The organism is Nocardioides sp. Root1257 (assembly GCF_001425175.1).
In the GTDB taxonomy this organism is placed as follows: domain Bacteria; phylum Actinomycetota; class Actinomycetes; order Propionibacteriales; family Nocardioidaceae; genus Nocardioides.
The window spans coordinates 113,287-333,091 of record NZ_LMDV01000010.1 but is presented as its reverse complement, the minus strand read 5'-3'; the positions used below and the strand labels follow the sequence as shown (position 1 = coordinate 333,091).

Here is a 219,805-nt window from a genome sequence, read left to right as displayed (position 1 = left end):
ACCCCAGCAAGGACTACCAGCCACGAACCCCCAAATGAAGAACACCCGAACCTACGTTTCCGTAGGTCCGGGTGTCCGCGATGTCCTGAGACATCACACTGTCGGGCTGACAGGATTTGAACCTGCGGCCTCTTCGTCCCGAACGAAGCGCGCTACCAAGCTGCGCCACAGCCCGATCGGCCCACCGGAGCAGGCCGGGGGCAACCATACCCGAGCACCTCCGACGTCCTGAAATCGGTTCAGCCCGCGGTCGGTCCCGGGGTCGCGACGAGGGTCAGGAGGGTGGCTTCGGGGCGGCACGCGACCCGGATCCGGGCGTACGGACTGGTGCCCAGACCCGCCGAGACGTGCAGCCACGAGGAGCCCGGGTCGCCGGGTCGTGACGCCGCCGGATGCCGGTGCAGACCCTTCGCGCGGGCCGGCTCCAGGTCGCAGTTGGTCGTCAACGCGCCGACGCCCGGGACGCACACCTGACCGCCGTGCGTGTGCCCGGCCAGCACGGCGTCGTACCCGTCGGCGGCGAACCCGTCCAGCACCCGGAGGTACGGCGCGTGCGCGATGCCGAGCCGCAGGTCGGCGCCCGGGTCGGCCGGCCCCGCGACGGCGTCGAGCCGGTCGTAGCCGAGGTGCGGGTCGTCGACCCCGGCGAACGCGATCCGCAGGCCGCGCACCTCCAGTGCCGCGTGCCGGTTGGTCAGGTCGACCCAGCCCGCCGCGGTGAACCCGTCGCGCAGGTCCGGCCAGGGGAGCTTGGGGGTGTCGGTGTGCCGGGTGCCGTCGTCCGGGAGCAGGTAGCGGATCGGGTTGCGCAGCGACGGGCGGAAGTAGTCGTTGGAGCCGAACACGAAGACGCCGGGCACGCCGAGCAGGTCTCCCAGCGACTCCAGGACGACCGGGACGGCGGCGTCGTGCGCGAGGTTGTCGCCGGTGTCGACGACGAGGTCGGGCTGCAGGTCGGCGAGGGAGCGCAGCCACTCCTGCTTGCGCGTCTGACCGGGTGTCATGTGCACGTCGCTGAGGTGCAGCACCCGCAGGTCGGGGCTGTCGGGCGGCAGCACGGGGACGGTGACCCGGCGCAGCGTGTACGCACGAGCCTCGACCACGGCGTACGCCGTCAGCGCGGTCCCTGCCGCCACGCCGCCGCCGAGGAGGCCGAGCGCCGACCGACGGAGAAACGACGAGGTGGTCACCGGGGCAAGGCTGCCACAATGGGCAACATGTCTGATTTGAAGGACCGTCTGCGTGCCGACCTCACCACCGCGATCAAGTCCCGCGACGAGGTGCGCTCCTCGACCCTGCGGATGGTCCTGACCGCGATCACCAACGCCGAGGTCGCCGGCAAGGCGGCCCGCGAGCTGAGCGACGACGACATCATCGGGGTGCTGTCGAGCGAGGCCAAGAAGCGTCGTGAGGCGGCGACGGCGTTCGCCGACGGCGGCCGCACCGAGATGGCCGAGAAGGAGACCGCCGAGGCGGCCGTGATCGCCGACTACCTCCCCGCGCAGCTCAGCGAGCAGGAGATCGCCGACCTGGTGACCGCCGCCGTCGCCCAGGTCGGCGCGGCCGGCGAGGGGATGAAGGCGATGGGCAAGGTGATGGGCGTCGTGACGCCGCAGGTCAAGGGGCGCGCCGACGGTGGAGCCGTCGCGGCGGAGGTACGTCGCCAGCTCGGGTGAGGCGGGGGCTCAGCGCCCGCCGCGACCCCCGTGACCGTGGCCGCCGCCGTGGCCGCCACCCCCACCGCCGCCGCCGTTGCCCCGCGGGGGCTTGCCGTTGGACGGGTAGATCGTCACCGACGATCCCTTCGACGCGTACGAGCCGCCGGACGGGGACGTGTAGGCGACGGTGCCCTCCGCGCTGCCGGAGTTCACCGGGCTGGAGACCGTCGGGAAGAAGCCCGCGTCCTCCAGCGTGCTCTCGGCCGTGCTGACGCTCATGCCCGAGGTCGACGGGACGGCCACCTGGACGCCGTTGACGATGTCGCTGGCCGGGGCGACGAAGTCCTGGTCGGGCAACCAGGCAGCGATCTTCTTCATCGCGTCGCCCCACATCGGGCCGGCGGTGGTCGAGCCGTGCGCGGAGACGACGTACTGGCCCGCGAGGGTCTGCCCGTTGAGGGTGATCGGCTGGCCGAGGCTGTTGGCGCCGGCGATCATCGACGCCGTCGCGAGGTTGGGCGTGTAGCCGCAGAACCACACGGCCATGTTGTCGTTGATCGTGCCGGTCTTGCCGGCCGACGGCTGGTTGAGGGCGATGCCCGCCTGGGCGCCGAAGCCGGTCTCCTGGACGCCGCGCAGGATGTCGTTGACGGCATCGGCGGTGCCCTTCGGCATCACCTGCTTGCAGTCCTTCGGGTAGTCCTTGAGGGTGCGTCCCTCGGAGTCGAGGATCGCGGTGACCGGCCGCGACGAGCAGTGCAGCCCCCGGGCAGCGACGGTCGCGTACGCCTCCGCCATCTCGAGCGGGCTCACGTTCGGCACGCCCAGGGTGAACGACGGGACCCGCTCGCGGTCGGGGTCGGTCAGCTCGATGCCCATCGACTTCGCGAGCTTGAACGGCTGGCACAGCCCGGTGCGCTCCTCGAGCTGGGCGAAGAACGTGTTCACCGAGTTCTGGGTGCCGGTGTAGAGGTTGAAGGTGCCCTCACCGGTCGAGTTGTTCACGTTCCACACGTCGGTGCTCGCGAAGTTGCCGTCGCAGTCCGGGAAGTCGGACATCGGGATGTCCTTGGTCTGCGGCGAGGCGATCGTCGTGTTCAGCGAGGTGCCGTTGTTGATCGCCGAGGCGAGCACGAAGATCTTGAACGTGGAGCCGGCCTGGAATCCGGCGGAGTCGCCGTACTTCGACGGGACCACGTAGTTGAGGTAGGTCTGGCCGTCCTTCTTCTTGCTGCCCATCGGGCGCGACTGGGCGACCGCCTTCACGTCGCCGGTGCCGGGCTCGACCATGGCGAGCGCGCCGATGGCCTGGTCGGTCGGAGCCACGTGGCCGGCGACGGACTCGTCGGCGGCGCGCTGGTCGCGCAGGTCGATGGTCGTCTGGATGGTGAGCCCGCCGGACTTGAGCGTCCGGCGCCGCTGCGCGACGCTCTTGCCGAGCGACGGGTCGGCGAGCAGGTAGTTCCACGCGTAGTCGCAGAAGAACGGCGCCTGCGAGTTGACGCAGCCGTTCCTGGCGGGCACGACGTGCAGCCCGAGCTTCATCTCCTTGGCCTTGTCGGCCTTCTCCCGGCTGATCACGTTGAGCTGGGCCATCCGGTCCAGCACGACGTTGCGGCGCTCGAGGGCCCGGTCGGGGGAGTTGGTCGGGTCGTAGCCGGACGGGTTCTTCACGAGGCCGGCGAGCATCGCGGACTGCCGCAGGTTGAGCTTCTTCGCGTTGATGCCGAAGTAGTGGCGGGCGGCCGACTGGATGCCGTAGGTGCCGTCACCGAAGTAGGCGATGTTGAGGTAGCGCTCGAGGATCCAGTCCTTCGAGTGGAGCTGCTCGAAGGCGATCGCGTAGCGCAGCTCCTTGAGCTTGCGCGCGTAGGTGTCCTCGGTCGCGGCGGCGCGCTCGGCCTTCGTGTGCGCCTGCGTCTGGAGGGTCATCTTCACCATCTGCTGGGTGATCGACGAGCCACCCTGGACGACGCCGGAGTTCGCCTGGTTGGTGACGAGCGCGCGGACGGTGCCCTTCAGGTCCAGGGCGCCGTGCTGGTAGAACCGCGAGTCCTCGATGGAGATGATCGCCTCGATCATCGTCCGCGAGATCTGGTCGAGCGAGACGTTGACCCGGTTCTCGTCGTAGAACGTCGCGATGGTGTTGCCGGCGGCGTCGACGAGCGTGGTGCGCTGGGGGAGCGGATCGGTCTCCAGCTCGGCCGGGAGGTTGTCCATCGCCTTGGCGACGTTGCGCGCGCCGACGCCGAGGACCCCGGCGAACGGGATCGCGAGGCCGGCGACGACGACGCCGAGGATGGCGGCCACGGCCACCATCACCCCGAGGTGTGAGGCGACGCGGCCGGCGGACAGGCGCTCGTCGCGCGGCACGGACATGGCTCCGAGGATACGGGACCGGCCGTAGAGAGCCCGATTCCTCGTCGGGGGCGCCTCATCCGGCCGGACTAGTCCGAATGGACTAGACGATCTGGGCACAATTGGTCTGTCACTGCGCTCAGCATTCTCTTAACTTTGCTCACCGAGGGGAACCTCCCGGGTAGGACGTCATGGGGACGCCGCCGATCCCGGTAGTGATGTGGGGACATCCGATATGTGGGTTGAGGATTGGGCGAGTGCGGCTGCGTGCCGCGAGTCGCAGCCGGACCAGCTGTTCGTGCGCGGAGCCGAGCAGAACAAGGCGAAGCAGCTGTGCTCCGGCTGCCCGGTGCGCACCGAGTGCCTCGCGGAGGCGCTCGACAACCAGATCGAGTGGGGGGTCTGGGGCGGGATGACCGAGCGGGAGCGCCGTGCGCTGCTGCGTCGTCGTCCGACGGCCTCGTGGCGCTCCGTCCTCGAGACGGCGCGCGAGAAGGGCGGAGTCTCGCCCGTCGTCTCCGTCTGACCTGAGGGTCAGTCTCCGGCGAGCAGCTCGCCCACCCGGCGCAGGCCGGCGAGGTCGTGCACGTCGCCGGGCAGAGCCGGTACGACGGCCGTCGGCACCTGCGGGTGCGCGGCCGCGAAGCGTGCGCGCAGCCGCTCCTCGCGCTCGACGATGCGGGACTGGTCGGCGTGCAGGTGCAGCAGGCCGGCGGTGAGCGACTCCGGGTCGCGCTGACGGAGCCGGGTCGCGGCCGCCATCGCCTCGTCGGCGGAGAGCGTGCCTCGCGGCGCCGGGCTCGCCCGGTTCACGATCATGCCCACGAGCGGCATGTCGTCGTCGGCGAGCCGCTCGACGAAGTACGCCGCCTCGCGCAGCGCGTCGGGCTCGGGCGCGGCGACCACGAGGAACGCCGTACCGTCGGCCTGGAGCAGCTCGAACGTCTTCTGCGCGCGCTGGCGGAAGCCGCCGAACAGGGTGTCGAAGGCGGCGACGAAGGTCTGCATGTCGCGCAGCACCTGCGTGCCGAGGATCTTGTTGAGCGCGCCGGTGATGATCCCGAGGCCGGCCGTCATCATCCGGGCCGGTCCCTTCGCGGGGGTGAGCAGCAACCGGATGAACCGGCCGTCGAGGAAGCTCGACAGTCGCTCCGGCGCGTCCAGGAAGTCGAGCGCCGAGCGGGACGGCGGGGTGTCGACGACGATCAGGTCGTAGGTGCCGTCGCGCTGCGCGTCGGCGTGGATCTGCCCGAGCTTCTCCATCGCCATGTACTCCTGCGTGCCGGAGAACGAGCTCGAGAGCGCGATGTAGAACGGGTTGTCGAGGATCTGGCGCGCCTTCTCCGGAGCCGCCTGGCTCTCGACCACCTCGTCGAAGGTGCGCTTCATGTCGAGCATCATCGCGTCGAGGCCGCCGCCCTTGCGGTTGCCCTTGGCGTTGGTGCGCAGCCCGCTCACCGGGCGGGGCGTGTTGTCGAGCTGCTCGATCCCCATCGACTGCGCCAGCCGCTTCGCGGGGTCGATGGTGAGCACCACGACCCGCCGACCGCGTTCGGCGGCGCGGAGGGCGAGCGCGGCGGAGGTGGTCGTCTTGCCGACCCCACCGGAGCCGCAGCAGACGATGATGCCGATCTCGCGATCGTCGATCAGGGCGTCGACGTCCATCTCGGGGGCGGGGCCGGGTCGGCTGGCGAGCGGGCCGACGCGAGGACGCGCCCTCTTCTGTGCGGCGGTCATGCGAGCCCCTGCTGCTTGAGGGTGGCGGCGAGCTCGTAGAGGCCGCCGAGGTCGACGCCGCCGGCCAGCCGGGGCAGCTCGTACGACGGCCGGCCGAGCCCGGCGACGACCTGGCGCTGGCTGTCCTCCAGGGCCCGGCGTACGGCGTGGTCGTGCGCCTCGGCGACCAGACCGTCGACCAGCCCGGCCGCGAGGTCCACGCCGGCCTCCTCGAGGTCGGCGGCGAGGCGGTCGGTGTCGAGGCGGCCGTCGCGAGCGGCGTCCAGGTCGTCGTCGGAGATATCCCGGGAGCGAACCTGGTTGACGACGACGCCGCCGACGGGCAGGCCGGCCGCCGTCAGGTCGACGATGCCGTCGGCAGTCTCCTGCACCGGCATCTCCTCCAGGACGGTGACCAGGTGCACGGCGGTCCGCGGGGAGCGGAAGAGCGTCATCATCGTGTCGGACTGGCTCTTGATCGGCCCGACCTTGGCGAGCCCGGCGAGCTCGCCGCTCACGTTGAGGAACTGGGCGATCCGTCCGGTCGGCGGTGCGTCGAGCACGACCGCGTCGTACTGGATGGCGCCCTTGTTGCGGCTGTTGCGCTGCACGGCCTCGAAGACCTTGCCGGTCAGCAGCACGTCGCGCACGCCGGGGGCGATCGTGGTCGCGAACTCGATGACGCCGAAGCGGTCCAGCGCCTTTCCGGCGCGGCCGAGCTTGTAGTACATGGCGAGGTACTCGAGCAGCGCCGACTCGGCGTCGATGTGCAGCGCATGCACGGTGCCGGGAGGGCGGTCCTCGTGGCGCAGGCCGGTCGCGAGCCGGCGCTCGGCGTACGGCAGCGGGTCGACGTCGAACATCCGGGCGATGCCCTGGCGTCCCTCCACCTCGCAGAGCAGCACCTGCTTGCCGTGCGAGGCCAGGCCGAGCGCGAGGGCGGCGGCGACCGTCGACTTGCCGGTGCCGCCCTTGCCGGTCACGACGTGCAGCCGCACGCGGGACCAGTCGGCGGTGCTCGGCACGGACATGGACCGAGGGTAGCCAGCGCAGCGGCACCCCTAAACTCCATCGCGAGGCAGGTCACAACGAGGAGGCCAGGCGTGGACAAGGTGGTGACGACCGCCGCGGAGGCGGTTGCGGACATCCCGGACGGTGCGACGCTGTCGGTCGGCGGGTTCGGCCTGTGCGGGACCCCGTCGGTGCTGATCGCGGCGCTGCTGGAGGCCGGCACGTCCGACCTGGAGGCGGTGTCGAACAACTGCGGCGTCGACGACTGGGGCCTGGGCCTGCTGCTGGCGCAGAAGCGGATCCGGCGGATGGTGTCGTCGTACGTGGGGGAGAACAAGGAGTTCGCGCGTCAGTACCTGGCCGGTGAGCTGGAGGTCGAGCTGACGCCGCAGGGCACGTTGGCGGAGCGGATGCGCGCGGGTGGCACCGGGATCGCGGCGTTCTTCACCGGCACCGGGGTCGGCACGCAGGTCGCCGAGGGTGGGCTGCCCTGGAAGTACGACGAGGCGGGCAACGTCGAGGTGTCCTCGCCGGCCAAGCAGACGCAGACGTTCGAGACCGCTGAGGGGCCGAGGGAGTTCGTGCTGGAGCACGCGATCGTCGCGGACTTCGGGCTGGTGCGGGCCTGGAAGGGCGACCGGCACGGCAACCTCGTCTACCGCGAGTCTGCGGGCAACTTCAACAACCTCGCCGCCATGTGCGGGCGGACCACGATCGCGGAGGTCGAGGAGCTGGTCGAGCCCGGCGAGATCCCGCCCGCCCAGGTACACACCCCGGGGGTGTTCGTGCACCGGGTGGTCGCGCTGACGCCCGAGCAGGCGGCCGACAAGCGCATCGAGAAGCGGACCGTGCGTGAGGTGGGGGAGCGATGAGCTGGACGCGTGAGGAGATGGCGGCGCGTGCCGCCTCGGAGCTGTCGGACGGCTCCTACGTGAACCTCGGGATCGGACTGCCGACCCTGGTTCCCAACTACGTGCCCGAGGGCGTGGAGCTGGTGCTGCAGTCCGAGAACGGCGTGCTGGGCACCGGTGCCTACCCGACCGAGGACGCCGTCGACGCCGACCTGATCAACGCCGGCAAGGAGACCGTGACGCTGCGCCCCGGCGCCAGCATCTTCGACTCGGCCACGTCGTTCGGGATGATCCGCGGCGGCAAGATCGACGCCGCGATCCTGGGCGCGATGCAGGTCTCGAAGACAGGGGACATCGCGAACTGGATGATCCCCGGCAAGATGGTCAAGGGGATGGGCGGGGCGATGGACCTCGTCAACGGCGCCAAGCGGGTCATCGTGCTGATGGAGCACGTCGCCAAGGACGGCACCTACAAGATCGTGGACGAGTGCTCGCTGCCCTACACCGGCCGCGGCTGCGTCCAGCGGATCATCACCGACCTCGCGGTCATCGACGTCACCGCCGACGGTCTGCGGCTGGTCGAGCTCGCCCCCGGCGTCACCGAGGACGAGGTCCGCGAGAAGACCGAGCCGGACCTGCTCGTCGGCTGATGTCACACCCGGGCAGGGCTGTCTCGTCCTCCTGGCATGAACACGACAACCCTCACCGTGGCGACGGGGGTGCTCACCGCGTCGGCGCTGTACGTCGGCTGGTGGGCGTCCCTGGCGCCGCGGTCCTTCTACGACAGCTTCCCGGGCCTGAACCGCATGTGGGTCGGGGGCGACGGCCCCTACAACGAGCACCTCGTGCGTGACGTCGGCGGGCTCTACCTGGCCCTCGCGGTCGCCGGTGTGCTGGCGATCGCCTGGCGCGAGCGGCGTACGACCCTGCTGCTCGGTGCCGCCTGGACGACCTTCTCCGTGCTCCACCTCGGCTACCACCTCCACCACCTGGACGACCTGGCGATGGTCGACGTCGTCGGCAACGTGGTCGCGCTCGGTGGGACCCTGGTCCTGGCCGTGCTCCTCCTGGTGCCGGCCCGGACCGGGACGCGGACGGAGGTGGCGGCATGAGGATCGCCGTGGCCGGCGGGACCGGTGTCGTCGGCCGGCACGTCGTCGAGGCCGCCCGCGAGCGCGGTCACGACGTGGTCGTGCTGTCCCGTGGCGAGGGCGTCGACCTGACCACCGGCGCCGGGCTGGCCGAGCGGCTGGCCGGGGTCGACGCGGTCGTCGACGTCACGAGCGTCCGCACCCAGAAGCGCGAGGACGCCGAGGCGTTCTTCGGAGGCGTCACCCGGCACCTCCAGGCCGCGGGCCCGGCGCACCTGGTCGCCCTCTCGATCGTCGGCATCGACCGCGTCGACACCGGCTACTACGCCGGCAAGCGGCTGCAGGAGCTGGCGCTGGCGGAGGGTGCGACCCCGTGGTCGGTGCTGCGGGCCACGCAGTTCCACGAGTTCGCCGAGCAGGCCCTCGGGTTCGTGCGGGTCGGCCCGTTCTCACTGGTGCCGCGGATGCGCAGCCAGACGGTCGCTGCTCGGGAGGTCGCGGTGGCACTGGTCGACCTGGCCGTCGCCGGTCCGTCCGGCCGGGTGCCGGACCTGGCCGGGCCCGAGGTCCACGACATGGTCGACCTCGCGCGGCGGGTCGCCGACGGCCGGCGGGTGGTCCCGGTGCGGCTGCCGGGAGCCGCGGGCCGGGCGATGCGCTCGGGCGGCCTGCTCCCGACGGAGGACGGACCGCGCGGCCGGATCACCTTCGACCAGTGGCTGGCGCACCGGTGAGCGACGACCTCGCGCCGGCGTACGACGCGGAGCGCGCCCGGCTGGTGCGGGTGGCCTACGCGATCCTCGGGAGCCACGCCGAGGCCGAGGACGTGGTCGCCGACTGCTGGCTGCGCCTGGTCGCGGCCGACGAGCGCGAGCCGGTCCGCGACATCGCGGCCTGGGCCACCGTCACCGTCGCGCGGGCGGCGCTCGACGTGCTGCGCTCGGCGCGGGTGCGCCGCGAGTCGTACGTCGGGCCGTGGCTGCCCGAGCCGGTGGTCGGACCCGTGGCCGGCGCGGTCGAGGACCGGGTCAGCCTCGACGACTCGGTGCGCTACGCCCTCCTGGTCGCCCTGGAGCGGCTGACGCCGGCGGAGCGGACGGCCTGGGTGCTGCACGACATCTTCGAGGTGCCGTTCCCCGAGGTGGCGGAGGCGGTGGGGCGCACGCCGGAGGCGGTGCGCCAGCTCGCCCGCCGGGCCCGGCAGCACGTCGCGGCGGGCACCCCGCGGGTCGCGGTCGACCCGGGGACCCACGACCGGGTGGTCGGGGCGTTCCTCGGCGCCGCCGCCGGGGGCGACCTCGCGGGCCTGGTCCGGCTGCTCGACCCGTCGGTCGTGCTGACCAGCGACGGCGGTGGCGTCGTCAACGCCGCCCGCCGCCCGGTGGTCGGGCCGGACCGGGTGGCCCGGTTCATGGCCGGAGTCACCCGTCGGCCCGGCCAGGTGGAGGTCGTCGACGTCAACGGCCGGACCGGCATCGCCTTCTACGTCGACGAGCAGATCCACTCGGTGCTGTCGTTCACCGTGGACGGCGACCTGATCACCCGCATCGACATCATCCGCGCCCCCGCCAAGCTCACCAGCGCCGCACGAAAGGGGTAGTCCCTGACGGAACGGTCCTCACGCGAGCCGGGGGTGGGCCGTTCCGTCAGGGACTACCCCGCGGGCCGGGTGCTCTCAGCGGGCCGCCGTTCGCGACGCGGTGACCACGCCGAGCACGGCGAGCCCGCCGGCGAGGGCGAAGACCGACACGAACGGGTCCGCACCGGCGCGGGTCGCCGCACCGAACACGATGCCGGAGAGCGACAGCGAGAGCGCGCCGCCGAGCGAGTCCGCGATCGAGAGGGCCGCTGAGTTGAAGCCGCGGTCGGCGTCGGTGGAGGCGGCCAGCATCGCCACTCCGGTACGCGGGTAGCCGAAGCCCATGCCGGCCCCGGCGACGACGTACGCCGTCATCGCGAGCACCGGCGACCCGTGGCCGACGACGACCGCCAGCAGCGCGACCGTCCCGACGAGCACGAGGCCGGTGCCCCAGCGCATCGCGGTCACGTCGGAGACCCGCGGGCCGAGGCGCGACTGCACCTGGCTCGAGCCCGCCCAGACGAGGCCGACCGCCGTCAGGGCGAGCCCGGCGGTGCCGGGCGTGAGTCCCCAGCGGTCCTGGAGCACGAAGACGATGTAGGCCTCCGCGCAGAAGAAGGACGCGCTGAGCAGCCCGCGGGTCCCGATCACGGCGGGCAGCCCGCGCCGCGCCAGCAGGGCACCCGCGGGGAGCAGTCGACGCAGCGCGACCACGACCACCCCGAGGGCGAGCAGCCCGAGCAACCCGGCGGCCCCGCTGCGCGACCCGAGCAGCTCGAGGGCGAGGACGGCGGTCGCACCGACCACGGCCCACGCCAGCCGCGAGCGGGGCGTCTCCGCGCTCCCGGCGCGCGGCTCGAGCCCGCGCAGGGCGGGCAGCACCAGCAGCGTCGACGCCGCGACCAGCACGACCACACCGAGGAAGACCCAGCGCCACCCGATCGCGTGTGCCACGAACGCCGCGATCGCGGGCCCGAAGAGCGACGGGAGCACCCAGGCGGCCGCGAAGCTCGCGAACACCGCCGGCTGGAGGGTCGCGGGGAAGACCAGCCCGACCACGACGTACAGGCAGACGGTCATCGCGCCGGCGCCGAGCCCCTGCACCACGCGTCCCGCGACCAGGACCTCCATCGACGGGGCCGTGCCGCACACCACGAGACCGGCGGCGAAGAGCACGAGCGCGACCGCGAGCGGCGCCACCGGGCCGTGCCGGTCGCTGCGGGCACCCGCGGCCACCATGCCGACCACGCCGCTCGCGAGGGGCGCCGCGAAGGAGAGCGCGTAGAGACCGATGCCATCGAGGTCGCGGGCGACCGTCGGCATCACCGTCGTGACCGCGGTCGCCTCGAACGCCGCGAACGCGACCAGCGCGAACATCCCGACCGTGGTCGCGGCGTACGCCGGGGAGAGCAGCCGCTCGCGCGGCGCCCGGCCGGCGGGGGAGCTCGGAGCGGTCGTGGTCACCCGCCGAACCTAGGACTTCAACACGGGTTGAGGTCAACCGAGTTCGCAAACGTTTTCCACGAGGGCAGGACTAGTGGTCTGGACCGAGCTGCGAGGACCCTCGACGACGACTTCGGCGGGTTCATGGACCGAATCCGTCCGATTTCGTTGCCTGACCTGCGGCTTTCGCAAGTTTCCCTCAAGTCGGGCGTGTCGCGGCCGACCCTAGTACCCGAGTAATTGGCATAGTCCGTTTGACTCATTTCGGACACTCCGGTTCACAAAACTCTCAGGATCACGTCAGGATTCTGCTCGTGAAGCGTTTTGACGGTGTGACGAGCCAACGGACCGAGCCCGACTCCACCGACCCCAGCCTGCTCGCCGAGGAGTACGTGCCCCTGGTGGCGCACCTCGTGCGTGAGCTGTCCGCCCGGATCCCGGCCTCCGTGGACCGCGACGACCTCCGCTCCGCCGGCCTGGTCGCCCTGGTCACCGCCGCCCGAGCCTTCGACAGCTCGCTCGGCGTGCCGTTCTCGGCCTACGCGACCACCCGGGTGCGGGGCGCGCTGCTCGACGAGCTGCGCTCCATCGACTGGGCGTCCCGGGCGGTGCGCCGACGCAGCCGCGACATCGAGGCGACCCGCCAGCGCCTGGCGACGGCGATGGGGGCCTTCCCCGACGACGCCGCCGTCGCGCACTCGCTCGGCCTGACGCCGGCCGAGGTGGCCCGCACCGACGCCGACGTGTCGCGGGCGGCCGTGCTGCCGCTGCACGGCGCCGACCACTCCATCGCCGACGTGCTGCCCGCCGCGACCCCCGGACCGGCCGACGTGGTCGAGAAGGCCGAGCAGATGGCCTACCTGGTCGACGCGATCGAGGAGCTCCCGGAGCGGCTGCAGGCCGTCGTCCGTGGCTACTTCCTCGAGGAGCGCCCGATGGCCGAGATCGCCGCCGAGCTCGGCGTGACCGAGTCCCGCATCTCGCAGCTGCGCGCCGAGGCGCTGGTCCTGCTCCGCAGCGCCCTGGCCGCGGCCCTCGAGCCGCACCTGGCCGAGCGCCCGGCCGACCCGAGCGGCATCGTCGCCCGCCGGCGCGCGGCGTACGCCGCCTCGGTCGCCGCGCGGCACGCCTCCCGCCGCGGCGTCCCCGCGTCCGCGGAGCGCTCCGCCTGACCGCCACCTGATCAGTCGAGACTGAGGCCGGCCGCCGGAGCGGTCCGGGCGGCGCGACGTGCTGGCAGCAGCGCGGAGAGCAGCCCCGCGACTCCGGCGACGAGGACGACCACGCTCAGCTGGCCCCAGGGCAGCACCATCGGCGCGGCGTCGACCGCCCGCTGCACCAGTGCCTGGACCGCGACCCACGCGAACGTCACCCCGATCGCGGTGCCGAGCACCGTCGCCACCACCGACAGCAGCAGCGCCTCGGCCGCGAGCGTCGCCCGCAGCTGACGGCGGGTCAGCCCGAGAGCCCGCAGCAGCGCGTTCTCCCGGCCCCGCTCGAGCACCGACAGGCCGAGGGTGTTCCCGATCCCGACCAGCGCGATCACGACGGCGATGCCCAGCAGCGCGACCACCGTGCCGGTGAGGATGTCCAGCTGGAGGGTCACCCACGAGCGCTCGCGCAGGCTGTTGACCACGTCGGCGTCGGCCGACTGCGCGATCGCGTCGAGGTCGCCCCCGAGGTCGTCCGCGTCGGTGCCGTCCGCCGCGCGGACCCAGACGGCCCACGGCTGGGGCGCACTGGTCAGGCTCGCCAGGGTGGAAGGGGCCACCAGCGCCGCCTCGCCCCATCCCGCCCCGCCGCGCACCCGCAGCTGCTCGGTGTGGCCGCCCGCACGTACCGAGACCAGGTCGCCGTCCGCGAGGTCGTCCATCAGCTCCCACGGCAGCCAGACCTCGCCGGCCTGCGGCGTGACCATCGGGGGCGCGCCGCGCACGATCCGCTCGGCGTCGGTCGGCGCGACCACCGGCAGGCGCCCGGCGCCGCTCACGGACCCCTCGGCGCCGTCGAGCTCGGTGGCCGACGAGACGCCGGGCACCGCCCGCACCCGGTCGAGCAGGTCCGCGGCCAGCGGGGCTCGGCTCGCCGTGAGCGTGACGTCGACCGGGTAGTCGTGGTCGAGGTCCTCGTCGACGGCGCTGCGGGAGCTGGCGAGGCCCACCAGGACGGCGGTGGTCAGCGTGACCCCCACCAGGAGCGAGGCGGTCGTGGCGGCGGTGCGCCGCGGGTTGCGTACGGCGTTCTCGGTGGCGAGCCGGACCGGCGCGCCGGCGACCCGGCCGACCAGTCCGCCGGTCGCGCGGATCAGGGCTGGCACGATCACCGGCCCGAGCAGCAGCACGCCGCTGAAGGACGCGACGCCGCCGAGGATCATGGCGACGGCGTTGCTCGCGCTGATCGACAGGGCGAGGAGACCGGCGCCGAGCGCGACCACCACCAGGCCGAGCAGCACCCGCAGCCGGCCCGCTCCGGTGCGGACGCTGGTCGCGTCGTCGGGGCGCAGCGCCGTGAGCGGGCTGACCCGGACCACGCGCCGGGTGGGCAGCCAGGCGGCGACCACGGTGACGAGTACGCCGGTGACCAGCGCGCCGGCGTACCAGCGCAGCGACGGCGTGGGCAGGGCCATGCTGCCGCTGGGCAGGGCGGACTTCGCCAGTGCCACCAGGGCGTAGCCGAGGCCGGTGCCCACGACGAGGCCGAGGACCGCGGAGGCGACGCCGAGGGCGAGGGCCTCGACCCGCACCGAGCGCAGCACCTGGCGGCGGGTCGCGCCGACGCAGCGGAGCAGCGCGAAGTCGCGGGCGCGCTGCGCGAAGAGGATGGAGAAGGTGTTGGCGATGACCAGCACGGACACGAACAGCGCGATCGCCGCGAAGACCAGCAGCAGGATCGCCAGCACGTTGACCTCGTTGGTCAGATCGGCCTGGCGGTCCTCGACGAACGCGTCGCGGTCCTGGACGGTGGCGCCGGCGGGCAGCGTGCCGGCGAGCGACGACGAGCCGGACCCGGCGTACGCCACCGAGTCGATCCACAGGTCGGAGTCGAGGCCGCGCAGGTCGGCCCAGGTCAGGTAGAGCTGCGCGCCGGCGCTCGCCGACGGGGTGTCGACCAGGCCGACCAGGGTCCCCTCGACAGCGCCGCGACCGCTCCCGATCTCCACCGGGTCGCCGACGGCGACGTCGTGGCCCTTGACCGCGTTGACGTCGGCCACGACCTCACCCGGGCGTGCGGGGAAGCGGCCCGACCGGAGCACCTGCCAGCGCAGGCCGGGGTCGTCGGCGACCCCGCCGACGTCGGCGCGCTCCTCGAAGAGCCGGCCGCCGATCCGGACCCGCTGGGGCGTCCAGCCGAGCACGGCGGCGGAGTCTCCGCTGCTCTCGGCCCGGTCGACGATGCGGCCCGCCTCGTCGGCGTCGACGTCGGTGACGACCACGTCGGCGCCGCGGTAGGGCACCTCGACCCCGGCGACGAGGCCGGCGCGGGTCGCGTCGGAGAGCAGGCTCGTGACGACGATGAAGGAGACGCCGATGACGACGGCGACGGCGGCCGAGACGTAGCGCCGGGTGTGGGTGCGCAGCGACGCGCGCAGCACGGTCCTCATCGGGCCGGCTCCGCCGCGACGGGGCGTACGTCGGCGGCGAGGCCGTCGGTGATCACGACGACGTCGTCGGCGTACGCCGCCGCGTCCGTCTCGTGGGTCACCATCACGACGGTCTGGCCGAGCTCGCGCACGGAGCGGCGCAGGAAGCCCAGCACCTCGGCGGAGGTCTCGCTGTCGAGGTTGCCGGTCGGCTCGTCGGCGAAGACGATGTCGGGCTGGCTGACGAGTGCGCGGGCGATCGCCACCCGCTGCTGCTGGCCGCCGGAGAGCTCCGAGGGGCGGTGGCCGAGCCGGTCGCGGATGCCGAGCACGTCGACGACCAGGTCGTAGCGCTCGCGCACCTCGGCGTCGACGCGGCGGTTGGCGAGCTCGAGCGGGAGCAGCACGTTCTGCCCGGCCGTGAGCATCGGCAGCAGGTTGAAGGACTGGAAGACGAAGCCGACGTGCTCGCGCCGGAAGACCGTGAGGGTCGTGTCGTCCATGTCGTGCAGGTCCCGACCGGCCACGGTGACGGTCCCGGAGGTGGGGGTGTCGAGGCCGGCCAGGCAGTGCATCAGCGTCGACTTGCCGGAGCCGGACGGTCCCATGATCGCGGTGAAGCGGCCGACGGGGAGGTCGAGGTCGACGCCGCGCAGGGCGTGGACGGCGGTGTCGCCGTGCCCGTAGACACGGGTGAGGCCGCGGGTGCTGGCAGCGAGAGTGGTCATGCGACGACTCTCGCGATCGCGCGGGCTCGGATCGTCAGCCCGCAGGCCGGACCCGGCGTACGACTCAGGTCGTACGCACCAGCCCCGTCTCGTACGCCAGCACGACGAGCTGGACCCGGTCGCGGGAGCCGGTCTTCGCGAGGAGGCGACCGATGTGGGTCTTCACGGTGGCCTCCGCGACGACCAGGTCCTGGGCGATCTCCAGGTTGGACCGGCCGCGGCCGACGTGCACGAGCACCTCGCGCTCGCGGTCGGTGAGCCCGTCGAGCCGGTCGTCGAGCGGGGCCGCGCCGGCGTCGGGCAGCGCAGCGGCGAAGCGGTCGAGCAGGCGCCGGGTCGTGCTGGGCGCGACGACGGAGTCGCCCGCGTGCACGGTGCGGATGGCGGCGAGCAGGTCCTCGGGCAGCGCGTCCTTGAGCAGGAAGGCGGCGGCGCCGGCCTTGATCGCGGCGAAGACGTACTCGTCCAGGTCGAAGGTCGTCAGCACGACCACGCGCGGCAGCTCGCCGCGTGCGGTGAGCGACCGGGTCGCCTCGACGCCGTCGGCCCGGGGCATCCGCACGTCCATGAGCACGACGTCCGCGGCCGTGACGGCCAGCTGCTGGACGGCGTCCGCGCCGTCGCCCGCCTCGCCGACGACGCTCATGTCGGCCTGGCTGTCGACGAGCATCCGGAAGCCGCTGCGCACCAGCTGCTGGTCGTCGACCAGGAAGACCCTGATCGGCTCCGTGCTCACAACGCCTTCCTCACAGGGGCAGCCTCGCAGCCACGCGCCAGCCGCCGCCCGGCCGGGGTCCGGCCTCGAGCGTGCCGTCGTGGGCGGTCGCCCGCTCCCGCATCCCGATCAGGCCGAGCCCGTGCTCTCCCGTCGCGACGGCCGCCCCGCGTCCGTCGTCCTCGACCAGCACGGTGACCGCGTCGTCGACCGCGACCACCACGCGCACCCGGACGCCGGGACCGGCGTGCTTGCGGACGTTGGTGAGCGCCTCCTGCACGACGCGGTACGCCGTCAGCGCGACGCCGTCCGGCACCGGCGTCGCCGGGTCCGGGAGCGTCGCGTCGACATCGTCGGCGGTCACCAGGCCGGCGAGGTCCGCGAGACCGGGCTGCGGCCCGAGCTCCACACCGTCGTCGGCACGGAGCAGGCCGAGGGTGTGGCGCATGTCCGTGAGGGACGCGCGACCGGTCGCGGCGATCGTCTCGAGCGTCGTCGCGGCGAGCGCGGGATCCTGCGCCGCGGCGTAGCGGGCACCGTCGGCCTGCACCACGATCATCGACAGCCCGTGCGCCACCACGTCGTGCATCTCGCGGGCGATCCGGGTGCGCTCGGCGGAGGCGGCGAGCGCGACCTGCTGGGCCGCCTCGCGCTCGATCTGGTCGCCCCGCTCGACGAGCGCGTCGACGTACGCCCGCCGCACGCGGCCGAGCGTGCCGAGCGCCCAGGCGGTGACGACGACGGCGGTGATGAAGAGGACGTACGACGTGAACGCGGACGGGATCAGCTGGTCGAACCCGCGCAGCCAGACGTACGACGCCACGAACGCGCCCGCGATCCCGGTCGCGAGCGCCGCCAGGCCGGCCCGGGTGGAGGCGTAGCGGCCGACCGAGTAGACGGCGACCGGGAACGCGACCTGGCTCCACAGCGGCGTGTCGATCAGCACCGCCTGGGCGGCGCTGAAGCCGGCGACCAGTGCGAACACCGCGACCGGGTGGTGCCGCCGCCAGTAGAGGGGCGCCAGCTGCCCGACCGCCACCACGAGGCCGGTCCACCCGGCGTCCGTGAACGGCATCGCGAGGGCCGGCACCAGGAGCGCTGTCGCGAGCGCGACGTCGAACCACACCTGGCCCCGCGGGCTGAGCCGCCAGGGCTGGTGGTGCGCGAGCGCGGTGGTCACCTGGCGACCCTAGTTGGCGGCGGCGGGCTCCGCGTCCGACCACGGGTGGACCCGGCGTCCGCCCCGAGTAGGGTGCCGAGCATGACGAAGTGGGAGTACCTGACCGCGCCGATCCTCACGCACGCGGCCAAGCAGATCTTGGACAACTTCGGGGCCGACGGGTGGGAGCTGGTGCAGATCGCGCCCGGCATGAACCCGGAGAACCTGGTCGGCTACTTCAAGCGGCCGCTCCAGTGAGCGCCCCCGAGGACCGCCTCGCCGAGCTCGGGCTCTCGGTGCCTGAGGTGGCCAAGCCGGTCGCGGCGTACGTGCCCGCCGTGGTGTCGGGCGACCTGGTGTTCACGTCGGGCCAGCTGCCGATGCGCAGCGGCGAGCTGATGTACACCGGCAAGGTCGGCGGCGAGATCGGTCCCGAGGAGGCGAAGGAGTGCGCACAGCAGTGCGTGCTCAACGCCATCGCGGCGGTGAAGTCCGTCATCGGTGACCTGGACCGCGTCGCGCAGGTCGTGAAGGTCGTCGCGTTCATCGCGTCGACGCCCGACTTCACGGGCCAGCCGCAGGTCGCCAACGGCGCCTCGGAGCTGCTCGGCCAGGTCTTCGGTGACGCGGGCATCCACGCGCGCTCGGCCGTCGGCGTACCGGTGCTGCCGCTGGACGCGCCGGTCGAGGTCGAGCTGATCGTCCGCGTCGCCTCATGAGGATCCCGCTCCCGCCGGTCCCGCTCCCGGACCGGCTGGTCGACGTCGCGCGCGAGTTCGAGGACGGCCGGCAGGAGCCGGCCGAGCCGCGCAACGCGGCGACCGTGATCCTGATGCGTCCCTCGGAGCAGGGGCCGGAGCTCTACTTCCTACGCCGCCAGGTCTCCATGGACTTCGCCGGTGGCATGTGCGTCTACCCGGGCGGTGGCGTCGACAAGCGGGACTTCGACGCGACCGTGGCCTGGGCCGGGCCCTCGCCGTCCGACTGGGCCGCGCGGCTCGGCTGTGACGAGGAGACCGCACGGGCGCTGGTGTGCGCCGCCGTACGCGAGACGTTCGAGGAGTCGGGCGTCCTGCTGGCCGGTACGTCGGACTCGAACGTCGTCGCCGACACGACCGCCGACGACTGGGAGGCCGACCGGGTCGCGCTGGAGTCGCGCGAGCTGTCGATGACCGACTTCCTCAACCGTCGCGGGCTGGTGCTGCGCACCGACCTGCTCGGTGTCTGGGACGCGTGGCTGACGCCGATCTTCGAGCCGAAGCGCTACCGCACCTGGTTCTTCGTCGCCTCGCTGCCGTCGGGGCAGGTGACCCGCGACGTCTCGACCGAGTCGTCGTCCGTGGACTGGATCCCGGCCCGCGTCGCCGCCGAGCAGGCGGACGCGGGCGAGCTCGCGCTGATGCCGCCGACGTACCTCACCTCGATGGAGGTCGGCGAGCACGACTCGCCCGAGGAGGTGCTGGTGGTGGCGGCGTCGCGGTCGGTGGAGATGTTCACGCCGTCGGTCGAGCCGCTGGGCGAGGGCTGGACGCTCTCGATGCCGGACCGGCTGCGGCCCCTGGTCGCGGCGCGCCGGCGGCCATGACGGCCCCCCGGAGCGACTGGTCGGGCGGTGCCTTCGGGTCGCGCGGCCGGTGCTTCCTGGCACCGAACCCCGGGATGATGACGCTCGACGGCACCAACACCTGGGTGCTCCAGGAGCCCGGGGCGTCCGCGTCGGTCGTCGTCGACCCGGGTCCGATCGAGGACGGCCACCTGGACCGGCTCACCGCCGAGCTCGGCGACGTCGGCCTGGTGCTGCTCACCCACCACCACTTCGACCACGCCGAGGTCGCCGCCGAGTTCGCGGCCCGCAAGGGGTGCGCCGTGCGCGCGCTCGACCCCGCGCTCTGCGTGGGCGCTGACCCGTTGGTCGACGGCGAGGACATCGACGTCGACGGGCTCTCGCTCCGGATCCTGACCACCCCCGGCCACACCGCCGACTCGATCTCGCTGGTGCTGCCCGGCGACGGGGCGCTGCTGACGGGCGACATGGTGCTCGGCCGCGGGACCACGGTGGTGGCGCACCCCGACGGCCAGCTCGGCCCCTACTTCGACTCGATCTCACGGATGCGGGAGCTGGCGCTCTCCGGCGAGGTGCGGACGCTGTGGCCGGCCCACGGACCGGTGCTCGACGACGCGCTCGGGGTGCTCGACTTCTACCTCGCGCACCGCCGCGAGCGGCTGGCCCAGGTCGAGTCGGCGTTGCGCGAGCTCGGCGTACCCCTGACAGCGGAGCTGGCCGAGGACGAGTCCCTGCCGCGCCAGGTCGTCGAGGTCGTGTACGCCGACGTCGACGAGTCCCTCTGGGGCGCTGCCGAGTGGTCGGTCCGCGCACAGCTCGCCTACCTGGCGGCGCGGTAGCGACGCACGCCCCCCAGCAGCGCGAGGAGCACGACGGTCGCCGCGGCCACGCCGAGGCCGATCGAGATCGCGATCCTCTCGTCGGTCCAGGGCCAGCTCGGCTCGGGGCGGCTCACGGTGGGGTCGTCGGACGACATCAGGCCGGTCGCGAGCGAGAGCGAGGGGCCGATCCCGCCGGGCACGTCGACGACCGGGGTGCCGGTGTATCCCGACTGGTCGAGCACCACCGACTCCGCGCCCTGCGGCCGGGCGTCGAGGAAGCGCACCGTGGCGCCGTCCGCGGTGGTGCCCAGCCGACGGTCCAGAGGCACGTCGAGGATCGCGTCGGGCTCGACGATGGTGTCGCCGACCCAGGTCTTGAAGGTGCCGACGTCCAGTCCGACGATGCCTCGGTCGTTGACCGAGATGCCGGGATCGGCGGCGGCGATCGCGCGGACGACGGCCTGGTCGGAGCCCGGAGGCACCCGGCCGATGACACCCGGGCCGCGGCTGCCCATGGAACCGGCGGTCCAGGTGTCCTGCGGTCGGCCGGTGAACGCCAGCCAGCGCCCGTCCTCCGACCACTCGATCCGGTCGATCGCCGTGCCTTCCTTGCCCGGCACGGGGATCTCCCGGACCTCGCCGGTCGTCAGGTCCACGACGCGGATGCCGCTCGGGATCGGTGCGGTCGCCGCGTCGGGACCGAAGGCGGCGTACCCGTAGGCCAGCCGGCGTCCGTCGGGCGACAGCGCGACCACGGGGATGCCGAGACCGCGGGCGAAGGTCTCGTTGTTGCCGGCGAAGTCGGGCAGGTCGAGCAGGTGGTAGGCGCCGTCCGAGGCGCCGACCACGACGGGCAGTCCCTGGTCGGTGACCCAGGCGGCGGCGCCGACGCCGACCACGGTCGGGTCGTCGGTCACCTCGTCGCGCATCCAGGAGCCGTCGTTCTCGCGATCCGACATCCGCTCGGGTACGGCGTACAGGCGGTCGGGCACGCCGAGACCGTCGGTGCTGGCGACGGGCGGATCGAGCCGGTCCGGCAGCCAGGACACGGCTCCGGCGAGGAGGGCGAGCGCAGCGGCGATGCCGGCGACCACGAGGCCGAGGTCGCGACGTCGGGCGCCGCGGGCGCGCGCCCAGGTGTCGTCGGGCACGTCGACGGCCGGTGCGTGCGCTGCGATGCGCTCGAGCTCGTCATGGAGGGTCATCGGGGGTCTCCCACGTGCTCGGCGAGGTCGGGGGCGAGGGCGCGAAGCCGGGCCAGGGCCTGGCGCGTCGTCGACTTCACGGTGCCGGCGCCGATCCCGAGGATGCCGGCGGTCTGCACCTCGGTCAGGTCCTCGAAGTAGCGGAGCACGAGCACGGTCCGCTGCTTGGTGGTCAGCCGGGCGAGCGCGTCCTCCAGGCTGAGGCGCAGGTCGGTGTCGGTGGTGACGGCCGCGGCGTCGTACCCGCCGAGGCGCTGCTCGCGCACGTGTCGACGCTGGCGCCACCAGGACACGTTCTGGGTGTAGAGGATGCGTCGGACGTACGGCTCCGGGTCGCCCTCGATCCGGTGCCAGCCCTTCGCCGCCTTGAACAGGGCGGTCTGGACGAGGTCCTCGGCGAGGTGGGCGTCGCCGGTGAGCAGGTACGCCGTGCGCGAGAGCGCGGCCGTGCGCGCCACCACGAACGCGCGGAACGCGTCCTCGTCGTACGGCTGCGGCACCTGGCCCCCTCTCACCCCCTCAGACGCTGCGGCGGGGTGGTGCGGGGGTCACTGTGCGCGAACTTGTTGGGCACTTCATGAACTTCTCGGCCTTTGCAAAGCCCTCGAAGTCCAGGGACACCCGGTGAACCGGGTATCCCTGAACGCGCTCAGCGGGCGCGGCGGCCCAGGCGCTCGACGTCCATGATCACGACCGAGCGGGGCTCGAGACGCAGCCAGCCGCGCGAGGCGAAGTCGGCGAGCGCCTTGTTGACGGTCTCGCGGGAGGCGCCGACCAGCTGGGCCAGCTCCTCCTGCGTGAGGTCGTGGTGGACGTGCACGCCGTCGTCGGCGGTGCGCCCGAAGCGGTCGGCGAGGTCGAGCAGGGCCTTGGCGACACGACCGGGCACGTCGGAGAAGACCAGGTCGGCGACGACGTCGTTGGCCTTGCGCAGGCGGCCGGCGAGCTGGGCGAGCAGGCCGCGGGCGACGACCGGGCGGCCCTCGAGCCAGCGCAGCAGGTCCTCGTGCGAGAGCGAGGCGAAGGTCGCGTCGGTCACCGCGGTCACCGTCGCCGAGCGCGGGCCCGGGTCGAAGAGCGACAGCTCGCCGAACATCTGGCCCGGGCCGAGGATGGCCAGCAGGTTCTCGCGGCCGTCGGACGAGGTGCGGCCGAGCTTCACCTTGCCGTCGAGCACGACGTACAGCTTGTCGCCGGAGTCCCCCTCGTGGAACAGCACATCGCCGCGCCGCAGGCGGCTCTCGGCCATCGAGCCGCGCAGGGCGGTGGCGGCCTCGTCGTCGAGCGCGCTGAACAGCGGTGCCTGACGGAGTACGTCGTTGTCCACGGATCCTCCTCGTGAAGATGGACCCGTAAGCACACGGGTTCCGCGTAGATCCTAGCCAGTGGGAAACCTCACAGGCTGCACCGGCGTCCGCAAGTCGCCCGCAAGGGCGAATCGGGGAGTGTCCCCGGGTCGCCGTACGCTTGCGCCGTGCCTGCCACCTCCGCCGAGACGCGCACCGGTCTCGTGCGCCGTGCGCGCAAGATCGACCGCGTCCTGGGCGAGACCTACCCGGACGCGAAGTGCGAGCTCGACTTCGACGATCCGTTCCAGCTGCTGGTCGTCACCGTGCTCTCCGCGCAGACGACCGACAAGCGGGTCAACGCCGTCCGCCCGACGCTCTTCGCGGCCTACCCGGACGCCCGCGCGATGGCGGCGGCCGACCGCGAGACGCTGGAGGGGATCGTCGGCCCGCTCGGGTTCTTCCGGGCCAAGACGGAGTCCCTGCTCAAGCTGAGCGCCGCGCTGGTCGAGGACCACGGCGGGCAGGTGCCGCCCCGGCTCGACGACCTGGTCAAGCTGCCCGGCGTCGGTCGCAAGACCGCCAACGTCGTGCTCGGCAACGCGTTCGGCATCCCGGGCATCACGGTCGACACCCACTTCGGCCGGCTCGCCCGCCGCTTCGGCTGGACCGAGGAGACCGACCCGGTCAAGGCCGAGCACGCCGTCGGTGCCCTCTTCGAGAAGCGCGACTGGACGATGCTCAGCCACCACCTGATCTGGCACGGCCGCCGGGTCTGCCACAAGCAGAAGCCCGCGTGCGGCGCGTGCACCGTCGCGCAGTGGTGCCCGTCGTACGGCGAGGGCCCGACCGACCCCGAGGCTGCGGCCAAGCTCGTCAAGACCGAAGGCCGCGCATGAGGCGTGCGCTGCTGGCCGCCACGGCGGCGGTCGCGCTCCTGCTGTCCGGCTGCAACGCGGACGACGTGAAGCCGCCGGGCCAGTCGAAGGTCGACGTCGACACCCCGCAGCTGCAGAAGCTCAAGGGCGCGACGGACATCGAGGACTGCGCCCCGGGGACGGCCACCGACGGCGGCCTGCCCGACCTCACGCTGCCCTGCCTGGGTGGCGGGCCCGACGTCGACCTCACGACCCTCCAGGGCCCGATGATCGTCAACCTGTGGGCGTCGTGGTGCGGACCGTGCCGCAAGGAGATGCCCGCGGTCCAGGCCTTCTACGAGAAGTACGGCGAGCAGGTCCCGGTGCTGGGGATCGACTACCAGGACCAGCAGCCCGCCGCCGCGCTCGCGCTCGCGAAGAAGTCGGGGGTGACCTACCCGCTGGTCGCCGACCCCGGCGGTGACATCAACGGCAGCGACCCGGTCCCGCACTTCCTGGGCATCCCGATCTTCCTGTTCGTCAGCGCCGACGGTGACGTCGAGGTCGTCCCCGGCGGGGTCGACTCGGTCGACGACCTGGTCGACCTGGTCGACGACCACCTGGGTGTCGCGCTGTGAGCGGGCCAGACGCGCCCGAGCTCCCCGACTGGCTGCGCCCGGTCGAGCGCGCGGCCCGCGAGATCGAGGCGTCCGACCTGACCCGGTTCGTCCCGCCGCCGGGCATTGACGCCCGGCGCGGCGCCGTGCTCATGCTCTTCGGCGACGGCCCGCAGGGCGGCGAGCTGCTCCTCACCGAGCGGGCCCACGACATGCGCTCGCACCCCGGGCAGGTGTCCTTCCCGGGTGGGTCGCTGGACCCGGGGGAGAACGTCGTCGAGGCCGCGCTGCGTGAGGCGGAGGAGGAGGTCGGTGTCGAGCCGAGCTCCGTCACGGTCTTCGGGCGGCTGCCCGAGCTGTGGCTGCCGCCGAGCAACTTCGCCGTGACTCCGATCCTCGGCTGGTGGAGCGAGCCGGCGGAGGTCTCCGTGGTGAGTCGCGCGGAGGTGCACGCGATCCACCACGTGCCGCTCGCCGAGCTGATCGACCCCGAGCACCGGATCACCGTGCGGATGCCTGTGGGCGACTACCGCAGCCCCGGATTCCTCATCGGCGCCGACCACGACGTCATCCTGTGGGGCTTCACCGGCGGCATCATCGCCCGGCTCCTGGACTTCCTGGGCTGGTCCGTCCCCTGGAACGAGTCGCGCATCCGCGATCTACCCGCTTATATGTTCACCGGACAGGAACGCCGCTCCGCTGACCTGCTCGACATCGACGACGAACAGCGCCGCGGGGGTGGACGATGAACCTGCTCGACTGGCTGCTGGTCGTGCTCGTCCTCGCCTACGCGCTCTCGGGCTACTGGCAGGGCTTCATCACCGGTGCGTTCGCCACGACCGGACTGCTGCTCGGCGGCCTGTTCGGCGTGTGGCTCGCGCCGACCGCCCTCGGTGACGCGGACCCGTCGATGTGGGTCTCCCTGGGTGCGCTCTTCATCGTGATCCTGTCCGCCTCGCTCGGTCAGGCGCTCTTCCAGTTCGTCGGCTCCCGGATCCGCGACAAGATCACCTGGCAGCCGGCCCGCGCGCTGGACGCGGTCGGCGGGGCGCTCCTCAGCGCGGTCGCGGTGCTGATCGTCGCCTGGGCCCTGGGCGTCGCGATCTCCGGATCGCGGATCGGCGGCATCACCCCGCTCGTCCGCGAGTCGGCGGTCCTGGCCCACGTCGACGAGGCGCTGCCCGACACCGCCGACGGCGCGCTCCAGGCGTTCAACAACGTCGTCGGCACCAGCTTCTTCCCGCGCTACCTCGAGCCGTTCGCGCCGGAGCGGATCGTCGAGGTCGGCCCCGGCCCCAAGCGGCTGCTGCACGACCCCGACGTCGAGCGCGCCGCCGCCAGCGTCGTCAAGATCCACGGCGACAACTCCTGCGGCCGCGGGGTCGAGGGCTCCGGCTTCATCTACGCCCAGAACCGCCTGATGACCAACGCCCACGTGGTGGCCGGGGTCAAGGACCCTGAGGTCGTCATCGGCGACACCACCCTGGACGCCGACGTCGTCTACTACAACCCCGACGTCGACGTCGCCGTCCTCGCCTTCGACAGCGGCGACACCGCCACCCTCCCGTTCAACCGCAGCGGCGGCGCCGGCACGGGGGTCGCGATCCTCGGCTACCCCGAGGACGGCCCGTACGACGTGCAGCCCGGTCGGATCCGCGCCCAGCAGCGGCTGCGGTCCCCGGACATCTACGGCAACGGCTCGGTCATCCGCGACGTCTACTCGCTCCGCGGCCTGATCCGGCCGGGCAACTCCGGTGGCCCGATCGTCTCCTCGAAGGGCGAGGTCGTCGGGGTCGTCTTCGCGGCGTCGGTCAACGACCACGACACCGGCTACGCGCTGACCGCCGACCAGGTCTCCCAGGCCGCGGCCGAGGGCCTGAGCCGCTCCGACCAGGTCAGTACGGGCGACTGCGCAGGGTGACAGCGCGGAGCGCTGGCACCCGCGGCGCAGGAGGATCGAGCAAGCCCCGCGGCTGAGGAACGAAGCCGCTACGGGCGGGTCGAGATCCGGTGAGCCGAGAAGCAGCCTCAGCCCCGCGTCAGCTCGTCTGACCCTTGAGCGCCTTCGGGATCTCGCGGCCCTGCTCGATCGCGCGCTCGGGCGCGCGCACCTTCTTGACGCTGCGGATGCCGAGGAAGACCAGGAGCGCCGCGAGCAGTGCGTAGAAGCCGAACACGATCAGGAACGCCCAGTGCAGGGCGAGGCCGTCGCCGTTCCAGTTGATGAAGTACGCGATCGCGACGGACAGCATGATCACCGCGAGCACCAGCAGGAAGACCGCGGCCGCGAACATCCCGATACCGACGCCGCCGGCCCTGACGCTCACCTTCAGCTCGGACTTCGCGAGCTGGATCTCCTTCTGGACCAGCGTGGAGATGTCCCGGGTGGCGTCGTGGACCAGCCTGCCGATGGTGGGTTCGTCCTCAGGCGTCGAAGGTGCCGGGGCCTGGTTGGTCGCCATGCGCGCAACCCTACAGAACGCTCAGCGGTTCTCGTCGCCCCGTTGGTAGACGTCGGGGACGCCGTCGAGGTCGCTGTCGAGCTCCTCGGCCTCGCACACCCGCCGGTAGACCCGGTTGCGGGTGCGCAGCACGATCGTCGCGAGCACGACCGCGACCAGCGACCCGACGAGGACGGCGACCTTCACGTGGTCGTTCTCCGCGCTGTCACTCCCGAAGGCCAGCTCTCCGATGAGCAGCGACACGGTGAACCCGACGCCAGCCAGCATCGCCATGCCGATGACGTCGATCCAGGCGAGCTCGTCGTCGAGGTCGGCCCGGGTGAAGGTCGACAGCAGCCAGGTCGAGCCGGCGATGCCGACGGTCTTGCCGACGACCAGGCCGCACACGATCCCGAGCGCGACGGGGTCGGACAGTGCGCTCCGGAGCCCCTCGACCCCGCCGACGGCGACCCCCGCAGCGAAGAACGCGAAGACCGGGACTGCCACTCCCGCGGAGATCGGGCGCACCAGGGTCTCGAGGTACTCGGCCAGCCCGCGGCCGTCCTGGCCGTCACGTCGGAGCACCGGCACCGTGAACGCGAGCGAGACGCCCGCGACGGTCGCGTGCACGCCGGACGCGTGCACGCAGCCCCAGGCGAGGAGGGCCAGGGGGATGAGCAGCCACCACGACCAGATCCGGCGTTGCACCAGCAGCCCGAAGGCGGCGATCGGGATGACGGCGAGGAGCAGCCAGCCCAGCGCGAGGTGGTCGGTGTAGAAGAGCGCGATGATCGTGATCGCCAGCAGGTCGTCGACGACGGCGAGCGTCAGCAGGAACGTCCGCAGACCGGTGGGCAGGTGCGTGCTGATCACGGCGAGGATCGCGACGGCGAACGCGATGTCGGTGGCGGTGGGGATCGCCCACCCGCTGAGGTCGCCGTTCGGGCCGAGGTTCCACAGCACGTAGACGATGGCGGGCGTGGCCATGCCTCCGACCGCGGCGACGACCGGCAGGGCCGCACGTCGCGGGTCGCGGAGGTCGCCGGCGACGAACTCGCGCTTGAGCTCGAGGCCGGCCACGAAGAAGAAGATCGCCAGGAGACCGTCGGCGGCCCAGGTGCCGAGCGTCAGGTCGAGGTGCAGGGCCTCGGGTCCGACGACGTGGTCGCGCAGGTCGAAGTACGCGTCCGACCACCGGGTGTTGGCCCAGATGAGGGCGACGGCCGCGGCGGCGATCAGCAGCAGGCCGCCGGTCGTCTCGGCCCGCAGGATCCCCGCCGTGCGCGAGCTCTCCAGCCAGCTGCCGCGGGAGAAGAGCGGCGGCCCCGGACGACGCTGGCTGGGCTGGCTCACGGTGCTCCCTGGAGGGTCGACGGCACGACTGCCGACCAGACTTCCCGGCGCACCTGGACCCACCCTAGCGAACGCCGACCCGGCGCTGGTTTCACCTCAGGAGTGAGAACCAGCGCCGGGTCGGCTGACAACCAGTGCCGGGTCGGCTACTCGTCGGAGCCGCCGGCCGACTCCTTGTCCTTGATCAGGTCCATGACCGTGGAGTCGGCGAGGGTGGTGACGTCGCCGACCTCACGGTGCTCGGCCACGTCGCGGAGCAGGCGGCGCATGATCTTGCCGGAGCGGGTCTTCGGGAGCTCCGGGACGATCATGATCTGGCGTGGCTTGGCGATCGCGCCGATCTCCTTGCGGACGTGGTTGCGCAGCTCCTCGACGATGTCCTCGCCGCCGTCGCCGGCCTCCTCGCGGAGGATGACGAACGCGCAGACCGCCTGGCCGGTGTCCTCGTCCTTGGCGCCGACGACCGCGGCCTCGGCGACCTTCGGGTGCGACACGAGCGCCGACTCGATCTCGGTGGTGGAGAGCCGGTGGCACAGGCGGCGCATGATCTTGCCGGAGCGGGTCTTCGGGAGCTCCGGGACGATCATGATCTGGCGTGGCTTGGCGATCGCGCCGATCTCCTTGCGGACGTGGTTGCGCAGCTCYTCGACGATGTCCTCGCCGCCGTCGCCGGCCTCCTCGCGCAGGATCACGAACGCACACACCGCCTGGCCGGTGTCCTCGTCCTTGGCGCCGACGACCGCGGCCTCGGCGACCTTCGGGTGCGACACGAGCGCCGACTCGATCTCGGTGGTGGAGAGCCGGTGGCCGGAGACGTTCATGACGTCGTCGACCCGGCCGAGGACCCASAGGTCGCCGTCGGAGTCCTTCTTCCACGTGATCGCCGAGATCCCGACGCNGGCGACCTTCGGGTGCGACACGAGCGCCGACTCGATCTCGGTGGTGGAGAGCCGGTGGCCGGAGACGTTCATGACGTCGTCGACCCGGCCGAGGACCCACAGGTCGCCGTCGGAGTCCTTCTTGGCGCCGTCGCCGGCGAAGTACCAGCCCTGCCTGTCGTCGGTCGCTGGGTAGCGCGACCAGTAGGTGTCCTTGTAGCGCTCGTCGTCGCCCCARATGGTGCGCAGCATCGACGGCCACGGCTCGGTGAGCACGAGGTAGCCGCCGGAGCCGTTGGGCACCGAGGTGCCGTCCTCGGTGACGACGTCGGCGGAGATGCCGGGGATCGGGATCATCGCGGAGCCGGGCTTGCCGTCGGTGACGCCGGGCAGCGGGCTGATCATGATCATCCCGGTCTCGGTCTGCCACCAGGTGTCGACGACCGGGGTGCGGTCGCCGCCGATGACGTGGCGGTACCAGACGTAGGCCTCCGGGTTGATCGGCTCGCCGACCGAGCCGAGGATGCGCAGCGACGACATGTCGAAGCGGTCCGGGATNCCGATGACGTGGCGGTACCAGACGTAGGCCTCCGGGTTGATCGGCTCGCCGACCGAGCCGAGGATGCGCAGCGACGACATGTCGAAGCGGTCCGGGATCTCGCGGCCCTGCTTCATGAACGACCGGATCGCGGTGGGCGCGGTGTAGAAGATGGTGACCTTGTAGTCCTGGATGATCTGCCACCAGCGGCCGCGCTCGGGGGCGTCCGGGGTGCCCTCGTACATCACCTGCGTCGCGCCGTTCGCGAGCGGCCCGTAGACCATGTAGGAGTGGCCGGTCACCCAGCCGATGTCGGCCGAGCACCAGTAGACGTCGGTCTCNCATCACCTGCGTCGCGCCGTTCGCGAGCGGCCCGTAGACCATGTAGGAGTGGCCGGTCACCCAGCCGATGTCGGCCGAGCACCAGTAGACGTCGGTCTCGGGCTTGAGGTCGAAGACCGCCCAGTGCGTGTACGACGTGCCGACGAGGTAGCCGCCCGTCGTGTGCAGGATGCCCTTCGGCTTGCCGGTCGTCCCGGAGGTGTACATGACGTAGAGCGGGTGCTCGGCGTCGAACGCCTCGGGGGTGTGCTCGTTCGACGCGCTGTCGACCGCGTCGTGCCACCACACGTCGACGTCGTCGTCCCAGTCGACGTCCTGGCCGGTACGACGTACGACCAGGACCTTCTCGACGACGCTCGTCTTGGTGCGCGCCTCGTCGACCGCGGGCTTCAGCGCCGAGGGTGCGCCGCGGCGGTAGCCGCCGTCGGAGGTGATGACGACCTTCGCCTGGCAGTCGTCGAGCCGCGACGCCAGCGCGTCGGCGGAGAAGCCACCGAACACGACCGTGTGCGGGGCGCCGATCCGCGCGCAGGCCAGCATCGCGACGACGGCCTCGGGGATCATCGGCAGGTAGATCGCGACCCGGTCCCCGGTCTGCACGCCGAGCTCCGTGAGCGCGTTCGCGGCCTTGCTGACCTCGTCCTTGAGCTGCGCGTAGGTGATGTCGCGGGTGTCGTCGAGCGGCTCGCCGACCCAGTGGATCGCGACCTTGTCGCCCCGGCCCGCCTCGACGTGCCGGTCGACGCAGTTGTACGACGCGTTGAGCCTGCCGCCCACGAACCACTTCGCGAACGGTGCGTCGTCCCAGTCGAGGACGCGGTCCCACTTCTGCGCCCAGTCCAGCCGCTCGGCCTGCTCGGACCAGAATGCGTCACGGTCCGACGCCGCCCGGTCGTACGCCTCCTCCTTGAGGTTGGCGTGCTCGGCGATCTCCGCCGGCGGCTCGAACCGGCGGTCCTCCTTCAGCAGGTTCGACAGGGTCTCTTCGGTCACGATCTCTCCTGGACGTTCCGGGGGCGGAAGTAGTGGTACCCGCCACAGTAGGACGTGGCGGGTACCAGGTGGTGAGGGGTCGGGGTCAGTGCTGGACGGCCTTCTCGGAGCCGGCGCCGCTGAGGGCGCGGACCTCGAGCTCGGTGTAGCGGTCCTCTGCGGTGGGCTCGCGCGAGGTGACCGTGCCGAGCCAGCCGAGGAAGAAGCCGAGCGGGATCGAGACGATGCCCGGGTTCTCGAGGGGGAACCACGAGATGTCGATGCTGGTGGGCAGCAGCGACAGGTTCTTTCCGGTGTTGGGGTCGATGCCCTTGCCGGACATGATCGGCGAGAAGATCACCAGCCCGACCGACGAGATCAGGCCGCCGTAGATGCTCCAGACGGCGCCGCGGGTGTTGAAGCGCCTCCAGAACATGTTGTAGAGGATCGCGGGCAGGTTGGCCGAGGCTGCGACCGCGAAGGCGAGCGCGACCAGGAACGCGACGTTCAGCCGCTGCGCCGGGATCGCCAGCAGGATCGCCACCAGGCCGATGGCGAGCGCCGACCAGCGGGCGACCTTGAGCTCCTCGCCCTCCGACGCCTCGCCGCGGCGGATGACGCCGTTGTAGATGTCGTGGGCGACGCTGACCGACGACGTCAGGGTCAGGCCGGCGACGACCGCGAGGATGGTGGCGAACGCGACCGCGGAGATCAGGGCCAGCAGGACGGCGCCCCCGGTCGAGCCGTCGCCGCCGCCGACGGCTTGGGCGAGCAGCGGTGAGGCGAGGTTCCCTCCCGAGGCCACGACCTTGGCGTAGTCGCCCTTGTTGAGCAGCGCCGCGGCACCGAAGCCGAGCACCAGCGTGAAGAGGTAGAACACGCCGATCAGGCCGATCGCCCAGAGCACCGACTTCCGGGCGTCCCGCGAGGTCGGCACGGTGTAGAAGCGGATCAGGATGTGGGGCAGTCCTGCGGTGCCGAGCACGAGCGCGATGCCGAGCGAGAGGAAGTCGATCTTGCTGGTGTCGCTCACGCCGTACTTGAGACCGGGCTCCAGGAACGCCTGGCCCTTGCCGCTGTTGGACGCCGCGGTGCCGAGCAGGTCGGAGAGGTTGAACCCGAACTTCGCCAGTACCAGGACGACGATCAGCGCGGAGCCGGCCATCAGCAGCACGGCCTTGACGATCTGCACCCAGGTCGTGCCCTTCATGCCGCCGACGGTGACGTAGAAGATCATCAGCGCGCCGACGGCGAAGATGGTGATGTTCTTCGCGGTGTCCCCGCTGACGTCGAGGAGCAGGGCGACGAGGGCGCCCGCGCCGACCATCTGGGCGAGCAGGTAGAAGATCGAGACGACGACGGTCGACGTCGCCGCCGCCGTGCGCACGGGGCGCTGGCGCATCCGGAACGCGAGCTGGTCGGCCATCGTGTACCGACCGGAGTTGCGGAGCATCTCCGCGACGAGGAGCAGCGCCACCAGCCACGCGACCAGGAAGCCGATCGAGTAGAGGAAGCCGTCGTACCCGCTCAGGGCGATGGCACCGGAGATGCCGAGGAACGACGCGGCCGACATGTAGTCGCCGCCGATCGCGAGGCCGTTCTGGACGCCGGAGAAGCCGCGGCCGCCGGCGTAGAAGTCGGCCGCGCCGGACGTCTGACGGCTGGCCCAGAAGGTGATGCCGACGGTGATCGCGACCACCGCGAGGAAGAGCGTGGTCGTCAGGAGCTGGTCGCCGTCCATCTCAGCCCCTCCCTTCGAGCTCGGCGATGTACTGCTCGTCGAGCCTGCGGGCGAGCGGGTCCAGGCGACTCGTGGAGTAGCGGCTGTAGACCCAGGCGAGCAGGAACGTCGTGACGAACTGGAGCAGCCCGAAGACGAGCGCGACGTTGATGTTGCCCCAGAGCTGGTGGCTCATGAAGTCGTGCGCCCAGTTGCTCATCACGACGTAGAGCAGGTACCAGGACAGGAACGCCACCGTCGCCGGGAAGACGAAGGCGCGGTAGGCCCGCCGCAGCTCGACGAAGTCCGGCTCCTGGTGGAGCGTGTCGTAGATCGGGTCGTGCCTGGCCGCCTGGTCGTGCGGCCGTTCGGTGTCGGTCACGGGTCTGCCTTCCGCTGGCCGGTGCTGGCTGTGATGGCCGTCACCCTGCCCATCCGGGCGGCCGGCGGGCAGGGGTGCGAGCGGGATCCGCGCCGAGCGGCTCGGTCGAAACGACGAGCGGTGGGCCTCGCGCGACGAGTGGTTTGCCGCCGTACGCCGTCCGTTGGTCTCGAGACGGTTGCCAACGCAACCTCCTCGACCATCGGTCCGTCGGGCTGGTACACAGCGCGCCGGCCGGCCGTGAGGTTGTGCGGGTCGTGAGGCCGTGAGGACAAGTTGACGTCTCCGGTACGGCGGCCCGAGGTGGGCGAAACGTCGGCGGCCGAGCGTGGTCCTCATGACGAGCTCGCACGCGACCGGACGGTGGATCGACGACTGGCGGCCGGAGGACGCCGAGTTCTGGGAGGGCGGCGGCCGGCAGGTCGCGCGCCGCAACCTGCTCTGGTCGATCTTCGCCGAGCACCTCGGCTTCTCGGTCTGGCTGATCTGGAGCGTGAGCTCGGCGTTCCTGCTGCAGATGGGGTTCGCGTTCTCCCCGCAGCAGCTCTTCGTGCTCGTGGCGCTGCCCAACCTGGTCGGCTCGCTGCTGCGGCTGCCCTACACGTTCGCGGTGCCGAGGTTCGGCGGCCGCAACTGGACGATGATCAGCGCCGGGCTGCTGCTCGTCCCGACCCTGCTCTTCGCGCACTTCGTGCAGCGCCCGGACACCCCGTTCTGGGTCTTCTGCGTGATCGCCGCGACGGCCGGGTTCGGCGGCGGCAACTTCGCCAGCTCGATGGCGAACATCAACTTCTTCTACCCGGCCGCCCAGAAGGGTGCCGCCCTCGGGCTCAACGCTGCCGGTGGCAACGCCGGGGTCTCGATCATCCAGCTGCTGCTGCCCGTGATGATCGGCGGCGCGGGCATCTTCGGTCTCGTCACGGCCAGCGAGGGCGGCCTGCACCTGCAGACGGCCGGCTACGTGTACGCCGGCCTCGCGGTGCTGGCCACGCTCGCGGCGTACCTCTGGATGGACAACCTCACCGGCGCCACCTCGAAGCCGCGGGAGCAGCTGCAGGTCGTGCGCAAGTCGCACACCTGGATCATGGCCTTCCTCTACATCGGCACCTTCGGCTCGTTCATCGGCTACTCCGCCGCCATGCCGCTGCTGATCAAGCTCAACTTCTGGGTGCCGGAGCCGGCGCCGCTCGGCACCGGCATCTACTTCGCCTACTACGCGTTCCTCGGCGCCGGCGTCGGCTCGGTCATGCGGCCGCTCGGCGGCTGGCTCGCCGACAGGTACGGCGGCGCGAAGGTCACCCTCGGCGCCTTCACCGGCATGGTGGTCTTCACGCTCGCGGTGCTGCTCACCCTCATGCAGCTCACCCCGAACCCCGGCGCCGACCCGGCGATCGCGAGCGACAACCAGTCGCTCTTCCCGTGGTTCCTCGGGTTCTTCCTGCTGATCTTCGCCTCGACCGGCATCGGCAACGGCTCGACGTACAAGATGATCCCGGCGATCTGGCGTCGCGAGGCCGAGACCACCACCGAGGCCGGGACGCCCGAGCGGACCGCCGCCATCTCAGCCTCGACCAAGCAGGCGAGCGCCGCGCTCGGTGTGATCGGCGCGATCGGTGCGCTCGGGGGCTTCCTGATCCCGATCGCGTTCAGCTCGCCGTGGGTGGACGACCCGCTGTCGGCGACCAAGGGCGCCTTCGTGGTGTTCACGGCCTACTACGTCGTCTGCGCCCTGGTGACCTACGCGGTCTACCTGCGCCGCCCTGCCCCTGCCGCGAAGCTCGCGATCGCCGGGGTCTGAGTGAAGACCCACTGCCCCTACTGCTCGCTCCAGTGCGGCATGGACCTGGAGCGGGTGGGCCGCGCCCTCGAGGTCCGGCCCTGGCCGGAGTTCCCCGTCAACGAGGGGGCGCTGTGCCGCAAGGGGTGGACGGCCACCGGGCTGCGCGGACACCGGGAGCGGCTGACGTCACCGCTAGTCCGGGACCGCGCGACCGGGGAGCTGCGCGCCGCCGGGTGGGACGAGGCGCTCGACCTGGTCGGCGCCAGGCTGCGCGGGCTGCGGTCGTCGTACGGCGCGGACGCGGTGGCGGTCTTCGGAGGTGGCGGGCTCACCAACGAGAAGGCCTACCAGCTCGGGAAGCTGGCCCGGGTCGCGCTCGGGACCAGCCAGGTCGACTACAACGGCCGCTGGTGCATGTCGTCGGCGGCGTCGGCGGCCAACCGCGCGTTCGGCGTCGATCGCGGCCTGCCCTTCCCGCTGGCCGACATCGAGCACACCGACGTGCTCGTGCTGGTCGGCAGCAACCTCGCCGAGACGATGCCGCCGGCTGCGCGGCACCTCGACCGGCTCCGTGACCACGGCGGTCACGTGGTGGTGATCGACCCGCGTCGTACGCCGACCGCCGACCGCGCCGACACGTTCCTCCAGCCGGTGCCCGGCACGGACCTCCCGATCGCCCTCGGTCTGCTGCACCTGCTGGACGCCGCCGGCGCGGTCGACGAGGAGTTCATCGAGAGCCGGACGACCGGCTGGGACGACGTACGGCGGGCCGCCGCCGCGTGGTGGCCCGAGCGGGTCGAGCGCGTGACAGGCGTGGAAGCAGCGCAGCTGCGCCGGTTGGGCACGCTGCTGGCCGACGCGGAGAAGGTCACGATCCTGACCGCGCGCGGCGCCGAGCAGCACGCGCAGGGCACCGACACCGTGCTCGCCTGGATCGACGTGGCGCTCGCACTGGGCATGCCGGGCCGGGCGAACGCGGGCTACGGCTGCCTGACCGGACAGGGCAACGGGCAGGGCGGCCGCGAGCACGGCCAGAAGGCCGACCAGCTGCCCGGCTACCGGATGATCGACGACCCGGCCGCCCGCGAGCACGTCGCGCGGGTGTGGGGAGTGCCGGCCGAGACGCTGCCCGGCAAGGGGCGCTCGGCGTACGAGCTGCTCGACGCGCTGGGCACCGACGGCGGCCCGAAGGCGCTGCTCGTCTTCGGCAGCAACATCGTGGTGTCGGCGCCGAACGCCACCCACGTCCGGTCGCGGCTCGACGATCTCGACCTGCTCGTCGTCGCCGACATCGTGCTGAGCGAGACCGCCGCCCTCGCGGACGTCGTCCTGCCGGTCACGCAGTGGGCGGAGGAGACCGGCACCATGACCAACCTCGAGGGTCGGGTGATCCTGCGTCAGCAGGCGGTCGAGCCGCCCGAGGGGGTCCGCTCGGACCTCGACGTGATGGCCGGGATCGCGGCCCGGGTGGGGTCACCCGTGGAGTTCTCCGCCGACCCCGAGGAGGTGTTCGCCGAGCTCGGCCGGGCGTCGGCCGGCGGCCGGGCCGACTACTCCGAGATCACCTACGACCGGATCCGCGAGGAGCACGGCGTGTTCTGGGCCGGCCCGAGGCTCTTCGCCGACGCGTTCGCCCACGACGACGGCCTGGCCCGGTTCGTCGCGGTCGAGCACCGCGGCCCGGCCGAGCCCGTCGACCCGGCGTACCCGCTCCACCTGACCACCGGGCGCGTCCTCGCGCAGTACCAGTCCGGCGCCCAGACCCGGCGCGTCCGCGAGCTGCCCGACGACGGGCCGTTCGTCGAGCTGCACCCGATGCTCGCCCGGCGGATCGGGGCGTACGACGGGGAGCCGGTCGTCGTGACCACCCGTCGCGGCGAGCTCAAGGCCCCGGCGCGGGTCGTCGACACCATCCGCCCGGACACCGTCTTCGTGCCCTTCCACTGGGTCGGCACCAACCGGCTCACCAACGACGCGCTCGACCCGTCGAGCCGGATGCCGGAGTTCAAGGTCTGCGCCTGCGCGGTGACGGCATGAGGACCGTCGTCGTCGGCGCCGGGATGGCGGCCAGCCGGCTCGCGCAGGAGCTCCCGGACGTGACCGTGCTCGGGGACGAGTCGCACCCGCCGTACAACCGGATCCTGCTGTCCGCCGTCCTCGAGGGCACCCACAGCCCGGACGCGCTGGCGATGCCGCTGCCGGAGCACGTCGACCTGCGGCTCGGCACCCGGGCCGTCGAGATCCACCGTGACGAGCGCGAGGTCGAGCTGGCCGACCGCAGCCGGGTGCCCTACGACCGGCTGGTGCTCGCCACCGGCAGCATCCCGACGCTCCCGCCGATCCGCGGGCTGGTGCGGATGGATGGGCGGCTCCACGAGAAGGTGCACGCGTTCCGCACGCTCGACGACTGCCACCGGCTCGACGCCGCGGTCGCGCACGCGCGCAACGCCGTCGTGGTCGGGGGCGGCCTGCTCGGTCTGCAGGTCGCCCGGGCCCTGAGCATCCGCGGGCTCGCGACGGAGGTCGTCGAGGGCGGCGAGCACCTGCTCCGCAGCCAGGTCGACGCGCGGGCCGGTGCCATCCTCGGCCGCGACCTGAAGCGGCTCGGCACCACCGTCTACACGGGGGCCCGCGCGGTGCGTCTCGACGATCGCGGCCTCACCCTCGACAACGGCTACACGCTCGAGACCGACCTCGTGGTGCTGACGGCCGGCGGACGTCCCTCGACGGCGCTGGCCCGCCGCGCCGGGCTCGACGTACGCCGCGGCATCGTGGTCGACCACCACCTCCGCACCAGCGACGAGCGCATCCACGCGATCGGGGACTGCGCCCAGCACGGCGACCAGGTCACCGGCTTCGTGCCGCCGGCGTGGGAGCAGGCGGGCCTGCTGGCGCGGCACCTCGCCGGCGAGGACGTCACGTACGACGGCTCCCGCACCGTCGCCCGCCTGCGCGCGACCGACCTCGACGTCGCCGTCCTCGGCGACCCCGAGCGGGCCGAGGGGCAGGTCGTGGAGGTCACCAACCCGGTGGTCGGCAGCCACCGCAAGCTCGTGGTCCGCGACGGCGTCATCGTCGCCGCCACCCTGGTCGGCGACCTCTCCCGGATCGGCCAGATCACCCAGCACTACGACCGCGGCACCGTCCTCGGCGCGCGCGAACCCGGCGACCTGCTGATGGGCGAGCGGACGGCGGGGCCGGTCGCCCTCCCCGACGACGCCGAGGTCTGCGCGTGCGCGGGTGTCAGCGCCGGCCGGGTCCGCGCCTGCTCCTCGCTCGACGACGTGCGCGCCACCACCCGCGCGACCACCGGCTGCGGCGGCTGCGCCCCCGCCGTACGACAGCTCCTCGCCACCCGCACCCTGGAGGGAACCCGAAGATGAGCACGCACCACCGCAAGACCCTCGTCGTCGCCGGCCACGGCATGGTCGGCCACCGCTTCGTGCAGGCCGCGATCGAGCGCGGCCTCACCGAGACCTACGACCTCGTCGTCGTCGGCGACGAGCCGCGCGCGGCGTACGACCGGGTGGCCCTGACGTCCTTCTTCGAGGTGGGCGCCGACGAGCTCTCCTTCCTGCCGGCGGGCGTGTACGACGACCCGCGGGTGCGGCTGCTGACCGGCACCGAGGTCGAGGGCTTCGACCCCGAGACGCGGTGCGTGCTGCTGTCCGGGGGCGAGGTCGTCCAGTACGACGAGTTGGTGCTGGCGACCGGGGCAGCACCGTTCGTGCCGCCGATCCCCGGTCACGACCTCGACGGCTGCTTCGTCTACCGCACCATCGAGGACCTGGAGGCGATCCGGGACGCGGCCACCACGGCGAAGGTCGGCGCGGTGATCGGCGGCGGACTGCTCGGCCTCGAGGCGGCCAACGCGCTCGCCCAGCTCGGCCTCGAGACCCACGTCGTCGAGATGGCGCCGCGGCTGATGGCCGTGCAGGTCGACGCCGCCGGTGGCGCCGTGCTGACGCGCCACATCGAGGAGCTCGGCCTGACCGTGCACACCGGCTCCGCGACCGAGCGGGTCCTGGGCGATGACCGGGTCACCGGCCTGGCGCTGAAGGACCGGGAGCCGGTGGCCGCCGAGATCGTCGTCTTCTCCGCCGGGATCCGGCCGCGGGACCGGCTGGCCCGCGACGCCGGGCTCGAGCTGGCCGAGCGGGGCGGCGTCCTCGTGGACGAGCGGTGCCGCACGTCCGACGAGCACGTCTGGGCGATCGGCGAGTGCGCGGCGCCGGGCGGTCGGATGTACGGCCTGGTGGCGCCCGGCTACGCGATGGCCGAGGTCGTCGTCGACGCCCTGCTCGGCGGGCCGGGCAGCTTCACCGGCGCCGACATGTCCACCAAGCTCAAGCTGATGGGCGTCGACGTGGCGTCCTTCGGCGACGCCTTCGCCGCGACCGACGGCGCGCTGGAGCTGGTCTTCTCCGATGCCGTCGCGGGCATCTACAAGAAGCTCGTCGTGAGCGAGGACGGCAAGCAGCTGCTCGGCGGGATCCTGGTCGGCGACGCCTCGGCGTACGGCGTGCTCCGGCCGATGGTCGCCTCCGGCATCGAGCTGCCCGACAACCCGGAGGAGCTGATCCTGCCCGCCGGCCGCGGCGGCGCCGGCGTGGAGCTGCCCGACGAGGCGCAGGTCTGCTCCTGCAACGACGTGACGAAGGGCGACATCATCGCGGCCGCCGCGACCCACGGGACGACCCGCGCCGGCAGCACCTGCGGCTCCTGCAAGGCGCAGACGAAGAAGATCATCGAGGACTGGTTCGAGTCCCAGGGCAAGGTCGTCGACCGGAGCCTCTGCGAGCACTTCGCGCTGACCCGGCAGGAGCTCTTCGAGGTGATCGCCGTCCACGGCCACACCCGCTTCGACGACATCGTCGCGGCGCACGGCACCGGCCGCGGCTGCGACATCTGCAAGCCGGCCATCGCGTCGATCCTCGCGAGCCAGATCAACGGGCACGTGCTGGAGGGCGACCGTCGTACCCTCCAGGACACCAACGACGCCTACCTCGCCAACATCCAGCGCAACGGCACCTACTCCGTCGTCCCGCGCATCGCCGGCGGGGAGATCACCCCCGACAAGCTGATCGTGATCGGCGAGGTCGCCCGCGACTTCGACCTCTACACGAAGATCACCGGTGGCCAGCGGATCGACCTCCTCGGCGCCCGGATGGAGCAGCTGCCCGCGATCTGGCGCCGGCTCGTCGACGCCGGCTTCGAGTCCGGGCACGCGTACGGCAAGTCCCTGCGCACGGTGAAGTCCTGCGTCGGCTCGACCTGGTGCCGGTACGGCGTCCAGGACTCGACCCAGCTCGCGATCGACCTGGAGCTGCGCTACCGCGGCCTCCGCTCCCCGCACAAGCTCAAGGGCGGGGTCAGCGGCTGCGCCCGCGAGTGCGCGGAGGCGCGGTCGAAGGACTTCGGCGTGATCGCGACCGAGAAGGGCTGGAACCTCTACGTCGCCGGCAACGGCGGCGCCAACCCGGCCCATGCGCAGCTGCTCGCGGGCGACCTCGACCGCGAGACGCTGGTCCGCTACCTGGACCGGTTCCTCATGTACTACATCCGCACCGCCGACCGGCTGCAGCGGACGGCGCCGTGGGTGGACGGCCTCGACGGCGGCCTCGACCGGGTGCGCGCCGTCGTCGTCGACGACGTGCTCGGGCTGGGCACCGAGCTGGAGGCGGCGATGGCCCGGCACGTGGACACGTACGTCGACGAGTGGTCGGCGACGCTCGACGACCCGGACAAGCTGGCCCGCTTCGTGTCCTTCGTGAACGCACCGGACACCCCGGACCCGCACATCTCCTTCACCAGCGTGCGCGGGCAGGTGCAGCCGGCCGACTCCGACGGTCCGGTGTCGCTGGGAAGGACCATCCCGGTGGGTGCGCCCCAGTGAACGGGGGAGTGCCGGTCTGTCGTCTCGACCAGATCGAGGTCGAGGGCGGGGTCGCCGCACTGGTCGAGGGCGCTGCGGTCGCAATCTTCCGGACACACGACGGCAACGTGTACGCGATCTCCAACTACGACCCTTGTTCCCAGGCATCGGTGCTGGCTCGGGGCATCGTCGGAACGCGCGGCGACGTCTCGTTCGTCGCCTCACCGATGCACAAGCAGGCCTTCGACCTGCGCACCGGACAGTGCCTCGACGACGCGGCGGTCCGGGTCCCGACGTACGACGTCCGGGTCGACGACGGCATGGTGCTCGTCGGCCGGCCACACGAGGAGGGTCCGTGACCGAGAGCCCGACCGGTCTTCCGCTCGAGGGCTTCCGCATCGGCGTGACCGCCGCCCGGAAGGTCGACGAGCAGGTGGGTCTGTTGGAGCGTCGCGGCGCGACCGTCGAGTGGGCGCCGGCCCTGTCCCTCGACCCCAACCACGTCGACGACGACGAGCTGCGGGCGGCGACCGAGGAGGTGCTCAGCCGGCCGGTCGACATGTTCCTGGCCACGACGGGGATCGGCATGAAGGCGTGGTTCGAGGCCGCCGAGCGGTGGGGCCTCCTGCCCGACCTGCTGGCCGCGCTCGAGGGAGCCGAGATCCTCGCCCGCGGCCCGAAGAGCGTCGGCGCGCTGCGCCGCCAGGGTCTCCGTGAGCTGTGGGCGCCCGAGTCCGAGTGCTTCGAGGACGTGCTCGAGCACCTGCGCGGCCGGCCGCTCGCCGGCCGCCGGATCGTCGTGCAGGAGCACGGGCAGTCGCTGTCGATGGTCGCCCACGCCCTGCGCCGCCAGGGCGCGGAGGTCACGACGGTGACCGTCTACCGGGTGGCGGCCGCCGACGACCCGGGACCGATGTTCGCGATGATCGACCTGATCGCGGAGCGCAAGCTCGACGCGGTCACGTTCACCTCGGCGCCGGCGGTCGCGGCGCTGATGGAGGCCGCCGGCTCCACCGGGCGTCGCGACGACCTGGTCTCGGCGTTCCAGGCCGACGTCGTCGCCTCCTGCGTCGGGCCCGTCACCGCCGCCGCCTTCGAGATGTGGGGCGTGCCGACGATCTACCCGGACCGCTCCCGCCTCGCTGCGATGGTCAAGCAGCTCGAGACCGAGCTGCCCTCGCGTCGCTCCGGCCTGACGATCGAGCTGGTCGGCGGTCGCCAGCTGCTGCTCCACGGCGACGAGGTGCTCCTCGACGGCGCCGACGTGAAGCTGACGCCCGCGCCGGCCGCCGTCCTGCAGGCGCTGGTCGCCAACCCCGGCAACGTCGTCTCCCGCCAGGCCCTGCTCGCGATGCTGCCCTCCGGGACCGCGGGCTCCGAGCACGCGGTCGAGATGGCGGTCGCGCGGCTGCGCGCCGGCCTCGGGACCCGGACGGTCCAGACCGTCGTCAAGCGCGGCTACCGGCTGGCGCTCGCGCCGTGAGGCTGGTGACGGTCGCCCACGGGACCCGCACGGCGGAGGGCAACGCCGTCGCCCGGGCGATCACCGGCGCCGCCGGCACCCGGCTCGGCCTGCCGTGGGTGGCGTCGTACGTCGAGCTCTGCACGCCGCTCTACTCCACGCTGTCCGACGAGCCGTCGGTGCTCGTCCCGCTGCTGCTGTCCACCGGCCACCACGTGCGCCACGACCTCCGGGGCGCCCGCGCGCTCGGGCCCGACCCGCTGCTCGCCGCCGCGCAGGCCGATCGCCTGGTCGCAGCGGGTGCATCTCCCGGGGCGCCGGTCGTGATGGTGGCCGCCGGCTCCCGGGACCCGCTCGCCACCCGCGACCAGGTGCTCGCCGCGGCGTACCTCTCCGAGGAGTGGGGCGGCCCGGTGCGGCTCGCGACGCTGTCCGGGGTCGGTCGCCGGCCGGCCGAGGTGGTGACGCCCGACGACGTCGTGTCGCCGTACCTGCTGGCCCCGGGGCACTTCGCGTCCCGGGTCCGCTCGGAGTCGGGTGCTGCGGCCGTCGTCGCCGACGTGATCGGGGCCCACCCCGCCGTCGTGGACCTGGTCGTGTCGCGGGCGGTCGAGGCGCTGGCGGGGCTGCGGTCGGCCTGAGGTCGCGCTTGTAACGCGGGGTTAGGGCCACTGGTGACCCCGTTCGAACGGGGTGCCTAGTGGTGCTAACCCCGCGTTACAAGCGATGGCGGCGTCAGACCGGGTCGGGGTCGCCCGTCGGGTCGAGCGCCTGCTCGTCGACGAGGTGCGCGCCACCGAGGGGGTCGCGCGACCAGCGGGCCACCGTCCACCCCGACGACGGGTCCCCGTCGAGGACCACGGCGCCGGTGTTGAGCAGCCGCTCCTCGCGCGGTCCGCCGTGCCTGGCGGCAAAGGTGCGGATCGCCGCACCGTGGCTGACCGCCACGACGGTCGCGTCGTCGGCATGGCCGGCGGCGATCGCGCCCACGGCTGCGTCGTACCGGTTGAAGAAGGAGTGCCCGTCCGGCCCGCCCGGCATGGGGACGGCGAGGTCGCCGGCGATCCAGGCGGTGACCGTGGAGGCGTACGACGAGATCGAGAGCTGGTCGGTCCTCATCTCGAGCTCACCGGCCCCGATCTCCTCGAGCCCGTCGCTGACGACGATCTCCAGGCCGCGGGCGGTCGCCAGGGGAGTGGCGGTGAGCTGGGTGCGGACCAGCGGCGAGGCGTGGACGGCCGTGATCGCCTCGTCTGCCAGCGCCGCCGGGATCGCGTCCGCCTGCCGGTGACCCAGCGGGGTCAGCGGCGCGCCGGGGATCGCGGTGTCGAGGGCGCCCGCCACGTTGGACGGCGTCTCGCCGTGACGGATAAGGATCAGGCGCACGCCGGCCAGCCTACGGATCGGGCCCCGCTGGCTGTAACGCCGGGTTAGTTGCTGTTCCCAGCGTGTTGCAACCTCGTGGGAAGAGTCAGTAACCCGGCGTTACAGCGGGCCGGGCGCCGATCAGCCCCGGTCCAGGTCCACGGTCTCCGGCGTGTGCAGCCGTACCAGGAACCGGTCGGCGTGGTCGGGGACCCGGGCGCGGGTGCCCAGTGAGACGACGACCATGGTGAGGAGGGCGAGCGGCACCGTCCACGCGGCGGGCTGGCCCATCAGCGCGTCCACCCAGCCGGACGGCGCCGGGGTGCGGACGGTCCAGGCGATCGCGACGGCGGAGCTGAGCCCGCCGATGGCGAGCCCCGCGACCGCGCCGTACGACGTGAGGCGGCGCCACCAGATGCCGAGCAGGAGCAGCGGGCAGAAGGTCGCGGCGGCCATGGCGAACGCGAGTCCGACCGCCCGGGCCACGCCCAGGTTGGGCACCAGCAGCGCCACGATGCACGGCACCGTCACCGCGACCACCGCAGCGACCCGGAACGCGCTCACCCCGCCCAGTCGCCGCCCCCACCACGCCCGCCCTGTCACGTCCTGGCTGAGCACCCCGGCGACCGCGATCGAGAGCCCCGACGAGGTCGACAGGAACGCCGCGAACGCGCCCGCGGTCACCATCCCCGTGAGCACCTCGCCGAGCAGGCCGTCGACCATGATCCGCGGCAGCTCCAGCACGAGGGCGTCCGACCGCCCGGTGGCCGCCAGCTCGGGGGCGTAGACCCGGCCGAGGGCGCCGTAGACCGGCGGCAGCAGGTAGAAGAGGCCGAGCAGCACCAGCACCACCAGCGTCGTACGCCGGGCCGCGCGACCGTCGGGGTTGGTGTAGAAGCGGACGACCACGTGAGGCAGGCCCATAGTGCCGAGGAACGTCGCGATGATCAGGGAGTAGGTCACGTAGAGGCCTGACCCGCCGCCCGACGCGAGCGGCACCGACCAGTCTCCGGCCCCGGACGGCCGCGGCGAGGAGTCGCCGGCCCAGACGACGAGCAGCACCGCCGCCGGGACGAGCAGCGCGGTGAGCTTGAGCCAGTACTGGAAGGCCTGCACGAAGGTGATGCTGCGCATCCCGCCGGACGTCACGTTGGCGAGCACCACCACCCCGACGATCACCGGACCGACCCAGGTCGGGGCGCCCACGGCCGAGCGCAGGGTCAGCCCTGCGCCCTGGAACTGCGGCAGCAGGTAGAGCCAGCCGATCGCGACGACGAGCACCGAGCAGGCCGATCGGACCCCGCGCGAGCCGAGCCTGGCCTCGGCGAAGTCGGGCAGCGTGTAGGCGCCCGAGCGACGCAGCGGGGCGGCGACCAGGACGAGCAGGACGAGGTAGCCGGCGGTCCAGCCGACCGGGTACCAGAGCATGTCGGCGCCGTTGAGCAGCACCAGCCCGGCGACGCCGAGGAAGGACGCGGCCGAGAGGTACTCGCCGCCGATCGCGCTCGCGTTGAGCCGCGGGTGCACGGTCCGCGACGCGACGAAGAAGTCGCTCGTCGTGCGCGAGAACCGCAGCCCCCACGTGCCGATCACCAGGGTCGCGACGGTGACCAGGGTGATCGCGACGATGCCGGGCGCGGCGTCGAGGCTCATGCACGCACTCGCTCGCTCATGCGTCCTGCTCCGAGACGATCTCGGCGAAGTCGCGCTCGTTGCGCTCGGCCCGTCGTACGTAGCCCCAGCCGAGCGCGACCAGCGCCGGGTAGACGACGACGCCGAGCAGCAGCCAACCGAGCGGTACGCCGAGCAGGCGGACCTCGGAGAGCTCGGGCGCCAGGTAGAAGGCGAGCGGCAGCAGCCCGATCGTCAGCGCCATCACGGCCAGCACGCCGAGCGCGAGCCGGAGCTGCTCGCGCAGCAGCGAGCGCATGTAGACGCCACCGAGACGGGTGCCGGCGTCGATGTCGGACGTGCGGGCCGTCGCCGCCCGCCGGCTCGGCGGGCCGGTGACCCGCACCCGCTCCGGCGGCTCCGCCGGATGCTGGCCGGGCTCGGTCACGGGCCAGCGGTCCGCGAGGCCAGCAGCAGCTCGCGCAGCTCGCGGGTGTGCCGCCGGCTGACGACCAGCTCGACGCCAGGCCCGTCCTTGGCAGGGCCCACGACGACCGTGCAGCGACCGCCGTCCATCCGGACCTCGGTGACGTGGTCGAGCGAGACCAGGAGCGAGCGGTGGATCCGCACGAACCCGGCGGTGGCCCACTCCTCCTCGAGCGTGGTCAGGGGACTGCGGACCAGGTGCGACTCGGTCGCGGTGTGCAGCCGGGCGTAGTCGCCCTGGGCCTCCACGTGCGTGATGTCGCAGCGGTTGAGGAAGCGGGTGACCCCGCCCCGCTCGACCGCCACCTGCGCGTCGTCCTTCGCCGTGCTCGACTCGGCCTTGCCCTCGACGGTGCTGACGACGCGGCGTACGGCCTCGGTGAGGCGGTCGGCGCGCACCGGCTTCAGCACGTAGTCGACGGCGTGCAGGTCGAAGGCCTCGACGGCGTGCTGCTCGTGCGCGGTCACGAAGACCACCGGCGGCGGCGTCCGGAAGCGGCTCAGCACCTGCGCCAGCTCGAGCCCGGTCAGCCCCGGCATCTGGATGTCGAGGAAGACCGCGTCGACGGCACTCTCCCGCAGGATGCGCAGGGCATCGGTCGCCGACGAGCTGGTGACGACGGCGCTGACCCGCGGCTCGGCGCCGAGCAGGAACGCGAGCTCGTCGAGCGCGGGCTGCTCGTCGTCGACGACCAGGACTCTCATGGGTCGACTCTCATACGTGCACTCCCGGGGCGAACTTGGGGACGCGGACCGTCACTCTCGTACCCGCTCCCGGAGCAGTTTCCACCACCAGCCCGTAGTCGTCACCGAACGTCGTCCGCAGCCGGCCGTCGACGTTGCCCAGCCCGACCGAGTCGAGGGCGGCGTCGCCGGCGAGCGCGCGCCGTACGACGTCGGGGTCCTCGCCCACGCCGTCGTCCTCCACCTCGATCACGCACTCCTGGTCCTGGTCGCGGGCCACGATGCTGATCGAGCCACCACCCTCGGCCGACTCGAGGCCGTGGCGTACGGCGTTCTCGACCAACGGCTGGATGCACAGGAACGGCACGGCGACGGGCAGCACCTCCGGGGCGATCCGCAGGGTCACCCGGAGCCGGTCGCCGAAGCGCGCCTGCTCCAGCAGCAGGTAGCGCTCGACCGAGCGGAGCTCCTCGGCGAGCGTCGTGTACTCGCCGTGCCGGCGGAAGGAGTAGCGGGTGAAGTCGGCGAACTCCAGCAGCAGCTCGCGGGCCCGGTCGGGGTCGGTGCGCACGAAGCTCGCGATCGCGCCGAGCGAGTTGTAGATGAAGTGCGGGCTGATCTGGGCCCGCATGGCGCGCACCTCGGCCTCCATCAGCCGGGTGCGCGAGGCGTCGAGCTCGGCGAGCTCGAGCTGGGCGCCGACCCAGAGCGCGACCTCGTCGGCGGCGCGGGCGAGGCCCGCGGTCGGGGCGGCGGCGAAGACCTGGAGGGTGCCGACGACCCGCTCCTCGGTGACCAGCGGGCTCACGACCGCCGACCGGATCTCGCAGCCCGCCACGTCGCAGGGCAGGTCGCCGCGGTCGAAGACGCGGGTGCGCCCGACCTCGACGGTCGCCGCCGCCAGCCGGGCGCACTGCTCCTCGTGGTGCTGCCCGTGCCCGTGCCAGGCCAGGGGGCCGGCGGTGTCGGTCAGCGCGAGGGCCGGGCTGCCCAGCAGGTCGTGGAGGTGCCGGATGCTGCGCTCGGCGCTCTCGCCGGTCAGCCCCGCGCGCAGCGGGGGTGCCGCCAGCGAGGCGTTGTGGAGCGTGCGGAAGGTGGCCCGGTCGGCCTCGGTGCCCAGGTGCCGGCGGCGCCACGGTCGGGGCATCGTCGGGCCGCGGTCTCAGCTGAAGTCGATGAGCAGGACGTCGTCGCTCTCGGCGGGTGCCGTGGTCGCGGGGCCGGCGTCGGCTGCCGGGTCGGTCGGGGCCGGCCGCTGCGCGACGGTCGCCCGGAAGCAGAAGGCGAGGTAGGGCAGCTGCATGCCGTCCATGCCGCGCCCGTAGTCGTCGTACAGCGCGAGCACCTCGGCGAGCTTGGCCTCCCGGGCCGGCTCGTCCATCACGGCGAGGTTGGAGCGCGAGAGCGCCAGGTCCTGCACGGAGTCGCGGTCGATCAGCTGCCAGTGCCGGAACGACTCCTCCTCGACGTCGTCGAAGTACGCCGACTCGACCAGCGGGCCCGCGTCGCGGAGGTGCTCCTGGGTGCCGATGACCCGACCGAGCTTGCGCACCCACGGGATCTGCTCGTCGCGCTGGTTCCACACCAGGGCCAGCCGGCCGCCGGGTCGCAGCACGCGCGCGATCTCCGGCAGGGCCCGGTCGAGGTCGAACCAGTGGAACGCCTGGCCGGCCACCACCACGTCGTACGACCCGTCGGCGGCGGGCAGCTCCTCGGCGGAGGCGACCGAGGTCGGGACGTCGGGCAGGCGGGCGCGCAGCCGGGCGAGCATCGCGTCGTCGGGGTCGGTGGCGTGCACGTCGTGGCCGACCGCCACCAGCGCCTCGGTCAGCTTGCCGGTGCCGGCGCCGATCTCGAGGACGGTGACCGGCTCGTCGCCCACGAGCCACGTCGCGGCCTCGGCGGGGTAGCCGGGCCGACCACGGTCGTAGGCATCGGCGACGGAGCCGAAGGAACGGGCGGGATCAGTCATCGGTCCAACCGTACCCGCCGGATAGCCTTTCGCCGGTGAGCCCGGATCCGTTGTCGCACCTGGTGTCCCTCGAGGGCGTCCCCTCGGCATACGCCGCCGCCCGCGACGGGATCGACGTGATGCTGCGCGACCGCGGTCTGCGCCGTACCTCTCCCGAGACGACCGCCGAGAGCCTGCTGCGCGGGGCGCACGCGAGCGCCGTGCTGGAGGGCTCGGCGGCGACCCTGACCGAGGTGCGCGCCGGCACGGGCGACGAGACCTCCGCCGACGCGGTGCGGGTGTCCACCGAGCTGCTCGGCCTGGCTCCGGCACTGAGCCGCGCTCCGCTGCAGGCGCTGGCGCGCATCCACGCGCTGGCGGCGGCCGGGCTGCCGGCCGAGAGCCGCGGCCGCCCGCGCGACGGGGGAGCTGCCGAGACGCTGCGCGGCGTCGGCCAGCTGATGACCGCGCCGACCGAGGCCCCGGCGCTGCTGGTCGCGGCGATCGTGCACGCGACGCTCGCGACCGCGGCACCGTTCGCCTCGCACAACGGCATCGTCGCGCGGGCCGCCGAGCGGCTCGTCCTGGTCGCCCGGGGCGTCGACGAGAAGTCGCTGGTCGTGCCGGAGGCCGGCCACCTGGCGCTGCGGGCGGCGTACGAGTCCAACCTGCGCGGCTACCGCGACGGCGGCGGCGCCGGGGTGCACGCCTGGCTGCTCTACGCCGCCGAGGCGTACGCCGCGGGGGCCGAGGCGAGTCCGCTGAGACGGTCGGCCGACTGAGGCTGCTGCCTCCCGCTCGACCACCCCGGAGTCCACCCGTGCGAACGGCACCCGGTTCTCGAGTGGTGGGCCGGGTGCCGTCGCTGACACGTGACGCCGTTGGCTACCAAGCGTGCACTCTCTAACTGCGGCCCCGGGTGTATCCCGGCTCGGCCAACGCCCTGATGAAGGGTAGATCGCCGCGTGGGTACCAGGCTCACGTGCAGGATGTGGAGTTCTGACCTCATGTGTACGCCGGTCCCGATCAGTCCGCAAGGGTTGACTTGCCGGGTGATTGGTGGGTCGGATCAGGCGCCGAGACGGCGGCGTCGGGCGTTGGCCCAGAGCACCCCGCCGACCGCCACGACGCCGCCCACGGCGAGCGCCGCGAGGGTCGGTCCAGCCGGAGGCAGCGGCATCCGGGCGCGCAGTGCGACCGGCTTCGTGAAGACCAGCACGGGCCACTCGTGGACGCTCGCCGCCTTGCGCAGCTCCTTGTCCGGGTTGACCGCGAAGGAGTGGCCGACGGCCTCCAGCATCGGCACGTCGGTCACCGAGTCGCTGTAGGCGTAGCTGTCGTCCAGGTCGTAGCCGACCTCCTCGGCGAGCTCGCGGATCGCGCGCGCCTTCTCCTCGGCGTACGCGTAGTACTCGATCTCGCCGCTGTAGCGACCGTCGACGATCTCCATCCGGGTCGCGATCACCCGGTCGGCGCCCAGCATCGCGGCGATCGGCTCGACGACCTCGGAGCCCGAGGCCGACACGATGACGACGTCGCGACCGGCGAGCCGGTGCTCCTCGATCAGCGACACGGCCTCGTCGTACACGATCGGCTCGACGACGTTGTAGAGCGTGTCGGCGACGATCTCGCGCACGGTCGCGACGTCCCAGCCGGTGCAGAGCTGCGACATGAACTGCCGCATCTTCTCCATCTGGTCGTGGTCCGCGCCGCCGACGAGGTAGACGAACTGGGCGTACGCCGAGCGCAGCACCGCGCGCCGCGTGATCAGGCCGCCGGCCTGGAACGGCTTGCTGAAGGCGAGCGTGCTCGACTTGGCGATGATCGTCTTGTCGAGGTCGAAGAACGCCGCGGTGTGCGCCATGGCCCCATCGTAGGTGGGTGCGGGCCGGGTTCCGTCCACAGCGCCGCCGTCGAACCGCCTTGTCCACAAGGGAAATCCACCCGGTCGCCCCTGAGGGCGGCAGCGGGAAGCATCGCCGCCATGACCGCTCCGCTCATCGTCACCCGTGACCAGTCCCTGCTGGACCAGCTGCTGCGCCTGGCCGCGGCCGCCGGCATCACACCCGATGTGGCGCCGGACCTCGGCGCGGCGCTGCGGCGCTGGCCGATGGCCCCGCTGGTGCTGGTCGGCAGCGACGTCGCCGCCGAGCTGGCCGCGATCTCGCCGGCGCGCCGGTCCGGGGTGCACGTGGTGGCCTGGGGCCCGGTGCCCGACGAGATGTTCCGGGTGACGGTCGCGCTGGGCGGCGAGAGCGTCGCCCAGCTGCCGGCGTCGGAGGGATGGCTGGTCGAGGCGCTGACCGACCTGGGCGACCCGCAACGACCCGCCGGCGCGGTGATCGGGGTGATCGGCGGCAGCGGCGGCGCGGGGGCGACGACCTTCGCGTGCGCGCTCGGCCAGCTGGCCGCCCGGCGCGGTCGGGCGGTGGTCGTCGACGCCGACCCCCTCGGCCCCGGCGTCGACCGGGTGCTCGGCCTCGAGGAGCGCGACGGGGTGCGCTGGGACGGGCTCTGCCACACCACGGGCCGGCTGAGCGCGCGGTCCCTGCGCGAGGCACTGCCCCGCCGTGAGGACCTCGCGGCGCTCACCTGGCACGCAGGGGCGCCCGGAACGCTGCAGGCGTTCGCCGTCCGCGAGGTGCTCTCGGCGGCCCAGCGCGGCCACGACTTCGTGGTGGTGGACCTGCCGCGGTCCGACGACGCGCTGGTCGACGAGCTCGTCGCCCGCTGCGACCGGCTGCTCGTGGTCGTCGTCCCGTCCGTCGCCGGCGTCGCCTCTGCCGTTCGGATCTGTGCCCGTCAGCCCGACCCTGGCCGGGTGCGGCTGGTGGTGCGCGGCACCGGCGTCGCGTCGTCCGCGATCGCTCGCGCGACCCGGGTCCCCGTGCTGGTCACCATGGCCGATCAGCGGGGTCTCGCCGAGTCCATCGACCTCGGCCTCGGCCCGGTCCGCTCCCGCCGCGGGTCGCTCGGGCGGGCGGCAGGGGAGGCGCTGGACCAGCTCACGCTCCTGCACGCGGCCGCGGCATGACGTTCCAGGTGACGGACCTGGAGACGGTCCGCGACCGTCTGGCCAGGACGCCGGGCGCGCTGACGCCGCACCGGGTCGCCGAGGCGCTGCGCGAGACCGGGCGGCCCGTCGGGGACGCCGAGGTGCTCGCGGTCTACGAGACGCTGCGTCGCGACGTCGTCGGGGCCGGCCCCCTCGAGCCGCTGCTGCGGACCCCGCACGTGACCGACGTGCTGGTCAACGGCGCGGAGCAGGTCTACCTCGACCGGGGACGGGGACTCGAGCTCACCGCGGTGCGCTTCCCCGACGAGGAGTCCGTGCGCCGGTTGGCACAACGGCTCGCCGCGCTCGGCGGGCGCAGGCTGGACGACGCGACGCCGCACGTCGACCTTCGGCTGCCCGACGGATCGCGGTTCCACGCGGTCCTGGCGCCGCTGGCCCGACCGGGCACGGTGATCTCGCTGCGCGTCCCGCGACGTCAGGCGTTCACGCTCGACGAGCTGGTCGAGCACGGCACGGTCGACCCGGCGACGGCCGAGCTGCTCGACGCGATCGTGACCGCGCGCCTGGCGTTCCTCGTCAGCGGCGGCACGGGCTCCGGCAAGACCACCCTGCTGGCCGCCCTCCTGGCCCGGGTCGACCCCGGCGAACGCCTCGTCGTGGTCGAGGACGCCAGCGAGCTGCGGCCCGACCATCCCCACGTCGTCGCCCTCGAGGGTAGGCCCGCCAACCTGGAGGGTGCCGGCGCCGTCGAGGTCCGCACCCTGGTGCGCCAGGCGCTGCGGATGCGACCCGACCGACTCGTGGTCGGCGAGGTCCGCGGCGCGGAGATCGTCGACCTGCTGGCCGCTCTCAACACCGGCCACGAGGGTGGCTGCGGCACCCTGCACGCCAACTCGGCGCTCGACGTCCCCGCCCGGGTCGAGGCTCTCGCGCTCGCTGCCGGCCTCGGCCGCGCGGCCGCGCACAGCCAGCTCGCGTCCGCCGTCGACGTGGTGCTCCACCTGGCCCGGGGCGCCGACGGCGTACGCCGGCTCCGGCAGGTCGCGATCCCCACGCGCGGCGCCGACGGCCTGGTGTCGATGGCCGCTGCGCTCGACGTCGGGTCCGACGCCCGGCCGCGGCCGGGACCGGCCGCGGGTTCCCTGGCGGCCCGGATCCGGGCCGCCCCATGAGTGCCGCGCTCCTCGCAGCGGGCTGCGCTGGGGTGGCGGTCGCGCTGCTCGTCCGCCCGCCGGCGCGGCTGGATCGCACGGCGCGCGCGGGGGTCTCCCCGCGGCAGGTGCTGCCGCTGGTCGTGGCCGCCGTGGTGGTGGCCGCCGTCGTCGCGCCCGGCGCCGGCGCCCTGCTCCTGGTGCTGGCGGCCGCGGGTTTCGCGGGCGTGGCGCTCGTGCGACGTCAGCGGCGACGCCGGGCCGCGGAAGGGGTCTCGGCGCGGGTGCTCGAGACCTGCGAGGTTATGGCCAGCGAGCTCGCGGCCGGCCGGGCGCCGGGGGAGTGCCTCGACCGCGCCGCCGGCTCCTGGCCGCCCATGGCGCCGGTGGCCGCGGCCTTCCGCGTCGGCTCGGACGTGCCGACCGCGATGCGCGACCTCGCGGCGGGTGTCGACGGTGCGGGCGACCTGCGGGTCGTCGCGGCCGCCTGGCAGGTCGCGCACCGCACCGGCGAGGGCCTCGCCTCGACGATCGACCGGGTCGCCGAGTCGCTGCGCGCGGCGGCCGGGACGCGCCGGGTCGTGGCCGGCGAGCTCGCCTCGGCCCGGGCGACCGCACGCCTGGTCGCCGGCCTGCCGGTGCTCGCCCTGGTGATGGGCTCCGGCGCCGGCGGCGACCCGTGGGGCTTCCTCGTCGGCACGCCGGCCGGCCTCGGCTGCCTGGCGCTCGGCCTGGCCTTCGGGCTGGCCGGGCTCTGGTGGATCGAGGCCATCGCCCGCGGCGCGGAGGAGGTCGCATGAACACCCCGATGATCTGGCTGGCAACGGCCGCGGCGGCCGCGGCGGTCGCGCTCCTGGTCCGGGTGCGCCCGCGGCTCCCGGTCGTGGTCGGCGGCCCGGTGGCCGCTCGCAGCTCCGACGCCGGCTGGCTGCACCGGCACCGGCTGTTCTGGGCAGGCCTGGCCGGCGTGGCGGCGACGGTCTTCGTCGCGGGGCCGGTGGGGGTGGCGGCGGGTGTCGCGGCGGCGGTGGGCACGTGGGTGGTCATCGGTCGTGCCGAGCCCGCCTCCGCCCGCGCGGCTCGACGTGCGGTCGCGCGTGACCTGCCGCACGTGGTCGCGCTGTTCGCGGCTGCGCTCCGTGCCGGCGCCGCGCCGGGGGAGGCGATCGACCAGGTCTGCCGGGCGCTCCCGGGGCCGGCAGCCGACCGGCTTGCCGGGGTGGCCGCCCGGCTGTCGCTCGGGCTCGACCCTGCGCAGGTGTGGTCCTCGCTGACGGACGACCCGGCGCTGGCCGGGCTCGGCCGCACCCTGGCTCGCGCGCACGCGACCGGTGCGCCGGTCGTCCCCGCGGTCGAGAGGCTCGCCGACGAGCTGGCCCGGACCGGGCGTGCCGACAGCGAGGAGCGCGCCCGCGCCGTCGGCGTCCAGGCGGCGGTGCCGCTCGGACTGTGCCTGCTGCCGGCCTTCGTGCTGATCGGCATCGTGCCGCTCGTGGTCGCCCTGCTCACCAGCCTCGACCTGTGACCGCACCGGGCCACGAACCGTCCACCGACGACTCCGCCGCACGGCTCTCCACAGCCGCGCTCGGCCCGCCAGCGGGATCCTCCGAGATCGCAGAAGGTCGGGGCGACGGGCCGCATCGGGCGGCCGGGAAACGGAGGAACACATGTCTCTGCGATCACGCGACGAGCGCGGCATCACCACGGCGGAGTACGCCGTGGGCACGGCCGCCGGGGCCGGTCTGGCCGGGCTGCTCTACAAGCTGCTGACCGGCGGCTTCGGCGACCAGCTGCTCAAGACCCTGTTCGATCACGTGCTCGGGCTGCTGGGCATCGGATGAACCAGCGGCCCACTCCCCGCGACGAGCGCGGTGCCGCCACCGCCGAGCTGGCGATGACGCTGCCGCTGCTGCTGGCGGTGACGATCGGGCTGGTGTGGCTGCTGTCGGTCGGCGCGGCCCAGGTGCGCGCGGTCGACGCCGCCCGCGAGACGGCGCGCGCCGTTGCCCGGGGCGACGCGACGGACGCCGCGATCGCGCGCGGGGAGCGGGTCGCCCCACCGGGCAGCACGGTGACGGTTCGCGACGGCGGTGGTGGCGAGGTCACCGCCGTCGTCGTCGGACGGGTCTCCGGGCCCGGCGGCCTCTTCGACCTGCCGTTCGCGCAGGTGTCCGCGGAAGCCGTCGCCGCGAGCGAGGAGACGACGCCGTGACCCGTCGGCAGGCCCGCGACCGACACCGTGACCAGCGCGGCTCGGCGACGCCGTTCGCGATCGCGTGCCTCGGCCTGCTGGTGCTGCTCGCCGCGGCGCTCGGCGTCGTGTCGGCGATGGTCCACGCCCAGCGCCGCGCCCAGTCGGCCGCCGACCTCGGCGCGTTGGCGGCCGCGCAGGCCCTCGCGCGCGGCGCCGACGGGTGCGCGGCGGGCGCACGGGTGGTGGCGGCGAACGGCGCCGCGGTGACGTCGTGCCGGGTCGACGAGCGCGACGTCCGGCTGGCCGTCGAGGTGCGCGGCCCGCGGTGGCTGGGCCAGACCGGCGACCTCGGCGCCGAGGCGCGGGCCGGACCCGCGGAGCGCTAGAGCGCCCGGGCCTCAGTAGTCGCGGTCGGTGTTCTTGTCGCGGTCCTCGTCGTCGTCGCGGCGCTCGGCGTCGCGCTTCTCCAGCTTCTCGGACAGCTCGTTGAGCTGCTTGGACTCGCGGCGCTGGCGCAGGGAGCGCTTGGTGCCCCACTTGCTGATGCTGAAGCCCCACAGGAGGGCGAGGCCGCTGCCGAGACCGATGAGGTAGAGCCCGAGGGCAGTGATGTCGAGGCCGAGCAGCTCGACGTTCGTGCCGTCGGCCGTCAGCACCGCTGCGACGACCGCGAGTGCGCCGACCAGCATGACGAGGAGACCGAAGACCATGCCGCGGACCCTAGGACATCGCCCGCGGCAATGCCTAGCCCCCGGTGAGCAGGAGGTCGAGGAGGGCGGCCGCACCGGCCTTGTCGAGCGGGTTGTTCTGGTTGCCGCACTTCGGTGACTGGATGCACGACGGGCAGCCGTCCTCGCAGGTGCAGGCGAGGATGGCGTCGCGGGTGGCGGTCAGCCAGGCGCGCGCGGTCCGGTAGCCCCGCTCGGAGAAGCCGGCGCCGCCCGGGTGCCCGTCGTAGACGAAGACCGTGAGCTGCCCGGTGTCCGGGTGCAGGGCGGTCGAGACACCGCCGATGTCCCACCGGTCGCAGGTCGCGAAGAGCGGCAGCAGCCCGATCGAGCAGTGCTCGGCGGCGTGGGCGGCACCGGGCAGGTCGCGGGCCGCGAGCCCGGACTCCGCCAGCGCGTGCTCCGGCACCGTCCACCAGACCGCCGCCGTGCGCAGCGACCGCTCCGGCAGGTCGAGCGGCTCCTCGCCGAGCACCTCGCCCCCGGGCTGGCGGCGTCGCAGGAACGCCACCACCTGATGGGTCACGTCGACCACCCCGAACGCGAGCCGGCACGACCCCCACTGCACGTGCTCACGCTCCTCGACGATCGCGATGTCGGTGACCTCGCGGGCCGTCGTCGAGTAGTCGGGATCGGCGCGGTCGATCACCGCGACGTGCTCCTCGAGGTCGAGGGAGCGCACCAGCCAGGTCTCGCCCCGGTGCACGTAGACCGCGCCGGGGTGGGCCGTCGCGTGGGAGCTGGATGCGTCGACGGTGCCGATCACCCGGCCGGTCTCGCCCTCGACCAGCTGCACGGGCGCGCCGCCCGCGGACCGGATGTCGGCGAGGTCGCTGGCCCGGCGCCGGTCGGTCCAGAACCAACCGCGCGGCCTCCGTCGGAGCAGTCCGCCCTCGGTGAGTGCGTCGACGACCTCGCGGGCGGTCGGCCCGAAGAGCGGCAGGTCGTCCTCCGTGAGCGGCAGCTCCTGCGCGGCGGCGCACAGCTGCGGGCCGAGCACGTACGGGTTCGCCGGGTCGAAGACCGTGGCCTCCACCGGCCGGCCGAGCAGCGCCTCCGGGTGGGTCACCAGGTAGGTGTCGAGTGGGTCGTCGCGCGCGACGAGGACGCCGAGGGCATCCCGCGCGCCGCGCCCGGCTCGGCCGACCTGCTGCCACAGGGCTGCGCGGGTGCCGGGGAACCCGGCCATCAGCACGGCATCCAGGCCGCTGATGTCGATCCCGAGCTCCAGGGCGTTCGTGGCGGCGAGCCCGGTCAGCGCCCCGCTGCGCAGCGCCTCCTCGAGGGCGCGGCGCTCCTCGGGGAGGTAGCCGCCGCGGTACGCCGCGACCCGGCCCGGGAGCGACGGGTCGACGTCGGCGAGCAGCTCGGCGGCGGTCATGGCGACCTGCTCCGCGCCCCGGCGCGAGCGGACGAACGCCAGGGTGCGGACGTCGGACGACACCAGGTCGGCCAGCAGGTCCGCGGTCTCCGAGGAGGCGGCGCGCCGGACCGGCGCGCCGTTCTCCCCCGTGTGGGCGGTGAACGGCGGCTCCCACAGGGCCAGCCTGACCCGGCCGCGCGGCGACCCGTCGCCGGTCACCGCCGCGACGTCGAGGCCGGTCAGCCGGCGGGCCGCGAGGTCGGGCTCGGCCACCGTCGCGGAGGCGAGGACGAAGGTCGGGTGCGCACCGTAGGACGCGCACAGGCGGCGCAGCCGTCGCAGGATCTGGGCGACGTGGGCGCCGAAGACGCCCCGGTAGTGGTGGCACTCGTCGACCACGACGTACTGCAGGGCACCCAGGAACGACGACCAGCGCTGGTGGCCGGGCAGCAGGGACCGGTGCAGCATGTCGGGGTTGGTGAGGACGTACTCGCCGTGGTCGCGCGCCCAGTCGCGCTGCTCCATCGTGCTGTCGCCGTCGTGGGTGGTGGCGCGTACGTCGAGCCCCAGGGCGGTGATGCTGGCGAGCTGGTCCTGGGCGAGTGCCTTCGTCGGCGCCAGGTAGAGGACGGTGGCGCCGCGCTGACCGCGCGTGCCCCTCGATCCTCGGATCGCGGTGAGGGCGGGCAGCTGGTAGCCGAGGCTCTTGCCGGACGCGGTCCCGGTCGCGAGCACGACGTGCTGGCCCTCCCACGCGGCCTCGGCCGCGACGGCCTGGTGCTCCCAGAGCCGGTCCACCCCGCGCCCACGCAGCGCCGCCACGACCTCAGGGGCCACCCACAGCGGCCAGTCGGCCTCCCGCGCCACCCGCGGTGGCAGCACCTCCAGGTGCCGCAGGCGATCCTCCCGGCCGGGCACCGAGGCCAGTCGGTCGACCAGGTCTCCCAGGTCGACCGACGGGGAGCGCGGGGCCGTTGTCACCCGTCCATTCTCACCGAGTGCGCCGACAACCGTGGACCCCGGACGCCCCACGAAGGCGCCGAGCGTCGTACCCTGCCTCGGATGATCGTCTCGCCCTTGTGGCCTACTTTGTGCGCGGGACGGCATGAGCGTGGTTTCATTGACCAGGCCGGACACGGGGCAACAGGTCCCGGCGGACCGGTCGACCGAACGAGCTGCACGGGAGACAAGTGGTGGACCTGACCCTGACGACGCGCGACGCCGGTGGGAAGACCATCGTTGCGGTCGGCGGCGAGATCGACGTCTACACGGCTCCCAAGCTGCGGGACAAGATCACCGAGCTGGTCGCTGCCGGCGCCTACGACATCGTGGTCGACATGGAGGAGGTCGAGTTCCTCGACTCCACCGGTCTCGGCGTCCTGGTGGGTGGCCTGAAGAAGGTCCGCGCCCACGACGGCTCGCTCGAGCTGGTCTGCAACCAGGACCGCCTGCTCAAGATCTTCCGGATCACCGGCCTCGCCAAGGTGTTCGTGATCCACGACTCCGCCGAGGCGGCCCTCGCCGGCAGCTGACCGGCCCCTCTGCTTCACCGTCACCCCCGTCGTCCTCGGACGACGGGGGTGTCGTCGTTTCGGGGGCCGATCCCGGGGCGATTGCGACTCGCCGTGTGTTCCAGGTCACATAACGGTGCTGCCGCCGGGCCAGGCGTGCGTAGACTCCGGCCCGTCCGTGTGAGATCTGCATCACGTCCGGCATCACACCCAGGAGGAACCGCATGACGGGGATCCATCCCGCTGCCGTCGAAGTCACCGGGGGCAATCTCGTCCTCGTCATCGTCGTCGCCCTGATCGCGCTCGGGGCGCTCGCCATGGCGGCGATGTTCCGCCAGGAGGTGCTCGCCGCAGGCGAGGGCACCGACAACATGAAGAACATCGCGCAGGCCGTGCAGGAGGGCGCGGACGCCTATCTCCAGCGGCAGTTCCGCACCCTGGCGATCTTCGCCGCCGTCGCGTTCTTCGCCCTGCTCGCGCTCCCCGCCGACGACATGACCGTGCGGATCTTCCGCTCGGTCTTCTTCCTCATCGGCGCGGGCTTCTCGGCCTCGGTCGGCTACCTCGGCATGTCACTCGCCGTCCGCGCCAACCTGCGCGTCGCGGCCGCCGCCAACACGACCGGCCGCGAGGCCGCGATGACGATCGGCCTGCGCACCGGCGCGATGGTCGGCATGCTCACCGTCGGCCTCGGCCTGCTGGGCGCGAGCCTCGTCGTCATCTTCTTCCAGGACGAGGCGCCCAAGGTCCTCGAGGGCTTCGGCTTCGGCGCCGCACTGCTCGCGATGTTCATGCGGGTCGGCGGCGGCATCTTCACCAAGGCCGCGGACGTCGGCGCCGACCTGGTCGGCAAGGTGGAGCAGAACATCCCCGAGGACGACCCCCGCAACGCGGCGACGATCGCCGACAACGTGGGCGACAACGTCGGCGACTGCGCCGGCATGGCCGCCGACCTCTTCGAGTCGTACGCCGTGACGCTGGTCGCCGCGCTGATCCTGGGCTCCCAGGCGTTCGGTGACCAGGGCCTGGTCTACCCGCTCCTGATCCCCGCGATCGGTGCACTCACGGCGGTCGCGGGCGTCTACCTGACCCGTCCGACCCCCGGGGTCAACGGCCTCACCACGATCAACCGCTCCTTCTACCTGTCGGCCGGCATCGCCGCGATCGCCAGCGTGGTGCTGTCCTTCGTCTACCTGCCCGGCAGCTTCGCCGAGTTCGACAACATCGGCGCGCTGGCCGGTGCCGACGGAGACCCCCGGGTCATCGCGAGCGTGGCCGTCGTCATCGGCATCGTGATGGCGGCGGGCATCCTGGCCCTCACCGGCTACTACACCGGCACCGAGTACAACCCGGTCAAGGGCGTCGGCAAGACGTCGCTCACCGGCGCGGCGACGGTGATCCTCTCCGGCCTCTCGGTCGGCTTCGAGTCGGCGGTCTACACGACGCTCGTCATCGGCGCGGCCGTCTTCGGGGCCTACCTGCTCGGCGGTGCTGCCCTGACCGTCTCGCTGTTCGCGGTCGCCCTGGCCGGCTGCGGCCTGCTGACGACCGTCGGCGTCATCGTCGCGATGGACACCTTCGGTCCCGTCTCCGACAACGCCCAGGGCGTCGCGGAGATGTCGGGCGACGTCAGCGAGGAGGGAGCGCAGATCCTGACCGACCTCGACGCCGTCGGCAACACCACCAAAGCGATCACCAAGGGCATCGCGATCGCCACGGCGGTCCTCGCGGCGACGGCGCTGTTCGGCTCCTACGCCACCTCGGTGGCCGAGGCGCTGGTCGACGCCAACCCGAGCGCCAAGGAGGTCAACCTCCTCAGCTTCGAGGTGTTCAACCCGGCCGTCCTGGTCGGCGTGCTCCTCGGCTCGGCCGTGGTGTTCCTCTTCTCCGGCCTCGCCATCAACGCGGTCGCCCGCGCGGCCGGCGCGGTCGTCTACGAGGTGCGCCGCCAGTTCCGCGAGATCCCCGGGATCATGGAGGGCACCGGCCGTCCGGAGTACGGCAAGGTCGTCGACATCGTCACCAAGGACTCGCTGCGCGAGCTGGTCACGCCCGGCATCCTCGCCGTGCTGGCGCCGGTCGCGGTCGGCTTCGGCCTCGGCGTGACAGCGCTGGCCGGCTTCCTGGCGGGCGCCATCGGCACCGGCACGCTGATGGCCGTCTTCCTCGCCAACTCGGGCGGTGCCTGGGACAACGCCAAGAAGCTGGTCGAGGACGGCAACCACGGCGGCAAGGGCTCCGAAGCCCACGCGGCCACGATCATCGGCGACACCGTCGGCGACCCCTTCAAGGACACGGCCGGCCCGGCCATCAACCCGCTGATCAAGGTGATGAACCTGGTCTCGCTGCTGATCGCCAGCGCCGTCGTGTCCATGAGCGTCGGCGAGGACCAGCACGATGCCCTGCGGATCCTGATCGCCCTGGTGGCGGTCGCGATCATCGCCGGCGCGGTGATCGTGTCCAAGAGGCGCGAGGTCGAGTTCGGCGACGCGCCGGCGGACACGCCTCCGCCGCCACCCCCTCCGGTCGTGCAGACCGACCCGGCTCCGACGCAGCAGTTCGAGGCGCCGCACCAGCCGTAGCCCGACGACGTCGACCCGCCCGACCCGCGAGGGGAGGGCGGGTCGTCGTCGTTTCGGCACGCCCTAGGCTCGAGCGGTGACCGAGTCCCTGCCGCAGCGCCTGCGCGCCGCCCTCCTCGACGCCGACTTCACGTACGACGAGGTGGCTGACCTGCTCGGGACGGCGGCGTACGACGCGCTCGCCCGCAACGAGACCACCCCCGCGCTGCGGCGGACGAGCGGCGGCAGCCCCCTCGAGACCCTGACCCGGCTCTTCCTGCTCCAGACGGTCGTCGGCCTGGACGACGCCGAGCGCGCGCTGCCCGGACTGGTCGACCGGCTCGCCGCCGAGGGCTTCCTCGAGCGCTCGGTCGGCGAGGTCGCTGCCCGTCTCGACGTCCGCCCGTACGCCGCCGACGGCGCGAACCTCTGGGTCGTCAGCGACCTGACCCCCGGGCTCGACGGTGGTCCCAACCGGGTCGGCCCGGACCACGTGCTCGGGATCAGCTCGGCGTCCACATCCCTTGCCCAGCTGACGATTCGCGAGCAGGTGGGCCGCTCGCTCGACCTCGGCACCGGGTGCGGTGTGCAGGCGCTGCACCTGGCCGGCCACAGCGGCGCCGTCGTCGCGACGGACGTCAACGAGCGTGCTCTGCGGCTCACCCGCTTCACCCTGGCTCTCAACGACGTCCGCACCCCGGTCGACGTCCGGGCCGGCTCGTTCTTCGAGGCCGTCGCCGGTGAGCGCTTCGACCTGATCGCGACCAACCCGCCCTTCGTCATCTCGCCCGCCACCGGCGAGCGTCTGGTCTACCGCGACTCCGGCCTCCCCGGCGATCGGGTCGTCGAGCACATCGTCCGCTCCGCGCCCGACCACCTCACCGAGGGGGGCTGGTGCCAGGTGCTCGCCAACTGGGTGATCCCGGCCGGCACCGACTGGCAGGAGCGGCTGGGCTCCTGGGTCGCCGACGAGTGCGACGCCTACGTCGTGCAGCGCGAGGTCGTCGACCCCGCGTCGTACGTCGAGCTCTGGCTCAAGGACGCCGGCCAGCACGGCGGCCCGGAGTACGCCGCCCGCTACGACACGTGGGTCTCGTGGTTCGAGCAGCAGGGCATCGAGGCGGTCGGCTTCGGCTGGATCAACCTGCGTCGCTCCGGCGCGGCCCAGCCGAGGCGCGAGCTCCTCGAGTGGCCGTACGACGTGGAGCAGCCGATCGCGCCCGCGCTCCTGGACTGGGCGGCCGCCGGGGACGCCGAGGTCGACCTCGACTCCCACCTCGTGGTCCGCCCGGACATCCAGCAGGAGACCGTGGGCGCGCCGGGCGCCGCGGACCCGGAGGTGGTCGTGATGCGGCAGCAGCGCGGGCTGCGCCGGGCCCGTCAGGCCGACACCGTCGAGGCCGCCCTGGTGGGTGCGTGCGACGGCGAGCTCAGCGTCGGTCAGATCCTCGACGCCCTCGCGGAGCTCCTCGACCTCGACGCCGAGGACACGCGCTCGACCTACCTCCCGACCGTGCGGGCGCTCGTCGCGGAAGGCTTCCTCAAGGCCTGACGCTCACGCGGCCGCTGCGGCGGCGCGGGCCCGGTCCCGGAGGCGGACCAGCCGCTCGCGGGTGGCGCCGGTCAGCAGGTCGGCGCGACCGAGCGGCTCGAGCTCGGGCACCCCGACCGGGCGTGCCCAGCGGTCGGCCCGGGGCAGGAAGCCGCGCAGCGTCGCGGCCACGACGTTCCCGTAGGACGACGCCGGGGACCGCAGGGCGAAGGCGTCCTGGATCGTGCCGACCCGTCGGGTGCCGACGGGATGGAAGGCGCCGTTGGCCTTGCCGACGGCCCAGCAGATCCCGGCGGCGAGGTGCGCCGCCGTCGCGGCGCGGGTCACCGACTCCGGGTCGTCGGCCCACAACGCCAGCAGGGCGTGCCGGAACGCGTAGGACATCTCGCGGTCGAAGAGCCGGGTCGCGACCGAGTCGAGCAGCTCGGCGGTCGCCTCCATGCGCTGGCGCTGGGCCGCCTGCGGGTACTCGACGGGCAGGTCGATCGCGTCGTCGTCCAACGGCTCGACGCCGAGCCCGTCGACCGCCGCCCGGCCGCCGCACACCTCGGCCAGCCAGGTGTGCACCTGCTCGTGCAGGGGAGGCGGCGGGGGCGCCGGCGGCGGAGCCGGTGGGCGGACGTGCGACCCCCACTCGGTGCCGGTCGCCGGCTCCTGCCAGGACTCGACCAGACGGCCGTCGACGAAGACGAGGTGGGTGACCAGGGGTGTGTGCCAGGTGTCGGAGTACATGCCGGGACGGTGCCACGCGCCGGCGGACCGGCGCGTGGCTCCTCCACAGGCCTACTTCTTGACGGTGATCTTCACCTTGCCGGCCGCCTTGTTGATCGTCTTGCTCCCGGCGTACGACAGCGTGAGCGTGTGCTTGCCGGGCTTGAGCTTGAGCTTGCTCAGCGGCAGCACCGCCTTGCCCTTGCTCTTGGCGGTCAGCTTGATGGTGGCGACCTTCTTCTTGCCGTCCTTGACGACGATGACGCCGGTCGGCTTGGGGAGGCCGGGCACCGCGAGCGTCACCGCGAGCTTGCCCTTCTTGAACACGCCCTTCACCGTCGCCGGCGCCTTCGGGACCGCGATCGGCTTGCTGGTGAAGACCGACACGGCGCGCAGGCCGTCGGGGTCGTCGATGGTGATCCGATAGCTCAGCTTCTTGGTCGCAGCAACAGCGGGGATCTTGAACTTCTCGAAGTAGTTGCCGAAAGAGAAGTCGTCGGCCGGCTTGCCGTCGAGGAACCACTCGATCGTCACGTAGTCCTTGTCGATCGCCGCACCCTGGAGCGCCCCGAACGTCGTGCTCACCACCTGACCGACGACGACCTTGCCGCTCAGCTTCGGCGCCACCTTGAACGCCGCTGCCGGGAAGAGCAGCTGGACGTCGTCCAGGACGCCGTCGACCAGGTCCAGGCCAGGAGCGCTGATCGCCCCCGTCGGGCCGACGGTCACGGTCACCGGCGCGGTGGTGTCGTCGAAGTTCATCAGGTAGGCGGTCTGGTAGCCCGACTTCTCGAACCTGAGCTGGTACTTGCCCGGCCTGACCGGGATCCGGTAGACACCACCGTCGCCGAGCGTGGCGTCGGGCCCGGTCGTGCCCTGCCGCTGGTTGGACGCCGCGGTCCCGGCGACCGGGATCGCGGTGACGGTCACGCCGTTGAGGGGGTCGAAGTTGACCGGCTCGTAGACCGTGCCCTTCAGGTCGTACGTCGTGTCCGCGGTGACCGCGGTGAGCACCGTCGTGAGGGTCGTCGGGGCTCCGTCGACCGTGAGGACGCCGCCCTGGCCGATCTGGACCTCCTTGGCGGGCTCGCCACCGAAGTAGGCCTGCTGGTAGCGGGTCGCGTTGCTGGTGTTGTCGGTGAAGCGGAGCCGGTAGGCGCCGATCTTGAGGCTGAGGCCGAAGGCGCCGCCTCCGCCCGTGGTCGTGCTGGCCCCGGCGTTCGAGGTCTGGGAGGGGAGGGCTTCGACCGTGATGCCGGGCAGCCCGGTGCTGCCGTCGGTCGCCGTGCCGGTCACCGAATAGGACTTCAGGCCGGCCAGCGTGATCGAGCCGATGTCGCCGTCCGCCGCCGGCTCTCCGTCGACCGTGACGTTCGGGCTGGTGGTGGCGACCACCAGCGAGGACGGCGTCGCGTCGTCGGAGGTGAGGAAGCCGGTGGCGAAGTCGGAGTTGCCCGCGACGTCGACCCGGTAGGAGCCGGGCTTCAGGTTGAGGACGAAGTGACCGTCGTTGTCGCTGGTGGTGCTCGCCGTCTGCCCGCCCGAGACGGCGGTGGCGGTGACGGGCCGGCCGAGGATGCCGTCGCCGTTGGCGTCCACGACGTCGCCGTTGACGACGTAGGTCGTCTCGGCGGTGACCGGGGCGAGGCTCATGGTCAGCAGGGTGCCGTTGGGCGCGGTCGGCGAGCCTCCCGAGTAGATCGTGAGGCCCTGCCCGATCTTCACCGGGGTCGCTGCCACGGAGGTGGCGCTGTCGACGTACCAGGCTCCGACGTAGCTGCTGGTGCTCTCGACCTGCACCAGGTACGTCCCGATCTTGAGGCCGCCGAAGCTGTAGCCCCCGGACCCGTTCGTGGTGGTCGTGCCGATCGCGGCGGAGCTGTCGTCAGTGGAGAAGAGCTTGACGGACAACCCGCTGATGGCGGTGCCGCCGCTCTTCACCGTGCCGGTGACCGTGTGGGTGGTCGTGCCGACGAGGGCGACGTCCTCGAGCACCCGGTTCGGCACCGTCACACCGCCCGCCGTGACGGTTCCGCCGTCGGCGACGACGACGTCGACGACCACCGGCGGCGCGCTGTCGTTGCTGTAGAAGGCTGTGCTGAAGGAGGTTGCTTCGTACTTGATCCGGTACGTCCCGACCTTGAGGTCGAGCACGTAGTGGCCGTCGTTGTCGGTCGTCCTCACGACCTGGTTGCCGCCCGGAGTGGTGCCCTGCGGGACCGCGGTCACGCTGGCGCCCACGATCGCGTCGCCGTTGGCGTCGGTGAGATCGCCGCTCACGGCGTACGTCGTGTCCGCCGTCGAACGGGCGAGCTTGGTGACGCCGAGGTTGTTGCCGGGCCGGGTCACGTTGGCGACGATCGCCCCGCCGCCCCGGGCGATCTTGACCTCGACCGCGGGGCTGCCGCCGTAGGACGCACCGACGTACTGGAGGCCCGCGCCGTCGGTGTCGGTGAAGTTGATCGTGTAGGTGCCGACCGTCAGTCCGGGGACCGTGTAGACGCCGGACGCGTTGGTGGTAGCGGTGCCGGCGGTCGCGCTCGGGTCGCTGGTCGGGTGCACGGTGACGTGGATGCCGACGATGTTCGCGTCGTTGGTCGCGTCCTGGACCGTGCCGGTGACCTGGTAGGTCGCGGTGCCGGTGAGCTCGACGTCGTCGAGTGCGCCGCCCGGCGCCTCGACAGTGCCGGCCGTGACCGTGCCGGTGCCGGAGACGACGACGTCGACCGGCACGGTGCCGGCTCCGGTGTAGGAGCCGGTGCTGAAGTCGGTGGCCGCGTAGCTGATCCGGTAGGTGCCCGCCTTGACCGACAGGACGTAGTGGCCGGTGGCGTTCGTGGTCGCAGTCGCCTGGTTGCCGGGCGGCGTGGGGTCCTGGGGCACGGCCGTCACCGTCGCGGACGGGATCGGGTCACCGTTGACGTCGACGACGTCGCCGCTGACGTCGTACGCCGTCGTCCCGCTGGCGACGCTCAGCTGCACGTCACCGAGCGTGGCGACGGACGAACCGCCGTTGATCGTCAGCGTCCCGGTCTGCGCGACCTTCACGACGGCCGGGGTCGCGCCACCGATCCAGGTCGGCTGGTAGTCCGGCGCCGTGCCGTCCAGGTCGACGACCTGGACGTGGTAGGTCCCGATCGGCAGGTCGAGCGAGTAGGCGCCGTTGCTGTCCGTGGTCGTCGTGTCGACGACGTCGGCCAGCAGGTCCGAGTCGGCGGGGAAGGCCCGCACGGTGACGTTCGGGGCCGCAGCGCCGCCGCTGGCGGCGTGCACCGTCCCGGTCTTGGCGTACGGCGTGCTCGGCAGGGTGAAGTCGCCGAGCCGGTTGTCGGCGAGGGACTCGGTCGGGGCGGTGGACAGCTGCCCGTCGGCGGCCACGGTGATCGTCGACGACCCGCCGTCCACGCCGTACTGCCGGGTCTCGAAGCCGGTGCCTGAGAACGTCACGCGGTAGGTCCCGGGCAGCACCGAGACGCTGTACTTGCCGTCCACGTCCGTCGTGCCGGTGCCGGAGTCACCGGTCCCCGCGGCGACGGCGACGGCGACCTGGACCCCCGTGATGATCTCGCCGTTGGCGTCGAGCACCCGTCCGGCGATCGGGAACTCCGACCCCGCGGGCACCGGGGCCAGGGTGATCGCGCCCAGCGCCCGGTCGGTGCTGAGCGTGATGTCGTCCGGGGTGTCGCCGGCACCGGCGCCGTACCAGCGCGGGAGGTACGCGTGGCCGGAGTCGCTCAGCTGCACGTGGTAGACGCCCTCGGGCAGGGTGAAGCTGAACGCGCCGTTCGACGACGTGGTGACGCTCTGCACGACGTCGTCGTGGTCGTCGCTCGTGTAGACCTCGACGAGGATGCCCGTCAGCGGGTCGCCGCCGGACTTCGTCGCCGTCCCGGAGATCGTGTGCGTCGTCACGCTGTTGAGCACGACCTGACCGAGGTCGCCGTCCTCGATCGGCTCGTCGTCGATGGACGCGACGCCGTCACCGTCGACCGTGATCACGGAGGCATCCGCCCCGCCGAACCAGTCCGAGGTGTACCCGGACTTCGAGTAGCGGATCTTGTAGGTGCCGGCGGCGAGGTCGAGCGAGTAGCTGCCGGTGCCGTCGGTGACGTCGCTCGCACCTGCGCCCGGAACGTCAGCCAGGGTCGCCGCGTCCACCGCCTGCACGGCGACGCCGACGAGCTGTGCGCCGAGGCCGTCGGCGACGGTGCCGGTCAGAGTCGCTGGAGCGGCCTGCGCGGGTGCCGACGCGAGCACGACGGCCAGCGGCACGAGCACCACCGCAGCCAGCAGGGCGACGAGACGGCGCAGGGGGATGAACGAGGACGAGGGCATGCAGGGCCTCCAGGGGCGGGGACGTCAGCGTGAATCCTCGCTGGCGAGACGCGGCCGCGTGCTCGTCCTCGCACAGTAGACCAGATTGTCTAGACCAGTAAGAGGTCAGTGCAATCCGCCGGAGACCTGGAGGTCGTCCCGGCCGCGCAGCTCGCTGGCGAGGGTCGCGTCGACCTCCAGCTCGAGCACCGGGGTCGGGTCGCACGACGCGCGCACGACCCGCACCGTGCCCGAGCCCGACCCGCTCGCGGTGCTCGACACCTCGTTGGCGCGGCGGGTGCCGTCGGGCGAGTCCGCCATGAACAGCACGAGGGCGCCTGCCGGGTTGTCGTCGGGCCCGTTGGACGTCACGTCGACCGTCCGGCCTCCGCGGATCTCGTCGACCACGCCCTGGAAGTAGAGGAACGGCTCCACCGCGTGACCACCCTCGACGTGGCGGGGGCTGAAGGCCCAGATCCGACCTGCCGCCTCGGTGTCGTCCCAGGCGGGTGCGGTGCACGTGACCGTCACGTCCTCGAACGCGTACGTCGAGCCGTCGGGCCGGGTCATCACCAGGGTGCTCACCGGCGCGGACCCGGTGTCGGAGGCGACGGACGGTGCGGTGCCGTCGTCGCCGCTCGCCAGGGCGACCACGGTGCCGCCGACGGCGAGCACACCGAGCGTGGCGACGCCCGCGACCGCCGTACGCCGGCGCCGGCGGCGGGCGGCGACGCGTCGGCCGACCCGCTCGGCGGTGTCCATCGGCGGCGCCAGCGCCCCGTCGAGGCGGGCGTACCCGTCCCTGATCTGCTGCTCGGTCATCTCAGCGGTCCTCTCGTCCGGTCGCGACACGGAGGGGTCCGTGCTCGCGGGCGTGCTCTCGGAGCCGCTCGGTCCCGCGGGACAGCTGGCTCTTGACGGTGCCCTCGGAGCAGCCCATCCGGGCCGCGATCGCGCGGACGTCGAGGTCCTCGACGTAGCGCAGGGCCAGCGCGGTGCGCTGTCGGGGTGAGAGCGTGACGAGTGCCTCGACCAGCCAGGCGTCGGTCTCGCCGACCGTGTCGACCACGAGGTCGGGCGGCACCTCGTCGCGAGGACCGCCGAGGAGCGGCAGCTCACGACGCAGGCGTCGGATCCGGTCGATGTTGAGCCGCACCATCACGGTCCGTGCGTACGCCGCCGGCTCGTCGAACCGGGAGCGGCCCCATCGCTCACCCATCCGGGCGAGCGTCTCCTGGGTCAGGTCCCACGCGTCGTGCTGGTTCGCCGTGAGGGCGTGCGCGAAGCCGAGCAGCGGCCGGGTCTGCGCCGCCGCGAACTCCGCGAAGTCCGGGTCCAACCGTCGTTCCACCGCTGCCTCCGAGTCGGGTTCGCCTCTCTCACCTACGCTGCATTGACGGACGAGGCGCCCGGAACGTTGAGGGCTGTCAGCCCCATCCTCGCGAGACGCTCGGGAATGAGAAGTCGACGACACGCGCTACCGTGTTCGGCCGTGGGCTCCCTCACCGGGCGTCCGCCTCCCGCACAGCGAAGGAATGACAGGTCCAGTGGCACACAAGTTGGTGATCGTCGAGTCCCCGGCGAAGGCCCGCACCATCGGCGGGTACCTCGGTCAGGGGTACGTCGTCGAGTCCTCCATCGGCCACATCCGCGACCTCCCGCAGAGCGCCGCGGACACCCCGGCCAAGATCAAGGACAAGCCGTGGGGCCGCCTGGCGGTCGACGTCGACAACGGCTTCGAGCCCTACTACGTCGTGCCGCGCGACAAGAAGTCGCACATCACCAAGCTCAAGAGCCTGCTCAAGGACGCCGACGAGCTCTACCTCGCCACCGATGAGGACCGCGAGGGCGAGGCGATCGCCTGGCACCTCCTCGACGAGCTGAAGCCGAAGAAGGACATCCCGGTCAAGCGGATGGTCTTCCACGAGATCACCAAGCAGGCGATCCTCGACGCCGCCGACAACCCGCGCGAGCTCGACATGGACCTCGTCGAGGCCCAGGAGGCGCGCCGCATCCTCGACCGCCTGTACGGCTACGAGGTCAGCCCGGTCCTCTGGAAGAAGGTCATGTCCGGCCTGTCGGCCGGCCGCGTCCAGTCCGTCGCCACCCGTCTGGTCGTCGCCAAGGAGCGCGAGCGGATGGCCTTCCGGGTCGCGTCCTACTGGGACCTCGAGGGCACCTTCGACGCCGGCGCGTCCAAGGAGCCCCGGATGTTCCCGGCGAAGCTCCACTCGATCGACGGCAGCCGGGTCGCCGGTGGCTCCGACTTCGGGCCCGACGGCCTGATCAAGAGCAAGAAGGAGGAGCGGGTCCACCTCGACCGCACCGCGGCCGAGGCGCTCGTCTCGGCGCTCAGCGACACGTCGTACGACGTCCGCTCCGTCGAGGCGAAGCCCTACCGACGCTCGCCCTACGCGCCCTTCCGCACGACCACGTTCCAGCAGGAGGCGAGCCGCAAGCTCGGGATGAGCGCGTCGGTGGCCATGTCGGTCGCGCAGCGCCTCTACGAGAACGGCTTCATCACCTACATGCGTACGGACTCGACCACGCTGTCGGGCGGCGCGATCAACGCGGCCCGGACCCAGGTGCGGGAGCTGTACGGCGCGGAGTACCTGCCGGACGCACCGCGCACCTACACGAGCAAGGTCAAGAACGCCCAGGAGGCGCACGAGGCGATCCGGCCCGCAGGCGAGTCGTTCCGCACCCCGGCGCAGACCGGCCTGACCGGCGACCAGTTCCGCGTCTACGAGCTGATCTGGATGCGCACCGTCGCCTCACAGATGAAGGACGCGGTCGGCCAGTCGGTGTCGGTCCGGATCGGCGGTGCCGCCGCCGACGGCCGCGACGTCGTCTTCTCCGCGTCCGGTCGCGTCATCACCTTCCACGGGTTCCTCAAGGCGTACGTCGAGGGCACCGAGGGCGGCAAGCGCAGCGACGACGACCAGGTGCCGCTGCCCGACCTGCACGAGGGCGACCCCGTCTCGGCCGCGTCGCTGAGCGCCAACGGCCACGAGACCAAGCCGCCGGCCCGCTACACCGAGGCCACGCTGATCAAGGAGCTCGAGGACCGCGAGATCGGCCGGCCGTCGACGTACGCGTCGATCATCGGGACGATCCTCAACCGCGGCTACGTCTACAAGAAGGGCACGGCGCTGGTCCCGGCGTGGCTGGCGTTCTCGGTGACCCGGCTGCTGGAGGAGCACTTCCCGCGTCAGATCTCCTACGAGTTCACCGCGGGCATGGAGGACGTCCTCGATGACATCGCCGGTGGCCGCAAGGACCTGCAGACCGAGCTCGGCGAGTTCTACTACGGCTCCGACACGGTCGCGGGCCTGAAGCCTCTGGTCGACGGCCTCGGCGACATCGACGCGCGCGAGCTGGCGACCTTCCCGGTCGGCGGCCCCGACGCGGGAATCAACCTCCGGGTCGGCCGCTACGGCCCCTACCTCGAGGGCCCGGACGACGAGGGCACGCCGTACGCCGTGCGCGCGAACGTGCCCGACGACCTGCCGCCCGACGAGCTCACCCTCGAGAAGGCCAAGGAGCTGCTGGCCAACCCGGCCGGCGAGGAGATCGAGCTCGGCATCCACCCGGAGTCCGGGCTGCACGTGGTCGCCAAGAACGGTCGCTTCGGGCCCTACGTCACCGAGGTGCTGCCCGAGGACGCCAAGAAGGGCGACAAGGCGCGCACCGGGTCACTCTTCAAGTCGATGTCGCTCGACACGATCACCCTCGACGACGCGCTCAAGCTGCTCTCGCTGCCGCGGGTGGTCGGCGCCGACCCCGAGTCCGGTGAAGAGATCACCGCGCAGAACGGTCGCTACGGCCCCTACCTCAAGAAGGGCACCGACTCCCGGTCGCTGACCTCCGAGGACCAGCTGCTCAGCATCACCCTCGACGAGGCGCTGCGCATCTACGCCCAGCCCAAGCAGCGCGGCCGCGCCGCCGCGGCCCCGCCGCTCAAGGAGCTCGGCAACGACCCGGTCTCCGGGCAGCCGATCGTCGTGAAGGCCGGCCGCTTCGGCGAGTACGTCACCGACGGCGAGTACAACGCCACCCTCCGCAAGGAGGACTCGGTCGAGGCGATCACCCCCGAGCGGGCCGCCGAGCTGCTCGCCGAGCGTCGCGCCAAGGGTCCGGCCAAGAAGGCCGCCAAGAAGACCACGAAGAAGGCCCCGGCCAAGAAGGCCGCCGCCAAGAAGTCGGCGGCGAAGAAGACCACCAAGAAGGCCGCCGCCAAGAAGTCGTAGGGCCTATCGCCCGGAAGTGTGGTGGATCCGGTGCACCAGGTGCATCGGATCAACCACAGTTCTCGCACCGGGCGGGCTCGCCGGTCCACCCTCGCCGCCGCAGCACCCGGGCGAGGAGCGCGGCGGTCTGGCAGGGGCGGTCGAAGACCTGGCCCCACGAGAGCCTGATCGTCGCGGCCCCCTCGCCGGCTGCGGCGTCGAGGTCGCGGTCCAGGTCCCGGTCCCGCTGGCTGGTGGAGTCGTGGAAGAGGCGGCCGTCGAGCTCGACGACCACGCTGCAGGCGGCGTACTCCACGTCGCGGAACGTGAGGACCCCGGCGTGCCGGTGGCTGCCCTGGCGCTGCCCGGTCGGGAGACCGTGCGGGCGCTCGACCTGGGTGAGGTAGCCGTGCTCGAGGGCCGAGCACGTGCCGGCAGCGACGTCAGACAGGACGCCCGACAGCCACGCTCGCCGGCCCTGCCGTGGCCGGTCCGCCAGCACGCCCAGGATCCGGTCGGCCGTGGAGCGCCGCGATCCACACGCGTTGGCCAGCTCCGCGATCGCGTCCAGGTCGGTGGGCGCGTGCGCTGCCACGTCGAGTACGGCGTGCTCGTAGCGGATCCGGGGTGGTCCGAGGTTCCACTGGGCGCGTCCGGCCAGGTCGCCCACCCGGTGGGGGCGTACGCCGGTCGGCTCGATGAGGCGACGGTCGCGGGCGACCGCGACGTGGATGAGCCCCTCGTGGCGGTCGCGGCGCCCCGGGCCCTCGGCCGCCCGCAGCGATGAGTCGTGGCTCAGCGCGGCGGGCCAGGAGAACAGCACGGCGGCCCACGCGCGTTGGTGCCACGAGAGCGGTCCGGTGTGCTCGACGTACACGCCGGGATGGACGCGGGCGAGCTCCCGGCGCCGGAGGAGGCGGGCGACGGCCGGCGCGTCGAGGTCGCAGGCGATCAGCTGTCGTCGGGAGATCACGCCGTCCTGGTCGCGCAGGAGCTCGGAGACAGGATCCATCCCCGGAGCGTCGCCGCGGCACCGACCGACGAAACGACCCGACTGCCCACCTGTGGAGAGCACGCGTCGGTGCGGCCACCTAGGGTGTACGTCGTGACGCACTGGCCGGGCTCGTACGCCGACACGGGCGTGTTCGTGTGCTTCGAGGGCGGCGAGGGGTCGGGCAAGTCGACGCAGTCCGGGCTGCTGCGCGACTGGCTGCAGGAGCAGGGGTACGCCGTGCTGCTCACCTTCGAGCCCGGCGACACGATCGTCGGGCGCGAGCTGCGCCGCATCGTGCTCAGCCCCTCGACCGGCCAGCTGTCTGACCGCACCGAGACGCTGCTCTACGCCGCCGACAAGTCCGAGCACGTCGACACGGTCGTCCTGCCGGCGCTGCACCGCGGCGACGTGGTCATCACCGACCGCTACGTCGACTCGACCCTCGCCTACCAGGGCGCCGGGCGGTCCCTGGTGCCCGGCGAGGTCGAGCACGTCGCCCGGTGGGCCACCCACGACCTGCGCCCCCACCTGACCGTCGTCCTCGACCTCGACCCGCGCCGCGGTCTCAGCCGGTTCGCCGGTCGGGACCGGATCGAGGGCGAGTCGATCGAGTTCCACGAGCGGGTACGGGACGCGTTCGTCGACATGGCGAAGGCCGACCCCGACCACTACCTCGTCCTCGACGCCCGCGCCGACATCGACGAGATCGCCGCCCAGATCCAGGCGGCGGTCGCGCCCCTGCTCGAGCAGGCCGTGCGCCGATGAGCGTCTGGGACGCGCTGGTCGGCCAGCACCGGGCGGTCGAGGCGCTGCAGGCCGCAGCGGCCGGGCACGGCATGAGCCACGCCTTCCTCTTCACGGGTCCGCCCGGGTCGGGCCGGTCCAACGCCGCGGTCGCGTTCGCGGCCGCGCTGCAGTGCGCGGAGGAGACGCCCGGCTGCGGGACCTGCCATGCCTGCCACACCGTGCTCGCCGGCTCCCACGCCGACGTCTCCGTGGTCCGCACCGAGCGCCTCTCGATCGGCATCAACGAGGTCCGCGAGCTGGTCCGCCGCTCCGCGCTGAGCCCCGTCGGCCCCCGGTGGCAGATCGTCATCGTCGAGGACGCCGACCGGCTCACCGAGGGCGCCTGCAACGCGCTGCTCAAGGCGATCGAGGAGCCGGCCGCGCGGACCGTCTGGATGCTCTGCACCCCGACCGTCGAGGACGTGCTGCCGACGATCCGCTCGCGCTGCCGCCTGATCACCCTCGCGACGCCGACCACCGACGCGGTCGCGGACTTCCTGCACCGCACCGCGGGCGTCAACGAGGCGCTGGCGTCGTACGCCGCGCGCGCCAGCCAGGGCCACATCGGCCGGGCGCGGGCGCTGGCCCGGGACGAGGACACCCGCAACCGGCGCCGCGAGGTCGTCGCGATCCCCGCGCAGCTGACCTCGCTCGGCGCCTGCATGAGCCGGGCCTCGACGCTCAACGACGTCGCGAAGCAGGAGGCCGACGCGATCACCTCCGAGCTCGACGCCCGCGACAAGGCCGACCTCGACGCGGCGTACGGCGTGGTCGAGCGCGGCCGCAGACCGCGCGAGTACGCACCCGCGCTGCGCGACATGGAGAAGGACCAGAAGACCCGGGCCAAGCGTCGCCACCTCGACGTCGTCGACCGCGGGCTGATGGACCTGGTCTCGGTCTACCGCGACGCCATCGCGGTCTCGGTCGGCGCCCCTGGCACGCTCGTCAACGAGGAGATCCGCAGCGACGTCGAGCTGCTCGCGCGCACCGGCACGCCGGAGGTCCAGCTGCGTCGGATCGCGGCGATCTTCGAGGCCCGCGAGCAGATGCTCGAGTTCAACGTCCAGCCGGCGCTCGCCCTCGAGTCGATGATGTTGGCCCTGGTCGCACCCGAGGTGCGCGCCGGGTGAAGCCCGGGTTCGTGCGCTGGGTCGCGCTCGTCCTCGTTGCCGCGCTCGTGCTGGCCGGGATCGGCGTGGCCGCGCTCGCCGTGCTCGGGGGCGCCGACGAGCGACCGGACCCGGCGTCGATCCCCACCAGCACCCCGGCTCCCGGGTCGGACACGCCGCCCCGCCCCAGGCTCGCGCGCTTCTACTCCCAGACCCTGACCTGGGACTGGTGTCGTGGCGGCATCGACCTGTGCTCGACGCTCGAGGTGCCGCTGGACTACCGGCACCCCGGCGGCGAGACGATCCGGATCGCGGTGCTCCGGGTGCCCGCGGCCGATCCCGGCCAGCGGCTCGGGTCGCTCGTCGTCAACCCGGGCGGACCGGGCGCACCCGGCACCGACTACGCCGAGAGCGCCGCGGTCCCCGGCAACGTCTTCACGGCGCCCGTGCTCCGGGCCTACGACATCGTCGGCTTCGACCCGCGCGGCACGGGTTCGAGCGACCCGGTCGACTGCCTCTCCGACGACCAGCTGGACGCCTACGTGGCGCAGGACCCCGATCCCGAGACCCCGGCCGAGGCCCGGACCTACACCGGGTTCGTCGACGCGATCGGCGCCGGCTGTGCCGAGAGGTCGGGGGCGCTGGCCGCCCACGTCACGACGATCGAGGCGGCGCGCGACCTCGACGTCCTGCGCTCCGCGCTCGGCGAGTCGACCCTCACCTACTACGGCGCCTCCTACGGCACCGAGCTCGGCGCGACGTACGCCGACCTCTTCCCCGACCGGGTCGGTCGGCTGGTCCTCGACGGTGCGGTCGACGTCTCGCTGAGCTCGCGGGAGCTCAGCCTCCAGCAGGCGGGCGGGTTCGAGACCGCGTTGCGTGCCTACGTGCAGAGCTGCCTCGATGACGCAGAGGAGGGGGACGACTGCTTCCTCGGCGACACCCTGGACGCCGCGCTGGCCCGCATCCAGCAGCTGCTCGCCGACGTCGATGCCAACCCGCTGCCGACCGACGGTGACCGCGAGCTGGAGGTCGGCAACGCCTTCTACGGCCTGATCCTCCCGCTCTACAGCCGCGAGAGCTGGCCCGCGCTCTCCCAGGGCCTGCGGGCGGCCTTCGACGGCGACGGGACGCTGCTGCTGCGCTACTCGGACATCTACTCCTCGCGCGGGCCCGACGGCTACACCGACAACAGCACCGAGGCCTTCTACGCGATCAGCTGCCTCGACGACCCGTGGTCGATCCCGGCGTCGGAGGTGCCGACCGAGCTGCCGGACTTCGAGGCCGCGTCCCCGACGTTCGGCGACGTCTTCGCCTGGGGCCTGACCGGCTGCGGCGGGATGCAGGTGACCTCGTCCGAGAAGCCGCGCGACATCCGCGCGGCCGGTGCCGCCCCGATCGTCGTCATCGGTACGACGCGCGACCCGGCCACGCCGTACGACTGGGCCGTGCACCTCGCCCGCCAGCTCGAGTCCGGCGTCCTGGTCAGCCGCGACGGCGACGGCCACACCGGCTACACCGAGGGCAACACCTGCGTCGACGACGCGGTCGACGACTACTTCCTCGCCGGCGCGGTGCCCGAGGACGGGCTGTCCTGCTGACATGACGGAGCCCCGGGGAGGGTGCGTCCCCGGGGCCCCGGATCGTGGGTCAGCTGATGAGCTCGTCCAGGCGCGAGAACGCCGAGGCGTCGCCCTGGATGACTCGGCTGTGCTCGCCGTCGATGCTGACCGGCACGTCGCCGGCGACGGTGATCCGCCGGACCTCGCGGTACTGCTCGTCGAAGTCGGCGACGGCGTAGTGCTGCGTGGCGCGGTTGTCCCAGACCGCCACGTCGCCCTGCGACCAGGTCCACCGGATCGTGTTCTCGAGCTTGGTGACCCGGTTCTGCAGCAGCTGGAAGAGCGCGTGCGACTCGGCGGTGTTGAGGCCGACGAAGTTCTTCACGAAGTGGCCGAGCACGAGTGAGCGCTCGCCGGTCTCCGGGTGCACCCGCACGACCGGGTGCTCGGTCTGGAACTTGATCCGGGTGAACTCCTGGCGACGGAAGACGTTGTCTTTGTCGTAGTTGACCGCGTCGCCCTGCTCCGCGGTGGCCGCGTAGTCGTAGTCGTTGGTGTGCACGGCCCAGAGGTTGTCGACGAGCGCCTTCAGCGGCTCCGGCAGGGTCTCGTACGCCGTGACGGTGTTGGCCCAGTTGGTGGTGCCGCCGTACGCCGGGATGGCGACGCCGCGGAGCACGCTGATGGCCGGGACTCGGTCCACGAACGTCACGTCGGTGTGCCAGCTGTTGGCCGCCATGCCCTTGTTGGCCGCGAGGCTGAGCACCCGCGCGCTGCCGGTGTTGACGGTCGGGTGGGCCGTGGTGAGCTGGCCGAGCTGCTCGGCGAAGGCGATCTGGCCCTCGTCGTCGAGGTGGGACTGGCCGCGGAAGAAGATCACCTTGTGCTCGAGGAGGGCGGCGCGGATCGCGGCCACGGTCGCGTCTCCGAGGTCGGCGCCGAGGCGGACGCCGTCGATGCGAGCACCGATGCGCCCACCGAGCTTGGTGACGGTGACGTTGCCGGCTGCGGAGGCGGTCTCCCGGTCGAGGCTGATGGTCATGAGGGTCCTTTCAGAAGGTGGTCTCTCGCCACTGTCCGGAGGTCGACCGCCCCGGCCAAGGGTTTCTCTCACGGTGACTCGAAGGGCGCGTCGGAGTTTGAGACCGCGTCTCACATCGACTATTAATCCTTATAGTCAATCAAGTCACTCGACATTGATCCGGGTTCGAGAAGGGGTGCGGGGTGCAGCGTTCGCCGATGGTCGTCGTCTCCCGGGGCAGGCTCGCCTCGGCGGCGACGCGCGTCCTCGAGGAGCTCCGCGGCGCCGGACCGCTCGCCCGCGACCAGCTCGCCCGCGCCACCGACCTGAGCGGGGCCACGATCGCCCGCGCCGTGACGTCGCTCAGCAACGCCGGCGTGGTGCGCGAGCGCCGCGACCTGATCCCCGCCGGCGTCGTCGGCAGACCGGGGACGCCCGTCGAGATCGACCCCACGACGTACGTCGTCGTGGGCGTCCACCAGGGCGTGCTCGAGACCACGGTCGCGCTGTGCGACCTCGGGGGCCGCGTCGTGGCCAGCGAGTCGCGGCCGCACCCGCTGGGTGCCCCGCTGGACCTGGGCCTGATCGCCCGGCTGGCGGCCGACCTGCTCGCGACCTCGCCTGGCCGGGTGCCCCTCGCAGCGGGGCTGGTGGCGCCCTGGCGCGACCTCGGCCTGGATGCCCGGACCACCGGCGCGGCCCTCGAGGAGCTGCTCGGGCTCGACGTGACGACGGCCGACCACATCGCGGCCGTCGCCGCCGCGGAGTTCATCCACCGCCGGCACGGCACCGGCGGCATCACGACCTACGTCTACGCCCGCAACTCGGCCGGCTTCGTGATGGCCGTCGACCGCGACGTCCAGGTCGAGGTCTCCCGCGTCGGCAGCCTCACCCACTTCCCGGCCGGCACCGACGTGCCCTGCCACTGCGGTCACGCCGGCTGCTTCTCGGCGAGCGCCGGCGACCAGGCGACCGCGCAGGAGGCGTACGCCGCCGGCCTGGTCGAGCGCCGCCAGATCGAGGACGTCTACCTCGCGGCGAGCTCCGGCTCCGAGCAGGCGATGGCGCTGCTCCGCAAGCGCGCCCGGCTGCTGGGCCGGGTCGCCGCGACCGTGCGCGACATGGTCGACCCCGACCGGCTGATCCTGGTGGGCCAGGCCTTCACCGGCTTCCCTCCGCTCCTGGACGAGGTGGTCGCCTCGTTCGCCGAGACCACCCGCCTCCCGGAGCTCACCCCCAGCTTCACGCGCTTCGGCGCCGGCATCCAGGCCGTCGCCGCCGGGACCATCGCGCTCGGCCCCGTGTACGACGACCCGCTCGCCGCCGTACCCCGGCAGGTGCAGGAGCGATGTCAGGGCGCCGTCCCGTGCCCCGAGCACGTCATCGCCTGACCTGCCCCACCCGAATCCTCCGCTCCCCGAGATGCACCACCCTGCGAAAGGACGCCCCCGTGCGTAGATCCACCCGTCCCCTCCACGCCCTTGCGCTCGCCGTCGTCGGCCTGCTGGTCGTCGGTGTCCTGTCCTCGTGCTCGTCGGCGGTCGACGAGGCCAGTGGCGCCAGTGGCGACTCCGGTCCCAGCGACGGCGGCACGCTGCGCATCGGCTCGACGTCCGACATCGTGCCGGCGTCGATCTTCACCAACTCCTCCGACGCGACCAACACCCTGATCGGGGCCGTCTACGACAGCCTGATCGACTACCCGCTCGACAACCTCGACCCGGAGCCGCGGCTCGCGACGTCGTGGCAGGTGGCCAAGGACGGGCTCTCGATCACCCTCCAGCTCCGCGACGACGTGAAGTTCCACACCGGTCGCGAGTTCACGTCGAAGGACGTGGAGTTCAGCATCAAGACCTGGGCCGACCCGACGTGGACCGTCCAGCTCCAGCGCACGGCCGCGGCGATCACCGGCTTCGACACCAGCGACCCGCACGCGATCACGCTGACCTTCGACCACAAGCTGAGCAACATCTTCGACCTGCTCGACATGGTGCCGATCATCGACAGCGAGACCTTCGACCAGCTCAAGACGGGCAAGGCGTACGTCGGCACCGGGCCCTTCGTCTTCAAGTCGTGGACCCCGAGCTCGAAGCTGACCTTCACCAAGAACCCCGACTACTGGGGCGACGAGCCGCACCTCGACGGCATCGAGGTCGACATCGTCTCCGACCCGCAGGCCCAGGTCTCGCAGCTCCGGTCGGGCCAGCTCGACCTGGTGACCGGCGCGTCCAACCGCGACCTCGAGACGCTCGGCAAGGACAGCAAGTTCAGCGTCACCGGCTTCGACGGCGCCGTGCAGCAGATCTACGTCGGCGCCGACCTGGCCAACCCGGACCTCCAGGACGTCAAGCTCCGCCAGGCGATCGCCTACGCGATCGACCGCGAGCGGATCGTCGACGAGGTCTTCCGCGGTCAGGGCACGCCGATCAACCTGCCGTGGCCCGACTACTCGCCGGCGTACGACGCCGAGGCCAACAAGACGTACACGTACGACCCCGCCAAGGCCAAGGCGCTCGTCGCCCAGCTCGGTGACAGCCCGACCATCCCGTTGGCCTACCCCGCGGGCAACGCCAACTACGAGGCCGTCGCCCAGATCGTGCAGTCCGACCTCGAGGCCGTCGGCATCAAGACCCAGCTGCAGCCGGCGGAGTACAGCCAGTTCATCAAGCAGCTCATCGGCGGCACCTTCGGCGGCCTGTGGATCCTCCAGCACGGCTACGCGCACTACACGCCGTCGACGCTGGCGGTGAGCGCCTACCCGTTCAACGCGGACAAGAACGCCTCGCACTTCGTCTCGAAGGACTACAAGGAGCACGCGGACGCCGCGTGGAACCAGGACAGCGGCAGCTCGCCGGAGGCGGTCGCGGAGTACAAGAAGCTCAACAAGGACCTCCTCGACAACCTCTTCCTCATCGAGATGGCGCTGCTGCACTTCCAGACCGCCGAGACGAAGTCCGTGCACGGCCTGAACATGTCCAAGCGCGGCGAGCTCGACCTCCGGTCGACGTACCTCTCGGACTGAGGACGGCTGACATGGGTCACTACCTGCTCCGTCGGCTGCCGTCGGCGCTGGTCGTGCTGGCGATCGCGTCGTTCGGGATCTTCGCCCTGGTGCGGATGGTCCCGGGCGACCCGGTCTCCTCCCTGGCCGGACCGGACGCGACCCCCGAGGCGCGGGCCGCGATCCGGGCCGACCTCGGGCTCGACCAGCCGCTGGTGACGCAGTACGTGCACTGGCTCGGCCGGCTCGCCCACGGCGACTTCGGTACGTCGTACCGGATCGGCGGCCAGGTCAAGGACCTGGTCGCCGACGGAGCGGTCAACACGATCGTGCTGACCGTGACCGCGCTGCTGCTCGCCGCGATCGTGGCCCTCGTCGCGAGCGTGCTGGCCGTCGTCCTCGACAACCGCTGGGTCAACGCAGCGCTGTCGTTCGGCAACACGCTCGCGATCGCGCTGCCGACGTTCGTCACCGGGCTGGTGCTGATCCTGCTCTTCGCGGTCGTCTTCCCGGTGCTGCCGGCCGGCGGCACGCCGCCGGACGGCTTCCTCGCCCGGCCCGACATCGCCGCGCAGTACCTGCTGCTGCCGGCCGTCTGCCTGGCCCTCGGTGCGGGAGCGGCGCTGACCCGCTTCCTCACCGAGGCGCTGCGCACCGAGCTGCGCCAGCCGTACGTCACCACGGCCCGGGCGCTTGGCATCCCACGGCGGCGGATCGTGCTCACCCAGGCGCTGCGCAACGCGCTGCCCTCCGCGGTCACCGTCCTCGGCATCCAGTTCGGCACCCTGCTCGGCGGCGCGGTGCTCGTCGAGGCGATCTTCACCTGGCCCGGTCTCGGCGGGCTGATCGAGGAGGCCATCTCCGGACGGGACTACCCGCTCGTGCAGGTGCTGCTGCTGCTCTCGGTCGTCGTCTTCGTCGCGATCCAGCTGCTGACCGACGTCATCCACGCGTGGCTCGACCCGCGCGTCCGCATCGGAGGAGCGTCCTGAGATGAGTGAGTCCCTGATCGACGTCGCGGCGCCGGAGGCCACCCACCCCGACGACCAGTTCGACACCCGCCGCCGGCCCGGCCTGTGGACCGCGCTGCGCCGCGGCAAGGGGCTGGCCGGGCTGATCCTGATCGGCGCCGTGGTCGCCCTCGGGCTGCTCGGGCCGCTCCTCGCGCCGCACGGCCCGACCGAGCAGATCCCCGGCGCCAACCTGGTCGGCCCCTCGGGCGCGCACTGGCTCGGCACCGACGAGGTCAACCGCGACATCCTGTCGCGCACCCTCTACGGGATCCGGACCGACCTGCTCGTCGTGTTCCTCGCCGTACCCATCGGCGCGGCCATCGGGATCCTGGTCGGCCTGGTCTCCAGCTGGTGGACCTTCACCGACGTGCTCGCCCAGCGGCTCTTCGACCTGGTGCTCGCCTTCCCGACGCTGATCCTGGCGATCGGGCTCACCGCGTTCGTCGGCCCCGGGCTGCGCACCGTCTTCTTCGTCATCGTGGCCGTGGAGCTCCCGGTCTTCGGGCGGCTGACCCGCACCTCGGTCCGCACCGTCCGGGAGATGCCGTACGTCGAGGCTGCGCACGTCGTCGGCGCGGGCTCGCTGTGGCAGCTGCGGCGGCACGTGCTGCCCAACTCGCTGGAGCCGTTGCTGGTCCAGCTCGCGGTGTCCATGTCGGTCGCCGTCTTCATCGAGGGCGCGATGAGCTTCCTCGGTCTGGGTGTACGCCCGCCGCAGCCGTCGCTCGGCTCCCTGATCCGCGACGGCGTCCGCAACATGTACGACGCCCCGTTCTTCGCGGTCGGCCCCCTCGCCGTCGTGGTGGCGCTGGTGCTCGGCCTGCTGCTCGTCTCCCAGGCCCTGGCGGAAGCGCGCCGGGCATGACAGATCCGGAAGGCACGACCGTGACCACACCCCTGCTCGAGGTCACCGACCTCGCCATCTCCTTCTCCCACCCTCGACCGGCGGTCCGGTCGGTGAGCGTGACCGTCGACGAGGGGGAGGTCGTCGCCCTCGTCGGCGAGTCCGGGTCGGGCAAGTCGATGACCGCCCGCGCGGTCATCGGCTTGCTGCCCGACGGCGCGAAGGCGACCGGGTCGGTGCGGCTCCGCGGGGAGGAGCTGCTCGGCCTGCCCGAGCCGGAGCTGATCCGCTACCGAGGCCGCCGGGTCGCGATGGTCTTCCAGGAGCCGCAGACCGCGCTCAACCCGGTGCGCACCATCGGGTGGCAGATCGGCGAGGCGCTGCGCGCCCACGGCGGCGTCCGCGGCAAGGCGGCCAGGGCACGCGCCGTCGACCTGCTCCGCGAGGTGGAGATCCCCGACCCCGAGGAGCGGCTCGGCTACTACCCGCACCAGCTCTCCGGCGGTCAGAAGCAGCGCGTCGTCCTGGCCCTCGCGCTCGCCAACGAGCCCGAGCTGCTGCTGGCCGACGAGCCGACGACGGCGCTCGACGTGACCGTCCAGGCCGAGATCCTGGCGCTGCTCCGGCGGATCCGGGACCGCACCGGCACCAGCATCCTGATCATCACCCACAACATGGGGGTGGTCGCCCACCTGGCCGATCGGGTCGTCGTGCTCCGCCAGGGCGAGGTCGTCGAGGAGGCGGCCACCCGCGACCTCTTCGCCGACCCCAGGCACGCCTACACCCGCCAGCTCCTCGCCGCTGTGCCGCGACTGCCCGGGCCTGACGAGCGCGTGCACGCCGTGACCGACGACGACGTACCCGCCGTGGCGGCCGACGCTGTCGCTGCTCTGGAGTACGACGACGTGCGGGTCCACTACGGGTCGCGGATGCGCGGCCGGGTGCTGCCCGCCGTCGACGGCGTCACCCTGCGCCTCGAGCGCGGGCAGGTGCTCGGGCTCGTCGGTGAGTCGGGCTCGGGCAAGACCACCCTCGGCCGGCTCGCCGCCGGGCTGGTGCCGCTCGCCGGTGGCTCGGTGCGCGTCGGGGGCGAGGACCTGGTCCGTGCCCGCGGCCAGCGCCGGGTCGACCTGCGGCGACGCCTGGCCTTCGTCCACCAGGACCCCGAGGCGTCGCTGGACCCGCGGTTCTCGATCGCGGAGGCGATCCGAGAGCCGCTCGACGTCCACGCGGTCGGCAGCCGCAAGGACCGCGACGTCCGCGTGACCGAGCTGCTCGACGCCGTCCGCCTGCCCGCGTCGTTCGCCCGGCGCCGTCCGCGCGAGCTCTCGGGCGGCCAGCGTCAGCGCGTCGCGCTGGCCCGGGCGCTGACCCTTGATCCCGAGCTGCTGATCGCCGACGAGCCGACCAGTGCGCTCGACGTGTCCGTGCAGGCCGAGGTGCTCGAGCTGTTCGCCGATCTCCAGCAGCGGCTGGGCTTCGCGTGCGTCTTCATCAGCCACGACCTCGCAGTCGTCAACAAGGTCGCCGACCAGGTCGCCGTGCTGCGTGCCGGCAGGGTCGTCGAGTCCGGCTCGGCTGCCCGGGTCTTCGGCGCCCCGACGCACGACTACACCCGGCAGCTCCTCGCCGCCGTCCCCGTGCCCGACCCGACCGTCAGGGACGCGACCGGGCCCGCGCTGCGTGAGCAGCACATCGCCTCGTGACCCCCCACCTCAGGAGAGCCCCATGGACCGCACCCACCTGCCCTTCGACGGCACCCGTCCGACGTACTCTGCGGCCGTCGACGTCCGCGACCAGAGCGAGGCGCTGCCGCACCGGCCGCTCGCGCAGGCACCCGAGGGCGCGCCGAACGTCCTGGTGATCCTGCTCGACGACATGGGCTTCGGCGCATCGTCCGCGTTCGGCGGGCCGTGCCGGATGCCGGTCGCCGAGCAGCTCGCCGACGACGGGCTGCGCTACACCCGCTTCCACACGACGGCCCTCTGCTCGCCGACCCGCGCCGCGCTGATGACCGGGCGCAACCACCACGCCGTCGGCATGGGCACCGTCGTCGAGATCTCCACCGGGCGCCCGGGGTACGACGCGACCCGTCCGCTCAGCGCCGGCACGCTCGCACAGACGCTCTCCTACAACGGCTACGCGACCGGTGCCTTCGGCAAGTGGCACCAGACCCCGTCGTGGGAGCAGACCGCGGCCGGGCCGTTCGACCGCTGGCCGACCCGCGAGGGCTTCGACCGCTTCTACGGCTTCCTCGGCGGTGAGGCCAGCCAGTTCGAGCCGACCCTGGTCGAGGGGACGACGTTCGTCGACCCGCCGAGGACGGCCGCCGAGGGCTACCACCTGTCGGAGGACCTGGTCGACCGGGCGCAGGGCTGGGTGCGCGACGTACGCACGCACGCTCCGGACAAGCCCTGGTTCTGCTACCTGGCCTTCGGTGCGACGCACGCGCCGTTCCAGGTGCCCGAGGGCTGGGCCGACAAGTACCGCGGCGAGTTCGCGCACGGCTGGGACGAGCAGCGCGAGCGCACCCTGCGCCGCCAGCAGGAGCTCGGCGTCGTCCCACCCGACGCCGAGCTGGCACCATGGACGCCCGGCGTGCCGCACTGGGACGAGATCTCCGACGCCGACCGCGAGGTGGCCGAGCGGCTCATGGAGGTGTACGCCGCCTTCGCCGAGCACACGGACGCCCAGGTCGGCCGGCTGGTCGAGTCGCTGCGGGAGTCGGGCGAGCTCGACAACACCATCATCCTCTACGTCCTGGGCGACAACGGGGCCTCGGCCGAGGGCGGCATCGAGGGCACCCTCAACGAGACGCTGCGTCTCAACGGGATCGACGACGACACGGCCCGGATCGCGAGCGAGCTCGACAAGGTCGGCACCCCGGAGAGCTACGTGCACTACCCGGTGGGCTGGGCGGTCGCGATGGACACGCCGTACCAGTGGACCAAGCAGGTCGCCTCCCACTACGGCGGCACCCGCAACGGGCTGGTCGTGCACTGGCCGGAGGGCATCGAGGCGCGCGGCGAGGTCCGCCACCAGTGGCACCACGTCGTCGACGTGCTCCCGACGCTCCTCGAGACGGCCGGCGTGCCCGTGCCGGCGGTGGTCGACGGCGTCGAGCAGCAACCCCTGGACGGTGTGTCGTTCCGGTACTCCTTCAACGACGCAGGAGCACCGGAGCGGCACACCACGCAGTACTTCGAGATGTTCGGCAACCGTGGGATCTACCACGAGGGCTGGACGGCGGTGGCCAAGCACAAGACGCCCTGGGCGACCGCCCAGACCGACACCCCGAGCCTGTCCGAGGACCGGTGGGAGCTCTACGACACCCGCACCGACTGGACCCAGGCGCGCGACGTCGCCGCGGAGCAGCCCGAGCTGCTGGCCGAGCTGCAGGCGCTCTTCCTCAGCGAGGCGCGCCGCAACCACGTGCTGCCGATGGACGACCAGCTCTCGGGCCGCTTCGACGCCCGGACTGCCGGGCGCCCCGCGCCGCCGCGGTCCATCCGGCTGCTGCCTGGCGCCGGCCGGCTGCGCGAGGACGCCGTGCCCAGCCTGAAGAACACGTCCTTCGCGATCCGGGCGACCTTCTCGTCCGGCACCGGCACGGAGGGTGTCCTCGTCGCGCAGGGCGGCGGCTTCGGCGGCTGGTCGCTCTACGTGAAGGACGGACTGCTCACCTACGCCTACAACTTCGGTGCCGTGACGGTCACGCACGTGCGGGCCGCCGCGCCGGTGGCCGCCGGCACCCACGTCGCCGAGGTCCTCTTCACGTACGACGGCGGTGGCCTCGGCCGCGGAGGCGACGTGCAGCTGGTGCTGGACGGCGAGAAGGTCGGCACCGGTCGGGTCGAGCGGACCCTGCCGTTCTTCTTCTCGATGGACCAGACCCTCGACGTCGGACTCGACCGTGGCACGCCGGTCACGACGGACTACGGCTCAGGCACCGGCTTCCCGTTCACCGGCGCGCTCCACCACGTCGACCTCCAGGCCGGCGACGACGCCCTCACTCCCACCGACGACCAGCTCCTGAAGGCACACCTGGTCACCCACTGACGACGCCGGGCAGCGCCGACCCGCTCACAACGGGTCGGCGATCGCCTGGATCCGGGTGGTCGCCAGCTGGATCATCAGCTGGGCGGCGGGGGAGAGGGTCGCGCCGGCGCGGTGCACGATCGCGAACGTGTCGTACTGACGCGGCCGCAGCGACACCCAGCCGGCCTCCGGTGCCAGTCGGGGGAGCAGCTGGACGGCCGCACCCTTGGGGATCACCGAGTCGGAGTAGCCCATGCCGACCAGCTCGACCGCGGTCTCGACGTCCTCGACCTCGATCCGGGTCTGCGGGTTGCGACCGGTCTCGTGCAGCATCTGGCGCAGCACCTTGCGGGTCGAGTCGTCCGCGCGCCAGGTCGTCTCGGGCATCACGAGCGAGGCGAGAGCCAGCCGGTGCGCGGTCACCGGCGACTCGAGCCGGGCCGGGTCGCGGCTGATGTAGACGAGCTCGTCGCGCGCGACCGGGGTGACCTCGAAGCCCTCGCTGTTGACCGACGGTACGGCGATCATCGCGGCCTCGATCCGGCCCCGGCGCAGGTCCTCCTGCACGTCCGTCGAGTTCTGGCCGATCAGCTCGACCCGCACGCCCGGGTAGCGGGACAGCACGTCGGCGACCAGCCCCGCCCCGGCGTACAGGCGCGCGGTGCCGAACATCCCGAACCGGATGGTCCCGGTCTCGAAGCTCTTCACCCGGCGTACCGACTGCTGCGCGTCCTCGACCGCCGCGAGCACCCGCTCGGCGTGCGGGCGCAGGGTGTCGGCGACCGTGGTGGGCACGACGCCGCGCCCGACCCGGCGGAAGAGCTGCACGCCGAGCGACTTCTCGAGGGCCCGGATCTGCTCGGAGACCGAGGGCTGGGCGTAGCCGAGCTGCTCCGCTGCGCCGGTGAGCGAGCCGTGCTCGTAGGTGGCGAGGAAGCAGGTGAGCTGGTGCAGCGAGAGCACGATCACATCCCTAGGACTTGCCTTCGGTTTCCGAAGGAAACTAAGGCTACCCCTATGTCTACACCTGTCGGAGAATTGAGTCATCGACGGTGGCAGGAGCCCCGTCCCGCAACCCGAGAGTGAGGTCACCATGTTCGACCACCAGTGCACCGCGTGCCAGAAGCGTCAGCTCATCTTCCCGAGCCAGGTGACCTCCATGAGCAACACCGACCACGGCATCGTCGTCGCCTTCACCTGCTGGTGCGGCGCCGACCAGACGCTGGTCACCGGCAAGAAGGCCGTCTCCACCGAGAAGGTCGTCCTCGCCGCCTGAGCCACCGGCTCACCAGGACAACCCGCCTGACGACGTAGTCGCGTTCGTCGCCCGGACGGGGGCCGCATGCCCGGATCTGTGCGATCCGGGCATCGTGCATTTCCGGCCCGAACGCGGAGAGCGGCGCCGGTTTCGCGACCGGGCTCGCCCTTCCCTATACTTCCTCGGGTTGCCCGGTCGGTACGACGGACAGCACGCCGCCTTAGCTCAGTCGGTAGAGCATCTCACTCGTAATGAGAAGGTCGTCAGTTCGATTCTGACAGGCGGCTCCACTACCTCTCACCCGCTCCGGCCCACCAGCCACGGGTGGTCGGTGATCGAGGACGGGACACCGACCTCGTCGACCTTCAGGTCGAGGGCCGGCGCAAAGGCGATGCAGTCGATGCCGTGGGACACGACCTTGAGGCCGTGCGCGCGCAGGATGTCGTACGGCGAGCGTGGGTCGGCGCCGTGGTCGCGGAAGTTCATGTCCCCGGTCACCACGACCCGCCAGCCGACGGCGGCCGCGAAGTCGAGCATCGCCTCGAGGCCCTTCATCTGGCGGCCGTACTCGCGGGCGCGGTCGTTGTCGGTGCGCAGCAGTCCGCTGGCCTTGTCCTGGACGGACGCGTGCGGGTGGAGCACGACGTGACAGACGGCGCCGACGTCCGGGACGTCGAAGGCGGAGTAGGTGAACCACCGCTCGGGCGCAATCCGGACCGGGGTCGCGGCGTCGCAGCCGAGGACCTGCCCGGATCCGAGGGACCGCATCTTGGTGCGGATCAGGATCGGGTTGTCCTTCTGGCCCCGGCGGCGGTCCCTGCCCCCGCTCTCGACGACGAGCCGGTAGTCGCGCATCCGGCCGAGGGCGGGCAGGATCCCGTAGGCCTCGGTCAGGCCGACCATCGTGGCCTGGTGCTTGCGGATCTCCCGGGTCACGACCGCCGGGCGCTGACGGGCCGAGGGGGCGTGCAACGGAGCGTGCAGGACGGTGAGTCCCATGGCTCTTCCTCTCGTCAGGCGTGGTCCTGCACGCGGTAGGCCTTCGGGAAGAGCTTCCTGGCCTGCAGCGGCCCGAGGTTCCCGTCAGCGGCCTCGCTGCCGGGGGCGGCACCGTCCTTCTGGATCTGCCACTTCCGGACCTCGTCGCGGGTCATCTTCAGGTAGTTGCCGGTGACCGGCAGCTCGACGCCGCGGTCGAGGCTGATGTGGTTGAGCCGCTGCTGGAGTCGACGGACGCTGTCGGAGTCGCGCACGTCGAAGTGGAGCTCGTCGACGATGACGGTCCCCGAGTCGAAGGGGCCGGGCTTGGCGCGGCCGTAGACCTGGTTGGGCGGGTAGATCGTCACGCCGTTCGAGGCGACCTTCTTCGGCGGCGACTCGTCGTGCGGGATGCCGCTCAGGTAGGCGAACTTGCTCCCCTCGTCGTGGTGCCCGAACATCACGGCGACGTGGAGGTGCGGGCCGAAGCTGTGGCCCGAGTTGCCGGACTTGCCGATCTTCTGGCCGGCCGTCACCTGCTGGCCCGGCTTGACGCTGAGGCCAGGAGACAGGTGCATGTAGAGGATCGAGATCGGTCTGCCCTGGTAGGTGCTGCCCAGCAGCACGAAGTTGACCGGGGCGCCGGAGAAGCCGTGGTCCGGCGGGACGTTGTTGTGGACGCCGTCATGGGTCGCGAGGACCGTGCCGTCGCGGACGGCTCTCGCCGTCGTGCCGACCGGCACGGGGTAGTCGTAGGCCGCGTGGAGGCTGTGATCGCTGTACCGCCACGTCGTGCCCAGCTGCATCAGCTTCGGAGCGAGTGGAGTGACCATGTCCGAGCATGGCGCCGATCACCTGCCAATCGGCAGACCCAAAGTGGGGATGGTGCGCCCGAAATGTAAGTGACCCGCTGGAGTCTCGGGTCTCCAGCGGGTCGAACAGAACTCTAGGCGGAGGTACGCCGTCCGGGAAGCCTCTCGACCCAGTCTTGAGGAGGTCTTGAGGAAACTCCCGCGCGGCCGCCCGGCCACCAGGGCTCGGACACACTGGTCGCGTGTCCGCGAGCCGCCTGATCACGACGTACGCGCCGGAGCGACCGGAGGCGGTCGTGCTGCTCCTGCACGGCGGCGCCGCCCGCCCGGGGCGCACCGCCGTGCACCCCGCGCAGCTGTCCGTGCTGCGGATGGTGCCGCTCGCGCGCCGCATCGCCCGCGCCGGTCGCGGGCGGGTGGCCGTGCTCCGGCTGCTGAACTCGCACCGGGGCTGGGACATGACGCACACGCCGATCGACGACGTCGCCGGAGCGATCGCCGAGGTGCGGCAGCGGTACGGCGACGTGCCGATCGGCCTGGTCGGGCACTCGCTCGGGGGGCGTGCGGCGCTGCTGGCCGGCAGCCTCGACGGCGTGCGCGTCGTGGTCGCCCTCAACCCGTGGGTCTACCCGACGGATCGCGCCGACCTCCGAGGTCGGCGGGTGCTGGTCGTGCACGGCACCGACGACCGGGTCGCCGACCCGGAGCGGGCGCGCGTCGTGGCCGAGGCGATCGGGCAGACGACCGAGGTGGAGTTCGTCCCCGTCGAGGGCGGCAAGCACGCGATGCTGCGTCGCGGGTCCGCCTTCGAGCGGCTCGCGACGGACTTCGTGCTGGCGTCGCTGACCACGATCGCCTAGGTACGGCGCACCCGTCGGCGCAGCTGCCAGATCCTCAGCAGGCCGGCGACGGCGGTCAGCAGGATGCCGGCGACCGCGGCGATCATCAGGGCGACCGCGAGGGGTGTCGTGCCGTCCCAGGCGAGGAACGAGACGTGCACGTCCTGGGTGTTCTGGGCGATGAAGATGATCAGCAGGACCAGCAGCAGCGCCAGGGCGACGACCGCCACGAACGCGCCGCTGGTCCGCGACCGGCGCAGCGGGTCCTTCGGGCTCGGGGGAGTCGGCTCGTGCTCGGTCTCCGGGGGCGGTGCGGGGTCGGCCATGACCGGGCAGTACCCGATCGGTCGCGGCGTACGCCGTGGGTCAGCGGGACCCGACGGCCTGGTTGACGAGCTCGGCCAGGGCCTCCGGCGTCCGAGCGTCGGAGAGGTCGGAGACGAAGCCGAACTTCACGCACGCCGTGGCGATCTTCTGGAGCAGGGCCAGGTAGCCCGCGGAGTCGTCGCCCGGCGCGGCGATCAGCAGGACGAGCCGGACCGGCTCGGACCCGGAGGAGAACGTGACCGGCTCGGCGAGCCGGGCCACGGCGACCGACGAGGTCGAGACGGCGTGGCTGCGGGCGTGGGGCATCGCGAGCCCGCCCGGGAGGACGGTCGAGCCGAGCGCCTCGCGGGCCAGGGCTGCGTCGACGAAGACGTCGACGTCGCTGATCCGCCCGGCGTCGTGCAGGAGCCCGGCGAGCGAGCGGATGACGGCGGCGCCGTCGGCGCCGAGGTCCTGGTCGAGGCTGGCGATGTCGGGGGTGCTGACCGGCGAGGAAGTGTTCATGGCAGGTCCGAGCCTACGGGGTTCAGTCCCGGGTGCGTCGAGGTGCCCGGCGTTCGTAGGCGTCGTTGAACGCGCGCAGGCCGTGCGCCAGCTCGCGCACCTGGTCGGCGCCCATCTCGGCCAGTACCGAGCGGTAGAGGTCGGCGTGGATCGCCGAGTCGTGCTCGTAGAGCCGGCGGCCCTCGGCGGTGGGGCGCACCGGCCTGCTCGGACCGTCGGGCACGGAGAAGCGCTCCAGCAGGCCCGCGCGGACGGCCGCGTTGACCTGGCGGTTGATCGTGGACAGCTCGAGGTCGAGCTCCTCGGCGAGCTCGCGCAGCGTGCGTGGCCGGTCGTCGGAGAGCACCCAGAGCACCTTGAACGCCGACATGTCCAGCTCGGTGCCCTCGACGTTCACGTGCCGCCGACGCCCCACCCGCATCAGCTCGTCCGCGAGCTCGGTCAGCATCGACTGCTGGGTGCGGGTCGGTCCGGCCATGTGACGCATGCTACCTGCCATGTGCAAGATACATATGTAAGATGCACAAGGCTCGGCACACCGGGCCACCACAGCCTTGGAGGACGCGTGACCGACACCGTGAAGACCGCGAACGACGCGGACCCGCTCGTCGAGCAGGACCGCTCGTCGGCGCTGATGACGGTCATCTTCCTGTGCTTCGCCGGCATGAGCGTCGCGCTGATGCAGACCCTGGTGATCCCGATCCAGAGCGAGCTGCCCCAGTTCCTCGGCACCTCCGCGGCCAACGCCTCCTGGGTCGTCACCATCACCCTCCTCGGCGCCGCGGTCGCGATGCCGATCGCGGGTCGCCTCGGCGACCTCTTCGGCAAGCAGCGGGTGCTGGTCGGCAGCTCCGTCCTGATGCTCGCGGGCTCGCTGGTCTGCGCCCTGTCCGACACCCTGGTCCCCGTCATCGCCGGCCGCGGCCTCCAGGGCCTGGCGATGGGCTTCATCCCGGTCGGCATCAGCCTGATGCGCGAGGTCGTCCCGCCGGCGATGGCGACCACGGCCGTCGCCGCCATGAGCGCGACCCTCGGCGTCGGTGGCGCGATCGGTCTGCCGCTCTCCGCCTGGATCGTCCAGACCGGCGACTGGCACACGCTCTTCTGGGTCGCCACCGGCCTGGCCGTGCTGGTCGGGCTCGGCTCCTGGTTCCTCGTGCCGCACGTGCACGACGGCCACCCGGGCACCTTCGACTTCGGCGGCGCGCTCGGGCTGACCGTCGGTCTGGTCACCACCCTGGTGGGCATCACCAAGGGCAACACGTGGGGCTGGGGCTCGCCTCGCACCGTCGGGGCGATCGTCGTGGGCGTCCTCGTGCTCCTGGCCTGGGGCTGGTACGAGCTGCGCCGTACGGAGCCGCTCTGCGACCTCCGCGTCACCTCGCGCCGCCCGGTCCTGCTGACCAACATCGCCGCCCTGGCCATCGGCTTCGGGATGATGGCGCAGGCGATCGTCTTCCCGCAGCTCCTCCAGCTGCCGGAGGCGACGGGCTACGGACTCGGCCAGTCGGTCCTCGCGGCCGGGCTCTGGATGGCGCCGAGCGGCCTGATGATGCTGGCGCTCGCGCCGTTCGCCAGCTGGCTGATGCGCACCTTCGGCGCGAAGTACGCACTCGCACTCGGCGCCGCGGTGCTCGGCGGCGGCTACCTGCTCTCGTTCTTCCTGATGTCCGCGCCGTGGCAGATCCTGATCGCGACGCTGATCTGCGGCGCCGGCGTCGGCATCGGCTACGCCGCGATGCCCACGCTGATCATGAACGCCGTCCCGATGAACGAGGCGGGCTCGGCGGTCGGGATCAACGCCCTGATGCGGTCGGTCGGCACGACCGTCGCCTCCGCCGTGATGGCGACCGTGCTCACCGGCCAGACCTCGGCGCTCGGCATCCCGACCGAGGGCGCGTTCAAGGCCTGCTTCCTCGTCGCCACCTTCGCGGCGTTCCTGGGCGGGGCGGTGGCCCTGACCATCCCGAGGTCCGAGCAGGCCTGAGTCGGCTCCGTCCGACCTGCGCCATGGCCCGTTCGGGTCATGGCGCAGGTCGGGTGCCGGAGCTTCGTCGTCAGCTGACGGCGGGGACGGTGCGCGGCTGACCGTGCAGGAACAGGTCGGTCAGCTGCTCCGCCGTCCAGGTCGGCGAGAGCAGCGCGAAGAGCTTGCCCCCGTTGCGGGTCGGCGCGTCGACGTAGAGCGCGTGGTCGCCGCTCTGCGGGTCGGTGCCGACCCAGGCCTGGACGCCGTCGGGCGCGTCGATCGGCTGGGCGTCCTCCGGTACGGCGCCCGGGGACATCCGGGCATAGAGGTCGTCGGCCCGGGCCTCGCCGCGGTAGCTGAACGAGAAGCCGGCGACCTCGATGGTGCGAGTGACGATCGGGGGAGCGACGGCGCTCGGCCCGGCGGTGGTCGGCGGGGTCGGGTCGTCGGTGCCCGGCGCGGAGGCCCACACGACGGCGAGGGCGGCCACCACGGCGGCGGTCGAGGCGAGGGGGACGCCGACGGTGGCGACCGCGCTGCGCGGCGTCGGCACCCGGCCGGCGTACTCCAGGTCGTCGGTGGCGTCGCGGAAGGCTCCGCCCAGCTGGCGGGTCAGGTCATCGTCGGTCAACATCGGCGTTCTCCTTCTCGGGGGTGAGCACGACCCGGAGGCGTTCCAGGGCGCGCGAGGTCTGTGACTTGACGGTGCCGGTCGAGCACCCGAGCGTCGCGGCGGTCTCCTCGACCGTGAGGTCGTCGAAGTACCGCAGCACCAGCACGGCCCGCTGTCCCGCCGAGAGCTGCTCCGTCGCGCGGAGCAGCTCGTCGCGGTCCAGCAGCCCGTCGACCACGCCGATCGGGCCCGCCCGGTCGGCGCCCTCCAGGGGCGCCTCCGCGGGCCGGCGCGCGAGGTCGCGCCACCGGTCCTTGGCCAGGTTGACGACGACCCGGCGCGCGTACGCCTCGGGCTGCCGTCGGGCGCTCCGCCACCGGCGCGCGGTGCGCAGGAGGGCCGTCTGCACGAGGTCCTCGGCGTGGCCGCGGTCGCCGCACAGCAGGTACGCCGTACGGACGAGCCGGCTGGCCGAGGTGGCGACGAACTCGTCGAACGCGCGTCGGTCCCGGCCCGGGATCATGTCTGGCTCCGTCTGGTCACACCTGTCCTAACTCCGGGCCGACGACCTAGGTTGTCACCCGTGATCCTCGACGACTTCCGACTCACCGACCAGGTCGCCGTCGTCACCGGCGGGGGAGCGGGGATCGGCCGGGCGATCGCCGTCGCGTTCGCCGAGGCCGGCGCCGACGTCGTGGTCGCCGCGCGCACCGCCGCCGACCTCGAGGAGACCGTGCGCGCGGTCGAGGCGACCGGCCGCCGGGGCCTGGCCGTGGTCACCGACGTGATGGTCGAGGACGACCTCGAGCGCCTGGTGGCCAGCACGGTGGCGCGGTTCGGCAAGCTGTCGGTCCTCGTCAACAACGCGGGCGGCAGCCTGCCGCGCCCCGCGATGCAGACCTCGGCGCGCTACCTGACCACGGCACTGCAGTTCAACGCGGTCTCGCCGTTCCTGCTCAGCAAGCTGGCCGCGCAGGCCATGGTCGACACCCAGGGCGGGGGCTCGATCGTCAACATCTCGTCGCGCTCCGGCGACCTCGTGATGACCTCGATGCTCGCGTACGGCGCCGGCAAGGCCGCGCTCAACATGATCACCCAGGACCTGGCCGCCGACCTGGCGCCCCGGGTGCGGGTCAACGCGATCGGCGTCGGCGGGGTCGCGACCCAGGCGATGGACTTCGTGATGTCGGACGACGCCCTGCGCGCGACGTACGAGCAGGGCAGGCCGATGGGCCGGATCGGCCAGCCGCGCGACATCGCCGCCGCGGCGCTCTACCTCGCCTCGCCCGCGTCGTCGTGGGTCACCGGAGTGGTGCTGCGCGTCGACGGCGGCACGACCGCGCCGTCGTTCCAGATCCCGGTGCCGCCGCTGGAGCCGTCCGGCGACTAGCCCCCGAACATCCCCATCCAGGTCTCGGCCTCGGGCGTCATCCGGTCGTGCTCGCGGGCGACCCGGCACCACTTCTTGGTCGCGCGCAGGAACGTCGCCGGGTTGTAGATGTCCTCCTCGCACGACCACAGCCCGTCGCCGGCGTACGTGAGGATCGTGATGTTGCTGGCGCCGTGCGGCTGTCCGTCGCCGGGGTCGTGCATCTCGTTGTAGACGTCGCAGACGATCCGCCCGCGCTCCTCGTCGACGAGGTACCAGGTGATCGGGAAGTGCGGCATCTCGCGGCCGGGGAACTCCGACATCGTCCGGGTGATCCACTGCCGGATCTGCTCGCGGCCGCTGAAGCTGCCGTAGGCGTGCTCGACGTACGTCGCGTCCTCGGCGAAGAGGTCGGCGAACCGGTCCCAGTCGCCGCTGCCGGCGATCCGGTCGACCTCGTCCTGGTACTGCTGGAAGGCGGTCTCGAGCTCCTCGCGGGAGTACGTCGTCATGGCGCCAACCTAGGGCCAAACTGGAACGTGTTCCAGTGCTGCCGGCAGTGGCGGGGTAGTCCCTGACGTTCCGGACCGCTGGGAACGCTCCCGTGGACCGAACCGTCAGGGACTACCCCGACGGTCCGTCAGGTCGCCCACCTCGGGATGATGAAGACGCCCTCGGCCTCGACCGTCGGGCCCTCCTCGTCGCCGATGGAGGCGACGACCCAGACCTTGCGGCCCTCCTCGCGGTCGATGCGCGCGTCGAGCCGCAGGGGGCCGAGCGGGGTGCCGCGGCGGTAGACCATCGTCAGCGTGCCCGTGAAGGTGATCCGGGTGAAGGACGCGGCCGCGGTCTCGCCCATCAGGTGGTCGAGCAGCAGCGCGGTGACGCCGCCGTGGACGAGTCCTGGCGGTCCTTCGTACGCCGCCCCGAGGGTCACGGACGCGTGCGCGAGCCCGGACTCCACGTGCACGATGTCGAGCGGCGGGGCGATCGCGTTGCGCAGTCCGACGACCGCGTTGCCCCAGTTCCACGCCCGACCCTCGGAGTTGAAGCGCACCCCCGCGGGGCCGGGGAGCTGCTGCGCGCGCAGCCGCTTGACGACCGCCTCGATCTCGGCGAGCGCGAGGTCGGCCTCCTCGGGCGGCACCGTCGTCCGGATCGTCGCGTCGACGAGCTCGCGCACGGCCTCGGCGAGCGGGCCGTACGCCGCCTCGATGCGGTCGACCTCCTCGCTCGGTATCTCGTCGTGGATGAACCCGCCGATGCTCACGCCCGGCCCCTCTCCGTCGCTCGTCCCCACGAGTACGCCGCACGCGCGGCGTCCTCCGTCGCCTGGCGGACCAGGCCGTAGCCGCGGCAGTCGCCGACGGCGTACACGTCGATGTCCGGCAGCGCGGCCGCGATCGCGTCGTGCAGCCGCAGGTTCGCCTCGAACCAGCCGGTGACCACGACCGTGTCGGCACGCAGCTCGCGGGTCCGCCCGCCCTGCGGGGTGAACTCCACCCCGCCGTCGGTGTAGCCCTCGATCGCGGTGCCCACGTGGACGGCGACGCCGCGCCGGTCGAGCTCGTCCAGCTCCTCGGCGCGCCGCTTGGGACCGACCTCGGACGCCAGGTCCGCACCGGGCTCGAGCAGCGACACCCGGTGCCCGGCCGCGGCCAGGTGCCCGGCGATCGCGACGCCCGGCAGGGAGCCGCCGACCACGCAGACCTTGGCGCCGACGGGCCCGTCGCGGAGGACGTCGTCGATCGTCGTGACGTGCGGCCGGTCGTGGCCGTCCTCGGGCATCGTGAGCATCCCGCCGTTGGCGACCACGACCACGTCGGGCTCGAGCGCGGCGACGGTGTGTGGCTTCGCGACCGTGTCGAGGCGTACGTCGATCTCGGCCCCGGCGACCTCGGCGACCAGCCAGTCCAGGAAGAGCGCGTTGGCCGGGTGCGCGATCGCCGCGTGCCGGAACCTGCCCCCCAGCTCGTCGTGGTTCTCGAGCAGCGTCACCCGGTGACCCTGGGCGGCCGCGCGGCGTGCCGCGTCGAGGCCGCCCGGCCCGCCGCCGACCACGACCACGTGCAGGCGTCGGGCGATCGGCAGCGGGAGCAGCTCGTGCTCGCGCCCGGTGAGCGGGTTGACCGCGCAGTCCGTGGCGAGCCGCTCCTCCAGCGAGTCGATGCAGTTCTCGCAGGAGATGCACCGCCGCACGCGACCGCCCGTGGCCAGCTTGCGGGGCAGGTCGGGGTCCGCGAGCAGTGGCCGGCCGAGCGCCACGAAGTCTGCGCGACCCTCGGCGAGCACGGCCTCCGCCAGGTCCGGGTCGTGCAGCCGGCCGACCGCGATCACCGGGACGTCGACGACCTCCTTGACGGCCGCGGCCGCTCCGACGTTCAGCCCCTCGCCGTACGACGCGCCGTTGACCATCTGCGTGACCAGCCGGTCGATGACGCCGCCGCTGACGTGGAACGCGTCGACGCCGGCCTCGACCAGCAGCGGCGCCACCAGGGCGGTCTCGTACGACGGGCGCCCGCCCGCCACCCGCTCGTAGCCGGAGATCCGCAGCGTGACGGGGAAGTCCGGCCCGACCTCCGAGCGGATCGCGGCCAGCGCCTCGAGCACGACCCGGATCCGGCCCTCGACGGAGCTGCCGCGGTAGCGGTCGCCGCGTCGGTTGCGCTGCGGCGCGAGGAAGGAGCCCAGGAACATGTAGCCGTGCGCGGCGTGCAGCTCGACGCCGTCGTACCCGGCCTCGCGGGCCCGGCGCACGCCGGCCTTGATGCGGTCCAGGACCTCGACGATCTGCTGCGGAGTGACCTCGGTCGACGGGCGGCCGGTCAGGTACGACGGGATGACGGACGGTCCGAGCGAGTCGACGCCGTGCATCTCCGGACCGAGGCCGTCGGGGCCGGCGTGCACGATCTGCGGTTGGATGCGGGCGCCGTGCTCGTGGACCGCGTCGACGAGCCGACGGTGCGCGGCGACCGACCCGTCCGTGCCGAGGTGCAGGCCGCCGGGGGTCTCGGGGTGCAGCGGGTCGACGCCGGTGGCGCCGACGGTGACCAGCCCGACCCCGCCTGCTGCCCGGGCGGCGAAGTAGGCGACGGTCCGGTCCGAGGGGAGGCCCTCGGGCGTCCCGTACATCGTCTCCATCGGCGACATCACCAGCCGGTTGCGCAGCTCCATGCTGCCGATCCGGCCGGGCGCCAGCAGGTGCTCGTAGGCAGTGCCGCTCATGCGGGGGACCCTCCGAGGTAGGCCGCGATCGAGCGGGTCAGGCCGCGTCGCGCCAGGTCGAGGTCGGAGTACGTCGAGAGGTGGGCCTCGGAGCTCAGGCCCCGCATCGCGCCGGGCAGGAGGGCCGCGACCTCGCGCACCCGGTCGGGGTCGAGGTCCAGATCGGCGAACGCCGTCTGGCAGGTCTCGACCCAGCTCTGCTGCCAGGACGACAGGGCGGCGGCGGTGCGGGGGAGCTTCTGCTCGAGCTCGGCGCGCTCGCGGGGCAGCGCCATCCGCAGGGTGTCGATCGCGCGGGAGTCGGGCAGGTCGAGACCGCGCCACAGGGTGGTCACGATCTGCTGGACCCGGACCTCCACGCTCTGCTCGGCCGAGCCCGGGAACGACAGCGGTCCGCCGCGGCGCTCCTCGAGGTGGTCGAGCACCGCGGCCCACAGGCCGTCGACGTCGCCGAACTGGTACTTCACGGCGCCCCAGGTGACCCCGGCCCGGCGCGCGACGTGGTTGGCCGAGACCGCGTCGGGGTCGCCGCTCGCCAGGCAGTCCAGGGCCGCGGCGAGCATCCGCGCGCGGGTGGCGTCGCCGCGCCGGTTGCGGCGGTGCTGGTCGGCGCCGGCCGTCATCGCGCGCTCACGACAGGTGCACCAGGACGTCGTCGCGGAAGCGGTGCAGGCCCTCGAGCTTCTGCTCCAGCGTCGCCCGTCGACCGAAGTAGTACATCCACGGAGCGGTCATCACCTCGGTGACGCCGCCGTCGCGCGCCCGCGCGAAGTCCTCGGGCAGCAGCGCGTCGCTCAGCGGCGGGATGACCTCGAACGGGCCGTCGAGGCCGGCCTCCTCGCGCAGCTCGGCGAGCCGGCGCGCGGTCGCGATCGCCTCGTCGGTCGTGCAGATGTCGCCGACCCAGCCGTCGTGGCGTGCGGCCCGCCGCAGCGCGACGTCGGACAGTCCGCCGACCAGGACCGGCACGCGGCCCGGCTCCGGCTTCATCACCATCCGGGCGCCGTCGTACGACGTCCAGCCGGGCGACCAGAGGTCGCGCAGCAGGTCGAGCGCCTCGTCGGTGCGTCGGCCGCGGGTGTCGAACTCCTGGCCCAGCAGGTCGAACTCCTCGCGGCACCAGCCGACACCGACGCCCAGCGCGACGCGGCCGCCGGACACCACGGCAGCGGTGCCGACCGACTTCGCGACCTGGAAGGGGCTCCGCAGCGCCGCGACGTACACCGAGGTGAAGAAGCGCAGCCGCGTGGTCACCGCGGTCAGCGACCCGGCCAGCACCCACGGGTCCGGCCACGCGCAGTCGTGGTCCCAGCGCCGCTGGCCGCTCGCCTCGTAGGGGTACGGCGTCGCGAGGGTCTCGAGGTCGACGACGTGGTCGGCGATCGTGAGGCTGTGGTAGCCGAGCTCGTCGGCCGCGATCGCCACCGGGGCGATCTCCTCGACCGGCAGGAAGGCCGAGACCACCGCGAAGCGCATGGCCGTGATGCTAGTTTCATCGAGCCCTCTGTGAAAACCCTCTCCACAGACTGGGCGGCGAGGAGGAACGATGGACAGGATCCGGGTCTTCCAGGTGGCCACCGGCAACGTCGGCACCGAGATGGTGCGCCGGATCCAGCGCCACCCGGACCTCGAGCTGGTCGGTCTGCACTGCTACACCGCGGAGAAGATCGGGCGCGACGCGGGCGAGATCGCCGGCACCGGCCCGATCGGCGTGGTCGCCACCGGCACCGTCGAGGAGATCCTCGCTGCCGCGCCGGACGTGGTGACCTTCCACGGCGTGTGGCCGGACGTCGACCTCTACGAGCGGGTGCTCGGGTCGGGCATCGACATCGTGACGACCGCGGACTTCGTCACCGGTCACCACCGCAACGCCAACCACCCGCACCCGTCCGGCCGCACCGAGTCCGACGTCATCGCGGCGGCGTGCGAGCGCGGCGGTGCGACGTTCTACGGCACCGGCTTGAACCCCGGTCTGGCGCAGATCCTGACGATCGTGCACTCGGCGGACGTGACCGACATCGAGAACGTCACCTGCATCGAGTCCGTCGACGTCTCCTGCCACCACTCCGCCGACACGTGGCGCAACTGCGGCTACGGGATGCCGGTCGACGACCCCGAGGTCCCGCGCCTGCTCGAGCTCGGCACCCGCGTCTTCGGCGACGGCGTGCACCTGATGGCCGACTGCCTCGGCATCGAGCTCGACACGGTCGACTTCGAGTACGAGCTCGGGGCCTGCACCGAGGACGTCGACCTGGGCTGGTTCCAGCTGCCGAAGGGCTCGCTCGGCGGCAGCGCGTTCCGGTACGTCGGCAAGGTGGCCGGCGTACCCCGCGTCGAGCTGCACCTCGAGTGGCAGATGACGCCGAGGACCGAGCCGCACTGGGACATCCAGGGCTGCTACATCACCCAGATCCAGGGCGACCCGGTCATCTACAGCAAGCACCTGATCCTCCCGAAGCCCGGCACCGACTTCTCGTCGGTCGAGGCCTTCGCCGCGATCGGGATGACGGTGACCGGGATGCCGGCCCTGAACGCGATCCGGGCCGTCGTCGACGCGCCGCCCGGGATCATCACGAGCGCCGACCTCCCGCTGCGCGCCTTCGCCGGCCGGTTCAGCGTCTGAGGCGTTCCCAGTCAGCTCCCAGTCGGTCTCAAGAGGTCGGCGGCACTGTGGTGTCTGCCGGGGAACACCCCGACACACCGATCCGGGCCCACCACCCGCGGACCCGACCAGTCAGGAGAACCCCATGATCGACACCACCCTCGTCGCCTTCGCCTACGGCTTCCTCGTGTTCGCGGGCCTCGCCGCCGCGGTCGCGGTCGCCGCCGTCGTCGTCGCGCTGCGCGACCGCGCCGCCGTCACGCCGGTGCACCTCACCGTCTCCGGCCCGTCCGAGCGAGCCTTCACCCGCGCCGCGTGACCGGCCCCCGCGCCACGACGGCCCCCCCGAGAGCCCCTCTCCCGCCCCCACGGAGAGGGGCTCTTCGGGTTCCTCGTTGAACTTTCACCCCTTTGGGTGGTGAGTCCGAGTGGCTGCGGACGGGCGCGCCTCGGGAGGATCGATGGCATGTCCGTGCGCCCCGTCCGGCTGGTGATCGCCAGCCCCGATGAGGCCGTGACAGTGGGGCTCCGGCAGATCCTGGCCGGCCAGGCGCACCGGGTCGAGGTCGTCGAGGACGTGAGCGGTGCCGTCGACGTCGTGCTCCACGACGCCGACGGTCCGGGCGGCGAGTCGCGGGAGGCCGTGCTCCGGCGTACCGGCGCGACGGGATGGGTGCCGCTGCGCGTGGGGGTCGAGCAGATCGTGCTGATGGTGGAGGCTGCGGCGACGCCGTCGGTGCCCGTCGAGATCGGGCACGGGCTCAGCGCCCGTGAGGTGCAGGTGCTGGCGTTGATCGCCGCGGGCCTCACCAACCAGGAGATCGCCGACCGGGTCTTCGTGAGCATCAACTCGGTCAAGACCTACGTGCGCTCGGCCTACCGCAAGATCGGCGTCAACAGCCGGTCGCAGGCGGCGGTGTGGGGCCTGCAGCACGGACTCGTCGACCGCGACTGACCGTCCTCGACGGTGCCGGTCCGATCAGCGACGGTCGGTGTGCACGGTGACCATCCGGTAGTCCTTCTCCGGCCCGGCGGCGTCCCAGGTCACGGTCCAGGAGGTGACGGGGTCGCCGTCGACCTCGACCAGGCCGCGGTAGTGGTCGGGTGCGCAGGGGTGGTCGACCTGGTGCCCGACCGCCCAGGGGTGGAAGGGGCGACCGTCCTCGAAGCGCACCCACCAGCCGTCGTCCTCGCGCACGACGTCGAGGGTGCGGCTGACCGGCACCGAGTGACCGGGCCAGCTCATCGTGCCCGCCTCGGTCCAGCGGACCCGGCCGGCGTCGACCTCGGTGAGCTCGGCCGTGCCGACCACGTCGCGCCGCTCCCCGGTGCGGTGGTCGTGGACCACCCGGGTGAGCGTCCAAGTGCCCAGCAGCGCGCTGGGCGGCAGGTCGGCGGGCGGCACCGGACCAGGCGTCAGCGCAACGCCATGGAGCCCGACAGCGTCGGCTGCCAGGAGAGCTCGCCGTCGGCGGCGATCCGACGGTCGAGCGCGCCGGCGACGTCCTCGGGCCACGCGGCGCTGCGCCGGCTGTCCATGTCGATGTGCAGGAAGATCTCCTCCATCACGTAGCTCACCCGCTGGTGGCTGTCGTCGAGGAGGTAGACGACGACGTGCGCGGCGCGCTCGGAGCGGCCGACGACGCGGACGCGTGCCGAGATCTTGTCCCCGGTGCGCAGCTCGGAGAGGTAGGTCATGTGGTGCTCGGCGCTGAAGACGCCCTGCCCGGCCACGGTCGGCCAGTTCTGCGGGATCCCCACGTCGACGAGCGACTCGTCGAGGCCCTCGCTCGCGATCCCGACGTAGTGGCGGATGTTGAGGTGGCCGTTGATGTCCTCGAACGCCGTCGGCACCGCCTGGGTGGCGTAGGCGGGCAGGGCGGCGAGCTCGTCGTACGACGGATGCGCGGTGGTCACACCCGCGACGGTACTGGCCGCCGGTCACGGCCTCGACGGCGGTCCACGACACGGGCGTGGCCTCCGGGGCTCGAGGGACTCGCGGGGCTAGCGTGGTGCCCCAGCCGATGGACCGAGCCGGAGGGGAAGCCGCGTGGTCAGACGGGTCCTCCTCGGGCGCCGTGACGACGTTCGGCGACGCTCCAGGTGGACGGGTCCGCCGCCCCTGCTCCTCGTCGCCACCGTCCTCGGCCTGGCCGTCGCGCCCTTCGTGGCCGACGACAGCTCGGCGCCGGTGCCGCAGGCGGTGGTCGTCAGCGCCGCGCAGACCCCGCGCACCGTCGAGCCGCGGATCGTCCGCACCCCCACCCTCGCGAAGCAGGGCGGCCAGGTCGGCCACCGGATCGCGCCCGTGCGGCTGGCGCCGATCGACGTCGGCGTCGCGACGATGAACATGTTCCGCAAGCTCTCGCCGTCCGAGGCCGCGGCGGACGCGCGCCGTCTCACCTCGCACCCGGGCGTCGACGTCGTCGGCTGGCAGGAGGCCGACCCGTTCCGCAAGGTGCTGCACCGGCTCCCGGGCTGGACCTCGAAGACCTTCGGCGCCGACCAGGGTGCCGCCGAGCTGGCCGTGTCGTGGCGCACCTCCGAGTTCAGGCTGGTCTCCGCCCGCCTGCACAAGGTGGCGCTCGGGTTGAGCTGGCGGGAGGGGCGCTACCCCTTCGACAACCGGTACGTCGCCGTCGTACGCCTGAAGCACCGGGCCACCGGCCGGGTGCTGACCGTGCTGAACACCCACCTCCCGCAGAAGATCGAGGACCTCGGCGACCCCGGCCGGTGGCTCTCGACGATCAACGCGATCCGCGCCCGCGCGCAGCTCGACCGGCTGGCCGACATCTGGCACACCGTCCCCGGGCGGTGGGTCGTCGGCACCGGTGACTTCAACTTCGGCGCCCGGGCCGACGCCCGCGGTCGCCCCGTCGGTGGGCCGATGCGGACGCTGCGCCACCGGGCGGAGTCGACCTACCAGCTGCTCGGGACCGGCATCGGGCCCACGCACCCGCCGACCGCCCGCAACATCGACTACGTGTGGCTCGAGCGCACCGGGCTGCGGGACCGTCTCATCCAGCTGCGCGCGCAGCGGGTGCTGAGCGGCTACCACAGCGACCACCGGCCGCTGCTGGCTCGCCTGCGCCTCTCCTAGGCCTCGACGACCACCCGCTCGCCGGGCGTCGCCAGGACCGGGCGTACGTCGGGTGCAGCGGTGCCGAGCGCCTCGATGAAGCGGTCGCCCGGCGTCACGAAGAGCCGGTCGTGGTTGGCCCGGGCCAGGCGCCGCAGGCCGAGCGGCCAGAACGTGCCCCAGTGCACCGGCACCGCGACGTCGGCGCCGACCCGGCGCACCGCCTCCGCGCCGGCGACCGGGTCCATGTGGCCGTCCTCGAGCGTCGGGCCCCAGCCGCCGACCGGGACCAGGGCGAGGTCGACCCGGCCGACGTCGTACATGTCCTCGCGCACCTCGGTGTCTCCCGGGAACCAGCAGGACCGGGCCGCGCGGTCGATCCGGAATCCCAACGGAGGGCCGGTGATCCTGGTGTGCGGGCCGCGGCCGCCGTCGTGGGTCGCGGCCAGCACCCGGATCGTCGTGCCCCCGACCTCGTGCACGTCGCCGGGCTCGACGGGCACGACCCGGTCGGTGCCCAGGTCGCGGAGCAGCGACTCCCCGCCGCGCGGCACCAGGATCGGCACGTCGCGGGCGAACCGGCGGAGCGACGGCAGGTGCAGGTGGTCGTGGTGGAGGTGCGAGACCACCACGACGTCGGCGTCGGTGGCCTCGTCCCTCGGGTGCACCGTGTAGCGGCGCAGGTGGAAGAGCTGGTCGCTCAGCAGCGGGTCGAGGGCGATCCGGGCGTCGTCGATCTCGACGGTCGCGGACGCGTGCCCCCACCAGGTGAGAGCGAGCTGGCTCACCCCTGGACCTGCTGCTGGGCCCAGAAGACCAGCGGTGCGAGGAGGTCGACGGCCTCGTGGCCCGCGTCGGTGAGGGAGTAGTCGACGTGCGGCGGGACGACGGGCCGCGCGGTCCGCAGGACCAGCCCGTCGGCCTCGAGCGTCTGCAGCGACTGGATCAGCATCTTCTCGCTGACGCCCGCGATCTCGCGCTTCAGCTCGCTCCAGCGCATCGTGCGGTCGCGCAGCGCGAGCAGGACGAGCACGCCCCACTTGCTGGTCACGTGCTCGACCAGGGCGCGGGTGTCGGGGCAGGCGGTGTCGAGCTGGAGGTCGCGGGCGGCGGTCATGCGTCGATGCTACTCACCCCGAGGTGGGTACCCCACTTTGAAGTGGGTACTGCCCACCGGGAAGGTACGGCGACGAGTGGTCGTTCGGTCGGGTGAGAACACCCGATCCCTGGAGGAATGTCATGTCGTACGTCGTCACCGGAGCCACCGGACCCTTCGGCCGTGGGGTGGTGGAGTCCCTGCTGGAGCGCGGCACCGACCCCGCCGAGATCGTCGCGACGGGCCGCTCGGTCGAGAAGATCGCCGACCTCGCCGAGCGCGGGGTCCGCGTCGAGGTCCTCGACTTCGATGCCGTCCCCGACTCCGTGCCGTGGCTGTCGGCAGGCGACGAGCTGCTCCTCGTCTCCGGCAGCGAGGTCGGCAGGCGCGTGCCGCAGCACCAGGCGGTCGTCGACCTCGCCGTGCGCTCCGGCGTACGTCGGGTCGTCTACACGAGCGCGCCGAAGGCCGACAACACGACGCTGGCCGTCGCGCCCGAGCACGCGGCGACCGAGGCGCTGATCCGCGCGAGCGGGCTGCCCTTCACGTTCCTGCGCAACGGCTGGTACACCGAGAACTACCGGCCCGCCTTCGAGCAGGCCCGCGCGACCGGCCAGGTGCTGGGCAGCGCCGGGGACGGTCGCGTGGCGAGTGCGCCGCGCGCCGACTTCGCCGAGGCGGCCGCCGTGGCGCTGGCGTCCGACGGCCACGACGGCGCGGTCTACGAGCTCTTCGGCGACGTCGCGTGGAGCTTCGCCGAGCTCGCCGCCGTCTTCGCCGAGGTGCTCGGCAGCGAGGTCGTCTACCAGCCGCTGAGCGCCGAGGACCACCGTGCCGCGCTGCTCGGCGCGGGCCTCGACGAGGGCACGGCCGGCTTCCTGGTCGCCCTCGACCAGAACATCGCGGAGGGTCTGCTCGGCCTCACGACCGGGGACCTGTCGCGGCTGCTCGGCCGCCCGACCGTGCCGCTCGCGGAGACCGTCAGGTCCTGGGTCTGATCCCGCTGACGGCCTGACCGTCGATGGCGGGTTCGAGCCCCGCGGTGGTCATCAGCGCGGCGCTCACCGGCGCCTGCCGCTCGCTCGACTCGACGACGACGCGCCCGCCCGGCCTCAGCCAGGCGGGCGCGCCCGCGATCACCCGGCGCTGCACGTCGAGCCCGTCCGGGCCGCCGTCGAGGGCGACGTGGTGCTCGTGGTCGCGCGCCTCGGGCGGCATCAGCGCGATCTCGTCGGTCGGCACGTACGGCGCGTTGACGACCAGGGCCGCGACCCGACCGCGCAGCTCGCCGGGCAGCGCCGCGTAGAGGTCGCCGAGGTACACCCGGTCCTCCGGGAGGTTGCGGCGGGCGCAGGCCACCGCGTCGGGGTCGACGTCCGCGGCGTACACCTCGACGCCCGGCACGGCCGCGAGCACCGCGGCGCCGAGGGCTCCGGTGCCGCAGCCCAGGTCCACCACGACGTCACCGGCGCCGAGGCCGGCAGCGGCGACGCGGACCAGGGCGGCGGAGCGCTGGCGCGGCACGAACACGCCCGGTGCGACGAGGATCCGCAGGCCGCAGAACTCGGCGTACCCGACGACGAGCTCGAGCGGCGTGCCCGAGACCCGCTCCGCCAGCATCCGCGCCAGCTCGTCCTCGTCGCCGGCGGCGTCGAGCAGCAGCCGTGCCTCGTCCTCGGCGAAGACGCACCCCGCCGCCCTGAGGGTGGTGACGAGGTCGTCGAGGGGCATGGTCGATGATGCTCCCATGCCGAGCGTGTCCACCCAGATCACCTTCATCGTGGTCGGGTACGCCGTGCTGGTCGCCGTCCTCGCGCTGGTCGTCGCGCTGCGCAAGCAGGAGCGTCCGGGGTGGCTCGACCAGCTCGCCTGGATGCTCGAGGCGCTGCTGGTCGTACGCGCGCTGGCCGGGCTCGGCGCCTTCAGCGGCGACGGGCCGCCGTCGACGTCGACGTACGTCGGCTACCTCATCGCCTCGGTGTGTGTGCTGCCCATCGCGATGAAGTCGATCGAGGGCGACCGCGCCTCGTGGTCCTCCGTCGTGATCACCGTCGCCGCCGTCGCGGTCGGCGTCGTCGCCGTACGACTGGAGATGACCGCGGCATGAGCGAGTCGATCACCGCCCCGCGCACCGGGCCGCACAAGGTGCTGCTGGCCTTCTACGCGCTCTTCACCGTCGCCGCCGGCGCCCGCGCGCTGGTGCAGCTGACGACGCAGTACGACGAGGCGCCGGTCGCCTACTGGCTGTCGCTGGCTGCGGCCGTCACCTACGCCCTCGGCTGGTACGCCATCCGCGAGGCCTCGGTCGGCCGCACCGGCTTCGCCAGCGTGATGCTCTGGATTGAGCTGGCCGGGGTGCTCACGGTGGGCACCCTCAGCCTGGTCGAGCCGGACTGGTTCCCGGACGCGTCGGTGTGGTCCGACTACGGCATCGGCTACGGCTTCGTGCCGGCGGTGCTGCCGGTCGCCGGCCTGCTCTGGCTCCGGCACCAGAAGCGGGCGCCGTCGCCCGCTGACGTCTAGACGGGCTCACCCGGCCCGTCCCGGGCTCCGAAGAAAGGGCGACAGGACCCTTCGCCGACAGGAGCTCCCATGGACACGGTGTTCGCGATCGCCTTCCCCGCCGCCCTGCTGGTCGCCTACCTGACCACCCGGCCCGCGCCCCAGTCGCGTGAGTTCGCGCGCCGGGCCCGCCGGGTGTCCCGCCACCCCGCCCTCGTCAACCTCGGTGACGTCCAGGCGCGCCTCGTGGCCGACCTGCCGGCGCCGTACGCCGCGTTCGCGCGGGAGCGGATCTCCTTCCACCGGATCGGCGCGCAGACCGCCTGGGCCTGGCTCGAGCGGTACGACGCGCAGTCGCTGGTGGTCTTCCTCGCCGCCGGCCACGGTCACTCCGCGATGCTCGAGGTCCTGGGCGGTGCGAAGGGGTACGACGACGCCGCGCTCCGTGTGGTGGCCGGGCGCAAGGAGCCCGCCCTGTTCGAGCTCGCCGCCTGACTCCAAGCGCGCTCCCAGCCGGCGCCAAGAGGCTCGCGGGACCGTGGGGACACCGGGACAACGACGTCCCGCACCCCACCTGAGGAACCCGTTCGTGAACACCCTGATCGCACTCGGAGCCCCGATCGCCGTCCTGCTCGCCTACCTGGCGACGCGCCCGATGTCCCCCGCCCGCGAGGTGGCCCGCCGCGCGCACCGCGTGACGCGCCACCCGGCGCTCGCCAACCTCGGCGACGTCCGCGCCCGCCTCGACGCCGAGCTGCCCGGCCACCAGGTCGACTTCGTCCTGGCCAGGACCGCGCGGCACGGCGTCGACGCCCGCACCCTCTGGACGTGGCTGGACCGCTTCGGTGCCGAGTCGCTCGTGGTCGTCCTGGCCGCCGGCCACGGGTACGCCGGCCTGCTGCGGGCGCTGCGCGACGAGACGACGTACGACCTGGACGAGGCGCGCCTGCTGGCCGGTCTGAGCGAGCCCGAGCTCTTCCAGCTCGCCGCCTGACCATGGCGACGAATTGAAACGTGTTCTAGATTGCCGGGGTGGCCCTCGACTCCCCGCCTGACGTCTTCGCACCCACCCGGCTCGGCCCGGTCCGCCTGCGCAACCGCACGGTGAAGGCTGCGACGTTCGAGGGCCGGGCGCCGCACGGCCAGGTCACGGACGCCCTGATCGACTACCACCTGGCGCCGGCGCGCGGCGGAGTCGGGCTGACGACGGTCGCCTACCTGGCCGTCGCGCCCGAGGGCCGCACCCACCGCGAGCAGATCGTCGTCGGTCCCGACACCCGTGACGGACTGGCCCGGATGGCCGCCGCCATCCACGAGACCGGGGCGGCCATCGCCGGCCAGGTCGGTCACGCCGGTCCGGTCGCCAACGGCCGTTCCAACGGCGTCAAGGCGATCAGTGCCTCGCGGATGCCCAGCCCGCTCTCGATGCAGATGATCCGGTCCGCCACCGAGGCCGACCTGACCCGCGTGACGCGGGCGTACGTCGCCACCGCGCGCACCCTCGTCGACGCCGGCTTCGACGTCCTCGAGCTGCACATGGCGCACAGCTACCTGATCTCGTCGTTCCTGGCGCCCGGCCTCAACCGCCGCAAGGACGGGTACGGCGGGTCGCTGGAGCGCCGGGCGCGGCTCGGACGCCAGGTCGCGAAGGCCGTCCGCGAGGAGGTCGGCGACCGGGTCGCCCTGACCGCCAAGATCTCGGTCGCCGACGGGTTCAAGGGCGGCGTCACGACCGACGCCGGGATCGAGTACGCCCAGCTGCTGGAGGCGGACGGGCACCTCGACGCCCTGCAGCTCAGCGGCGGCTCGTCGCTGATGAACCCGATGTACCTCTTCCGCGGCGAGGCGCCCCTCTCGGAGTTCGCCGCGACGATGCCGCTCGTCGTACGCCTCGGCATGAAGACGCCCGTGGGCAAGGGCTTCCTCAAGGTCTACCCGTTCGAGGAGGCGTACTTCCGCGAGAAGCAGCTGCGCTTCCGCGAGGCGCTGACGATGCCGCTCATGCAGCTCGGTGGCATCAACCGCGTCGAGACGATGGAGCGGGCGATGGCCGACGGCTTCGACTTCGTCGCCATGGGCCGGGCGCTGCTCCGCGAGCCGAACCTGGTCAACGACCTCGCCGCCGGCCGCGCCACCGAGGGCGTCTGCATCCACTGCAACCGGTGCATGCCCACCATCTACTCCGGCACCCGCTGCCCGGTCATCACGCCCGAGCCGCCGTCGCTTGTAACGCCGGGTTAGGAGCTGTTCCCACCGTGTTGCAACACCGTGGGAACAGTCGGTAACCCGGCGTTACAGCTGGCGGGCAGCCCTTCCCAACCAACTAGAACGTGTTCTAGGTTGGCGCGCATGGAAGACAAGCTGAGGGTCGTCGTCTGGTCGACCGGGACCATCGGACGCCACGCGATCGCGGGCATCGACGCGCACCCGCGCATGGAGCTGGTCGGCGTGTGGGTGTCGAACCCGGAGAAGGACGGCAAGGACGCCGGCGTCCTCGCCGACCTGGGCCGCGAGCTCGGCGTCCTCGCGACGACCGACCGCGACGCGCTGATCGCGTTGCAGCCGGACGCGATCGTGCACACCGCGATGGCCGACGACCGCGTCTTCGAGTGCATCCACGACCTGTTCGGCTTCGTGGAGGCCGGCATCAACGTCGTGTCCAGCGGCCCCGTGCTCCTGCAGTGGCCCGAGAAGATCCTGCCCGACGAGATGCTCGAGCGCCTCGCCGAGGCGGGGCGTACGACGGGGGCGAGCCTGCACGTCAACGGCATCGACCCGGGCTACGCCAACGACCTCCTGCCGCTGGCCCTCACCAGCCTCAGCCAGCGCATCGACGAGGTGCGGGTGATGGAGATCGCCGACTACTCGACGTACTACCAGCCCGTCGTGATGGGCGACATGTTCGGCTTCGGCCGGCCGATGGACTTCCGGCCGCTGCTCTGGGAGCCGGGCATCCTGACGATGGCGTGGGGGAGCGTGGTGCGCCAGATCGCCGCCGGCCTCGACATCGTGCTCGACGAGCCCCTGGTCGAGAAGGTCGAGCGCCGCGCGGCCGAGGTCGACACTCCGAGCGTCTCGGGGGACGTGCAGGCCGGGACGATGGGCGCCGTCCGCTTCGAGCTGATCGGCAACGTGGACGGCATCCCGCGGGTCGTGCTCGAGCACGTCACCCGGACCGCCGAGGACCAGGTGCCCGAGTGGCCGCAGCCGGCCGAGGGCGGCGGTGGCTACCGGGTGATCGTCACCGGCGAGCCGATGATGCAGCTCGACCTCACCCACCACGGCGAGCACGGCGACCACAACGTCTCCGGGATGATCACGACCGCGCAGCGGCTGGTCAACGCACTCCCGGCCGTCGTCGAGGCGAAGGGCGGGCTCGTCACCGCGCTCGACCTCCCGCTGGTCACCGGCCGAGGCCTGGTGAGCACGAAGTGAGCATCCTCGACAGGTTCTCGATCGACGGCCAGGTCGCGATCGTCACCGGTGCGGGCCGCGGCCTGGGCGCCGCGACCGCCGTCGCGCTCGCCGAGGCCGGCGCGGACGTCCTCATCTCCGCCCGCACGGCCGAGCAGCTCGAGGTCGTCGCCGAGCAGGTCCGCGCGACCGGGCGCCGCTGCGTCGTCGTCGCCGCCGACCTCAGCGACCTCGACGCGGTCGCCGGGCTCGCGCAGGCGGCGTACGACGAGCTCGGCCGCCTCGACACGGTCGTCAACAACGTCGGGGGCACCTTCCCCAAGGAGTTCCTCAAGACCAGCCCGCGCTTCCTCAACGAGGCGTTCAGCTTCAACGTCGCGACCGCGCACGCGCTGACCCGGGCCGCCGTACCGCTGATGCTCCAGGACGACGACGGCAAGCAGAAGAGCGTCGTCACCATCAGCTCGATGATGGGCCGCACCGCCGACCGCGGGTTCGTCGCCTACGGCACCGCCAAGGCCGCGCTCGCGCACTGGACCAAGATGGCCGCGCAGGACCTGTCGCCCCGCATCCGGGTCAACGGCATCTACGTCGGCTCGATCCTGACCAGCGCGCTGGAGTTCGTCGCGGGCCAGCCCGAGCTGATGGGCCAGCTCGAGGGCAAGACGCCCCTCGGCCGGGTCGGCGAGCCCGAGGACATCGCGGCCGGCGTCCTCTACCTCTCGTCGAAGGCCGGGCAGTACGTCACCGGCAAGCTGATCGAGATCGACGGCGGGATCCAGCAGCCCACCCTCGACCTCGGGTTCCCCGACGTGGCCCCGTAGGGTCCGGACGTGAGCCACTCGAGCACTCCGACCGCCTTCGCCGTCTCGCCGGACTCCGGAGAGCACTGGAGCAAGGAGGGCGCCTGGAAGGTCGCCGAGGGGATCCACCGGATCCCGCTGCCGCTGCCGATGGACGGTCTCAAGGCCATCAACGTCTACGTCATCGAGACCGACGACGGGCTGACCTTGATCGACGGCGGCTGGTCGATCGAGGTCGCCCGCGACCTGCTCGAGCGCTGCCTGCGCGACGTCGGCTACGGGTTCGGCGACATCAAGCGCTTCCTCGTCACCCACGTGCACCGCGACCACTTCACGCTGGCCACGGTGCTCGGGCACGAGTACGGCGCGGACGTCGCGCTCGGCCTCGGCGAGAAGCCGGCGCTCGAGCTGCTCAACGACCCGGACCTGAACCGGAACCCGTTCATCGAGGTGCTGCGCACGGCCGGCGCGCACGAGCTCGCCGAGCTCTGGGCGGTCGGCGACGGCGAAGGTCCGGACATGTCGATGTGGATGTTCCCGGACACCTGGCTCGAGGGCGACCACGAGATCACCGTCGGCACCCGGACCATCGACGCCGTGCACACGCCCGGCCACACGCCCGGGCACTTCGTCTTCGCGGAGAAGGCCGCCGGGCTCCTCTTCGCCGGCGACCACGTGCTGCCCACGATCACCCCGTCGATCGGGTTCACGGTGCCGCCGACGCCCGACCCGCTCGGCGACTTCATGGCCTCGCTGACCAAGGTGCGGTCGCTGCCGGACCTCACGATCCTGCCGGCGCACGGGCCGGTCGCGCCCTCGTCGCACGCGCGGGTCGACGAGCTGCTGGCCTTCCACGAGCGCCGTCTCGACCTCAGCCTGGCCGCCCTCGCGGACGGGCCCGCCACCGGCTTCACCGTCGCCCACGAGCTCGGCTGGACCCGGCACGAGAGGGCGTACGCCGAGCTCGACGAGTTCAGCCAGGGGATGGCCGCGATGGAGACCAAGGCCCACCTGGAGCTGCTGGTGGCGCAGGGGCGCGCGACCCGCGAAAACACAGCGGACGGGGTGCTCTTCACCGCCCTAGAGTGAGGCCGGTGACCCGACAGAGCCCCGTGGACGCCGTCGCCGACCAGTACGTCGAGGACGTGGCCGCCCTCGATCCGGTGCTGGCCACCGCCGCCGGGATCGCCGGTCACGACCACGAGCTCCCGGACCTCTCGCCCGCGGGCTTCGACGCGCGCGCCGACCTGGCCCGCCGCGCGGTCGCCGCGATGACGGCGACCGCGCCCGCCGACGAGCGCGAGGCGGTCGCCCGCGACGCCTTCCTCGAGAGGATCGGCCTCGAGGTCGAGAACGCCGACGCCGGTCACGACCGGGCGGAGCTGTCGGTCATCAGCAGCTGGGCGCACGCGATCCGCGAGTCCTTCGACCTGATGTCGGTGGAGACCGACGAGGGTCGCGAGGACGTCCGGTCCCGGCTCGCCGGCATCCCGGCCGCGCTCGAGGGCTACCGCACGACGCTCGCCGAGGAGGCGGCGCAGGGACGCGTCGTCGCGCGCCGGCAGTACGCCGAGGTGGCGGGCCAGATCCGGCGCTGGACCGGGCAGGAGGGGGCGAGCGGCGACTTCTTCACGGGGCTCCTCCCGGACGCGCCCGAGGGCCGGGCCGCGAGCGCGGCGTACGCCGAGCTGGGTCGGTGGCTCGAGACCGAGCTCGCGCGGCGCGGGCTCGAGAAGGAGGCCGTCGGCCCGGAGCGCTATGCCCTCGCCTCGCGGGAGTTCCTCGGCGCCGCCGTCGACCTCGAGGAGACCTACGCGTGGGGCTGGCAGGAGCTCAAGCGCCTCACCGACGACATGGTCGCGACCAGCGACCGGATCGTCCCCGGTGGCAGCATCCCGGAGGCCGTGGCCGCCCTCGACGCCGACCCGGCGCGGCGGCTGGGGAGCCGGGAGGAGTTCCGCGACTGGATGCAGCAGCTCGCCGACCGGACCATCGCCGACCTCGCCGACGTGCACTTCGACATCCCGGAGCCGATCCGGCGCATCGAGTGCTGCCTCGCGCCGACGAACGACGGCGGCGTCTACTACACCGGCCCCAGCGAGGACTTCAGCCGGCCCGGCCGGATGTGGTGGTCACTGCCCGACGACAGCGACCAGCTGACCACCTGGCGCGAGGTCACGACCGTCTACCACGAGGGCGTGCCCGGCCATCACCTCCAGGTCGGCCAGACCGTCTACCGCGCGGACATGCTCAACCGGTGGCAGCGGATGCTGTGCTGGGTCAGCGGCCACGGCGAGGGCTGGGCGCTCTACAGTGAGCGGCTGATGGACGAGCTCGGTTACCTCGAGGACCCGGGCGACCGGCTCGGGATGCTCGACATGCAGGGCTTCCGGGCCGCGCGCGTCATCGTCGACATCGGGCTGCACCTCGAGCTGCGGGTCCCGGAGGACAACCCGTTCGGCTGGCGGCCCGGCGAGCGCTGGACGCCCGACCTGGTCTTCGAGTTCATGCGGATCCACTCGCGCATGGACGACGCGATGCTGCGCTTCGAGGTGCTGCGCTACCTCGGCTGGCCGGGCCAGGCGCCGTCGTACAAGGTCGGCGAGCGGATCTGGCTCGAGGCCCGTGCTGACGCACAGGCCCGGCACGGCGCGGGCTTCGACCTGCGGGCCTTCCACCGGGCCGCGCTCGACCTGGGCTCGATCGGCCTCGACCCGCTCCGGGCCTCGCTGGCTCGGATCTAGCGTCCGGTCAACGACGCAGACGCATCGGGAGGTGCGGGATCCCGTCCTCCAGGAACTCCGGCCCGTCCACCTCGAAGCCGAACGTCGCGTACCAGCCGGCCAGCGGTGACTGGGCGTCCAGCACCACGTCCCGTCCCTTGCTCAACTGCAACGCGATGTCCATGACGGCGTCGGCGAGCCCGCGTCCGCGCGCCTCCCGCGCGAGCACGACCCGGCCGATCCGCCAGGTGTCGCCATCGTCCAGCACGCGCGCGTAGCCGACCACCGCACCGTCGTCGTCCATGACGACGTGCCGGGTGCCCGGCTCGTCGTCGCGGCCGTCGAGGTCGGGGTAGGGGCACTCCTGCTCGACGACGAACACGTCCTGGCGCAGCCGCCAGACGGCGTACGCCGTCGCAGCGTCGAGGTGCGCGAAGGGGACTCCGACGATCCGCATGGCCCGAGTGTCACAGATCGCCGCCGGCCGGTGTCTTCATGCCACACCGATCAAGGAGACGACATGCCCAGCACGTTCCGCATCCCGAAGGCGCCGATCACCGGTCTCTACGGCAAGGTGCTCACCCTCTACACCCGCCGCACGTTCGGCGAGGTCCCCGACAACGCCTACGTCTACTTCCACCAGCCGAAGGTGCTCAAGGCGGTCCTCGGCTTCGAGGGCAAGGTGGCGAAGTGGGACGCCCTCGACCCGACCCTCAAGTCCTACGCCCAGCTCGCCAGCGCCGGCACCATCGGCTGCAGCTGGTGCCTGGACTTCGGCTACTTCATGGCCCACAACGACGGCCTCGACCTCGCCAAGGTGCGCGAGGTGCCGCGCTGGCGCGAGTCCGACGTCTTCTCGCCGCTCGAACGCGACGTGCTCGGGTACGCCGAGGCGATGTCGACCACCCCGTTGACCGTCACCGACGAGATGACCGGGCGCCTCATCGAGCAGCTCGGCGCGCCGGCCGTCGTCGAGCTCACCCAGATGGTCGCGCTGGAGAACATGCGCTCGCGGTTCAACTCCGCCGCCGGGCTCGAGAGCCAGGGATATTCGGATGTGTGCGAGCTACCCCTCGCCGTACCGTCGGGAGCGATGGAGAAGGCATGAGCACCCCCGACTCGACCGACGTCTTCGTCGCCCACCGCAACCTGCTCTTCACGGTCGCCTACGAGATGCTGGGGTCGGCGGCCGACGCCGAGGACGTGCTCCAGGAGACCTGGCTGCGCTGGGTCGACGTCGACCGCGGCGAGGTGCGCGACGAGCGCGCCTACCTGGTGCGCATCAGCACCCGGCTGGCGCTGAACCGGATGCGCACCAACGCCCGCCGGCGCGAGTCGTACGTCGGCCCGTGGCTGCCCGAGCCGCTGCTGACCACCCCCGACGTGGCCGAGGACGTCGAGCTCGCCGACTCGGTCTCGCTCGCGATGCTGACCGTGCTCGAGACGCTGGCGCCGACCGAGCGGGCGGTCTTCGTGCTGCGCGAGGTCTTCGACTTCGGCTACGACGAGATCGCTGCGGCCGTCGACAAGACGCCCGCCGCCGTACGCCAGATCGCCAGCAGGGCAAGGGCGCACGTCGCCGAGCGACGTCCACGGGCGGAGGCCACGGTGGGCGAGCGGGACCGGGTGCTGGAGCGCTTCATGGCGGCCGCCGCGACCGGCGACATCCAGAGCCTCCTCGACGTGCTCGCTCCGGACGTGGTGCTGGTGACCGACGGCGGCGGGGTCAAGAAGGCGGCGCTGCGTCCGATCCTCGGGCGCGACAAGGTGGTGCGCTTCCTCGATGCCGTGGCGCAGGGCCCCGCTGATGCGGACGTCGTCCTGGTCAACGGGTCCCCGGCCCTGCGCTTCGTCATCGACGGCGAGCTCGACACCGTGATGTCGATGGTCCTCGAGGACGGGCTGGTCACCGGCCTGTACGCCGTCCGCAACCCGGCCAAGCTGGCTCGGCTGGACGCGGCGGTCGCCCTCACGCGCTGAGGGTCTAGTCTCGACTCCAGAAGACAGGGGAGCACGCGCGAGCGTGCTGAGAGTGCGGACCAGCCGCAGACCCTACGAACCTGATCCGGTTAGCACCGGCGCTAGGGAGTCGAAGTGAAGTCCATCCGTGCGTACGCGTCCCTGCTCGTCCTGGCCCTCGCCACAGCGGGCTGCTCGACGGTCGGCAACAGCTCCGCCGACGACGAGCCCGCCGCCAAGCGCGTCGTCCTGGTCACCCACGAGTCGTTCGTGCTGCCCAAGCCGTTGCAGAAGAAGTTCGAGCAGGAGACGGGCTACCAGCTGGTGGTCCGCGCCTCCGGTGACGCGGGCGCGCTCACCAACAAGCTGGTGCTGACGAAGGACGACCCGTTGGGCGACGTGTCCTTCGGCGTCGACAACACGTTCGCGTCGCGGGCGCTCGACGAGGGTGTGTTCGCGCCGTACGACGCGACCCTGCCCGAGGGCGCCGACCAGTTCGTGCTGGACGGCGACGACGACCACCGCCTCACCCCGATCGACAACGCCAGCGTCTGCGTCAACGTCGACGACACGTGGTTCGCCCAGCATCACCTCGCTGCTCCGAAGACGCTCGACGACCTCACCGACCCGGCGTACCGCGGCCTCTTCGTCGCGCCGGGCGCGACCACCAGCTCGCCGGGCATGGCGTTCCTGCTGGCGACGATCGCGGCGTACGGCGACGACTGGCCGGCGTACTGGACGAAGCTGATGGCCAACGGCGCCGAGCTCGTGGCCGGCTGGTCGGACGCGTACGAGGTCGACTTCACCCAGGGCGGCGGCAAGGGCGACCGCCCGATCGTGCTCTCCTACGACTCCTCGCCGGCGTTCACGATCGCCGACGACGGGACCTCCACGACCAGCGCGCTGCTCGACACCTGCTTCCGCCAGGTCGAGTACGCCGGTGTGCTCGACGGCGCCGAGAACCCTGATGGCGCCGAGGCCCTGGTCGACTTCCTGCTGACGCCGGAGGTGCAGGCCGCGCTGCCGGAGAGCATGTACGTCTTCCCGGTCGACTCGTCGGTGCAGCTCCCTGCGGACTGGGCGACGTTCGCGAAGCAGCCGTCCGACCCGTGGCAGGTCGACCCGGCCGACATCGCCGCCCACCGCGACGACTGGCTGCGTGAGTGGAGCGACATCACCTCGCGATGAGTGCCCGCAGATGAGACGGAGCGCGACGCTCGTCGGCCTGGCGGCGATGCCGCTGGCCGTGCTCGGCGTGTTCTTCGTGCTGCCCGTGAGCGGGATGCTCGCCGAGGGGTTCTGGGTCGACGGCCACTTCGACCCGGTCGCCGTCGTCGAGGTGCTGACCCGGCCGCGGACGGTGCGGGTCGTGTGGTTCACGGTCTGGTCGGCGCTTGCGGGCACGACGGTGGCGGTGCTGCTCGGCGTACCGGCTGCGCACCTGCTGCACCGGCGCCGGTTCCGCGGGCGTGCCTCGCTGCGGGCCCTGCTGCTGGTGCCGTTCGTGCTGCCGACCGTCGTCGTCGGCGTCGCGTTCCGGGAGCTCATCGGGGAGGCCGGGCCCCTGGGCTTCCTGGGCTTCGACGGCTCGGCGGGGGCGATCATCGCGGGCCTGGCCTTCTTCAACGTCGCGGTCGTGATCCGGGCGGTCGGGGCCGCGTGGGAGTCGCTCGACCCGCGGCCGGCCGAGGCGGCGGCCGCGCTCGGCGCGGGCCCGGCGTACGTCTTCCGCACCGTCACCCTGCCCGCGCTGCGGCCCGCGATCGTGTCGGCCGCCAGCGTGGTGTTCCTCTTCTGTGCCACGGCCTTCGGGGTGGTGCTCACGCTCGGCGGGCTGCGCTACTCGTCGGTCGAGACCGAGATCTACCTGCTCACGACCAACCTGCTCGACCTGCAGGCCGCGGCCGCGCTCTCGATCGTGCAGCTCCTGGCGATCACCGCCCTCCTGTTCGTGACGAGTCGTCTGCGAGCCGTGGCCGACCCGAGCCTGGCGCGCACGACGGCACGGCCGCCCCGGGTCTCCCGCGGCGACTGGCCGGGAGTCGTGGCGACGCTGCTGGTGCTGCTGCTCGTCGGGCTGCCGATCGCCGCGCTGGTGGTCGGGTCCCTCCAGGTGGGGGACGGCTGGGGCCTCGGCAACTACCGGGCCCTGACGACGGTGGGCTCGCGGGACGCCCTGCTGGTGCCGGTGACGGACGCCCTCGTCACCTCCCTGCGCACGGCCGTCGACGCGACCTGGATGTCCCTGTCGATGGGGGTCCTCGTGGCGGTCGTCGTGACCCGTCGCTCGCACACCCGCGGCGAGCGCCGCGTCCGTGGCCTGCTCGACGGCCTCTTCATGCTGCCGCTGGGGGTGTCGGCGGTGACGCTCGGCTTCGGGTTCCTGATCACGCTCGACCAGCCGCCCCTCGACTTCCGGGACTCGCTCCTGCTGGTGCCGATCGCCCAGGCGCTGGTGGCTCTGCCCCTCGTCGTACGCACCCTCGCGCCGGCGCTGGGCGGCATCGACGACCGGCAGCGCCAGGCCGCCGCGTCCCTCGGTGCCGGACCGTTGCGCACCTTCGTCACCGTCGACCTGCCGGTGCTGTGGAAGCCGCTGCTCGCCGCCGCCGGCTTCGCGTTCGCGGTGTCGCTGGGGGAGTTCGGCGCGACGTCGTTCCTCGCCCGCGACGAGACGCCGACGATGCCGATCGTGATCTTCCACCTGATCGGCCACCCCGGTGCGATGAACTACGGCATGGCCCTCGCCGCCTCCGTCGTCCTCGCCGCCACGACCGCCGTCGTGATGCTCGCGGTCGAGCGGCTGCGGGTGCCGTCGCTGGGAGCACTGTGATGTCGAGGACCCGGGGATGCTGACGATCGACGAGGTCTCCGTCGCGTACGACGGCGTGCCCGCCGTCGTGGACGCCTCGCTCGCGCTCGAGTACGGCCAGGTGCTCGCCGTCCTCGGGCCGAGCGGGTCGGGCAAGTCGACGCTGCTGCGCGCGATCGCCGGCCTCGAGCCGGTCACGTCCGGCCGGATCGGCTGGGACGGCGACGACCTGGCCGGCGTGCCGACGCACAAGCGCGGCTTCGCGCTGATGTTCCAGGACGGCCAGCTCTTCGGGCACCTCACGGTGGCCCGCAACGTCGGCTACGCGCTGCGCCTACGCCGTACGCCGAACGCCGCCGCGCGGGTCCGGGAGCTGCTCGCGCTGGTCGGCCTCGAGGGGTACGGCGACCGGCTGCCGGCGACGCTCTCGGGCGGCGAGCGGCAACGCGTCGCGCTCGCGCGGTCGCTGGCGGTCCAGCCGCGGCTGCTGCTCCTCGACGAGCCGCTGTCGGCCCTCGACGCGGGTCTGCGGGAGCGGCTCGCCCACGACCTGCGCGACATCCTGCGCGAGGCCGGGACGACCGCCCTGATGGTCACCCACGACCAGGAGGAGGCGTTCACCGTCGCCGACCGGATCGCGGTGATGCGCGCGGGCCGGGTCGTGCAGCAGGGCGACATCGCCGCGGTCTGGCGGGCGCCGGCCGACCCCGAGACGGCGCTCTTCCTGGGCTACGCCCGGGTGCTGGAGGGCGAGCCTGCGGGGGTGCTGCTGCGGGCGGCCGGTCTGCCGGAAGTGGGTGCCGCGGTCGCCGTACGCCGCTCGGCGCTGGTGGTCTCGGACGCCGGAGACCTGTCCGGGACGGTCGTGTCGGCGCGGGTGACGCCGGAGCAGATCCGGGTCGTCGTCGACGTCGACGGCGTCGGGGAGCTCGACGCCGTGGCCCGCCTGGACACCCACCCGGCGGCCGGCGACCGGGTGTCGATGGTGGTGGACGCCTCACGGCTGGCCGTGACACCGAACCGTGCCTGAGTCGGAACACTCCCTACACTGACCGTCGTGTATCGCCGTGCCTGGACCCTGCTCGTGGTCAACGCCGTCGCCATGTTCGTGTGGGCGGCGATCACGGCCTGGTCGCTCGGCCGGCCGCTGATCGACCCCGACGGCAGCTTCCTCGGCCCGGCCATGGTGCGGCTGCCGATCCTGTGCATCGGCGCGCTCTTCCTCGACCTGGTGCCGCGCGCGCTGTGGATCTCGCGCGGCCGCCCGAGCCGGTGGCCGGAGCTCGTGCGCGACCGGTGGCGCACCCACTGGACCCGCGAGCGGATCGTGCTGGTGCTGCTCGGCATCGTCTGCTTCTACGTCATCTACGTCTGCTACCGGAACCTGAAGTCGTTCCTGCCGCTGGTCAGCGACCGCACGTACGACCGTGAGCTGCACGCCCTCGACAAGATGCTCTTCTTCGGCCACTACCCGAGCTCGCTGCTGCACGGCATCCTCGGCACCGACGTGACGGCGCACTTCCTGTCGACCTTCTACCTGCTCTTCATCCCGATGGTCGCGATCATGGTGACGGTCTGGCTGGTCTGGTCGCGCAACCTGTCCTACGGCTGGTGGTTCGTCACGTCGCAGGGCATCGCCTGGACGCTCGGGACGATCTCCTACTACGCACTGCCCACGATCGGCCCGGGGCTCGAGTACGACTGGCTGTTCCGCGACCTCGCGCACACCGGCACCAGCGACCTCATCGCGTCGCTCGTCAGCGCCCGCCACGGCGTGCTGTGGGGTGACGGCCAGGCGCAGACCGTGGCCGGGTTCGCCAGCCTGCACACGGGCATCGCGCTGCTGTGGGCGATGATGGTGCAGTTCACGGTGCGCAACCGGATCGTCCGGATCGCCTTCTGGGTCAACTTCGGGCTGATCGTGGTGGCGACCCTCTACTTCGGCTGGCACTACGTCGCCGACGACATCGCGGGCGTCGCGATCGCCCTCGTCTCCTTCTACCTCGGCGGCATCGCCAGCGGTCAGAAGTTCGACCGCCACGGCCTCTCCTCGCACCCGACCACGACGACCTCGCACGTCCCCGTCGACCGCTGAGCGTTAGCGACCAGCGACCGGACCGTCGGGGTAGTCCCTGACGGAACGGCCCTCGGGCGACCCCGATCCGGGCCGTTTCGTCAGGGACTACGCCGCCGCGCGCGAATTACAAGGTTGTAGTTCGTCAAGCCGACACGCCGGTGACTGGAGAAAAAGTTGGGGAAATTGTTTCCAATGTGACGAAAGTTGTCTAGCGTGCTCCGAGTGACGCCTGATGGGGGCGTCCTGACGAGGGGGCGATGCGGTGCGAGCGCGCGAGATGGCAGCGACCACGGTGCTCGCACTCGTGGCCTCCGGCCTGGTGGCCGGGATGGCCGTCGCCGACGACGACACCGTCCCCAGCAAGGCCGACGTCCGCGACGCCCGTACGGCGGTGCGCGCCCAGGTCGACGACGTCGCCGCGGTGCGCGCCCGGCTCGTGGTCGCCAACCAGCGGCTGCAGCAGTCCGCGGTCGCCGCGGCCCAGGCGGCCGAGGCGTTCAACGGGGCGCGGTGGAAGGCCGACCAGGCCCGTGACGCCGCGACCGAGGCGCAGGCCGGGGTCGCCACGGCCCAGGCCGACGTGGAGCGGCAGCGTCAGGCCTACAGCGACGCGGTCGTCTCGTCGTACGAGCTGGCCCCGGAGCTCACCGCCCTCGCCGGCGTGCTGGACTCCGACGGCATCGGCACCGTGCTCGAGCGCACCGACACGATGCGCAACGCCACCGACGCGATCGACGGCAACTACGACGAGTTCCGGGCCTCGGCGGTCGTCGCCCAGGTCGCCCAGGACCGGGCCGACCGCGCGCTTGACGAGGCCACGCAGGCCGAGCAGGACGCGCTCGACGCGCGGCAGCGGGCCCAGCGGGCCGCCGACGCCGCAGCCGCCGACGCCCAGGCGATCGCGCGGGAGAAGGGCGCCCTGATCGCGCGGCTGGCCGACCTCGAGCACATCAGCGTCGACCTCGCCCAGCGCCGCCAGTCCGGGCTGGAGGCCCGCGCGGCCCGGGCGGCCGCGGCCGCCGCGGAGCAGGCGGAGCAGGAGCAGCAGGCACCGCCGACTCCCACCACCGCCCCGACCCCCGCCGAGCAGCCCGAGCAGCCCACCGAGCAGCCCACCGACGAGCCCACGCAGCCGCCGACCGAGCAGCCGACCGAGGCCCCGGCCCCACCTCCTGCGGCCACCCCGGCGCCGAAGTCGGGCGCCCAGGCCGCGATCGCGTTCGCCCGCGCCCAGATCGGGGAGCCCTACCAGTGGGGCGCGGCGGGCCCCAACCAGTGGGACTGCTCCGGCCTGACCGCCGGCGCGTGGGGCGCGGGCGGCACCTACCTGCCGCACTACTCGGTCGCGCAGTACGAGCAGTCCACGCCGATCTCCGCGAGCCAGCTCCAGCCCGGCGACCTGGTCTTCTGGGGCTCGAGCGGCGACCCGGGCTCGATCTACCACGTCGCGCTCTACGTCGGCGGCGGCCGGATCATCCAGGCCCCCCGCGCCGGCCGCCCGGTCGAGGAGGTCTCGATGTACTCCTGGACCGCCCCGAACTTCTACGCCCGGCCCTGACCTCGGCCCGAGAGGTCCAGATCACCGCTTGAAGCCGACCTCCGGTGGGTAGTCCTCCGGCATGGCCACCGACACCGCCGTACCGTCCAGCGCGCCCGGCTACCAGGAGCCCGAGGTCGACGTCGCCGCCCTGACCGAGCTGCTCGACGGGAAGTACGCCGAGGTCCGCCGGCTCGTGCGGACCAACCTCGCCGACTACGCGTCCGTCCTCGACGAGGCCGACGAGCTCGGCATCGACGAGTTCCGCGACCGGGTCCGCGACATCGTCGTCGAGATGGCCGCGACCGGCCAGACCGGGATGGGCTTCCCCGAGGAGTACGGCGGCGGGGGCGACATCGGCGCCTCGGTCGCCGCCTTCGAGACGCTCGCCTTCGGCGACCTGTCCGTGCTGGTCAAGGTCGGCGTGCAGTTCGGCCTCTTCGGCGGGGCGATCCTGCAGCTCGGCACCCAACGCCACCACGACGCCTACCTGCGCGACCTCGTCACCGGCAAGCTGATGGGCTGCTTCGCGATGACCGAGTCCGGGCACGGCTCCAACGTCCAGGCCCTCGGCACGGTGGCGACGTACGACGTGGCGACGCAGGAGTTCGTGATCACCACGCACGGCGACGCGGCGCGCAAGGACTACATCGGCAACGCGGCCCGGCACGCCGAGGTTGCCGTCGTCTTCGCGCAGCTCGAGGTGGGCGGGAGGTCGGAGGGCGTGCACGCCTTCGTCGTCCCGATCCGCAAGGGCAGCAAGGTCCTCGACGGCGTCCGCATCGAGGACGACGGCCGCAAGATGGGCCTCAACGGGGTCGACAACGGCCGGATCTGGTTCGACGACGTGCGGGTGCCCCGCGAGGCGCTGCTCAACCGCTTCGCCGACGTGTCGCCGGCCGGGGTCTACGAGAGCTCGGTCGAGAACCCCAACAAGCGCTTCTTCACGATGCTCGGCACCCTCGTGCAGGGCCGGGTCTGCGTCGGCGGCGCCGGCATCAACGCGAGCAAGGTCGCGCTCGCGATCGCCACGAGGTACGCCGTACGCCGTCGGCAGTTCGAGGCGGCCTCCGACACCGAGGAGCAGCTGCTCCTCGACTACGGCATGCACCAGCGGCGGCTGCTGCCGCTGGTCGCGCGCACCTACGCCCTGCACTTCGCGCAGGACGTCGTCCGCACCCAGCTGCACGACGTCTTCACGGAGGCGGACGGGCCCGGCGGCGGCGTCGAGGTGGCGCGGCGCGAGCTCGAGGGGCGCGCCGCCGGCACCAAGGCGCTCGGCACCTGGCACGCCACCCGCACCATCCAGGAGTGCCGCGAGGCGTGTGGGGGCGCGGGCTACCTCGCCGTCAACCGGTTCGCGGCACTGAAGGCCGACAGCGACATCTTCACGACCTTCGAGGGGGACAACCACGTGCTGCTCCAGCTCGTGGCGAAGGGCCTGCTGACCGACTACGCCAGCGAGTTCGAGGACATGGACCAGCTCGGCATGGTCCGCTTCGTCACCAACCTCGCGGTGGGCACCGTGATCGAGCGGACGTCGGCCCACAAGCTGCTCGAGCGGGTCAAGGACCTGCTGCCGGGCGGCGACCAGTGGGACCAGGAGGCCGGGCTGCTCGACTCGGACTACCAGCTGGCGATGCTGCGCTTCCGCGAGGAGCACATGCTCTCCGGGGTCGCACGCCGGCTCAAGCGCGGCATCGACCAGAAGATGAACCCCGGTGTCGTCTTCTCCCAGGTCCAGGACCACGTGATCGGCGCGGCCAACGCCCACGTGGAGAGGCTGGTGCTCGAGGCCTTCGTCGACCGGCTGCGCGAGCTCCCCGACGACGCCCCCGAGGGCAACCGGGTCGCGCTCGGGCTGCTCTGCGACCTCTTCGCCCTGTCCACGATCGAGGCCGACCGGGCGTGGTTCATGGAGCACGGCCGGCTCACCGTGCAGCGGTCCAAGGCGATCAGCCGCGAGGTCAACGACCTGTGCCGCAAGATCCGCCCGATCGCGGTCGACCTCGTCGACGCGTGGGGCGTCCCGGAGGAGATGCTCCGCTCGCCCGACCTGCTGGCGTAGCCGAGGGGGTCAGTGACCCTCGGTCTTGAACCGCTCGAAGGAGGCGTGCACCTCGGCCTCGGCCTCGGTGCGGCCCACCCACTCCGCGCCCTCGACGGACTTGCCGGGCTCGAGGTCCTTGTAGACCTCGAAGAAGTGCTGGATCTCGAGGCGGTCGAACTTCGACACGTGCGAGATGTCGCGCAGGTGCTCCAGGCGCGGGTCCTGGGCGGGGACGCAGAGGACCTTGTCGTCGCCGCCGGCCTCGTCGGTCATCCGGAACATGCCGATCGCGCGACAGCGGATCAGGCAGCCCGGGAAGGTCGGCTGCTGGAGGATGACCAGCGCGTCGAGCGGGTCGCCGTCCTGGCCGAGGGTGTCCTCGATGAAGCCGTAGTCGGCCGGGTACGCCGTCGAGGTGAAGAGGGTCCGGTCGAGGCGCAGGCGGCCCGACTCGTGGTCGACCTCGTACTTGTTGCGCTCGCCCTTGGGGATCTCCACCAGCACGTCGAACTCGAGCACGTCTTCCTCCGCCATCGTCAGGCCATCTCGCACAGTCAGGGTGGGCCCGCGCGGCGGGCCGCGTCCAGTCTCCCGCACAATGTGGTCAAACGTGGAGTCGAAGGGGGTGCGAGGTGGGTCGACGTGACGCACGCCACGGCTCGCGGCTCGCGTTCTGGCTCCCGGTGGCGCTCGTCCTGGCTCTGCTTGCGGGCGGAGGTACGGCGTACTGGCTCGACCATGACCAGCCCGATCCCGACCGCGACCCCGCGCAGGTTGCGCCTCCGCCCGGCCTCGAGCTCCCGGCCCTGACGACCCCGAGTCCGGTCGCCGCGGCCGCGACCGGCGCCGCCGATCCCGCGAAGGTACGCCGGGCCCTGGCGCCCCTCCTCCGCGACGGCGACCTCGGCCCGCACGTCCTGGCGACCGTCGTCGGCAGCGACGGCGCGACGCTGCTCCGGCGGGGCTCGGGCGCGGCCGTCCCGGCGTCCACCCTCAAGCTGCTCACCTCCGCCGCCGCGCTCGAGACGATGGGCGCCCAGCACACGTTCGCGACCACGGTCGTCTCCGCCGGACCGCGCGGCATCGTGCTGGTCGGCGGCGGCGACCCGCTCCTCGCGTCGACCCGCCCGGCGCGCGACGACTACCCCCGGCCCGCCGACGTCGTCACGCTGGCGCGCGCCACGGCGGCGCAATTGCGCGCGAACGGCACCACGCGGGTCCGGCTCGGGTACGACGCCACCCTCTTCACCGGTCCCGACGTCAGCCCGCACTGGCCGGCGTCCTACGTCCCCGACGACGTGGCCGCGCCGATCCAGTCGCTGTGGGTCGACGAGGGCTGGTCGCCCGACGGCGACCCCGTCGACGACCCCGCCCAGGTCGCCGCGACGGTGTTCGCGGGTGCCCTGGCCCGGGCCGGCATCGACGTCGCCGGGGTGCCGAAGCCGCGTGCCGCCGACCCGGGCGCCACCGAGCTCGCCCGGGTCACGAGCCCGCCGCTGTCGCAGGTCGTCGAGCACACCCTGCTCGTCAGCGACAACCAGGCGGCCGAGGTCCTCGCCCGCCACGTCGCCATCGCGACCGGCGCGCCCGCCACCTTCGAGGACGGGGCGGCCGCCGTACTCGACACCGTCGGCGGCCTCGGGGTGCCGATCGCCGGCGCCACGACGTTCGACGGCAGCGGGCTGTCGCGCGACAACCGGCTCGCCCCCGAGACCCTGACCGCGCTGCTCGACCTCGCCGGCACGGCCGACCACCCGGAGCTGCGCAGCGTGCTGACCGGGCTGCCGGTGGCGGCGTTCAGCGGCTCCCTCTCGGAACGCTTCGACGGGTCGTCGGACGCGGCCGGACGGGGCAGCGTGCGGGCCAAGACGGGCACCCTCACCGGGGTGAGCGGTCTCGCCGGCACGGTGGTCGACCGGACCGGGACGCCGATGGCGTTCGCGGTGCTCGCCGACGACATCGCGCTCCTCGACACCCTGGATGCGCGGGACGCCATCGACGACATCGCCTCCGCGCTCGCCGCCTGCCGCTGCGCTGCCTGAGCGTTGGACCTCACCGGTACCGTCGGCGCATGACAAAGCCCCGCCCGAGCATGGTCGACTGGGACCTCGCCGTGTCGATCGGCTCGCGGCTGGCGGGCGACGGCCCCTCTGTCAGCTGGAGCGAGGCGGCGGCCGTCGTCGAGGAGCTCCGGGCCGGTGCCGACCGCTCCACGGGGCTGGTCCGCTCGTTCACGGGCCTGGACGCCCCTGCGGACACGGCTCCGGTCGTGGTCGTCGACCGGGCGGGCTGGGTGCAGGCCAACGCCGACGGGTTCGCCACGGTGCTCGCGCCGATCGTCACCAAGCTCACCGGTGACAAGCAGCCGTCGCGGCTCACCCACGCCGTCGGCTCCCGGATCACCGGCGCCGAGGTCGGTGGCCTGCTGGGCTTCCTCGCCGGCAAGGTGCTCGGCCAGTTCGACCCCTTCTTCGAGCCGTCCGGGCGGCTGCTGCTCGTCGCACCCAACATCGTGCACGTCGAGCGCGAGCTCCAGGTCGACCCCCACGACTTCCGGCTCTGGGTCTGCCTGCACGAGGAGACCCACCGCGTGCAGTTCACCGCGACCCCGTGGCTCGGCGGCCACCTGCTGGGCCAGATGCAGGGCATCGCCGACAGCCTCGAGCCCTCGGGCCTGTTCGATGAGGGCCTCGGCCGGATCACCGAGGCGCTCAAGGGCGGCGCGCGCGGCGGCAACCTCCTCGAGGCGGTGAGCACCCCGGAGCAGAAGGAGATCCTCGACCGGGTCACCGGCGTCATGTCGCTGCTCGAGGGGCACGCCGACGTGGTCATGGACGGCGTCGGTCCGAGCGTCATCCCGAGCGTCGCGCAGATCCGCAAGAAGTTCACCCAGCGTCGCAAGGGCGTCGGTGTCCTCGACCGCACGCTGCGACGGCTGCTCGGGCTGGACGCCAAGATGGCGCAGTACCGGGACGGGGCGATCTTCGTGCGGGCCGTGGTCGACAAGGCCGGGATGGCCGAGTTCAACGCCATCTGGGAGCGCCCCGAGAACCTCCCCACCAAGGCGGAGATCGGGGACCCGAACGCCTGGATCTCGCGGGTCCTCTGAGGGCATGAGCCTCCATCCCGCCGTCGCCGCCGTCCGGCACGGCGTACGCCGAGCGCTCGCCGACGTCGACCCGGGACGCACCGTGGTCGTCGCCTGCTCGGGCGGCCCGGACTCCACGGCCCTGCTGGCCGCCACGGTCTTCGAGGCACGCAAGGGCGCTCACCGCGTGGTCGGTGCGACCGTCGACCACGGGCTGCAGGCCGGCTCGGACGAGCGGGCGGCGGCGGTGGTCGCGCAGATGGCCGCGCTCGGTGCCGACGAGACCCTCAGCGCCCGGGTGCGCGTGGAGGGCGCCGGGCTGGGCCCGGAGGCCGTGGCCCGGCGGGCGCGGTACGCCGTGCTGGAGGAGGTCGCCCAGCACGTGGACGCCGCCGTGGTGCTGCTCGGCCACACCCGCGACGACCAGGCCGAGACCGTCCTCCTCGGACTGACCCGGGGCTCGGGCGGCCGGTCGCTGGCGGGGATGCGGCGGTCCTACGACCGGTTCGTCCGCCCGCTGCTCGACGTCGACCGTGCTGACACGGTCACCGCCTGTCTCGTCGAGGGCCTGGAGACCTGGGACGACCCCCACAACGAGGACCCGGCCTACACCCGGGTGCGGGTGCGACGCACCGTGCTGCCGCTGCTCGAGGAGCAGCTCGGCCCCGGCGTGGCCGCCACCCTGGCCCGCACCGCCGACCAGCTCCGGGCCGACATGGACCTGCTCGACGACGTCGCGGACGCGGCGTACGCCGACCTGCGCGGCAGCGACGGCACGCTGCCCGCGACCGAGCTGGCCGCCCAGCCCGGTCCGGTCCGGACCCGGGTGCTCCGGCTGGCCGCGCTGGCGGCGGGGGCGCCGGCGTCGGAGCTCTTCCACGAGCACGTCCTGGCGATGGACGCGCTGCTCACCGACTGGCACGGGCAGCGGTGGATCGACCTCCCCGGCCACCTCCGCTGCTCCCGCGTCGACGGCCGGCTGCGGATCGGTCCCGCCGCGCCCTAGACAACTCCTCGACTGCACGCCGGTGCTGCCGATGGATCCGGCATGCCCCGCCCCCTCGTCGCCGCCCTGTCCCTGCTCCTCGGGCTCGGCGTGGCCTCGCACGCCATCCCCGACTCCGTCGACGCCAGTGCCCTGGCCGTCGCGGCCGACGAGAGCACGTCGTCCCGTCTGATGCCGACCCGTCCCGAGCGGGGTCGCGCCTGGATCGAGGGCACGGTCGTGGACCGCGCGGGCCGGCTGCTCGACGGCATCGACGTCGAGGCGTACGACGTGGACGACCTGCACGGCGACCCGGTCGCGTCGTGGCAGACGTACGAGGACCCCGAGGACGGGCCCGAGCACGGCTGGTTCCGCCTCTACGGGCTGACCCCGGGCACGTACAAGGTCAAGATCAGCAGCGCGCCCGGCACGCCGAAGAAGGCGCGCTACCGGACCATCTGGACGCGGTCGGTGACGGTCGGCAACCGGGACGTCCAGCAGCTCGGCAGCACCGCGGTCACGTCGGTCATCAAGGCGGCCCCGAGGCTGACGGCGGCTCTCGCCGACGCCACCCTGAAGCCGGCCCAGGCGCCGCAGGTCCGCCTGGGTCTCACCGCCGCCGGCGTGCGGCCGGTGCTCGGCTCGGTCCGCGTCGTCGTCGACCACCGGCCGGGGCGGGCCGCCACCTTCCGCGCCACCGACCGCGGCCGCGTCACCGTCGCCCTGCCGCGCCAGTCGCTGGGCTGGCACACCGCCACGTTCGCCTTCGCCGGGAACGACGCCGTCGCGCCCTCGACGAAGCCGATCGTGGTCCGGTTCAAGGTCACGCGCACCGGTCGCTAGGCTCTCGACCATGGACGCATCCGACGTGCCGGACGACTTGGTCAACGTTCTCTTCACCGAGGAGCAGATCCAGGGGCGGCTGCGCGAGCTCGCCGCCGAGATCCAGGCCGACTACGAGGGCCAGGACCTGCTCATCGTCGGCATCCTGCGAGGCGCGGTGATGGTGATGGCCGACCTGGCGCGCAGCTTCAGCCGGCACCTCGAGATGGACTGGATGGCGGTGTCGTCGTACGGCTCCGGCACCAAGTCCAGCGGCGTCGTCCGGATCCTCAAGGACCTCGACACCGACATCTCCGGTCGCCACGTGGTCATCGTCGACGAGATCATCGACACCGGCCTGACGCTGTCGTGGCTGACGTCCAACCTGGCCTCGCGCGACCCCGCGAGCGTCGAGATCTGCACGCTGCTGCGCAAGCCCGAGGCGCTCACCATGCCGGTCGAGGTCAAGTACGTCGGCTGGGACATTCCGAACGAGTTCGTCGTCGGCTACGGCCTCGACTACCAGGAGCGCTACCGCAACCTGCGCGACATCGGCACCCTCGCGCCGCACGTCTACTCCTGACCCCCTCCCGGTCGAATCGAGACTTGTGACCGTTCAATCGAGACTTGTGACGATTGAGTCGGGACCTTTCTCCCGACTCGAGCGTCAGGACTCTCGACTCGAGCGTCAGAACTCTCGACTCGACCAACGGGCGAGGTCGATGCGCCCGAACGGCCGATTCCTGAGAGAATGCACATTGGCGAAGGTGTGTACCGTCGTCAGTTCAGTTGAGCGCCTGCGTGGTCGTGCGACCGCCGGGCGGCGAGCTCGTGTCGAGAGAAGCCTGTGAAGCGCATATTCAAGGGTCCGTGGCTGTGGATCGTCCTCGCGGTGGTGGGCGTGCTCATCGCCCTGCAGTACCTCGCCCCGAGTGGCGGGTACAACGAGATCGAGTCGTCCAAGATGGAGAGCTACATCTCCAGCGGCGAGATCAAGGAGATCACCTTCGTCGACGGCGGTGACCAGCAGATCAAGGCGACGCTCGACAACGGTGACAAGGTCAACTCCTTCTGGCTCGCCGGCACCCAGGAGTCCATCCGGGACGCGGTCCAGGAGCAGGTCGACAAGGGCACCATCGAGAAGTACACCGTCGACGTGCCGAAGCCGAGCCTGCTCGGCTCGATCCTCGCGACGCTGCTGCCCTTCGCGCTCATCATCTTCCTCTTCCTCTTCCTCATGAACCAGGTCCAGGGCGGCGGCGGCCGCGGCGTCATGCAGTTCGCCAAGTCCAAGGCCAAGCTCATCTCCAAGGACATGCCGAAGACGACGTTCACCGACGTCGCCGGCTGCGAGGAGGCCATCGAGGAGCTCGGCGAGATCAAGGAGTTCCTCCAGGAGCCCGCCAAGTTCCAGGCCGTCGGCGCCAAGATCCCCAAGGGCGTGCTGCTCTACGGACCTCCGGGCACCGGCAAGACCCTGCTCGCGCGCGCCGTCGCCGGCGAGGCGGGCGTCCCCTTCTACTCGATCTCGGGCTCCGACTTCGTCGAGATGTTCGTCGGCGTCGGCGCCTCCCGCGTCCGCGACCTCTTCGAGCAGGCCAAGGAGAACGCCCCCGCGATCGTCTTCATCGACGAGATCGACGCCGTCGGTCGCCACCGTGGCGCCGGCATGGGCGGCGGTCACGACGAGCGCGAGCAGACCCTCAACCAGCTGCTTGTCGAGATGGACGGCTTCGACGTCCGCGGCGGCGTCATCCTGATCGCCGCGACCAACCGTCCCGACGTGCTCGACCCCGCGCTGCTGCGTCCGGGTCGCTTCGACCGCCAGATCCAGGTCGACGCGCCCGACCTCTCCGGCCGCCACCAGATCCTCAAGGTGCACTCGCGCGGCAAGCCGATGTCGGCCGACATCGACCTGCTCTCGGTCGCGCGTCGTACGCCGGGCTTCACCGGCGCCGACCTGGCCAACGTGCTCAACGAGGCCGCGCTGCTCACCGCCCGCGGCAACCAGAAGCTGATCACCAACCCGGCCCTCGACGAGGCGATCGACCGGGTCATCGCCGGCCCGCAGCGCCGTACTCGCCTGATGAGCGAGAAGGAGAAGCTCATCACGGCCTACCACGAGGGTGGCCACGCCCTGGTCGCCGCGGCGCTGCCTGGCACCGACCCGGTGCACAAGATCACGATCCTGCCGCGCGGTCGCGCGCTCGGCTACACGATGGTGCTGCCCGACGAGGACAAGTACTCCCAGACCCGCTCGCAGATGCTCGACTCGCTGGCCTACATGCTCGGTGGCCGCGCCGCGGAGGAGATGGTCTTCCACGACCCGACGACCGGCGCGGGCAACGACATCGAGAAGGCCACCAACCTGGCCCGCGCGATGGTGACGCAGTACGGCATGACCGAGTCGCTCGGTGCGATCAAGCTCGGCGACTCCAACTCCGAGCCGTTCCTGGGCCGCGACATGGGCCACCAGCGCAACTACTCCGAGGACGTCGCCGCGAAGATCGACGACGAGACCAAGAAGTTCCTCGCGGTCGCCCACCAGGAGGCCTTCGAGATCCTCGAGGAGAACCGGGACGTGCTCGACACCCTGGTGCTCGAGCTCTTCGACAAGGAGACCCTCGACAAGGAGCAGGTCGCGCGGATCTTCGAGCCGCTGCGCCGTCGCCCAGAGCGTCCCGCGTGGACCGGCTCGGACCGCCGGATCCCCTCGCAGATCCCGCCCGTGGAGATCCCGCAGTGGATCAAGGACCGGACGGCGGCCAACCACGCGGCGTTCGCCGCGTCCAACGGCGACGGGCCGACGAGCGACTCGGGCGAGGGCGGCGCGATCCTGACGCCGCCCGGATCCGGTGGTGACGTCCACGGCGGACCGGGTGTCCAGGGTTCCGACGCCGAGCCCCCGCGCTGACCTCATGACGGACTCGATCCGGCCCGACGACCGGGCGCCGGCGGACATCCCCGCGTTCGACCACGAGCGCGCCGCTGCGGCCGTCCGCGAGCTGCTGATCGCGATCGGCGAGGACCCGGACCGCGAGGGGCTGCACGACACGCCCGCGCGGGTCGCCCGGGCGTACGCCGAGCTGACGGCCGGCCTCCGGATGACGCCGGAGGACGTGCTGACCACGACCTTCGACCTCGGGCACGACGAGATGGTCCTGGTCCGTGACATCGAGCTGTGGTCGATGTGCGAGCACCACCTGGTGCCCTTCACCGGGGTCGCGCACGTCGGCTACATCCCGGCGGCCAGCGGGAAGATCACCGGGCTCTCGAAGCTGGCCCGGCTGGTCGACGTCTACGCCAAGCGCCCGCAGGTCCAGGAGCGCCTGACCACCCAGGTCGCGGACGCGCTCATGGACATCCTCGAGGCCCGCGGCGTCATCGTGGTGATCGAGGCCGAGCACCTCTGCATGACCATGCGGGGCGTGAAGAAGGCGGGCGCGCGCACCATCACCTCCGCCGTCCGCGGCACCATGCGCTCCAACGCCAGCACCCGTGCCGAGGCGATGGCGCTGATCCACCGGCGCTGAGGCTGTCCGGCGGGTCGCGTCAGTCCAGGCGCTCCGACTCCACGTCGAAGAACTCCTGGTAGTCGCGCACGCGCTCGCGCAGCTCGGCCTCGTCAAGCCCGGTCTCGGCGAAGGAGTACCGCTTCAGGCTGCCGCCCTGGTCGCCCGGGTGGGCGGCCAGGAACGCGCGCATCCGGCCCTCGGCCTCCGCGGTGAGCTCGAGCCCGATCTCGTCGTAGATCCGCGCCACCGCGCCGATCAGGTCGTGCCGGATGTCCTGGTAGCGGACGTCGACCACCTGGCCGGGCCCGAAGATCCTGTCGCGGCGCGCCTCGAGCGCGCGGTCCAGGCCGACGGGGATGTCGGCGCCGTACTGCGCGGCGAGCCGGGTCACCTCGAAGTGGTCGGTCGTCATCTCGCGCAGGCTGGCGCCGAGGGCGCTGATCGACGCGATCACCTTGAGCGGGTCGCGGTGGTTCTGGATCACGATCGCATCCGGGTACTCCGCCAGCAGCGCCGGCAGCGACCACAGGTGCGCCGGCGACTTCAGCAGCCACCGCTCGGAGTGGTGCTCCGACTGGAGGTGCTGCAGGAAGCGCCGGTGCCAGGCGTACGCCGGCGCCATGTCGGTCTCGTGCAGCAGCCAGTGGTTGTACGCCGGCACCTCGAACTGCAGCGTGTGCTGCATGGAGCGGAAGTCGCCGGTGAAGATCCGCACGTCCTCCTGGGCGAGCCGCGCCCCGAGCTCGTGGAAGGCGGCGAAGCCGGGGATGAACGACTCGACCAGGTCGAAGCCGGCCTGGCACTCCTCGATCCGCGGGTCGGTGTCGAAGGTCGCCGTCTGCGGCGCGGGGACCGGCCGCTCCATCTCCCAGCTGAGCGGCGCCCGGTTCGCCGGGTCCTGGGCCATCAGGTCGTGCAGGATCGTGGTCCCGGTGCGCGGCTGCCCGACGATGATGATGGGCCGCCGGATCTCCTGCCGGGCCACGTCGGGGTGCTCCGCACGCCAGGCCTCGATCCGGAGCCGGTTGGCGAGGTCGGTGACGATCCCGTCCTCGGCCACGCCGACGCCGATCTCGTTGAGCTGGGCGCTCTCGGCCAGGGACTCGAGGTAGAGGTCGAGGCCCTCCTGCCAGCTGTCGGCGCCGAAGTCGTCGGACCCGGCGGCCGCGATGGCGGCGGCGACGAGCCGGTCGTGGCGCTGGGCGGTGCTCTCGGCGTTCGCGGTGGTGGTCATCGGGCTCCTCGCGGATCGGGTCGTGGGTCGGGTGGCAGGTGGAGGGCGTCCAGGTGCTCCTGGACCAGGGCGGGGAGGTCGCCGCTGCCGCGGTCGACGAGCCACTCGTCGCACGCCAGCCGGACGGCCGCCATCGCCATCGCGCCCACCATCCGGGGACGCGGGTCGTGCGGCGCCAGTGCGACGAAGCGCGGTCGGACCGCGTCGGCGATGGCCATCTCCCAGTCGACGTAGAGCCGCAGCGTCCACGCGAACATCGCGGGCGAGGAGCGGCACAGGTCGGCCTGGTCGAGGAACGTCTGGCGGTTCGCGTCGAAGTCCTCGCCGAGGCGGGCGTACGCCGCGCGCACGGCGTCCAGGGGACCGACCTGCGGCGGCACCTCGGCCAGCAGCCCGACGATCACGAAGATCGCGGCGTCCGCGAGCCCGGTGGCGACGGCGAGCTCCTTGGAGTCGAAGTGCCGGAAGAACGTCGCCCGCCCGACCCCCGCCTCGGCGGCGATCTGGTCGGCGGTCGTGGCCGCCACCCCGTGCTCGCTCGCGAGCCGCGCGGCCGCGTCGGCGATCCGCTGGCGGGTCGCCGTACGCCGGTCGGTCCGCACCGATGTGACGGTCATCACACGGCGATGATACTGAGTCTCATTGCCGTGTCCAGGGTGGGCCAGACCGGATCCGGGAGGCGGGCGCGCTAGGTTGACCGCCATGCAGTACCTCGACTTCCTGTCCCGCATCCACGCGCTGCACCAGCCTGCCAACTACCTCGAGATCGGGGTGCGGTTCGGGCACAGCCTCGCGCTCGCCCAGTGCCGCGCGGTCGGCATCGATCCGGCGTACCTCATCGAGGCGGAGCTCTCGGGAGAGGTGCACCTGCAGCGGACCACCAGCGACGAGTACTTCACCCGTCCCGACTGCCTCGACGTGACCGACGGTCAGCCGTTCGACCTGGCGTTCATCGACGGGATGCACCTCTTCGAGTTCGGGCTGCGCGACTTCATCAACACCGAGGAGCACTCGAACCCCTGGTCCGTGGTGATCTTCGACGACGTGCTCCCGCGCAACGTGCCCGAGGCGGCGCGCGAGCGGCACACCGGCGCCTGGACCGGCGACGTCTTCCCGATCATCGAGGTGCTCCGCCGCTACCGCCCCGAGCTGGTCACGATCCTCGTCGACACCGCGCCCACCGGGCTGATGTTCGTGCTCGGGCTGGACCCGACCAACACCACGCTGCGGGACAACTACGACGAGATCGTCCGCGACTTCCGGCGGCCCGACCCGCAGGTGGTGCCCCAGCAGCTGCTGGACCGCGGCGGCGTCCAGACCCCGGCCCGGGTGCTCGACGCCGGCTTCTGGAAGGTGCTGCACGAGCAGCGGGAGCGCCCCGACCTGCCGGACTTCCACCTCCGGCTGCGCGAGCAGCTCGGCGCCGACCTCGGTACGGCGTACGCGCCGGTCTCCTAGCGGCTGCTAGCCACGCACGGAGCGCAGCGCCCGGCCCGCCAGGCGGCGGGCCTTCCCCGGTGTCGCCTCGACCGGCGTGGGTGTCGACGCCGCTGCTGCCGCCGCCGCCCGAGCGCGCCGTGCTCCACGCCTTCGCCGGGGGGCCTCGGCGACCGTCATGGTGCCGACGCCGTCGATGACGAGCCGCGCGCCGGTGGGCGCGAACGACGTGGGGGCGAAGCGGGTGAAGAGCGGGCTCTCGCCCGCCAACCCGCTCACCCAGGCCCGGAGGACCGGCTCGGTGCCGTCGTGCTCGAGCCAGGCGACGACGGGCATCGTGCCGAGGCGGAGCTCGCCGGTGCGGCGGGAGCCGGGCGCCAGGTCGAGGTTCGTGAGGCGGCTCGTCAGCAGGCTGCCGCGGGAGTCCTCGACGATCGTGGTGTCAGCCGGGACCAGCTGCCGGATCGGCTGGTGGGCGTGCGCGCCGACGTCGATGCCCAGGCGCTTGTTCCGTGAGAACGACACCACCGTCCGCTCCCGCACGCTCGCGCCGTGGGTCTTGTTCGGTCGGGCCCGGACCAGGACGGGCTCGCCGCCGTCGATCCGCACCGACGGCCACCAGAGACCGTCCGGCAGGGCCCCCGGGCCGGGTACGGCGCCGGGGTCGATCCGGAGCGTGACGGTGTCGCCGTCGACCTGCACACCCGACAGCGGCCACTCGACGCCGTACCGGTCGGAGTAGAGGCTGACCTGCACGTCCTCGGCCGGCTCCGACAGCTTGAGGACCAGGTCGAGGACGCCGTCGCCCCACTGCACGCCGGTCGTGCGCGCCCGGACCGACCCAGCGGCCTCAGGCGGCGTCCGGTGCTCCGGGGCGGGCCCGTCGACGAAGCACAGCGTGGTCGCGACCGACGCGGCTCCGGCGGTGGTCGTGTCGCTGCCGGCCAGGTCGGCGGCGACCTGCTCGGCCGTCGCCGTGGCGCGGCGACGCAGTCCCCCTGCGGGACCGGTGAGCTGCTCGGGCCCGTCCGGCAGAGCCGCAGGACGCTGGCCTGCGCGCCCCGTGAGGCCGAGGCAGACCTCGGCGCCGGTGGAGTCGGCCCGCGCGCCCAGGAGGGCGAGCGCGTCCGGCGTGAGGACGCGGTCGGGCGGCACGGCCGCGACGTACTCGCCGCTCGCCCGGTCGAGGAGGGTGGCGGCGGCGTCGGCCCCCGCGGGCACCGGCACGCGGGTGACGTTCGTGCGGTGGGCGACCAGGTCCTCGAGCCGCGCCGTGAGGCCGGCGTCCCGCTCGTCGTCGCCGATCAGCACCTCGAACTCCGCGGCCGGGAGGCTCTGTCGGTCGAGGCTGGCCAACAGGCTGCGGGAGCCGGCGGCGGTGGGCGGGACGAGGACCGAGACGCGCAGTGACATGGCGTCATTGTGCACGGCGCGGTCACACCCGTGGTGACGGCGCACGCTACGTTCGGGCCATGGACCTGCCGCGGCTGATGGGCGTCGTCAACGTCACGCCCGACTCGTTCTCCGACGGCGGCCGCTGGTTCGCGCCCGATGCGGCCATCGCCCACGGCCGCGACCTGCTGGCCCAGGGGGCCGACATCCTCGACATCGGCGGCGAGTCCACCCGCCCCGGGGCCACGCGGCCGCTGGTCGAGGAGGAGCTCGGCCGGGTGGTGCCCGTCATCGCCGAGCTCGCGGGCGGCGGAGCGACGGTCTCGGTCGACACGATGCGCTCCGAGGTCGCCGAGGCGGCGATCGCGGCGGGCGCCGCGATCGTCAACGACGTCTCGGGCGGCCTCGCCGACCCGCGGATGTACGACGTCGTGGCAGCCGCCGGGTGCACGTACGTCGCCATGCACTGGCGCGCGCACGCCGACCACATGCGCGACTTCGCCGTGTACGACGGCCCAGGCGGCGTCGTGACCGCGGTGCGCGACGAGCTGTCCGCGCGCGTCGACGCCATGCTCGCGGCCGGGATCGAGCCGGAGCGGATCGTCCTCGACCCCGGCCTCGGCTTCGCGAAGCGTCCCGAGCACAACTGGCAGCTGTTGCGCGACCTCGGCCCCATCGGCTCGCTCGGGTTCCCGCTGCTGGTGGGTGCCAGCCGCAAGTCGTTCCTCGGTACGCTCCTGGCCTCCGGCGGGTCCCCACGCCCGGTGGGCGACCGGGAGCACGCCAACACGGCACTCACGGTGCTGCTCGCCCAGGACGGCGTGTGGGGGCTGCGGGTGCACGACGTACTGGCCGCGAAGGACGCCCTCCGGGTGCTCGAGCGACTGACTGTGCCGGATCGAGAGGGGGAGGGGCCGCGATGACTGACGAGCTGGCCGTGCTCGGCATCGAGTGCTACGGGCACCACGGGGTGTTCGAGTTCGAGAAGCGCGAGGGCCAGATCTTCGTGATCGACCTCGTGCTGGGCATCGACACCGCGCCTGCTGCGGCGAGCGACGACTTGCGGGACACGGTCGACTACGGAAGTCTCGTGGCCTCGGTGAAAGCCGCCGTGGAGAGAGATCCGGTCGACCTGATCGAGACCCTGGCCCAGCGGATCGCGGACGTCTGCCTCTTGGGCGACCGTGTTGAATGGGCTCGGGTGACGGTCCACAAGCCGGACGCGCCCATCGACGCGACGTTCTCGGACGTCGCGCTGACGATCACCCGGAAGGGCCCCCGTGACTGAGACCCCGAACCCCCACATCATCGACACCGACACGCTGACCGGCGAGATGCGACCCATCCGCCGCGCCGTCCTCGCGCTCGGGTCGAACCTCGGGGAGCGGATGGCCAGCCTCCAGGGCGCCGTCAACGCGCTCGCGGACACGCCGGACGTGTGGATCACCGGGGTCTCCCCGGTCTACGAGACCGAGCCGGTCGACTGCCCTCCCGAGGCCAAGAACTACCTCAACGCCGTCGTGCTGATCGACACCACGCTCGCCGCGTCGCGCCTGATGGACCGGGCGCTGGCGATCGAGGACGCCTTCGAGCGCGAGCGGAGCGAGGTGCGCAACGCGCCCCGCACCCTCGACGTCGACCTGATCGTCGTCGGCGACCGCCGCAGCGACGAGGAGTCGCTCCGCCTCCCGCACCCGCGCGCCCACGAGCGCGCGTTCGTGCTGCGGCCGTGGCTGGACCTCGAGCCCGACGCGGCGCTGCCCGACCGCGGCGCCGTCGCCGACCTGCTCGACGCGGCCGACCAGACCGGCATCAAGGTCCGCGAGGACCTCGTCCTCGAGATCCAGTGACGCTCCCGACGTGACCCACCGGAAGTGACTCCGCGGTGATCGACGGCCCCGCCGGCCCGGAGGACGAGGAGCGGGAGACGGTCCAGCCGGGTCGTCTCCGGCCCACCTCGCCCGGAGCGCTGACCGGGTGGGCGGTCATCGGCCTGGTCGGCGGCTGGCTGCTGCACCCGCTGGCCGAACGGGTGCGGGACACCGCCCCCATCGTCACCTGGGCCCAGCCGCTCGCGCTCGTCCTCGTGGCGGCGATCCTCGGCGCCACGGCGTACGTCACCTGGCGGGCGGTGCACGTGCAGCACCACCGCCTCGAGCCGCACCAGGCCGTCAACCGGCTGGTGCTGGCCCGCGCGTGCGCCCTCGTGGGCGCGCTGGTGGCCGGCGGCTACTTCGGCTACGCCCTCAGCTGGGTGGGCGTCGACACCGAGCTGGGCGACCAGCGGATGTGGCGATCGGTCGTCGCGGGCCTCGCGGGCGTGGCGATCGTCATCACGGCGCTGCTCCTCGAGCGAGCGTGTCGCGTCCGATCCGACCCCGAGGACGCCTAGCCTGCTCCCATGGCTTCCCCTCGCTCCACCCGGCGTCGCCAGCGCAGCACGCGCCTGACCGTCGCCGTCGTCCTGCTCGCGCTCGCCGCCGTCACGGTGCTGGGCGCGATCGTGAGCGGCTCGTGGCTCCTCGTCACGCTCGCCGCAGCGGCCGCTGTGCTCCTCGGAGCCGCCGCCACCAAGATCACCCACACCGAGCTGGTCACCGCGCGGCACGACGCCGCCCGGGACCGGGCGGAGCAGGCCCAGGCCTACCGCCGCCTCACCGACGAGCGCACGGCGGAGAACGCCGCGTTCGCCGAGTCCATGCAGCAGAAGCTGGCGCACCGTGAGGCCGCCGTCGGCGAGCTCGAGGTCGCTCTCACGTCGGCCCAGCAGCGGGCTGCGGAGGCCACCCGCAAGCTCAACGCGGAGGCCCGTCGGGCCGAGGCCGCCGAGCGCCAGGGCCGCGACGTCGAGGAGCGGCTGGGCGCGCGGCTCGCCGACGCCGAGGAGCGGGCGGCGGAGGCCGTCGTCCGGGTCGTCGAGCTCGAGCAGGAGCTGGACGTCGTCCGCGCGGAGCTCGAGACCGTCACCCAGGCCTGGCGCTCCGCCGAGGCCACCGCACGCCGTCGCGCCTGAGCTGAACGCTGAGTCGAACGTCACGGGGTCTCCCGGGGTCCCCGGCCGGTTCACGCTGCGCCGGACGGGGGAGGATGGACGACTGTGATCCCCGACGAGAACCGGTTCGAGAGTGACCCCGACGCGGCCCTGGGGGCCGTCTCCGGCCTGCCGCGGGGCTGGACTGTCGGCACCCCCGACCCCGCCGACCGCTTCGACGTCGCGCGCCTGACCCACCTGCTGCGCGCCCACGAGCGGCACGGCCGCGGCTGGGCCGGCGCCGGCGTCGACGACGTGCTCGTCGAGGTGTCCGAGCACGGGCTGCGGATGCGCGAGAACGTCGTGGTCCGTGACGAGGACGGCGACATCCACGCGTGGGGCAGCGTCCACGACCGCTCGGTCGGCCGGATGCTCTTCGTGCACGTCGTGCAGCGGGACCTGCCCGACGACGTCGCCGACCGTTGCTCCGACCTCCTCGTCGAGTGGGCGGAGGCGCAGGCCCGCGCCGTGGGGGCCGCTCGCGGCCTGACCACGCAGCAGATCGACACCGGCGCGTTCCAGGGCGACGAGCGCCAGGCCCGATGGCTGTCGGGGGCCGGCTTCGAGCGGGTGCGCACCTGGTGGCAGATGAGCCGGCCGGTGACCCCCGACGAGGCCGACCTGGTCGACTCCCCGGACCGCTGGGAGGCCGACGGGGTCGTCGTACGCCTGGTCGGGCGCACCGGCGCCGGGCTGCCCGACGAGGACGACCTGCGCGGGGTCCACGACGTGCTCGAGGGCGCGTTCGTCGACCACTTCAACTCCAGCGAGGAGACCTTCGAGGAGTTCCTCTTCCGGCTCCGGGAGGACCCCGGCCACCGCTGGGACCACTGGTGGCTCGCCGAGCTCGTCGACGGCGACGAGCCGCAGCCCGTCGGTGCGCTCATCGGCACGGTCTCGGAGTCGACGAACGGCCCGGACGGGTCGTACGTCTCCTACCTCGGCGTGCTCGAGGCGGCGCGCGGGCGCGGTGTGGCCAAGGGCCTGCTGCGCACCATCATCGCGGACGCCGCGTCCCGCGGGCGCGACCGCGTCGGTCTCGAGGTCGACGCCGACTCGCCGACCGGTGCTGCCGGTCTCTACACCTCGATGGACTGGGCGACGAAGTACGTCACCGAGTCCTGGCACCGCGACGTCCCGATCGACTGACCACCGCCCGACCGTCGGGGTAGTCCCTGACGGAACGGTCCTCCGGTCACGCTCCCACGGGCCGAATCGTCAGGGACTACCCCTCCGTCGCCATCTCCGCGAGCGCGGCGCGCAGGGCGCGGTGCACGCCGTTGGGGGTCAGGACGCCGACGAACTGCGCGCCGTCCTGCACGCCCACGACGCCCCGGTCCTCGCGGAGGAGTACGGCGAGGGCCTCGCCCAGCGAGATGTCAGTGCCGACGGTGGCGCCGAGGTCGCCGGTGCGGACGCCGTCGAGGGGCTCGATGTGGGCGGGGTCCAGGGGCGTGACCGTCAGCCGCCGGAGGCCGGACGTCGAGCCGACGAACTCCGCGACGAACTCGTCGGAGGGTCGCCCGAGCACCCGGGCCGGGGTGTCGAACTGCGCGAGCCGGCCGCCGCTCGCGAAGACCGCGACCCGGTCCCCGAGCCGGACCGCCTCGTCGATGTCGTGGGTCACGAAGACGACCGTCACGCCGACCTCGTCCTGGAGGCGGAGGAACTCGTCCTGCAGGCGGGTGCGGACCACCGGGTCGACCGCGCCGAACGGCTCGTCCATCAGCAGCACCGGCGGGTTCGCGGCCAGCGCCCGCGCCACGCCGACCCGCTGCTGCTGGCCACCGGACAGCTGGTGCGGGTAGCGGTCGGCGTACGTCGTCGGGTCGAGCCCGACGAGGTCGAGCAGCTCGCGAGCGCGATCGCGGGCGACCGACCTCGACTCGCCGTACAGCAGCGGCACCGTCATCACGTTGGCCAGGATCTTCTGGTGCGGGAAGAGCCCGACCTGCTGGATCACGTAGCCGATGCTGCGGCGCAGCTTCACGGGGTCCTGGTGCGTGACGTCGTCGCCGTCGATCTCGATCGTGCCGGTCGTGGGCTCGATCAGCCGGTTGATCATCTTCAGCGTCGTCGACTTGCCGCAGCCCGACGGACCGACCAGGCAGACCAGCTCGCCGCGCTGGATCTCGAGGTCCAGCTCCTGGACGGCGACGGTGCCGTCGTCGTACGTCTTGCCGACACGCGACAGCCGGATCATGGGCTCAGTCGCCGGCTCTGTCATACCTGGGGGCAGCCCGTCGAGGAGGTAGCGTCCATGCGGTGACCCTACTCGTGGCGGCGGTGGCTGCGGCCGACGCGCCGAGCTGCTACAGCCGGCTGACCAACGAGTGGTTCTGCTGGCAGTACGTCCAGGACCGCAAGCCCGAGATCGTCGACGCGACCGTCCAGCACATCCAGATCACGGTGATCGCGGTCGTGGTCAGCGTGCTCATCGCGTTCCCGCTCGCGCTGGTGGCGCGTCGGCTACCGCGGCTCGAGGCGCTCATCCTCGGCCTCTCGACCGCCGTCTACACGATCCCCTCGCTCGCGCTGCTCCCGCTGCTGGTGCCGTTCACGGGGCTGTCGGCGACCACCGTGGTCATCGGGCTCTCGCTCTACGCGCTCACGATCCTGGTCCGCAGCATCCTCGAGGGCCTGCGCTCGGTCCCCGCCGACGTGCGCGAGTCCGCGACCGGCCTGGGGTACGGCACGACGCGGCGGCTGTTCCGCGTCGAGCTCCCGCTGGCGCTGCCGGTGATGATGGCCGGCCTGCGGGTCGCCACCGTGTCGACGGTCGCGCTCACCACGGTCGGCACGCTCGTGTCGTACGGCGGTCTGGGCAACCTGATCAACGACGGCGTCCGCACCAACTTCCGCGCCGAGCTGATGACCGCCTCGATCATCTGCGTCGGGCTGGCCGTCGTCCTCGACCTGCTGATCGTCGGGTCCCAGTGGCTGCTCACCCCGTGGACCCACGGACGGGGGGAGACGACATGACCGTGGTCACCGATGCGTGGGACTACCTCACGACCGCGTCGAGCTGGACCGGCGAGGACGGGATGCTGCACCTGATGGAGCAGCAGCTGCTCCTGACGCTGACGGCGCTGCTGCTCGCGATGGCGATCGGGCTGCCGATCGCGCTGGGTCTCGGCCACCTCGGCCGCGGCGGGCTGCTGGCGATCAACATCTCGAACATCGGCCGCGCCGTCCCCACGTTCGCCCTCCTGGCGCTCCTGGTCGTCGCGGACTGGCCGGGCACGCGGGAGTTCGGGCCCTACGGCCGCGCGGGGCTCGCGACGATCATCGCCCTGACCCTCTTCGCGCTCCCGCCGATCATCACCTCCGCCAACGTCGCGATCCGCGAGGTCTCGCCGTCCGTGCGCCAGGCGGCCGACGGGATGGGGATGACGGGTGGCCAGAAGTTCTGGCGGGTCGAGCTCCCCCTCGCCGCGGCGCTCGTCATGTCGGGCATCCGCCTGGCCCTGGTGCAGGTCTGGGCGACCGCGACCATCGCGGCCCTGGTCGCCGGTCCCGGGCTCGGCCGGGTCATCACCGACGGCTTCTACCGCACCAACTACGGCAAGGGCATCGCCGGCGCGATCGTGGTCGCGGTGGTCGCCCTGGTGCTCGAGGCGTTCGCCGCGTTCGCCCAGCGACGGCTCGACCCGGTGCCCCGGGAACCGTCACCAAAACGTCATCGGGGAATGTCGGCGACCCGCCCTATGGTTGCCGAGGAGGTCGACGCCGTCGGCCACTAGCTCGACCGGACACGCGCGGCCGAACCGCGGGACACAGAAGGTGAAGCACATGCACGTACGACGTTCCCTGGCCGCGGCCCTCGCCGTCGGCTCCCTCTTCCTCGCTGGCTGTGCCGGCTCCGACCTGTCCGAAGGGTCCGACAGCCCCGGCGCGGACGACTCCTCGTCGGCCGCGGCCGACAAGGGTCCGATCAGCATCTCCGGCCAGTCCTTCCCGGAGGCCGCGCTGGTCGCGGCCATGTACGAGGAGCTGCTGACCAACGCCGGCTACCAGCCCGACGTCAAGCTGGTCGACACCCGCGACGCCTACATGGCGACGTTCCCGGACAGCATCGACGTCGTGCCGGAGTACGTCGGCGGCATCGTCAACTTCCTGAACTCGCGCGAGAACGGCGCCAAGGCCAAGCCGTTCACCGCCGGTGACGGCGCCGAGCTGGCCACCCAGGGTGCCGACCTGCTCGACGCGGCCAAGATCACGCTCCTCGACCAGTCGGCCGCCACGGACACCAACGCGTTCTTCGTGACGAAGGACTACTCGGAGTCCGAGGGCGTCACCAAGCTCTCCGACCTGAAGGGCAAGTCGGTCGTCCTGGCCGCCGCCCCCGACTGCGAGGGCCGGCTCGACTGCGAGGGCGGCCTCTCCGACCAGTACGGCATCGACGTCACCAAGGTGCTGCCGCTCGGCTACGCGAGCGACCAGACCTACCAGTCGGTGATCAAGGGCGAGGCCCAGCTCGGCGAGACCAGCACCACCGACGGCACCCTGGAGTCCCAGGGCCTGGTCGTGCTCGAGGACGACATGCAGATCCAGCCGGCGCAGAACCTGGTGCCGGCCGTCAGCAGCGCCTTCCTCGAGCAGCACCCGGACGTCGCCGACGTCCTCAACGGCCTGATGGCCAAGCTGACGACCGAGGACCTCACCACGCTCAACGGCGAGGTGGCCGTGGACCGGAAGACGCCCGAGGAGGTCGCGCACAGCTACCTCGACAGCGCCGGTCTGCTCTGACGAACCGCTGACGACGAGGCCGGCCCGGGACCATCCGGGCCGGCCTCGTCGCGTGCGGCCCGGACCGAGGCGGGGCTACTCGAGGAGTGCTGCGACGACCCGCTCGGCGGCCCGTCCGTCGTGGAGCGCGTTGAAGGTCCGGTTGAGCTCCGCCGTGGCTGCGGCGTACGTCGCGCCGACGCGGTCGCGGTCGCGGACGGCGTCGACGACGCTGTCGGTGTCGACCAGGTGCGGGCCGTGGGTGGTCGCGTCGAAGTCGATGGGCGCCGGCACAGCGGCCAGGTAGGCGTCGTGGTCCGGCACGTGGAAGATCGCGGGCTTCGCGGTCAGCGCCCAGTCGAAGCGCCGGTCGGTGTAGTCGAGGACCGCGACGTCGGCGGTGAGCAGCAGGTCGTTGAGGGACCGGTGGGCGCTGACGTCGACCACCGTCGCTGCCTCGTCGTCGTCGCTGGGCGTGTGCGGGACGCCGACCGTGAGGATGACGTGGCCCGGCCCGAGACCGCGGGCCAGCCCCGCGACGTCGAGCTCGTCCGTGGCGCCCGCCCTCAGGAGCGCGGCGCGGGTGGCACGGTCGCGCTGCGAGCGGACGTGCAGGACCACGACCCGGTCGACCGGGACGCCGAGGCGCCCGAGGACCCCCCTCCGCACGACCTCCGGGTCCCGGGTCACGAGGTCGTCGGTGCGGGGGAGGCCGGTGACCAGCACGCGTCCGTCGTACTCGTACTCGCGTCGGTAGATGTCGGCGACGTCCTCGCTCGGGGCGACCAGGACGTCCCACTGGCGCCGCCGGCGCGCGATCTCGAGCTGGACGGCGTGCTCGCTCATCCCGCGGGCCTGCCAGGCGCTGCGACCGACGGGGCGCACCGGGAACCCCGGGAACAGCTGGGCGGTGCGCTGCCACGGCGCCTTGACGAAGAAGTCGGGCAGGTCGTCGCCGGCCCAGATGACCGGCGCGCGGTCGAGGGCGTCGTACCAACCGCGGCTGTGCTGCAACAGCTCGCCGGCGCCCGGCGGCGTGGCGAGGCGGTCGGGGTCCGACCAGGCGCACGAGACCTCGGGACGGGCGGCGGTCAGGGCGGCGGTCAGGGCGGTGCGGGCGTCCGGGTCCCCGCCCTCGAGTAGCACCGACGTCGCACCAGGCGGCGTGAGCACGTCACGGCGCCGGTGCGCGAGCTGACGCGCGTGCCGGAACGCGGGGGAGCGCTCCTCGTCGTCGAGCGGCGCCTCGAGGCGTACGGCGACCACCTGGTCCTGACGCAGGCGGACGGTGGCCCGGTGCCCGGGCGTCGCGTGCGACCACGGTGCGGCCGCGGCCAGCGCCTCGTCGGCCCGGGCCTCGAGCTCGAGCCCGTCGCCGGTGTGTACGACGACCGCGTAGCCGCCGGGCTGCGCGGTCGCGCCGAGATCGAACCGCACCGTCGCGGAGCCGGGTCCGCGGGCGATGGTCGTGCCGGGGAGGTCGGCGTGCCGACCGGTGAGGGCGACCGTGGCCAGGTCGTCCTCCGTCAGGCCCGCGGTGCGCAGCCGCACGACAAGCGATCCGTCCTCCAGGTCGATCCGCTCCACCAGCAGGCTCCGACCGTCGAGGACGGCCTCCACCCGGCCGTCCGGGGTCGGGCGCCACGCCGCGCCCCCCGGCGCGTCGGGACCGACCGGGTCCGCCCCGGCCGGCCAGAGCAGCGGCTGCATGCGTCCTCCCGGGACGCGGGCCCGCAGGACCCAGGACGGTCCGGCCTCGCCGTCGATGCCGATCGCGAAGTTGCCGTCGTCGCCCGCCATCGTCGAGACGGCGCCGCTCGGTCCCCGCGCCGCCACCTTCGTGCCGGCGGGATCAGCGGTCCGGAGGCGTCCGCGCAGCACACCGTCGGTCGGTGGGAGCAGCTCCTCCACCACGACCGCGGCCGGCAGCACGGTGACCTCGAAGCCGCCCCCGGACTCCCAGCGCGGCTCGACCCGCACCGGCCCCCCGTCGAGCTCCACGACGGCCTGCCGCGGCCGGTCGGCGCCCGAGCCGTCGACGGCGACATGGACGCCGGCCTCCCGCACGATCTCGCCCTGCTCGAGCCGCAGCCGCAGCCGCCAGGTCGCGGGCGCCCCGTCGGTCGGGACCAGGTCCGCCAGCGGGGCCACGGCGGCGAAGCCGGCGGCGGCATGACTCACCGCGGGGTCCTCCGCCCAGTCGTCGATGGCCGGGTCGGTCGCCGGCGTCACCGTCAGCGCGACGCTCCCGGCGCCCTCGGTGCGCACGAGCGTCGCCGTCAGCACACCCGGTCCTGCCAGGCCGGGCACCAGGGCGTAGCCGGCCACCACCACGGCACCCTCGTCGAGCCGGACCGAGCGGAGGGCGGCTCGGAGCGCCGTCTCGGACGCCGTGAGCTCCCAGGCCGACTCCGGCACCAGCGCGACCACCGACGCCGGCAGGTCCGGCACGGCCGACATCCGGGCGCCGTCGACGCGGACGATGGTGTGCCGGTCGCCGGCGAAGGCCGCCTCGGCCTCGGCCAGCGCCTCCCAGTGCTCGCCTGCGCACAGCCACGCCCGCACCAGCCGGTCGTGGCGGACCGCCCGCAGGGCGCGCTCCGAGGCCCGGTCCAGGAAGGTGCGGTACGTCGCCGCCATCAGTGAGCGGTACTCGGCCGTCCCGGTGAGGGCATGGGCGAGGAACGGGCGGAAGTCGATGTCGAGGCACCGCCCGACCCACGCGTCGTACGTCGCCGCGCTGGCCTCAGCCTGGAGCAGGTCGTAGGCCTCCTCCTTCACCGCGACCCGGTCGCGGAGGTTCTGGAGGAGCGCCTTCTGCTGCCCGATGCTGCTGTGGTCCTCACGGATGCGCCAGTGGTAGGTGACGTTCGACAGCACGTCGAAGCGCTCCGCGCGCAGGTAGGCAGCGAGCATCGGGACGTGGTCCTCGTAGGCGATGCCCTCGCTGAAGTCGCCGATCCGGCTGCGCCAGAACTCGGTCCGGAACATCCGGTTGCACGCGACGATGTCCTGGATCGCCTCGGGGAACTCGTCGATGGTGGTCGCGATCCGGTCGAACTCGTGCACCGTCGAGCCCCACGCCACCTGGCGCATCCGGCCGTGCTTGAACCGGCGGGCCGCGCCGACCACGAGGTCCGAGCCGGACCGCCGCAGGGTCCGCACCATGAGCTCGAAGGCCCGCGTCGGGACGGTGTCGTCGGAGTCGCAGAAGGTGAGGAACTCGCCCCGGGCCGCCCCCAGGCCGGTGTTGCGCGCGCTGCCCAGGCCGCCGTTCGCCTGCCGGATCACGCGCAAGCGGTCGTCCGCGGCGGCGTACCGCTCGAGGATCTGCGGGCTGTCGTCGGTCGACCCGTCGTCGACGGCGATCACCTCGAGGTCGACCAGCGACTGGCCGAGGACGCTGTCCAGGCACTCGGCGAGGAACGGCGCGACGTTGTAGACCGGGACGACGACGCTCAGGACCGGGGCGGCCGGTGGCTCCGACGGGCTGGCCGGGGCTGCCGGCTCCGCGTCGACGTCGCGCGACCGGGTCCGGCCGCGGAAGACGCCGGTCAGGCGGCGGCGGGCAGCTGGGTCGTTCATCGGCCTGTTCTGAGCGTCCGGGCGAGTACGCCGGCAGCCTAGTGCCCGGCGCGTCGTGCCCTAGGCTGGGCCGCCGATCCCGGGCGGCAGCACGGGAGGCGCGAGCGGGAGCGAGGAACGGCGTGGCGGCAGGACAGGGTGGTGGGCTCCGGGCCTTCGCCGGACGCGTACGGCGGAGGCTGCAGCGGCAGCCGGAGGTCGTCGAGCGCCCTGCCGTGGTCGTGGACGAGGAGCTGCTGGCGCTGGCGACCGACCTGGTGGGCGATCGGGCCGCGCCGCGCATCGTGATCATCGCCGGACCGGGCGCGAAGCCGCTGGCCCGTGCCCTGCGGTCCCGCTTCCCGGGCGCCGCCGTCAAGGTCGTCCCGGCCGAGGCCAGCGCCTCCCGCCGGCACCTCGGCGTCACGCTCGCCGGGCCGTTCGACCTGGCGCTCGACCTCGTCGGCACCCCTCAGGGGCGGCTGGGCCGCTTCCAGGAGCTGTTCAACCAGCTGTCGGCCGGCGGGCACCTGGCCATCGCCGGTGCGGCGCCAGACGCGCCCCGCGCGGAGGACGACGCTCCCCCGACCGGCGAGCCCAGTGGGCTGGAGCCGTTGCTCACCGGGGCGGTGGCCCGGGTGGGCAAGAAGGTCCGCACCGACCGCAAGCGCGTGCCGGTGCGGCGCATGGACGAGCAGGCCCTCGCGGACGCGCTGACGGCGACCGAGATCCGCGGCGACTACCTGGTGCTCACCAACGGGGTCGGCCCGGCGCACGCCAAGCTGCGCGAGGACGAGGGCATCACCGTGATGCGGAAGCGCCCCGAGCTGGGCCACTCGGTCCTCGAGACCGTCGAGGGGCTGCGCTTCACGTCGCGCTGCGACCTCCAGCAGAACACCCCGACCCGCGGCGCGTTCCAGCCGACGGAGTACGACGCGCCTCCGGCGTACCTCCGCGACTACCGCGGCGTCGTGGTCGCCCCCGGCCAGATCGTCGCCGACGACCGCGTGCTCTGGCCCGACACCTACCGCCACAACGCCCGCAAGCGGCTGCGCAACATGCACACCATCGAGGTGGCGCCGGGCTACGCCCGCCTGCCGTTCTCGACCGACGGCCTCCCGGTCCTCGAGGGCACGTACTTCCACCTCGACAACGAGGTGCGCGGCCACTTCGGGCACCTGCTGACCGAGACCGTGTCCCGCCTGTGGGCCTGGCCGCGAGCCAAGGAGCTGGAGCCCGACCTCAAGGTGCTGGTCGCGACCAACCGGCGTCCCGAGCTGATGTCCTACGAGCTCACGATCTACGCCGCCGCGGGCATCACGGCCGACGACATCGTGATGATCCAGGAGCCGGTGCGGGTCGAGCGGCTCCTGTCGCCCAGCCCGATGCTCTCGAACCCGGAGTTCGTGCACCCGGCCATCGCCGACACCTGGCAGCTGATGGGCGACGCGCTCGCGGCGGACGCCACCGGCGACCTCCGGCCCGACCGGATCTTCTGCTCGCGTCGCATCAAGAAGCGCGCCTGCAACAACACCGACGAGGTGGAGGAGATCTTCCGCGCCGCCGGCTTCGAGGTGCTCTTCCCCGAGGACTACCCGCTCGGCGACCAGATCGCGATGTTCCGCTCGGCCAGCGTGCTCGCCGGCTTCGCGGGCAGCGGGCTCTTCAACGTCTGCTTCGCGCCCGACCCGGTGCAGATGATCATGCTCAGCTCCGACGCCTACTCGGCGCGCAACGAGTACCTGATCGCCTCCGTCCTGGGCCACTCGATCACCTCGGTGATCTCGAAGGCCGACAACCCGGGCGAGTTCCAGTCCTCCTTCACCTTCGACGTCGAGGACGAGGGTCGCTACCTGGCCCGAGTGCTGGCCGCGCTGGACGACTGACCGTCCGCAGGACCGCCCGTGGTCCGGGCGGCCTGGGTCCGCGGGATACGATCGGCCGCGATCCGCCAGGAGAAGGGGAGGACACCGCGTGCGCGCACGCCAACGCATCGAACGTGTCCTCGTGCGGGCAGGCAAGGCCACTCCGGCCGGTGTCCGCGGACCGCTCGGGCGGGCGACGCGCACCTTCCGGGGGCGCTGGGAGGGTCCGCGCGTCACCATCGTGGTCGCCGTCAGCGACAGCGAGACCCGCCGGGTCACCCCGTGCCTCAAGTCCATCCGCGGCCAGCAGCACCGCAACCTCGACGTCCTCGTCGTGCCGTACGGCGCGGCCGCGGGTGCCCTCGAGGGGGCCCGCGAGCAGGCGGCGGAGGACTGGCGGATCCGGATCGCGCCGCCCGCAGCCGACCTCGCGTCGGCCTGGAACTCCGGCGCCGCGCGGGCCCGCAACGGCTACGTCATGTTCGCGCGCGGTGGCGACGACCTCGCCACCAGCGCCATCGAGCGGCTGGTCACCGTGCTCGAGGAGACCGGCTCGGCGATGGCGGTCGGCCGGATCGAGCCGCCGCTCTCCCTCAACGCCTCGGTGGAGTCGCCCTTCGAGGCCGCCCACCTCACCGAGATCCGCGGCACCACGCTCGCGGCCTCGCCCGTCGCGATCACCGACCTGGGCGTCGGCAACCGGATGTTCCGTCGCTCCTTCTGGGTCGACTCCGGGCTCCGCTTCGACGCGGACGACGAGCAGGGCCTCGAGCTCGCGCTCGCGTCGTACGCCGCCGCGCCGTCCTTCGACCTGCTCCGCGACGCCGCCTACATCCCGAGCGGTCGGCGCGAGGGCGTCAGCGTCGGCGCGGTCCGCGACGTCCTCTCCGAGCTCGGGGACTGGCTCGACGAGCACGCCGCGACCCAGCGGTCGGTGGCCGCGCTGAACCTGCCGGACGTGCTGGACTGGTGGCTCTGGGGCACCCTCGACGCCGCGATCCAGCCGTTCCTCGGCGACGTCGAGCGTGCCTCCGCCGAGCAGTGGACCCGCCTGCGCGAGGTGGTCGACGAGCTCGTGGCGTCCGGCGGCGAGAGCGCCTGGGCGGCGCTGCGCGCGGACTCGCGGATCAAGCTCTGGCTGGTCCGGGAGGACAAGCGGCAGGAGCTCGAGGACTACGTCGGCGCCCGGCTCTTCGAGCGCTCGAACCGGCCGACCGAGGTCCGCGGCGGCGTCGTGCTCGCGCACCTGCCGTACTTCGAGGATCCGGCGGTCGGGGTGCCGCTGAGCTCCTACGAGATGCGCGAGGCCGAGACACCGCTCTGGGCGGTGCTCTACCGGATCGGGTGGGTCGCCCCGGAGCGGATCGAGCTGCGCGGCTTCGCCCGCATCGAGCACCTCGACCTCGGCGCCGACACCCAGGTGAGCGGCTGGCTGGTCGAGCACGGCACCGGCGAGCGCCTCGAGCTCGACGTGGAGCGCTACGCCGACCCGCGGGCCAACCTGTTCGAGGGCTCGCGCTACCAGGACTACGCCGAGGGCGCCTTCACCGCCACCGTCGACACCACGGCCCTCGCCGCGCGCGCGGCCGAGCGCGGTGGCGACACCGCCTGGTCCGTCGAGCTGGAGGTGCGCGCCCACGGCGTGACCCGGCGCGGCGCCGTCAGTGAGATCGACGACCGGGCCTCCGCGGCCATGGTCGAGACCGGACACCTCGGCGACCGACTGGTCGGCGGGGCGCGGATCGGCCTCCGCGGTCGGAGCGCCAGCCGGTTCCACCTGCTCGCGGCACCCGGCTCGTGGCCGCAGCTGGTCGAGGCGGACGTCGTCGGGACGACCGTGCGCGGCACCCTCGACCCGGGCAGCGACCAGCTGAGCGAGGTCCGAGCCGTCGACCAGGTCGGCGTGGTCGCCCGGGCCCGCTGCGTCGCGGCCGCCGGTGGACACACCTCCTTCGCGCTCGAGCTCTCCCGCCCCCGGCCGGCCGACCCGCCGCGCCGGCTGCGCCTGGTCGGCGTCACGACCTCCGGCGCGGAGGTCCGGGTCGCCTGGCCCGCCGCCGCCCCGCAGTGGCTCGCCGAGGGTGCGGGCCCGGTCGCCCTCAGCCGCTCCGAGACCGGCGACGTCGACGTGGTCGACGCCCTGGGCACCCTCGTGGTCGAGGACGTCGCGCTCACGAGCGGCGCCCTCGAGGTCACCGCGCGCTGGCTGGGTCCCACCCCCGCCCGGTACGACGTCCGGCTCGGCCGTCGCCGCGTGACCGTCGACGGTCAGGTCGCCGGCCCGGTCGCCGGGCAGGAGGGCGCGCTCCGGATCACGTTCCCGACCCGGTGGGACGAGTGGGGCCTGGGCGAGACCAGGCTGCCGGTCGGCAGCTACCGCTTCCGGGTCGAGTTCGGCCCCCAGGCGGCGCCGCACGAGGGCCGCGCCCTGGTCGGGGAGGCGCTCCTCGACCGGCTGCTCGACTTCCAGGTCGAGGACGGCTTCCGGATGCGTGCGTCCCGCAGCGGCCGCGAGGCCGGGGTGATCCTGCTGCCGCCGCTCACCGACGACGACCGCGGCCAGCTGGCGCAGGCCCGACTCCAGGAGTGGTACCAGGCCTGCGACCTGCCCCTCGACGACTCGGCCGTCTACCTCCAGGCCTACACCGGCAACACCGCGACCGACAGCCAGCTCGCGATCCACCACGAGCTCCGGCGTACCCACCCCGAGCTCACGATCCACTGGGGCGTGGTCGACGGCGCCTCCGTCGTGCCCGAGGGCGGTACGCCGGTGCTCATGCACTCCCGTGAGTGGTACCGGGTGATGGCGACCGCGCGCTACCTCTGCCTCAACATCGACCCCGACCGGTGGTTCGCGCTGCGCCCCGGCCAGCAGATGCTGCAGACCTTCCACGGCTACCCGGCGAAGTCCATGGGCATCCGGATGTGGGAGGGCAAGGGGTACACCGCGCGCCGGATCGACCTCGAGCTGAAGCGCACCTCCGGCGACTGGTCGATGATCCTGACGCCGGCCCCGGAGATGGACGAGCACTACCGCCGCGAGTACCGCTACGACGGCGTCATCCACCACGAGGGCTACCCCCGCGACGACGTCCTGGTCTCGCCCGACGCGGAGCGGATCCGCGAGGAGACCCGGGCCCGGCTCGGGATCGCGCCGGGCCAGCGTGCCGTCCTCTACGCGCCGACCTGGCGCGACGACCTGGCGACGAACTGGCGGCGTGCCGAGGCGGTCCTGCACCTCGACGTCGAGGCCGCCAGCCGCAAGCTCGGCAAGGACTACGTCCTGCTGATGCGCGGCCACCGGTTCCACGGCCGGAGCGCCACGCCCGAGGGCGACGCCCAGCTGGTCGACGTGACCCACTACCCGGAGATCAACGACCTGATCCTGGCCTCCGACGCCGCCGTGCTCGACTACTCGTCGCTGCGCTTCGACTTCGCGCTCACCGGCCGGCCGATGGTGTTCCTGGTGCCCGACCTGGCCACCTACACCGGCGGCGTCCGCGGCTTCCTCTACCCGTTCGAGGAGTCCGCCCCCGGTCCGCTGGTGGACACCCCGGACCAGGTCATCGCGCTGCTGCGCAACCTCGACGGCGTCCAGCAGGAGTACGCCGACGCCATGAAGACGTTCCACGACCGCTACAACTACCTGCAGGACGGCCGGTCGGCGCAGAAGGTGGTCAAGGCCTTCTTCGGCTGAGGCCGCAGCGTCGGTCCGGGAACCGACTGCGGGCGGTGCCCCGGGGGTAGTCCCTGACGGAATGGCCCTCGCGCGACCCCGGGATGGACCGTTCCGTCAGGGACTACCCCCGACGGCGGCCGCCGCTCACATCGGGGTTCTCGCCGTCGTCGGTCAGAGGTCGGCGACGGTGTCGCTCAACCGGAGCGACTCGAGCGGGTCGAGGCGGCGCAGGTCGATCACGTGCCCGGTGCCGCCGGAGACCAGCGCCTCCAGCGAGGCCTTGGCGACGGCCGTCGACTCGAGCAGCGAGCCGGCGGGCTCCTCGCCGAAGGCCTTGGTGCGCATCGGGGTGCCGGTCCGCTCCGGGTTGATGCAGTTGACCCGGACCTTGTCGGCCGCCCACTCGTCGGCGAGCGCCTGCGTCAGGTTGACCGTCGCCGCCTTCGCGGACGAGTAGAGGCTGTAGCCGCTGCGCCCCCGGGTGTAGGAGCTCGACGTGAAGAGCAGCAGGCAGCCCGAGGTCTCCCGCAGCAGGGAGTGGAACTCCTGTGCGATCAGGATCGGCGCGATGTAGTTGATGTCGGTCGCGGAGTAGATCGTCTCGTCCGACGCCTCCACCAGCGTGCCGCGCGGCAGCACGCCGGCCGTGTTGACCACGAAGTCGACCGAGCCGAAGCGCTCGACGGCGTCGCGCGCCGCGGCCGCGATGTCCTCGCGGCGCTGCACGTGGGTCTGCGTCGTCGAGCGGCTGTACGACGCCACGTTCGCGCCGTACGACGCGGCGAGCTCGGCGATGTCGTGGCCGATGCCGTAGCTGCCGCCGAAGACGACCATCGTCTTCCCGGCGAGCGCCGTGCGCATGGCGTCGTCGCTGCGCATCGCGGGCGCGTCGTTGCCGGTGAGCTGGAAGAGCTTGTCGGCCAGGTAGATGTCGATCGGCTCGGTGACCTTCATGTTGCGCTCGTCGCCGGGCACGACCCAGATCGGGACGTCGGGCAGGTAGCGCAGCACGACGGTGCAGTCGTCGGTGGCCTCGAAGTTCGGGTCCTCGCCGGCGTGCCGGTAGGCCTCGCGGATCGTCGAGAGCTTGAACGCCTGCGGGGTCTGGCCGCGGCGCAGGTTGGAGCGCGGGGGGATGTCGCGGATCGTGTTGTCCGGGCCGACCTCGATGATCGTGTCCGCGGACGGGATCGCGACGTCGACGGCGTCGTGCGTGTCGAGCGCGGCGAAGCAGTCGCTGATGATGCGCGCGCTGACCAGCGGGCGCACGGCGTCGTGCAGGAGGACCTTGCAGTCCTCGTCGCCGAGGGCGGCGAGCGCCGCGAGCGTGGTGTCGTTGCGGGTCCCGGCGCCCTCGAGGATCGCGGTGACCTTGCCGTAGCCGCCGTCACGGACCATCGCGTGCACCGCGTCGAGGTGCCCAGGAGCCATCATCACGATGATCTCGTCCACGTCCGCGTGCCGGTCGAGGATGGCGAGCGTGTGCTCCATGATCGAGTGCCCGGCGATCTTGATGAGCTGCTTGGGCACGTCGAGGCCGACCCGTACGCCGACGCCCCCTGCGAGCAGCACGGCTACGTTCTTCTGCGGTCCCGACACGTGTACTCCTCCTGGATGGCAACCGGCGTAGTTTCCCACAGCAGGTGCGGTCGGGCCGACTCGGCGGAGGCCCGTTAGTCTCGCCGCATGCGGGACACCGACGACCTCCGCGAGGTCATCCGCGCCGAGTTCGCGCGGCTCGACGCCGACCACACCGGGATGACCGACCGTCTGGAGGAGTACGCCGTCGGGGCGGCCGGCGGCTCGGACCCCGAGGCGGCGGCGCAGGTCGCCCTCGCGGTGGTCGAGGGCACGCACGCGGTCGTCGCGGCGCCGGCGCCGGCCCCCGAGGTCACGGTCGGTGAGCTGTCCGCCCGCCAGCTGGTCGCCGCGGCGCTGCGCCTCCGTCGTACGCCGCGGGCCGACGGATGAGCGAGGCACTGCCGGACGGCACCCGGCTGCTGCACATCGGGCCGCACAAGACCGGGACGACCAGCGTGCAGCGGGCCTTCTGGGACACCCGCGAGCTGCTGCCCGAGCACGGCGTGCACTGGGCCGGCGGGCTCGCCCACCCGATGAGCGCCGCGATGGCGGCGGCCGGCAACCAGCTCGCCACCGGCCAGCAGGGCTCCGGCGACGAGCGGTGGGCCGACCTGGCCGCCGAGGTGCGTGGCTCGACCGCCCGGATGACGGTCGTCAGCAGCGAGTTCTTCTCCGACGCCCCGGCGCCGCGGGTCACGCAGATCGTCGAGGCGCTCGGCGCCGAGCAGACCCGGGTCGTGATCACGCTGCGGCCGGTGACCCGGATCCTGGCCTCGCAGTGGCAGCAGTACATGCAGAACCAGCCGATGGTGAAGTACGTCGGCAACCCGGACTACGAGGGCTGGCTGGACCAGGTCCTCAACCACCCCGAGCAGCAGGACGTGACGCCGTCCTTCTGGCGCCGGCACCGCCACGACCGCCTCGTCGAGACCTGGGCCTCGGCGCTCGGGCCGGAGCGGCTGGTCGTCGTCGTGGTGGACGACGCGCGGCCGCGCGACATCCTGACGTCCTTCGAGCAGCTGACGGGCCTGCCGGTCGGTCTCCTCCAGCCTCGCGAGGCCTCCGCGAACCGCTCCCTGACCCTGCCCGAGGTCACCATGCTGCGGGCGTTCAACGCCGGTTGGACCGAGCGGGGCTGGTCCGCGGCCGACTACACCCGCTACGTCCGCTTCGGCGCGGTTCGGCACCTGATGACCCGCCGGCCCGAGCCGGACGAGCCGCCGATCCGGACACCCGCGTGGGCGGTCGAGCGCGCCAACGAGATCGGCGCGGAGATGATCGCCGCCATCGAGCGCACCGGGGTGCGGGTCGACGGCGACCTCTCCCTCCTCGCCTCGGCCGAGCCACGCTCCGTGGGGGACAACCCGGCCGTGGTCGAGGTGCCCGACGAGGTGGTCGCCCGGTTCGCGGCCGGCCTCGCCAAGGTCGTCGCCGAGACGCCCGGACGCCCGGCGCCGTCGGCCCGCAGGGCCGGACCGCTCGAGACCGGGGTCCGCGAGTTCCGGGCCCGGCGTACGCCGGCCGCGACGTCGGACCCTCGTCCGCTCGCGGGCGTGGGCCGGGTGCGACTGCTCCGTGCCGCGGCCGGTCGGGTCCGCCGCCGGGTCCGGCGTCAGCTCGCGGGGTAGCCGAGCTGCTCGAAGTCGGCGGCGTAGAACTCGTGCAGCCGCGCGACCACGTCGTCCGGCACGTCGACCGCCGAGCTCGGCAGCCCCTTCTTGCCGCTGCGCAGGCGGTGCGACAGCTCGGCGGTGAGGCCGAGGTCGAAGCGCGCGTTGAGGTCGCTGACCATCGCCTCGAGGCCGTCCTCGAGGCGGTAGGTCGCCGTGTTGGGGAGCAGGAAGTCCGTCTGCGGACGCAGGTGGTTGTCGAGAGCGTAGGGGTTCCGCTGGTAGCGGCCCATCACCTCGTCGGTCCACACGCGCACCCGCTCGGCGTCGCCGTGCTCCAGGTCGGGGTGGCGCATGGCGAACTCCGATCGGAAGCGAGCGAGCGGGTCACGCACGATGGCCGCGGAGAGCTGGAACCGGCCGAGCGCGAAGAGCTCGGAGAGCATCGCCGCGTGGAGGTGCTGGGGCGAGCAGCGGTAGTAGCGGAAGAGGTCGGGCTCGGTCTTGCGGGTGCCGCGGAAGTGCATCTGCCAGCCCGAGTCGGTGAAGAGCCGCTCGATCGACGACCCGCCGGTCTTCGGGACGTGGATGAAGAGGACGGCGCGGTCGTCCTTGATCATCACCGGCACCGCTCGCACTCCTCTGCCTCGGGGGTCCGTGCGGACCACGGCCGGAACACTACCGGTGCCGGCTGTGCTGTGACCTACCCCACGGGACGACCCCGTTCCTGCACGGTTCGCCGCGGCGTACGCTCGAGGAGTCAGCATCGCTAGTCCGGTACCCCACCCGGCTCGCCCCCTCGGGAGCGAGTGGTCGGAGGGACTGGAACGAAAGGTTCGACAATGACGCTCCACTCCCGGGAGACCGGGCTGCGGGTGGGGGTCGTCGGCGCGGGTCGCGTCGGCGCCGTCCTGGCTGCTGCCCTGCGCGCCGCCGGCCACGAGATCGTGGCCGCCGCCGGCGAGTCCGACGCGTCGCGCGGCCGCATCGCGGACCTGCTGCCCGGCGTGCCGACGCTCAAGCCGACAGCGGTCGCCCGCGCCTGCGACCTGCTGCTGCTGACCGTCCCCGACGACATGCTCGGCAACGTCGTCACCACCCTCAGCGACGCCGGCGCGATCCGGCCCGGGCAGTACGTCGTGCACACCTCCGGCCGGCACGGCCTCGACGTGCTGGCTCCGGCCGCGGCGCTCGGCGCGCGCGTGGTCGCGATGCACCCGGCGATGACCTTCACGGGCACCGCGCTCGACCTCGACCGGCTCGCTGGCTGCGTCTTCGGGCTCACCGCCGGACCGGCCGAGCGTCCCGTCGCCGAGTCCCTCGTCCACGACCTCGGTGGCCGCCCGATGTGGGTGCCCGAGGAGATGCGCACGCTCTACCACGCGGGCCTCGCCCACGGCGCCAACCACCTGGTCACCCTGGTGACCCAGGCGATGGAGATGCTGGCCGCGGCCGGCGCCGACGACCCGGCCGGCACCCTCCGGCCGCTGCTCACCGCGGCCCTCGACAACGCGCTCGAGCAGGGCGATGCCGCGCTGACCGGGCCGATCGTGCGCGGCGACGTCAACACCGTCAAGGCGCACCTCGCCGACATCACGGCCAACGCGCCGCAGACCCTGGCGTCGTACGTCGTGCTGGCGCGCAACACGCTCGACCGGGCCGTGACCGACGGGCGGGTGCTGCCGATCCGGGCCGCCGCGATCCTGCGGGTGCTCGACGCGGCCGAGCGCGAGGCGCCGTCGCACGTCCACCGTCGATGAGCGCGACCCCCGTCGTCGCCACGACCCGTGACCAGCTCGCGGCGCTGCTCGCCGCCTCCCGGACCGCCGGCCGACCGGTCGGGCTGGTGCCGACCATGGGTGCCCTCCACGACGGCCACGCCAGCCTGATGGAGACGGCGCGCGAGCGCGTCGCCGGCGCGGGGCAGGGCGGTCCGCTCGTCGTCTCGATCTTCGTGAACCCGCTCCAGTTCGGTGCGGGGGAGGACCTCGACCGCTACCCGCGCACCTTCGACGACGACCTCAAGGTCTGCGAGCGCGAGGGCGTCGACATCGTGTTCGCCCCGAGCGTCGACGAGGTCTACCCCGGCGGTGAGCCGCAGGTGCAGCTGAAGCCGGGACCGCTCGGCAAGGTGCTCGAGGGCAAGACCCGGCCGGGCCACTTCCGCGGTGTGCTCACGGTCGTCGCGAAGCTCTTCGGACTGGTCCGGCCCGACGTCGCGGTGTTCGGGCAGAAGGACTACCAGCAGCTCGCGCTGATCCGCCGGATGGTGCTCGACCTCAACATGCCGGTCGAGGTCGTCGGCGCCGAGACCGTGCGCGAGCACGACGGCCTCGCGCTCTCCAGCCGCAACCGCTACCTCGACGACGAGCAGCGCGGGCAGGCCACGGCGCTGAGCCGCACCCTGCGGGCCGCCCAGGAGGTGGCTCACTACGGGGCCGACGTCGCCCTCGACGCGGCGCGGGCCGAGCTCCGCGCCTCCGACGGCGTCGACCTCGACTACCTGGTGATCACGGACCCTGCCCTCGGCGCCCTGCCCGCCGTCGTACCCCCGGGCACCGAGGCGCGCATCCTGATCGCCGCCCGCGTCGGCACCACCCGTCTGATCGACAACATGCCGCTCGTCCTCGGGACCCCGGTGGCGTCGCGAGAAGGAGAGTCCTGATGCTGCGCACGATGATGAAGAGCAAGATCCACCGGGCCACCGTCACCCAGGCGGACCTGCACTACGTGGGCTCCGTGACCGTCGACGAGGACATGCTCGACGCGGCGGACCTGCTGTCCGGCGAGCTGGTGCACATCGTCGACATCACCAACGGCGCCCGGCTCGAGACCTACACGATCGCGGGTGAGCGCGGCTCCGGTGTGATCGGCATCAACGGCGCCGCGGCCCGGCTGGTGCACCCCGGTGACCTCGTCATCCTGATCGCCTACGGCCAGATGGAGACGGCCGAGGCGCAGGAGTTCCAGCCGCACGTCGTCTTCGTGGACGCCGACAACCGGATCCTGGCGACCGGCTTCGACCCGGCCGAGGCGCCCGAGGGCTCGGGCCTGTTGCGCGGCGACCAGGTCGCCCACCGTTAGATTGCGCAGATGCCCTCCGCTCCCGTACGCCGCGTCCCCGGGCGCCTGCTCGCCCCCGAACCCGGGTGGACCACCACGGCCGACGTCGTCGTCGTGGGGTCCGGCATCGCGGGCCTGACGGCCGCGCTGCGACTGCGCCACGAGGTGGGCAAGGTCCTGGTCGTCACCAAGGACGTGCTGGCGGCCGGCTCCACCCAGTGGGCACAGGGCGGCATCGCCGCGGCCCTCGGCCCCGGGGACACCCCCCACGAGCACGAGGTCGACACCTTGGTCGCGGGTGCCGGCGCGTGCGACCGGGCCGCGGTCGAGGTGCTGGTCACCGAGGGGCCCGACGCCGTACGCGAGCTGATCGCCCTCGGCACCAACTTCGACCACGACCCCGACGGCGAGCTGTCGCTGACCCGCGAGGGCGGCCACCACCGCGACCGGATCGCGCACGCGGGCGGCGACGCCACCGGTGCCGAGATCCAGCGCGCGCTGATCGCGGCCATCGAGCAGGCGCCGGAGATCGAGGTCATCGAGCACGCACTGGCCGTCGACCTGCTGCTCGCCGAGGACGGCGGGGTCGCGGGACTCACCCTCCACGTGATGGGCGAGGGCCAGCGAGACGGCGTCGGCGCGGTGCTCTGCCGTGCGGTCGTGCTCGCCAGCGGCGGCCTCGGGCAGGTGTTCGCGCAGACCACCAACCCCGCGGTGTCGACCGGGGACGGGATGGCCGTCGCGCTGCGCGCCGGTGCGGTGCTGCGCGACCTCGAGTTCGTGCAGTTCCACCCGACCGTGATGTACCTCGGTCCCGAGTCCCGCGGCCAGCAGCCGCTGATCTCCGAGGCCGTGCGCGGCGAGGGCGCGTTCCTCGTCGACTGGGACGGCGAGCGCTTCATGCAGGGCGTCCACGAGCTGGCCGACCTCGCGCCCCGCGACGTGGTCGCCAAGGCGATCATGCGGCGGATGCTCGACACCGACCACCCGCACATGTGGCTGGACGCGCGCCACCTCGGGGCGGAGTTCTGGGAGCGCCGCTTCCCGACCATCCTCGCCACCTGTCGCAGCCACGGCGTCGACCCGGTGACCGACCTGATCCCGGTGGCGCCCGCGTGCCACTACGCCTCCGGCGGCGTGCGCACCGACCTGTGGGGTCGCAGCAACGTGCCCGGCCTCTACGCCACCGGCGAGGTCGCCTGCTCCGGCGTCCACGGCGCCAACCGGCTGGCCTCCAACTCGCTGCTCGAGGGGCTCGTCTTCTCCCGGCGGATCGCCACCGTGCTGCCGGCCGAGCTGCGCCCGCTGCTGCCGCCGGTCGCCGACCCACGCACCCCCGGCCTGGTGCCCGGCGTCGTACGCCGCGAGCTGCAGGAGGTGATGACCTCCCACGTCGGCGTGCTGCGCAGCGCCGAGGGGCTCGCCGACGCGGGCGGGCTGCTCGACAAGCTCGCGACCGCCGGTGCCGACGCGATCGACCAGGAGTCCTGGGAGACCACCAACCTGGTGACGATCAGCCTGGCGCTCGCCGACGCCGCGACCCTCCGCGAGGAGACCCGCGGCTCGCACTGGCGCGAGGACTTCCCCGAGCGCGACGACGCCGGGTTCGCGGGGCACTTCGACGTGGTGATGACCGACGGCGCGAGCACGCTCGCGTTCGTCCCCGAGGCCGCCTCGGACGGCGACCTGTGACGCCGTACGACGACGAGCTCGCCGCCGCCGGGCTCGACCCGGCCGCGGTGCTGGCCCAGGTGCGCGCGGCGCTCGCCGAGGACCTGCCGGCCGGCGACGTCACCTCCGAGGCGACGATCTCCGCGGACGCCCTCGGGACCGGTGTCTTCGCCGCCCGGGAGCCCGGCGTGGTCGCCGGTCTGGGTGTCGCGGCGCTGGTGTTCCACGAGGTCATGGGCGACACCGTGACGGTCTCCGACCGGGTGCCCGACGGGACCCGCGTCGCTACCGGCGACGTCGTGATGCGGGTGGCCGGCCCGACCCGTGGCCTGCTCACCGCTGAGCGCACCGCGCTCAACTACGCGAGCCACCTCTCCGGGGTCGCCACGGCCACGTCGCACTGGGTCGACGCCCTGGAGGGCACCCGCGCCCGGGTGCTCGACACCCGCAAGACGCTGCCGACCTACCGCGCCCTCCAGAAGTACGCCGTCCGCTGCGGCGGGGGCGTCAACCACCGGTTCAGCCTCAGCGACCGGGCGATGGTCAAGGACAACCACGTGGTCGCCGCCGGTGGCGTCGTGCCGGCGTACGAGGCGGTGCGTGCGGCCCACCCCGACCTCCGCGTCGAGGTCGAGGTCACCGACCTCGACCAGCTCCGCGAGCTCCTCGCGGTCGGCTGCACCGAGATCCTGCTCGACAACATGGACTCGCCGACGATGGCCGAGGCGGTGCGCCTCACGGCCGGCCGGGCGACGCTGGAGGCCTCCGGCGGGCTGACGATCGAGCGGGCGCGCGAGGTCGCCGAGACCGGGGTCGACTTCATCTCCGTCGGCGCCCTCACCCACTCCGTCAAGGTCTTCGACCTCGGCCTCGATCTCTCCGAGGGCTGAGCGGTGGTCCTGCTCGCCGCCGACATCGGCAACAGCCACACGGTGCTGGGGCTGGTCGGCGAGGGGCAGGTGAGCGCCGACTGGCGGGTGGCCACGGACGAGCGCCGTACCTCCGACGAGTGGGCGGTGCTGCTGCGCGGTCTGCTCGGCCCGGCGCTCGACGAGGTCGACGGCATCGCGGTCTGCGCGACGGTGCCGGCCGTGCTGCACGAGTGGCGCGACATGCTCGTGCGGCACTTCCCCGACGTCACCCGCGTCGTGGTGGAGCCAGGCGTGCGGACCGGCGTCCCGATCCTGATGGACAACCCGCGCGAGGTCGGCACCGACCGGATCATCAACGCCCTCGCGGCCGTGCACGAGTACGGCGGCCCGGCGATCGTCGTCGACTTCGGGGGCACCGCGACGACCTTCGACGTCGTCAGCGGCCAGGGGCAGTACGTCGGCGGGGCGATCACGCCCGGCATCGAGATCTCGCTCGAGGCGCTCGGCCGGCGCGGCGCCCAGCTGCGCAAGGTCGAGCTGGCCCGGCCGCGATCGGTGATCGCGAAGAACACCGTCGAGGCGCTCCAGTCCGGGATGGTCTTCGGCGTGGCCAGCCAGGTGGAGGGCATCGTCGACCGGATGATCGTCGAGCTCGGGGTCGCTGCCGACGACGTCACGGTCGTCGCGACCGGCTACCTGGCGCCGCTGGTGCTCGACGAGTGCCGGTGCTTCACCGACCACGACCCGTGGCTGACGTTGCGCGGCCTCGAGATCGTGTATTCGCGCAACGCCTGACGCCGACTTTATCCGCGTAATTCCATTCCTATTGGCGGCGGTTATGCGCGCCGAATAGACATTCCTTGATCGCGAATGCCAATATCGTCAAGATATTCGTACGGGGGACAAATCGGAGGGCATTTCATGGCGCAGAAGATCCACATTGTTCTCGAGGACGACCTCGATGGCAGCGAGGCCACCCAGACCGTGTCGTTCGGTCTCGACGGCACGTCGTACGAGATCGACCTGAACGACAAGAACGCCGGCAAGCTGCGCGACGCCCTCGCGGCGTACATCGGGCACGGCCGCAAGGTCGGTGCCTCTCCGCGCCGCGGCGCCCGCAAGGCCGCAGCCGCCGCCGGCGGCCCCAGCGCCAAGGAGATCCGCGACTGGGCGCGCAGCAACGGCTTCGAGGTCCCCGACCGGGGCCGGGTCTCCGCGGAGGTCCGCTCGGCGTACGACGCCGCCAACTGACTGCTCACTGACCGGCCGAGTCGGCGCTGTCCCTCCCTGAACCGGGGTGGGACAGCGCCGACTCGGCGTTCAGCGGCCGGTGACGAGGAACTGGAAGTCGTTGTCGACCGACGCGAAGCTGCCGTTGTAGATGTAGACGTCGAACACCTGACCGGACGCGAACTGGTTCGTGACGGCCAGTCGCACGTTGGCGGCGCCCGTCGGCGGAACGTTGCCGCCGGCCTCGTCCACCTCGGGGGTCACTGCCGGCACCAGGCTGAACCCGCTCAGCAGCGAGGTGTTGAGCGTGACGTGGTACTGCCCCGTCCCGAGCTTGGTGACCGAGGCGACATTGAAGTTCGTGTCCAAGGTGCCGCTCGCCGTGACCCGGCCCCACGCGACGACCGCGTTGTCGCGGTAGCGGGTGCCGATCGGCACGGTCTTGCCGTTCCCGGCGTCGTTGGCGATCACCATGCCGTTCGCCGCCCGGACCGCGAACTGGTTGTCGGCCGTCGAGGTGAAGTTCGCGTTCGTGCTGTCGGCCCACACGAACGAGCCCGTGTTGGTCGCCTGGGCCCGACGGCCGACCGCGAGGCTGAAGGCGCCCGCCGTGCTGCCGGTGCCGCCCGCCGCACTGAAGTCGCCCGGCACGACGCCGGGCAGCAGCTGGGCCGCCTGGGCCGTCACGGCGGACTGGGCGGTCTGTGCCGACACGGCCGCGGGTGCCACCGCCGAGCCGGCGAAGGTGTCGGTCGTGACCGAGCCGGCGGCCAGGTCGGTGCCGCCGACGGACCGGTCCTTGAGGTCGGCGCCGGTGAGCGAGCCGTCCTTGACGTCGGCGCCGATCAGCGACGAGTTCTTGATCTGCTTGGTCGTGACGGTCGACTTCTTGATGCTCGCTCCGTTGATCTTCTGGGCGGCCCACGCGGGCCCGCCCATCGCGATGAAGAGAGCGAGCAACGCGATCACGAGCGCGAGGTGGTGCGAGGTGCGTTTCAGCATGGCGGATCCCCTGCCCCAGTGACGGGCTCTGGGCGATCCCGCCGGTCCTCGCAACGTAGGCGGCCTGCCGGCTCCGACGCCTGACGCAAACGGGCTAGCCGACGGGCTACACCGCTCTGGCCCGGTCGGGCCTGGCGCGGCCCGGTCTGGACGTGTTCGCTCTCAGCGGACTGCATTGGCGCTGCCGGGGGAACGCGTAGGCTGTCAGCGGGGTTGGTTCTCTCGTACCTCCCCTCCGCGCCGGCGGGGGAGGGCCCCACGAAGCTTCAGGAGCGATGCGCATGTTCGAGCGGTTCACAGACCGAGCCCGGCGAGTTGTCGTGCTGGCCCAAGAAGAGGCCCGCATGCTCTCCCACAACTACATCGGCACCGAGCACATCCTGCTCGGTCTCATCCACGAGGGCGAGGGCGTCGCTGCCAAGGCGCTCGAGAGCCTCGACATCTCGTTGGAAGCCGTCCGCGCCCAGGTCGAGGAGATCATCGGCCAGGGTCAGCAGGCGCCGAGCGGCCACATCCCCTTCACGCCGCGCGCCAAGAAGGTGCTCGAGCTGTCCCTGCGCGAGGCGCTGCAGCTCGGCCACTCCTACATCGGCACGGAGCACATCCTGCTCGGCCTGATCCGCGAGGGCGAGGGTGTCGCCGCCCAGGTCCTGCAGAAGCTCGGCGCCGACCTCAACCGGGTCCGCCAGCAGGTCATCCAGCTGCTCTCGGGCTTCCAGGGCAAGGAGGCGTCCGGTGCGGGCGCCGCGCCCGGCGGCTCGACCAGCGACGCCCCGTCGTCCTCGCTCGTGCTCGACCAGTTCGGCCGCAACCTGACCCAGGACGCCCGCGAGGGCAAGCTGGACCCGGTCATCGGCCGCGAGCAGGAGATCGAGCGGGTCATGCAGATCCTCTCGCGCCGTACGAAGAACAACCCGGTCCTGATCGGTGAGCCCGGCGTCGGCAAGACGACGATCGTCGAGGGCCTGGCCCAGGACATCGTCAAGGGCAACGTCCCGGAGACGCTCAAGGACAAGCAGATCTACACGCTCGACCTGGGCGCCCTGGTGGCCGGCTCGCGCTACCGCGGTGACTTCGAGGAGCGCCTCAAGAAGGTGCTCAAGGAGATCCGCACCCGTGGCGACATCGTGCTGTTCATCGACGAGATCCACACCCTCGTCGGTGCCGGCGCGGCCGAGGGTGCGATCGACGCCGCGAGCATCCTGAAGCCGATGCTGGCCCGCGGCGAGCTGCAGACGATCGGTGCGACGACCCTCGACGAGTACCGCAAGTACCTCGAGAAGGACGCCGCGCTCGAGCGCCGCTTCCAGCCGATCCAGGTCGCGGAGCCGTCGATCGCCCATACGATCGAGATGCTCAAGGGCCTGCGCGACCGCTACGAGGCGCACCACCGGGTGACCATCACCGACGAGGCGCTGGTCTCGGCCGCGACGCTGGCCGACCGCTACATCTCCGACCGGTTCCTGCCGGACAAGGCGATCGACCTGATCGACGAGGCCGGCTCGCGGCTGCGGATCCGCCGGATGACGGCGCCCGCCGACCTGCGCGAGTACGACGACAAGATCGGCGAGGTCCGCCAGCGCAAGGAGGCCGCGATCGACGGCCAGGACTTCGAGGCCGCCGCTCGTCTGCGCGACGAGGAGAAGCAGCTCATCCTGAAGAAGTCCGAGCGCGAGAAGCAGTGGCGCGCGGGCGACATGGACGAGGTCGCGGAGGTCGACGAGGAGCTGATCGCCGAGGTCCTCGCGGTCGCGACCGGCATCCCGATCGTGAAGCTCTCCGAGGAGGAGTCGACCCGGCTGCTCAACATGGAGGACGAGCTGCACAAGCGCGTCATCGGGCAGGACGAGGCCGTCAAGGCGATCTCCCGCGCGATCCGGCGTACCCGTGCCGGCATGAAGGACCCGAAGCGCCCCGGCGGCTCGTTCATCTTCGCCGGTCCGTCCGGTGTCGGTAAGACCTGGCTGTCCAAGACACTCGCCGAGTTCCTGTTCGGCGACGAGGACTCCCTGATCCAGCTCGACATGTCGGAGTTCGGCGAGAAGCACACGGTCTCGCGGCTCTTCGGCTCGCCTCCGGGCTACGTCGGCTACGAGGAGGGCGGCCAGCTCACCGAGAAGGTGCGGCGCAAGCCGTTCTCGGTCGTGCTCTTCGACGAGGTCGAGAAGGCGCACCCGGACATCTTCAACAGCCTGCTGCAGATCCTCGAGGAGGGTCGCCTGACCGACTCGCAGGGCCGGGTGGTCGACTTCAAGAACACCGTCATCATCATGACGACCAACCTCGGCACCCGGGACATCTCGAAGGGCGTCAACCTCGGCTTCCAGCAGGGCAGCGACGCCGGTTCGTACGACCGGATGAAGGCCAAGGTGTCGGAGGAGCTCAAGCAGCACTTCAAGCCCGAGTTCCTCAACCGTGTCGACGAGATCATCGTGTTCCCGCCGCTGACGCAGGAGCAGATCGTCCACATGGTCGACAACATGGTCGCCTCGGTCGAGCTGCGGATGCGCGACCGCGACATGCGCATCGAGCTGACGCAGGCCGCGAAGAACCTGCTCGCCGAGCGGGGCTTCGACCCGGTCCTGGGTGCCCGGCCGCTGCGCCGCACGATCCAGCGCGAGATCGAGGACGTGCTCGCCGAGAAGATGCTCTTCGGCGAGGTCGGCCCCGGCCAGATCGTGCTGGTGGGCGTCGAGGGCGAGGGCCCGACCGCGACGTTCACGTTCGTCGGTCAGAAGGTCGGCGCACTGCCCGACCTGCCCCCGTTCGAGACCGCCGAGGTCGCGGCGTCCGACGTTCCTCCGCTGGAGGGCCCGGACGACTCCGAGAGCGGCACGGACCTGCCCCGCGAGATCTGAGCCGACCCGGCGCCAGTCTCCAGTCGACCCGGCGCTGGTCTTCACCCCACAGGTGAAGACCAGCGCCGGTTCGGCATTCAGGGCAGTGCGTAGGTGTCCGGGCCGGACTCGACGACCAAGCGGTCCTCGATGAGGCCGGCGAGGCAGCGCAGTCGCTGCGGCTCGTCCGCCCACGCCGCGTCCAGGCGCGAGCGGTGCACGGGGCCGTCGCTGTCGCGCAGCACGGCGAGCAGCCGACCGCGGCACTGACGGTCGGTGCCCGCCCAGGTCTGCACCTTGCGCGGCGGCCCGTCGTACGCCGGGTGCCCGGCCGCACGCCAGGCGCACCGGTCGGCCACCGGGCAGTCGCCGCACCGCGGGTTGCTCGCGGTGCACACCAGCGCTCCGAGCTCCATCACGGCGACCGACCAGGTCGCGGCGGTCGCCGGGTCGACGGGCAGCACCTCGGCGGCGGCGTCGCGCTCGGCGCGGGTCACCGACGCCGCCGGGAACTCGACGCCCTGGAGCGTGCGCGCCAGCACCCGGCGGACGTTGGTGTCGAGCACGACGTGGCGCCGGCCGTAGGCGAAGGTCGCGATCGCGGCGGCGGTGTAGTCGCCGATCCCGGGCAGTGCGCGCAGGTCGTCGTACGACGACGGCACCTCGTTGCCGTGCTGCTCGGCGACGACGGTCGCCGCGGCGTGCAGGCGCAACGCGCGTCGTGGGTAGCCGAGCCGCCCCCACGCCCGGACGGCCTCGCCGGTGCTCTCGGCCGCCAGGTCGGCGGGGCTGGGCCAGCGCTGCAGCCAGGCCTCGTGGACCGGGAGCACCCGGGCGACCGGCGTCTGCTGGAGCATGAACTCCGAGACCATGACCGACCAGGCCGAGGCGTCCGGGCCGCGCCAGGGCAGCTCGCGCGCGTGGTCGTCGTACCAACGCAGGACCGGCTCGATCAGAGTGCTCATCTCCCGCCCATTGTGCCGGTGTGGCACCACCGCGTGCCGTGGGGGACTGACTAGCGTGAGTTCATGCCTGCCACGACCCGCGGACCGCTGCCGGCCCGGGTCTACTGGGTGCGTCGGATCATGGTGCTCGGCACCGCGCTGCTCCTGGTCTTCGCGATCGCGCGACTGCTCGGCAACGGCAGCGACGCCTCGTCGAGCGGTGACGGCGCCGCCCGTCTCTCCGCGGACTCGGCCTCCTCGTCGACGCCGAGCGACGACCTGACGATCACCCTCTCGACCTCGCCGAGCCCGACCAAGAAGGTCCGGCCCGGCAAGGCGGCGACGACCAGTGAGGCGCCCGTGCTCGCGGAGCCGGAGGGCACCTGCCTCGGCTCGGACATCGCGGTGACGCCGAAGGTCCAGCACGCCGTCGCCGGTCGCGACGTGCTGGTCGTGCTCCAGCTGCGGACCATCAGCACGCCGGCCTGCAACTGGCGCGTCTCCCCGGAGGCGCTCGCGGTCTCCATCACCTCCGGCAAGGACCCGATCTGGAACAGCCGGTCCTGCCACCGGGCCATCCCGCGACGCGACGTCGTGGTGCGCCCGGACGTGACCACCAACGTCGGGATCACCTGGAAGCAGGCCAAGCGCTCCGACGCGGACTGCTCGTCGCGCACGGACTGGGCGTCGCCGGGCTGGTACCACGTCACCGCTGCCGCACTCGGCGGCGAACCGTCGGACCTGCAGTTCGAGCTGACCCGGCCGACGGCCGCGACCATCACCGTGACCGCGACGCCGAAGCAGTCGCCGACGCCGTCGAACAAGCCCAGCGGCAAGCCGAGCGGGAAGCCCAGCGGCAAGCCCAGCGGCAAGCCCAGCGGGTCGCCTTCGGCGCCCGTCGACTAGAGACCGCTTCTCGGCCCACCGGGTCTCGACACGCGGGTCGCGGCTTCGTTCCTCAGCCGCGCCGCTTGCTCGACCACCATCGACGGGTCCGCTGACGCGTCCCCGTCAGACGTAACGCTCGAGGATCGTCGACTCGGCCAGGCGCGAGAGGCCCTCGCGCACGCTGCGGGCCCGCAGCTCGCCGACGCCGTCGACGGCCTGGAGGTCGTCGATGCCGGCGGAGAGGAGCTTCTGCAGGGTGCCGAAGTGGTCGACCAGGCGGTCCACGACGGTGCTGGGCAGCCGCGGCACCTTGGCGAGCAGCCGGTAGCCGCGCGGCGCCACGGCGCCGTCGAGGTGCTCGCCGGTGCCGAGCCCGAGGGCGCGGGCGGCCGCCGCGGGGTCGACCAGCTCGATGGAGGAGAGCGACTCGAGGCGGGCGAGCACCGACTCCGGGGTGCGGGAGCGGCGACCGACGGGCAGGTAGTCGCGGATCACGAGCTCGCGCTCGATGTCGACGCCGGTGATGAGCTCCTCGAGCTGGAGCGAGAGCAGGCGGCCGTCGGTGCCGAGCTCGAGGACGTAGTCCTCGATCTCGCGGGCGATCCGGGTGACCATCTCGAGCCGCTGCGCGACGACGGCGACGTCGCGGACGGTGACCAGGTCCTCGATCTCCAGCGCCGACAGGGTGCTGGACACCTCGTCGAGGCGCAGCTTGTAGCGCTCCAGGGTCGCGAGCGCCTGGTTGGCCCGCGAGAGGATCTGGCCGACGTCCTCGAGCACGTGGCGGGTCTCCCCGACGTACGCCGCGATGATCTGCATCGACTGCGACACGGAGATGACCGGGAAGCCGGTCTGGCGGGCGACCCGGTCGGCGGTGCGGTGCCGGGTGCCGGTCTCCTCGGACGGGATCGTGTGGTCGGGCATCAGGTGCACGGCGGCGCGCAGGATGCGGGTCACGTCCTTGTCGACGATGATCGCGCCGTCCATCTTCGCCAGCTCGCGCAGCCCGGTGGCCGTGAACGGCACGTCGAGCATGAAGCCGCCGGTGGCGATCGACTCCACGACCTTGTCCTGGCCGAGCACGATCAGGGCGCCGGTGCGACCTCGCAGGATCCGCTCGAGGCCGTCGCGCAGCGGCGTGCCGGGCGCGATCGTGGCGAGTGTGGCGCGCAGGCGCAGCTGCTCGTCCGAGCGGTCGATGGCCACCGCGACGTCCTCCCGTGGGTGAAGCCGGGGCATCCGTCGGCCCCCGCGGCGGTCAGTCTAGGGCGTGCAGGCGGTCCGGAAGGTCACAGAACGCTCACGACGTCGCGTCCTGACTGGACCTGTCACATCGCGTCACACCCCGCCACGCCCCGTCACACCGGGCGGGGGCCACTCGGACCGCGCTCGGCCGCGAGGTTGACGAGCCGGAGGGCGCCACGGACGTCGGGCACGTCGACGACCCGCATCCCGTCGACGGTCCAGGACTCGGGGGAGCGTGGTCCGCCCTGGCCGGGCTCGGAGGGCACGACGGCGAGCTGGAACCCCAGCCGGGCCGCCTCGGCCAGGCGCTGCGGCAGGTCACGCACCCGGCGCAGCTCGCCGGCCAGGCCGATCTCGCCCATCGCGACCATCCCGCGCGGCGCGGCCACGCCCTCGCTGGCCGAGGCGAGGGCGACCGCCACGGCGAGGTCGCTCGCCGGCTCCATCACCTTGGCGCCGCCGACCGTCGATGCGAAGACGTCCATCGTCTGCAGACGGATCCGGCAGTGCTGGTGGAGCACCGCCATCACCATGGCGACCCGCGAGGAGTCGAGGCCGGACGTCGTACGCCGGGGGCGCTCCGCCGCGCTGTGGGTCACCAGGGCCTGCACCTCGGCGAGCAGCGGCCGACGACCCTCCATCGTGACCGCCACGCAGGTGCCCGGCACCTGGCTGTGGTGGTTCTCGACGAAGAGGCCCGTCGGGTCGGTGACGGCGCTGATGCCGTCCGCGCCGAGGTCGAAGCAGCCGACCTCGTCGATCGGGCCGAACCGGTTCTTCATCGCCCGGACCATCCGGAAGCGGGAGTTGCGGTCGCCCTCGAAGTTGAGCACGACGTCGACGAGGTGCTCGAGGACGCGGGGCCCGGCGATGGAGCCGTCCTTGGTCACGTGACCGACCAGGACCGTGGTGATGTTGCGGGTCTTGGCGACCCGGATCAGGGCCGCCGCCACCTCCTTGACCTGGGTGACGCCGCCGGGCACGCCCTCGATGCCGGACGCGCCGATCGTCTGCACCGAGTCGACGACCAGCAGGGTCGGGCGCACCTGCTCGATGTGCGTGAGCACCGCGCCGAGGTCGGTCTCCGCAGCGAGGAAGAGCTCGTCGTGCACCCCACCCGTCCGGTCGGCGCGCAGCCGCACCTGGGAGGCGGACTCCTCGCCGGTGACGTAGAGCGTGCGGCGCTGGTAGCGCGCGGTCTGGGCGGCCACCTCGAGCAGCAGCGTGCTCTTGCCGACGCCCGGCTCGCCGGCGAGCAGGATCGCCGCGCCCGGCACCAGGCCGCCGCCGAGCACCCGGTCGAGCTCGGGGACGCCGCTGGTCCGGAAGGCCGACTCGGTCACCGAGACCTGGCCGATCGGGACGGCCGGGGTGGTCACCGGGGCGGCGGAGGTGCGGCCGGTCGTGACCGTGGCCGCCTCGGCCACCGAGCCCCAGGCCTGGCACTCTCCGCACCGCCCGACCCACTTGCCGGTCTCCCATCCGCACTCGGAGCAGCGGTAGGCGGGCCTGGCGGTCTTGGGCATGCGCACACGGTAGGTGTCGGCGCCGACACCCGACGTACGGCGCCGGGATGTGGTGTCATTGGAACGATCAAGCGGTCGCCCCGTCAGGTCGAGGAGGTGCGGGTGCCCCAGAGCTCCGAGGACGCCATCGGTCGGATCGAGGCCCGACCCCCGCTGTCGGTGACCCCGCCGACGCTCGCCGACGTCGCCGAACGCGCCGGTGTCTCGCGCCAGACGGTGTCCAACGCGATCAACAACCCCGACCTGCTGCGCCCCGACACCCTGACCCGCGTCCTGGAGTCGATCGACGCGCTGGGCTACTCGCCCAACCGCGCGGCGCGCAACCTGCGCACCCGGGCCTCGCACCTGATCGGCATGCGGATCGGGCCCGCCCAGGAGGGCACCGCGAACGCGACGATGGACCGCTTCGTGCACTCGCTCGTCGACACGTCGCGCGAGGCGGGCTACCACGTGCTGCTCTTCGCCGGCGCCGAGAGCAGCACCAACCCGCTGTCGGGGTACGACGACCTGCTGCGCTCGACCGCGGTGGACGCCTTCGTCGTCACCGACACCTACCTCGGCAACCCGCAGGCGGCCTGGCTCGAGGAGCGGCGCGCGCCGTTCGTCGCCTTCGGCCGGCCGTGGGACGCCCAGCAGAACGGTGGACGCGCCCGGCACTCCTGGGTCGACGTCGACGGCGCGGCCGGCACCGAGCTCGCCACCCGGCACCTGCTCGACAAGGGTCACGAGCGGATCGCCTGGATCGGCTGGCGCAAGGACTCCCGCATCGGTGAGGACCGGCGCTCGGGCTGGACCCGTGCCCTGCACGGCCGCGGGCTGCCGACCACCGGCCTGGCGTCCCGGGTGGAGGACACGGTCGCGTCCGGCCGCGAGGCCAGCGCCCACCTGCTCGACAGCGCCCAGCCCTCGGCCTTCGTGTGCGCCTCCGACACCCTCGCGATGGGGGTCCTGCACACCCTGCGCGATCGTGGGCTGCGCGCCGGCGAGCACGTGGCGGTCGTCGGGTTCGACGACTCACAGGTCGCCCAGGTCGTCCCGCCGGGGCTGACCTCGGTGCGGCAGCCGCTGGAGCAGGTCGCGGTGGAGGTGGTCACCGCTCTCGAGGGGCTGCTCGCGCACCCGCCCGTCGTCGGCACCGGCGTGATGCTGGTGCCGACCCTCGCCGTACGCGGGTCGTCGTAGGCCGCACGGAACCGCGCGCCGGGATCGACCGTCGTACCCCCTGACCCCAGGAGGAAGCGATGCCCCCGCTCGTCAGGCTGCCGATCGTGCTCGGCTCGTGGGCCGCCGTCGCCGGCTGGCTCGTCACGTACGTCGTGCGCAGGATCGCCGGCGCCTCGGACTCGGACCCGCCCATCTGCACCAACATCGTCGGCAGCGTGATCTCGTGCGACGACGGAGTCGGCTCGTGGTGGCTCGACGCCTTCGGTGTCGCCGCCCTGGCCTTCGTCGTCGTGGCAGGGGCGACGCTCCTCGTCGGTCGCGCTAGAAGCCTCGCCACCAGACGTTGACGGCGTAGTCGACCTCGGTGCCCTCGTGCTCGGCCAGCACGGCCTCGGCCACACCGGGGTTGAGCTCGATGCGGACCACCGACTCCAGGTCGGCGCGCGAGGTGAACGACCACCGCATGTCGACCGGGATCCGGCTCCAGCCGCGTGTCGACCAGAACCGCTCGACGGCGACGGGGTCGACGTCGGGGAAGCCGCGGCGGAACCACGAGCCGAAGGTCGACCGGGTCGGGTCGTTGTCGATGACGAACGCCGTGCCGCCCCGTCGTACGACGCGGTCGAGCTCGGCGAGGCCCGGCTCGCAGCCCGGACCGAAGAAGTAGGCCCAGCGGGCGTGTGCGACGTCGACCGAGGCGTCCGGCAGCGGGAGCGCCTGGGCGGTGCCGCCGTGGACGGTGACGTTCGGGAGCCGGCGGGTGCGCCGCCGGGCCAGGGACACCAGGTCGCCGTGCGGCTCCACGCCCACCACCGAGGCGGCGGTCGCGGCGAACCACGGCAGGTGGAAGCCGGTGCCGCAGCCGACGTCGAGCACGGCCCGGCCGTCCCAGGACGCGACCGACCGCATCGCGGCCTCGATCGCACCGTCCGGGTCGACGGCGCGGTTCTCGGTCTCGTACGTCGCGGTGTGGTGCCAGATGTTGGGGCTCGGCCGAGCCCCGGGGGAGACGCTCAGGGCGTCAGAGCCGGACGAGCCCGCGGGGCGTCTGGAACTGGACGGCGAGGATGCCGGGGGTGCCGTTGGGGGCGACCCACTCGACCTTCACGTCCTCCAGCGGGGCCTCGACGGACTCGCCGAGCCACTCGCTGACCCGCAGCGGGTCCCCGACGATCTCCAGGCAGGCCAGGGAGAAGTCCGGGTCGGCACCCGTGCTCGGGTGCATGTCGGCGGGGCTCTCCCACTCGATGAAGAAGGGCAGCTGCGGGTCGGACATCAGGCCGCTCACGCCGATCTGCTTCCAGCGGAGCTCGGAGCCGTCGGGGCGGTGCCGGTTGCCCTTGACGGCCTCGCGGCCCAGGCGGGACTCGACGACCGCGATGTCCTTGACGGCGACGACCCAGCCGAGCCAGCCGCCACCGAGGGCGGAGCGAGCGCGGACGGCCTGGCCGAACGCGGCCTTGTCGGACGCGGGGTGGTCGAGGACCTCGACGATCTCGAGGTAGGTGCCGCCGGCGAGCGGCAGGATCATGTTGCGGGTGCCGAAGCGGGGGTGCACACCGCCGTCGACGAAGTCCTTGCCGAGCAGTCCCCCGAGGCGCTGGGCGGTGCTGGCGAGGCCATCAGGTCCCGCGGCGAAAGAGAGATGGTCCAGGCGCATGCAGAAGATTCTGAGCGCCCTTCCGACGACGGTGGACACCGGGGTCGGGGTTTCTTGATGTCGAGATGGTTACCGCGGATCGGCAGGATGGAGCGCGAGCGCCGACCGGGAGCGGACGTGCGCGTCGCAGTGCCGCACCAGCTCCTCGTACGCCGCCCGGCCCATCAGCGCGGTGAGCTCGGCCTCGTGGGTGAGGTAGACCGGCTCGGGGGCGACGTGCGCCTCGGTGTTGCCCGAGCAGTACCAGTCGAGGTCGTGGCCGCCCGGCCCCCAGCCGCGACGGTCGTACTCGCCGATCGAGACCTCGGTGTACGACGTGCCGTCCTGGCGCTCGACGGTGCGGAAGGTGCGGCGGATCGGCAGCTGCCAGCAGACGTCGGGCTTGGTCTCGACGGGGTTCTTCTCGAGCACGAACGCCAGTGCGTGCAGGGCGCAGCCCGCTCCGAGCTCGAAGTCCTTGCGGTTGTGGAAGACGCAGGCCTGCTGCCCGTCGACGACGGTCGTGAGCGTCTTGCGCTCGCCGTCCTCGTCGACCTCGATCCAGTCCTTCTTCTTGACCGCGCGTCCCTGCGGCTTCTGCTGCCACAGCTTCTCGTCGAGCTGGTCGACGTAGGCCGCGACCCGCTTCTCGTCCGCCTTGTCGGCGAAGTGCGCACCGAGGGTGCAGCAGCCGACGTCGGGGGCGTCGTCGTAGATGCCGCAGCAGCCCTGGCCGAAGATGCACATGTAGCTCGACGTCAGCCACGTCAGGTCGCAGCGCAGCACCTCGGACGCGTCGTCGGGGTTCACGAACTCGACGTACGCGCGGGGAAAGACCAGGTCGACTTCGGGCACGGACGCAACCCTACGGTGCGGTCCCCGGCTAGTAGCGTGGGAGCCATGCGTCTGGGCGTCCTCGACATCGGGTCCAACACCGGACACCTGTTGGTGGTCGACGCGCACCGCGGCGCCGCGCCGCTGCCGGCCTTCTCCTACAAGGAGCCGCTGCGCCTTGCCGAGCACCTCGACGACACGGGAGCCGTGTCGCAGCAGGGGATCGACGCCCTGGCCGCCTTCACCGCGCAGGCCCAGAGGGTCGCGGAGGAGAAGGGCTGCGAGGACATGCTCGCCTTCGCCACCTCGGCGGTCCGCGACGCCGTCAACGGCGACGCCGTGCTCGCCGAGGTCGACGAGCGCACCGGTCTGCCGATCGAGGTGCTCTCGGGTGACGACGAGGCGCGGCTGACCTTCCTCGCCGTACGCCGCTGGCTGGGCTGGTCCGCCGGACACCTGTGGGTCTTCGACATCGGCGGCGGATCGCTCGAGATGGCCGGCGGGGCGGACGAGGAGCCCGAGGTCGCCTGGTCGCTGCCGCTGGGCGCCGCGCGACTGGCGCGTCAGCACTTCGACGTCGACCGCCCCGACGAGGACGACGTACGCCGCCTCCGCAAGCAGATCCGTGCCGACATCGCACGTGACGCCGGCCGGATGCTGCGCCACGGAGCCCCCGACCACGCGGCCGCGACCTCCAAGACCTTCCGCTCCCTGGCTCGGATCTGCGGCGCGGCCCCGTCCGGGGACGGGCCCCTCGTGCCGCGCTCGCTGCCGGTGAGCGAGCTCTCGGAGTGGATCCCCAAGCTGGTCTCCATGAGGCGCGACGAGCTCGCACACCTGCCGGGGGTCTCCTCCAGCCGGGCGCACCAGATCGTCCCGGGGGCCCTGGTCGCCGAGGCCGTGATGGACATCTTCGAGCTGCCCGCCCTGGAGATCTGCCCCTGGGCGCTGCGCGAGGGTGTGATCCTCGAACGTCTCGACCAGATCGGCGCGCTGCTGTGACCACCCCACAGCATCGCGGCCTTCCCCCGCTGCGCTCCTCCCGTCCACGATTCTGCGGGGACCCCGGATGAGCAGCGTCCCGCGGATCGGTCTCTCGACGGTCTCGGTCTACCCCGAGTCGTCGGCCCACGCCTTCTCCTACGCGTCGTCGCTGGGCTACGACACGATCGAGGTGATGGTCGGGATCGATGCCCTGAGCCAGCAGACGTCGGCGATCAAGCAGCTCTCCGACCACCACGACCTCCCGGTCTCCGCCGTGCACGCGCCGTGCCTGCTCTTCACCCAGCGGGTCTGGGGCACGGAGCCGTGGGGCAAGCTCGAGCGCTCCGCCGAGATGGCGCACGCCGTCGGCGCCGAGGTGGTCGTCGTGCACCCGCCGTTCCGCTGGCAGAAGGCCTACGCCCGCGAGTTCGTCGACGGGATCGCGGCCCTGGAGGCCTCGACCGGTCTCGCCTTCGCCGTCGAGAACATGTATCCCTGGCGGGCCTCCGGCCGGAAGGCCGAGATGTACCTGCCCGGCTGGGACCCGTCGACGGAGTCCTACGCCAACACCACGATCGACCTCTCGCACGCGGCGATCGCGCACGACGACGTGGTCGCGATGGCCACCCGGCTCGGCGACCGGCTGCGGCACATCCACCTCACCGACGGCACCGGCTCGGCCAAGGACGAGCACCTCGTGCCGGGCCGTGGGTCGATGGACGCCGACGTGTTCCTCCGGCACCTCGCGACGACGGGCTTCTCCGGCGAGGTGGTGCTCGAGATCAACACCCGCAAGTGCGTCGACCGCGCCGAGCGGGAGCGCGACCTGCGCGAGTCGCTGGAGTTCGCCCGCGAGCACCTGGCGGTCGGGACTCCGTGACGAGCCCCCGGCGGGGACGCCGACCGGGCGCGCCGGACACCCGGGCCGGGATCCTGACAGCGGCCCGGGAGCTCTTCGCCGCCCAGGGCTTCGCCGGTACGTCGATCCGCGCGGTCGCGGCCTCGGCGGGCGTCGACGCCGCCCTGGTGCACCACTACTTCGGCAGCAAGGACGACCTGTTCGTCGCCGCGCTCGAGCTGCCGGTGGATCCGCGCGAGCGGCTGGCCGAGGTCGTCGCGCTGGGACCGGACGGCGCGGGCGAGCGCATGGTGCGCGTCTTCCTCTCGGTCTGGGACGACCCCGACCTCCGGCTCCCGCTGGTCGGGCTCGCCCGCAGCATCTTGGACCCGTCCAGCCAGCGTCTCCTGCGTGACGGGTTCGTGCCCGCCGTGCTCCAGCCGGTCGGCGTCGCCCTCGGCATCGACCGGCCCGACGTTCGCATGCCGCTCGTCGCCAGCCAGGTGATCGGCCTGATCCTCACCCGCTACGTCCTCGAGGTCGAGCCGATCGCATCCCTGCCGGCCGACGACCTGGTCGCGATCTACGGCCCGACGGTCCAGCGGTACCTGACCGGGCCGCTGTCGTAGGTCGGCGTTCCCAGGGATACCCGGTTGACCGGGGAAGCTCGAACTGGGAGGGCATTGCAGTGCCCTCCCAGTTAACGAAGAGACGGTCGGCCGGGTATCCCTGCGACCTCTTGCGACCCCCGCTCCACACGACCCATAATTCATCACATGGTGAAAAACGCGGTGGAGATCAGCGACCTCCACGTCGTCCGCGGCGGGCACGACGTGCTGGAGCACCTCGACCTCTCGATCGGCGACGGGGTCACCGGGCTCCTCGGCCCGAGCGGCTGCGGCAAGTCGACGCTGATGCGCTGCCTGGTCGGTGTCCAGCAGGTCGCCGGTGGGACGGTCCGGGTGTTCGGCCAGGAGGCCGGCAGTCGGCCGCTGCGCGACCGGATCGGCTACGTCACCCAGGCCGCGAGCGTGTACGACGACCTCTCGGTCGCCGAGAACCTCCGGTTCTTCGCGCGGGTGCTCGGCGTCGACCGGCAGGAGGTGGACCGGGTGGTGGAGGCCGTCGACCTCGGGAGCCAGCGCGACCGCGTGGTCGGGCGGCTGAGCGGCGGTCAGCGGAGCCGGGCCAGCCTGGCGGTCGCGCTGCTCGGCAGCCCCGACCTCCTGGTCCTGGACGAGCCGACGGTCGGCCTCGACCCCGTCCTGCGCGAGGACCTCTGGGCTCTCTTCCACGAGCTCGCCGCCGGTGGCACGGCGGTCCTCGTCTCCAGCCACGTGATGGACGAGGCCGAGCGGTGCGACCGGCTGCTGCTGATGCGCGAGGGCCGGATCATCGCCGACGGGTCGCCGACCGAGATCAAGCAGCAGGCCGGCGCCGACTCCGTCGACGCGGCGTTCCTCGCCATCGTCCGCTCGGACGCGGCATGAGTCCCCGCATCCTGGGGGCGGTGACGGCCCGCGTGATCCTTCAGGTCCGCTGCGACCCGCGCACCCTGGTCCTGCTGCTGGTGCTGCCGTGCGTCCTGATCACCCTCCTGTGGTGGATGTTCGAGAACACGCCGTACTTCGACCAGTTCGGGCCGGCGGTGCTCGCGATGTTCCCGTTCATCGTGATGTTCCTGGTGACCAGCGTGACCACGCTGCGCGAGCGCAGCGGCGGCACCCTCGAGCGCCTGCTGGCCATGCCGATGGGCAAGATCGACTTCCTCGGCGGGTACGCCGTGGCGTTCGGCGCCGTCGCCGCGATCCAGGCCGTGCTCGCGGTCGGGCTGAGCGTCGGCGTGCTGGGCCTCGACGTCCAGGGGCCCGTCTGGCTGCTCGCGGTCGTCGCGATCGCCGACGCGGTCCTGGGCACGGCGCTCGGCCTGTTCGTCAGCGCGTTCGCGCGGACAGAGTTCCAGGCCGTGCAGTTCATGCCGCTGGTGGTGATCCCGCAGATCCTGCTCTGCGGGCTCTTCGTGCCCACCGACCAGCTGCCCGACGCGCTCGAGTGGGTCAGCCGGGTGCTGCCGCTCACGTACGCCGTCGACGCGATGCAGACGCTCACCGTCACGGCCGACACCGGTGACGTCTGGCAGGACCTCGCGGTCATCGCCGGGTACGCCGTGGTCGTGCTGGTGCTGGGCGCGGCGACCCTGCGCCGACGTACTCCCTGAGGGGCACCCCTGAAATCGGGCTTCGGCCGGGTCCCGTCGTAGCCTGAGAGGCATGTCGCTCCTCCGCCAGCCCCTGCTGCTGCTCGCCCGCAGCGAGCAGGTCAAGAAGCTCGTCAGCACCATGCCCGTCTCCGCCGGCATCGTCCGCAGCTACGTGCCCGGTGAGACCACCGCGGCCGCCGCCGACGCCACCGCCGTGCTGTCCGAGGACGGGCTCCTCGTGACGCTCGACTTCCTCGGCGAGGACACGCTGGACGCGGAGCAGGCCGACGCGACGGTGACGGCGTACCTCGACCTCCTCCAGCAGCTCTCGGCGCGCGGCCTGACCCGCGGCGCGGAGGTGTCGGTGAAGCTGAGCGCGATCGGGCAGTTCCTCCCCGAGGTCGGCCACAAGGTCGCCCTGGAGAACGCGCGCACCATCTGCCGGGCGGCCCGCAACGCCGGCACCACGGTCACCCTCGACATGGAGGACCACACCACCACCGACTCGACCCTCGGCATCCTGCGCGAGCTGCGCAAGGACTTCCCCGAGACCGGTGCCGTGCTCCAGGCGATGCTGCACCGCACCGAGGCCGACTGCCGGGCGCTGGCCCACGAGGGCTCCCGGGTCCGGCTCTGCAAGGGTGCCTACCTCGAGCCCGAGGAGGTCGCCTTCCAGGACCGGCTCGAGATCGACAAGTCCTACGTCCGCTGCCTCAAGGTGCTGCTGGCCGGCGAGGGCTACCCGATGATCGCCACCCACGACCCGCGCATGGTCGAGATCGCCGGCTCGCTCGCGAGCCGCTTCGGTCGCGCGCCGGGGACCTACGAGTTCCAGATGCTCTACGGCATCCGACCCGAGGAGCAGCGCCGGCTCGCGGGCAAGGGCGAGCGGATGCGCGTCTACGTCCCCTACGGCACCGAGTGGTACGGCTACCTGATGAGAAGGCTCGCTGAGCGTCCGCAGAACCTGTCATTCTTCGTCCGCTCGCTGATCTCCAAGAAGTAAGTCCCCAGAAGTAAGGACGAGCCCATGTCCCAGACCGCCATCCTCGGCGCCGGAGTCATGGGCGAGACCCTGCTCTCGGGCCTGGTCCGCGCCGGCCGCCGCGTCGACAACCTGCTCGTCGGCGAGAAGCGTCCGGAGCGTGCCCGCGAGCTCGAGGAGCGGTACGGCGTCGCCGTGGTCGACAACCGCGAGGCGGCCGAGAAGTCGGACACGGTCGCGCTCGTCGTCAAGCCGCAGGACATGGGCGACGTGCTCGACGAGATCGCCTCCGTGCTGCGCCCCGGCCAGCTGCTCGTCTCGCTGGCGGCCGGCATCACCACCGCCTTCATCGAGTCCCGGGTGCCCGAGGGCGTCGCCGTCGTCCGGGTCATGCCGAACACCCCGGCGCTCGTCGACGAGGGCATGGCGGCCATCTCGCCCGGCAGCCACTGCTCCGACGAGCACCTCGCCGAGGCGGAGGCGCTGATGGCCTCGGTCGGCAAGGTGCTGCGCATCCCGGAGCGCCAGCAGGACGCCGTCACGGCGATCTCCGGCAGCGGGCCGGCGTACATCTTCTTCGTCGTCGAGTCGATGATCGAGGCCGGCGTGCACCTCGGGCTGCCGCGCTCCACCGCGACCGACCTCGTCGTCCAGACCGTCGTCGGCTCCGCGAAGATGCTCCGCGAGACCGGCACCCACCCGACCGTGCTCCGCGAGCAGGTCACCTCGCCCGCGGGCACCACGGCCGCGGCGCTGCGCGAGCTCGAGATCCACAAGGTCCGGGCCGCCTTCCTGGCCGCGATGGAGGCCGCGCGCGACCGGTCCCGCGCGTTGGCCGAAGGCAGCTGATGCTCCCGCTCGTCTGGGGTGCCACCCCGGACGAGCACGCGCGCACCTACCCGGCCGACGCGATGGTCGACGGCCCGGTGCTGCGGATGACCCGCGCCGTACCCGTCGCCGCCGGCCCCGAGCTGGTCTGGCGGTGGCTGTGCCAGATGGAGGTCGGGCCCTACTCCTACGACTGGATCGACAACCGGGGCCGCCGCTCGCCCCGTCGGCTCACACCGGGCGTCGAGGACCCGGCGGTCGGCCAGCGGGTCCAGGTCTTCCGGGTCACCGACGTCGATCCGGGCCACCACTGGAGCGGCCTGACGATCCCGAAGGTCTTCGGTCGCACCGCCGTCACGTACGCCGTGGAGGCGGACGGCGCCGGGAGCCGCCTCGTCTGCCGGATCCTCACCGGCCAGCGCGGGCCGGTCGCCTGGGCGGCGTCGCGACTGCTCGCCTGGGGCGACCTGGTGATGATGCGCAAGCAGCTGCTCACCTTCCGGGAGCTCGCCGAGCGCGACGCGCGCTCGGCCGACTGAGGGAACGACCGAACCGAACCGCCGTCAGCAGGCATCCTCAGGGTGTGAGCACGGTGCCGGACTTCGCGAGCTTCTACGTCGCGGCGCGCCCGACGCTGCTGCGCACGACGTACGCCGTCACCGGTGACCGGCAGCTCGCCGAGGACGCCGTGCAGGTGGCCTTCGCCAAGGCGTACGCCTCGTGGTCGCGGGTGCACCGCGCCAGCGACCCGACCGCCTACGTGCGCCGGATCGCGATCAACGCCGCGATCGGCCACCACCGCCGGGCGTCCTTCCGCCGCGAGACGCCGGTGGACCGGCTGCCGGACCGCGTGGCGGACCCTGCTCCGGACCTGCTCGAGCGGGACGAGGTCTGGCGCGCGGTGCGCGCCCTGCCACCACGGCAGCGTGCGGTCGTGGTGCTGCGCTACTACGAGGACCTGAGCGAGCGCCAGATCGCCGACGCCCTCGGGTGCCGCCCGGGGACGGTGAAGTCGCAGGCCGCGGCCGCGCTGGCGACCCTGCGCACCCGGCTCGGCGAGCTGGACCCAGCGGAAGGAGACCGCGCATGAGCCCCCGCACCAGCATCGAGGACCGCCTCCGCAGCCGGCTGACCGACGGCCTCGCCGGTGTCGACCCGGGGCCGGGGGACCGGTTCGCCGCTGAGCAGCTCGGCCGGCGCCTCCGACGCCGTCGGAGGATCGTCGAGGGAGCGGCCGCGGTCGCGGTCCTCGCCGTCGTCGTCGCGCTGGTCGCTGGCCCGAGACTCGGCGACGCCCGTCGTGTCGACCCGGCCCCGGCCCCGCCCGTCGGCGGCAGCTGGCACGCCGGCGCCCCCTCGCCGGTCGGCCCTCGCTGGGCGCCGGTCACGGCGTGGACCGGCACGGAGGCGCTGGTCCTCGGCGGCGGCACCGACTCGCCCTGCCCGCCGGCCGCCAGCTGCGTGGCCGCGGACCCGATGGCCGAGGACGGCGCGGCGTACGACCCCGCGACCGACACCTGGCGCCGGATCGCCGACGCACCGGTGCCGATCGGCTACTGGTTCCGCCCGGTGGTCGTCGGCCGGACCCTGGTGCTCTTCGACGGCGCGCGCCGCTGGCTCGCCTACGACATCGAGGGCGACACCTGGTCGTCCCTGCCCGCGGCGCCGGCGCGGGTCTCCGACAGCGGCAACCTGCAGGCCCTCGACGGCCAGGTGTACGTCATGTCCACGTCGGGCCGGGTGATGGTGCTCAACCCCGCGGCGCGCGCGTGGTCGCGCCTGCCGGTCGACGACCAGGAGCCCCGGCTGACGGCGTACTCCGTGCTGCCCACCGACGACGGGATCTTCGCCTGCGGCGCCGATCCGGACGTGGCGCCCGACGACGGGGACACCCCACCCTTCACGATCGTCGACCGGTGGGACGGGGCGACCTGGAGCGAGCGCTTCCCGACGACCGGCACGATCGGCGACCTCTGCGCGCACTGGACCGGCACGCGTCTGGTCGCGCTCGACATCCAGACCGCACCCGGCCTCGACGGGAACCCGCCCATGGGTGGACGGCTCGACCCGGAGACCGGACGGTGGAGCAGGCTGCCCGGCGCGCCCGACGTGGAGGCGCGGACGGGCGACGGGTGGTACCCCCACGCCGCGGACGGCCCGCTCATGGCGGCCTGGGGCTACGTCTACGACGACGACGCGGAGACCTGGACGACGCTCGGCAGGCCGCGCTCGGACGTCGACCTCCAGCAGGGCGCGGTCTGGGGCGACGGCCGGCTGATGGTCTTCGGTGGCATCGACGAGGCGACGGCGTACGACGACCCGTCGGGGATCTCGGACGAGACGTGGATCTGGAGCCCCTGACCCGGGGCCGGACCCGGGTAGCCTCGGCCCCGTGATCGAGCTGACCAAGGGCCAGGAGATGGCGCTGCCCGTCGACGCCGGCGTGCTGCGGATGGGGCTGGGGTGGGACAAGAACCCCAGCGCCGGCGGGTTCAGCAGTGGCGGCAACCGTGACGTCGACCTGGACGCGTCGGCCGTCGAGTTCGGTGGCGGTCAGCTCTTCGACCTCGCCTTCTACAACAACACGAGGACCCGCGACGGCTCGGTCGAGCACCTCGGTGACAACACCACGGGCAGTGGCGACGGTGACGACGAGACCATCACCGTCGACCTCGCGAAGGTGCACCGCCAGATCGACACGATCTTCCTGCTCGTCACCAGCTACCAGGGCCACTCGCTCGAGTGGGTCGCCAACGCCTACTGCCGCGTCGTCGACGACCAGGGCACCGAGCTGGCCCGCGTGACGCTGACCCTCGGCGTGCCGGAGACCGGCGTCGTGATGGCCCGGATCGTCCGCGACGGGGAGGGCTGGACCCTGCGCGCCGTCGCCGAGGGGATCGCCGTCAAGCTGCCGACCGAGTCGGGTCCGAAGCTGCGCGCCTTCCTCTGACGCCGGCTCACCCGCGCTCGCCCGTGCGCCGCCGCTCCCCGGCTTCGAGGCACTGCGCGCCCGCGATGGCCGCGCACGCGAGCACGGAGATGAGCACGGAGACCGGGATGCCCACGAACCACACGAGGTACGCCGTGCCGACGCCGGCGTGATCGTCGTGCACCGAGGCAGCCACCAGGCCGGCGAACCAGGTGAGCCAGACCGCGGCAAGGGTCCACAGGTACGGCCTCACGGCAGGGCACCCGACCGGGTCCGGTCCGAAGCTGCGCGCCTTCCCCTGACCAGCCGCCCGACGATCAGCACGTTCAGCACCGCGGCGAGGGTCAGGGCAAGGATCCCGACGACGTCGGTCGTCACCAGGAACCAGGTCGCCGCCTCTCCCGAGCTGGATCCGTGGCACTCGCCCGCGGACGTGCACGACATCGACCCGCTGCTGGTGCTCGGGTTCGCGCCGGGCACCTGCGCCAGCAGGCCGAAGACCACGTAGAAGCCGATCCCGGCCGGCACGCTCGTCGGCAGGGACAGCACTCCCGCGACCAGGATCGGGGCCGGCGAGTCCGTCACGAAGCCGACGGTCGTCATCGTCGCGATCGTCAGCACGTACGCCGCGGCGAGGCCCCGGGTGATCACGACCGCAGCTCCCTCATCAGGCCGACCACGTCGTCGACGACCCCGCGCACGACCGGCATCCGGGACAGGCGCACCAGCCGGTCCACGATCGGGACGATCCGCCGCACGAGGGTCCGGGTCCGCTCCTGGTCCGGGCTGGCGTCGTACACCCAGAAGAGCACGGTGCCCATCTGCAGGAGCCACAGGAGGTCGGGCAGCTCGGCGCGCAGGGCCGGCGCCAGCTTGGCGTCCGACCCGTCGAGCAGCGTCGCGAAGAGCGCGATGCTCGCGTCGCGCGCGGCCGTGGACTCCTCGCTGAACGGCGACAGCGGGCTGCGCGGGTCGGCGGCGTTGCGGAAGAACTGGCCGGCGAACTCGTGGTGCGGCGCCGCCACGTCGAGCCACGCGAGCAGCACCCCCTCGAGACGGCGCGCGAACGCGCGATCACCGTCGAGCACCTGCGCCGCCGCTTCCGCGTGCTCCACCTGGAGCTGGTCGTAGAACGCCTGGACCAGGTGCTCCTTGGAGCCGAAGTAGTAGTAGGCGTTGCCCACCGACACCCCGGCCTCGGTCGCGATCGCGCGCATCGTGGTCCGGTCGTAGCCCTCCTGACGGAAGAGCCGCATCGCGGCGCCGACGATCGCGCCCCGGGTCTGCTCGGCCTTGGAGGTGCTCATCCGAACAGCACCCCGCCGGAGATCACGACCACCAGGAAGAGGAAGGCGGCGACCGGGACGGCGGCGCCCGCGAACGCCAGCCCGACCCCGACGTGCCGGGCGCGCCCGGGGAGGACCGCCAGCACCAGGCCGCCCAGCACGAAGCCCCAGACGAGCAGGACGAAGAGTGGTCCGAGCGGGTCGACCGCGAAGGCCGCCACGACGGCGACCAAGCCGACGGCGACGGTCGCGAGGGTGACCACCGACCCCGGGACGAGCGGCTCCCGGTCTGTTTCGAACGCGTTCAATTCCGCCATGACGACAGCGTACGCCGGGCTCTTGAACATGTTCAAGAGCCCGTTCCGTCACAGGCCGATCGCCGCCTCGGCCGCGGCCAGCACCGGCGCGGTGACCTCCCGGCAGCGCTCGGCCCCGGCGCGGTAGACGCCGTCGACGTACGACGGGTCCGCCGCCAGCTCGGCGTACCGCTTCTGCAGCGGCTCGAGCTCGGCGACGACCGCGTCGGTGACGCTCCGCTTCAGGGCGCCGTACGTCGTGATCCCGTCGGTCGAGCCGCCGCACGCCGCCAGGATCTCCAGCAGGTTGGTCACGCCGGGCTTGCCGGGGTCGGCGCGGACGGCGTCGGCACCGGTGTCGGAGTCCGTGACCGCGCGCGCGACCTTGCGGCGTACGACGTCGGGCGGGTCGAGCAGCGCGATGACGCCGGCCGCGGAGGTGTCCGACTTGCCCATCTTGCGGCTCGGGTCGTCGAGGCGCATCACCCGCGCGCCGACCGCGGGCACGGTCACCTCGGGGACCGTGAAGACCGGGCCGTAGGCGTTGTTGAAGCGGAGGGCGAGGTCGCGGGTGAGCTCCACGTGCTGGCGCTGGTCGGCGCCGACCGGCACGCGCTGCGTGCGGTAGAGCAGGATGTCGGCCGCCATCAGCGCCGGGTAGGTGTAGAGCGAGACCCGCGTCGAGTCGACCCCGCGGCCCTTCTCCTTGAACTGGATCATCCGGTTCAGCTCGCCGGTGTGGGCTGTGCACTCCAGCAGGTAGGCGAGCTGCGCGTGCGCCGGCACCCGGCTCTGCACGAAGAGCGTCGCGTCGTCGAGCCCGGCGGCCAGGAGCAGGGTGGCGGTCTCGCGTACGACGTCGCGCAGCTGCGCCGGGTCGTGCGGCGTCGTCAGGGCGTGCAGGTCGGCGATGCCGTAGAAGCAGTCGTCCTCGTGCTGGCCGGCGGCCATGGGGCGCAGGGCGCCGAGCAGGTTGCCGAGCGTCAGGTGGCCGCTCGGGGTGAGCAGCGAGAGCTGGCGGTTCATGGGTTCTCCTGGAGGTGAGAGCCCACGGGTCGTCCGGACATGACGAACGGCCGCCCGTGGGCGGCCGTCGAAAGGGTGTGCTGAGAGGCGGGCCGCCGTCAGGCGGGCCACCACTGGGTGGAACGGGTCGTCAGCACCCACCCACTGTAGCGGTAGCGTCCGTCACATGGCCCCGTCGTCGCATGCGTGCTCAGGGCCGGCCACGGTCGTCTTCGACCCGAGCCTGACCGAGTACGACTTCGGACCGGACCACCCGATGTCGCCCCTGCGCGTGGACCTCACGATGCGGCTCGCGAGCGAGCTCGGTGTGGTCGGCGACCGGCTGCGCGTCGTACCCGCGCCGGTGGCGTCGGACGACCTGATCGCGACCGTGCACCGCCCCGAGCTCATCGAGGCCGTCATCCGGGCCGGTCGCGACCCGCGCACGGTCGACGGTGTCCACGGCCTGGGCTCCGACGACAACCCCGTCTTCCACGACATGCACCACGCGACGGCGCACATCGTCGGCGCCAGCGTCGAGGCGTTCCGCCAGGTCTGGACCGGGGAGTCGCTGCACGCCGCCAACATCACCGGGGGCCTGCACCACGCCATGCCCGGCCGCGCGAGCGGATTCTGCATCTACAACGACGTCGCGGTCGGCATCCAGAGCCTGCTCGACCAGGGCGCCGAGCGGGTCGCGTACGTCGACCTCGACGTCCACCACGGCGACGGCGTCGAGAAGATCTTCTGGGACGACCCGCGGGTGCTGACGATCTCCCTCCACGAGACCGGCCAGATGCTCTTCCCCGGCACCGGCTTCCCGCACGACCTCGGCGGCCCGGCCGCACTCGGGTCGGCCGTGAACGTCGCACTGCCGCCCGGCACCGGCGACGCCGGCTGGCTGCGTGCCTTCCACGCCGTGGTGCCCCCGCTGCTGCGCGAGTTCAAGCCCCAGCTGCTCGTGACCCAGCACGGGTGCGACTCCCACGCGGAGGACCCGCTCGCCCACCTGATGCTCACGGTCGACGGCCAGCGTGCCGCCTACCTGGCCGTCCACGACCTGGCGCACGAGCTGTGCGAGGGCCGCTGGGTCGCCACCGGTGGCGGCGGCTACGCCATCGTCGACGTGGTGCCACGCGCCTGGACGCACCTGCTCGCGATCCTCTCCGGCGCCCCGCTCGAGCCCGGGCTGGACACCCCCGCCGCCTGGCGCGAGCACGTGCGGGAGCGGCTCGGCCGGATCGCGCCGATGCGGCTCACCGACGGCCGCACCCCGGCGTACCGCGACTGGCGCGAGGGCTACGACCCCGAGACCTGGCTCGACCGGGCGATCCACGCGACCCGCATGGAGGCCTTCCCGCTGCACGGCCTCGACCCGCTGCCCTAGGTGCACGCGGCCGGGACGATTCGGGGCGCCCGCGCAAGCGGACACGCCGTGTCCCAATCGTTTCTTTGGTGAACCTCTTCCCCACGAGTCACATCAGGCTCTATTCTCACGGAGCGCGGCGCGTGTGATCACTGGTGGGGAAGCCGGTGGCGCGTCAGACAGAAAGTATCGGTGCACGATGGCTACCAGTTCCGGAGACATCTCTGACTCGAAGTTCCTCACCGTTGCCGAGGTGGCAGCGATGATGCGGGTGTCCAAGATGACCGTCTACCGGCTCGTCCACGGCGGCGACCTGCCCGCCGTCCGGGTCGGCCGGTCCTTCCGTGTCCTCGAGGAGGACGTGGACGAGTACCTGCGCAAGAGCTTCTACAGCGCTGGCTGACCGACGCACCCTCGGGTGCTCAGACAGGGCTCATTCGGGCTCACCCGGTCCGGATGGACCGGCCGATTCTGCCGGGGCACCATCCCCGGATAGGCTGGGCCGGTCCTCCGGGCTGGTCCGGGGGCAGCTGTATGGCTGTTGAAAGGTTTCCCTGTGGGTTCTGTCATCAAGAAGCGGCGCAAGCGCATGGCCAAGAAGAAGCACCGCAAGCTGCTGAAGAAGACGCGCGTCCAGCGTCGCAAGCTCGGCAAGTAGGCCGCGCGGCTCGTTCGCCGTATGGGCAGCGCCGGCAGGGTCGTCCTCGTCACCGGGGTCTCACGTGACCTCGGTCGGAAGTACGCGCGCGCTGCCGCAGCCGACCCCGACGTCGCTCGGGTCATCGGCGTAGACGCCGTGCCGCCACGCGGCGACATCGGCGACGTCTCCTTCGTCCGCGCTGACATCCGCAACCCCGTCATCGCGAAGATCATCGTCAAGGAGGACGTCGACACCGTCGTCCACATGAGCGTGATCTCGACCCCCGGCAGCGCCGGGGGTCGCAACACGATGAAAGAGCTGAACGTCATCGGGACGATGCAGCTCCTGGCGGCGTGCCAGAAGGCACCCGAGCTTCGTTCACTGGTCGTGAAGTCGACGACGACCGTGTACGGCGCGAGCAGCCGCGACCCCGCCATGTTCACCGAGGACATGGAGCCGCGGCGCCCCCCGCGCTCGGGCTACGCCAAGGACGTCGCCGAGATCGAGGGCTACGTGCGCGGGTTCGCGCGCCGGCGCCCCGACGTCCGGGTGACGCTGCTGCGCGCTGCCAACGTGATCGGCCCGCACGTCACCAGCCCGCTGACGTCGTACTTCCGGCTGCCGCTCATCCCGACGGTGCTCGGCCACGACGCCCGCCTGCAGTTCCTCCACGAGCAGGACCTGCTCGCCGTGCTCCGGCACGCCACGCACTCCGACGTCGCCGGCACGTTCAACGTCGCCGGCGACGGCCTGCTGATGCTCTCCCAGGCCGTACGCCGCCTCCAGCGGCCGACCGTCGCGCTGCCGCCCTTCGCCGTCGGCAACGTCGGCTCCGTGCTGCGCTCGGCCCGCGTCGCCGACTTCTCGCCCGAGCAGACGGCGTTCCTCACCTACGGTCGCGGCGTCGACACCACCCGGATGCGCAGCCTGCTCGGCTTCGAGCCCACGTTCACCACCGCGTCCGCGTTCGCGGACTTCGCCGAGCCGTTGCCCGCGACCGGCGGTCGCACCGGCCGGGTGCTCGATCGCCTCGCCGAGCGGCTGCCCGATGCCGGGCCCGATCCAGCGACCGTGCCTGCCGTCGGGGGGAGCGACCATGGGTGACGCCGAGATCATCCCGATCGGCACTCGCGGCCGACCCGGCCGCGGTACCGGCACCCAGCCGTCGTCGGCCGCTCGCGGGCTCGCCCCCAAGACCGCCGCGCCGAAGTCGGCCACCCGGCCGGCACCGGCCACGAAGGCGGCCCCGAAGCCCAAGCCGAAGCCGAAGGCCAAGCCGAAGGCCGCGTCCGAGGCGACGGCACCGGAGCCCACGCGGGCGCCGACCACGACCGACGTGCCGATGCCGAACGGCATCCCGGCCGCCGACTGGCTGGCCGCCGTCCAGCACGGCGCGGCCGAGGTGTTCGGAGAGGACTGGGAGCCCCAGCTGGCGCGCTTCCTGGCGTTCCTGCGCCGACGGGTGGCCGGCGACTACCGGGTCGACGAGTACGGCTTCGACCAGGAGATCACCGAGCGGTTCCTGATGGCCGCACTGCGACCCATCGCCCAGAAGTGGTTCCGGATCGAGGTCCGCGGGATCGAGAACATCCCGACCGACGGTGGCGCGCTGGTGGTCTCCAACCACTCGGGCACGGTCCCGGTCGACGGCCTGATGACCCTCGTGACCATCCACGACGAGACGGGCCGGTTCCTGCGCCCGCTCGGCGCCGACCTGGTCTTCAAGATGCCGTTCGTGGGCTCGATGGCGCGGCGCAGCGGCGCGACGCTGGCCTGCAACGAGGACGCCGAGCGGATGCTCAACGGCGGCGAGCTCGTCGGCGTGTGGCCGGAGGGCTTCAAGGGCATCGGCAAGCCGTACGCCGAGCGCTACAAGCTCCAGCGCTTCGGCCGAGGCGGCTTCGTCTCCGCGGCGGTGCGCACCGGCGTGCCGATCATCCCCCTGTCCGTGGTGGGCGCGGAGGAGATCTATCCCCTCGTCGGCAACCTGCCGTCGCTGGCACGGCTGCTCGGGGTGCCCTACATCCCGATCACGCCGTTCTTCCCGCTGCTCGGCCCGCTGGGTCTCGTGCCGCTGCCCTCGAAGTGGCTGCTCGAGTTCGGCGAGCCGATCCGGACCGACGAGTTCGACGCCGGTGCCGCCGACGACCCGATGCTGGTCTTCAACGTCACCGACCAGGTGCGCGAGACCATCCAGCAGACGCTCTACTCGCTGCTCATGAAGCGGCAGTCGGTGTTCCGCTAGTCGGTTCGTCCGCCCCAGACGCGCCTGGGGCTAGCCGAACGCGGACGACCCGCTCAGGGCTTCGCGGTGCTGCTGGGGACCAGCAGGCCGGTGACCGGGTCGACGACGCCCTGGAGGATCTCGCCGACGCCGCCGACGACCTGGCCGAGCGGGCTCGACGACGGGGAGCTCCCGGAGCCACCGGACGTGCCGGTGGAGCCCTTGCCGGTGAGCACCCCGGTGAGGCCGTCGGTCAGGTCCTTGATCGGGTTCGGGCTGGTCGACGGCGCGGTGCTCGGGTCGAGGACGCTCCCGGGCGGCACGTCGTCGCCGACGACCGGCAGCTGCGGGTCACCCTCGTCGGTGCTCGTGCTGCCCTGCGTGCCGCTCCGACCGGGCTTGCCGGCCTTCTGCCCGGTCGACTGAGCGGCGGGCGGCGTGGGCAGGGCGACCTGCTCGGCGGCGACGAGGGTCGGCGGGATCGACTCGATGACGGTGCCTCCACAGGTCGGGCACTGGAGCGTCGCCTCGGAGTCGATCTGCGCGATCGTGCTGGCCGCGGCGATCAGCTCGTCGCGAGCGCCGTACGGGATCTGCGGCTCGAGGGCGGCGAGCTGGGTCATGCTGCTCGACGCGAAGTCGTGCAGCTCGGCGATCGACGCCTCGCGGCCGGTGTGCGCGTAGTCGGCGAACAGCAGGTCGGCGCCGGAGGTGGCCTGGTCGGTGAAGGTGCTGAGCGTGCGTGCGATCTGCTCGTCGTCGGACGAGTCGCCGGCCTGCGTCAGCGCGGTGGCCTCGTCGAGGCGGCTGGACGCGTTGGCGAGCTCGGTGCTGCCCTTGCGGGCCTCGCCGAGCGACAGGCTGGTGTGGGCGGACTCGAGGACCCGCTTGATCGGGTAGAGCGACTCACCGGGCAGCGCGGACTGCGCCGCCATCGCGACGGAGGTCGTGGCGCCGACGAGAGCGAGGCCACCGACGACGGCGGCGATCCGCCGCTCCCGAGTGGTACGACGAGCCGGTAGCTGGAGTCGGGAGACATCGGTCGGGACCAGCGCGGTCTCCGCCTCGGTCATCAGCCGGGTGCGCAGGTCGGCCACGAACTCGGGCCGCGGCTGCGGGTCGGGCACGCTGCGCAGCGCCCCGACGAGCTGGAGCAGCTCGGCGTCGCGCGCGGCACCGGCGTCGTACGTCTGCCCGGTCGAGAGCTGCTCGACCAGGGTGTCGAAGTCATCGGCGCGCCGTTGCGCCCTGGGCCCCCATGTCATGTCGTGCTCAACGACGCGTCAGGCGGCGGAGTTACGGCAGATCCGCGATCCACGTAAACGATTTCGGGTACGCCGGGCATCAGTCCCGGATCCCTTCCGGCATCAACTTGGCGAGGTTGCGCACCCCGCGCAGCTGGAGCTGCTTGACGGCGCCGTCGCTGCGGCCGAGGACCGCCGCCGTCTCGGCGATGCTCATGCCCTGCAGGAACCGCATCACGAGGCAGTCGCGCTGCTCGGCCGGGAGCTCGGTGAGGGCCTGCATCAGGACCTCGTTGGTCAGCCCGGCAAGCACCATCCCCTCGGGCCCGTCGTCGGTCGCGTCGTCGTGGAGGCTCATGTCCTCCGTGGTCATCTCGAGGCGGGTGCGGCCGGCCTTGAAGTGGTCGGTGGCGAGGTTGCGCGCGATCGTCATCAGCCAGGCGCCGAAGTCCTTGCCCTGCCACCGGAACCCGTTCATGCTCCGCAGCGCGCGGAAGAACGTCTCGGAGGTGAGGTCCTCGGCCAGCGTGGTGGACCTGGTCCGGTAGTAGAGGAAGCGGTAGACCGAGCCCTGGTAGTGGTCGTAGAGGAGGCCGAACGCCTCGGCGTCGCCGCCGCGGGCCAGCTCGACCAGCGCGATCAGGCGGCCGCGCTCGGCGGCGTCCTCCTCGGAGGAGGCGGCCAGGTCGGAGTCGTCGTACCCGCCGCCGGAGCCGGTCCCGGTCTGGGTGCGGCCGGTCGTGACCGCCTCGGTCGCCAGCACTCCCGGCATCCCCGCGAGGAGCGGACGTTCGGCGAGCAGCACCTCGGCGACGAGACGGCGCAGCGAGTCCAGCCCGCGCGCGACGTCATGTCCGACCTGTGCCATGTGGCGAACCCTCCCGATGCTCCTCACTCAGCCATTCCCCAGTAAACGCGAGTTACTCCTCCCGGACCAGACCAGTCGGGTAAAGCCCAGGGGGTGGACGGGCGGGGTCAGTGCCGCCGGCCCCGCAGCGCGACGCCCGCGGCGACGGTGCCCGAGACGGCGCCCGCGACCCCGCCTACGACCAGGCCGGCGCGCAGCGCCTTGCGCCCGGTCCGGTAGTCGTGGATCCGCCAGCCCTGCTCGCGGGCGTACGCGCGCAGCTTGTGGTCCGGGTTGATGGCGCACGGGTCGCCGACCAGGGTGAGCATCGGCAGGTCGTTGTGGGAGTCGGAGTACGCCGAGCACCGGCGCAGGTCGAGCCCCTCGCGCGCCGCCAGCGCCTTGATGGCCTCTCCCTTGGCCGGCCCGTGCAGCATGTCGCCGACCAGCTGGCCGGTGTAGACGCCGTCCACGTGCTCGGCGACGGTGCCCATCGCCCCGGTCAGCCCGAGCCGCCGGGCGATGATCTGGGCGATCTCGATCGGCGCCGCCGTCACCAGCCAGACCCGCTGGCCCTCGTCGAGGTGCAGCTGGGCCAGCGCGCGGGTGCCGGGCCAGATCCGGTGGGCCATGCCCTCGTCGAAGATCTCCTCGCCGAGCTCCTCGAGCTCGGTGACGGTGTGGCCGGCGATGAAGCTGAGTGCCGAGGAGCGGGCCTCGGCCACGTGCTCGGGGTCCTCGACCCCGACCACCCGGAAGTAGGCCTGCTTCCAGGCGGCCCCGAGGATCTCGCGGGTGGTGAAGAACCTGCGCCGGTGCAGCCCCCGCGCCAGGTGGAAGATGCTCGCGCCCTGCATCACGGTGTTGTCGACGTCGAAGAACGCGGCCGCCGAGGCGTCCAGCGGCGGCGTGAGCGCGGACTCGACCTCGGTCGCGGCGGCCGCCGCCTCACCCGCGAGCGTGGACCGCTGCTGCAGGTTGCGCGGTCGCGGCTTCCGGTCAGGGGGCGTCACACGGGCAGGGTAGACCCACCCGGCACGACCGCGAGGTATGGAAGTATCCCGGTATGTCTGGCATCCGGGACGTGGCTGAGCTCGTCACCCTCGCGGCCACCGAGAGCCCCGACCGCCTGGCGGTCGTCGAGGCCGGCGGCCGCAGCCTGACCTGGGCCGAGCTCGAGGACGAGGTAGGCCGCATCGCCACCGGGCTGGCCGCCTCGGGCATCGTCGGCGGGCACCGGGTGCTGATCGCGATCGGCAACCGGCTCGAGTTCGTCACGACGTACCTGGGGGTGCTCCGGGCCCAGGCCGTCGCCGTCCCGGTCAACCCGCTCGCGAAGGCCGGCGAGCTCGCCCGGATGCTCGCCGACTCGGGCGCCCGGATGGCCGTGGCCGACGGCGACACCGTCACCACCCTGCGTGCCGCCGTCGACGTGCTCCGCAGCGTCGTCGACGGCGGGGACGAGCTGGATCCCGAGCTCGCGGCCCGTGCGGTGGTGCCGCGGGTCGTGGTCGCCGGTGCCACGCTGCTGCCCGGCGAGCGCTCCTACGACCACCTGCGCGCCGACACCGCCCGGCCGGCGCCGCCGCTCCAGGATCCCGAGAAGCTGGCCGCGCTCCTCTACACGAGCGGTACGTCGGGCCTGCCGCGCGCCGCGATGCTCACCCACCGGGCGCTGCTCGCCAACATCGACCAGGTCGCCCAGGTGGAGCCGCCGATGATGCACGGCGACGACGTCGTGCTCGGGGTGCTCCCGCTCTTCCACGTCTACGGGCTCAACGCCGTGCTGGGCGGCGTGCTCCGGCACCGCGCCAAGCTGGTGCTCGTCGAGCGCTTCGACCCGCAGGAGACGCTGGCGATCATCGACGACGAGGCCTGCAGCGTGGTGCCGGTGGCGCCGCCGGTCTTCGCCTACTGGCGCGGCGAGCAGGACCTCGAGGAGCGCCTCGGGCCGGTCCGGCTGATGCTGTCGGGGTCGGCCCCGCTCAGCCCGGAGGTCGTGAACGAGTTCACCGAGCGCACCGGCGTCCCGGTCCACCAGGGGTACGGCCTGACGGAGGCGTCGCCGGTCGTCACCAGCACCCTGTGCAGCGAGACCTTCCAGGTCGGCTCCGTCGGGGCGGCGTTGCCGGGCATCGACATCCGCCTGCTCGACGACGACGGGAAGCCGCCCGAGGGCGACGACCCCGGTGAGATCGAGATCCGCGGCGCCAACCTCTTCAGCGGCTACTGGCCGGACGGCTCGGGTGGGCCGGACGCCGAGGGCTGGTGGGCGACCGGGGACGTCGGCTTCCTCGACGACAGCGGCGACCTCTTCCTCGTCGACCGGCTCAAGGAGCTGGTCATCGTCTCCGGCTTCAACGTCTACCCCGTCGAGGTCGAGGACGTCATCGAGGAGGTGCCCGGGGTCGCCGAGGTCGCCGTCATCGGGGTCACCGACGAGCAGACCGGAGAGGCCGTCGTCGCCTACGTCCGCACGGTCGACGCCGACCCGGCCGCGGTGGCCGACGCCGTGCGCGAGCACTGCGCCGTCCGCCTCGCGCGGTTCAAGCAGCCGTCCCGGATCGAGATCGTCGACACGCTGCCGCGCACCGTCACCGGCAAGGTCCAGAAGGGCCGGCTGCGGGGCCTGGAGCGGCGACGTGCGCTCGGCCTCCTGGAGTGACGGGTCTCGGATGAGCACGCCCCGGATCACCCTCTACTCCCGCCCCGGCTGCCACCTGTGCGACGAGGCCCGCCTGGTGATCGAGCGCGTCTGCGCCGACCTGGGGGAGTCGTACGGCGAGGTCTCGATCGACGACGACCCGGTGCTCCGGGAGCGGTTCGGCGAGGAGATCCCGGTGACCTTCGTCGACGGTCGGCAGCACGACTTCTGGCGGGTCGACGAGCAGCGGCTCCGGGCGGCGCTGGCGGGCTGACGGACCCGCTCGGCGTGGCTCATGTCACATGTGCTAGTCCCACGGGCCCGCCGACCCGCTCTCGTTTTGTTCTCCCGTTCACAAACTCCTACAGTGAACGAGCCGCCGGGCCTCCGGAACGAGTCGTTCCAGTGCGCCCGACGACGGCCCAGCAGCCCCCCGGCTATGGAGAAGGCAACTCAGTGAGCGCTCGCACGTCACCCGACAGCTCTCGGGACATTCCCGAAGCAACGGTTGCGCGGCTGCCCATCTACCTCCGAGCCCTCACGACGCTGTCCGAGCAGGGCACCAGCACCTGCTCCAGCGAGGAGCTCGCCGTCGCGGCCGGGGTCAACAGCGCCAAGCTGCGCAAGGACCTCTCCTACCTCGGCAGCTACGGCACCCGCGGCGTCGGGTACGACGTCGAGTACCTGCGCTACCAGATCGCCCGCGAGATCGGCGTGACCCAGGACTGGCCCGTGGTCATCGTCGGCATCGGCAACCTCGGCCAGGCGCTCGCCAACTACTCCGGTTTCCGCAGCCGCGGCTTCCGGGTGGTGGCCCTGCTCGATGCCGACCCGGCCCGCCGCGACGAGGTCGTCGCCGGCATCGAGGTCCAGGCCTTCGACAACCTCGAGCAGATCGTGAAGGACCACGACGTCGCCATCGGCGTGATCGCGACCCCCGCGGTCGCCGCGCAGGACGTCGCCGACCGGATGGTCGCGTGCGGCGTCACCAGCATCCTCAACTTCGCGCCGATCGTGCTCTCGGTGCCCGAGCAGGTCGACGTGCGCAAGGTCGACCTCTCCATCGAGCTGCAGATCCTGGCCTACCACGAGCAGCGGAAGGCGGCGACGGCGTGAGTGTTCTGGTGGTGGGGATCTCCCACAAGTCCGCGCCGGTGTCCCTGCTGGAGCGGGTCGCCCTGGACGCCGACGGCGTCCACAAGCTGATCGACGACGTCGCCGCGTCCGAGCACGTCACCGAGGCCACGGTCATCTCGACCTGCAACCGCCTCGAGATCTACGCCGACGTCGACCGCTTCCACGGCAGCGTCGAGGAGGTCTCCAAGCTCCTCATCGAGCGGGCCGGCGAGGCGACCGAGGCGATGCTGCCGCACCTCTACGTCCACTACGACGACGGTGCCGTCTCGCACCTCTTCCAGGTGGTCGCGGGCCTCGACTCGATGGCGGTCGGCGAGGGCCAGATCCTCGGCCAGACCCGCGACGCCCTCAGCGCGGGCCAGGAGATCGGCACGGTCGGTCCCTCCCTCAACGTGCTCTTCCAGCAGGCCCTCCGGGTCGGCAAGCGGGCGCGCGCCGAGACGGACATCGACCACGCCGCCCCCACCCTGGTCTCCGCCGCGCTCGACCGCAGCCACACCGCCGTCGGCGACCTGACGGGCAAGCGCGCCCTCGTTCTCGGCGCCGGAGCGATGGCCGGCCTGGCCACCGCGACGCTGTCGCGCCGGGGCGCCGCGAGCGTCACCGTCGCCAACCGCACGGCCGGCAACGCCGTCCGTCTCGCGGGGGAGTACGGCGCCCGCTCGGCACTGCTGAGCGACGTCGCGGCCGAGCTCGCCGTCGCCGACGTCGTGGTGTCCTGCACCGGCTCGACCGGCGTGATCGTCACCGCCGAGATGGTCGCAGCCGCGACCGCCGACGGCCGCGAGCTCGCGATCATCGACCTGGCCCTCCCGCACGACGTCGACCCCGCTGCCGGCGAGCTGCCCGGGGTCACCCTGATCAACCTGGCCGAGCTCGCCCGCGAGCTGCACGACTCCGACGCCGGCCGCGAGGTCGAGGCGGTCCGCGGGATCGTCACCCAGGAGGTCGCGGCGTTCCTCTCCGCGCGCCGCCAGGCCAGCGTCACTCCCACGGTGGTGGCGCTGCGCTCGATGGCGACCTCGGTCGTCGATGCCGAGATGGACCGGCTCGCCGGTCGGCTGCCCGACCTGGACGAGGCCACCCGCGCCGAGGTCCTGCACACCGTGCGCCGGGTCGCCGACAAGCTGCTTCACGAGCCGACCGTGCGGGTCAAGGAGCTGGCCAACGAGTCCGGCGCCGTCTCGTACGCCGCCGCGCTCGCCGAGCTCTTCGCCCTGGACCCGGAGGCCGTCGACGCCGTCACCCGCCCGGAGGGTCTGTCGTGACCGCGCCCCGAGAGACGGCAGTCCGCGTCGGGACCCGCGCCTCGGTCCTCGCCACCACCCAGTCCCGGCTCGTCGCCGACCAGATCGCCGCTCGCCTCGGCCGCGAGGTCGAGCTCGTCGAGATCGCGACCGAGGGTGACCGCAGCCAGGCCGCCGGCACCCCGCTCGCGGGGACGTCGTCGACCGGCGTCTTCGTCAACGCCCTGCGCGACGCCCTGCTCGACGGCCGGGTCGACGTCGCCGTGCACTCGCTCAAGGACCTGCCGACCTACGCCGCCGACGGCATCACCCTCGCCGCCGTACCCACCCGCGAGGACCCGCGCGACGCCGTCGTCGCCCGCGACGGGCTGACGCTCGGCGAGCTGCCCGTCGGCAGCCGGGTCGGCACCGGCTCGCCCCGGCGCGCCGCCCAGCTGCACGCCCTCGGCCTCGGCGTCGAGGTGGTCGGGGTGCGCGGCAACGTGGACACCCGGATCGCCAAGGTCCGCTCCGGCGAGTACGACGCCGTCGTGCTCGCCCGCGCCGGCCTGGCCCGCATCGGCCGCCTCGAGGAGGCGACCGAGGTGCTCGACCCGCTCCAGATGCTGCCGGCCCCCGGGCAGGGCGCGCTGGCGGTCGAGTGCCGTACCGATGACGACCTCGCGGTGCAGCTGCGCGAGGTGCTGGACGACCCGCGGACCCGCGCCGCGGTCGAGGCGGAGCGAGCCGTGCTCGCCACGCTGGAGGGAGGCTGCTCCGCGCCGATCGGAGCCCTGGCCGAGGTGGCCGAGGGCGAGGACGGCGAGGAGCTGTGGGTGCGGGCGATCGCACTCTCACCCGACGGGGGGCTCTCGGTGCGGATGTCCGCCACCGGGGACCCCGCCGATGCCGCAGGCGTCGGTGACCGGCTCGCGAAGGAGATGCTCGCCGACGGCGCGGCTGACCTGACGCAACCAACGAACGACTCGCCACACGACGAGCTAGACAAGGTGCAGAACGCATGACCCGAGCCAAGACCAGCCCGAACCCCGACCAGCCGCGCGGCTGGGTGTCGTTCGTCGGCAGCGGCCCCGGCGACCCGGGCCTGCTGACGGTGCGCGCCGTCGAGCTGCTGCGGCGCGCCGACGTCGTGGTGACCGAGGTGCCCGAGCACGCCGAGCTGATCCGTCAGGTCCTCGACCTGCCGGTGCCCGCCGAGGACGAGACGGAGCCGGCCGGCCCCGAGATCGTCGACGGCGGCTTCGGCGAGGACGGCCAGCCGCTGACGCACGCAGCGCGCGGCAAGGTCGTCGTCAAGCACGCCAAGCGCGGCGTGCGCGTCGTCCGGCTGCTGAGCGGCGACCCCTTCCTCTACGCCTCGGGTCCCGAGGAGGCGCAGGCCTGCGTCAAGGCGGGCCTCGCCTTCGAGATCGTGCCCGGCGTGTCGTCGGTCAACGCGGTCCCGGCGTACGCCGGCATCCCGCTGACCACGAAGGACCACCGCGAGGTCGCCGTCGTGACCTGCGGTGACAAGGTCGACTGGAGCCAGTACGCCGGCAAGCGGACCCTCGTCCTGCTCTCGGCGGTCGGTCAGATCGGTGACATCGCCAAGGCGCTGGTCGCCGCCGGCCGCTCGCCGCAGACCTCGGTCGCGATGACCCGCGTCGGCACCACCACCGAGCAGGCCACGGTCACCTCCACCCTCGAGCGGATCGCCGCCGACGCCCGCGCGGCCCGGATGGCGCCGCCCGCCGTGACCGTCGTCGGTGACGTCGTCGACCTGCGCGAGACGCTGTCGTGGTTCGAGACCAAGCCGCTCTTCGGCTGGCGCGTCCTGGTGCCCCGCACCAAGGAGCAGGCGGGCTCGCTGTCCGAGCGCCTCCGCGGCTACGGCGCCGTGCCCGACGAGGTCCCCACCATCTCGGTCGAGCCGCCGCGCAACCCGCAGCAGATGGACAAGGCCGTCCGCGGCCTCGTCGAGGGCCGCTACGAGTGGATCGCCTTCACCTCGGTCAACGCCGTCAAGGCGGTCCGCGAGAAGTTCGAGGAGTACGGCCTCGACGCGCGGGCCTTCTCCGGCCTCAAGATCGCCGCGGTCGGCGACAAGACCGCCCAGGCGATCGGCGACTGGGGCCTGCGTGCCGACCTGGTGCCCTCCGGGGAGCAGTCGGCGGCCGGTCTGCTCGAGGACTGGCCCGAGTACGACGAGGCGCTCGACCCGATCAACCGGGTCTTCCTGCCCCGTGCCGACATCGCGACCGAGAACCTCGTCGCCGGCCTGATCGACCTCGGCTGGGAGTGCGACGACGTCACGGCGTACCGCACCGTCCGGGCCGCCCCGCCGCCGCCCGAGACCCGCGACGCGATCAAGACCGGCAAGTTCGACGCGGTCGTGTTCACGTCGTCCTCGACGGTGCGCAACCTGGTCGGCATCGCCGGCAAGCCGCACACCTCGACGATCATCGCGGTCATCGGCCCCGCCACGGCGAAGACGGCGGAGGAGCACGGCCTGCGCGTCGACGTCCTGGCCAGCCGCCCGGACGTGGAGGAGCTCGTCGACGCGCTCGCCGACTTCGGTGCCGCCCGTCGCGCCTCGCTGGTCGAGGCCGGTCAGCCGGTCACCAAGCCGTCCGAGCGCAAGCCCTCGGCGCGGCGCCGGGTGCGGGCGGAGTGACCCGGGCATGAGCGAGCACGGTGCCCTCACGGGCCCGGTGACCGGACCGACGGTCCGGCCACGCCGTCTGCGGACCACCCCGGCCCTGCGCCGGATGGTCGCGGAGACGTCCCTGGAGGCGCGCCAGCTCGTGCTGCCGCTCTTCGTCCGTGAGGGCATCGACGAGCCGAAGCCGATCTCGTCGATGCCGGGCGTCGTCCAGCACTCCCGCGACTCGCTGCTGAAGGCGGTCGCCGAGGCTGCCGACCTCGGGCTCGGCGGCGTGATGCTCTTCGGCATCCCGGAGAGCAAGGACGCGACCGGCTCGGGGGCGATCGACCCGGCCGGCATCCTCAACCTCGCGATCACCGACGTCGTCGCCGAGGTGGGCGACACGCTCACGGTGATGAGCGACCTGTGCCTCGACGAGTTCACCGACCACGGCCACTGCGGCGTGCTCACGCCCGACGGGAAGGTCGACAACGACCGCACCCTGGCGGCGTACGCCGAGATGGCGCTCGCGCAGGCGCACGCCGGGGTCGACATGGTCGGCCCGAGCGGGATGATGGACGGGCAGGTCGCGGTGGTCCGCGCCGCCCTCGACGCCGCGGAGCACACCGACGTCTCGATCCTGGCCTACTCCGCGAAGTACGCGTCCGCCTTCTTCGGCCCGTTCCGCGAGGCCGTCGACTCCTCGCTCCAGGGCGACCGGCGGACCTACCAGCAGGATCCCGCCAACGCCCGCGAGGGCGTGCGCGAGGCGCTGCTCGACGTCGCCGAGGGCGCCGACATCGTGATGGTGAAGCCGGCCCTCGCCTACCTCGACGTGCTGCGCCAGGTGCGCGACGCCGTCGACGTCCCGGTGGCGGCCTACAACATCTCGGGCGAGTACTCCATGGTCGAGGCGGCCGCCGCCCACGGCTGGATCGACCGCGAGGCGGCCATCCTCGAGACGCTGACCTCGATCCGGCGGGCCGGTGCCGACGTGGTGCTCACCTACTGGGCTGCTGAGGCCGCGCGGCTGCTCGCTCGATAGAGCCTGCTTCTCGGCTCACCGGGTTTCGAGACGCCGGTCGCGATCTCGTGCCTCGCTCGCGCGGCTCCTCAACCTTGCGCCTGGTCTCGGTCCGAGCACGCTCGGACCGAGGGCGCTAATGCGTGTAGGCGTACACGCACTGGTCGTAGGGGTCGTCCGTGCGCAGCACGTTGTCGATGTAGCCGTCGAGCAGGCACTGGGCCCGGGCCTGGACCTCGGTGAGCACCTGGTCGATCGGGGAGACCGACGTCGACGGGAGCGGCGGCAGCGTCAGGGTCGGCAGCGGCAGCTTCGGGCCGTCCGTCGGGGTGGTCGGCAGGTTCGGTCCGGAGGACGGCGAGGTGCTCGGCTTCGTGGTCGGCTTGGCCGTCGGCTCGCTCGAGCTGCCACCGGGGTCGGTGTTCCCGCCCGTGTGGCCGCCGTGGTGACCCTTGCCCCCGTGGTGGCCCTTGCCGCCGCTGGCCTGGGGGAGCTGCGGGACCACGTAGCCGGCCGAGGTGACGCCGTTGGGCACCGAGGTGAACTCACCGGCCAGGTAGGCGTTCATGATCGACAGCACCAGGTCGACGTACGACTGGCTGTGGTTGTAGCGGAGGACGGCGGAGCGCTGGCCGGCCGTGGTGCCGAGGTCGTCGCCGCCGGAGCAGAGGTAGACCGCGGTCGCGAGCGCCGCGTCGTCCACGTCCTGCGGGTTGCGCTGGCCGTCGCCGTCGGCGTCCACGCCCACCACCGACCAGGTGGAGGGGATGAACTGCATCGGCCCGACCGCGCGGTCCCAGGTGGCGTCCGCGTCGTACTGGCCGGCGTCGGTGTCGGCGATCTTGCTGGTGCCGTCGCCGCCGTTGAGCGGGGGACCGTAGATGCCGGGGGTGGCGACGCCCTGGGCGTCGAGGGTGTTGCCGTTGGTGCGGCCGTGGTCGGACTCGACCCGGCCGATCGCCGCGATCAGCTGCCACGAGAGGTGGCAGCCCGGGTCGGCGGAGTTGATGACGGTCTCGGCGCGCTGGTAGGCCGCGAGCGCGGCGGCCGGGATCCCGGAGGTCGAGGCCGTGGCGACGGCCTGCTGCACGTCGCCGGTGATGCCGGGGGCGACGCCGCCGGCGGCGGAGACGCTCGCCGGGACCTCGATGGCCTCGGTCGGGAGGCTGGTGCCGTCGGGGAGCTTCTGGTCGGTCGTCGCGTCGGCGAGCGCCGTGCCGGCTCCCGTGGTGGCGATGCTCGCGGTCCAGGCGACGGAGAGCACGGCCAGGGGGATCAGGGCCATGACCTTGTGGCCACGCCCGAAGCGCCCCCCACGGGCATCAGTCGACCTGGTCATTCCCCTGCTCCTGCTCCCTCGGACCCGGATGCTCCCACAGCACTCGGTGTGACGGACATCAAACGACCGGGTCCACTACCAGTTACGGTACGTCGCTTGCCGGTCTGGTGCAGCCGTTCGTCAGTGTGACGACCATTCCCGCAGGTCGTGACGGTGAAACCCGTTGCAGATCCGCCGGCGACGCGGCCCCGCCGACGTGGCCTGGCCCACCCCGTGGACCGCTGCGGCGGCCCTCGACTGGGGCGGGTTGGCGTCCTCGGGGACAATGGGCCGGTGCCCCGACCGACCACCGCCAGCGCAGCCCTCTTCGAACGGGCCCGAGCCGTCACGCCGGGGGGCGTGAACTCCCCGGTCCGCGCGTTCAACGCGGTCGGCGGCACTCCGCGGTTCATCCGCTCGGCGGCGGGTGCCTGGCTGACCGACGCCGACGGCAACGAGTACGTCGACCTGATCTGCTCGTGGGGCCCGATGCTGCTCGGGCACGCGCACCCCGAGGTCCAGGCCCGGGTCGCCGAGGCGGTCGCGCGCGGCACGTCGTACGGCGCCCCCACCGAGCCGGAGGTGGAGCTCGCCGAGGAGATCGTCGCCCGCACGCCGGTCGAGCGGGTCCGCTTCGTGTCCTCCGGCACCGAGGCCACCATGTCGGCGATCCGGCTGGCGCGTGGCTTCACCGGCCGCGACGTCGTGGTGAAGTTCGCCGGCTGCTACCACGGCCACGTCGACTCGCTCCTGGCCTCCGCCGGCTCCGGCCTCGCGACGTTCGCGGTCCCGGGCACGCCCGGCGTCCCGGCGTCGTCGACCGAGCTGACGCTGGTGCTGCCCTACAACGACCGCGCCGCTGTCGAGAAGGTCTTCGCGGAGTACCCCGACCGGATCGCCTGCCTGATCACCGAGGCCGCGCCCGGCAACATGGGTGTCGTCCCGCCGGAGCCGGGCTTCAACGCGTTCCTCGCCGAGACCTGCACGCGGCACGGTGCCCTCTTCGTCAGCGACGAGGTGATGACCGGCTTCCGCGCCAGCAAGCTCGGTCAGTGGGGCCTCGACGGTGCGGTCGAGGGCTGGCGCCCCGACCTGGTGACCTTCGGCAAGGTGATGGGCGGCGGCTTCCCGGCCGCGGCCTTCGGCGGCCGCGCCGACGTGATGTCGCGGCTGGCGCCCGAGGGGCCGGTCTACCAGGCCGGGACGCTGTCGGGGAACCCGATCGCCACCACCGCAGGCCTGGCCACGCTGCGGCTCGCGACCGACGAGGTCTACGCCCACATCGGGGCCGCCGCCGACACGATCAGGGCGGCCGCCTCCGACGCGCTGACCGCCGCCGGCGTCACCCACGTCGTGCAGGCCACCGGCACGATGTTCTCGATCTTCTTCACCGGTGGTGACGGCGGTCGGGTCCGCGACTTCGAGGACGCGTCGCGCACCGACTCCGCGGCGTACGCCGCCTTCTTCCACGCCATGCTCGACGCGGGGGTCTACCTGCCGCCGTCGGCCTACGAGGCGTGGTTCCTGTCCGCTGCCCATGACGACCGCGCCGTGCAGACCGTGCTCGACGCGCTGCCCGGCGCTGCCCGCGCGGCCGCTGCCGCCCAGGCGTAGGAGAGCCAGCTGTGAGTCACCCAGAGATCCAGGGCAGCCCCGACACGATCGTCCACCTGCTGCGCCACGGCGAGGTGCACAACCCCGAGGGCATCCTCTACGGCCGGCGCGACGGCTTCCACCTCTCCGACCTCGGCAACCGGATGGCCGCGCGGATCGCGGAGAGCATCGGCGACCGCGACATCGTGCACCTGCGCGTCTCGCCGCTGGAGCGCGCGCAGGAGACCGCGCGGCCGCTGGCCCAGGCCCGTGGCCTCGAGATCGTCACCGACGAGCGGGTCATCGAGTCCGGCAACAAGCTCGAGGGCCTGAGCTTCAGCCAGGGCGCCTGGTCGATCATCAAGCGGCCGAGCATCTGGCGGCACTTCTACAACCCGGCGCGGCCGTCCTGGGGCGAGCCGCACAAGGAGATCGTGGTCCGGATGATGGCGGCGGTCGAGGACGCCCGCGCGGCCGCGGTCGGCCACGAGGCCGTCATCGTGTCCCACCAGCTGCCGATCTGGACGACCCGCCTGCACGTCGAGGGTCGCCGCCAGCTGCACGACCCGCGGCGGCGGCAGTGCACGCTCTGCTCCCTCACCTCGCTGCACTTCGTCGGCGACCGGATCACCCAGGTGAGCTACTCGGAGCCCGCTGGCGACCTGATCCCGGTCAAGGACAAGAACGCGCCGTTCTCCGCCGGCGGCGCGCCCGAGGAGCAGCGCCCGTGACCCTGAAGCGGATGCTTCTCGGCGTGGCCGCCCCGCTGCTGCTCGCGCTGACCGCCTGCACCTCGCTGGGCGCGACCGGCAACAAGGGCTACATCAGCGGCGACGGCAGCGTGCAGGTCATCGACGCCGCCGACCGCGACGACCCCGTGACGTTCTCGGGCACCTCCCTCACCGGTGAGCCGATCTCCTCGGAGGACTACCTCGGCAAGGTGCTCGTCGTGAACAAGTGGTGGTCCGGCTGCGGCCCCTGCCGCACGGAGATGCCGATGCTCAGCGAGATCTCCTCGGAGCTGGGCGACGAGGCCGCCGTGGTCGGGATCAACATCCGCGACTCGAGCGCCGACAACGGCCTGGCGTTCATGAAGGGCGTCGGCGCGGACTTCCCGTCGGTCTACGACGTGCAGGGCAAGGCCGGGCTCGCGTTCGCCGGCAAGGCGCCGATGGCGTCCACCCCGACCACCATCGTCCTCGACGACGAGGGCCGGGTCGCTGCTGTCATCTCCGGAGCGATCCCCAGCAAGCAGACGATCCTCGACGTGATCGACGACGTCGCCGGGACCTCGGATGGCTGACTGGTTCCAGGAGACGGCGCTCTCCGGGTCCCTGGTGCTGGCGATCCCGGTCGCGCTGGTCGCCGGCCTGGTGTCGTTCTTCTCCCCGTGCGTGATCCCGCTGCTGCCCGGCTACCTGTCGTACGCGACCGGCCTGTCGGGCGCTGACCTCGCGAACGGCGTCGCCGGCACCCGCCGGGGCCGGATGTTCCTGGGCTCGGTGCTCTTCGTGCTCGGCTTCTCCACCGTCTTCGTCATCCTCGGCACGGCATCGGGGGCGCTCGGCTCCTGGCTGTTCGAGTGGCAGGACCAGATCACCACCGTGCTGGCGATCGTGATGATCGTGCTCGGCCTGGCCTTCGCCGGCTGGCTGCCGATCCTGCAGCGCGACGTACGCGTCCACCAGTTCCCGGCCGTCGGCCTCGCCGCGGCCCCGGTGATCGGCTTCCTCTTCGGGCTCGGCTGGACGCCGTGCATCGGCCCGACCCTGACCGCCATCACCAGCCTGTCCTTCACCGAGTCCACCGCGGCTCGCGGCGCCCTGCTGTCGGCCGTCTACGCGCTCGGGCTGGGCATCCCGTTCATCCTCGCCGGGCTCGCCTACGAGAAGGCGCTCTCGGCGATCGGGTGGGTGCGCCGCCACCAGGTCTGGGTGATGCGCGCCGGCGGTCTGATGCTCGTGCTCGTCGGGGTCCTGCTGCTGACCGGCTGGTGGGACCAGCTGGTGACCTGGATCCAGGTCCAGCTCGTCACGTCGACGGAGACCGCAGTATGAGTACGGCCCTCTCCACGCGTCCGCCCGAGGACGACCGGCGTCCCGGCGAGCTGACCTTCCGCGAGCTCCTGCGCTGGGTGTGGCGCCAGGTGACCTCGATGCGGACCGCGCTGATCCTGCTGCTCCTGCTGGCGCTCGCGGCGATCCCGGGCTCCGTGATCCCGCAGACCGGCGTCGATGCGCTGAAGACCTCCAACTGGCAGTCGGACCACCCGAAGCTCACACCCGTCTACGAGCGGCTCGGGCTCTTCTCGGTCTACGACTCCGCGTGGTTCTCGGCGATCTACATCCTGCTGATGATCTCGCTCGTCGGCTGCATCGTGCCGCGCACGTTCCACTACTGGCGGGGGATGCGCGCCAAGCCGCCGACGGCACCGAGCAACCTGGGTCGGCTGCCGGACCACGCGTCGTACGTGACCACCGAGGATCCCGAGGTCGTGCTCGAGCGCGCGCGCCTGCTGCTCAAGCGTCGCCGCTACCGGCTGGGCGACGGGACCGAGGCGGTCTCGGCCGAGCGCGGCTACCTGCGCGAGGTCGGCAACCTGGTCTTCCACCTCTCGGTGTTGGTCGTCCTGGTCGGCTTCGCCATGGGTGGGCTGTTCGGCTACAAGGGCGGCGTGATCATGCTGGTCGGCGACACGTACGGCTTCGCGAACACCCCGGACCAGTACGACGAGTTCAAGCCCGGCAGCCTCTTCCAGGCCGACCAGATGGAGCCGTTCTCCTTCTCGATCGACGACTTCGACGTCGACTGGCTGACGACCGGCCCCCGGGCGGGGATGGCACGCGGCTTCCAGTCGCACCTGAAGTACCAGGACTCGCTGGCCGGTGCCGAGAAGTCCTACGACCTGCGGGTCAACCACCCGCTGACGATCGGCAACACCGACATCTTCCTCATCGGGCACGGCTACGCCCCGGTGATCACGGTCCGCGACGGCGAGGGCAACGTCGTCCAGAGCGGCCCGACGATCTTCCTGCCGACCAGCCAGAGCTTCCAGTCGATCGGCGTGGTCAAGGCGGCCGACGCGGAGCCGACCCAGATCGGGCTCGAGGGCGAGTTCTACCCGACGGTCGCCTTCTCGCAGGAGACCGGCAGCTACTACTCGCTGCTCGGCAAGCCGATCGACCCGATGATCTCGATGCTCGTCTACACCGGCGACCTGGGCATGGACGACGGCGTCCCGCAGTCGGTCTACGCGCTCGACAAGAGCAAGACGACGATGCTGACCAAGAAGAACGGCACGCCGTACCGCGTCGACCTGCGGCCCGGGGAGACCCAGAAGCTGCCGAACGGGCTGGGGTCGGTGACGTTCGAGAACGTCGCCGGTGTCCCCGGTGGCGTCCAGCAGTGGAACAAGATCCAGATCAGCCAGACCCCCGGCAAGTGGGTCGCGCTGACCGGGGTCGTGCTGGCCCTGATCGGCCTGCTCGGGTCGCTCTTCATCCGGCCCCGGCGGGTCTGGGTTCGCGCCCGTCGCGAGGGTGACGGCACACTGGTCGAGGTGGCCGCGCTCGACCGGTCCGGCGGCGGCGACGTCGCGGTCGTCGTGGACGAGCTGGTGACCACCCTGCAAGGCAAGCAACGAGAGGACGAGTCGTGACCGACGCAGCGTGGGAGAGCCTGAGCAACCAGGCGATCGCGGCCGCAGGACTGCTCTACTTCCTCGCGCTCCTGGCGCACCTCGTCGAGTGGGCGTCGCTGCGCAAGGTGCCGCTCGCCTCCGGTGCCGCCGCGAGCGAGTCGGTGGACATCCCCGGTGGGGTCGCGCTCGCGACCGGACCGGACAGCGACGAGGCCGAGGACCGCGCCCGTCGTACGGCGCTCTTCGGGCGGCTGGGCTACCTGGTCACCTGCCTCGCGGTCGCGGTGCACTTCGTGTCGCTCTTCTCCCGGGGCATGGCCGCGGACCCGAACCGGGTGCCGTGGGGCAACATGTACGAGTTCACGCTGACCGGCACCTTCGTGGTCGCGTTCCTCTACGCCGTGCTCTACCGCAGGCTGCGTCTCGCCTGGATGGCGCCGATCGTGCTCGCCTTCGTGCTGACGGTCCTGATGGTCGCCGTGATCTGGCTGTACTCGCCGGTCGCGCCGCTGACCGAGGCGCTCTCGTCGTACTGGCTGGTGATCCACGTCGTCTCCGCGATCATCGCGACCGGCGCCTTCACCCTCGGTGGCATCACGTCCGCCCTCTACCTGGTGAAGGCGCGCGCCCTGGCCAGAGGCGCCGACGCCGAGAGCGGCTACGTCGCGCGGCTGCCGCAGCCCGAGGCGCTGGATCGGGTCGCCTACCGGCTGCACGCCTTCGGCTTCCCGGTGTGGACCTTCGCGGTGCTGATCACCGGGCCGATCTGGGCGCACCAGGCGTGGTCGTCGTACTGGAACTGGGACCCCAAGGAGGTCTGGGCGTTCATCACCTGGGTCGTCTACGCGGCCTACCTGCACGCCCGCACGACGGCCGGGTGGAAGGGGCGCAACGCCGCCATCCTCGCCCTCGTCGGCGTGGCCACCCTGTGGTTCAACTTCATCGGGATCAACTACTTCTCGACGACGTCGCAGCACTCGTACGCCGGCGGCGCGCCCGCGCCGATCTCGGCGGAGACCCTGCAGCGCTAGCTGTCGCGTTTCTTGTAACGCCGGGTTATTCACTCTTCCCACCGTGTTGCAACCGGGTGGGAACAGCAGGTAACCCGGCGTTACAGCGGACGGCGCCGAGCTGCGGTCACTCGGTCGGATCCTCGGGGTGCTTGCGCTTCCGGTCCAGGTCGCGGAGGAAGTCCGGGTCGTCGTCCGGACCGACGAACCGGGGCGGCTCCGCACGCTTCGGGCGCGGCCTCGGGGTGGGCGCAATGCCGCGTCGCTGGATCGCGCGGGTCGTCAGGTAGACCGCGACCGCGATCAGGATCACGACCAGGAGGAACTTCAGCACCCCTCCAGGGTAGGACCAGGGTGGTCAGGATCTACCCTGGGTCCGTGAAGGAGTTCTACGTCTACACCTCGCTGCGCATCGTGCTCTTCCTGGCATCGCTGGCCATCGTGGGCGGAGTGTGGGCGCTGGTCGGCGGCGAGGTGCTCTGGCTCTGGGTCATCGTCGCGTCGTTCCTGATGAGCGGCATGGGCTCGTACTTCCTGCTCAACCACCAGCGCGAGGCGCTCGCCCGGCGGGTGCAGACCCGCGCCGAGGCGATGACGAGCAAGATCGACGAGATGCGCGCCAAGGAAGACGTCGACGACGAGGCCGAGCCCCGGTCCTAGTCCTTCCGGCGGTTGAGCTGCCGGTCGATCCGGGAGCGGTCCTGGCCCAGGATCCTGGCCAGCAACGGCGCGCGGAAGCGGTAGGCCAGCACGGCCACCACCACGATCAGCACGATCACCCAGAGCATGCTCCGAGCGTACGCCGCGCGTGGTCGCTCAGCCGCAGACGATCAGCGCGGCGGCGACCAGGACCGCCCAGAGCAGCTCGGCGAGGCCGGTCTGCTGGAGGACGGGGATCAGCCCCGGGCCGACCGCGCCACCGAGGACGGTGCGGGTGGCAGGCACGGCGAGCACCAGGAAGCCGAGGCCGACCAGCACGCACCAAGAGGTGACGACGGCGACCGCGACGACCGCGGCCGCGGCGGCGACCACCAGGACGGCGTACAGCTGCCGGGTACGGCGGTCGCCGAGCACGACCGCGAGGGTGCGCTTGCCGGCGACCGTGTCGGTCGGGATGTCGCGCAGGTTGTTGGCGACCAGGATCGCGCAGGCCAGCGCGCCGATCCCGCACGCGGTCCAGAGGGCGGCCCACTCCCACGTCTCGGTCTGGACGTACGTGGTGCCGATGACCGCGACCAGGCCGAAGAAGACGAAGACCATCACCTCGCCGAGACCGAGGTAGCCGTAGGGCTTCGAGCCGCCGGTGTAGAACCACGCGGCCAGCACCGAGACGGCGCCGACGGCGACCAGCCACCAGGCCGTCGTGGCGGCCAGCGCCAGGCCGGCGACGGCGGCCACGCCGAAGGCCAGGAACGCGGCCCGCTTCACCGCAGCGGCGGGTGCCACCCCCGAACCGACGAGCCGCAGCGGCCCGACCCGGTCGGCGTCGGTGCCGCGGATGCCGTCGGAGTAGTCGTTGGCGTAGTTGACCGCCACCTGGAGCGCGAGGGCCACGACGAGGGCGAGCAGCGCCTTCCACCACACGGCGCTGTCGGCGTACACCGCGACGCCGGTGCCGGCGAGCACGGGGGAGACGGCTGCGGGGAGCGTGCGCGGTCGCGCACCGGCGAGCCACTGAGCAGGAGTTGCCACAAGGGGTGATTCAAGCAGTCGCCGGCTGCTGGGTGCGCGCCAGGTAGCGCTCAGCGGCCCGCGACGACGGCCCCATCCCGAGGGTCGCGAGCACGACGATCGCCGCGATGATCACCCAGCCCGGCGTACCCCACTCCATCGCCAGGAACGTGTACGCCGCGGGCGCCCAGACGCCGCCGAGGGTCTCGCCGAGGAACGCCGCGCCTTGGTACTCGCCGCGCCGGTCCGGGTCCGAGAGCTCGGAGAGGAAGCCCCACCGGCCCGCGGACTGGTAGAGCTCGGCACCGGTCACCGTCACGTGGCCCAGCCACACGAGCACGATCGTCGTCCAGCCGATCGTGTCGTGGGTGAACGCGACGATGCCGCACGAGACCACGAAGAACACCGAGCTGATCCGCGCCGCGCGGACAGAGGAGTCCACCGAGTTCACGCCGCGGGCAGCCGGCACCTGGAGCAGCACGGCGAGCACCGTGTTGGTGCCGAAGAGCCAGGCCAGCAGGACCCGTGGCGCATCGGTCTCCTGCACCAGCCAGAGCGGGATGACGACGTTGAGCAGCACCTGGTTGGTGCTGAGGACGCCGTCGCAGACATTGAGCAGCAGGAAGCCCCGGTTGCGCAGGGCGCCGGACGTGAGCGCCTTCTCGACCGGCGTCTCCGGCACGACGTCGTGCTCGGCGTCTGGCATCCGGCTGACCAGCACGGCGTTGAGGACGAGGATGGCGCCGGTCAGCAGCGGCACGGCGCGGACCAGCGCGTCGCTGTCGAAGGCGAGCGCCAGGCCGCTGATCAGCGCACCGAGCGTGTAGCCGATGTTGCGGGCGGCCCGCATGAACGCCATCGAGCGGACCCGCTCGTCGTGCGGGAAGACGTCGATCGTGTAGGCGTTGCGGCCGGTACGGGCCGCGGTCTGGACGAGCTCGAGCGTCACCATCATGACGAGGAACGCCGCGAAGCTCCCGATCAACGGCCACACCAAGAAGAGCGCGGCCTGGGCGGTGGCGCCGATCCACCACATCCTCCGTGGCCCGATCCGGTCGGCCAGCTTGCCGAGCGGCACGGCGAAGAAGAAGGTCACGACGCCGGCGACGGTCAGCCCGAGCCCGACCTGCGCGGCGCTGAGGCCCACGATGTGGGTGAAGAAGACCGCGCTGCCGGTCAGGAACGCACCCTCGCCGGCAGCCGACAGCACCGACTGCTCCGACAGTCGTCGCGCGAGCGGCGTGGGCGGCAGGAGTCGGTCGAGACGGGTCGGCACCCGGACATCCCATCACTGCGCACTACTGTCGGTCGCGTGATTTCTGCGGTCCGTGAGCTCGACGCCTGGCTGGCCGCCGACGACCCGGAGCCGTGGGTCGTGGAGACCTCCGGCTCGACGGGTACGCCGAAGCGGGTCGTGCTCTCGCGGGCCGCGGTGCTCGCGTCGGTCGAGGCCTCGGCCCGCCGCCTGGGCGGCTCCGGCCGATGGCTCCTGGCCGTGCCGGCGTCGTACGTCGCCGGCGTGCAGGTCGTCTGTCGCTCGCTGGTCGCCGGGCACCCGCCGGTGCTGCTCGAGGAGCACGGGTCGTTCGCCGACGCCGCCCGCGACGCCGACTACGTCTCGCTCGTCCCGACCCAGCTGCACCGCCTCCTCGACACCGATGCCGAGGCGCTGCGTGGCTTGCGCACCGTGCTCCTCGGTGGTGGGCCGATCGACCCCGCCCTGCGTCGACGCGCGGAGGACGCGGGCGTCCACGTCGTGGCGACGTACGGCTCGGCCGAGACCGCGGGCGGCTGCGTCTACGACGGCTACGCGCTCGACGGGGTGGCGCTCGCGCTCGACCCCGGCGGCCGGATCCGGATCAGCGGGCCGACGCTCTTCGAGGGGTACGCCGGCGACCCGGGTGCGACCGCCGAGGTCCTCGTCGACGGGTGGTTCCTCACCTCCGACGCGGGCCGTCTTGACGAGGACGGCCGGCTGCACGTGCTCGGCCGGATCGACGACGTCGTGGTGAGCGGTGGCGTCAACGTCCCGGCCCCCGCCGTCGCCGCCCGGCTGCGGGAGCACCCCGGGGTCCGCGCCGCGGAGGTGCTCGGCGTGCCCGACGAGGAGTGGGGCAACCGACTCGTCGCCTTCGTGGTCGGCGACGTGTCGCTGGACGAGCTGCGCGGCTGGGTCGGCGAGACCCACGCCCGGTCCTGGGCGCCACGACAGGTGGTCGTGCTCGACGAGATCCCGCTGCTGGCCAACGGCAAGCCGGACCGGGTCACGCTGCGGAGCCTGGTGTGAGGGTCTACAGCCTCCCGATGCGCACCCGCTTCCGCGGGATCACCGTCCGCGAGGGCGTGCTGCTGCCGGGTCCTGCCGGTTGGGGCGAGTGGAGCCCCTTCCTGGAGTACGACGCGGCCATCGCCGAGCCGTGGCTGCGCTGCGCCGAGGAGGCCGCCGCCGGGGACTGGCCGGCCCCGGTGCGGGACAGCGTGCCGGTCAACGTCACGGTGCCGGCCGTCGGTCCCGAGCAGGCGCACGCCGTCGTGCTGCGCGGTGGCTGTCGGACCGCCAAGGTCAAGGTCGCGGAGCCCGGGCAGACACTGGCGGACGACCAGGCGCGGCTCGAGGCAGTCCGCGACGCCATCGGCACCGACGGTCGGATCCGGATCGACGTCAACGGCCTGTGGGACCTCGACACAGCGATCGCGGGCATCCCCGTCCTGGACCGGGCCGCCGGCGGCCTCGAGTACGTCGAGCAGCCCGTCGCCAGCGTCGAGGACCTCGCCCGGGTGCGCCGGGCCGTCGGCGTACCGATCGCGGCCGACGAGTCGATCCGCCGCGCGACGGACCCCTACCGCGTGCGCGACCTCGAGGCGGCCGACGTGGCGGTGCTGAAGGTGCAGCCGCTCGGCGGCGTCCGGGCCTGCCTGCGGATCGCCGAGGACATCGGCCTTCCGGTCGTCGTGTCGTCGGCGCTGGAGACCTCGATCGGGATCGCTGCCGGCGTCGCCCTCGCGGCCGCTCTGCCCGAGCTGCCCTACGCGTGCGGCCTCGCGACGGTCCAGCTCCTGGAGTCCGACGTGGTGACCGACCCTCTTCTGCCGGTCGACGGCGCGCTGCCGGTGCGGCTGCCGGTGCTGGACGAGTCGCTGGTGCACGCGGCGCCCGACCGGGTCGCCCACTGGGAGGCCCGGCTCGCCGACGTGCTCGCCCTGCGGCAGGATCGTCGGTCGTGACCGCCACCGACACCGCCCGCGCCGTCGTCACGGCGCTGGTCGAGGCCGGCGTCGCCGAGATCGTCGTCGCCCCGGGCTCGCGCAACGCGCCGCTCGGCTTCGCGGCGTACGACGCCGCCGCGGCGGGACTGGTCCGGCTGCACACCCGCATCGACGAGCGTACGGCGGGCTTCCTCGCCCTGGGGCTCACGAAGAACGGCCACCGGGCCGCCGTCGTCTGCACGTCCGGCACCGCGGTCGCCAACCTGCACCCGGCCGTCCTCGAGGCGGCCCACGTCGGGCTGCCGCTGGTGGTCGTGACCGCGGACCGGCCGGATCGTCTGAGGGGGACGAACGCCAACCAGACCACCGACCAGCGGGGGGTGTTCGGTCCGCTCGTCGCGACCCAGGACGCCGGTGCGATGGACCTGACAGGTCTCGCGCCCGTCCACGTCAACGTGCCCCTCGACGAGCCGCTGCTGCCCGAGGACACCTGGCAGCCCGCGGTCGTCCCCGGCACGGCTCCCCGGCCGGTCCACCCGGCGACGACGGAGTGGCTGGGCAACGGACCGCGCACGGTCGTCGTGGCCGGCGACGACGCCGGGCCGCAGGCCCGTCAGCTCGCCGAGTCGGGCGGCTGGCCGCTGCTCGCCGAGCCGTCGAGCGGATCGCGCACCGGCGCGAACGCCATCCGGACCTACCGGCTGCTGCTGTCCGGCGACCTGGGCGCGCGGATCGAGCGGGTCGTCGTCTGCGGTCACCCGACGCTCTCCCGACCGGTGTCGCGACTGCTCGCGCGCGACGACGTGCAGGTGGTCGACACCCCGACGCTCGGCGCGTGGGCCGAGAGACCGTTCCCGGTCGACGAGCGGCTGCCCGTCGTACCCCACGTGCAGGAGCCCGACGACCCGGCCTGGCTGGAGGAGTGGCACGCCGCCGACGCCAGCGTCTCCCGGCAGCTCGACGCCCTGCTCGCGGCCGAGCCGGACCTCACACCGCACGAGGTGGCCGGCGCGGTGGCCCGGGCCCTGCCGTCCGGCGGGCTGCTCGTGGTCGGCGCGTCCAGCCCCATCCGCGACCTCGACCTGATGGTGCCCCGCTACGCGGTCGGTGCCCGCCGCAAGGTGGTCGCCAACCGGGGCCTGGCCGGCATCGACGGCACCATCTCGACCGCGATCGGTGCGGCCCTCGCGCGCGAGTCGACGCGGTCCTTCGCGCTGATGGGCGACGTGACCTTCCTGCACGACGCCAACGGTCTGGTCATCGGCCCCGGCGAGCCGGTCCCCGACCTGACGATCGTCGTCGTCAACGACGACGGCGGCTCGATCTTCACGATGCTCGAGCAGGGCGACCCGGCGTACGACGACCGCTTCGAGAAGCTCTTCGGGACCCCTCACCACGTCGACCTCGCCGCCCTCTGCGCGGCCACCCGCACGCCGCACTGGAAGGTCGGCTCGCTCGCCGAGCTCGACCAGGCACTCGCCTCGCCCAACGGTGGCGTCGAGGTGGTCGAGGTCGTCGTACGCCGCGACAACCGGCGTGACCTCGACGCCCGGATCAGAGCGCTGCGGCCGTAGGTCGCCGCTCCCAGGGATACCCGGTCGACCGGGTGTCCCTGAAGTGGGAGGGCATTGCAGTGCCCTCCCAGTTCAGGAGGTGCCCTCCCAGTCCGCCACGGATCGGCTCAGCGCCCTGCCCGGTCGACCAGGTCCGTGATCGCTGCGGCGACCTCGTCCGGGTCGACGAGCTGGTGCAGGTGCCGGCCCCGGAGGACGGTCACGGGCCAACCGCGGCCACGCGCGGTGGCGATCTCGTCGGCGTACGTCTCGCCGAAGGCCAGGTAGGCCGAGGGCCGGTCTGCCCAGCCGGGCGGCACCTCGACACGGGAGCTGAAGTAGGAGAGCGGCAGCCGGGGCTGCTCCGCCTCGACGCGGGCGCGGGTCGACGGGTCGGGGAAGAGGTCGCGCACGTCGTCCTCGCTCCACCAGTGCGTCCACGGCGGCAACAGGCCGTCGTCGTCGGCCAGGCCGGTCAGGAAGTCCAGGAAGCGCGGCGGCGCCAAGCCGGTGTCCGGCCCGTCGCCGGCGAGCGCGGCGTCGACGTACACCGTCGCCCGCGCCCCGAGCCGGGAGGCGAGCAGCGGCGCGTGGAGCCCGGCGTTGCTGTGCACGACCAGCACCACGTCGGCAGGTCCGGGCTCCACCGCGTCGACGGTGACCACGCGTCCACCCAGCAGCTCCGCCACGGGAGCCCAGGTCGCCGGCCCCAGCAGCGGGCTCGGGACGAGCAGGTAGGTCACCAGCGCAGGCTACGCAACCACGATCAAGCGGCACCCGCGTCGCACGCCGCATGATCGACCCATGACCACCGCTCCGGATCTCTTCGCCGGGTTCGTCGACCACCTCGCCGAGGCGCTCGACGACCACGACCTGGGGGCCGACGAGCGGGCCGCGCGGCTGCACTTCTCCCGCTACCACCTCGACCGCATGATCCGGTCGATCGCGGGCGAGCCGCCCGACGCGTTCCGTCGGCGCATCCTGCTCGAGCGCGCGGCCTACCGCATGATCACGACCTCCGCCCCGCTGCTCGACATCGCCGTCGAGGCGGGCTACGGGTCCCACGAGGCGTTCACCCGCGCCTTCACCAGGGCGTACGGCGTCGCGCCGTCCGCCTGGCGCCGCCGGCCCGGTCACCTGCAGATCGAGGCCCCCAGCGGCGTCCACTTCCACCCACCCGGCAGCCTCCGGCTGCCGGCGAGAGACCAGGTGACACCCATGGAACTGCTCACGAAGATGGTCGAGCACCACGTCTGGCTGACCGGCGAGATGATCCGCCTCGCGGACCGGCTCAGCGACGAGCAGCTCGACCAGGTCATCGAGCTCGACGTCGACGACGACCGCCAGACGATCCGCTCGCTCCTCTCCCGACTCGTCGGCCAGATGGGCATGTGGAACGCGGCCCTCGCGAACCGCGAGTACGACTGGTCGGTCGAGGAGCACGAGTCGGTCGCGTCGCTCCGCGACCGGCTGGCGACCGAGGGCCCGACGTACCTCTCCCACGTCCGCGACGTCGTCGACGCGGGCCGCCTCGACGACACGTTCGTCGACGCCCTCTGCGAGCCCGCCGAGGTCTTCACGTACGGCGGGATGATCGCCCACGTGCTGACCTTCGCCGCCCACCGGCGGACCCTCGTCGCGCTCGCGTTCGGCAGGCACGGCGTCGACGAGCTGGGCTGGGGCGACCCGATGCTCTGGGTCGCGCAACCCGCCTGACACGTCCATCGGGGAGGATGGGCGCGTGCATGTCGCCCTCCTCCTCGTCGCGTTGGTCGTCTCGGTGCTCGCGGGGGTCGTGATCGCGCGCTGGATCGGGCTTCCCGCCCCGCTGGTCCTGGTCGTGGCGGGGGTCGCGGCGTCCTTCCTCCCGTTCGTGCCGCAGATCCACCTGGAGCCCGAAGTGGTGCTCCTCGGGCTGCTGCCGCCACTGCTCTACTCGGCGGCGATCACGTCATCGCTCGTGGACTTCAACGCCCACCGGCGGGTGATCCTGGCGCTGTCGGTCGGTGCCGTCCTCTTCACGATGGCCGGCGTCGGCGTTGTCGTCCACGCGCTGCTGCCGGGGGTGTCCTGGCCGATCGCGTTCGCGCTCGGCGCCGTCGTCGCACCACCCGACGCGGTCGCGGCGACAGCCATCGGCCGCAACATCGGCCTGCCCCGGCGGATCGTCACGATCCTCGAGGGGGAGTCGCTCTTCAACGACGCGACGGCACTGGTGGCACTGCGTACGGCGGTGGTGGCGACCGGCATCTCGTGGCACGTCGGGGTCGACTTCGCGGTCGCCGCCGGCGGGGGCGTGCTGATCGGACTGATCGGCTTCTTCGTCGTCGCCAAGTTGAGGCACCGGATCACCGACCCGGTGCTCGACGTCGGCCTCTCCTTCGTCATCCCCTTCGCCTGCTTCATCGCGGCCGAGGAGATCGACGCGTCCGGCGTCGTCGCCGTCGTGGTGGCCGGGCTCCTGCTCGGTCACAAGGCCCCGCTGCTGCAGACGGCGCAGTCCCGGATCGCCGAGCACACCAACTGGCGCACGATCGCGTTCCTGCTCGAGAACACCGTCTTCGCGCTGATCGGCCTGCAGGCCCAGTGGCTCTTCCAGGACCTCGCCGACAGCTCGCTGTCCGGCGGCCGGATCGCCGCCGTCTGCGCCGCCACTCTGCTGGCCTGCATCGTGCTCCGCATCGTCTGGGTCTACATCTCCCGCTGGATGCTGGTCCGGCCCGGCCCCGACCCCACTACCGGCCGGCGTCCACCGATCGCGGAGACCTTCATCGTCGGCTGGGCGGGCATGCGCGGGGTCGTCACGCTGGCGGCGGCCTTCATCATCCCGGACACCGTCGAGCACAAGGAGGTCCTGCTGATGGCGGCCTTCACGGTGGTGGCCGGCACCCTGCTCATCCAGGGACTCTCGCTGCCGATGATCGCGCGCTGGCTGAGGGTCCCCTCGCCCGACCCGTTGGACGACGCCCTCGCCCGCGCGACCCTGCTGCAGCAGGCGTCGAAGGCGGCGGAGGACGAGCTCGACGGGATGGAGTACGACGACCACGCCAACGTCGTCGACCTGATCCGGCAGCGGCTGGACCAGCGCAACTTCGCCGCGTGGGAGCGGCTCAGCACCACCGCCGACCAGGAGTCGCCGGCCGCCCTCTACTACCGGATCCGGACGCAGATGCTCGACGCCGAACGGCGGCGCATCCTCGAGATCCGCAAGTCCGGCACGGTCGACTCCGAGGTCATCGCGGACGTGCTGGCGACGTTGGACATCGAGGAGTCGATGCTCGACAGCGCCGAGGCGGAGCGCGACGAGTCCGCGTCGTACGCCAGTCGTCGCTGGACCACCGGCGAGCTGTGCCCCGACCTGGAGCACTACCAGGTGACCGAGGCGGAGCAGGCGACGTACTGCCAGGCCTGCCTCGACGAAGGCACCCAGTGGGTCGCGCTGCGGCGCTGCCTCGAGTGCGGCAACGTCGCCTGCTGCGACTCCTCACCCAAGCAGCACGCGACGCGGCACTTCCACGAGGAGCAGCACCCGGTCATGCAGTCGGCGGAGCCGGGGGAGGACTGGCGCTGGTGCTACGTCCACCACCTGACCGCTTAGCCGCCGGGCGTAAATCGGATCGGGAACGACAGGGCCCCCGTGTTGCCGGAGACCGGCAGCCACTGACCGGGCCCGTCCGGCACGGCGTCCGGCATCC

General features: G+C 72.6%; 219 protein-coding genes, 2 tRNA genes, 1 pseudogene and 1 riboswitch (1 of these 223 cut by a window edge). Of the genes and pseudogenes, 137 read left to right on the top strand and 85 right to left on the bottom strand.

What is annotated here, in order from left to right:
* Positions 1-101 precede the first annotated feature (101 nt).
* Positions 102-175: transfer RNA gene (locus ASC77_RS20550), tRNA-Pro, on the bottom strand.
* A 64-nt stretch (positions 176-239) separates the two neighbouring features.
* Positions 240-1,190: a metallophosphoesterase gene (locus ASC77_RS20545; RefSeq protein WP_082575078.1), complete on the bottom strand. Its 951-nt coding sequence runs from the start codon at positions 1,188-1,190 to the stop codon at positions 240-242.
* A gap of 27 nt (positions 1,191-1,217) precedes the next feature.
* On the opposite strand from ASC77_RS20545, the gene ASC77_RS20540 reads away from it, so the two are divergent.
* On the top strand, positions 1,218-1,676 hold the full coding sequence (locus ASC77_RS20540; protein ID WP_321163711.1) for a GatB/YqeY domain-containing protein: 459 nt from the start codon (positions 1,218-1,220) through the stop codon (positions 1,674-1,676).
* Positions 1,677-1,685: 9 nt separating this feature from the next.
* Here the strand turns inward: ASC77_RS20540 and ASC77_RS20535 are convergent, their stop codons facing one another.
* The gene (locus tag ASC77_RS20535; RefSeq protein ID WP_056157198.1) at positions 1,686-4,037 is read right to left on the bottom strand and encodes a transglycosylase domain-containing protein; all 2,352 of its coding nucleotides are present in this window, start codon (positions 4,035-4,037) and stop codon (positions 1,686-1,688) included.
* 214 nt (positions 4,038-4,251) lie between these two features.
* Between ASC77_RS20535 and ASC77_RS20530 the strand changes: the two genes are divergently transcribed.
* Positions 4,252-4,542 (top strand): WhiB family transcriptional regulator, encoded by a 291-nt coding sequence (locus tag ASC77_RS20530; RefSeq protein ID WP_056157197.1) that lies wholly within the window; start codon positions 4,252-4,254, stop codon positions 4,540-4,542.
* A gap of 8 nt (positions 4,543-4,550) precedes the next feature.
* Here ASC77_RS20530 and ASC77_RS20525 read toward each other — a convergent pair whose 3' ends face one another.
* Together ASC77_RS20525 and ASC77_RS20520 are read right to left on the bottom strand one after the other, a co-directional pair.
* Positions 4,551-5,753, bottom strand: a complete 1,203-nt coding sequence (locus ASC77_RS20525) for an ArsA family ATPase (RefSeq protein WP_082575076.1) — start codon at positions 5,751-5,753, stop codon at positions 4,551-4,553.
* The gene (locus ASC77_RS20520) at positions 5,750-6,763 is read right to left on the bottom strand and encodes an ArsA-related P-loop ATPase (protein WP_056157192.1); all 1,014 of its coding nucleotides are present in this window, start codon (positions 6,761-6,763) and stop codon (positions 5,750-5,752) included. The genes ASC77_RS20525 and ASC77_RS20520 overlap by 4 nt, the downstream gene beginning before the upstream one ends.
* A gap of 72 nt (positions 6,764-6,835) precedes the next feature.
* Between ASC77_RS20520 and ASC77_RS20515 the strand changes: the two genes are divergently transcribed.
* From ASC77_RS20515 to sigJ, 5 genes are read left to right on the top strand one after another with little or no spacing between them, the layout of a single operon-like run.
* Positions 6,836-7,615, top strand: coding sequence for a CoA transferase subunit A (locus tag ASC77_RS20515; protein ID WP_056157190.1), 780 nt, complete (start codon positions 6,836-6,838; stop codon positions 7,613-7,615).
* Positions 7,612-8,244 (top strand): CoA transferase subunit B, encoded by a 633-nt coding sequence (locus tag ASC77_RS20510; RefSeq protein WP_056157188.1) that lies wholly within the window; start codon positions 7,612-7,614, stop codon positions 8,242-8,244. The genes ASC77_RS20515 and ASC77_RS20510 overlap by 4 nt, the downstream gene beginning before the upstream one ends.
* 36 nt (positions 8,245-8,280) lie before the next feature.
* A complete protein-coding gene (locus ASC77_RS20505) occupies positions 8,281-8,706 on the top strand; it encodes a hypothetical protein (protein ID WP_056157185.1) in 426 nt (141 codons plus the stop codon).
* Positions 8,703-9,419, top strand: coding sequence for an SDR family oxidoreductase (locus ASC77_RS20500; protein WP_056157184.1), 717 nt, complete (start codon positions 8,703-8,705; stop codon positions 9,417-9,419). The genes ASC77_RS20505 and ASC77_RS20500 overlap by 4 nt, the downstream gene beginning before the upstream one ends.
* Positions 9,401-10,285, top strand: a complete 885-nt coding sequence (sigJ, locus tag ASC77_RS20495; protein ID WP_235547836.1) for an RNA polymerase sigma factor SigJ — start codon at positions 9,401-9,403, stop codon at positions 10,283-10,285. The genes ASC77_RS20500 and sigJ overlap by 19 nt, the downstream gene beginning before the upstream one ends.
* A gap of 75 nt (positions 10,286-10,360) precedes the next feature.
* On the opposite strand, the gene ASC77_RS20490 is transcribed toward sigJ, so the two are convergent.
* A complete protein-coding gene (locus ASC77_RS20490) occupies positions 10,361-11,728 on the bottom strand; it encodes an MFS transporter (RefSeq protein ID WP_200945070.1) in 1,368 nt (455 codons plus the stop codon).
* Positions 11,729-12,021: 293 nt separating this feature from the next.
* Here ASC77_RS20490 and ASC77_RS20485 point away from each other — a divergent pair, with 293 nt between their 5' ends.
* Positions 12,022-12,879, top strand: a complete 858-nt coding sequence (locus tag ASC77_RS20485; RefSeq protein ID WP_235547834.1) for a sigma-70 family RNA polymerase sigma factor — start codon at positions 12,022-12,024, stop codon at positions 12,877-12,879.
* An 11-nt stretch (positions 12,880-12,890) separates the two neighbouring features.
* On the opposite strand, the gene ASC77_RS20480 is transcribed toward ASC77_RS20485, so the two are convergent.
* The 4 genes from ASC77_RS20480 to ASC77_RS20465 all read right to left on the bottom strand — a co-directional run bounded on the left by ASC77_RS20480 (position 12,891) and on the right by ASC77_RS20465 (position 17,910).
* Complete coding sequence (locus ASC77_RS20480) at positions 12,891-15,308, bottom strand: FtsX-like permease family protein (RefSeq protein ID WP_056157180.1); 2,418 nt, start codon at positions 15,306-15,308, stop codon at positions 12,891-12,893.
* Positions 15,305-16,015, bottom strand: coding sequence for an ABC transporter ATP-binding protein (locus tag ASC77_RS20475; RefSeq protein ID WP_056157178.1), 711 nt, complete (start codon positions 16,013-16,015; stop codon positions 15,305-15,307). Before ASC77_RS20475 ends, ASC77_RS20480 begins: the two co-directional genes overlap by 4 nt.
* Before the next feature lie 64 nt (positions 16,016-16,079).
* Positions 16,080-16,751 (bottom strand): response regulator, encoded by a 672-nt coding sequence (locus ASC77_RS20470; protein WP_268788432.1) that lies wholly within the window; start codon positions 16,749-16,751, stop codon positions 16,080-16,082.
* Between the two features lie 10 nt (positions 16,752-16,761).
* The gene (locus tag ASC77_RS20465) at positions 16,762-17,910 is read right to left on the bottom strand and encodes a sensor histidine kinase (protein WP_056157175.1); all 1,149 of its coding nucleotides are present in this window, start codon (positions 17,908-17,910) and stop codon (positions 16,762-16,764) included.
* A gap of 81 nt (positions 17,911-17,991) precedes the next feature.
* Here ASC77_RS20465 and ASC77_RS26805 point away from each other — a divergent pair, with 81 nt between their 5' ends.
* Genes ASC77_RS26805 through ASC77_RS20450 form a run of 4 tightly spaced genes read left to right on the top strand, consistent with a single transcriptional unit; the run spans position 17,992 to position 20,292 of the window.
* Positions 17,992-18,147, top strand: a complete 156-nt coding sequence (locus tag ASC77_RS26805; RefSeq protein WP_091110903.1) for a DUF4177 domain-containing protein — start codon at positions 17,992-17,994, stop codon at positions 18,145-18,147.
* Positions 18,144-18,608 carry a RidA family protein gene (locus ASC77_RS20460; protein ID WP_056157174.1) on the top strand — a complete coding sequence of 155 codons (465 nt, stop codon included), beginning with the start codon at positions 18,144-18,146 and terminating at the stop codon, positions 18,606-18,608. Before ASC77_RS26805 ends, ASC77_RS20460 begins: the two co-directional genes overlap by 4 nt.
* Positions 18,605-19,474, top strand: a complete 870-nt coding sequence (locus ASC77_RS20455; RefSeq protein ID WP_056157172.1) for an NUDIX hydrolase — start codon at positions 18,605-18,607, stop codon at positions 19,472-19,474. Before ASC77_RS20460 ends, ASC77_RS20455 begins: the two co-directional genes overlap by 4 nt.
* Positions 19,471-20,292, top strand: coding sequence for an MBL fold metallo-hydrolase (locus tag ASC77_RS20450; protein ID WP_056157170.1), 822 nt, complete (start codon positions 19,471-19,473; stop codon positions 20,290-20,292). The genes ASC77_RS20455 and ASC77_RS20450 overlap by 4 nt, the downstream gene beginning before the upstream one ends.
* On the opposite strand, the gene ASC77_RS20445 is transcribed toward ASC77_RS20450, so the two are convergent.
* The 3 genes from ASC77_RS20445 to ASC77_RS20435 all read right to left on the bottom strand — a co-directional run bounded on the left by ASC77_RS20445 (position 20,274) and on the right by ASC77_RS20435 (position 22,806).
* Positions 20,274-21,479, bottom strand: a complete 1,206-nt coding sequence (locus ASC77_RS20445; RefSeq protein ID WP_056157169.1) for a PD40 domain-containing protein — start codon at positions 21,477-21,479, stop codon at positions 20,274-20,276. The genes ASC77_RS20450 and ASC77_RS20445 overlap by 19 nt on opposite strands.
* The gene (locus ASC77_RS20440) at positions 21,476-21,979 is read right to left on the bottom strand and encodes a SigE family RNA polymerase sigma factor (RefSeq protein WP_056157167.1); all 504 of its coding nucleotides are present in this window, start codon (positions 21,977-21,979) and stop codon (positions 21,476-21,478) included. The genes ASC77_RS20445 and ASC77_RS20440 overlap by 4 nt, the downstream gene beginning before the upstream one ends.
* 149 nt (positions 21,980-22,128) lie before the next feature.
* A complete protein-coding gene (locus ASC77_RS20435) occupies positions 22,129-22,806 on the bottom strand; it encodes a Crp/Fnr family transcriptional regulator (protein ID WP_056157166.1) in 678 nt (225 codons plus the stop codon).
* Between the two features lie 147 nt (positions 22,807-22,953).
* Between ASC77_RS20435 and nth the strand changes: the two genes are divergently transcribed.
* The 4 genes from nth to ASC77_RS20415 are packed head-to-tail and all read left to right on the top strand — an operon-like array spanning position 22,954 to position 26,160.
* Complete coding sequence (gene nth, locus ASC77_RS20430) at positions 22,954-23,664, top strand: endonuclease III (protein ID WP_056157164.1); 711 nt, start codon at positions 22,954-22,956, stop codon at positions 23,662-23,664.
* On the top strand, positions 23,661-24,260 hold the full coding sequence (locus ASC77_RS20425) for a TlpA family protein disulfide reductase (RefSeq protein ID WP_056157162.1): 600 nt from the start codon (positions 23,661-23,663) through the stop codon (positions 24,258-24,260). The genes nth and ASC77_RS20425 overlap by 4 nt, the downstream gene beginning before the upstream one ends.
* Positions 24,257-24,988 carry an NUDIX hydrolase gene (locus tag ASC77_RS20420; RefSeq protein WP_056157159.1) on the top strand — a complete coding sequence of 244 codons (732 nt, stop codon included), beginning with the start codon at positions 24,257-24,259 and terminating at the stop codon, positions 24,986-24,988. Before ASC77_RS20425 ends, ASC77_RS20420 begins: the two co-directional genes overlap by 4 nt.
* The gene (locus ASC77_RS20415; protein ID WP_056157158.1) at positions 24,985-26,160 is read left to right on the top strand and encodes a MarP family serine protease; all 1,176 of its coding nucleotides are present in this window, start codon (positions 24,985-24,987) and stop codon (positions 26,158-26,160) included. The genes ASC77_RS20420 and ASC77_RS20415 overlap by 4 nt, the downstream gene beginning before the upstream one ends.
* Positions 26,161-26,278: 118 nt before the next feature.
* Here the strand turns inward: ASC77_RS20415 and ASC77_RS20410 are convergent, their stop codons facing one another.
* The 8 genes and pseudogenes from ASC77_RS20410 to ASC77_RS27600 form a co-directional block, all read right to left on the bottom strand.
* Entirely contained in the window at positions 26,279-26,701 is a 423-nt protein-coding gene (locus ASC77_RS20410) for a phage holin family protein (RefSeq protein WP_056157156.1), read from the bottom strand.
* Between the two features lie 21 nt (positions 26,702-26,722).
* A complete protein-coding gene (gene nhaA, locus ASC77_RS20405) occupies positions 26,723-28,033 on the bottom strand; it encodes a Na+/H+ antiporter NhaA (protein WP_056157154.1) in 1,311 nt (436 codons plus the stop codon).
* A gap of 146 nt (positions 28,034-28,179) precedes the next feature.
* A pseudogene (locus ASC77_RS27875) lies at positions 28,180-28,931 on the bottom strand (AMP-binding enzyme); the annotation flags it as partial.
* A gap of 1 nt (position 28,932) precedes the next feature.
* A partial coding sequence (locus ASC77_RS27615; RefSeq protein ID WP_414813198.1) for an AMP-binding protein occupies positions 28,933-29,469 on the bottom strand: 537 nt, incomplete at its 3' end.
* A gap of 1 nt (position 29,470) precedes the next feature.
* Positions 29,471-29,733: AMP-binding protein (locus tag ASC77_RS27610; RefSeq protein WP_414813201.1), on the bottom strand; the 263-nt coding region annotated here is incomplete at its 3' end.
* Positions 29,734-29,791: 58 nt separating this feature from the next.
* Positions 29,792-30,784 (bottom strand): AMP-binding protein (locus ASC77_RS27605; RefSeq protein WP_157560357.1); only part of this gene is annotated, 993 nt, incomplete at its 3' end.
* Between the two features lie 85 nt (positions 30,785-30,869).
* Positions 30,870-32,504, bottom strand: a complete 1,635-nt coding sequence (locus ASC77_RS20395) for a cation acetate symporter (protein WP_056157152.1) — start codon at positions 32,502-32,504, stop codon at positions 30,870-30,872.
* A gap of 1 nt (position 32,505) precedes the next feature.
* Positions 32,506-32,865: a DUF485 domain-containing protein gene (locus ASC77_RS27600; protein WP_056157150.1), complete on the bottom strand. Its 360-nt coding sequence runs from the start codon at positions 32,863-32,865 to the stop codon at positions 32,506-32,508.
* Positions 32,866-33,202: 337 nt separating this feature from the next.
* On the opposite strand from ASC77_RS27600, the gene ASC77_RS20385 reads away from it, so the two are divergent.
* The 7 genes from ASC77_RS20385 to ASC77_RS20355 are packed head-to-tail and all read left to right on the top strand — an operon-like array spanning position 33,203 to position 42,623.
* Positions 33,203-34,663, top strand: a complete 1,461-nt coding sequence (locus tag ASC77_RS20385; protein WP_056157274.1) for an MFS transporter — start codon at positions 33,203-33,205, stop codon at positions 34,661-34,663.
* The gene (locus ASC77_RS20380; protein ID WP_056157148.1) at positions 34,664-36,682 is read left to right on the top strand and encodes a molybdopterin oxidoreductase family protein; all 2,019 of its coding nucleotides are present in this window, start codon (positions 34,664-34,666) and stop codon (positions 36,680-36,682) included.
* Positions 36,679-38,028, top strand: coding sequence for an FAD-dependent oxidoreductase (locus ASC77_RS20375; protein WP_056157146.1), 1,350 nt, complete (start codon positions 36,679-36,681; stop codon positions 38,026-38,028). The genes ASC77_RS20380 and ASC77_RS20375 overlap by 4 nt, the downstream gene beginning before the upstream one ends.
* On the top strand, positions 38,025-40,541 hold the full coding sequence (gene nirB, locus ASC77_RS20370; protein WP_056157144.1) for a nitrite reductase large subunit NirB: 2,517 nt from the start codon (positions 38,025-38,027) through the stop codon (positions 40,539-40,541). The genes ASC77_RS20375 and nirB overlap by 4 nt, the downstream gene beginning before the upstream one ends.
* Positions 40,542-40,549: 8 nt before the next feature.
* Entirely contained in the window at positions 40,550-40,879 is a 330-nt protein-coding gene (nirD, locus tag ASC77_RS20365; RefSeq protein WP_235547832.1) for a nitrite reductase small subunit NirD, read from the top strand.
* The gene (locus tag ASC77_RS20360) at positions 40,876-42,003 is read left to right on the top strand and encodes a uroporphyrinogen-III synthase (RefSeq protein WP_056157139.1); all 1,128 of its coding nucleotides are present in this window, start codon (positions 40,876-40,878) and stop codon (positions 42,001-42,003) included. The genes nirD and ASC77_RS20360 overlap by 4 nt, the downstream gene beginning before the upstream one ends.
* A complete protein-coding gene (locus ASC77_RS20355; RefSeq protein ID WP_056157137.1) occupies positions 42,000-42,623 on the top strand; it encodes a sirohydrochlorin chelatase in 624 nt (207 codons plus the stop codon). Before ASC77_RS20360 ends, ASC77_RS20355 begins: the two co-directional genes overlap by 4 nt.
* A gap of 94 nt (positions 42,624-42,717) precedes the next feature.
* On the opposite strand, the gene ASC77_RS20350 is transcribed toward ASC77_RS20355, so the two are convergent.
* The 6 genes from ASC77_RS20350 to ASC77_RS20325 all read right to left on the bottom strand — a co-directional run bounded on the left by ASC77_RS20350 (position 42,718) and on the right by ASC77_RS20325 (position 48,100).
* Positions 42,718-43,368: a histidine phosphatase family protein gene (locus ASC77_RS20350; protein WP_056157134.1), complete on the bottom strand. Its 651-nt coding sequence runs from the start codon at positions 43,366-43,368 to the stop codon at positions 42,718-42,720.
* A gap of 120 nt (positions 43,369-43,488) precedes the next feature.
* Positions 43,489-45,000, bottom strand: a complete 1,512-nt coding sequence (locus ASC77_RS20345) for a cation acetate symporter (protein ID WP_056157132.1) — start codon at positions 44,998-45,000, stop codon at positions 43,489-43,491.
* 16 nt (positions 45,001-45,016) lie between these two features.
* Positions 45,017-45,406 (bottom strand): hypothetical protein, encoded by a 390-nt coding sequence (locus tag ASC77_RS20340; protein ID WP_056157130.1) that lies wholly within the window; start codon positions 45,404-45,406, stop codon positions 45,017-45,019.
* Positions 45,403-46,149: a LytR/AlgR family response regulator transcription factor gene (locus ASC77_RS20335; protein ID WP_056157129.1), complete on the bottom strand. Its 747-nt coding sequence runs from the start codon at positions 46,147-46,149 to the stop codon at positions 45,403-45,405. The genes ASC77_RS20340 and ASC77_RS20335 overlap by 4 nt, the downstream gene beginning before the upstream one ends.
* 10 nt (positions 46,150-46,159) lie before the next feature.
* Complete coding sequence (locus ASC77_RS20330; protein WP_056157128.1) at positions 46,160-47,275, bottom strand: histidine kinase; 1,116 nt, start codon at positions 47,273-47,275, stop codon at positions 46,160-46,162.
* A gap of 15 nt (positions 47,276-47,290) precedes the next feature.
* Complete coding sequence (locus tag ASC77_RS20325) at positions 47,291-48,100, bottom strand: class I SAM-dependent methyltransferase (RefSeq protein ID WP_056157125.1); 810 nt, start codon at positions 48,098-48,100, stop codon at positions 47,291-47,293.
* A 35-nt stretch (positions 48,101-48,135) separates the two neighbouring features.
* Between ASC77_RS20325 and ASC77_RS20320 the strand changes: the two genes are divergently transcribed.
* Positions 48,136-48,861, top strand: a complete 726-nt coding sequence (locus ASC77_RS20320) for a hypothetical protein (protein WP_056157123.1) — start codon at positions 48,136-48,138, stop codon at positions 48,859-48,861.
* A gap of 287 nt (positions 48,862-49,148) precedes the next feature.
* Here ASC77_RS20320 and ASC77_RS20315 read toward each other — a convergent pair whose 3' ends face one another.
* Entirely contained in the window at positions 49,149-49,943 is a 795-nt protein-coding gene (locus ASC77_RS20315; protein WP_056157122.1) for an HAD family hydrolase, read from the bottom strand.
* A gap of 120 nt (positions 49,944-50,063) precedes the next feature.
* Between ASC77_RS20315 and ssd the strand changes: the two genes are divergently transcribed.
* The 7 genes from ssd to ASC77_RS20285 all read left to right on the top strand — a co-directional run bounded on the left by ssd (position 50,064) and on the right by ASC77_RS20285 (position 54,826).
* A complete protein-coding gene (ssd, locus tag ASC77_RS20310; protein ID WP_056157120.1) occupies positions 50,064-51,113 on the top strand; it encodes a septum site-determining protein Ssd in 1,050 nt (349 codons plus the stop codon).
* Positions 51,110-52,267: a TadA family conjugal transfer-associated ATPase gene (locus ASC77_RS20305; protein WP_056157118.1), complete on the top strand. Its 1,158-nt coding sequence runs from the start codon at positions 51,110-51,112 to the stop codon at positions 52,265-52,267. Before ssd ends, ASC77_RS20305 begins: the two co-directional genes overlap by 4 nt.
* Entirely contained in the window at positions 52,264-53,046 is a 783-nt protein-coding gene (locus tag ASC77_RS20300) for a type II secretion system F family protein (RefSeq protein WP_082575070.1), read from the top strand. Before ASC77_RS20305 ends, ASC77_RS20300 begins: the two co-directional genes overlap by 4 nt.
* Positions 53,043-53,771 (top strand): type II secretion system F family protein, encoded by a 729-nt coding sequence (locus ASC77_RS20295; protein ID WP_082575068.1) that lies wholly within the window; start codon positions 53,043-53,045, stop codon positions 53,769-53,771. Before ASC77_RS20300 ends, ASC77_RS20295 begins: the two co-directional genes overlap by 4 nt.
* A gap of 142 nt (positions 53,772-53,913) precedes the next feature.
* Entirely contained in the window at positions 53,914-54,087 is a 174-nt protein-coding gene (locus ASC77_RS26285) for a DUF4244 domain-containing protein (RefSeq protein WP_082575066.1), read from the top strand.
* Positions 54,084-54,458 carry a TadE family protein gene (locus tag ASC77_RS20290; RefSeq protein ID WP_056157115.1) on the top strand — a complete coding sequence of 125 codons (375 nt, stop codon included), beginning with the start codon at positions 54,084-54,086 and terminating at the stop codon, positions 54,456-54,458. Before ASC77_RS26285 ends, ASC77_RS20290 begins: the two co-directional genes overlap by 4 nt.
* Positions 54,455-54,826 (top strand): Rv3654c family TadE-like protein, encoded by a 372-nt coding sequence (locus ASC77_RS20285; RefSeq protein ID WP_056157113.1) that lies wholly within the window; start codon positions 54,455-54,457, stop codon positions 54,824-54,826. Before ASC77_RS20290 ends, ASC77_RS20285 begins: the two co-directional genes overlap by 4 nt.
* A 12-nt stretch (positions 54,827-54,838) precedes the next feature.
* Here ASC77_RS20285 and ASC77_RS20280 read toward each other — a convergent pair whose 3' ends face one another.
* Together ASC77_RS20280 and ASC77_RS20275 are read right to left on the bottom strand one after the other, a co-directional pair.
* On the bottom strand, positions 54,839-55,150 hold the full coding sequence (locus tag ASC77_RS20280; RefSeq protein WP_056157112.1) for a hypothetical protein: 312 nt from the start codon (positions 55,148-55,150) through the stop codon (positions 54,839-54,841).
* Between the two features lie 34 nt (positions 55,151-55,184).
* Positions 55,185-57,512, bottom strand: a complete 2,328-nt coding sequence (locus ASC77_RS20275) for a DEAD/DEAH box helicase (protein WP_235547830.1) — start codon at positions 57,510-57,512, stop codon at positions 55,185-55,187.
* A gap of 212 nt (positions 57,513-57,724) precedes the next feature.
* Here ASC77_RS20275 and ASC77_RS20270 point away from each other — a divergent pair, with 212 nt between their 5' ends.
* From ASC77_RS20270 to ASC77_RS20260, 3 genes are all read left to right on the top strand, one after another.
* Positions 57,725-58,063 (top strand): anti-sigma factor antagonist, encoded by a 339-nt coding sequence (locus tag ASC77_RS20270; RefSeq protein ID WP_056157267.1) that lies wholly within the window; start codon positions 57,725-57,727, stop codon positions 58,061-58,063.
* 203 nt (positions 58,064-58,266) lie between these two features.
* Positions 58,267-60,624 carry a sodium-translocating pyrophosphatase gene (locus tag ASC77_RS20265; RefSeq protein ID WP_056157110.1) on the top strand — a complete coding sequence of 786 codons (2,358 nt, stop codon included), beginning with the start codon at positions 58,267-58,269 and terminating at the stop codon, positions 60,622-60,624.
* 76 nt (positions 60,625-60,700) lie between these two features.
* Positions 60,701-62,155: a methyltransferase gene (locus ASC77_RS20260; RefSeq protein WP_056157109.1), complete on the top strand. Its 1,455-nt coding sequence runs from the start codon at positions 60,701-60,703 to the stop codon at positions 62,153-62,155.
* A 3-nt stretch (positions 62,156-62,158) separates the two neighbouring features.
* On the opposite strand, the gene ASC77_RS20255 is transcribed toward ASC77_RS20260, so the two are convergent.
* From ASC77_RS20255 to ASC77_RS20240, 4 genes are all read right to left on the bottom strand, one after another.
* Entirely contained in the window at positions 62,159-62,887 is a 729-nt protein-coding gene (locus ASC77_RS20255; protein WP_056157107.1) for a hypothetical protein, read from the bottom strand.
* 51 nt (positions 62,888-62,938) lie between these two features.
* Positions 62,939-67,201: a beta strand repeat-containing protein gene (locus ASC77_RS20250; protein WP_056157106.1), complete on the bottom strand. Its 4,263-nt coding sequence runs from the start codon at positions 67,199-67,201 to the stop codon at positions 62,939-62,941.
* A 105-nt stretch (positions 67,202-67,306) separates the two neighbouring features.
* Complete coding sequence (locus ASC77_RS20245; protein ID WP_056157104.1) at positions 67,307-68,002, bottom strand: hypothetical protein; 696 nt, start codon at positions 68,000-68,002, stop codon at positions 67,307-67,309.
* A gap of 1 nt (position 68,003) precedes the next feature.
* Positions 68,004-68,531 (bottom strand): sigma-70 family RNA polymerase sigma factor, encoded by a 528-nt coding sequence (locus tag ASC77_RS20240; protein ID WP_162249841.1) that lies wholly within the window; start codon positions 68,529-68,531, stop codon positions 68,004-68,006.
* 196 nt (positions 68,532-68,727) lie between these two features.
* On the opposite strand from ASC77_RS20240, the gene topA reads away from it, so the two are divergent.
* Positions 68,728-71,430 carry a type I DNA topoisomerase gene (topA, locus tag ASC77_RS20235; RefSeq protein WP_200945069.1) on the top strand — a complete coding sequence of 901 codons (2,703 nt, stop codon included), beginning with the start codon at positions 68,728-68,730 and terminating at the stop codon, positions 71,428-71,430.
* A gap of 49 nt (positions 71,431-71,479) precedes the next feature.
* On the opposite strand, the gene ASC77_RS20230 is transcribed toward topA, so the two are convergent.
* Complete coding sequence (locus ASC77_RS20230) at positions 71,480-72,421, bottom strand: type IV toxin-antitoxin system AbiEi family antitoxin domain-containing protein (protein ID WP_056157098.1); 942 nt, start codon at positions 72,419-72,421, stop codon at positions 71,480-71,482.
* 93 nt (positions 72,422-72,514) lie between these two features.
* Here ASC77_RS20230 and tmk point away from each other — a divergent pair, with 93 nt between their 5' ends.
* Genes tmk through ASC77_RS20215 form a run of 3 tightly spaced genes read left to right on the top strand, consistent with a single transcriptional unit; the run spans position 72,515 to position 75,899 of the window.
* Entirely contained in the window at positions 72,515-73,168 is a 654-nt protein-coding gene (tmk, locus tag ASC77_RS20225; protein ID WP_056157265.1) for a dTMP kinase, read from the top strand.
* A complete protein-coding gene (locus ASC77_RS20220; RefSeq protein ID WP_056157096.1) occupies positions 73,165-74,319 on the top strand; it encodes a DNA polymerase III subunit delta' in 1,155 nt (384 codons plus the stop codon). The genes tmk and ASC77_RS20220 overlap by 4 nt, the downstream gene beginning before the upstream one ends.
* Positions 74,316-75,899 (top strand): alpha/beta hydrolase, encoded by a 1,584-nt coding sequence (locus ASC77_RS20215; RefSeq protein ID WP_235547828.1) that lies wholly within the window; start codon positions 74,316-74,318, stop codon positions 75,897-75,899. Before ASC77_RS20220 ends, ASC77_RS20215 begins: the two co-directional genes overlap by 4 nt.
* A 49-nt stretch (positions 75,900-75,948) precedes the next feature.
* Here ASC77_RS20215 and ASC77_RS20210 read toward each other — a convergent pair whose 3' ends face one another.
* Complete coding sequence (locus ASC77_RS20210; RefSeq protein ID WP_056157095.1) at positions 75,949-76,902, bottom strand: TauD/TfdA dioxygenase family protein; 954 nt, start codon at positions 76,900-76,902, stop codon at positions 75,949-75,951.
* Positions 76,903-77,084: 182 nt separating this feature from the next.
* Here ASC77_RS20210 and ASC77_RS20205 point away from each other — a divergent pair, with 182 nt between their 5' ends.
* The 6 genes from ASC77_RS20205 to ASC77_RS20180 are packed head-to-tail and all read left to right on the top strand — an operon-like array spanning position 77,085 to position 85,798.
* Entirely contained in the window at positions 77,085-78,272 is a 1,188-nt protein-coding gene (locus ASC77_RS20205; protein ID WP_156391201.1) for an ROK family transcriptional regulator, read from the top strand.
* Between the two features lie 59 nt (positions 78,273-78,331).
* On the top strand, positions 78,332-79,903 hold the full coding sequence (locus ASC77_RS20200; RefSeq protein WP_200945066.1) for an ABC transporter substrate-binding protein: 1,572 nt from the start codon (positions 78,332-78,334) through the stop codon (positions 79,901-79,903).
* Between the two features lie 11 nt (positions 79,904-79,914).
* The gene (locus ASC77_RS20195; protein ID WP_056157091.1) at positions 79,915-80,874 is read left to right on the top strand and encodes an ABC transporter permease; all 960 of its coding nucleotides are present in this window, start codon (positions 79,915-79,917) and stop codon (positions 80,872-80,874) included.
* Between the two features lies 1 nt (position 80,875).
* Entirely contained in the window at positions 80,876-81,760 is an 885-nt protein-coding gene (locus ASC77_RS20190; protein ID WP_056157089.1) for an ABC transporter permease, read from the top strand.
* A gap of 20 nt (positions 81,761-81,780) precedes the next feature.
* On the top strand, positions 81,781-83,445 hold the full coding sequence (locus ASC77_RS20185; RefSeq protein WP_056157085.1) for a dipeptide ABC transporter ATP-binding protein: 1,665 nt from the start codon (positions 81,781-81,783) through the stop codon (positions 83,443-83,445).
* A gap of 22 nt (positions 83,446-83,467) precedes the next feature.
* On the top strand, positions 83,468-85,798 hold the full coding sequence (locus ASC77_RS20180; protein ID WP_056157083.1) for an arylsulfatase: 2,331 nt from the start codon (positions 83,468-83,470) through the stop codon (positions 85,796-85,798).
* A gap of 24 nt (positions 85,799-85,822) precedes the next feature.
* Here ASC77_RS20180 and ASC77_RS20175 read toward each other — a convergent pair whose 3' ends face one another.
* The gene (locus ASC77_RS20175; protein WP_056157260.1) at positions 85,823-86,740 is read right to left on the bottom strand and encodes a LysR family transcriptional regulator; all 918 of its coding nucleotides are present in this window, start codon (positions 86,738-86,740) and stop codon (positions 85,823-85,825) included.
* Between the two features lie 509 nt (positions 86,741-87,249).
* Here ASC77_RS20175 and ASC77_RS20165 point away from each other — a divergent pair.
* A tRNA-Thr gene (locus ASC77_RS20165) sits at positions 87,250-87,325 on the top strand.
* A gap of 7 nt (positions 87,326-87,332) precedes the next feature.
* Here ASC77_RS20165 and ASC77_RS20160 read toward each other — a convergent pair.
* Both ASC77_RS20160 and ASC77_RS27815 read right to left on the bottom strand, forming a co-directional pair.
* Positions 87,333-88,034 carry a hypothetical protein gene (locus tag ASC77_RS20160; protein WP_056157079.1) on the bottom strand — a complete coding sequence of 234 codons (702 nt, stop codon included), beginning with the start codon at positions 88,032-88,034 and terminating at the stop codon, positions 87,333-87,335.
* 14 nt (positions 88,035-88,048) lie between these two features.
* Positions 88,049-88,846: a M23 family metallopeptidase gene (locus ASC77_RS27815; protein WP_056157077.1), complete on the bottom strand. Its 798-nt coding sequence runs from the start codon at positions 88,844-88,846 to the stop codon at positions 88,049-88,051.
* Positions 88,847-89,067: 221 nt separating this feature from the next.
* Here ASC77_RS27815 and ASC77_RS20150 point away from each other — a divergent pair, with 221 nt between their 5' ends.
* Positions 89,068-89,685, top strand: coding sequence for an alpha/beta hydrolase (locus tag ASC77_RS20150; protein ID WP_056157075.1), 618 nt, complete (start codon positions 89,068-89,070; stop codon positions 89,683-89,685).
* Here ASC77_RS20150 and ASC77_RS20145 read toward each other — a convergent pair.
* From ASC77_RS20145 to ASC77_RS20135, 3 genes are read right to left on the bottom strand one after another with little or no spacing between them, the layout of a single operon-like run.
* Positions 89,682-89,990: a lipopolysaccharide assembly LapA domain-containing protein gene (locus ASC77_RS20145; RefSeq protein WP_056157073.1), complete on the bottom strand. Its 309-nt coding sequence runs from the start codon at positions 89,988-89,990 to the stop codon at positions 89,682-89,684. The genes ASC77_RS20150 and ASC77_RS20145 overlap by 4 nt on opposite strands.
* A gap of 40 nt (positions 89,991-90,030) precedes the next feature.
* Positions 90,031-90,495: a PTS sugar transporter subunit IIA gene (locus ASC77_RS20140; protein WP_056157071.1), complete on the bottom strand. Its 465-nt coding sequence runs from the start codon at positions 90,493-90,495 to the stop codon at positions 90,031-90,033.
* A 22-nt stretch (positions 90,496-90,517) separates the two neighbouring features.
* Positions 90,518-90,973 carry a MarR family winged helix-turn-helix transcriptional regulator gene (locus ASC77_RS20135; RefSeq protein WP_200945064.1) on the bottom strand — a complete coding sequence of 152 codons (456 nt, stop codon included), beginning with the start codon at positions 90,971-90,973 and terminating at the stop codon, positions 90,518-90,520.
* 87 nt (positions 90,974-91,060) lie between these two features.
* On the opposite strand from ASC77_RS20135, the gene ASC77_RS20130 reads away from it, so the two are divergent.
* A complete protein-coding gene (locus ASC77_RS20130) occupies positions 91,061-92,482 on the top strand; it encodes an MFS transporter (protein ID WP_056157066.1) in 1,422 nt (473 codons plus the stop codon).
* A 70-nt stretch (positions 92,483-92,552) separates the two neighbouring features.
* Here ASC77_RS20130 and ASC77_RS20125 read toward each other — a convergent pair whose 3' ends face one another.
* Both ASC77_RS20125 and ASC77_RS20120 read right to left on the bottom strand, forming a co-directional pair.
* Positions 92,553-93,098, bottom strand: coding sequence for a hypothetical protein (locus ASC77_RS20125; RefSeq protein ID WP_156391200.1), 546 nt, complete (start codon positions 93,096-93,098; stop codon positions 92,553-92,555).
* Positions 93,082-93,600: a SigE family RNA polymerase sigma factor gene (locus ASC77_RS20120; protein WP_056157062.1), complete on the bottom strand. Its 519-nt coding sequence runs from the start codon at positions 93,598-93,600 to the stop codon at positions 93,082-93,084. The genes ASC77_RS20125 and ASC77_RS20120 overlap by 17 nt, the downstream gene beginning before the upstream one ends.
* A gap of 60 nt (positions 93,601-93,660) precedes the next feature.
* Here ASC77_RS20120 and ASC77_RS20115 point away from each other — a divergent pair, with 60 nt between their 5' ends.
* The gene (locus ASC77_RS20115) at positions 93,661-94,467 is read left to right on the top strand and encodes a glucose 1-dehydrogenase (protein WP_056157060.1); all 807 of its coding nucleotides are present in this window, start codon (positions 93,661-93,663) and stop codon (positions 94,465-94,467) included.
* Here ASC77_RS20115 and ASC77_RS20110 read toward each other — a convergent pair.
* From ASC77_RS20110 to ASC77_RS20090, 5 genes are all read right to left on the bottom strand, one after another.
* Complete coding sequence (locus tag ASC77_RS20110) at positions 94,464-94,958, bottom strand: nuclear transport factor 2 family protein (protein ID WP_056157058.1); 495 nt, start codon at positions 94,956-94,958, stop codon at positions 94,464-94,466. The genes ASC77_RS20115 and ASC77_RS20110 overlap by 4 nt on opposite strands.
* Positions 94,959-95,086: 128 nt before the next feature.
* Complete coding sequence (locus ASC77_RS20105; RefSeq protein ID WP_235547826.1) at positions 95,087-95,716, bottom strand: PaaI family thioesterase; 630 nt, start codon at positions 95,714-95,716, stop codon at positions 95,087-95,089.
* A complete protein-coding gene (locus ASC77_RS20100; RefSeq protein ID WP_056157055.1) occupies positions 95,713-97,671 on the bottom strand; it encodes an FAD-dependent oxidoreductase in 1,959 nt (652 codons plus the stop codon). The genes ASC77_RS20105 and ASC77_RS20100 overlap by 4 nt, the downstream gene beginning before the upstream one ends.
* Entirely contained in the window at positions 97,668-98,294 is a 627-nt protein-coding gene (locus tag ASC77_RS20095; RefSeq protein ID WP_056157053.1) for a TetR/AcrR family transcriptional regulator, read from the bottom strand. Before ASC77_RS20095 ends, ASC77_RS20100 begins: the two co-directional genes overlap by 4 nt.
* A gap of 7 nt (positions 98,295-98,301) precedes the next feature.
* The gene (locus tag ASC77_RS20090; protein WP_056157051.1) at positions 98,302-99,147 is read right to left on the bottom strand and encodes a TIGR03619 family F420-dependent LLM class oxidoreductase; all 846 of its coding nucleotides are present in this window, start codon (positions 99,145-99,147) and stop codon (positions 98,302-98,304) included.
* Between the two features lie 70 nt (positions 99,148-99,217).
* Here ASC77_RS20090 and ASC77_RS20085 point away from each other — a divergent pair, with 70 nt between their 5' ends.
* From ASC77_RS20085 to ASC77_RS20080, 3 genes are all read left to right on the top strand, one after another.
* A complete protein-coding gene (locus ASC77_RS20085; RefSeq protein WP_056157049.1) occupies positions 99,218-100,294 on the top strand; it encodes a dihydrodipicolinate reductase in 1,077 nt (358 codons plus the stop codon).
* Between the two features lie 124 nt (positions 100,295-100,418).
* Positions 100,419-100,592, top strand: a complete 174-nt coding sequence (locus ASC77_RS26795) for a hypothetical protein (protein WP_156391199.1) — start codon at positions 100,419-100,421, stop codon at positions 100,590-100,592.
* Between the two features lie 147 nt (positions 100,593-100,739).
* Positions 100,740-101,228, top strand: coding sequence for a response regulator transcription factor (locus ASC77_RS20080; RefSeq protein WP_056157047.1), 489 nt, complete (start codon positions 100,740-100,742; stop codon positions 101,226-101,228).
* Positions 101,229-101,252: 24 nt separating this feature from the next.
* Here ASC77_RS20080 and ASC77_RS20075 read toward each other — a convergent pair whose 3' ends face one another.
* Both ASC77_RS20075 and ASC77_RS20070 read right to left on the bottom strand, forming a co-directional pair.
* Complete coding sequence (locus tag ASC77_RS20075; RefSeq protein ID WP_056157046.1) at positions 101,253-101,678, bottom strand: DUF6314 family protein; 426 nt, start codon at positions 101,676-101,678, stop codon at positions 101,253-101,255.
* Positions 101,679-101,689: 11 nt separating this feature from the next.
* Positions 101,690-102,190, bottom strand: coding sequence for a thioesterase family protein (locus ASC77_RS20070; RefSeq protein ID WP_056157044.1), 501 nt, complete (start codon positions 102,188-102,190; stop codon positions 101,690-101,692).
* A 133-nt stretch (positions 102,191-102,323) separates the two neighbouring features.
* On the opposite strand from ASC77_RS20070, the gene ASC77_RS20065 reads away from it, so the two are divergent.
* A complete protein-coding gene (locus ASC77_RS20065) occupies positions 102,324-103,373 on the top strand; it encodes a hypothetical protein (protein ID WP_056157042.1) in 1,050 nt (349 codons plus the stop codon).
* Here ASC77_RS20065 and ASC77_RS20060 read toward each other — a convergent pair.
* The gene (locus tag ASC77_RS20060) at positions 103,370-104,140 is read right to left on the bottom strand and encodes an MBL fold metallo-hydrolase (RefSeq protein WP_056157040.1); all 771 of its coding nucleotides are present in this window, start codon (positions 104,138-104,140) and stop codon (positions 103,370-103,372) included. The two genes, ASC77_RS20065 and ASC77_RS20060, sit on opposite strands and share 4 nt — an antisense overlap.
* Complete coding sequence (locus ASC77_RS27030; RefSeq protein ID WP_056157038.1) at positions 104,137-104,469, bottom strand: winged helix-turn-helix transcriptional regulator; 333 nt, start codon at positions 104,467-104,469, stop codon at positions 104,137-104,139. Before ASC77_RS27030 ends, ASC77_RS20060 begins: the two co-directional genes overlap by 4 nt.
* A gap of 122 nt (positions 104,470-104,591) precedes the next feature.
* Between ASC77_RS27030 and ASC77_RS20050 the strand changes: the two genes are divergently transcribed.
* Positions 104,592-105,446, top strand: a complete 855-nt coding sequence (locus ASC77_RS20050) for an SDR family oxidoreductase (RefSeq protein ID WP_056157036.1) — start codon at positions 104,592-104,594, stop codon at positions 105,444-105,446.
* On the opposite strand, the gene ASC77_RS20045 is transcribed toward ASC77_RS20050, so the two are convergent.
* Positions 105,430-106,179 carry a putative protein N(5)-glutamine methyltransferase gene (locus ASC77_RS20045; RefSeq protein WP_056157257.1) on the bottom strand — a complete coding sequence of 250 codons (750 nt, stop codon included), beginning with the start codon at positions 106,177-106,179 and terminating at the stop codon, positions 105,430-105,432. The genes ASC77_RS20050 and ASC77_RS20045 overlap by 17 nt on opposite strands.
* A 16-nt stretch (positions 106,180-106,195) precedes the next feature.
* On the opposite strand from ASC77_RS20045, the gene ASC77_RS20040 reads away from it, so the two are divergent.
* From ASC77_RS20040 to ASC77_RS20000, 9 genes are all read left to right on the top strand, one after another.
* Positions 106,196-106,555 (top strand): hypothetical protein, encoded by a 360-nt coding sequence (locus ASC77_RS20040; protein ID WP_056157033.1) that lies wholly within the window; start codon positions 106,196-106,198, stop codon positions 106,553-106,555.
* Positions 106,552-106,971, top strand: coding sequence for a hypothetical protein (locus tag ASC77_RS20035; RefSeq protein WP_056157032.1), 420 nt, complete (start codon positions 106,552-106,554; stop codon positions 106,969-106,971). The genes ASC77_RS20040 and ASC77_RS20035 overlap by 4 nt, the downstream gene beginning before the upstream one ends.
* A gap of 69 nt (positions 106,972-107,040) precedes the next feature.
* Positions 107,041-107,445 (top strand): hypothetical protein, encoded by a 405-nt coding sequence (locus ASC77_RS20030; protein ID WP_056157030.1) that lies wholly within the window; start codon positions 107,041-107,043, stop codon positions 107,443-107,445.
* Positions 107,446-107,539: 94 nt separating this feature from the next.
* Complete coding sequence (locus tag ASC77_RS20025) at positions 107,540-107,944, top strand: hypothetical protein (RefSeq protein WP_056157029.1); 405 nt, start codon at positions 107,540-107,542, stop codon at positions 107,942-107,944.
* A 38-nt stretch (positions 107,945-107,982) separates the two neighbouring features.
* Positions 107,983-109,191, top strand: a complete 1,209-nt coding sequence (locus tag ASC77_RS20020; RefSeq protein WP_056157027.1) for an NADH:flavin oxidoreductase — start codon at positions 107,983-107,985, stop codon at positions 109,189-109,191.
* Between the two features lie 108 nt (positions 109,192-109,299).
* On the top strand, positions 109,300-110,385 hold the full coding sequence (locus ASC77_RS20015; RefSeq protein ID WP_056157025.1) for a diacylglycerol kinase: 1,086 nt from the start codon (positions 109,300-109,302) through the stop codon (positions 110,383-110,385).
* Positions 110,382-111,188, top strand: coding sequence for an SDR family oxidoreductase (locus tag ASC77_RS20010; protein ID WP_056157023.1), 807 nt, complete (start codon positions 110,382-110,384; stop codon positions 111,186-111,188). The genes ASC77_RS20015 and ASC77_RS20010 overlap by 4 nt, the downstream gene beginning before the upstream one ends.
* Before the next feature lie 9 nt (positions 111,189-111,197).
* Positions 111,198-112,256, top strand: a complete 1,059-nt coding sequence (locus ASC77_RS20005; RefSeq protein ID WP_056157020.1) for an MBL fold metallo-hydrolase — start codon at positions 111,198-111,200, stop codon at positions 112,254-112,256.
* A 5-nt stretch (positions 112,257-112,261) separates the two neighbouring features.
* A complete protein-coding gene (locus ASC77_RS20000) occupies positions 112,262-113,911 on the top strand; it encodes a DUF885 domain-containing protein (RefSeq protein ID WP_082575056.1) in 1,650 nt (549 codons plus the stop codon).
* Positions 113,912-113,918: 7 nt separating this feature from the next.
* On the opposite strand, the gene ASC77_RS19995 is transcribed toward ASC77_RS20000, so the two are convergent.
* Positions 113,919-114,347 (bottom strand): GNAT family N-acetyltransferase, encoded by a 429-nt coding sequence (locus tag ASC77_RS19995; RefSeq protein WP_056157016.1) that lies wholly within the window; start codon positions 114,345-114,347, stop codon positions 113,919-113,921.
* 63 nt (positions 114,348-114,410) lie between these two features.
* Here ASC77_RS19995 and ASC77_RS19990 point away from each other — a divergent pair, with 63 nt between their 5' ends.
* The 8 genes from ASC77_RS19990 to ASC77_RS19955 all read left to right on the top strand — a co-directional run bounded on the left by ASC77_RS19990 (position 114,411) and on the right by ASC77_RS19955 (position 124,343).
* Entirely contained in the window at positions 114,411-114,998 is a 588-nt protein-coding gene (locus ASC77_RS19990) for a carboxymuconolactone decarboxylase family protein (RefSeq protein WP_056157013.1), read from the top strand.
* A complete protein-coding gene (locus ASC77_RS19985) occupies positions 114,995-115,870 on the top strand; it encodes an RNA polymerase sigma-70 factor (protein WP_056157011.1) in 876 nt (291 codons plus the stop codon). The genes ASC77_RS19990 and ASC77_RS19985 overlap by 4 nt, the downstream gene beginning before the upstream one ends.
* A 15-nt stretch (positions 115,871-115,885) precedes the next feature.
* A riboswitch (TPP riboswitch) is annotated at positions 115,886-115,995 on the top strand.
* On the top strand, positions 115,985-117,037 hold the full coding sequence (locus ASC77_RS19980; protein WP_056157009.1) for a thiamine ABC transporter substrate binding subunit: 1,053 nt from the start codon (positions 115,985-115,987) through the stop codon (positions 117,035-117,037). Its footprint overlaps the riboswitch before it by 11 nt.
* Before the next feature lie 10 nt (positions 117,038-117,047).
* On the top strand, positions 117,048-118,682 hold the full coding sequence (locus ASC77_RS19975) for an ABC transporter permease (protein ID WP_056157008.1): 1,635 nt from the start codon (positions 117,048-117,050) through the stop codon (positions 118,680-118,682).
* 16 nt (positions 118,683-118,698) lie between these two features.
* Positions 118,699-119,691: an ABC transporter ATP-binding protein gene (locus ASC77_RS19970; protein WP_056157006.1), complete on the top strand. Its 993-nt coding sequence runs from the start codon at positions 118,699-118,701 to the stop codon at positions 119,689-119,691.
* Between the two features lie 27 nt (positions 119,692-119,718).
* Positions 119,719-120,756, top strand: a complete 1,038-nt coding sequence (locus ASC77_RS19965) for a phosphatase PAP2 family protein (RefSeq protein WP_235547824.1) — start codon at positions 119,719-119,721, stop codon at positions 120,754-120,756.
* Between the two features lie 244 nt (positions 120,757-121,000).
* Positions 121,001-122,296, top strand: a complete 1,296-nt coding sequence (locus tag ASC77_RS19960) for an NlpC/P60 family protein (protein ID WP_156391198.1) — start codon at positions 121,001-121,003, stop codon at positions 122,294-122,296.
* Between the two features lie 61 nt (positions 122,297-122,357).
* Entirely contained in the window at positions 122,358-124,343 is a 1,986-nt protein-coding gene (locus ASC77_RS19955; protein WP_056157000.1) for an acyl-CoA dehydrogenase, read from the top strand.
* 9 nt (positions 124,344-124,352) lie between these two features.
* On the opposite strand, the gene ASC77_RS19950 is transcribed toward ASC77_RS19955, so the two are convergent.
* Positions 124,353-124,859 (bottom strand): inorganic diphosphatase, encoded by a 507-nt coding sequence (locus ASC77_RS19950; RefSeq protein WP_056156998.1) that lies wholly within the window; start codon positions 124,857-124,859, stop codon positions 124,353-124,355.
* 98 nt (positions 124,860-124,957) lie between these two features.
* Between ASC77_RS19950 and dacB the strand changes: the two genes are divergently transcribed.
* From dacB to folE, 7 genes are all read left to right on the top strand, one after another.
* A complete protein-coding gene (dacB, locus tag ASC77_RS19945) occupies positions 124,958-126,367 on the top strand; it encodes a D-alanyl-D-alanine carboxypeptidase/D-alanyl-D-alanine-endopeptidase (RefSeq protein WP_056156997.1) in 1,410 nt (469 codons plus the stop codon).
* Positions 126,368-126,396: 29 nt separating this feature from the next.
* Positions 126,397-127,434, top strand: a complete 1,038-nt coding sequence (locus ASC77_RS19940) for a zinc-dependent metalloprotease (protein ID WP_082575054.1) — start codon at positions 126,397-126,399, stop codon at positions 127,432-127,434.
* Between the two features lie 4 nt (positions 127,435-127,438).
* Positions 127,439-128,419 carry a tRNA lysidine(34) synthetase TilS gene (gene tilS / locus ASC77_RS19935; protein WP_056156993.1) on the top strand — a complete coding sequence of 327 codons (981 nt, stop codon included), beginning with the start codon at positions 127,439-127,441 and terminating at the stop codon, positions 128,417-128,419.
* A 42-nt stretch (positions 128,420-128,461) separates the two neighbouring features.
* Positions 128,462-129,241 (top strand): carboxypeptidase-like regulatory domain-containing protein, encoded by a 780-nt coding sequence (locus ASC77_RS19930; protein ID WP_056156990.1) that lies wholly within the window; start codon positions 128,462-128,464, stop codon positions 129,239-129,241.
* A 10-nt stretch (positions 129,242-129,251) separates the two neighbouring features.
* On the top strand, positions 129,252-129,803 hold the full coding sequence (gene hpt, locus ASC77_RS19925) for a hypoxanthine phosphoribosyltransferase (RefSeq protein WP_056156988.1): 552 nt from the start codon (positions 129,252-129,254) through the stop codon (positions 129,801-129,803).
* A 264-nt stretch (positions 129,804-130,067) separates the two neighbouring features.
* Positions 130,068-132,134: an ATP-dependent zinc metalloprotease FtsH gene (gene ftsH / locus ASC77_RS19920; RefSeq protein ID WP_056156985.1), complete on the top strand. Its 2,067-nt coding sequence runs from the start codon at positions 130,068-130,070 to the stop codon at positions 132,132-132,134.
* A 4-nt stretch (positions 132,135-132,138) separates the two neighbouring features.
* The gene (gene folE, locus ASC77_RS19915) at positions 132,139-132,753 is read left to right on the top strand and encodes a GTP cyclohydrolase I FolE (protein ID WP_056157255.1); all 615 of its coding nucleotides are present in this window, start codon (positions 132,139-132,141) and stop codon (positions 132,751-132,753) included.
* A gap of 19 nt (positions 132,754-132,772) precedes the next feature.
* On the opposite strand, the gene ASC77_RS19910 is transcribed toward folE, so the two are convergent.
* The gene (locus ASC77_RS19910; RefSeq protein WP_056156983.1) at positions 132,773-133,969 is read right to left on the bottom strand and encodes a sulfotransferase family protein; all 1,197 of its coding nucleotides are present in this window, start codon (positions 133,967-133,969) and stop codon (positions 132,773-132,775) included.
* On the bottom strand, positions 133,966-134,586 hold the full coding sequence (locus ASC77_RS19905) for a TetR/AcrR family transcriptional regulator (protein ID WP_056156981.1): 621 nt from the start codon (positions 134,584-134,586) through the stop codon (positions 133,966-133,968). Before ASC77_RS19905 ends, ASC77_RS19910 begins: the two co-directional genes overlap by 4 nt.
* 85 nt (positions 134,587-134,671) lie before the next feature.
* On the opposite strand from ASC77_RS19905, the gene ASC77_RS19900 reads away from it, so the two are divergent.
* A complete protein-coding gene (locus ASC77_RS19900) occupies positions 134,672-135,427 on the top strand; it encodes a class I SAM-dependent methyltransferase (RefSeq protein ID WP_056156979.1) in 756 nt (251 codons plus the stop codon).
* Between the two features lie 6 nt (positions 135,428-135,433).
* On the opposite strand, the gene ASC77_RS19895 is transcribed toward ASC77_RS19900, so the two are convergent.
* Positions 135,434-136,819: a glycosyltransferase gene (locus ASC77_RS19895; protein WP_056156976.1), complete on the bottom strand. Its 1,386-nt coding sequence runs from the start codon at positions 136,817-136,819 to the stop codon at positions 135,434-135,436.
* A 59-nt stretch (positions 136,820-136,878) separates the two neighbouring features.
* On the opposite strand from ASC77_RS19895, the gene folP reads away from it, so the two are divergent.
* From folP to ASC77_RS19865, 6 genes are all read left to right on the top strand, one after another.
* A complete protein-coding gene (gene folP, locus ASC77_RS19890; RefSeq protein ID WP_056156975.1) occupies positions 136,879-137,721 on the top strand; it encodes a dihydropteroate synthase in 843 nt (280 codons plus the stop codon).
* Positions 137,718-138,086, top strand: a complete 369-nt coding sequence (folB, locus tag ASC77_RS19885; RefSeq protein WP_056156973.1) for a dihydroneopterin aldolase — start codon at positions 137,718-137,720, stop codon at positions 138,084-138,086. Before folP ends, folB begins: the two co-directional genes overlap by 4 nt.
* A complete protein-coding gene (gene folK, locus ASC77_RS19880) occupies positions 138,079-138,648 on the top strand; it encodes a 2-amino-4-hydroxy-6-hydroxymethyldihydropteridine diphosphokinase (RefSeq protein WP_056156971.1) in 570 nt (189 codons plus the stop codon). The genes folB and folK overlap by 8 nt, the downstream gene beginning before the upstream one ends.
* 35 nt (positions 138,649-138,683) lie before the next feature.
* On the top strand, positions 138,684-139,190 hold the full coding sequence (locus ASC77_RS19875) for a DUF3180 domain-containing protein (protein ID WP_235547822.1): 507 nt from the start codon (positions 138,684-138,686) through the stop codon (positions 139,188-139,190).
* Between the two features lie 9 nt (positions 139,191-139,199).
* On the top strand, positions 139,200-139,811 hold the full coding sequence (locus ASC77_RS19870; protein ID WP_056156969.1) for a hypothetical protein: 612 nt from the start codon (positions 139,200-139,202) through the stop codon (positions 139,809-139,811).
* Positions 139,812-139,895: 84 nt separating this feature from the next.
* Entirely contained in the window at positions 139,896-140,978 is a 1,083-nt protein-coding gene (locus ASC77_RS19865) for a GNAT family N-acetyltransferase (RefSeq protein ID WP_056156967.1), read from the top strand.
* A gap of 76 nt (positions 140,979-141,054) precedes the next feature.
* On the opposite strand, the gene ASC77_RS19860 is transcribed toward ASC77_RS19865, so the two are convergent.
* Entirely contained in the window at positions 141,055-142,032 is a 978-nt protein-coding gene (locus ASC77_RS19860; protein ID WP_056156966.1) for an ABC transporter ATP-binding protein, read from the bottom strand.
* A gap of 62 nt (positions 142,033-142,094) precedes the next feature.
* On the opposite strand from ASC77_RS19860, the gene ASC77_RS19855 reads away from it, so the two are divergent.
* Genes ASC77_RS19855 through ASC77_RS19845 form a run of 3 tightly spaced genes read left to right on the top strand, consistent with a single transcriptional unit; the run spans position 142,095 to position 144,578 of the window.
* Positions 142,095-142,811 carry an ABC transporter permease gene (locus ASC77_RS19855; RefSeq protein WP_200945062.1) on the top strand — a complete coding sequence of 239 codons (717 nt, stop codon included), beginning with the start codon at positions 142,095-142,097 and terminating at the stop codon, positions 142,809-142,811.
* Positions 142,808-143,572, top strand: a complete 765-nt coding sequence (locus tag ASC77_RS19850; protein ID WP_056156964.1) for an ABC transporter permease — start codon at positions 142,808-142,810, stop codon at positions 143,570-143,572. The genes ASC77_RS19855 and ASC77_RS19850 overlap by 4 nt, the downstream gene beginning before the upstream one ends.
* 49 nt (positions 143,573-143,621) lie before the next feature.
* Positions 143,622-144,578 carry an ABC transporter substrate-binding protein gene (locus ASC77_RS19845; RefSeq protein ID WP_056156961.1) on the top strand — a complete coding sequence of 319 codons (957 nt, stop codon included), beginning with the start codon at positions 143,622-143,624 and terminating at the stop codon, positions 144,576-144,578.
* A 75-nt stretch (positions 144,579-144,653) separates the two neighbouring features.
* On the opposite strand, the gene ASC77_RS19840 is transcribed toward ASC77_RS19845, so the two are convergent.
* A complete protein-coding gene (locus ASC77_RS19840) occupies positions 144,654-148,142 on the bottom strand; it encodes a CDP-glycerol glycerophosphotransferase family protein (protein WP_056156960.1) in 3,489 nt (1,162 codons plus the stop codon).
* Between the two features lie 122 nt (positions 148,143-148,264).
* On the opposite strand from ASC77_RS19840, the gene ASC77_RS19835 reads away from it, so the two are divergent.
* Both ASC77_RS19835 and ASC77_RS19830 read left to right on the top strand, forming a co-directional pair.
* A complete protein-coding gene (locus ASC77_RS19835) occupies positions 148,265-150,007 on the top strand; it encodes a glycosyltransferase family 61 protein (RefSeq protein WP_156391197.1) in 1,743 nt (580 codons plus the stop codon).
* A 121-nt stretch (positions 150,008-150,128) separates the two neighbouring features.
* Complete coding sequence (locus tag ASC77_RS19830; protein ID WP_056156956.1) at positions 150,129-153,683, top strand: CDP-glycerol glycerophosphotransferase family protein; 3,555 nt, start codon at positions 150,129-150,131, stop codon at positions 153,681-153,683.
* Positions 153,684-153,836: 153 nt separating this feature from the next.
* On the opposite strand, the gene ASC77_RS19825 is transcribed toward ASC77_RS19830, so the two are convergent.
* Positions 153,837-155,264: a bifunctional cytidylyltransferase/SDR family oxidoreductase gene (locus ASC77_RS19825; protein WP_056156954.1), complete on the bottom strand. Its 1,428-nt coding sequence runs from the start codon at positions 155,262-155,264 to the stop codon at positions 153,837-153,839.
* Between the two features lie 87 nt (positions 155,265-155,351).
* On the opposite strand from ASC77_RS19825, the gene ASC77_RS19820 reads away from it, so the two are divergent.
* Positions 155,352-155,636 (top strand): hypothetical protein, encoded by a 285-nt coding sequence (locus ASC77_RS19820; protein WP_056156952.1) that lies wholly within the window; start codon positions 155,352-155,354, stop codon positions 155,634-155,636.
* A complete protein-coding gene (locus ASC77_RS19815) occupies positions 155,633-156,874 on the top strand; it encodes a hypothetical protein (RefSeq protein ID WP_056156950.1) in 1,242 nt (413 codons plus the stop codon). Before ASC77_RS19820 ends, ASC77_RS19815 begins: the two co-directional genes overlap by 4 nt.
* Here ASC77_RS19815 and ASC77_RS19810 read toward each other — a convergent pair.
* A complete protein-coding gene (locus ASC77_RS19810; protein ID WP_235547844.1) occupies positions 156,859-157,476 on the bottom strand; it encodes a sulfotransferase family 2 domain-containing protein in 618 nt (205 codons plus the stop codon). The two genes, ASC77_RS19815 and ASC77_RS19810, sit on opposite strands and share 16 nt — an antisense overlap.
* Positions 157,477-157,698: 222 nt before the next feature.
* On the opposite strand from ASC77_RS19810, the gene ASC77_RS19805 reads away from it, so the two are divergent.
* The 7 genes from ASC77_RS19805 to ASC77_RS19775 all read left to right on the top strand — a co-directional run bounded on the left by ASC77_RS19805 (position 157,699) and on the right by ASC77_RS19775 (position 163,713).
* Complete coding sequence (locus tag ASC77_RS19805) at positions 157,699-158,616, top strand: Rossmann-like and DUF2520 domain-containing protein (protein ID WP_056156946.1); 918 nt, start codon at positions 157,699-157,701, stop codon at positions 158,614-158,616.
* Entirely contained in the window at positions 158,613-159,521 is a 909-nt protein-coding gene (panC, locus tag ASC77_RS19800) for a pantoate--beta-alanine ligase (protein WP_056156945.1), read from the top strand. The genes ASC77_RS19805 and panC overlap by 4 nt, the downstream gene beginning before the upstream one ends.
* Entirely contained in the window at positions 159,521-159,940 is a 420-nt protein-coding gene (gene panD / locus ASC77_RS19795) for an aspartate 1-decarboxylase (RefSeq protein WP_056156943.1), read from the top strand. The genes panC and panD overlap by 1 nt, the downstream gene beginning before the upstream one ends.
* A gap of 9 nt (positions 159,941-159,949) precedes the next feature.
* Positions 159,950-161,611, top strand: a complete 1,662-nt coding sequence (locus tag ASC77_RS19790) for an L-aspartate oxidase (RefSeq protein ID WP_056156942.1) — start codon at positions 159,950-159,952, stop codon at positions 161,609-161,611.
* Positions 161,608-162,480: a carboxylating nicotinate-nucleotide diphosphorylase gene (gene nadC, locus ASC77_RS19785; RefSeq protein ID WP_056156940.1), complete on the top strand. Its 873-nt coding sequence runs from the start codon at positions 161,608-161,610 to the stop codon at positions 162,478-162,480. The genes ASC77_RS19790 and nadC overlap by 4 nt, the downstream gene beginning before the upstream one ends.
* 3 nt (positions 162,481-162,483) lie before the next feature.
* A complete protein-coding gene (locus ASC77_RS19780; RefSeq protein WP_056156938.1) occupies positions 162,484-163,257 on the top strand; it encodes a type III pantothenate kinase in 774 nt (257 codons plus the stop codon).
* Positions 163,258-163,383: 126 nt separating this feature from the next.
* Positions 163,384-163,713: a histone-like nucleoid-structuring protein Lsr2 gene (locus ASC77_RS19775; RefSeq protein ID WP_056156937.1), complete on the top strand. Its 330-nt coding sequence runs from the start codon at positions 163,384-163,386 to the stop codon at positions 163,711-163,713.
* 69 nt (positions 163,714-163,782) lie between these two features.
* Here the strand turns inward: ASC77_RS19775 and ASC77_RS19770 are convergent, their stop codons facing one another.
* On the bottom strand, positions 163,783-164,694 hold the full coding sequence (locus tag ASC77_RS19770) for a hypothetical protein (protein WP_056156934.1): 912 nt from the start codon (positions 164,692-164,694) through the stop codon (positions 163,783-163,785).
* A gap of 281 nt (positions 164,695-164,975) precedes the next feature.
* Here ASC77_RS19770 and ASC77_RS19765 point away from each other — a divergent pair, with 281 nt between their 5' ends.
* On the top strand, positions 164,976-167,552 hold the full coding sequence (locus ASC77_RS19765) for an ATP-dependent Clp protease ATP-binding subunit (RefSeq protein WP_056157250.1): 2,577 nt from the start codon (positions 164,976-164,978) through the stop codon (positions 167,550-167,552).
* A gap of 77 nt (positions 167,553-167,629) precedes the next feature.
* Here the strand turns inward: ASC77_RS19765 and ASC77_RS19760 are convergent, their stop codons facing one another.
* On the bottom strand, positions 167,630-168,496 hold the full coding sequence (locus ASC77_RS19760; RefSeq protein ID WP_056156932.1) for an A/G-specific adenine glycosylase: 867 nt from the start codon (positions 168,494-168,496) through the stop codon (positions 167,630-167,632).
* Positions 168,497-168,559: 63 nt separating this feature from the next.
* Between ASC77_RS19760 and ASC77_RS19755 the strand changes: the two genes are divergently transcribed.
* Positions 168,560-169,381, top strand: a complete 822-nt coding sequence (locus ASC77_RS19755; protein WP_056156930.1) for a hypothetical protein — start codon at positions 168,560-168,562, stop codon at positions 169,379-169,381.
* Positions 169,382-169,486: 105 nt separating this feature from the next.
* On the opposite strand, the gene disA is transcribed toward ASC77_RS19755, so the two are convergent.
* Both disA and radA read right to left on the bottom strand, forming a co-directional pair.
* Positions 169,487-170,569 carry a DNA integrity scanning diadenylate cyclase DisA gene (disA, locus tag ASC77_RS19750; protein ID WP_200945061.1) on the bottom strand — a complete coding sequence of 361 codons (1,083 nt, stop codon included), beginning with the start codon at positions 170,567-170,569 and terminating at the stop codon, positions 169,487-169,489.
* Between the two features lie 152 nt (positions 170,570-170,721).
* The gene (gene radA / locus ASC77_RS19745) at positions 170,722-172,134 is read right to left on the bottom strand and encodes a DNA repair protein RadA (RefSeq protein ID WP_056156928.1); all 1,413 of its coding nucleotides are present in this window, start codon (positions 172,132-172,134) and stop codon (positions 170,722-170,724) included.
* A gap of 102 nt (positions 172,135-172,236) precedes the next feature.
* Here radA and ASC77_RS19740 point away from each other — a divergent pair, with 102 nt between their 5' ends.
* Entirely contained in the window at positions 172,237-173,316 is a 1,080-nt protein-coding gene (locus tag ASC77_RS19740; RefSeq protein WP_235547820.1) for a LacI family DNA-binding transcriptional regulator, read from the top strand.
* 59 nt (positions 173,317-173,375) lie between these two features.
* Entirely contained in the window at positions 173,376-173,645 is a 270-nt protein-coding gene (locus ASC77_RS19735) for a hypothetical protein (protein WP_056156925.1), read from the top strand.
* Here the strand turns inward: ASC77_RS19735 and ASC77_RS19730 are convergent.
* The 3 genes from ASC77_RS19730 to ASC77_RS19720 all read right to left on the bottom strand — a co-directional run bounded on the left by ASC77_RS19730 (position 173,620) and on the right by ASC77_RS19720 (position 175,792).
* Positions 173,620-174,207 (bottom strand): class I SAM-dependent methyltransferase, encoded by a 588-nt coding sequence (locus ASC77_RS19730; RefSeq protein WP_235547818.1) that lies wholly within the window; start codon positions 174,205-174,207, stop codon positions 173,620-173,622. The two genes, ASC77_RS19735 and ASC77_RS19730, sit on opposite strands and share 26 nt — an antisense overlap.
* Before the next feature lie 112 nt (positions 174,208-174,319).
* Positions 174,320-174,958: a VOC family protein gene (locus ASC77_RS19725; protein ID WP_056156922.1), complete on the bottom strand. Its 639-nt coding sequence runs from the start codon at positions 174,956-174,958 to the stop codon at positions 174,320-174,322.
* Positions 174,959-175,027: 69 nt separating this feature from the next.
* Complete coding sequence (locus ASC77_RS19720) at positions 175,028-175,792, bottom strand: hypothetical protein (protein WP_056156920.1); 765 nt, start codon at positions 175,790-175,792, stop codon at positions 175,028-175,030.
* 45 nt (positions 175,793-175,837) lie between these two features.
* Here ASC77_RS19720 and ASC77_RS19715 point away from each other — a divergent pair, with 45 nt between their 5' ends.
* From ASC77_RS19715 to ASC77_RS19665, 11 genes are all read left to right on the top strand, one after another.
* Positions 175,838-176,773: a Ppx/GppA phosphatase family protein gene (locus ASC77_RS19715; RefSeq protein ID WP_056156918.1), complete on the top strand. Its 936-nt coding sequence runs from the start codon at positions 175,838-175,840 to the stop codon at positions 176,771-176,773.
* A gap of 67 nt (positions 176,774-176,840) precedes the next feature.
* A complete protein-coding gene (locus tag ASC77_RS19710) occupies positions 176,841-177,635 on the top strand; it encodes a sugar phosphate isomerase/epimerase family protein (protein ID WP_056156916.1) in 795 nt (264 codons plus the stop codon).
* A complete protein-coding gene (locus ASC77_RS27750; RefSeq protein ID WP_056156913.1) occupies positions 177,632-178,222 on the top strand; it encodes a TetR family transcriptional regulator in 591 nt (196 codons plus the stop codon). The genes ASC77_RS19710 and ASC77_RS27750 overlap by 4 nt, the downstream gene beginning before the upstream one ends.
* A gap of 147 nt (positions 178,223-178,369) precedes the next feature.
* Positions 178,370-179,083: an ABC transporter ATP-binding protein gene (locus ASC77_RS19700; RefSeq protein ID WP_056156911.1), complete on the top strand. Its 714-nt coding sequence runs from the start codon at positions 178,370-178,372 to the stop codon at positions 179,081-179,083.
* Entirely contained in the window at positions 179,080-179,811 is a 732-nt protein-coding gene (locus tag ASC77_RS19695; protein ID WP_056156909.1) for an ABC transporter permease, read from the top strand. Before ASC77_RS19700 ends, ASC77_RS19695 begins: the two co-directional genes overlap by 4 nt.
* 52 nt (positions 179,812-179,863) lie before the next feature.
* Positions 179,864-180,799, top strand: a complete 936-nt coding sequence (locus ASC77_RS19690) for a proline dehydrogenase family protein (RefSeq protein WP_056156907.1) — start codon at positions 179,864-179,866, stop codon at positions 180,797-180,799.
* A 24-nt stretch (positions 180,800-180,823) separates the two neighbouring features.
* Positions 180,824-181,627, top strand: coding sequence for a pyrroline-5-carboxylate reductase (proC, locus tag ASC77_RS19685; protein WP_056156905.1), 804 nt, complete (start codon positions 180,824-180,826; stop codon positions 181,625-181,627).
* Positions 181,627-182,145 carry a hypothetical protein gene (locus ASC77_RS19680; RefSeq protein ID WP_056156903.1) on the top strand — a complete coding sequence of 173 codons (519 nt, stop codon included), beginning with the start codon at positions 181,627-181,629 and terminating at the stop codon, positions 182,143-182,145. Before proC ends, ASC77_RS19680 begins: the two co-directional genes overlap by 1 nt.
* 44 nt (positions 182,146-182,189) lie before the next feature.
* Positions 182,190-182,696: a SigE family RNA polymerase sigma factor gene (locus tag ASC77_RS19675; protein ID WP_056156901.1), complete on the top strand. Its 507-nt coding sequence runs from the start codon at positions 182,190-182,192 to the stop codon at positions 182,694-182,696.
* Complete coding sequence (locus tag ASC77_RS26790; protein ID WP_056156899.1) at positions 182,693-183,967, top strand: hypothetical protein; 1,275 nt, start codon at positions 182,693-182,695, stop codon at positions 183,965-183,967. Before ASC77_RS19675 ends, ASC77_RS26790 begins: the two co-directional genes overlap by 4 nt.
* A gap of 31 nt (positions 183,968-183,998) precedes the next feature.
* A complete protein-coding gene (locus ASC77_RS19665) occupies positions 183,999-184,556 on the top strand; it encodes a TerD family protein (RefSeq protein WP_056156897.1) in 558 nt (185 codons plus the stop codon).
* A gap of 7 nt (positions 184,557-184,563) precedes the next feature.
* On the opposite strand, the gene ASC77_RS19660 is transcribed toward ASC77_RS19665, so the two are convergent.
* The 5 genes from ASC77_RS19660 to trpS are packed head-to-tail and all read right to left on the bottom strand — an operon-like array spanning position 184,564 to position 187,143.
* Positions 184,564-184,788 carry a hypothetical protein gene (locus ASC77_RS19660; RefSeq protein WP_056156895.1) on the bottom strand — a complete coding sequence of 75 codons (225 nt, stop codon included), beginning with the start codon at positions 184,786-184,788 and terminating at the stop codon, positions 184,564-184,566.
* Entirely contained in the window at positions 184,785-185,186 is a 402-nt protein-coding gene (locus ASC77_RS19655; RefSeq protein ID WP_056156893.1) for a hypothetical protein, read from the bottom strand. Before ASC77_RS19655 ends, ASC77_RS19660 begins: the two co-directional genes overlap by 4 nt.
* Positions 185,183-185,842, bottom strand: a complete 660-nt coding sequence (locus ASC77_RS27745) for a TetR/AcrR family transcriptional regulator (RefSeq protein WP_056156891.1) — start codon at positions 185,840-185,842, stop codon at positions 185,183-185,185. Before ASC77_RS27745 ends, ASC77_RS19655 begins: the two co-directional genes overlap by 4 nt.
* Positions 185,839-186,138 (bottom strand): hypothetical protein, encoded by a 300-nt coding sequence (locus ASC77_RS19645; RefSeq protein ID WP_156391196.1) that lies wholly within the window; start codon positions 186,136-186,138, stop codon positions 185,839-185,841. The genes ASC77_RS27745 and ASC77_RS19645 overlap by 4 nt, the downstream gene beginning before the upstream one ends.
* A 48-nt stretch (positions 186,139-186,186) precedes the next feature.
* Positions 186,187-187,143, bottom strand: a complete 957-nt coding sequence (gene trpS, locus ASC77_RS19640; RefSeq protein ID WP_056156887.1) for a tryptophan--tRNA ligase — start codon at positions 187,141-187,143, stop codon at positions 186,187-186,189.
* A 166-nt stretch (positions 187,144-187,309) separates the two neighbouring features.
* Here trpS and ASC77_RS19635 point away from each other — a divergent pair, with 166 nt between their 5' ends.
* The 5 genes from ASC77_RS19635 to ASC77_RS19620 all read left to right on the top strand — a co-directional run bounded on the left by ASC77_RS19635 (position 187,310) and on the right by ASC77_RS19620 (position 191,373).
* Positions 187,310-188,509, top strand: a complete 1,200-nt coding sequence (locus ASC77_RS19635; RefSeq protein ID WP_056156886.1) for an acetoin utilization protein AcuC — start codon at positions 187,310-187,312, stop codon at positions 188,507-188,509.
* A 178-nt stretch (positions 188,510-188,687) separates the two neighbouring features.
* Positions 188,688-188,891, top strand: coding sequence for a helix-turn-helix domain-containing protein (locus tag ASC77_RS19630; protein ID WP_056156883.1), 204 nt, complete (start codon positions 188,688-188,690; stop codon positions 188,889-188,891).
* A gap of 153 nt (positions 188,892-189,044) precedes the next feature.
* The gene (locus ASC77_RS26275; protein ID WP_008356322.1) at positions 189,045-189,146 is read left to right on the top strand and encodes a 30S ribosomal protein bS22; all 102 of its coding nucleotides are present in this window, start codon (positions 189,045-189,047) and stop codon (positions 189,144-189,146) included.
* Between the two features lie 21 nt (positions 189,147-189,167).
* Positions 189,168-190,232 (top strand): NAD-dependent epimerase/dehydratase family protein, encoded by a 1,065-nt coding sequence (locus ASC77_RS19625; protein ID WP_056156881.1) that lies wholly within the window; start codon positions 189,168-189,170, stop codon positions 190,230-190,232.
* Entirely contained in the window at positions 190,225-191,373 is a 1,149-nt protein-coding gene (locus tag ASC77_RS19620; protein ID WP_056157243.1) for a lysophospholipid acyltransferase family protein, read from the top strand. The genes ASC77_RS19625 and ASC77_RS19620 overlap by 8 nt, the downstream gene beginning before the upstream one ends.
* 53 nt (positions 191,374-191,426) lie before the next feature.
* Here the strand turns inward: ASC77_RS19620 and ASC77_RS19615 are convergent, their stop codons facing one another.
* The 3 genes from ASC77_RS19615 to ASC77_RS19605 form a co-directional block, all read right to left on the bottom strand.
* The gene (locus ASC77_RS19615; protein ID WP_056156879.1) at positions 191,427-192,617 is read right to left on the bottom strand and encodes a DUF5667 domain-containing protein; all 1,191 of its coding nucleotides are present in this window, start codon (positions 192,615-192,617) and stop codon (positions 191,427-191,429) included.
* Positions 192,618-192,696: 79 nt separating this feature from the next.
* Positions 192,697-193,464: a sigma-70 family RNA polymerase sigma factor gene (locus ASC77_RS19610; RefSeq protein ID WP_056156877.1), complete on the bottom strand. Its 768-nt coding sequence runs from the start codon at positions 193,462-193,464 to the stop codon at positions 192,697-192,699.
* A gap of 107 nt (positions 193,465-193,571) precedes the next feature.
* On the bottom strand, positions 193,572-194,456 hold the full coding sequence (locus tag ASC77_RS19605) for an HAD family hydrolase (RefSeq protein WP_056156875.1): 885 nt from the start codon (positions 194,454-194,456) through the stop codon (positions 193,572-193,574).
* A 71-nt stretch (positions 194,457-194,527) separates the two neighbouring features.
* On the opposite strand from ASC77_RS19605, the gene ASC77_RS19600 reads away from it, so the two are divergent.
* The 7 genes from ASC77_RS19600 to hemB all read left to right on the top strand — a co-directional run bounded on the left by ASC77_RS19600 (position 194,528) and on the right by hemB (position 202,139).
* Positions 194,528-196,108 (top strand): class I adenylate-forming enzyme family protein, encoded by a 1,581-nt coding sequence (locus ASC77_RS19600; RefSeq protein ID WP_235547816.1) that lies wholly within the window; start codon positions 194,528-194,530, stop codon positions 196,106-196,108.
* 10 nt (positions 196,109-196,118) lie between these two features.
* Positions 196,119-196,361: a glutaredoxin family protein gene (locus ASC77_RS19595; RefSeq protein WP_056156871.1), complete on the top strand. Its 243-nt coding sequence runs from the start codon at positions 196,119-196,121 to the stop codon at positions 196,359-196,361.
* Between the two features lie 182 nt (positions 196,362-196,543).
* On the top strand, positions 196,544-197,203 hold the full coding sequence (locus tag ASC77_RS19590) for a redox-sensing transcriptional repressor Rex (RefSeq protein WP_056156869.1): 660 nt from the start codon (positions 196,544-196,546) through the stop codon (positions 197,201-197,203).
* On the top strand, positions 197,200-198,492 hold the full coding sequence (locus ASC77_RS19585) for a glutamyl-tRNA reductase (RefSeq protein ID WP_056156867.1): 1,293 nt from the start codon (positions 197,200-197,202) through the stop codon (positions 198,490-198,492). The genes ASC77_RS19590 and ASC77_RS19585 overlap by 4 nt, the downstream gene beginning before the upstream one ends.
* Positions 198,489-199,475: a hydroxymethylbilane synthase gene (gene hemC / locus ASC77_RS19580; RefSeq protein ID WP_056156865.1), complete on the top strand. Its 987-nt coding sequence runs from the start codon at positions 198,489-198,491 to the stop codon at positions 199,473-199,475. Before ASC77_RS19585 ends, hemC begins: the two co-directional genes overlap by 4 nt.
* A complete protein-coding gene (locus ASC77_RS19575; protein ID WP_056156863.1) occupies positions 199,472-201,124 on the top strand; it encodes a uroporphyrinogen-III synthase in 1,653 nt (550 codons plus the stop codon). The genes hemC and ASC77_RS19575 overlap by 4 nt, the downstream gene beginning before the upstream one ends.
* 7 nt (positions 201,125-201,131) lie before the next feature.
* Positions 201,132-202,139: a porphobilinogen synthase gene (hemB, locus tag ASC77_RS19570; protein WP_056156861.1), complete on the top strand. Its 1,008-nt coding sequence runs from the start codon at positions 201,132-201,134 to the stop codon at positions 202,137-202,139.
* Between the two features lie 115 nt (positions 202,140-202,254).
* Here hemB and ASC77_RS19565 read toward each other — a convergent pair whose 3' ends face one another.
* Complete coding sequence (locus tag ASC77_RS19565; protein WP_056156859.1) at positions 202,255-203,457, bottom strand: lytic transglycosylase domain-containing protein; 1,203 nt, start codon at positions 203,455-203,457, stop codon at positions 202,255-202,257.
* Positions 203,458-203,730: 273 nt separating this feature from the next.
* Here ASC77_RS19565 and hemL point away from each other — a divergent pair, with 273 nt between their 5' ends.
* The 6 genes from hemL to ccsB are packed head-to-tail and all read left to right on the top strand — an operon-like array spanning position 203,731 to position 209,700.
* Positions 203,731-205,050, top strand: a complete 1,320-nt coding sequence (hemL, locus tag ASC77_RS19560) for a glutamate-1-semialdehyde 2,1-aminomutase (protein WP_056156857.1) — start codon at positions 203,731-203,733, stop codon at positions 205,048-205,050.
* Between the two features lie 11 nt (positions 205,051-205,061).
* Positions 205,062-205,760 (top strand): histidine phosphatase family protein, encoded by a 699-nt coding sequence (locus ASC77_RS19555; RefSeq protein WP_235547814.1) that lies wholly within the window; start codon positions 205,062-205,064, stop codon positions 205,758-205,760.
* Entirely contained in the window at positions 205,757-206,332 is a 576-nt protein-coding gene (locus ASC77_RS19550) for a TlpA disulfide reductase family protein (protein WP_082575048.1), read from the top strand. The genes ASC77_RS19555 and ASC77_RS19550 overlap by 4 nt, the downstream gene beginning before the upstream one ends.
* On the top strand, positions 206,325-207,086 hold the full coding sequence (locus ASC77_RS19545) for a cytochrome c biogenesis CcdA family protein (RefSeq protein ID WP_056156855.1): 762 nt from the start codon (positions 206,325-206,327) through the stop codon (positions 207,084-207,086). Before ASC77_RS19550 ends, ASC77_RS19545 begins: the two co-directional genes overlap by 8 nt.
* Positions 207,083-208,687: a cytochrome c biogenesis protein ResB gene (locus tag ASC77_RS19540; RefSeq protein WP_056156853.1), complete on the top strand. Its 1,605-nt coding sequence runs from the start codon at positions 207,083-207,085 to the stop codon at positions 208,685-208,687. Before ASC77_RS19545 ends, ASC77_RS19540 begins: the two co-directional genes overlap by 4 nt.
* Complete coding sequence (ccsB, locus tag ASC77_RS19535; RefSeq protein ID WP_056156852.1) at positions 208,684-209,700, top strand: c-type cytochrome biogenesis protein CcsB; 1,017 nt, start codon at positions 208,684-208,686, stop codon at positions 209,698-209,700. The genes ASC77_RS19540 and ccsB overlap by 4 nt, the downstream gene beginning before the upstream one ends.
* Positions 209,701-209,806: 106 nt before the next feature.
* On the opposite strand, the gene ASC77_RS19530 is transcribed toward ccsB, so the two are convergent.
* Complete coding sequence (locus ASC77_RS19530) at positions 209,807-210,013, bottom strand: hypothetical protein (protein WP_056156850.1); 207 nt, start codon at positions 210,011-210,013, stop codon at positions 209,807-209,809.
* 44 nt (positions 210,014-210,057) lie between these two features.
* On the opposite strand from ASC77_RS19530, the gene ASC77_RS19525 reads away from it, so the two are divergent.
* Positions 210,058-210,339 carry a DUF4229 domain-containing protein gene (locus tag ASC77_RS19525; protein WP_056156848.1) on the top strand — a complete coding sequence of 94 codons (282 nt, stop codon included), beginning with the start codon at positions 210,058-210,060 and terminating at the stop codon, positions 210,337-210,339.
* Here ASC77_RS19525 and ASC77_RS27740 read toward each other — a convergent pair.
* Genes ASC77_RS27740 through ASC77_RS19515 form a run of 3 tightly spaced genes read right to left on the bottom strand, consistent with a single transcriptional unit; the run spans position 210,336 to position 212,626 of the window.
* Positions 210,336-210,467: a hypothetical protein gene (locus ASC77_RS27740; protein ID WP_268788431.1), complete on the bottom strand. Its 132-nt coding sequence runs from the start codon at positions 210,465-210,467 to the stop codon at positions 210,336-210,338. The genes ASC77_RS19525 and ASC77_RS27740 overlap by 4 nt on opposite strands.
* Before the next feature lie 28 nt (positions 210,468-210,495).
* Positions 210,496-211,371 carry a 1,4-dihydroxy-2-naphthoate polyprenyltransferase gene (locus ASC77_RS19520; protein ID WP_056156846.1) on the bottom strand — a complete coding sequence of 292 codons (876 nt, stop codon included), beginning with the start codon at positions 211,369-211,371 and terminating at the stop codon, positions 210,496-210,498.
* Between the two features lie 10 nt (positions 211,372-211,381).
* The gene (locus ASC77_RS19515; RefSeq protein WP_056156844.1) at positions 211,382-212,626 is read right to left on the bottom strand and encodes an MFS transporter; all 1,245 of its coding nucleotides are present in this window, start codon (positions 212,624-212,626) and stop codon (positions 211,382-211,384) included.
* Positions 212,627-212,662: 36 nt separating this feature from the next.
* Between ASC77_RS19515 and ASC77_RS19510 the strand changes: the two genes are divergently transcribed.
* From ASC77_RS19510 to menD, 3 genes are read left to right on the top strand one after another with little or no spacing between them, the layout of a single operon-like run.
* Positions 212,663-213,637 carry an AMP-binding protein gene (locus tag ASC77_RS19510; protein WP_056156842.1) on the top strand — a complete coding sequence of 325 codons (975 nt, stop codon included), beginning with the start codon at positions 212,663-212,665 and terminating at the stop codon, positions 213,635-213,637.
* Entirely contained in the window at positions 213,634-214,575 is a 942-nt protein-coding gene (locus ASC77_RS19505; protein WP_156391195.1) for an o-succinylbenzoate synthase, read from the top strand. The genes ASC77_RS19510 and ASC77_RS19505 overlap by 4 nt, the downstream gene beginning before the upstream one ends.
* Positions 214,572-216,131: a 2-succinyl-5-enolpyruvyl-6-hydroxy-3-cyclohexene-1-carboxylic-acid synthase gene (menD, locus tag ASC77_RS19500; protein ID WP_082575046.1), complete on the top strand. Its 1,560-nt coding sequence runs from the start codon at positions 214,572-214,574 to the stop codon at positions 216,129-216,131. Before ASC77_RS19505 ends, menD begins: the two co-directional genes overlap by 4 nt.
* Before the next feature lie 107 nt (positions 216,132-216,238).
* On the opposite strand, the gene ASC77_RS19495 is transcribed toward menD, so the two are convergent.
* Positions 216,239-216,853, bottom strand: coding sequence for an alpha/beta fold hydrolase (locus ASC77_RS19495; RefSeq protein WP_200945060.1), 615 nt, complete (start codon positions 216,851-216,853; stop codon positions 216,239-216,241).
* Between the two features lie 61 nt (positions 216,854-216,914).
* Between ASC77_RS19495 and ASC77_RS19490 the strand changes: the two genes are divergently transcribed.
* Positions 216,915-217,826, top strand: coding sequence for a helix-turn-helix domain-containing protein (locus ASC77_RS19490; protein ID WP_056156839.1), 912 nt, complete (start codon positions 216,915-216,917; stop codon positions 217,824-217,826).
* 25 nt (positions 217,827-217,851) lie between these two features.
* Positions 217,852-219,708, top strand: coding sequence for a Na+/H+ antiporter (locus ASC77_RS19485; protein ID WP_056156837.1), 1,857 nt, complete (start codon positions 217,852-217,854; stop codon positions 219,706-219,708).
* On the opposite strand, the gene ASC77_RS19480 is transcribed toward ASC77_RS19485, so the two are convergent.
* Positions 219,705-219,805: the 3' end of a cytochrome P450 gene (locus tag ASC77_RS19480; RefSeq protein ID WP_056156836.1), read on the bottom strand. Its footprint extends 1,078 nt past the window's final position; 101 of the gene's 1,179 nt are visible here — the last part of the coding sequence; its start codon lies off the right edge, out of view — the gene reads right to left on this strand; its stop codon occupies positions 219,705-219,707. The genes ASC77_RS19485 and ASC77_RS19480 overlap by 4 nt on opposite strands.

Bases quoted from the DNA above. Each gene is read 5' to 3' on its own strand.
- ASC77_RS19680 (WP_056156903.1), top strand. From the start codon at position 181,627: ATGCTCCCGCTCGTCTGGGGTGCCACCCCGGACGAGCACGCGCGCACC.
- ASC77_RS19930 (WP_056156990.1), top strand. From the start codon at position 128,462: ATGCCCCGCCCCCTCGTCGCCGCCCTGTCCCTGCTCCTCGGGCTCGGC.
- ASC77_RS19595 (WP_056156871.1), top strand. From the start codon at position 196,119: ATGAGCACGCCCCGGATCACCCTCTACTCCCGCCCCGGCTGCCACCTG.
- ASC77_RS20540 (WP_321163711.1), top strand. From the start codon at position 1,218: ATGTCTGATTTGAAGGACCGTCTGCGTGCCGACCTCACCACCGCGATC.
- ASC77_RS20505 (WP_056157185.1), top strand. From the start codon at position 8,281: ATGAACACGACAACCCTCACCGTGGCGACGGGGGTGCTCACCGCGTCG.
- ASC77_RS19630 (WP_056156883.1), top strand. From the start codon at position 188,688: ATGGCTACCAGTTCCGGAGACATCTCTGACTCGAAGTTCCTCACCGTT.
- hpt (WP_056156988.1), top strand. From the start codon at position 129,252: ATGGACGCATCCGACGTGCCGGACGACTTGGTCAACGTTCTCTTCACC.
- trpS (WP_056156887.1), bottom strand. From the start codon at position 187,143: ATGAACCGCCAGCTCTCGCTGCTCACCCCGAGCGGCCACCTGACGCTC.
- ASC77_RS19540 (WP_056156853.1), top strand. From the start codon at position 207,083: ATGAGTACGGCCCTCTCCACGCGTCCGCCCGAGGACGACCGGCGTCCC.
- ASC77_RS20110 (WP_056157058.1), bottom strand. From the start codon at position 94,958: ATGACGACGTACTCCCGCGAGGAGCTCGAGACCGCCTTCCAGCAGTAC.
- ASC77_RS20245 (WP_056157104.1), bottom strand. From the start codon at position 68,002: ATGACCGAGCAGCAGATCAGGGACGGGTACGCCCGCCTCGACGGGGCG.
- ASC77_RS19900 (WP_056156979.1), top strand. From the start codon at position 134,672: ATGCAGTACCTCGACTTCCTGTCCCGCATCCACGCGCTGCACCAGCCT.
- ASC77_RS20330 (WP_056157128.1), bottom strand. From the start codon at position 47,275: ATGCCCCGACCGTGGCGCCGCCGGCACCTGGGCACCGAGGCCGACCGG.
- folE (WP_056157255.1), top strand. From the start codon at position 132,139: ATGACGGACTCGATCCGGCCCGACGACCGGGCGCCGGCGGACATCCCC.
- ASC77_RS19690 (WP_056156907.1), top strand. From the start codon at position 179,864: ATGTCGCTCCTCCGCCAGCCCCTGCTGCTGCTCGCCCGCAGCGAGCAG.
- ASC77_RS20125 (WP_156391200.1), bottom strand. From the start codon at position 93,098: ATGTTGACCGACGATGACCTGACCCGCCAGCTGGGCGGAGCCTTCCGC.
- ASC77_RS20015 (WP_056157025.1), top strand. From the start codon at position 109,300: ATGGAAGACAAGCTGAGGGTCGTCGTCTGGTCGACCGGGACCATCGGA.
- ASC77_RS20455 (WP_056157172.1), top strand. From the start codon at position 18,605: ATGAGGATCCCGCTCCCGCCGGTCCCGCTCCCGGACCGGCTGGTCGAC.
- ASC77_RS19545 (WP_056156855.1), top strand. From the start codon at position 206,325: ATGGCTGACTGGTTCCAGGAGACGGCGCTCTCCGGGTCCCTGGTGCTG.
- ASC77_RS20050 (WP_056157036.1), top strand. From the start codon at position 104,592: ATGTCGTACGTCGTCACCGGAGCCACCGGACCCTTCGGCCGTGGGGTG.
- ASC77_RS26795 (WP_156391199.1), top strand. From the start codon at position 100,419: ATGATCGACACCACCCTCGTCGCCTTCGCCTACGGCTTCCTCGTGTTC.
- ASC77_RS19730 (WP_235547818.1), bottom strand. From the start codon at position 174,207: ATGCGGTCGGTCGCGTCCTGGGACGGCCGGGCCGTGCTCGACGTCGGC.
- panD (WP_056156943.1), top strand. From the start codon at position 159,521: ATGCTGCGCACGATGATGAAGAGCAAGATCCACCGGGCCACCGTCACC.
- nirB (WP_056157144.1), top strand. From the start codon at position 38,025: ATGAGCACGCACCACCGCAAGACCCTCGTCGTCGCCGGCCACGGCATG.
- ASC77_RS19715 (WP_056156918.1), top strand. From the start codon at position 175,838: ATGCGTCTGGGCGTCCTCGACATCGGGTCCAACACCGGACACCTGTTG.
- ASC77_RS20140 (WP_056157071.1), bottom strand. From the start codon at position 90,495: ATGAACACTTCCTCGCCGGTCAGCACCCCCGACATCGCCAGCCTCGAC.
- ASC77_RS19490 (WP_056156839.1), top strand. From the start codon at position 216,915: ATGACCACCGCTCCGGATCTCTTCGCCGGGTTCGTCGACCACCTCGCC.
- ASC77_RS20255 (WP_056157107.1), bottom strand. From the start codon at position 62,887: ATGTACTCCGACACCTGGCACACACCCCTGGTCACCCACCTCGTCTTC.
- ssd (WP_056157120.1), top strand. From the start codon at position 50,064: ATGACCGCTCCGCTCATCGTCACCCGTGACCAGTCCCTGCTGGACCAG.
- ASC77_RS27740 (WP_268788431.1), bottom strand. From the start codon at position 210,467: ATGCTCTGGGTGATCGTGCTGATCGTGGTGGTGGCCGTGCTGGCCTAC.
- ASC77_RS19695 (WP_056156909.1), top strand. From the start codon at position 179,080: ATGAGTCCCCGCATCCTGGGGGCGGTGACGGCCCGCGTGATCCTTCAG.
- ASC77_RS20280 (WP_056157112.1), bottom strand. From the start codon at position 55,150: ATGGTCTTCGGTCTCCTCGTCATGCTGGTCGGCGCACTCGCGGTCGTC.
- ASC77_RS20305 (WP_056157118.1), top strand. From the start codon at position 51,110: ATGACGTTCCAGGTGACGGACCTGGAGACGGTCCGCGACCGTCTGGCC.
- ASC77_RS20295 (WP_082575068.1), top strand. From the start codon at position 53,043: ATGAACACCCCGATGATCTGGCTGGCAACGGCCGCGGCGGCCGCGGCG.
- ASC77_RS19820 (WP_056156952.1), top strand. From the start codon at position 155,352: ATGCGGGACACCGACGACCTCCGCGAGGTCATCCGCGCCGAGTTCGCG.
- ASC77_RS19815 (WP_056156950.1), top strand. From the start codon at position 155,633: ATGAGCGAGGCACTGCCGGACGGCACCCGGCTGCTGCACATCGGGCCG.
- ASC77_RS19910 (WP_056156983.1), bottom strand. From the start codon at position 133,969: ATGACCACCACCGCGAACGCCGAGAGCACCGCCCAGCGCCACGACCGG.
- ASC77_RS19565 (WP_056156859.1), bottom strand. From the start codon at position 203,457: ATGACCAGGTCGACTGATGCCCGTGGGGGGCGCTTCGGGCGTGGCCAC.
- ASC77_RS19765 (WP_056157250.1), top strand. From the start codon at position 164,976: ATGTTCGAGCGGTTCACAGACCGAGCCCGGCGAGTTGTCGTGCTGGCC.
- ASC77_RS19615 (WP_056156879.1), bottom strand. From the start codon at position 192,617: ATGACATGGGGGCCCAGGGCGCAACGGCGCGCCGATGACTTCGACACC.
- ASC77_RS19775 (WP_056156937.1), top strand. From the start codon at position 163,384: ATGGCGCAGAAGATCCACATTGTTCTCGAGGACGACCTCGATGGCAGC.
- ASC77_RS20090 (WP_056157051.1), bottom strand. From the start codon at position 99,147: ATGCGCTTCGCGGTGGTCTCGGCCTTCCTGCCGGTCGAGGAGATCGCC.
- ASC77_RS19975 (WP_056157008.1), top strand. From the start codon at position 117,048: ATGAGACGGAGCGCGACGCTCGTCGGCCTGGCGGCGATGCCGCTGGCC.
- ASC77_RS19810 (WP_235547844.1), bottom strand. From the start codon at position 157,476: ATGATCAAGGACGACCGCGCCGTCCTCTTCATCCACGTCCCGAAGACC.
- ASC77_RS27030 (WP_056157038.1), bottom strand. From the start codon at position 104,469: ATGACCGCCGCCCGCGACCTCCAGCTCGACACCGCCTGCCCCGACACC.
- ASC77_RS20135 (WP_200945064.1), bottom strand. From the start codon at position 90,973: ATGGCCGGACCGACCCGCACCCAGCAGTCGATGCTGACCGAGCTCGCG.
- panC (WP_056156945.1), top strand. From the start codon at position 158,613: ATGAGCGCGACCCCCGTCGTCGCCACGACCCGTGACCAGCTCGCGGCG.
- radA (WP_056156928.1), bottom strand. From the start codon at position 172,134: ATGCCCAAGACCGCCAGGCCCGCCTACCGCTGCTCCGAGTGCGGATGG.
- ASC77_RS19860 (WP_056156966.1), bottom strand. From the start codon at position 142,032: ATGATCCGGCTGTCGCGTGTCGGCAAGACGTACGACGACGGCACCGTC.
- ASC77_RS20530 (WP_056157197.1), top strand. From the start codon at position 4,252: ATGTGGGTTGAGGATTGGGCGAGTGCGGCTGCGTGCCGCGAGTCGCAG.
- ASC77_RS27815 (WP_056157077.1), bottom strand. From the start codon at position 88,846: ATGGTCACTCCACTCGCTCCGAAGCTGATGCAGCTGGGCACGACGTGG.
- ASC77_RS20230 (WP_056157098.1), bottom strand. From the start codon at position 72,421: ATGGATCCTGTCTCCGAGCTCCTGCGCGACCAGGACGGCGTGATCTCC.
- ASC77_RS27745 (WP_056156891.1), bottom strand. From the start codon at position 185,842: ATGAGCACCTCCAAGGCCGAGCAGACCCGGGGCGCGATCGTCGGCGCC.
- ASC77_RS20085 (WP_056157049.1), top strand. From the start codon at position 99,218: ATGGACAGGATCCGGGTCTTCCAGGTGGCCACCGGCAACGTCGGCACC.
- ASC77_RS19620 (WP_056157243.1), top strand. From the start codon at position 190,225: ATGGGTGACGCCGAGATCATCCCGATCGGCACTCGCGGCCGACCCGGC.
- ASC77_RS20335 (WP_056157129.1), bottom strand. From the start codon at position 46,149: ATGAGAGTCCTGGTCGTCGACGACGAGCAGCCCGCGCTCGACGAGCTC.
- ASC77_RS20425 (WP_056157162.1), top strand. From the start codon at position 23,661: ATGAGGCGTGCGCTGCTGGCCGCCACGGCGGCGGTCGCGCTCCTGCTG.
- ASC77_RS20250 (WP_056157106.1), bottom strand. From the start codon at position 67,201: ATGCCCTCGTCCTCGTTCATCCCCCTGCGCCGTCTCGTCGCCCTGCTG.
- ASC77_RS20445 (WP_056157169.1), bottom strand. From the start codon at position 21,479: ATGACCCTCCATGACGAGCTCGAGCGCATCGCAGCGCACGCACCGGCC.
- ASC77_RS20300 (WP_082575070.1), top strand. From the start codon at position 52,264: ATGAGTGCCGCGCTCCTCGCAGCGGGCTGCGCTGGGGTGGCGGTCGCG.
- ASC77_RS20480 (WP_056157180.1), bottom strand. From the start codon at position 15,308: ATGAGGACCGTGCTGCGCGCGTCGCTGCGCACCCACACCCGGCGCTAC.
- ASC77_RS20450 (WP_056157170.1), top strand. From the start codon at position 19,471: ATGACGGCCCCCCGGAGCGACTGGTCGGGCGGTGCCTTCGGGTCGCGC.
- ASC77_RS19770 (WP_056156934.1), bottom strand. From the start codon at position 164,694: ATGCTGAAACGCACCTCGCACCACCTCGCGCTCGTGATCGCGTTGCTC.
- ASC77_RS20500 (WP_056157184.1), top strand. From the start codon at position 8,703: ATGAGGATCGCCGTGGCCGGCGGGACCGGTGTCGTCGGCCGGCACGTC.
- ASC77_RS19895 (WP_056156976.1), bottom strand. From the start codon at position 136,819: ATGTCACTGCGCGTCTCGGTCCTCGTCCCGCCCACCGCCGCCGGCTCC.
- ASC77_RS19735 (WP_056156925.1), top strand. From the start codon at position 173,376: ATGCCCCCGCTCGTCAGGCTGCCGATCGTGCTCGGCTCGTGGGCCGCC.
- ASC77_RS20475 (WP_056157178.1), bottom strand. From the start codon at position 16,015: ATGACCACTCTCGCTGCCAGCACCCGCGGCCTCACCCGTGTCTACGGG.
- ASC77_RS20265 (WP_056157110.1), top strand. From the start codon at position 58,267: ATGACGGGGATCCATCCCGCTGCCGTCGAAGTCACCGGGGGCAATCTC.
- ASC77_RS19645 (WP_156391196.1), bottom strand. From the start codon at position 186,138: ATGGCGGAATTGAACGCGTTCGAAACAGACCGGGAGCCGCTCGTCCCG.
- ASC77_RS19635 (WP_056156886.1), top strand. From the start codon at position 187,310: ATGGCCCCGTCGTCGCATGCGTGCTCAGGGCCGGCCACGGTCGTCTTC.
- ASC77_RS26285 (WP_082575066.1), top strand. From the start codon at position 53,914: ATGTCTCTGCGATCACGCGACGAGCGCGGCATCACCACGGCGGAGTAC.
- ASC77_RS26805 (WP_091110903.1), top strand. From the start codon at position 17,992: ATGACGAAGTGGGAGTACCTGACCGCGCCGATCCTCACGCACGCGGCC.
- ASC77_RS20520 (WP_056157192.1), bottom strand. From the start codon at position 6,763: ATGTCCGTGCCGAGCACCGCCGACTGGTCCCGCGTGCGGCTGCACGTC.
- ASC77_RS20045 (WP_056157257.1), bottom strand. From the start codon at position 106,179: ATGCCCCTCGACGACCTCGTCACCACCCTCAGGGCGGCGGGGTGCGTC.
- hemB (WP_056156861.1), top strand. From the start codon at position 201,132: ATGAGCGAGCACGGTGCCCTCACGGGCCCGGTGACCGGACCGACGGTC.
- ASC77_RS19870 (WP_056156969.1), top strand. From the start codon at position 139,200: ATGGCTTCCCCTCGCTCCACCCGGCGTCGCCAGCGCAGCACGCGCCTG.
- ASC77_RS20160 (WP_056157079.1), bottom strand. From the start codon at position 88,034: ATGGGACTCACCGTCCTGCACGCTCCGTTGCACGCCCCCTCGGCCCGT.
- ASC77_RS19950 (WP_056156998.1), bottom strand. From the start codon at position 124,859: ATGGCGGAGGAAGACGTGCTCGAGTTCGACGTGCTGGTGGAGATCCCC.
- ASC77_RS19955 (WP_056157000.1), top strand. From the start codon at position 122,358: ATGGCCACCGACACCGCCGTACCGTCCAGCGCGCCCGGCTACCAGGAG.
- ASC77_RS19995 (WP_056157016.1), bottom strand. From the start codon at position 114,347: ATGCGGATCGTCGGAGTCCCCTTCGCGCACCTCGACGCTGCGACGGCG.
- ASC77_RS20220 (WP_056157096.1), top strand. From the start codon at position 73,165: ATGAGCGTCTGGGACGCGCTGGTCGGCCAGCACCGGGCGGTCGAGGCG.
- ASC77_RS19700 (WP_056156911.1), top strand. From the start codon at position 178,370: ATGGTGAAAAACGCGGTGGAGATCAGCGACCTCCACGTCGTCCGCGGC.
- ASC77_RS19805 (WP_056156946.1), top strand. From the start codon at position 157,699: ATGACGCTCCACTCCCGGGAGACCGGGCTGCGGGTGGGGGTCGTCGGC.
- ASC77_RS20315 (WP_056157122.1), bottom strand. From the start codon at position 49,943: ATGGCGCACACCGCGGCGTTCTTCGACCTCGACAAGACGATCATCGCC.
- ASC77_RS20535 (WP_056157198.1), bottom strand. From the start codon at position 4,037: ATGTCCGTGCCGCGCGACGAGCGCCTGTCCGCCGGCCGCGTCGCCTCA.
- ASC77_RS20040 (WP_056157033.1), top strand. From the start codon at position 106,196: ATGCCGAGCGTGTCCACCCAGATCACCTTCATCGTGGTCGGGTACGCC.
- ASC77_RS20035 (WP_056157032.1), top strand. From the start codon at position 106,552: ATGAGCGAGTCGATCACCGCCCCGCGCACCGGGCCGCACAAGGTGCTG.
- ASC77_RS19710 (WP_056156916.1), top strand. From the start codon at position 176,841: ATGAGCAGCGTCCCGCGGATCGGTCTCTCGACGGTCTCGGTCTACCCC.
- ASC77_RS19985 (WP_056157011.1), top strand. From the start codon at position 114,995: ATGAGCACCCCCGACTCGACCGACGTCTTCGTCGCCCACCGCAACCTG.
- ASC77_RS19610 (WP_056156877.1), bottom strand. From the start codon at position 193,464: ATGGCACAGGTCGGACATGACGTCGCGCGCGGGCTGGACTCGCTGCGC.
- ASC77_RS20095 (WP_056157053.1), bottom strand. From the start codon at position 98,294: ATGACGGCCGGCGCCGACCAGCACCGCCGCAACCGGCGCGGCGACGCC.
- ASC77_RS20080 (WP_056157047.1), top strand. From the start codon at position 100,740: ATGTCCGTGCGCCCCGTCCGGCTGGTGATCGCCAGCCCCGATGAGGCC.
- ASC77_RS20410 (WP_056157156.1), bottom strand. From the start codon at position 26,701: ATGGCGACCAACCAGGCCCCGGCACCTTCGACGCCTGAGGACGAACCC.
- ASC77_RS20510 (WP_056157188.1), top strand. From the start codon at position 7,612: ATGAGCTGGACGCGTGAGGAGATGGCGGCGCGTGCCGCCTCGGAGCTG.
- ASC77_RS20375 (WP_056157146.1), top strand. From the start codon at position 36,679: ATGAGGACCGTCGTCGTCGGCGCCGGGATGGCGGCCAGCCGGCTCGCG.
- ASC77_RS20180 (WP_056157083.1), top strand. From the start codon at position 83,468: ATGGACCGCACCCACCTGCCCTTCGACGGCACCCGTCCGACGTACTCT.
- folP (WP_056156975.1), top strand. From the start codon at position 136,879: ATGGACCTGCCGCGGCTGATGGGCGTCGTCAACGTCACGCCCGACTCG.
- ASC77_RS20415 (WP_056157158.1), top strand. From the start codon at position 24,985: ATGAACCTGCTCGACTGGCTGCTGGTCGTGCTCGTCCTCGCCTACGCG.
- proC (WP_056156905.1), top strand. From the start codon at position 180,824: ATGTCCCAGACCGCCATCCTCGGCGCCGGAGTCATGGGCGAGACCCTG.
- ASC77_RS20525 (WP_082575076.1), bottom strand. From the start codon at position 5,753: ATGACCGCCGCACAGAAGAGGGCGCGTCCTCGCGTCGGCCCGCTCGCC.
- ASC77_RS20145 (WP_056157073.1), bottom strand. From the start codon at position 89,990: ATGGCCGACCCCGCACCGCCCCCGGAGACCGAGCACGAGCCGACTCCC.
- ASC77_RS19905 (WP_056156981.1), bottom strand. From the start codon at position 134,586: ATGACCGTCACATCGGTGCGGACCGACCGGCGTACGGCGACCCGCCAG.
- ASC77_RS20190 (WP_056157089.1), top strand. From the start codon at position 80,876: ATGAGTGAGTCCCTGATCGACGTCGCGGCGCCGGAGGCCACCCACCCC.
- ASC77_RS19790 (WP_056156942.1), top strand. From the start codon at position 159,950: ATGCCCTCCGCTCCCGTACGCCGCGTCCCCGGGCGCCTGCTCGCCCCC.
- ASC77_RS20290 (WP_056157115.1), top strand. From the start codon at position 54,084: ATGAACCAGCGGCCCACTCCCCGCGACGAGCGCGGTGCCGCCACCGCC.
- ASC77_RS20325 (WP_056157125.1), bottom strand. From the start codon at position 48,100: ATGACTGATCCCGCCCGTTCCTTCGGCTCCGTCGCCGATGCCTACGAC.
- folB (WP_056156973.1), top strand. From the start codon at position 137,718: ATGACTGACGAGCTGGCCGTGCTCGGCATCGAGTGCTACGGGCACCAC.
- ASC77_RS20385 (WP_056157274.1), top strand. From the start codon at position 33,203: ATGACGAGCTCGCACGCGACCGGACGGTGGATCGACGACTGGCGGCCG.
- ASC77_RS19850 (WP_056156964.1), top strand. From the start codon at position 142,808: ATGACCGTGGTCACCGATGCGTGGGACTACCTCACGACCGCGTCGAGC.
- ASC77_RS19970 (WP_056157006.1), top strand. From the start codon at position 118,699: ATGCTGACGATCGACGAGGTCTCCGTCGCGTACGACGGCGTGCCCGCC.
- ASC77_RS20345 (WP_056157132.1), bottom strand. From the start codon at position 45,000: ATGAGCCTCGACGCCGCGCCCGGCATCGTCGCGATCACCCTGGTCACC.
- tilS (WP_056156993.1), top strand. From the start codon at position 127,439: ATGAGCCTCCATCCCGCCGTCGCCGCCGTCCGGCACGGCGTACGCCGA.
- ASC77_RS19725 (WP_056156922.1), bottom strand. From the start codon at position 174,958: ATGCGCCTGGACCATCTCTCTTTCGCCGCGGGACCTGATGGCCTCGCC.
- ASC77_RS19845 (WP_056156961.1), top strand. From the start codon at position 143,622: ATGCACGTACGACGTTCCCTGGCCGCGGCCCTCGCCGTCGGCTCCCTC.
- ASC77_RS19940 (WP_082575054.1), top strand. From the start codon at position 126,397: ATGACAAAGCCCCGCCCGAGCATGGTCGACTGGGACCTCGCCGTGTCG.
- ASC77_RS20395 (WP_056157152.1), bottom strand. From the start codon at position 32,504: ATGGACGGCGACCAGCTCCTGACGACCACGCTCTTCCTCGCGGTGGTC.
- ASC77_RS26790 (WP_056156899.1), top strand. From the start codon at position 182,693: ATGAGCCCCCGCACCAGCATCGAGGACCGCCTCCGCAGCCGGCTGACC.
- ASC77_RS20100 (WP_056157055.1), bottom strand. From the start codon at position 97,671: ATGAGCGGCACTGCCTACGAGCACCTGCTGGCGCCCGGCCGGATCGGC.
- ASC77_RS19760 (WP_056156932.1), bottom strand. From the start codon at position 168,496: ATGAGCACTCTGATCGAGCCGGTCCTGCGTTGGTACGACGACCACGCG.
- ASC77_RS20195 (WP_056157091.1), top strand. From the start codon at position 79,915: ATGGGTCACTACCTGCTCCGTCGGCTGCCGTCGGCGCTGGTCGTGCTG.
- ASC77_RS19990 (WP_056157013.1), top strand. From the start codon at position 114,411: ATGCCCAGCACGTTCCGCATCCCGAAGGCGCCGATCACCGGTCTCTAC.
- ASC77_RS19625 (WP_056156881.1), top strand. From the start codon at position 189,168: ATGGGCAGCGCCGGCAGGGTCGTCCTCGTCACCGGGGTCTCACGTGAC.
- ASC77_RS20120 (WP_056157062.1), bottom strand. From the start codon at position 93,600: ATGATCCCGGGCCGGGACCGACGCGCGTTCGACGAGTTCGTCGCCACC.
- ASC77_RS19575 (WP_056156863.1), top strand. From the start codon at position 199,472: ATGACCCGAGCCAAGACCAGCCCGAACCCCGACCAGCCGCGCGGCTGG.
- ASC77_RS20030 (WP_056157030.1), top strand. From the start codon at position 107,041: ATGGACACGGTGTTCGCGATCGCCTTCCCCGCCGCCCTGCTGGTCGCC.
- ASC77_RS19840 (WP_056156960.1), bottom strand. From the start codon at position 148,142: ATGAACGACCCAGCTGCCCGCCGCCGCCTGACCGGCGTCTTCCGCGGC.
- ASC77_RS20210 (WP_056157095.1), bottom strand. From the start codon at position 76,902: ATGACCATCAGCCTCGACCGGGAGACCGCCTCCGCAGCCGGCAACGTC.
- ASC77_RS19755 (WP_056156930.1), top strand. From the start codon at position 168,560: ATGCCTGCCACGACCCGCGGACCGCTGCCGGCCCGGGTCTACTGGGTG.